At 65.5% G+C, this 227,176-nt stretch carries 202 protein-coding genes, 4 tRNA genes and 1 pseudogene (2 of these 207 cut by a window edge); 150 read left to right on the forward strand and 57 right to left on the reverse strand.

From position 1 onward, the window contains the following. From lpdA to ACSUZJ_RS08115, 3 genes are all read left to right on the forward strand, one after another. A protein-coding gene (gene lpdA, locus ACSUZJ_RS08105; protein WP_499415006.1) for a dihydrolipoyl dehydrogenase crosses the window boundary here: on the forward strand, nt 1–596 show its 3' portion. 838 nt of this gene lie to the left of the window's left edge; 596 of the gene's 1,434 nt are visible here — the last part of the coding sequence; its start codon lies beyond the left edge, outside the window; it ends in the stop codon at nt 594–596. 217 nt (nt 597–813) lie between these two features. After that, nucleotides 814–1,911 carry a cell division protein ZapE gene (zapE, locus tag ACSUZJ_RS08110; protein ID WP_499415007.1) on the forward strand — a complete coding sequence of 366 codons (1,098 nt, stop codon included), beginning with the start codon at nt 814–816 and terminating at the stop codon, nt 1,909–1,911. Between the two features lie 43 nt (nt 1,912–1,954). After that, nucleotides 1,955–2,638, forward strand: coding sequence for a hypothetical protein (locus ACSUZJ_RS08115; RefSeq protein WP_499415009.1), 684 nt, complete (start codon nt 1,955–1,957; stop codon nt 2,636–2,638). A 143-nt stretch (nt 2,639–2,781) separates the two neighbouring features. Here the strand turns inward: ACSUZJ_RS08115 and ACSUZJ_RS08120 are convergent, their stop codons facing one another. Next, complete coding sequence (locus tag ACSUZJ_RS08120) at nt 2,782–3,540, reverse strand: PP2C family protein-serine/threonine phosphatase (RefSeq protein ID WP_499415010.1); 759 nt, start codon at nt 3,538–3,540, stop codon at nt 2,782–2,784. Between the two features lie 177 nt (nt 3,541–3,717). Between ACSUZJ_RS08120 and ACSUZJ_RS08125 the strand changes: the two genes are divergently transcribed. Then, nucleotides 3,718–3,918 carry a YdcH family protein gene (locus ACSUZJ_RS08125; protein ID WP_056333185.1) on the forward strand — a complete coding sequence of 67 codons (201 nt, stop codon included), beginning with the start codon at nt 3,718–3,720 and terminating at the stop codon, nt 3,916–3,918. Between the two features lie 28 nt (nt 3,919–3,946). Further along, nucleotides 3,947–5,980, forward strand: coding sequence for a DNA repair helicase YoaA (gene yoaA / locus ACSUZJ_RS08130; protein WP_499415012.1), 2,034 nt, complete (start codon nt 3,947–3,949; stop codon nt 5,978–5,980). 138 nt (nt 5,981–6,118) lie between these two features. On the opposite strand, the gene ACSUZJ_RS08135 is transcribed toward yoaA, so the two are convergent. Then, nucleotides 6,119–7,093 carry an NADPH:quinone oxidoreductase family protein gene (locus ACSUZJ_RS08135; protein WP_499415013.1) on the reverse strand — a complete coding sequence of 325 codons (975 nt, stop codon included), beginning with the start codon at nt 7,091–7,093 and terminating at the stop codon, nt 6,119–6,121. A 181-nt stretch (nt 7,094–7,274) separates the two neighbouring features. Here ACSUZJ_RS08135 and ACSUZJ_RS08140 point away from each other — a divergent pair, with 181 nt between their 5' ends. The 9 genes from ACSUZJ_RS08140 to ACSUZJ_RS08180 all read left to right on the forward strand — a co-directional run bounded on the left by ACSUZJ_RS08140 (nt 7,275) and on the right by ACSUZJ_RS08180 (nt 17,612). Then, nucleotides 7,275–7,883, forward strand: coding sequence for a toll/interleukin-1 receptor domain-containing protein (locus tag ACSUZJ_RS08140; protein WP_499415015.1), 609 nt, complete (start codon nt 7,275–7,277; stop codon nt 7,881–7,883). A gap of 8 nt (nt 7,884–7,891) precedes the next feature. Further along, entirely contained in the window at nt 7,892–10,600 is a 2,709-nt protein-coding gene (locus tag ACSUZJ_RS08145; RefSeq protein ID WP_499415016.1) for a tetratricopeptide repeat protein, read from the forward strand. A gap of 125 nt (nt 10,601–10,725) precedes the next feature. Beyond that, a complete protein-coding gene (gene surE, locus ACSUZJ_RS08150; RefSeq protein WP_499416475.1) occupies nt 10,726–11,463 on the forward strand; it encodes a 5'/3'-nucleotidase SurE in 738 nt (245 codons plus the stop codon). Beyond that, on the forward strand, nt 11,460–12,353 hold the full coding sequence (locus tag ACSUZJ_RS08155; protein ID WP_499415017.1) for a protein-L-isoaspartate(D-aspartate) O-methyltransferase: 894 nt from the start codon (nt 11,460–11,462) through the stop codon (nt 12,351–12,353). The genes surE and ACSUZJ_RS08155 overlap by 4 nt, the downstream gene beginning before the upstream one ends. A gap of 33 nt (nt 12,354–12,386) precedes the next feature. Then, nucleotides 12,387–13,280, forward strand: coding sequence for a peptidoglycan DD-metalloendopeptidase family protein (locus ACSUZJ_RS08160; protein ID WP_499415019.1), 894 nt, complete (start codon nt 12,387–12,389; stop codon nt 13,278–13,280). Between the two features lie 9 nt (nt 13,281–13,289). Next, nucleotides 13,290–14,318, forward strand: a complete 1,029-nt coding sequence (gene rpoS / locus ACSUZJ_RS08165) for an RNA polymerase sigma factor RpoS (protein WP_499415020.1) — start codon at nt 13,290–13,292, stop codon at nt 14,316–14,318. A 168-nt stretch (nt 14,319–14,486) separates the two neighbouring features. Continuing rightward, nucleotides 14,487–15,836 carry a 23S rRNA (uracil(1939)-C(5))-methyltransferase RlmD gene (gene rlmD, locus ACSUZJ_RS08170; protein WP_499415021.1) on the forward strand — a complete coding sequence of 450 codons (1,350 nt, stop codon included), beginning with the start codon at nt 14,487–14,489 and terminating at the stop codon, nt 15,834–15,836. Between the two features lie 81 nt (nt 15,837–15,917). Further along, entirely contained in the window at nt 15,918–16,484 is a 567-nt protein-coding gene (locus ACSUZJ_RS08175) for a PAS domain-containing protein (RefSeq protein ID WP_499415022.1), read from the forward strand. Between the two features lie 42 nt (nt 16,485–16,526). Then, nucleotides 16,527–17,612 carry a hybrid sensor histidine kinase/response regulator gene (locus tag ACSUZJ_RS08180; protein WP_499416477.1) on the forward strand — a complete coding sequence of 362 codons (1,086 nt, stop codon included), beginning with the start codon at nt 16,527–16,529 and terminating at the stop codon, nt 17,610–17,612. 13 nt (nt 17,613–17,625) lie between these two features. Here the strand turns inward: ACSUZJ_RS08180 and ACSUZJ_RS08185 are convergent, their stop codons facing one another. Then, nucleotides 17,626–20,277 (reverse strand): hybrid sensor histidine kinase/response regulator, encoded by a 2,652-nt coding sequence (locus ACSUZJ_RS08185; protein WP_499415024.1) that lies wholly within the window; start codon nt 20,275–20,277, stop codon nt 17,626–17,628. A gap of 128 nt (nt 20,278–20,405) precedes the next feature. Next, complete coding sequence (locus ACSUZJ_RS08190; RefSeq protein ID WP_499415025.1) at nt 20,406–21,095, reverse strand: Bax inhibitor-1/YccA family protein; 690 nt, start codon at nt 21,093–21,095, stop codon at nt 20,406–20,408. A 246-nt stretch (nt 21,096–21,341) separates the two neighbouring features. Between ACSUZJ_RS08190 and ndk the strand changes: the two genes are divergently transcribed. The 21 genes from ndk to ACSUZJ_RS08295 all read left to right on the forward strand — a co-directional run bounded on the left by ndk (nt 21,342) and on the right by ACSUZJ_RS08295 (nt 43,601). Beyond that, nucleotides 21,342–21,767 (forward strand): nucleoside-diphosphate kinase, encoded by a 426-nt coding sequence (gene ndk / locus ACSUZJ_RS08195; protein ID WP_379680692.1) that lies wholly within the window; start codon nt 21,342–21,344, stop codon nt 21,765–21,767. Nucleotides 21,768–21,891: 124 nt separating this feature from the next. Then, the gene (rlmN, locus tag ACSUZJ_RS08200) at nt 21,892–23,061 is read left to right on the forward strand and encodes a dual-specificity RNA methyltransferase RlmN (RefSeq protein WP_499415027.1); all 1,170 of its coding nucleotides are present in this window, start codon (nt 21,892–21,894) and stop codon (nt 23,059–23,061) included. A 20-nt stretch (nt 23,062–23,081) separates the two neighbouring features. Further along, nucleotides 23,082–23,867: a type IV pilus biogenesis/stability protein PilW gene (gene pilW / locus ACSUZJ_RS08205; RefSeq protein ID WP_499415029.1), complete on the forward strand. Its 786-nt coding sequence runs from the start codon at nt 23,082–23,084 to the stop codon at nt 23,865–23,867. A 7-nt stretch (nt 23,868–23,874) separates the two neighbouring features. Beyond that, nucleotides 23,875–24,843 (forward strand): helix-turn-helix domain-containing protein, encoded by a 969-nt coding sequence (locus ACSUZJ_RS08210; RefSeq protein ID WP_499415030.1) that lies wholly within the window; start codon nt 23,875–23,877, stop codon nt 24,841–24,843. Between the two features lie 43 nt (nt 24,844–24,886). After that, nucleotides 24,887–26,161 (forward strand): flavodoxin-dependent (E)-4-hydroxy-3-methylbut-2-enyl-diphosphate synthase, encoded by a 1,275-nt coding sequence (gene ispG, locus ACSUZJ_RS08215; protein ID WP_499415031.1) that lies wholly within the window; start codon nt 24,887–24,889, stop codon nt 26,159–26,161. 169 nt (nt 26,162–26,330) lie between these two features. Further along, the gene (gene hisS / locus ACSUZJ_RS08220; protein WP_499415033.1) at nt 26,331–27,668 is read left to right on the forward strand and encodes a histidine--tRNA ligase; all 1,338 of its coding nucleotides are present in this window, start codon (nt 26,331–26,333) and stop codon (nt 27,666–27,668) included. A gap of 40 nt (nt 27,669–27,708) precedes the next feature. Then, a complete protein-coding gene (locus ACSUZJ_RS08225) occupies nt 27,709–28,365 on the forward strand; it encodes a YfgM family protein (protein ID WP_499415034.1) in 657 nt (218 codons plus the stop codon). Between the two features lie 97 nt (nt 28,366–28,462). Further along, entirely contained in the window at nt 28,463–29,617 is a 1,155-nt protein-coding gene (bamB, locus tag ACSUZJ_RS08230) for an outer membrane protein assembly factor BamB (protein WP_499415036.1), read from the forward strand. 9 nt (nt 29,618–29,626) lie between these two features. Next, on the forward strand, nt 29,627–30,970 hold the full coding sequence (gene der / locus ACSUZJ_RS08235; RefSeq protein WP_499415038.1) for a ribosome biogenesis GTPase Der: 1,344 nt from the start codon (nt 29,627–29,629) through the stop codon (nt 30,968–30,970). 189 nt (nt 30,971–31,159) lie between these two features. Then, entirely contained in the window at nt 31,160–31,396 is a 237-nt protein-coding gene (gene hfq, locus ACSUZJ_RS08240; RefSeq protein ID WP_078030651.1) for an RNA chaperone Hfq, read from the forward strand. A 32-nt stretch (nt 31,397–31,428) separates the two neighbouring features. Next, the gene (hflX, locus tag ACSUZJ_RS08245; protein WP_499416479.1) at nt 31,429–32,616 is read left to right on the forward strand and encodes a GTPase HflX; all 1,188 of its coding nucleotides are present in this window, start codon (nt 31,429–31,431) and stop codon (nt 32,614–32,616) included. 6 nt (nt 32,617–32,622) lie between these two features. Further along, nucleotides 32,623–33,915, forward strand: coding sequence for an FtsH protease activity modulator HflK (gene hflK / locus ACSUZJ_RS08250; RefSeq protein WP_499415040.1), 1,293 nt, complete (start codon nt 32,623–32,625; stop codon nt 33,913–33,915). Then, nucleotides 33,915–34,787 carry a protease modulator HflC gene (gene hflC, locus ACSUZJ_RS08255; RefSeq protein WP_499415042.1) on the forward strand — a complete coding sequence of 291 codons (873 nt, stop codon included), beginning with the start codon at nt 33,915–33,917 and terminating at the stop codon, nt 34,785–34,787. The genes hflK and hflC overlap by 1 nt, the downstream gene beginning before the upstream one ends. A gap of 419 nt (nt 34,788–35,206) precedes the next feature. Beyond that, entirely contained in the window at nt 35,207–36,361 is a 1,155-nt protein-coding gene (locus tag ACSUZJ_RS08260; protein ID WP_499415044.1) for an ATP phosphoribosyltransferase regulatory subunit, read from the forward strand. A 3-nt stretch (nt 36,362–36,364) separates the two neighbouring features. Further along, nucleotides 36,365–37,681: an adenylosuccinate synthase gene (locus ACSUZJ_RS08265; RefSeq protein WP_499415046.1), complete on the forward strand. Its 1,317-nt coding sequence runs from the start codon at nt 36,365–36,367 to the stop codon at nt 37,679–37,681. Between the two features lie 110 nt (nt 37,682–37,791). After that, nucleotides 37,792–38,331, forward strand: coding sequence for a phosphoribosyltransferase (locus tag ACSUZJ_RS08270; protein WP_499415047.1), 540 nt, complete (start codon nt 37,792–37,794; stop codon nt 38,329–38,331). A 201-nt stretch (nt 38,332–38,532) separates the two neighbouring features. Next, a complete protein-coding gene (locus tag ACSUZJ_RS08275; protein WP_499415048.1) occupies nt 38,533–39,129 on the forward strand; it encodes a MarC family protein in 597 nt (198 codons plus the stop codon). A gap of 1 nt (nt 39,130) precedes the next feature. Then, the gene (locus ACSUZJ_RS08280) at nt 39,131–41,182 is read left to right on the forward strand and encodes a hybrid sensor histidine kinase/response regulator (RefSeq protein ID WP_499415050.1); all 2,052 of its coding nucleotides are present in this window, start codon (nt 39,131–39,133) and stop codon (nt 41,180–41,182) included. Nucleotides 41,183–41,281: 99 nt separating this feature from the next. Continuing rightward, complete coding sequence (locus tag ACSUZJ_RS08285) at nt 41,282–41,731, forward strand: FKBP-type peptidyl-prolyl cis-trans isomerase (protein WP_499415052.1); 450 nt, start codon at nt 41,282–41,284, stop codon at nt 41,729–41,731. A 193-nt stretch (nt 41,732–41,924) separates the two neighbouring features. Then, nucleotides 41,925–43,022, forward strand: coding sequence for a trypsin-like serine protease (locus tag ACSUZJ_RS08290; protein WP_499415054.1), 1,098 nt, complete (start codon nt 41,925–41,927; stop codon nt 43,020–43,022). A 177-nt stretch (nt 43,023–43,199) separates the two neighbouring features. After that, nucleotides 43,200–43,601: an RES family NAD+ phosphorylase gene (locus ACSUZJ_RS08295; protein WP_499415056.1), complete on the forward strand. Its 402-nt coding sequence runs from the start codon at nt 43,200–43,202 to the stop codon at nt 43,599–43,601. Nucleotides 43,602–43,781: 180 nt separating this feature from the next. Here ACSUZJ_RS08295 and uvrB read toward each other — a convergent pair whose 3' ends face one another. After that, nucleotides 43,782–45,887, reverse strand: coding sequence for an excinuclease ABC subunit UvrB (uvrB, locus tag ACSUZJ_RS08300; protein ID WP_499415058.1), 2,106 nt, complete (start codon nt 45,885–45,887; stop codon nt 43,782–43,784). 115 nt (nt 45,888–46,002) lie between these two features. On the opposite strand from uvrB, the gene ACSUZJ_RS08305 reads away from it, so the two are divergent. Both ACSUZJ_RS08305 and ACSUZJ_RS08310 read left to right on the forward strand, forming a co-directional pair. After that, the gene (locus ACSUZJ_RS08305; RefSeq protein ID WP_499415060.1) at nt 46,003–47,214 is read left to right on the forward strand and encodes an amino acid aminotransferase; all 1,212 of its coding nucleotides are present in this window, start codon (nt 46,003–46,005) and stop codon (nt 47,212–47,214) included. A 51-nt stretch (nt 47,215–47,265) separates the two neighbouring features. Next, nucleotides 47,266–47,341, forward strand: a tRNA-Asn gene (locus ACSUZJ_RS08310). A 16-nt stretch (nt 47,342–47,357) separates the two neighbouring features. Here ACSUZJ_RS08310 and ACSUZJ_RS08315 read toward each other — a convergent pair. Then, nucleotides 47,358–48,416, reverse strand: a complete 1,059-nt coding sequence (locus ACSUZJ_RS08315) for a tyrosine-type recombinase/integrase (RefSeq protein ID WP_499415062.1) — start codon at nt 48,414–48,416, stop codon at nt 47,358–47,360. Between the two features lie 510 nt (nt 48,417–48,926). Continuing rightward, nucleotides 48,927–50,192, reverse strand: a complete 1,266-nt coding sequence (locus ACSUZJ_RS08320; RefSeq protein WP_499415064.1) for a hypothetical protein — start codon at nt 50,190–50,192, stop codon at nt 48,927–48,929. A 1,217-nt stretch (nt 50,193–51,409) separates the two neighbouring features. Here ACSUZJ_RS08320 and ACSUZJ_RS08325 point away from each other — a divergent pair. The 7 genes and pseudogenes from ACSUZJ_RS08325 to ACSUZJ_RS08355 all read left to right on the forward strand — a co-directional run bounded on the left by ACSUZJ_RS08325 (nt 51,410) and on the right by ACSUZJ_RS08355 (nt 58,679). Continuing rightward, nucleotides 51,410–52,276, forward strand: a complete 867-nt coding sequence (locus tag ACSUZJ_RS08325) for a hypothetical protein (protein ID WP_499415066.1) — start codon at nt 51,410–51,412, stop codon at nt 52,274–52,276. Nucleotides 52,277–52,755: 479 nt separating this feature from the next. After that, entirely contained in the window at nt 52,756–54,351 is a 1,596-nt protein-coding gene (locus ACSUZJ_RS08330; protein WP_499415068.1) for a tetratricopeptide repeat protein, read from the forward strand. 223 nt (nt 54,352–54,574) lie between these two features. Continuing rightward, nucleotides 54,575–54,859 (forward strand): hypothetical protein, encoded by a 285-nt coding sequence (locus ACSUZJ_RS08335; protein WP_499415070.1) that lies wholly within the window; start codon nt 54,575–54,577, stop codon nt 54,857–54,859. A gap of 567 nt (nt 54,860–55,426) precedes the next feature. Beyond that, entirely contained in the window at nt 55,427–57,718 is a 2,292-nt protein-coding gene (locus tag ACSUZJ_RS08340) for a hypothetical protein (RefSeq protein WP_499415072.1), read from the forward strand. A 70-nt stretch (nt 57,719–57,788) separates the two neighbouring features. Further along, on the forward strand, nt 57,789–58,214 hold the full coding sequence (locus ACSUZJ_RS08345; protein ID WP_499415074.1) for a hypothetical protein: 426 nt from the start codon (nt 57,789–57,791) through the stop codon (nt 58,212–58,214). 72 nt (nt 58,215–58,286) lie between these two features. Next, nucleotides 58,287–58,364, forward strand: a pseudogene (locus ACSUZJ_RS08350) (SEL1-like repeat protein); the annotation flags it as partial. Between the two features lie 27 nt (nt 58,365–58,391). Further along, nucleotides 58,392–58,679: a hypothetical protein gene (locus ACSUZJ_RS08355; RefSeq protein ID WP_499415076.1), complete on the forward strand. Its 288-nt coding sequence runs from the start codon at nt 58,392–58,394 to the stop codon at nt 58,677–58,679. A 416-nt stretch (nt 58,680–59,095) separates the two neighbouring features. Here the strand turns inward: ACSUZJ_RS08355 and ACSUZJ_RS08360 are convergent, their stop codons facing one another. From ACSUZJ_RS08360 to ACSUZJ_RS08380, 5 genes are all read right to left on the reverse strand, one after another. Next, the gene (locus tag ACSUZJ_RS08360; RefSeq protein WP_499415078.1) at nt 59,096–59,563 is read right to left on the reverse strand and encodes a hypothetical protein; all 468 of its coding nucleotides are present in this window, start codon (nt 59,561–59,563) and stop codon (nt 59,096–59,098) included. A 139-nt stretch (nt 59,564–59,702) separates the two neighbouring features. After that, complete coding sequence (locus ACSUZJ_RS08365; RefSeq protein ID WP_499415080.1) at nt 59,703–60,593, reverse strand: DNA-binding protein; 891 nt, start codon at nt 60,591–60,593, stop codon at nt 59,703–59,705. Nucleotides 60,594–60,692: 99 nt separating this feature from the next. Beyond that, entirely contained in the window at nt 60,693–61,718 is a 1,026-nt protein-coding gene (locus ACSUZJ_RS08370) for a tyrosine-type recombinase/integrase (RefSeq protein ID WP_499416481.1), read from the reverse strand. Then, a complete protein-coding gene (locus ACSUZJ_RS08375) occupies nt 61,601–61,930 on the reverse strand; it encodes a helix-turn-helix domain-containing protein (protein ID WP_499415082.1) in 330 nt (109 codons plus the stop codon). The genes ACSUZJ_RS08370 and ACSUZJ_RS08375 overlap by 118 nt, the downstream gene beginning before the upstream one ends. Nucleotides 61,931–61,936: 6 nt before the next feature. Next, nucleotides 61,937–62,803 carry a phage integrase N-terminal domain-containing protein gene (locus tag ACSUZJ_RS08380; RefSeq protein WP_499415084.1) on the reverse strand — a complete coding sequence of 289 codons (867 nt, stop codon included), beginning with the start codon at nt 62,801–62,803 and terminating at the stop codon, nt 61,937–61,939. Nucleotides 62,804–64,198: 1,395 nt separating this feature from the next. Here ACSUZJ_RS08380 and ACSUZJ_RS08385 point away from each other — a divergent pair. Then, nucleotides 64,199–64,498, forward strand: a complete 300-nt coding sequence (locus tag ACSUZJ_RS08385; protein WP_499415086.1) for a hypothetical protein — start codon at nt 64,199–64,201, stop codon at nt 64,496–64,498. 258 nt (nt 64,499–64,756) lie between these two features. Here ACSUZJ_RS08385 and tssK read toward each other — a convergent pair whose 3' ends face one another. After that, a complete protein-coding gene (gene tssK / locus ACSUZJ_RS08390; protein ID WP_499415088.1) occupies nt 64,757–66,088 on the reverse strand; it encodes a type VI secretion system baseplate subunit TssK in 1,332 nt (443 codons plus the stop codon). 198 nt (nt 66,089–66,286) lie between these two features. On the opposite strand from tssK, the gene tssE reads away from it, so the two are divergent. From tssE to tssG, 3 genes are read left to right on the forward strand one after another with little or no spacing between them, the layout of a single operon-like run. After that, nucleotides 66,287–66,760 carry a type VI secretion system baseplate subunit TssE gene (gene tssE / locus ACSUZJ_RS08395; protein WP_499415090.1) on the forward strand — a complete coding sequence of 158 codons (474 nt, stop codon included), beginning with the start codon at nt 66,287–66,289 and terminating at the stop codon, nt 66,758–66,760. A gap of 21 nt (nt 66,761–66,781) precedes the next feature. Continuing rightward, nucleotides 66,782–68,632: a type VI secretion system baseplate subunit TssF gene (gene tssF / locus ACSUZJ_RS08400; protein ID WP_499415092.1), complete on the forward strand. Its 1,851-nt coding sequence runs from the start codon at nt 66,782–66,784 to the stop codon at nt 68,630–68,632. After that, nucleotides 68,629–69,732 (forward strand): type VI secretion system baseplate subunit TssG, encoded by a 1,104-nt coding sequence (gene tssG, locus ACSUZJ_RS08405; protein ID WP_499415094.1) that lies wholly within the window; start codon nt 68,629–68,631, stop codon nt 69,730–69,732. Before tssF ends, tssG begins: the two co-directional genes overlap by 4 nt. Here tssG and ACSUZJ_RS08410 read toward each other — a convergent pair. Then, entirely contained in the window at nt 69,696–70,895 is a 1,200-nt protein-coding gene (locus ACSUZJ_RS08410) for an AcrVA2 family anti-CRISPR protein (RefSeq protein WP_499415096.1), read from the reverse strand. The genes tssG and ACSUZJ_RS08410 overlap by 37 nt on opposite strands. Nucleotides 70,896–71,051: 156 nt before the next feature. Between ACSUZJ_RS08410 and ACSUZJ_RS08415 the strand changes: the two genes are divergently transcribed. From ACSUZJ_RS08415 to ACSUZJ_RS08440, 6 genes are all read left to right on the forward strand, one after another. Further along, the gene (locus ACSUZJ_RS08415; RefSeq protein WP_499415098.1) at nt 71,052–73,859 is read left to right on the forward strand and encodes a type VI secretion system Vgr family protein; all 2,808 of its coding nucleotides are present in this window, start codon (nt 71,052–71,054) and stop codon (nt 73,857–73,859) included. A 33-nt stretch (nt 73,860–73,892) separates the two neighbouring features. Beyond that, nucleotides 73,893–75,842 carry a phospholipase D-like domain-containing protein gene (locus ACSUZJ_RS08420; RefSeq protein ID WP_499415100.1) on the forward strand — a complete coding sequence of 650 codons (1,950 nt, stop codon included), beginning with the start codon at nt 73,893–73,895 and terminating at the stop codon, nt 75,840–75,842. Between the two features lies 1 nt (nt 75,843). Beyond that, on the forward strand, nt 75,844–76,872 hold the full coding sequence (locus ACSUZJ_RS08425) for an SEL1-like repeat protein (protein WP_499415102.1): 1,029 nt from the start codon (nt 75,844–75,846) through the stop codon (nt 76,870–76,872). Between the two features lie 25 nt (nt 76,873–76,897). After that, nucleotides 76,898–77,176, forward strand: coding sequence for a PAAR domain-containing protein (locus ACSUZJ_RS08430; protein ID WP_499416483.1), 279 nt, complete (start codon nt 76,898–76,900; stop codon nt 77,174–77,176). Nucleotides 77,177–77,540: 364 nt separating this feature from the next. Beyond that, nucleotides 77,541–78,766, forward strand: a protein-coding gene (locus ACSUZJ_RS08435) for an IS3 family transposase (RefSeq protein WP_499415104.1) whose coding sequence is annotated in 2 segments (ribosomal slippage) — nt 77,541–77,892 and nt 77,892–78,766 — 1,227 coding nt in all. Because the reading frame shifts where the segments join, the coding sequence is not laid out codon by codon here. A gap of 372 nt (nt 78,767–79,138) precedes the next feature. Then, nucleotides 79,139–79,214 (forward strand) — tRNA-Asn (locus ACSUZJ_RS08440). Nucleotides 79,215–79,284: 70 nt separating this feature from the next. Here the strand turns inward: ACSUZJ_RS08440 and ACSUZJ_RS08445 are convergent. Both ACSUZJ_RS08445 and purT read right to left on the reverse strand, forming a co-directional pair. Continuing rightward, complete coding sequence (locus ACSUZJ_RS08445; RefSeq protein WP_499415106.1) at nt 79,285–79,797, reverse strand: hypothetical protein; 513 nt, start codon at nt 79,795–79,797, stop codon at nt 79,285–79,287. A gap of 268 nt (nt 79,798–80,065) precedes the next feature. Next, nucleotides 80,066–81,280, reverse strand: a complete 1,215-nt coding sequence (gene purT / locus ACSUZJ_RS08450; RefSeq protein ID WP_499415108.1) for a formate-dependent phosphoribosylglycinamide formyltransferase — start codon at nt 81,278–81,280, stop codon at nt 80,066–80,068. A 139-nt stretch (nt 81,281–81,419) separates the two neighbouring features. Here purT and ACSUZJ_RS08455 point away from each other — a divergent pair. Next, nucleotides 81,420–81,495: transfer RNA gene (locus tag ACSUZJ_RS08455), tRNA-Asn, on the forward strand. Between the two features lie 135 nt (nt 81,496–81,630). Next, the gene (locus tag ACSUZJ_RS08460) at nt 81,631–82,722 is read left to right on the forward strand and encodes a tartrate dehydrogenase (protein WP_499415110.1); all 1,092 of its coding nucleotides are present in this window, start codon (nt 81,631–81,633) and stop codon (nt 82,720–82,722) included. A 199-nt stretch (nt 82,723–82,921) separates the two neighbouring features. On the opposite strand, the gene ACSUZJ_RS08465 is transcribed toward ACSUZJ_RS08460, so the two are convergent. Continuing rightward, nucleotides 82,922–84,460 (reverse strand): amidase, encoded by a 1,539-nt coding sequence (locus tag ACSUZJ_RS08465; RefSeq protein WP_499415112.1) that lies wholly within the window; start codon nt 84,458–84,460, stop codon nt 82,922–82,924. 78 nt (nt 84,461–84,538) lie between these two features. Beyond that, complete coding sequence (locus ACSUZJ_RS08470) at nt 84,539–84,829, reverse strand: hypothetical protein (protein ID WP_499415114.1); 291 nt, start codon at nt 84,827–84,829, stop codon at nt 84,539–84,541. 182 nt (nt 84,830–85,011) lie between these two features. Between ACSUZJ_RS08470 and ACSUZJ_RS08475 the strand changes: the two genes are divergently transcribed. Continuing rightward, on the forward strand, nt 85,012–86,646 hold the full coding sequence (locus ACSUZJ_RS08475; RefSeq protein ID WP_499415116.1) for a response regulator: 1,635 nt from the start codon (nt 85,012–85,014) through the stop codon (nt 86,644–86,646). A 10-nt stretch (nt 86,647–86,656) separates the two neighbouring features. Here the strand turns inward: ACSUZJ_RS08475 and ACSUZJ_RS08480 are convergent, their stop codons facing one another. Beyond that, a complete protein-coding gene (locus ACSUZJ_RS08480; RefSeq protein WP_499415118.1) occupies nt 86,657–87,112 on the reverse strand; it encodes a response regulator in 456 nt (151 codons plus the stop codon). Between the two features lie 13 nt (nt 87,113–87,125). Next, nucleotides 87,126–89,387 (reverse strand): ATP-binding protein, encoded by a 2,262-nt coding sequence (locus ACSUZJ_RS08485; protein WP_499415120.1) that lies wholly within the window; start codon nt 89,385–89,387, stop codon nt 87,126–87,128. A gap of 248 nt (nt 89,388–89,635) precedes the next feature. On the opposite strand from ACSUZJ_RS08485, the gene ACSUZJ_RS08490 reads away from it, so the two are divergent. Together ACSUZJ_RS08490 and ACSUZJ_RS08495 are read left to right on the forward strand one after the other, a co-directional pair. After that, nucleotides 89,636–91,543, forward strand: a complete 1,908-nt coding sequence (locus tag ACSUZJ_RS08490) for a hybrid sensor histidine kinase/response regulator (protein ID WP_499415122.1) — start codon at nt 89,636–89,638, stop codon at nt 91,541–91,543. Beyond that, entirely contained in the window at nt 91,540–92,493 is a 954-nt protein-coding gene (locus ACSUZJ_RS08495; RefSeq protein WP_499415124.1) for a pyridoxal-phosphate dependent enzyme, read from the forward strand. Before ACSUZJ_RS08490 ends, ACSUZJ_RS08495 begins: the two co-directional genes overlap by 4 nt. A 172-nt stretch (nt 92,494–92,665) precedes the next feature. Here ACSUZJ_RS08495 and ACSUZJ_RS08500 read toward each other — a convergent pair whose 3' ends face one another. Next, nucleotides 92,666–93,850, reverse strand: a complete 1,185-nt coding sequence (locus ACSUZJ_RS08500; protein WP_499415126.1) for an esterase/lipase family protein — start codon at nt 93,848–93,850, stop codon at nt 92,666–92,668. A gap of 142 nt (nt 93,851–93,992) precedes the next feature. Continuing rightward, nucleotides 93,993–95,279, reverse strand: a complete 1,287-nt coding sequence (locus ACSUZJ_RS08505; protein ID WP_499415128.1) for an alpha/beta hydrolase family protein — start codon at nt 95,277–95,279, stop codon at nt 93,993–93,995. A 332-nt stretch (nt 95,280–95,611) separates the two neighbouring features. Here ACSUZJ_RS08505 and ACSUZJ_RS08510 point away from each other — a divergent pair, with 332 nt between their 5' ends. From ACSUZJ_RS08510 to lpxD, 5 genes are all read left to right on the forward strand, one after another. After that, entirely contained in the window at nt 95,612–97,894 is a 2,283-nt protein-coding gene (locus tag ACSUZJ_RS08510; protein ID WP_499415130.1) for a hybrid sensor histidine kinase/response regulator, read from the forward strand. A 182-nt stretch (nt 97,895–98,076) separates the two neighbouring features. Next, nucleotides 98,077–98,643, forward strand: a complete 567-nt coding sequence (locus tag ACSUZJ_RS08515; RefSeq protein ID WP_499415132.1) for an NADPH-dependent FMN reductase — start codon at nt 98,077–98,079, stop codon at nt 98,641–98,643. Between the two features lie 59 nt (nt 98,644–98,702). Further along, a complete protein-coding gene (locus ACSUZJ_RS08520; protein WP_499415134.1) occupies nt 98,703–99,335 on the forward strand; it encodes a tRNA-uridine aminocarboxypropyltransferase in 633 nt (210 codons plus the stop codon). Nucleotides 99,336–99,376: 41 nt separating this feature from the next. After that, on the forward strand, nt 99,377–100,555 hold the full coding sequence (locus ACSUZJ_RS08525) for a PA0069 family radical SAM protein (RefSeq protein WP_499415136.1): 1,179 nt from the start codon (nt 99,377–99,379) through the stop codon (nt 100,553–100,555). A 151-nt stretch (nt 100,556–100,706) separates the two neighbouring features. Continuing rightward, nucleotides 100,707–101,765, forward strand: a complete 1,059-nt coding sequence (lpxD, locus tag ACSUZJ_RS08530) for a UDP-3-O-(3-hydroxymyristoyl)glucosamine N-acyltransferase (protein ID WP_499415138.1) — start codon at nt 100,707–100,709, stop codon at nt 101,763–101,765. 68 nt (nt 101,766–101,833) lie between these two features. Here lpxD and ACSUZJ_RS08535 read toward each other — a convergent pair whose 3' ends face one another. Together ACSUZJ_RS08535 and ACSUZJ_RS08540 are read right to left on the reverse strand one after the other, a co-directional pair. After that, nucleotides 101,834–102,403 (reverse strand): gamma-glutamylcyclotransferase, encoded by a 570-nt coding sequence (locus ACSUZJ_RS08535; RefSeq protein WP_499415140.1) that lies wholly within the window; start codon nt 102,401–102,403, stop codon nt 101,834–101,836. A 78-nt stretch (nt 102,404–102,481) separates the two neighbouring features. Next, nucleotides 102,482–103,384, reverse strand: a complete 903-nt coding sequence (locus ACSUZJ_RS08540) for a LysR family transcriptional regulator (protein ID WP_499415142.1) — start codon at nt 103,382–103,384, stop codon at nt 102,482–102,484. Between the two features lie 96 nt (nt 103,385–103,480). Between ACSUZJ_RS08540 and ACSUZJ_RS08545 the strand changes: the two genes are divergently transcribed. Both ACSUZJ_RS08545 and maiA read left to right on the forward strand, forming a co-directional pair. Beyond that, nucleotides 103,481–104,506, forward strand: coding sequence for a fumarylacetoacetate hydrolase family protein (locus ACSUZJ_RS08545; protein WP_499415144.1), 1,026 nt, complete (start codon nt 103,481–103,483; stop codon nt 104,504–104,506). Continuing rightward, on the forward strand, nt 104,503–105,147 hold the full coding sequence (maiA, locus tag ACSUZJ_RS08550) for a maleylacetoacetate isomerase (protein WP_499415146.1): 645 nt from the start codon (nt 104,503–104,505) through the stop codon (nt 105,145–105,147). The genes ACSUZJ_RS08545 and maiA overlap by 4 nt, the downstream gene beginning before the upstream one ends. Nucleotides 105,148–105,213: 66 nt before the next feature. Here maiA and ACSUZJ_RS08555 read toward each other — a convergent pair whose 3' ends face one another. Further along, nucleotides 105,214–105,660 carry a CBS domain-containing protein gene (locus ACSUZJ_RS08555; protein ID WP_499415148.1) on the reverse strand — a complete coding sequence of 149 codons (447 nt, stop codon included), beginning with the start codon at nt 105,658–105,660 and terminating at the stop codon, nt 105,214–105,216. A gap of 169 nt (nt 105,661–105,829) precedes the next feature. On the opposite strand from ACSUZJ_RS08555, the gene ACSUZJ_RS08560 reads away from it, so the two are divergent. From ACSUZJ_RS08560 to ACSUZJ_RS08625, 14 genes are all read left to right on the forward strand, one after another. After that, entirely contained in the window at nt 105,830–106,612 is a 783-nt protein-coding gene (locus ACSUZJ_RS08560; RefSeq protein WP_499415150.1) for a uracil-DNA glycosylase family protein, read from the forward strand. A 276-nt stretch (nt 106,613–106,888) separates the two neighbouring features. Next, nucleotides 106,889–107,368, forward strand: a complete 480-nt coding sequence (gene iscR, locus ACSUZJ_RS08565) for a Fe-S cluster assembly transcriptional regulator IscR (protein ID WP_312550526.1) — start codon at nt 106,889–106,891, stop codon at nt 107,366–107,368. A gap of 24 nt (nt 107,369–107,392) precedes the next feature. Continuing rightward, the gene (locus ACSUZJ_RS08570; RefSeq protein ID WP_499415153.1) at nt 107,393–108,649 is read left to right on the forward strand and encodes an IscS subfamily cysteine desulfurase; all 1,257 of its coding nucleotides are present in this window, start codon (nt 107,393–107,395) and stop codon (nt 108,647–108,649) included. A 25-nt stretch (nt 108,650–108,674) separates the two neighbouring features. Further along, nucleotides 108,675–109,061: a Fe-S cluster assembly scaffold IscU gene (gene iscU, locus ACSUZJ_RS08575; RefSeq protein ID WP_313703197.1), complete on the forward strand. Its 387-nt coding sequence runs from the start codon at nt 108,675–108,677 to the stop codon at nt 109,059–109,061. Between the two features lie 32 nt (nt 109,062–109,093). Continuing rightward, the gene (gene iscA / locus ACSUZJ_RS08580) at nt 109,094–109,417 is read left to right on the forward strand and encodes an iron-sulfur cluster assembly protein IscA (RefSeq protein ID WP_499415155.1); all 324 of its coding nucleotides are present in this window, start codon (nt 109,094–109,096) and stop codon (nt 109,415–109,417) included. Between the two features lie 5 nt (nt 109,418–109,422). Further along, nucleotides 109,423–109,938, forward strand: a complete 516-nt coding sequence (gene hscB / locus ACSUZJ_RS08585) for a Fe-S protein assembly co-chaperone HscB (RefSeq protein ID WP_499415157.1) — start codon at nt 109,423–109,425, stop codon at nt 109,936–109,938. Between the two features lie 250 nt (nt 109,939–110,188). Continuing rightward, nucleotides 110,189–112,078 (forward strand): Fe-S protein assembly chaperone HscA, encoded by a 1,890-nt coding sequence (gene hscA, locus ACSUZJ_RS08590; protein WP_499415159.1) that lies wholly within the window; start codon nt 110,189–110,191, stop codon nt 112,076–112,078. Between the two features lie 260 nt (nt 112,079–112,338). Continuing rightward, a complete protein-coding gene (gene fdx / locus ACSUZJ_RS08595) occupies nt 112,339–112,680 on the forward strand; it encodes an ISC system 2Fe-2S type ferredoxin (RefSeq protein WP_499415161.1) in 342 nt (113 codons plus the stop codon). 22 nt (nt 112,681–112,702) lie between these two features. Then, the gene (gene iscX, locus ACSUZJ_RS08600; RefSeq protein ID WP_499415163.1) at nt 112,703–112,897 is read left to right on the forward strand and encodes a Fe-S cluster assembly protein IscX; all 195 of its coding nucleotides are present in this window, start codon (nt 112,703–112,705) and stop codon (nt 112,895–112,897) included. Further along, nucleotides 112,884–113,822, forward strand: a complete 939-nt coding sequence (locus tag ACSUZJ_RS08605; RefSeq protein ID WP_499415165.1) for a class I SAM-dependent methyltransferase — start codon at nt 112,884–112,886, stop codon at nt 113,820–113,822. Before iscX ends, ACSUZJ_RS08605 begins: the two co-directional genes overlap by 14 nt. Before the next feature lie 5 nt (nt 113,823–113,827). Next, nucleotides 113,828–114,856, forward strand: a complete 1,029-nt coding sequence (ltaE, locus tag ACSUZJ_RS08610) for a low-specificity L-threonine aldolase (protein WP_499415167.1) — start codon at nt 113,828–113,830, stop codon at nt 114,854–114,856. Then, nucleotides 114,856–115,587, forward strand: a complete 732-nt coding sequence (locus ACSUZJ_RS08615) for an rRNA pseudouridine synthase (RefSeq protein WP_499415169.1) — start codon at nt 114,856–114,858, stop codon at nt 115,585–115,587. The genes ltaE and ACSUZJ_RS08615 overlap by 1 nt, the downstream gene beginning before the upstream one ends. A 102-nt stretch (nt 115,588–115,689) precedes the next feature. Then, the gene (locus tag ACSUZJ_RS08620; protein WP_499415171.1) at nt 115,690–116,577 is read left to right on the forward strand and encodes a YdcF family protein; all 888 of its coding nucleotides are present in this window, start codon (nt 115,690–115,692) and stop codon (nt 116,575–116,577) included. 213 nt (nt 116,578–116,790) lie between these two features. Next, the gene (locus tag ACSUZJ_RS08625) at nt 116,791–117,057 is read left to right on the forward strand and encodes a hypothetical protein (RefSeq protein WP_499415173.1); all 267 of its coding nucleotides are present in this window, start codon (nt 116,791–116,793) and stop codon (nt 117,055–117,057) included. On the opposite strand, the gene ACSUZJ_RS08630 is transcribed toward ACSUZJ_RS08625, so the two are convergent. From ACSUZJ_RS08630 to ACSUZJ_RS08645, 4 genes are read right to left on the reverse strand one after another with little or no spacing between them, the layout of a single operon-like run. Further along, a complete protein-coding gene (locus ACSUZJ_RS08630; RefSeq protein WP_499415175.1) occupies nt 117,039–117,566 on the reverse strand; it encodes an RDD family protein in 528 nt (175 codons plus the stop codon). The genes ACSUZJ_RS08625 and ACSUZJ_RS08630 overlap by 19 nt on opposite strands. Beyond that, on the reverse strand, nt 117,553–118,374 hold the full coding sequence (locus ACSUZJ_RS08635; protein ID WP_499415177.1) for a DUF3106 domain-containing protein: 822 nt from the start codon (nt 118,372–118,374) through the stop codon (nt 117,553–117,555). Before ACSUZJ_RS08635 ends, ACSUZJ_RS08630 begins: the two co-directional genes overlap by 14 nt. Further along, nucleotides 118,371–118,784, reverse strand: coding sequence for a DUF3619 family protein (locus ACSUZJ_RS08640; protein ID WP_499415179.1), 414 nt, complete (start codon nt 118,782–118,784; stop codon nt 118,371–118,373). Before ACSUZJ_RS08640 ends, ACSUZJ_RS08635 begins: the two co-directional genes overlap by 4 nt. After that, nucleotides 118,781–119,350, reverse strand: coding sequence for an RNA polymerase sigma factor (locus ACSUZJ_RS08645; protein ID WP_499415181.1), 570 nt, complete (start codon nt 119,348–119,350; stop codon nt 118,781–118,783). Before ACSUZJ_RS08645 ends, ACSUZJ_RS08640 begins: the two co-directional genes overlap by 4 nt. Nucleotides 119,351–119,574: 224 nt before the next feature. Between ACSUZJ_RS08645 and ACSUZJ_RS08650 the strand changes: the two genes are divergently transcribed. The 9 genes from ACSUZJ_RS08650 (at nt 119,575) to pssA (ending at nt 129,500) form a co-directional block, all read left to right on the forward strand. Then, nucleotides 119,575–120,450, forward strand: a complete 876-nt coding sequence (locus ACSUZJ_RS08650; RefSeq protein WP_499416485.1) for a TauD/TfdA dioxygenase family protein — start codon at nt 119,575–119,577, stop codon at nt 120,448–120,450. Between the two features lie 27 nt (nt 120,451–120,477). After that, nucleotides 120,478–121,482 (forward strand): ABC transporter substrate-binding protein, encoded by a 1,005-nt coding sequence (locus ACSUZJ_RS08655; RefSeq protein WP_499415183.1) that lies wholly within the window; start codon nt 120,478–120,480, stop codon nt 121,480–121,482. Between the two features lies 1 nt (nt 121,483). Then, nucleotides 121,484–122,338 carry an ABC transporter ATP-binding protein gene (locus tag ACSUZJ_RS08660; RefSeq protein ID WP_499415185.1) on the forward strand — a complete coding sequence of 285 codons (855 nt, stop codon included), beginning with the start codon at nt 121,484–121,486 and terminating at the stop codon, nt 122,336–122,338. Beyond that, nucleotides 122,335–123,231, forward strand: a complete 897-nt coding sequence (locus ACSUZJ_RS08665; protein WP_499415187.1) for an ABC transporter permease — start codon at nt 122,335–122,337, stop codon at nt 123,229–123,231. The genes ACSUZJ_RS08660 and ACSUZJ_RS08665 overlap by 4 nt, the downstream gene beginning before the upstream one ends. A gap of 660 nt (nt 123,232–123,891) precedes the next feature. Further along, nucleotides 123,892–125,625 carry an acetolactate synthase 3 catalytic subunit gene (locus ACSUZJ_RS08670; protein WP_499415189.1) on the forward strand — a complete coding sequence of 578 codons (1,734 nt, stop codon included), beginning with the start codon at nt 123,892–123,894 and terminating at the stop codon, nt 125,623–125,625. After that, nucleotides 125,626–126,117, forward strand: coding sequence for an acetolactate synthase small subunit (gene ilvN / locus ACSUZJ_RS08675; protein ID WP_499415191.1), 492 nt, complete (start codon nt 125,626–125,628; stop codon nt 126,115–126,117). A 143-nt stretch (nt 126,118–126,260) separates the two neighbouring features. Continuing rightward, nucleotides 126,261–127,277: a ketol-acid reductoisomerase gene (ilvC, locus tag ACSUZJ_RS08680; protein WP_499415193.1), complete on the forward strand. Its 1,017-nt coding sequence runs from the start codon at nt 126,261–126,263 to the stop codon at nt 127,275–127,277. A 437-nt stretch (nt 127,278–127,714) separates the two neighbouring features. Further along, the gene (locus ACSUZJ_RS08685; protein ID WP_499415195.1) at nt 127,715–128,497 is read left to right on the forward strand and encodes an SIMPL domain-containing protein; all 783 of its coding nucleotides are present in this window, start codon (nt 127,715–127,717) and stop codon (nt 128,495–128,497) included. 139 nt (nt 128,498–128,636) lie between these two features. Then, the gene (pssA, locus tag ACSUZJ_RS08690; RefSeq protein ID WP_499415197.1) at nt 128,637–129,500 is read left to right on the forward strand and encodes a CDP-diacylglycerol--serine O-phosphatidyltransferase; all 864 of its coding nucleotides are present in this window, start codon (nt 128,637–128,639) and stop codon (nt 129,498–129,500) included. Here pssA and ACSUZJ_RS08695 read toward each other — a convergent pair. After that, a complete protein-coding gene (locus tag ACSUZJ_RS08695) occupies nt 129,497–130,285 on the reverse strand; it encodes a hypothetical protein (protein WP_499415199.1) in 789 nt (262 codons plus the stop codon). The genes pssA and ACSUZJ_RS08695 overlap by 4 nt on opposite strands. Nucleotides 130,286–130,345: 60 nt before the next feature. Beyond that, nucleotides 130,346–130,855 (reverse strand): hypothetical protein, encoded by a 510-nt coding sequence (locus ACSUZJ_RS08700; protein WP_499415201.1) that lies wholly within the window; start codon nt 130,853–130,855, stop codon nt 130,346–130,348. 176 nt (nt 130,856–131,031) lie between these two features. On the opposite strand from ACSUZJ_RS08700, the gene rpsO reads away from it, so the two are divergent. Both rpsO and pnp read left to right on the forward strand, forming a co-directional pair. Next, a complete protein-coding gene (gene rpsO, locus ACSUZJ_RS08705; protein WP_499415203.1) occupies nt 131,032–131,301 on the forward strand; it encodes a 30S ribosomal protein S15 in 270 nt (89 codons plus the stop codon). A 169-nt stretch (nt 131,302–131,470) separates the two neighbouring features. Then, complete coding sequence (pnp, locus tag ACSUZJ_RS08710) at nt 131,471–133,573, forward strand: polyribonucleotide nucleotidyltransferase (RefSeq protein WP_499415205.1); 2,103 nt, start codon at nt 131,471–131,473, stop codon at nt 133,571–133,573. 90 nt (nt 133,574–133,663) lie between these two features. On the opposite strand, the gene ACSUZJ_RS08715 is transcribed toward pnp, so the two are convergent. The 4 genes from ACSUZJ_RS08715 to ACSUZJ_RS08730 are packed head-to-tail and all read right to left on the reverse strand — an operon-like array spanning nt 133,664 to nt 135,524. Beyond that, nucleotides 133,664–133,792 (reverse strand): hypothetical protein, encoded by a 129-nt coding sequence (locus tag ACSUZJ_RS08715; protein ID WP_499415207.1) that lies wholly within the window; start codon nt 133,790–133,792, stop codon nt 133,664–133,666. A 30-nt stretch (nt 133,793–133,822) separates the two neighbouring features. After that, the gene (locus ACSUZJ_RS08720; RefSeq protein WP_499415209.1) at nt 133,823–134,188 is read right to left on the reverse strand and encodes a lysozyme inhibitor LprI family protein; all 366 of its coding nucleotides are present in this window, start codon (nt 134,186–134,188) and stop codon (nt 133,823–133,825) included. A 56-nt stretch (nt 134,189–134,244) separates the two neighbouring features. Beyond that, on the reverse strand, nt 134,245–134,979 hold the full coding sequence (locus tag ACSUZJ_RS08725; RefSeq protein ID WP_499415211.1) for a LysM peptidoglycan-binding domain-containing protein: 735 nt from the start codon (nt 134,977–134,979) through the stop codon (nt 134,245–134,247). A gap of 53 nt (nt 134,980–135,032) precedes the next feature. After that, nucleotides 135,033–135,524, reverse strand: a complete 492-nt coding sequence (locus tag ACSUZJ_RS08730) for an Hcp family type VI secretion system effector (RefSeq protein WP_499415213.1) — start codon at nt 135,522–135,524, stop codon at nt 135,033–135,035. A gap of 307 nt (nt 135,525–135,831) precedes the next feature. On the opposite strand from ACSUZJ_RS08730, the gene ACSUZJ_RS08735 reads away from it, so the two are divergent. The 10 genes from ACSUZJ_RS08735 (at nt 135,832) to ACSUZJ_RS08780 (ending at nt 145,899) form a co-directional block, all read left to right on the forward strand. Further along, complete coding sequence (locus tag ACSUZJ_RS08735; protein WP_499415214.1) at nt 135,832–136,695, forward strand: STAS domain-containing protein; 864 nt, start codon at nt 135,832–135,834, stop codon at nt 136,693–136,695. 1 nt (nt 136,696) lies between these two features. Then, complete coding sequence (locus ACSUZJ_RS08740; protein ID WP_136218527.1) at nt 136,697–137,056, forward strand: STAS domain-containing protein; 360 nt, start codon at nt 136,697–136,699, stop codon at nt 137,054–137,056. After that, nucleotides 137,053–137,514, forward strand: a complete 462-nt coding sequence (locus tag ACSUZJ_RS08745; protein WP_499415217.1) for an anti-sigma regulatory factor — start codon at nt 137,053–137,055, stop codon at nt 137,512–137,514. Before ACSUZJ_RS08740 ends, ACSUZJ_RS08745 begins: the two co-directional genes overlap by 4 nt. After that, nucleotides 137,502–138,533, forward strand: coding sequence for a SpoIIE family protein phosphatase (locus tag ACSUZJ_RS08750; RefSeq protein ID WP_499415219.1), 1,032 nt, complete (start codon nt 137,502–137,504; stop codon nt 138,531–138,533). The genes ACSUZJ_RS08745 and ACSUZJ_RS08750 overlap by 13 nt, the downstream gene beginning before the upstream one ends. Then, complete coding sequence (locus ACSUZJ_RS08755; RefSeq protein ID WP_499415221.1) at nt 138,530–139,861, forward strand: ATP-binding protein; 1,332 nt, start codon at nt 138,530–138,532, stop codon at nt 139,859–139,861. The genes ACSUZJ_RS08750 and ACSUZJ_RS08755 overlap by 4 nt, the downstream gene beginning before the upstream one ends. Beyond that, nucleotides 139,858–141,747 (forward strand): hybrid sensor histidine kinase/response regulator, encoded by a 1,890-nt coding sequence (locus ACSUZJ_RS08760; protein ID WP_499415223.1) that lies wholly within the window; start codon nt 139,858–139,860, stop codon nt 141,745–141,747. Before ACSUZJ_RS08755 ends, ACSUZJ_RS08760 begins: the two co-directional genes overlap by 4 nt. Nucleotides 141,748–141,856: 109 nt before the next feature. After that, nucleotides 141,857–142,744 (forward strand): helix-turn-helix domain-containing protein, encoded by an 888-nt coding sequence (locus ACSUZJ_RS08765; RefSeq protein WP_499415225.1) that lies wholly within the window; start codon nt 141,857–141,859, stop codon nt 142,742–142,744. Next, nucleotides 142,710–144,188, forward strand: coding sequence for a cytochrome P450 (locus tag ACSUZJ_RS08770; RefSeq protein ID WP_499415227.1), 1,479 nt, complete (start codon nt 142,710–142,712; stop codon nt 144,186–144,188). The genes ACSUZJ_RS08765 and ACSUZJ_RS08770 overlap by 35 nt, the downstream gene beginning before the upstream one ends. Nucleotides 144,189–144,190: 2 nt before the next feature. After that, nucleotides 144,191–144,814, forward strand: a complete 624-nt coding sequence (locus ACSUZJ_RS08775; protein WP_499415229.1) for a hypothetical protein — start codon at nt 144,191–144,193, stop codon at nt 144,812–144,814. A gap of 125 nt (nt 144,815–144,939) precedes the next feature. After that, nucleotides 144,940–145,899, forward strand: coding sequence for a hypothetical protein (locus ACSUZJ_RS08780; protein ID WP_499415231.1), 960 nt, complete (start codon nt 144,940–144,942; stop codon nt 145,897–145,899). A 191-nt stretch (nt 145,900–146,090) separates the two neighbouring features. Here the strand turns inward: ACSUZJ_RS08780 and ACSUZJ_RS08785 are convergent, their stop codons facing one another. Further along, nucleotides 146,091–147,509 carry a M16 family metallopeptidase gene (locus tag ACSUZJ_RS08785; protein WP_499415233.1) on the reverse strand — a complete coding sequence of 473 codons (1,419 nt, stop codon included), beginning with the start codon at nt 147,507–147,509 and terminating at the stop codon, nt 146,091–146,093. Between the two features lie 11 nt (nt 147,510–147,520). Next, the gene (locus tag ACSUZJ_RS08790) at nt 147,521–148,933 is read right to left on the reverse strand and encodes a M16 family metallopeptidase (protein WP_499415235.1); all 1,413 of its coding nucleotides are present in this window, start codon (nt 148,931–148,933) and stop codon (nt 147,521–147,523) included. Between the two features lie 355 nt (nt 148,934–149,288). Here ACSUZJ_RS08790 and ACSUZJ_RS08795 point away from each other — a divergent pair, with 355 nt between their 5' ends. From ACSUZJ_RS08795 to ACSUZJ_RS08810, 4 genes are all read left to right on the forward strand, one after another. After that, nucleotides 149,289–150,056 carry a GIN domain-containing protein gene (locus tag ACSUZJ_RS08795; protein WP_499415237.1) on the forward strand — a complete coding sequence of 256 codons (768 nt, stop codon included), beginning with the start codon at nt 149,289–149,291 and terminating at the stop codon, nt 150,054–150,056. A 72-nt stretch (nt 150,057–150,128) separates the two neighbouring features. Continuing rightward, entirely contained in the window at nt 150,129–150,737 is a 609-nt protein-coding gene (locus tag ACSUZJ_RS08800) for a tetratricopeptide repeat protein (protein WP_499415239.1), read from the forward strand. A 76-nt stretch (nt 150,738–150,813) separates the two neighbouring features. After that, nucleotides 150,814–151,005, forward strand: coding sequence for a DUF7661 family protein (locus tag ACSUZJ_RS08805; protein ID WP_499415241.1), 192 nt, complete (start codon nt 150,814–150,816; stop codon nt 151,003–151,005). A gap of 116 nt (nt 151,006–151,121) precedes the next feature. After that, nucleotides 151,122–151,889 (forward strand): hypothetical protein, encoded by a 768-nt coding sequence (locus ACSUZJ_RS08810; RefSeq protein ID WP_499415243.1) that lies wholly within the window; start codon nt 151,122–151,124, stop codon nt 151,887–151,889. Nucleotides 151,890–152,033: 144 nt separating this feature from the next. Here the strand turns inward: ACSUZJ_RS08810 and ACSUZJ_RS08815 are convergent, their stop codons facing one another. Further along, on the reverse strand, nt 152,034–153,386 hold the full coding sequence (locus ACSUZJ_RS08815; protein WP_499415245.1) for an SGNH/GDSL hydrolase family protein: 1,353 nt from the start codon (nt 153,384–153,386) through the stop codon (nt 152,034–152,036). Between the two features lie 256 nt (nt 153,387–153,642). On the opposite strand from ACSUZJ_RS08815, the gene ACSUZJ_RS08820 reads away from it, so the two are divergent. The 30 genes from ACSUZJ_RS08820 (at nt 153,643) to ACSUZJ_RS08965 (ending at nt 179,200) form a co-directional block, all read left to right on the forward strand. Next, nucleotides 153,643–154,623 (forward strand): NAD(P)H-quinone oxidoreductase, encoded by a 981-nt coding sequence (locus tag ACSUZJ_RS08820; protein WP_499415247.1) that lies wholly within the window; start codon nt 153,643–153,645, stop codon nt 154,621–154,623. A gap of 160 nt (nt 154,624–154,783) precedes the next feature. Further along, entirely contained in the window at nt 154,784–155,533 is a 750-nt protein-coding gene (gene tpiA / locus ACSUZJ_RS08825; protein WP_499415249.1) for a triose-phosphate isomerase, read from the forward strand. A 50-nt stretch (nt 155,534–155,583) separates the two neighbouring features. Beyond that, entirely contained in the window at nt 155,584–156,045 is a 462-nt protein-coding gene (secG, locus tag ACSUZJ_RS08830; RefSeq protein ID WP_499415251.1) for a preprotein translocase subunit SecG, read from the forward strand. Nucleotides 156,046–156,337: 292 nt separating this feature from the next. Then, nucleotides 156,338–156,422, forward strand: a tRNA-Leu gene (locus tag ACSUZJ_RS08835). A 173-nt stretch (nt 156,423–156,595) separates the two neighbouring features. Next, on the forward strand, nt 156,596–156,955 hold the full coding sequence (locus ACSUZJ_RS08840) for an NADH-quinone oxidoreductase subunit A (protein WP_136218549.1): 360 nt from the start codon (nt 156,596–156,598) through the stop codon (nt 156,953–156,955). A gap of 3 nt (nt 156,956–156,958) precedes the next feature. Next, on the forward strand, nt 156,959–157,435 hold the full coding sequence (locus ACSUZJ_RS08845; RefSeq protein WP_020654624.1) for a NuoB/complex I 20 kDa subunit family protein: 477 nt from the start codon (nt 156,959–156,961) through the stop codon (nt 157,433–157,435). Between the two features lie 28 nt (nt 157,436–157,463). Beyond that, nucleotides 157,464–158,057 carry an NADH-quinone oxidoreductase subunit C gene (locus ACSUZJ_RS08850; RefSeq protein ID WP_499415254.1) on the forward strand — a complete coding sequence of 198 codons (594 nt, stop codon included), beginning with the start codon at nt 157,464–157,466 and terminating at the stop codon, nt 158,055–158,057. Further along, entirely contained in the window at nt 158,057–159,310 is a 1,254-nt protein-coding gene (locus ACSUZJ_RS08855; RefSeq protein WP_499415256.1) for an NADH-quinone oxidoreductase subunit D, read from the forward strand. The genes ACSUZJ_RS08850 and ACSUZJ_RS08855 overlap by 1 nt, the downstream gene beginning before the upstream one ends. A 21-nt stretch (nt 159,311–159,331) precedes the next feature. After that, on the forward strand, nt 159,332–159,811 hold the full coding sequence (gene nuoE / locus ACSUZJ_RS08860; RefSeq protein ID WP_499415258.1) for an NADH-quinone oxidoreductase subunit NuoE: 480 nt from the start codon (nt 159,332–159,334) through the stop codon (nt 159,809–159,811). Continuing rightward, on the forward strand, nt 159,808–161,103 hold the full coding sequence (gene nuoF / locus ACSUZJ_RS08865; protein ID WP_499415260.1) for an NADH-quinone oxidoreductase subunit NuoF: 1,296 nt from the start codon (nt 159,808–159,810) through the stop codon (nt 161,101–161,103). The genes nuoE and nuoF overlap by 4 nt, the downstream gene beginning before the upstream one ends. Nucleotides 161,104–161,123: 20 nt before the next feature. Continuing rightward, nucleotides 161,124–163,466, forward strand: a complete 2,343-nt coding sequence (gene nuoG, locus ACSUZJ_RS08870; RefSeq protein ID WP_499415262.1) for an NADH-quinone oxidoreductase subunit NuoG — start codon at nt 161,124–161,126, stop codon at nt 163,464–163,466. Then, nucleotides 163,466–164,548 (forward strand): NADH-quinone oxidoreductase subunit NuoH, encoded by a 1,083-nt coding sequence (gene nuoH / locus ACSUZJ_RS08875; RefSeq protein ID WP_499415264.1) that lies wholly within the window; start codon nt 163,466–163,468, stop codon nt 164,546–164,548. The genes nuoG and nuoH overlap by 1 nt, the downstream gene beginning before the upstream one ends. A gap of 14 nt (nt 164,549–164,562) precedes the next feature. Continuing rightward, entirely contained in the window at nt 164,563–165,051 is a 489-nt protein-coding gene (nuoI, locus tag ACSUZJ_RS08880; protein ID WP_499415266.1) for an NADH-quinone oxidoreductase subunit NuoI, read from the forward strand. A gap of 23 nt (nt 165,052–165,074) precedes the next feature. Beyond that, a complete protein-coding gene (locus tag ACSUZJ_RS08885; RefSeq protein ID WP_499415268.1) occupies nt 165,075–165,737 on the forward strand; it encodes an NADH-quinone oxidoreductase subunit J in 663 nt (220 codons plus the stop codon). Further along, a complete protein-coding gene (nuoK, locus tag ACSUZJ_RS08890) occupies nt 165,734–166,042 on the forward strand; it encodes an NADH-quinone oxidoreductase subunit NuoK (protein WP_312549994.1) in 309 nt (102 codons plus the stop codon). Before ACSUZJ_RS08885 ends, nuoK begins: the two co-directional genes overlap by 4 nt. A gap of 41 nt (nt 166,043–166,083) precedes the next feature. Beyond that, entirely contained in the window at nt 166,084–168,195 is a 2,112-nt protein-coding gene (gene nuoL / locus ACSUZJ_RS08895; RefSeq protein ID WP_499415270.1) for an NADH-quinone oxidoreductase subunit L, read from the forward strand. 22 nt (nt 168,196–168,217) lie between these two features. Beyond that, the gene (locus ACSUZJ_RS08900; RefSeq protein ID WP_499415272.1) at nt 168,218–169,729 is read left to right on the forward strand and encodes an NADH-quinone oxidoreductase subunit M; all 1,512 of its coding nucleotides are present in this window, start codon (nt 168,218–168,220) and stop codon (nt 169,727–169,729) included. A gap of 15 nt (nt 169,730–169,744) precedes the next feature. Beyond that, nucleotides 169,745–171,250 carry an NADH-quinone oxidoreductase subunit NuoN gene (gene nuoN / locus ACSUZJ_RS08905; protein ID WP_499415274.1) on the forward strand — a complete coding sequence of 502 codons (1,506 nt, stop codon included), beginning with the start codon at nt 169,745–169,747 and terminating at the stop codon, nt 171,248–171,250. 3 nt (nt 171,251–171,253) lie between these two features. Beyond that, nucleotides 171,254–171,622 (forward strand): DUF2818 family protein, encoded by a 369-nt coding sequence (locus tag ACSUZJ_RS08910; RefSeq protein WP_499415276.1) that lies wholly within the window; start codon nt 171,254–171,256, stop codon nt 171,620–171,622. Nucleotides 171,623–171,680: 58 nt separating this feature from the next. Beyond that, entirely contained in the window at nt 171,681–172,238 is a 558-nt protein-coding gene (locus tag ACSUZJ_RS08915; protein ID WP_499415278.1) for an NUDIX domain-containing protein, read from the forward strand. 1 nt (nt 172,239) lies between these two features. Then, entirely contained in the window at nt 172,240–172,962 is a 723-nt protein-coding gene (locus tag ACSUZJ_RS08920; protein WP_499415280.1) for a hypothetical protein, read from the forward strand. Beyond that, nucleotides 172,959–173,675, forward strand: a complete 717-nt coding sequence (gene ispD / locus ACSUZJ_RS08925; RefSeq protein WP_499415282.1) for a 2-C-methyl-D-erythritol 4-phosphate cytidylyltransferase — start codon at nt 172,959–172,961, stop codon at nt 173,673–173,675. The genes ACSUZJ_RS08920 and ispD overlap by 4 nt, the downstream gene beginning before the upstream one ends. A 7-nt stretch (nt 173,676–173,682) precedes the next feature. Next, nucleotides 173,683–174,195 (forward strand): 2-C-methyl-D-erythritol 2,4-cyclodiphosphate synthase, encoded by a 513-nt coding sequence (gene ispF / locus ACSUZJ_RS08930; protein WP_499415284.1) that lies wholly within the window; start codon nt 173,683–173,685, stop codon nt 174,193–174,195. Between the two features lie 110 nt (nt 174,196–174,305). Next, on the forward strand, nt 174,306–174,623 hold the full coding sequence (locus ACSUZJ_RS08935) for a DMT family transporter (protein ID WP_499415286.1): 318 nt from the start codon (nt 174,306–174,308) through the stop codon (nt 174,621–174,623). Nucleotides 174,624–174,881: 258 nt separating this feature from the next. Next, a complete protein-coding gene (locus ACSUZJ_RS08940; protein ID WP_499415288.1) occupies nt 174,882–176,144 on the forward strand; it encodes an MFS transporter in 1,263 nt (420 codons plus the stop codon). 5 nt (nt 176,145–176,149) lie between these two features. Then, nucleotides 176,150–176,458, forward strand: coding sequence for a hypothetical protein (locus ACSUZJ_RS08945; protein WP_499415290.1), 309 nt, complete (start codon nt 176,150–176,152; stop codon nt 176,456–176,458). Between the two features lie 74 nt (nt 176,459–176,532). Beyond that, a complete protein-coding gene (locus tag ACSUZJ_RS08950) occupies nt 176,533–177,087 on the forward strand; it encodes an NADPH-dependent FMN reductase (RefSeq protein ID WP_499415292.1) in 555 nt (184 codons plus the stop codon). Then, nucleotides 177,077–177,511 carry a VOC family protein gene (locus ACSUZJ_RS08955; RefSeq protein WP_499415294.1) on the forward strand — a complete coding sequence of 145 codons (435 nt, stop codon included), beginning with the start codon at nt 177,077–177,079 and terminating at the stop codon, nt 177,509–177,511. Before ACSUZJ_RS08950 ends, ACSUZJ_RS08955 begins: the two co-directional genes overlap by 11 nt. Next, nucleotides 177,508–178,401, forward strand: a complete 894-nt coding sequence (locus ACSUZJ_RS08960) for an ion transporter (protein ID WP_499415296.1) — start codon at nt 177,508–177,510, stop codon at nt 178,399–178,401. The genes ACSUZJ_RS08955 and ACSUZJ_RS08960 overlap by 4 nt, the downstream gene beginning before the upstream one ends. A 196-nt stretch (nt 178,402–178,597) precedes the next feature. After that, nucleotides 178,598–179,200, forward strand: coding sequence for a phasin family protein (locus ACSUZJ_RS08965; RefSeq protein ID WP_499415298.1), 603 nt, complete (start codon nt 178,598–178,600; stop codon nt 179,198–179,200). 91 nt (nt 179,201–179,291) lie between these two features. On the opposite strand, the gene ACSUZJ_RS08970 is transcribed toward ACSUZJ_RS08965, so the two are convergent. From ACSUZJ_RS08970 to ribA, 6 genes are all read right to left on the reverse strand, one after another. Continuing rightward, nucleotides 179,292–180,515, reverse strand: coding sequence for an acyltransferase family protein (locus tag ACSUZJ_RS08970; RefSeq protein WP_499415300.1), 1,224 nt, complete (start codon nt 180,513–180,515; stop codon nt 179,292–179,294). 108 nt (nt 180,516–180,623) lie between these two features. Continuing rightward, nucleotides 180,624–181,343, reverse strand: a complete 720-nt coding sequence (locus ACSUZJ_RS08975; RefSeq protein ID WP_499415302.1) for a LytR/AlgR family response regulator transcription factor — start codon at nt 181,341–181,343, stop codon at nt 180,624–180,626. Continuing rightward, complete coding sequence (locus ACSUZJ_RS08980) at nt 181,331–182,398, reverse strand: sensor histidine kinase (protein ID WP_499415304.1); 1,068 nt, start codon at nt 182,396–182,398, stop codon at nt 181,331–181,333. Before ACSUZJ_RS08980 ends, ACSUZJ_RS08975 begins: the two co-directional genes overlap by 13 nt. A gap of 58 nt (nt 182,399–182,456) precedes the next feature. Beyond that, the gene (locus ACSUZJ_RS08985; RefSeq protein ID WP_499415306.1) at nt 182,457–183,428 is read right to left on the reverse strand and encodes an FHA domain-containing protein; all 972 of its coding nucleotides are present in this window, start codon (nt 183,426–183,428) and stop codon (nt 182,457–182,459) included. Continuing rightward, a complete protein-coding gene (locus ACSUZJ_RS08990; RefSeq protein WP_499415308.1) occupies nt 183,425–184,867 on the reverse strand; it encodes a S1 family peptidase in 1,443 nt (480 codons plus the stop codon). Before ACSUZJ_RS08990 ends, ACSUZJ_RS08985 begins: the two co-directional genes overlap by 4 nt. 108 nt (nt 184,868–184,975) lie before the next feature. Then, a complete protein-coding gene (ribA, locus tag ACSUZJ_RS08995) occupies nt 184,976–185,650 on the reverse strand; it encodes a GTP cyclohydrolase II (RefSeq protein ID WP_499415310.1) in 675 nt (224 codons plus the stop codon). 139 nt (nt 185,651–185,789) lie between these two features. Here ribA and ACSUZJ_RS09000 point away from each other — a divergent pair, with 139 nt between their 5' ends. Further along, on the forward strand, nt 185,790–188,105 hold the full coding sequence (locus tag ACSUZJ_RS09000) for a sensor histidine kinase (protein WP_499415312.1): 2,316 nt from the start codon (nt 185,790–185,792) through the stop codon (nt 188,103–188,105). 804 nt (nt 188,106–188,909) lie between these two features. On the opposite strand, the gene ACSUZJ_RS09005 is transcribed toward ACSUZJ_RS09000, so the two are convergent. From ACSUZJ_RS09005 to ACSUZJ_RS09035, 7 genes are all read right to left on the reverse strand, one after another. Beyond that, nucleotides 188,910–189,440, reverse strand: coding sequence for a GNAT family N-acetyltransferase (locus ACSUZJ_RS09005; protein ID WP_499415314.1), 531 nt, complete (start codon nt 189,438–189,440; stop codon nt 188,910–188,912). 321 nt (nt 189,441–189,761) lie between these two features. Continuing rightward, nucleotides 189,762–190,202 (reverse strand): Sbal_3080 family lipoprotein, encoded by a 441-nt coding sequence (locus tag ACSUZJ_RS09010; protein ID WP_499415316.1) that lies wholly within the window; start codon nt 190,200–190,202, stop codon nt 189,762–189,764. A 282-nt stretch (nt 190,203–190,484) separates the two neighbouring features. Next, nucleotides 190,485–192,161: a hypothetical protein gene (locus ACSUZJ_RS09015; RefSeq protein WP_499415318.1), complete on the reverse strand. Its 1,677-nt coding sequence runs from the start codon at nt 192,159–192,161 to the stop codon at nt 190,485–190,487. Further along, nucleotides 192,158–193,657, reverse strand: a complete 1,500-nt coding sequence (locus ACSUZJ_RS09020) for a glycosyltransferase family 2 protein (protein ID WP_499415320.1) — start codon at nt 193,655–193,657, stop codon at nt 192,158–192,160. Before ACSUZJ_RS09020 ends, ACSUZJ_RS09015 begins: the two co-directional genes overlap by 4 nt. Continuing rightward, nucleotides 193,654–194,706, reverse strand: a complete 1,053-nt coding sequence (locus tag ACSUZJ_RS09025) for a HEAT repeat domain-containing protein (protein WP_499415322.1) — start codon at nt 194,704–194,706, stop codon at nt 193,654–193,656. The genes ACSUZJ_RS09020 and ACSUZJ_RS09025 overlap by 4 nt, the downstream gene beginning before the upstream one ends. 93 nt (nt 194,707–194,799) lie before the next feature. Then, on the reverse strand, nt 194,800–195,189 hold the full coding sequence (locus tag ACSUZJ_RS09030) for a response regulator transcription factor (protein WP_499415324.1): 390 nt from the start codon (nt 195,187–195,189) through the stop codon (nt 194,800–194,802). Nucleotides 195,190–195,274: 85 nt separating this feature from the next. Then, nucleotides 195,275–195,493, reverse strand: coding sequence for a DUF3820 family protein (locus ACSUZJ_RS09035; protein ID WP_499415326.1), 219 nt, complete (start codon nt 195,491–195,493; stop codon nt 195,275–195,277). A gap of 62 nt (nt 195,494–195,555) precedes the next feature. On the opposite strand from ACSUZJ_RS09035, the gene ACSUZJ_RS09040 reads away from it, so the two are divergent. Further along, nucleotides 195,556–195,975 carry a DUF1810 domain-containing protein gene (locus ACSUZJ_RS09040; RefSeq protein ID WP_499415328.1) on the forward strand — a complete coding sequence of 140 codons (420 nt, stop codon included), beginning with the start codon at nt 195,556–195,558 and terminating at the stop codon, nt 195,973–195,975. Between the two features lie 4 nt (nt 195,976–195,979). On the opposite strand, the gene ACSUZJ_RS09045 is transcribed toward ACSUZJ_RS09040, so the two are convergent. After that, complete coding sequence (locus tag ACSUZJ_RS09045; protein WP_499415330.1) at nt 195,980–197,632, reverse strand: phosphoethanolamine transferase; 1,653 nt, start codon at nt 197,630–197,632, stop codon at nt 195,980–195,982. A gap of 325 nt (nt 197,633–197,957) precedes the next feature. Between ACSUZJ_RS09045 and ACSUZJ_RS09050 the strand changes: the two genes are divergently transcribed. The 9 genes from ACSUZJ_RS09050 to ACSUZJ_RS09090 all read left to right on the forward strand — a co-directional run bounded on the left by ACSUZJ_RS09050 (nt 197,958) and on the right by ACSUZJ_RS09090 (nt 213,892). Continuing rightward, nucleotides 197,958–199,529: an NYN domain-containing protein gene (locus ACSUZJ_RS09050; RefSeq protein ID WP_499415332.1), complete on the forward strand. Its 1,572-nt coding sequence runs from the start codon at nt 197,958–197,960 to the stop codon at nt 199,527–199,529. An 81-nt stretch (nt 199,530–199,610) separates the two neighbouring features. Next, nucleotides 199,611–200,042, forward strand: coding sequence for a hypothetical protein (locus tag ACSUZJ_RS09055; protein WP_499415334.1), 432 nt, complete (start codon nt 199,611–199,613; stop codon nt 200,040–200,042). Nucleotides 200,043–200,468: 426 nt separating this feature from the next. Further along, nucleotides 200,469–201,938 (forward strand): sodium:solute symporter, encoded by a 1,470-nt coding sequence (locus ACSUZJ_RS09060; protein WP_499415336.1) that lies wholly within the window; start codon nt 200,469–200,471, stop codon nt 201,936–201,938. Between the two features lie 43 nt (nt 201,939–201,981). Beyond that, nucleotides 201,982–203,838: a signal peptide peptidase SppA gene (gene sppA, locus ACSUZJ_RS09065; protein ID WP_499415338.1), complete on the forward strand. Its 1,857-nt coding sequence runs from the start codon at nt 201,982–201,984 to the stop codon at nt 203,836–203,838. Nucleotides 203,839–204,245: 407 nt separating this feature from the next. Beyond that, nucleotides 204,246–205,595, forward strand: a complete 1,350-nt coding sequence (locus ACSUZJ_RS09070) for an efflux RND transporter periplasmic adaptor subunit (protein WP_499415340.1) — start codon at nt 204,246–204,248, stop codon at nt 205,593–205,595. A 211-nt stretch (nt 205,596–205,806) separates the two neighbouring features. Then, on the forward strand, nt 205,807–208,905 hold the full coding sequence (locus ACSUZJ_RS09075) for a multidrug efflux RND transporter permease subunit (RefSeq protein WP_499415342.1): 3,099 nt from the start codon (nt 205,807–205,809) through the stop codon (nt 208,903–208,905). Then, complete coding sequence (locus ACSUZJ_RS09080) at nt 208,902–212,243, forward strand: efflux RND transporter permease subunit (protein ID WP_499415344.1); 3,342 nt, start codon at nt 208,902–208,904, stop codon at nt 212,241–212,243. Before ACSUZJ_RS09075 ends, ACSUZJ_RS09080 begins: the two co-directional genes overlap by 4 nt. 8 nt (nt 212,244–212,251) lie before the next feature. Then, nucleotides 212,252–213,661, forward strand: coding sequence for an efflux transporter outer membrane subunit (locus tag ACSUZJ_RS09085; RefSeq protein ID WP_499415346.1), 1,410 nt, complete (start codon nt 212,252–212,254; stop codon nt 213,659–213,661). Between the two features lie 54 nt (nt 213,662–213,715). Then, entirely contained in the window at nt 213,716–213,892 is a 177-nt protein-coding gene (locus tag ACSUZJ_RS09090; RefSeq protein WP_499415348.1) for a hypothetical protein, read from the forward strand. Here ACSUZJ_RS09090 and ACSUZJ_RS09095 read toward each other — a convergent pair. The 3 genes from ACSUZJ_RS09095 to ACSUZJ_RS09105 form a co-directional block, all read right to left on the reverse strand. Further along, the gene (locus ACSUZJ_RS09095; protein ID WP_499415350.1) at nt 213,889–214,869 is read right to left on the reverse strand and encodes an SDR family oxidoreductase; all 981 of its coding nucleotides are present in this window, start codon (nt 214,867–214,869) and stop codon (nt 213,889–213,891) included. The two genes, ACSUZJ_RS09090 and ACSUZJ_RS09095, sit on opposite strands and share 4 nt — an antisense overlap. 210 nt (nt 214,870–215,079) lie before the next feature. Continuing rightward, nucleotides 215,080–215,268: a type II toxin-antitoxin system antitoxin gene (locus ACSUZJ_RS09100; protein ID WP_499415351.1), complete on the reverse strand. Its 189-nt coding sequence runs from the start codon at nt 215,266–215,268 to the stop codon at nt 215,080–215,082. A 27-nt stretch (nt 215,269–215,295) separates the two neighbouring features. Beyond that, a complete protein-coding gene (locus ACSUZJ_RS09105) occupies nt 215,296–216,168 on the reverse strand; it encodes an SPFH domain-containing protein (protein ID WP_499415353.1) in 873 nt (290 codons plus the stop codon). Between the two features lie 284 nt (nt 216,169–216,452). Between ACSUZJ_RS09105 and ACSUZJ_RS09110 the strand changes: the two genes are divergently transcribed. Both ACSUZJ_RS09110 and ACSUZJ_RS09115 read left to right on the forward strand, forming a co-directional pair. Further along, entirely contained in the window at nt 216,453–217,379 is a 927-nt protein-coding gene (locus ACSUZJ_RS09110) for an ABC transporter ATP-binding protein (RefSeq protein ID WP_499415355.1), read from the forward strand. A gap of 9 nt (nt 217,380–217,388) precedes the next feature. Continuing rightward, complete coding sequence (locus tag ACSUZJ_RS09115; RefSeq protein ID WP_499415357.1) at nt 217,389–220,970, forward strand: M1 family aminopeptidase; 3,582 nt, start codon at nt 217,389–217,391, stop codon at nt 220,968–220,970. A gap of 274 nt (nt 220,971–221,244) precedes the next feature. Here ACSUZJ_RS09115 and ACSUZJ_RS09120 read toward each other — a convergent pair whose 3' ends face one another. Next, nucleotides 221,245–222,285 (reverse strand): bile acid:sodium symporter family protein, encoded by a 1,041-nt coding sequence (locus ACSUZJ_RS09120; RefSeq protein WP_499415359.1) that lies wholly within the window; start codon nt 222,283–222,285, stop codon nt 221,245–221,247. A 175-nt stretch (nt 222,286–222,460) separates the two neighbouring features. Between ACSUZJ_RS09120 and ACSUZJ_RS09125 the strand changes: the two genes are divergently transcribed. Continuing rightward, nucleotides 222,461–224,605 (forward strand): S46 family peptidase, encoded by a 2,145-nt coding sequence (locus ACSUZJ_RS09125; RefSeq protein ID WP_499415361.1) that lies wholly within the window; start codon nt 222,461–222,463, stop codon nt 224,603–224,605. 254 nt (nt 224,606–224,859) lie between these two features. Further along, the gene (locus ACSUZJ_RS09130; protein ID WP_499409610.1) at nt 224,860–225,993 is read left to right on the forward strand and encodes an IS481 family transposase; all 1,134 of its coding nucleotides are present in this window, start codon (nt 224,860–224,862) and stop codon (nt 225,991–225,993) included. Nucleotides 225,994–226,075: 82 nt separating this feature from the next. Here the strand turns inward: ACSUZJ_RS09130 and ACSUZJ_RS09135 are convergent, their stop codons facing one another. Next, nucleotides 226,076–227,176, reverse strand: partial view of a sensor histidine kinase gene (locus ACSUZJ_RS09135; RefSeq protein ID WP_499415363.1) — the 3' portion only. It continues 291 nt past the right edge of the window; 1,101 of the gene's 1,392 nt are visible here — the last part of the coding sequence; its start codon lies beyond the right edge, outside the window; its stop codon occupies nt 226,076–226,078.

A 227,176-nucleotide genomic window follows, 5' to 3' on the forward strand; every position in this document is an offset into this window, starting at 1 on the left:
TCTCGATCGGCCGCGTGCCGAACACCATCGGCCTGAACGGCGAAGCCGTCGGCCTGCAGCTCGACGAGCGCGGCTTTGTCGTTGTCGACGACGAGTGCCGCACCAGCCTGCCGGGCGTGTGGGCGGTGGGCGACGTCGTGCGCGGCCCGATGCTGGCGCACAAGGCGGAAGAAGAGGGCGTCGCGGTTGCCGAGCGCATCGCCGGCCAGCACGGCCACGTCAACTTCAACACCATTCCCTGGGTCATCTACACCTCGCCGGAAATCGCCTGGGTCGGCAAGACCGAGCAGCAACTGAAGGCCGAAGGCGTGGCGTATAAAGCCGGCACCTTCCCGTTCATGGCCAACGGCCGTGCGCGCGCGCTGGGCGACACCTCGGGCATGGTCAAGTTCCTGGCCGACGCCACGACCGACGAAATCCTGGGCGTGCACATCGTCGGCCCGGTCGCTTCGGAGCTGATCTCGGAAGCCGTGGTCGCGATGGAATTCAAGGCCTCGTCGGAAGACATCGCCCGCATCTGCCACGCGCACCCGTCGCTGTCGGAAGCCGTCAAGGAAGCCGCGCTGGCTGTCGACAAGCGTTCGCTGAACTTCTAAACCCAGTGTGATGGCGCCGGCATGAAACATGTTGGCGTCGTTCCCTGAACCGTAGGGTGGACGGGTTCCCCGTCCACGCGTTCAACCAGCGTGTGATGAGCCACTGAACGGCTTGCAGACGTGCGCTGAACGCGTGGACGGCAGAGCCGTCCACCCTACGTCCTTATTTGCAGGCGACACGGTTTTATCCACGAGCCCGCAGCAAGACAAGAATCGTATGAACGTCCAAGAGTATTACCAGCACGCGCTGACCGAGCGCGGCTTCAAGTCCGACCCGGCGCAGGCGCGCGCGGTCGAGCGGCTGCAGCAGGCGTACGACGACTGGGTCCAGTACAAGGCCCAGCGGTCGTCCGCTTTCAAGCGCCTCATCAACCGTCCGGACGTGCCGAAAGGCGTCTACATGTGGGGCGGGGTGGGGCGGGGCAAGTCCTTCCTGATGGACAGCTTTTATTCCGTGGTGCCGGTGGTGCGCAAGACGCGCCTGCACTTCCACGAGTTCATGCGCGCCGTGCACCATCAACTCGATGAACTGAAGGGCGTCGCCGATCCGCTCGACGAGGTCGCCAAGCGCATCGCGAAGAAGTACCGCCTGATCTGCTTCGACGAATTCCACGTTTCCGACATCGCCGACGCGATGATCCTGTACAACCTGCTCAAGGCCCTGTTCGACAACGGCGTGTCCTTCGTGATGACCTCGAACTACGAGCCGTCCACGCTCTACCCGGACGGGCTGCACCGCGACCGCATGCTGCCGACCATCGCCCTCCTGCAGGACAAGCTCGACGTCATGAACGTCGACGCCGGCAACGACTACCGCAAGCGCGCCCTCGAGCAGGTGCAGGCGTATTACACGCCGCTGAACGCCGCCTCCGACCACCAGTTGCGCGAGGCGTATGCGAAAGTGGCCGACACCGCGGACGAGAGCCCGATCGTGCACATCGAGAACCGCGAGATCCGCGCCCTGCGCCGCGCCGGCGGGGTGATCTGGTTTGACTTCGCGACGCTGTGCGGCGGGCCGCGCTCCCAGAACGACTACCTGGAACTGGCCACGCGTTTCCACACCGTGATCCTGTCGGGCATTCCCGTGATGTCGGCCGGACAGTCCTCGGAAGCGCGCCGCTTCACCTGGCTGATCGACGTGTTCTACGACCACAAGGTCAAGCTCATCATGTCGGCTGCGAGCGAACCCGAGGAGCTCTATACCCAGGGCATGCTGGCGAACGAATTCCACCGCACCGTCTCGCGTATCATTGAGATGCAGTCGCGCGAGTACATGCTCGCCGAGCGGCGCGGCGCGGCCGACGCCATCGCCTGACCGATCAGCCAAACGAAGGCAAAACAAGGCAACAAGGAACAAGATGAGAAAAGCACAGTCCGTATTGCGCAGCGCAGCCTGCACCCTGGTCCTCGGCCTGCTGGCCGCCTGCGCCAGCGAGCGCCAGGCGCCGCCGCCGGCGCCGGCCTCGCCCACCACCTCGGTGGCCCAGGCCGACGAGCGCCTGGCTGCCGTGGCCGCCGAGCGCGCGGCGATCGAGGCGCGCTATGCCGAGCGCGAAGCCGTCTGCTATGAAAAATTCTTCGTGAACAACTGCCTGGACGAGGCCAAGGAGCGCCGCCGCATCGCGCTCGCGGTCCAGCGCGCGATCGAGATCGAAGCCGAGTATTTCAAGCGCAAGAACCGGGTCGAGGAACGCGACCGCGCGATGGCCGCGGCCGAAGCCGAGTACCAGGCGGAAGAAGCGCGCATGGCCGCCGAACCGTCCGCGCCGCCGAAGGCGCCGAACGTGACCCCGCCGCCGCGTCCGTCGCCGGTGGCCCAGCGCATGGCGCGCCACAAGGAGCGCACGCAGCAGGCCGCCGCGAAGGAAGCGGCCGAGGCACCGAAGCGCGCCGCGAACGCCGCCGCCTACGAGGAACGCCGCCGCAAGTCGGAGGAGCGCCAGCGCGAAGTGGCCGAGCGCAAGGCCGAGCGCGAGGCGAAGCAGGCAGCGAAGGCCGAGAAGGAGAAGGCGGCTGCCGAGAAATCGTCACCGGCGCAGTAGGGTGGGCGCCCCTGTGCCCACGCGTGAAGCAAGCATAACGCTGGCGGAATTGGGCGTCCGCGAGCCCACGCGTACAGGGTAAGCAGACGCCTTTCAAACGCCAGCATGGCGCCGGCTTCACGCGTGGGCACGGGGCGCCCACCCTACGGGACCGGCTTGACCAGTTTCACAATCACCATCGAGCAATTCCCACCCTTGCCCTGGGAGCGTTCGGCCGCCTTGTTGATGAGCATTTCGGACGCCTGGCGCGGCGTCGAGCGGGCCAGGGCGGCGCCGAGCTCGGCGTCGGTGAAGAAATGCCAGAGGCCATCCGAACACAGCAGGAACTGCTCGCCCGCCGCGATGCTGGTGTGCATGCCAACGGTCACGAACGGTTCCTTGCGGCTGTTGCCCAGCACATTGAGCAGCAGTTTCGAGCGCCGGTGGTTGCGCGCCGCCTCGAGCGGCAGGCGATCGGCCACCAGGTGCTCGATGTAGGCGGCATCGCTGGTGCGCTCGGTGCACTGGCCGTTCTCGAAACGGTAGAGACGCGAATCGCCCACGTGGGCCCAGACCGCCTCGCCATGGGGCGAGAGCAGCAGGCCGACGAAGCTCGCATGCGCCTCTTCGCCGGTGGTGACCGCATTCATCTTGATGACCAGGTGGGTTTCCTGCACGATCTCGCGCAGCAACTGGGCCAGGCGCTCGGGATGCGGGCCGTCGCCCGGCTTGAAGCTGTCGAACACCTGCTTGGCCGTGTGCAGCACCTGTTCGGCCGCCGCCGCACCGTTGATGCCGTCCGACAGCAGCGCCAGCACATGACCGGGCGCGCGCGCGCCAGTCAGGATGGCGACCCTGTCGTTTTGCCGCGGGCGGTTACCGATGTGTTGCGCAGTACCCGCATCGATCTTGAAGAGATTCATAAACTTTGATGCTTTCCGTGGCTGGGCAGCCAATCTTTGTTGGCGGCAACGTCGCTGTAGATTAAACTATGCACCGAGAAGCCACCGTGTTGCAAGCTGTAAGCTTGACGCGGCAAGGCGCCAGTCAGCTGTCCCGCCATCCCCGCCTTGTTGAAACACCTGTTTGGAACCGCCATCATGACCGATGTCCAAGACATCCAGCGCCGCATTATCGAACTCGACGTTGAACACCGTGACCTGGACGCGGTCATCGCGATGCTGACAGCCGATGGCCATGCCGACCAGCTCCAGCTGCGCCGCCTCAAGAAGCGCAAACTGCAACTGAAAGACCATATCACCCTGCTGAAGATGCAACTGGTGCCGGACGTGCCGGCCTGAGTTCTCTTCGCATCAAAAAACGCTCATTTTGACCGATCACCTCCCTGTGCCAGGCGGCGCCGAGCCGGCCGCCGACGCGGCGCCATCTGCGCCTCCCGGCAAGTACGACGAAGAAATCGACCGCCTGTTCGGCGTCGGTGGTCCGCTCGCGCCCGCTGTCGGCACCTTCAAGCCGCGCCAGTCCCAAACAGAAATGGCGAAAGCCATCGCCCAGGCCATCGCCGACCAGCAGGTGCTGATGGCCGAGGCCGGCACCGGCACCGGCAAGACCTTCGCCTATCTCGTTCCCGCGCTGCTGTGGGGCGGCAAGACCATCGTCTCGACCGGGACCAAGAACCTGCAGGACCAGCTGTTCCTGCGCGACATCCCGACCATCCGCAAGGCGCTCAAGGCGCCGGTCTCGGTGGCCCTGCTCAAGGGCCGCTCGAACTACGTCTGCCACTTCCACCTCGAGCGCACCCTGCAGAACGGGCGCCTGACCTCGCGCGACGACGTCGGCCACCTGCGCGAAATCTCGCGCTTCATCAAGATGACGAACTCGGGCGACAAGGCGGAACTGACCAAGGTGCCGGAGAACGCCAGCGTCTGGAACCTGGTCACGTCCACGCGCGACACCTGCATGGGCGCCGAATGCCAGTACTACCAGGACTGCTTCGTGATGAAGGCGCGCCGGGAGGCCCAGCAGGCCGATGTCGTGGTGGTCAACCACCACCTGTTCTTCGCCGACGTGGCGCTGAAGGACACCGGCGTGGCCGAGCTGCTGCCTTCGGCGAACACCATCATCTTCGACGAGGCGCACCAGCTGCCCGACACCGCGACCCTGTTCTTCGGCCAGTCGGTCTCGACCTCCCAGGTGCTCGAACTGTGCCGCGACGTGCTGGCCGAGGGCCTGGCGCATGCGCGCGGCGGCCCGGACTGGGCCAAGGTCGTGACCGTGGTCGAGAAGGCGGCGCGCGACCTGCGCCTGACCTTCCCGGAAGGCGGCACGCGCATGTCGCTGCCGCAGGTGCCGCCGACATCGAGCTTCTTCCCGGCGCTGGACAAGCTCAAGGAAGAACTCGACGGCCTGATCGACGTGCTGGAAGAAAATGCCGAGCGCGCCGAGACCCTTGAGGCATGCCGCGTTCGCGCTGTTGAATTAAAGGCATCTTTCGACGCCTGGAAGGCCGATCCCACGCCCAAGGGCAAGGTGGTCGAGGGCGACCAGGCGGTGCTCTGGGTCGAGGCTTTCAACTCCTCGCTGCAACTGCACAAGACCCCGCTGTCGATCGCGCCGATCTTCCAGAACCAGCGCGAGGGTACGCCGCGCAGCTGGATCTTCACCTCGGCGACGCTGGCGGTGAAGAACGACTTCAAGCATTTCTCCGACCAGATGGGCCTGACCGGCGAGCCGGCGCGGACCTGGCCGAGCCCGTTCAACTACGGCGAGCAGGGCATCCTGTACGTGCCGACCGGCCTGCCGGAGCCGAACTCCTTCCAGTACACCGACGCCGTGGTGGACACCGCGCTGCCGGTGATCGAGGCGGCCGGCGGGCGCACCTTCTTCCTGTGCACGACGATCCGCGCGGTGAACAAGGTGGCCGAACGCCTGCGTACCGAGTTTGCCGAGCGCGGCCTGGACTTCCCCCTGTTCGTGCAGGGCGAGCGCGGCCGTACCGAGCTGCTCGATTCCTTCCGCAACGCGGGCAACGCGGTGCTGGTGGGCAGTCAGAGTTTCTGGGAAGGCGTGGACGTGCGCGGCGACGCGCTCTCGCTGGTCATCATCGACAAGCTGCCGTTCGCCCCGCCGGACGACCCGGTGCTGGCGGCGCGCATCGAGGTGATGGAAAAGCAGGGCCTGAACGGCTTCATGCACCACCAGCTGCCCGAAGCGATCATTACGCTCAAGCAGGGAGCGGGGCGCCTGATCCGCGACGTTGAGGACCGCGGCGTCCTGATGATCTGCGACCCGCGCCTGATCAGCAAGCCCTACGGTCGCCGCATCTGGCAGAGCCTGCCGCCGTTCAAGCGGACGCGGGTGCAGGAGGATGTCATCAAATTCTTCAAGCCGGATGCGCAGTAGGGTGGGCGCCCCTGTGCCCACGCGTGAACGGCGAGCATTGTTGGCCTGCTTTTCGTGCAATCACGACGCGAAGCTGACGCGTGGGCACGTTCGTCATTGAGGCCCCTGCCTCAATGACCCCACCCTGCGTCCTTGTGGTTAAGGCACGATCACGACCTTGCCGGTCACCTTGCGCTCCGCCATGTCGTTCAGCGCCTGCGCCGTATCGCCCAGCGCGTAGCGTTTCGACACCAGTGGCTTGAGCTTGCCCTCGGCCATCCACCCCAGCATCTCGCGCATCGCGGCCAGGTTCGCCTTTGGTTCGCGCTTGGCGAACTCGCCCCAGAACACGCCAACCACCGAGGCGCCCTTCAGGAGCATCAGGTTCCAGGGCAGTTTCGGGATATCGCCGGCGGCAAATCCGACCACCAGGTGGCGTCCGCGCCAGGCGATCGAACGCAGCGCCGGTTCACTGTAGGGCCCGCCAACCGGATCGTAGATCACGTCCGGACCCTTGCCGCCGGTGGCCGCCTTCAGGGCCTCGCGCAGGTCTTCCTTCGTGTAGTCGACCAGCACGTCGGCGCCGTGGGCGCGGCAGACTTCCAGTTTCTCGGCGCTGGAGGCCGCCGCGATCACGCGCGCGCCGAGCGCCTTGCCGATCTCGATCGCCGCCAGGCCCACGCCGCCGGCCGCGCCCAGCACCAGCATGGTTTCGCCGGCCTTGAGCTGCGCGCGGTCGACCACCGCATGGTGCGAGGTGCCGTAGGTGAGGGTGATGGCGGCGGCGGTATCGAAGTCCATGCCAGGGGGCATGGGCATCAGGATCTCGGCCGGCGCGCTCACCTGTTCGGCAAAGGCGCCGACGCGGGTGAAGCCGATCACCCGGTCGCCTGGCTTGAAGCCGTTCACGCCCTCGCCGACGGCGCGCACCGTGCCCGCGAATTCATTGCCCGGAGTGAATGGCAGCTCGGGGCGGTGCTGGTACTTGCCCTGCACGGTCAGCACGTCGGGGAAATTGACCCCGGCCGCGCGCACGTCGACGACAACCTCGCCCGGGGCGGGCTGGATGTCGGGCAGGTCCTGCAGTTCCAGGCTGTCGGGCGGGCCCCAGGTCTTGCATACGATTGCTTTCATGTTGTCTCCTCTGGTGGTGGTTGTTCTTCGGATCACACTGATTATGCCTCAGGGAATGCATCCGCGTGCCCTGTGCCCCGGCGCCGGCCCGTTTGTGCACACGCAAAGTGGCGAGGGTCTGCAGCGCTACAGTGGTGGATGCGCATGCGCGCCAGCCGGCGTATTGAACAGGGGAAAGGCAATGACAATTCGGTACGGCTGCTTCTTCAGCTACGCCCATGGGCGCCATGCGTTGATGCAGCGGTTCAAGACAGCGCTGGCCGATGCGCTGCGCTGCTACCTCGAACCGTATTTCGACAACGAGGACGAGCTCTTCGTCGACACCGAGCAACTCGGCGGCGGCGACGACCTCGATCGCAAGATCGCGCGCGCGATGTGCGAGAGCGTCTGCATGATCCTCATCTACACGCCGAAATACGAAGCCCATGCCTACACGCGCCGCGAGTACGCGGCCATGCGCCTGCTCGAGGCCGAGCGCAGCAAGTGGTACACGCTGCCCAGCCACCTGATCATCCCGGTGATCATGACCCAACATCCCGACAAGCTGCCGCCGCAGATCGCGTCGTCCAGCTTCTACGTCGACTTCTCGCATTTCACGATGGCCACGGCGGACCTGAAATCGAATCCCGATTTCCTTCCCGACATCGACAAGATGGTGAAGCGGATCGCGACCCACTACCAGTACCAGAAGCTCTACACACCGCCTGGTCATGATTGCAACCAATTCGTGCTCCCCGATGTCCCACCCGAGTGGCGCGCCATCCCGGATCTCACTTTTCCCAAAAAATGAGGAGCTACATGGAAATCAACCGCATAACGCTTCCGCCGATCCCCAGGCCCGGCGAAGTAACGACCTTCTATTCGTTCGAGAGCGGCACCGCGCGCAGCGTCGCGCTGGCCCATGCGGCCGTGCTGCTGGCGGGAGGCCAGAATGCGACGGTGCCGGTACTGATGATCGACTGGGACACCGAGGCGCCTGGCCTGCACCATTGTTTCCCGACCCAGGACGAGCGCTTCGAGAACATGCGTCCGGGCGGCGGCGCCCGTCCCGGCCTGCTTGAATACTTCGAGGCCTGCCGCGAGCAGCTGCAGTCGCTGGGGCGCGCCGGTGCCGACCTCGACCCCGAGGAGCGCGCCCGGCTGGTGCTCGAGGCCATCGACTGGGAAGCCTATGTCGAACGCGTCGACCAGAGCCGCTCGCTCTACCTGATGCGCGCCGGCCGCTTCGACGACAGCTATGGCGAGCGCGCCGACCGCATGGACTGGGACGGCCTGTTCGCCGCCTGCCCGGCGCTGTACCGGGCCTTCGCCGCCCAGCTGGCGCGCCACTTCCGCCACGTCCTCGTCGACGCGCGCGGCGGCCGCTCGGCGGCGGTGAGCGTGTGCACCACGTTGCTGCCCGACCGCCTGGTCGGCCTGTTCACGCCCGGCGGACGCAGCCTCGACGGGCTGGCCGGCGTCGTCACCCGCGCCGTCGAATACCGCTGCAGCCATGAGGACGAGCAGCGCCCGCTGCTGGTGTATCCGGTGCCCTGCGTCGACGGCGCCGACGCCGAGCGCCGCGCCCTGTGGCGGCGCGGCGACCCGCAGCGCGGCGTCCAGGGCTACCAGCCTGTGCTCGAGCAATTGCTGCGCAACTGCTACGGCCTGTCCCAGCTCTCCCTCGACAGCTATTTCGACGAGGTGCAGCTGCAGGCGACCGGCGCGCCGCTCGACCCCTTCGCCGGCACGGTCCAGCGCGACGCAGACCGCTATTCGAGCGCGCGCGGGGTCGCCACCCTGCTGGGCTGGGTGGCCCAGGGGCGCTTCCCCTGGCAGTCGCGCGCCGAGCTCGAGCTGCTCGACGCGGTCGCCGCCGCTCGTGCTGCGCTGGCCGCCGGCGAGCGCAGCACGGGCGGCGGCCTGCTGGGCGGCAGCGCACCCGACCCGAACGCCGCGCCGCTGGCGCGCGAGCTGCTGCGCCTGGGCGAACTGCACCGCCAGCAGGGCCGCGCCGCGCAGGCGCAGGAATGCTTCGAGGAGAGTACCGCGCTGCGCCAGCGCCTGCTCGGCGACACCCATCCCGATACCCGCGCCAGCCGTTCGGCGCTGGCCGTGCTGCTGCGCGAGAGCGGCCGGCTGCGCGAGGCGCGCGCCCAATACGAACTGCTGGTCGAGCACTGCGCGCAGGACGCGGGCGAAGACCACGCCGAGACCCTGGCCGCGCGCTCCGGGCTGGCCGCCACGCTGGCAGGGCTCGACGAGTTCGCGCGCGCGCTGGCGCTGCACGAGCAGGTGGTCGAGGCCTGCGAGCGCCTGTATGGCCCGGGCCATATCGTCACGCTCGACGCCCTGGCCGGGCAGGCGCGTACCCTGGCGCGCCAGGGCGAGTACTCGCGTGCGCGCATGGTCTACGAACGCGTGCTCGAGGGGCGCCAGCGCATCCTCGGCACCGAACACGAGGACACGCTGCGCTGCACCCAGCTGCTGGCGGCGCTGCTGCGCGACATGGGAGACCTCGGCAATGCCCGCAAGCTGCAGGAGCTGGTGGTGCGGGTGCGCGAGCGCCAGTCGGGTGCCGACGCCGCCACCACCCTGCAGGCGCGCGAGGCGCTGGCCGAGATCTTTGCCGCCCAGGGCGACCTTGCCGCCGTGCGCGACATGCAGCGCTCGCTCGCGACCGCGCGCGAACGGCGCCTCGGCTCCGAGCATCCCGACACCCTGAGCATCCTGCTGCGCCTGGCCTCGACGCTGTCCGAACAGGGCGAACTCGAGGAGGCGCGCCGCCTGCAGCAGCACGTGGTCAGCCTGCACGAACGCCTGCGCGGCATGGACGACCACGAAACCCTGCGCAGCAAGCAGATGCTTGCCAAGACCCTGTCGAGCCAGGGGCACAGCCAGGCCGCGCGCCGGCTCGAGGAAAGCGTGGAGGAGGGCAGCAGCCGCCTGCTGAACATCCGCGCGATGTCGGCCGGACTGCAGGATGGGTCCGGCGCTACTGCGTCGGGCGTTGCCACGTCGCGCGCCGCGGCGGCCCTGGCCACGCCGCGCACAGCCGGGCCGGGGCCAGCCTCTGGAGACGGCGCCGGTCCCGGTTTCTCCGGCTTCGCCAGCGCGCAGGCGACCGGGCCGGGCCCCGCGGCGCCGGGCGCCCACCCCAGGTCCGGCGGCATGGCGCAGGGCGCTGCTTCCGGCGGCGGGCAGTACGGCGGGCCTGCGCGCGGCGCGCGCGACGGCGTGCACCAGCCGCTGCACGATATGCTGGACCACAAGTTGACGCAATTGCAAAAACTGATCGACAGCGGGCGTACACGCGAAGCACGGGCGCTGGCCGACAGCCTGCGTGAAACCATCCTGCGCCCGACCGTTGCCCAGCCGCTGCGCCGGCGCGGGGTGGCGATGATCAAGCAGGTCTACCTCGAAGACGGCGACAAGGACGCCCTGTTGGCCGTCACCGAAGACGAGGTCGCCCTGCTCGAGGGCGCCTTGATCGAGGCGGCGGGAGGGCGGCCGCTGGCGTTGCGTTAGCGACATTGCCGGGGTGGCAAACTTACCCCGAGCGTCGCACGGAGGCAACGGCGCTCCCGCCCGCAGGCCAGAAATTATGTGCCGTGGGCGCGTGACGCGGCCGTTGCTTCAGGTAAAATCGCGTGATGCGAATTCTTATCAGTAACGACGACGGCTACCTCGCCCCTGGTATTAACGCCCTGGCCGACGCCCTTGCGGCGGTGGCCGAAATCATCGTTGTCGCGCCGGACAGCAATCGTTCCGGCGCGTCCAACTCGCTTTCGCTCGACCGTCCACTGTCCGTCACCAAGGCGGCCAATGGTTTCTATTTTGTCAACGGTACGCCTACCGACTGCGTCCACATCGCGCTGACGGGCATGCAGGAAGCACCGCCGGACCTGGTGGTCTCGGGCATCAACAACGGCCAGAACATGGGCGACGACACCTTGTACTCGGGTACCGTCGCCGCCGCCACCGAAGCTTTCCTGTTTGGCATCCCGGCGATCGCTTTTTCCCAGGTTCATTCTGGCTGGGCCCATATCGATTCCGCAGCGAGGGCCGCACGCGACATCGTCCTGCGCCGCTTCGAGATGCTGCCTTCACCCTTCCTGCTGAATGTGAACATCCCGAACCTGCCGTACGAGGAGCTCGGGCCCCTGACGCCGACCCGGCTCGGACGCCGTCACCAGGCCGAGCCGGTGATCCGCTCGCAGGACCCGCGCGGGCGCGAAATCTTCTGGATCGGCGCCCCCGGCGCCTGCCGCGATGCCGGCGAAGGCACCGACTTCCACGCCACCTCGCAGGGCCGGATCTCGATCACGCCGCTGCAGATCGACCTGACGCACAGGCCGCAGCTCGAGCTGCTGGCGCAGGGGTTGGCATGAGCGACCGGTCCGGCAAGCCGGAAGGGAAAAGCTTTCCCTTGCCCTTGTCCTCCGTGACCGGGAGTCCGCGCAAACCCGGGACGCCGGCGCCGGTCGCCACGCCGCAGACCGCCACCCAGAACGCGGCGCGCGCCGTCGGCGTGCACGCACAGCCGCTCCGGCCGCCGCAGCCCGGACCGAAGCCGCCGGGTTACGCGCCGCCGTCCGCGCAGGCGGCGCCGGCCACCCAGCGCTCGGACCTGATGGCGACCGAGGCGATCCGGCGCGCGATGGTGGCGCGGGTCGCCGGGCAGGGTGTCAAGGACGGGGCCGTGCTGGCGGCGCTCGAAGCCGTGCCGCGCCACCTGTTCATCGAGCCGGCGCTCTCGAGCCAGGCGTATATCGACGCCTCGCTGCCAATCGGGCACAATCAAACTATTTCCCAGCCCTATATTGTTGCGCGTATGATTGAGGCGATGCGCGACGGAAAGTCTTCCAACGGCGCCACGCTTGGCCGCGTGCTCGAGATCGGCACCGGTTGCGGCTACCAGGCGGCCGTGCTGGCGCGCGTGGCGAGGGAGGTCTACTCCATCGAGCGCATCAAGCCCCTGCACGAGCTGGCCAAGGCCAATCTGCGGCCCTTGCGTATTTCCAATCTGCGTTTGCACTACGGAGATGGTATGCTCGGGCTCGCGCAGGTCGCCCCCTTCGACGGGATCATCCTGGCGGCTGCCGGCCTGGAAGTGCCTCGCGCACTGCTCGAGCAGCTCGCCGTCGGCGCGCGCCTGGTGGCCCCGGTTGGCGGCCAGGTGCAGCATTTGCAGCGGATTACCCGCATCGGCAAGTCCGAATGGACCAGCGAGACGCTGGAAGCCTGCCATTTCGTCCCCTTGCGCCCCGGCACCGTCTGAGCGCTGCCAGTCTGTAATAGGTATTAGAAAAGAATGAAACAATCACCCCGTTTAGTCCTGCTCACCCTTTTGCTTGCCGTGCTGGCCGGCTGTAACACCGCTACCCGCAAGACTCCTGTGATCGAGCGCCCGATTTCCACGGTCACGACCCGTCCGGCGCCGCCGCGCGCCGAGGCGCCGCGTCCGGATGCCCGCGGCACCTACACCGTCCGCCGCGGCGACACGCTGCTGCGCATCGCGCTCGACCATGGCCAGAGCTACCGCGACCTCGTCGCCTGGAACAACCTGGCCGACCCGGACGACATCAAGGTCGGCCAGGTACTGCGCGTCGACCCGCCGGGCGAGAAGGTCGCCGGCAACAATGTCGTCACCCAGCCGGTGCCGATGCCGCCCTCGGCGCCGCGCAAGACCACGCCGCGCGCCGACAAGAAGCCCTACAGCGAGGAGAATGTCGCGGAAAGCCAGCGTGGCGAGAAGGCCGAGACCGTCGTCAGCGCCAGCGCCGCGGCCGTACCCGCCGGTTCGCGCGTGGGCGCCACGGTCACCGCCACCGACGACGAGAAACTGAGCTGGATGTGGCCGTCGGACGGGCGCATCATCGCCACCTTCGACGAAGGCAAGAACAAGGGCATCGATATCGCCGGCCGCGCCGGCCAGCAGGTGATGGCTGCCGGCGCCGGCAAAGTAATGTACGCTGGTAGTGGCATCCGGGGTTATGGTAACCTCGTCATCGTCAAACACAGCAACAGCTTGCTGTCGGCATATGCCCATAATCGCGCCATTGTCGTGAAGGAAGGCGACAACGTGACCAAGGGCCAGGTGATCGCCGAGATGGGCGATTCCGACGCCGATACGGTGAAGCTGCACTTTGAGATTCGCCAGCAGGGCAAGCCAGTCGATCCGGCGAGGTTCCTGCCCAGCCGCTAGAGAGGGCCAATGACGCTGCCGCCGCACTCCCGGGATCACGACGCTTCGGACGATCTGCCTGACGAGCTGGAGGGCGACGGCGCGCCCTGCGGCAGCGCGTCCGCCGACGCGGCGGCCGACGGTGACGAGAGCGCGGCCCTGCTGCCCGGCGGTGCCGAGACCGACAGCGTCGACGAGCTCAAGACAGTGCTGGCGGCCGAGCTTTCCACCGATACCACCCAGCACTACCTGAACCAGATCGGCACCCGGCCCCTGCTCTCGGCCCAGCAGGAAACGCATTACGCGACCCTGGCCAAGGCCGGCGACTTCGCCGCGCGCCAGAAAATGATCGAGCATAACCTGCGCCTCGTGGTCTCGATCGCCAAGCACTACATCAACCGCGGCGTGGTGCTGCTCGACCTGATCGAGGAGGGCAACATCGGCCTGATGCGCGCCATCGACAAGTTCGAGCCCGAGCGCGGTTTCCGCTTTTCGACCTACGCCACCTGGTGGATCCGCCAGAGCATCGAGCGCGCCATCATGAACCAGGCGCGCACCGTGCGCCTGCCGGTGCACATGGTGCGCGAACTGAACGCCGTGCTGCGCGCCAAGTACCACCTCGAGGCCCAGCATCACGACGGCAAGGATGCCAGCGCCGAGGATATCGCCAGCCTGGTCGGCCGTCCGGTCGAGGAGGTGCAGGACATCCTGGCGCTGTCCGAGCACGCCGCCTCGCTCGACGCTCCGCTCGACAACGATCCCGGCTCGAGCCTGATGGACATGCTGCCCGGCGAGGCCGACGACAGCCCGGACGCGCGCGCCGAGCAGCACGAGATGACGCTCCTCGTGCGCGACTGGCTGACCCGCCTGCCGGAGAAGCAGCGGGTGGTCGTGATGCGCCGCTTCGGCCTCGACAACGACGACCCGGCCACCCTCGAAACCCTGGCCGAGGAAATGGGCGTGACGCGTGAGCGCGTGCGCCAGATCCAGCAGGAAGCGCTCGTCAAGCTCAAGCGGGCCATGGCCGCCCGTGGCGTCGTGCGCGATTCCTTGCTATGATGCGGCGGGTTTTTTGGCCTGATGTGGTTGTGACCATTGTTGCTGCCGCTGGCCGAGTCCGAAGCTAACGGTCCGCTCGTTTGACCCGCCGCCAATATTCATCGTTCCGCGTGGGCACGGAGTGCCCACCCTACGTTCTCTCTCCGATTTGCGTTACGTCTTATCTCAATGCAAGAAACTTTTATCGAAATTAAGTCGCTGGACGCGGATGCGCGCGGCGTCGGCCACCTCGAGAACGAGGACGGCACCCCGGGCAAGGTGATTTTCGTCGAGGATGCACTGCCGGGCGAGCGCGTCAGCTACGAGGTCAAGCGCAAGAAGAAGAACTGGGAATCGGGCCGCATGGTCACCCTGCAGCGCGCTTCCTCGATGCGTGTCGAGCCGCGCTGCGAGCATTTCGGCTATTGCGGCGGCTGCTCGATGCAGCACCTTGAGCCGAGCGCCCAGGTCGCGATCAAGCAGCGCACGCTGGAAGACAACCTCTGGCACCTGTCGAAGGTGAAGGCGGAAAACATCATGCGCCCGATGTACGGCCCGACCTGGGGCTACCGCTACCGCGCGCGCCTGTCGGTGCGCCACGTCGAGAAGAAGGGCACGGTGCTGGTGGGCTTCCACGAGCGCGCCTCGTCCTACGTGGCCGACATCCGCTACTGCCACATCCTGCCGCCGCACCTGGGCGGCATGCTGATGCCGCTGCGCGAGCTGGTCGGTTCGCTGTCGATCTACAACCAGATGCCGCAGATCGAAGTGGCGGTCGGTGAGGAAACCACCGCCCTGGTGCTGCGCATCATGGCGCCGCTGACCGCCAAGGACGAGGAACTGGTCAAGGCCTTTGCCGACGAATGGGGCATCCAGTGGTGGCTGCAGCCGAAGGGTCCGGACACCGTCTACCCGTTCTACCCGCTCGACAGGGAGCTGTACTACACGCTGCCCGAGTTCGGCGTGCGCATGCCCTTCAAGCCGACCGACTTCACCCAGGTGAATCACCAGATCAATCGCGCCCTGGTGCACAAGGCGCTGACCCTGCTGGAAGTGCAGCCGCAAGACCGCGTGGCCGACCTGTTCTGCGGTCTCGGCAACTTCACGCTGCCGCTGGCGACCCAGGCCCGCGAAGTCGTCGGCATCGAAGGCAGCACCGTGCTGACCACGCGCGCCCTGGAAAACGCCAGGGCCAACGGCCTGTCGGAGAAAACCAGCTTCTACACGCGCAACCTGTTCGAAGTGACGGCCGACGACCTGGTCGCGCTGGGACGTTTTGAGCGCATGCTGGTCGATCCGCCGCGCGACGGCGCGATCGCGCTGGCGCTGGCCATGGCCGAGCTGCGCGAATCCGGCAAGCTTGAATTCCTGCCCAAGCGCATCGTCTACGTCTCGTGCAGCCCCTCGACGCTGGCGCGCGACGCCGGCATCCTGGTGCACCGCGCCGGCTATGTCATGAAGAAGGCGGGCGTGGTCAACATGTTCCCGCATACCTCGCACGTCGAATCGATCGGCGTGTTCGAGTTGCCCGACGCCTGAATCGGGCGCGTGTTGACAGGGCGCTGACTCTGCTTCACGCTTGTCGGATGGGCGTCCTGCCCATCCGATAACTTGCGCTCGATGAATTCGTATATCCCAGCGGAACATTTTCAGCGGCTGTTCGAGGCCGCACCGGGCGCCTTCCTGGTGCTGCGGCCCGACCCCGGTTTCACCATCGTCGCCGTCAGCGACGAATACTTGCGCGCCACGCTCACCCGGCGCGGCGACATCCTCGGCCGGCCCCTGTTCGAGGTCTTCCCCGACAATCCGGACACCCCGGATGCGAATTCCACCGCCAACCTCGCGCGTTCGCTCAGGCGGGTGCTGGACGAACGAACGTCCGACGTCATGGCGGTCCAGCGTTACGATGTGCCTGGCGCCCACGGCGGCGGATTCGAGCTGCGCTACTGGAGCCCGGTGAATGCGCCGGTGCTCGGGCCCGATGGAGAGGTGAGCTACATCGTGCACCGGGTCGACAACGTGACCGAATACATGCTGCTCACCGAGGAGCACGCCCGCCAGCGCAGCGTCAGCGCCCGCCTCAGCGCCGAGAACGTGCGGATGGAGGCGGAAATCGTCGAGCGCGGCCGGGCGCTCGACCAGCTCAACCGCGAACTGCGCGGCGCCAACGAGGTGCTGGCCGGGTAGGCGGCACGGGCGCGCGAGGAGGGCGAGCGCAAGGACGAGTTCCTGGCCATGCTGGCGCACGAGCTGCGCAATCCACTGGCGGCAATCTCGTCGGCCCTGCAGCTGTGGGGCATGATCGGCAACGATGCCGCGCGCCAGCAGGAACTGCTGGCCCTGAGCCGGCGCCAGGTCGGCAACCTGACCCGTCTGGTGGACGACCTGCTCGAGATGGCGCGCATCGACCGCGGCGCGGTCGAGCTGCACCAGACTCCGCTCGATTTGCGCGACGTCCTCGACAGTGCATTGCTCGCCACGCGCGCCCAGTTCGAGCGGCGCGAGCTGGTGCTGCTCACGCGCATCGCGCCGGCAGCCTACCGCATGGTGGGTGACGCCACCCGGCTCGAGCAGGTGCTGGTGAACCTGCTGGCGAATGCTGCGAAGTACAGCGACAGCGGCGGCAGCGTCGAGGTCAGCCTGGAGCGGACCGCGGCCGCGGACGGCGACCTGGCGCGCCTCGCGGTCCGGGACAGCGGGCGCGGCATTCCGGCGGACCGGCTCGGCGCGATCTTCGACATCTTCGTCCAGGTCGACACCGGCATCGACCGTACGCGAGGAGGCCTGGGCATCGGCCTGAGCCTGGTGCGCGCCCTGGTCGGGCTGCATGGCGGGCGCGTCTGGGCCGAGAGCGAGGGCATGGGCCGGGGCAGCCGTTTCGTCGTCGAGCTGCCGCTGCGCGAGGCGGCGTCATCCGAATGCGAGGCGGACGAGGCCGCGCCGGCGCCGCGTGCGGTGCTGCCGCAGCGGATACTGGTAGTCGAGGACAATGCCGACGCGCGCATGGCCCTGCACGGTATCCTGGCTGCCTGGGGCTGCTCGGTAAGCACGGCCGCCAGCGGCGACGAGGGCCTGGCCCAGATCCTGGCGCAGCGGCCCGACGTCGCAGTGGTCGACATCGGGCTGCCCGGCCTGGACGGCTTCGAGCTTGCGCGCCGCGTGCGCATGGTGCTGGGCGAAGCCAGTCCGCGCCTGGTCGCGCTGACCGGCTACAGTTCGGCGGCGGTGCGCAGCGCGGCGCTGGAGGCGGGATTCGACGTCCACATCGTCAAGCCCTGCTCGCCGGCCACCCTGGCCGAAGCGCTGGCGGGGTGAGGGCGGCCAGGGATCAGGCGCCCGGCATGCCCGCGGCGTGCCGGCTCAATAGCGCGAACAGCTGGGCCGGATCGGCCGGCTTGACGAGGAAGCGGTCGAAGGCCGAGCCGGCGTGCGGCGCCGCTTCGCGTTGTCCATACCCTGTCACCGCCAGCATCAGGGCCTGCGCGGTTCCCGGCAGCGCACGCAGGCGGCGCGCCAGTTCGTGCCCGTCCATGCCGGGCAGGCCGATGTCGAGCACGCACGCGCCGAAGCTGCCCGATTGCGCGCGCAGCAGCGCCTCGGCCGGGTCGTGCAGCACGGTGGTGCGGTAGCCGGCCGACTCGAGCAGCATCGCGATCGTCGTCGCGGCGTCGACGTTGTCATCCACCACCAGCACCTCGAAGCCGGCCGCCACGGCAGCCGCGGGCGCGGCCGGGACCTCGGCCGTCCCGTCCACAGCTGCGGCCCGGCGCGGCAGGCGCACCGTGAAGCAGCTCCCGGCACCCTGGCCGGCGCTTTCGGCGGACACGCTGCCGCCATGCAGCTCGGCCAGGCTCTTCACCAGCGCCAGGCCCAGGCCAAGGCCACCCTGGGCGCGGTCGGGCGTGCGCTCGGCCTGCGCGAACAGTTCGAACACTGTCGGCAGCAGTTCGGGTGCGATGCCGCTGCCGTTGTCGCTGACCGCGATCGCGGCGTGCTCCCGGGTGACCGTCAGCGCCAGGCCGAGGCGGCCGCCTTCCGGGGTATATTTTGCGGCGTTGTTCAGCAGATTGGCCAGTATCTGCACCAGGCGCTTGTGGTCGCCGTCGACCCAGGCCGGCTCGGCGGCCAGGTGCAGCGCCAGCGTGTGGCGGCGCGCCTCGATCAGCGGGCGCACCTGTTCGGCGGCGTCGGCGACCACGCGCTTGAGGTCCACCGGCGCGCTGTCGAGCAAGACCAGGCCGCGCGTCACCCGCGAGACGTCGAGCAGGTCGTCGATCAGCCCCGTCATGTGGGTCACCTGGCGGGCGATGATGCCGCTGGTGCGCGCAATGCGTTCGCCGTCCGTCTGCCCCATGTTGAGCAGCTGGGCCGCCGCCGCGATCGGCGCCAGTGGATTGCGCAGTTCGTGCGCGAGCATGGCGAGAAATTCGTCCTTGCGGCGGTCGGCGGCGCGCAGCGCTTCCTCGGCGCGCACCCGCTCGATGGCGCTCCCGGCGCGCTCGGCGACGTCGGCGATGACCCGCAGTTCGTCCTCGCTCCAGACGCGCGGCGCGTCGTGGTGCACGAACAGGCAGGTCATCACGGCGCCCTGGCGGCTCAGGGAGGCGGCAACGGCGGAGCGCACGCCGGGTGCGACGCAGGCCGGCCAGGCCTGCGCAGTGCCCGTGCGCGGATCCTGGTCCAGGTCGTTCGCGACCCAGAGTTCGCCGCGCGCCAGGCAGGCGAAGTTGTCCTCGCCGGCGCCAGCGACGGGGAAGCTGGCGCCGGGCGCCAGGGTTCCGTCTCCATGCTGCGCGTGGAAGCTGACGCGCCTGCGCTCGGCATCGTAGTCGGCGAAGGCGACGCCACCGGCCTGCAGGAAGCGCCCGAGCAGGGCGCCGGTTTCGCGCAGGATCGCGGCGACGCTGTCGAGGCGGCGCAGCATGTCGGCCAGGTTCAGCTGGAATTCGAACACGGACAGCAGCGAGGACTGGCGGGCCACCGCCGCGTGCAGGGCCTGGGCATCGTTGGCGCGCTCGATCGCGTTCCAGGCCCGTTCGGCGATGTCGGAGGCCAGCTTGCGCTCTTCCATGCTCCAGCGGCGCGGTGCGTGGTCGAGCACGTTCATGGCCCCCAGCAGGCGCCCGCCGCGCGCGTGCGGCTGCACCAGCAGGGCGCGAATGCCCAGCCTGGCGTAGGCGGACGCGAACGCGGCGGTGCGCGGGTCGGCGGCGACGTCGTCGATCACCAGCTGGCGCCCGGCGCGCAGGTCGAGCAGGACTGCCTGGCCGAAATCGTCGAGCATGGCCTCGGTGCCGACCAGCGTGCCCTGGCCGTCCGGCGTCCAGTGTGTATGGATGCGGAAGCGGCCGATCGTATCGTCGTTGATTCCATGGAAAATCTGCGAGGCGCCCAGGTAGTGCCCGAGCATGTCGTTGGCAACCTTGGTGATCTGGTCGGCGTCGGTCAGGCCGTTCAGTCGGTCGACCAGCTGCAGTTGCAGCGCCTGGCGTTTTTCGAAGGCGACGCGGCCGGTGGTCTCGTTGATCACGCACAGCGCACCGGCTACCGCGCCGGTTTCGTCGCGCAGCGGCGAATAGGCCAGGGTGAAACGCCCCTCGAAGGGCTGGCCGTTACGGGTGATCAGGCGCGGCACGTCCTCGCCGTAGGTCGGCACGCCGCTCAGGGCCTGCTCGACCAGCGGCTGCACGCCGTCCCACAGTTGCGGCCACACCGCGCGCAGCGGGCTGCCCAGCGCGGCCGGATGCTTGTCTTCGAGCAGCTCGATGTAGGCGTGGTTGTAGAGCAGGGCCAGTTCCGGTCCCCAGGCGATGAACATCGGGAAACGCGAATCGAGGATCATGCTGACCGAGCTGCGCAGCACCGGGCCCCAGGTGTCGGGGTGGCCGGCCGGACTGCTCAACCAGTCGCGTGAGGCGTAACCGACGCGGATGGCGCTGTCGCTGGCCAGCAGGTTGTAGGAGAGGCGTGTTGCGTCCATACACTGTTGCACGAGAGGAAACCCCGATGATACGCTGAATCTGGACGCGCGTAACTGCAGAAACTGCTTTTATCCGGCAAGCATAAAAAAGCCGACCCACAGGTCGGCTTTTGTAATGCGCTGAGCGCTTAGTCGCGGTCGCCGCCGGCAAAGCCCAGCAGGGCCAGCAGGTTGCTGAAGATGTTGTAGACGTCGAGGTAGATCGCGAGGGCGGCGCTGATGTAGTTGGTTTCGCCGCCGTTCACAATGCGCTGCACGTCATACAGGATGAAGGCCGAGAAGATGCCGATCGCCAGGACCGAGAACACGATGGTCAGCGCCGGGATCTGCAGGAAGATGTTGGCCACGCCCGCCAGCAGCAGCACGATGACGCCGGCGAACAGCCAGCTGCCCATGGCCGAGAAATCGCGTTTGCTGGTGGTGGCGATGCTTGCCATCACGGCCAGCACGACGGCGGTGCCGCCGAAGGCGGTCATGATCAGCTGGCCGCCGTTGCTGTAGCCCAGGGTGTGGCGCAGCAGCGGGGTGAGCATCAGGCCCATGAAGAAGGTAAAGCCCAGCAGCACGGCCACGCCGACCGCCGAATTCTTGGTCTTTTCGATCGCGAACATGAAGCCGAAGGCGATCGCCAGGAAGATGACGAAGCCCATGCCGCCGCTCAGCATCGGCAACTGCATCGAAACGCCGATGAAAGCGCCCAGCACGGTCGGCAGCATCGACAGCGCGAGCAGCCAGAAGGTGTTGCGCAGGACTTTGTTGCGCGCGACCTGGCCTACGGCCACGTCGTAAGCGGGTTGCTTTTGCAGGATGGGATTCATGTTGCCTCCGGTTGGTAAATATAAGTCGTCCACTCAAGCATAGCATGCGCAAGTTGGAGCGGCGCCGGTCTTAAGTGATTCATAAGCAAGTTGCCGTACGGTGACAGGCGTTTTTTCGCCGCCACTCTATCACTTTGCTGCTTACCGCCGCAATATCGGCTATATGGGGCGAGGTATGGTAAAATCAAAGGTTGATTGAGTTCTCAACTTCTCGATTTAAACCTTTCTTTTTATTGGAGTTTTTACATGGCAATCGAACGCACCCTGTCGATCATCAAACCAGACGCAGTTGCAAAAAACGTGATCGGCCAAATCTACAGCCGCTTCGAAGGCGCTGGCCTGAAGATCGTTGCCGCCCGCATGACCCAGCTGTCGCAAGCTGAAGCCGAAGGCTTCTACGCCGTGCACGCTGCCCGTCCGTTCTTCAAGGACCTGGTCAACTTCATGATCTCGGGCCCGGTCATGATCCAGGTGCTGGAAGGCGAAGGCGCCATCCTGAAGAACCGCGAGCTGATGGGTGCAACCGACCCGAAGAAGGCCGACGCCGGCACCATTCGCGCCGACTTCGCCGATTCGATCGACGCCAACGCCGTGCATGGTTCGGACGCTGCCGAAACCGCTGCCGTGGAAATCGCTTACTTCTTCCCGGCACTGAACGTCTACTCGCGTTAATTGGTCAGGGGGAGCGCAGTCCGGGCGCGCCCCGGAGTGACTTTTCCCCCGGACTAATTGAAATGAGTAACCCGCTCGGCCACAGGCTGGCGCGAGCGGGTGCTGAAATATAGGAATTTTTGCCATGACGACTCTCACTAACCTGCTGGACTTCGATCCCGCGCAACTCGTCGCGTACTGCGCCGAATTGGGTGAGAAGCCGTTCCGCGCAAAGCAGCTGCAACGCTGGATCCACCAGTTCGGTGTCGCCGATTTCGACGACATGACCGACCTGGCCAAGTCCCTGCGCGAAAAACTGAAAACCCGTGCCACCGTCACGGCCCCCGCCGTCATCAGCGACCATACGTCCAGCGACGGCACCCGCAAGTGGCTGGTCGACGTGGGCAACGGCAACGCCGTCGAAACCGTGTTCATTCCGGAGGAAACGCGCGGCACGCTGTGCATCTCGACCCAGGCCGGCTGCGCCGTCAACTGCCGTTTCTGCTCGACCGGCAAGCAGGGCTTCAACCGCAACCTCACGGTCGCCGAGATCATCGGCCAGCTGTGGATGGCCGAGTTCGAACTGCGCCGTACCAAGGGCATCGAGCCGGGTCCGAAGGGCGAACGCCAGATCACCAACGTGGTCATGATGGGCATGGGCGAGCCGCTGCTGAACTACGAGCCGACCGTCACCGCGCTCAAGCTGATGCTCGACGATAACGCCTACGGCCTGTCGCGCCGCCGCGTGACGCTGTCGACCTCGGGCGTGGTGCCGAACATCGACAAGCTGGCGCAGGATGTGCCGGTGGCGCTGGCCGTGTCGCTGCACGCCTCGAACGACGCGCTGCGCGACATCCTGGTGCCGCTGAACAAGAAGTATCCGTTGCGCGAACTGATGGCCGCGTGCAAGCGCTACCTGGAATTTGCGCCGCGCGACTTCATCACCTTCGAGTACTGCATGCTCGACGGCTTCAACGACAGCGACGAGCATGCGCGCGAGCTGATCGCCCTGGTCAACGACCCGGTGGTCGGCGTGAACTGCAAGTTCAACCTGATTCCGTTCAATCCCTTCCCGGAATCGGGCCTGACCCGTTCGAAGAACCCGCGCATCAAGGCCTTCGCCGAAGTGCTCATGAATGCCGGCATCGTCACCACCGTGCGCAAGACGCGCGGCGACGACATCGACGCCGCCTGCGGCCAGCTGGCCGGCGAGGTCAAGGACCGTACCCGCGTGGCCGAGCGCATGGAAAAGATGGCCGAGTACCAGAAGAAATTCGGCGCCGACTTCGGCCGCATCGTGGAGATTCCTTCTTGAACCGGAACGGTCGGACCAGGGTGACCCGACTTGCGGCCGCGCTCGTGCTGGCCGTGCTGGCCGCCTGCGCCGGTCCCGGCGATTCGCCGGGCGAGCTCAAGACCGTGTCCGACCAGACCGTGGCCGAAAAACGCGCCGCGATCCGCCTGCAACTGGCGGTGGAGTACTACCAGCAGGGCAAGCACGACATCGCCCTCGACGAAATCAAGAAGGCCATTGCGGCCGATCCCGACTATGCCGATGCCTACGGCGTGCGCGCGCTGATCTACACCGCGATGGGGCAACTGCCGCTGGCCGAAGAGAATTACCAGCACGCGCTGCGCCTGGCGCCGCGCAATCCCGAACTGGCGAACAATTATGGGTCCTTCCTGTGCCAGAGCGCCAACCGCCCCGCCGAGGCGCTGCGCCAGTTCGAGGCCGCGCTGAAGAATCCGGCCTACAGGACGCCGGTGAGCGCCCTCGTGAACGCCGGGCTGTGCAGCCTGAAGACCCGCAATATCGACGCGGCCGAGCGCTACCTGCTCGATGCATTGCGTTACAACCCCGACTTGCCGGCCACGACCGCCGGCCTGGCGCGGGTGTACTACGAGCGGCGCGACTACCAGCGCGCCGGTTTTTTCATACACCGCCTGACGGAGGTGTCGAAGCTCGACACCCTGTCCGCCGATGCCTTGTGGCTGGCCATCCGGGTCCAGCGCAAGCTGGGCGATCGCTCGATGGAGGCCAGCCTGTTGGCGCAGCTGCGGCGGCGCTTCCCCGGCTCGCCCGAATTCGCGGCGTACGAGCGCGGGGCATTCGATGAGTGAGACGACAATGACTTCAGAGCGCGCAGACCAGAGCGCCACTCCCGACAACCATCAGCACCACGCCCATCCGGGCGCGGCCTTGGCAAGCCAGCGCGAAGCGATGGGCTGGTCGGTCGAGCAGGTGGCCGACCAGCTCAAGCTGGCGGTGCGCCAGGTGGTGGCGATCGAGGCCGGCGACTACGCCTCGCTGCCCAGCCCGGCCGTGACGCGCGGCTTCGTGCGCGCCTACGCCAAGATCCTGAAGCTCGACGCGGCCCCGCTGGTGGCGATGATCAAGATGGACGAGCCGGCACCCGTGGAAACCGGTCCCGCCGTGCGCCGCGAACGTCCGACCTCGTTCTCGCACTCGCGCTTCCCCACCCACGGCAAGCGCTCGGGCCTGCCGCTGGGCTGGATTGCCGCCGCCGTGGTCGTGGTTGCCGCCGGCGCCGCCGCCTGGAATTTCGGCCTGATCGCACTGCCGGGCGGCGATGCCCCGGCCGCCGGCGAGCCCTTGACCACCGTCCCGGCCGACAACGCCGGCGCGGCGGGCAACGACGCCGCGCATAACCCGAGCGTCCCGCTGATCTCGGTGCCGGCGCCGGCCAGCCCGAATGCTGCCCCGCCGGCTGCCGTTACGCCGGCCGGGCAGGGGCCTGCGGCCGCGCCGGCGACCAACGCACCGGCAACGGCGACCGCGCCAGCAGCGAATGCGCCGGCCGCGGCCGTGACCGCCACCCCGGCGGCGCCCGCCGCGGGCGCCAACACCCTGGTGCTGAACGTGCGCGAAGACTCCTGGATCGAAGTGCGTCCGCAAGGCGGCAAGGCGCTGATCTCGCGCCTGGTCAAGGCCGGCAGCACCGAGACCTTCGATCTGCCGGGCGCTGCGACCCTGGTGGTCGGCAATCCGAAGGGGGTCTCGGCCACGCTGCGCGGCGCAGCCATCGAACTGCCTCAATCGCCGGGCAAGACGATCGCGCGCGTGACGATCAAGTGACGATCCGACAAAGCCCGCACCTGCAAAAAATCGAAAGCCTAGAATGACTTCAACCAACCTGCCAATTCCCTCCGGTCCGATGGCGCGCCGCGCCAGCCGCCGCGTGCTGGTCCAGCACGGCGCGCGCAAGGTCTGGATCGGCGGCGACGCCCCGGTCGTGGTGCAGTCGATGACCAACACCGACACCGCCGACGTGATCGGCACTGCGATCCAGATCAAGGAGCTGGCGCGTGCCGGCTCCGAGATGGTGCGTCTGACCGTTAACAATCCGGAAGCCGCGGCTGCCGTGCCGGCCATCCGCGAGCAGCTCGACCGCATGGAAATCGATGTGCCGCTGGTCGGCGACTTCCATTACAACGGCCACATCCTGCTGCGCGACTTCCCCGAATGCGCCGCCGCCCTGTCGAAGTACCGCATCAATCCCGGCAACGTGGGGCAGGGCGCCAAGCGCGACTCCCAGTTCGCCCAGATGATCGAAGTGGCGATGAAGTACGACAAGCCGGTGCGCATCGGCGTCAACTGGGGCAGCCTGGATCAAAGCCTGCTGGCGCGCATCATGGACGAGAACGCGGCACGCGCGAACCCGTACAGCGCCCAGGCCGTGATGTACGAAGCCCTGATCACCTCGGCGATCGAGAACGCGGTCAAGGCCGAAGAGATCGGCCTGGCGAAGGACAAGATCATCCTGTCGTGCAAGGTGTCGGCGGTGCAGGACCTGATCGCGGTCTACCGCGAACTGGCGCGCCGCTGCGACTACCCGCTGCACCTGGGCCTGACCGAGGCAGGCATGGGCAGCAAGGGCATCGTCGCCTCGACCGCCGCCCTGTCCGTGCTGCTGCAGGAAGGCATCGGCGACACCATTCGCGTGTCCCTGACGCCGGAGCCGGGCGGCGACCGGACGAAAGAGGTCGTGGTATCGCAGGAAATCCTGCAGACCATGGGCCTGCGCAAGTTCACCCCGATGGTGATCGCCTGCCCGGGCTGCGGCCGGACAACCTCGACCGTGTTCCAGGAATTGGCGGACAACATCCAGACCTTCCTGCGCGAGCAGATGCCGGAGTGGAAGAAGTCCTATCCGGGCGTGGAAGCGATGAACGTGGCCGTGATGGGCTGCATCGTCAACGGTCCGGGCGAGTCGAAGCATGCCAACATCGGCATCAGCCTGCCGGGCACCGGCGAATCGCCGGCCGCGCCGGTGTTCGTCGACGGCCAGAAGGTCGCCACGCTGCGCGGCGAGCGCATCGTCGAGGAATTCCAGAACATCGTGCTGGAATACGTGAAGAAGAACTACAGCAAACAGACCGAAGTCGTTAGCTAAAACCGTAGGGTGGACACCTGTGTCCACGCGGTCGTACCGATGCGTACCGTACCGTGTGAACCATATCGAATGATCGAGCGCCGTACCGCGTGGGCTCAGGAGCCCACCCTACAAAAGCCAAACCAGACGCGTAGCGGAATATCGCCGCAGTAGAGCAAAGCAGAAGAACATGTCCAAACCAGAAAAAATCAATGCCATCAAGGGCATGAACGACATCCTCCCGGCCGACGCGCCGCTGTGGGAGCTGTTCGAGAACACCGCCGAGACGATCCTGAAAAGCTACGGCTACCAGAAGATCGTCACCCCGATCGTCGAGGAAACCCGCCTGTTCGCGCGCGCCATCGGCGCCGTGACCGACATCGTCGAGAAGGAAATGTACTCCTTCGAGGATTCGATGAACGGCGACCAGCTGACCCTGCGCCCGGAAGGCACGGCCGGCGTGGTGCGCGCGGTGATCGAGCATAACCTCGTCTACGAAGGCCCGAAGCGCCTGTGGTACAAGGGCCCGATGTTCCGCCACGAGCGTCCGCAGCGCGGCCGCTACCGCCAGTTCTTCCAGTTCGGCGCCGAGGCCGTGGGTTTTGCCGGTCCGGACATCGATGCCGAACTGATCATGCTGTGCCGCCGCCTGTGGGACGACCTCGGCCTGCAGAACGTGCGCCTGGAACTGAACTCGATTGGCAACGCCGAAGAGCGCAACCGCCACCGCGCCGACCTGATCGCCTACTTCGAGCAGCACATGGACGTGCTGGACGCCGAAGCCCAGCGCCGTTTGCACAGCAACCCGCTGCGCATCCTGGACACCAAGAACCCGGCCATGCAAGAGATGGTCAATGGCGCTCCCCAGTTGCTGGCTTACCTCGGCGAAGAATCGCTGGCCCATTTCAACGGCCTGAAGAAACTGCTCGACCGTAACAACGTCCAGTACACCGTCAACCCACGCCTGGTGCGCGGCCTGGATTACTACAACCGCACCGTGTTCGAGTGGGTCACCGACGAGCTGGGCTCGCAGGGCACGATCTGCGCCGGCGGCCGCTACGACCCGCTGATCGAAACCTTCGGCGGCAAGACCACGCCAGGCGTCGGTTTTGCCATGGGCATCGAGCGCATCGTCGAGCTGATGAAGGGTCTCGGCGAGCCGGCCCAGCCGAGCCAGTGCGACGTCTACATGGTGCACCAGGGTGAGGAAGCCCAGGTGCAGGCCTTCATCCTGGCCGAACGATTCCGCGATGCCGGCCTGGATGTTGTGCTACATTGCGCAACGCCAACTGGCGCCGGCAGCTTCAAGAGCCAGATGAAGAAGGCCGACGCCAGCGGCGCCGCCTTCGCGGTCATCCTCGGCGAAGACGAGGTTGCCAACAACGTCGCCGCAGTGAAGTCGCTGCGTGGCGAGTCAGGCGAGCAGCAGCAGGCGAGCGTGCCCTTCGACGCGGTGGTCGACCATGTGGTCGACGCCATCATCGGCGGCCATGACCATGACCACGAGCACGTGCACTACCACCCGTAATCAATAACAAGACTACGATTCATCGATAAAGAGACGAACCATGGCATACGACCTCGAAGAACAAGAACAGATAGCTTCCTTCAAGGCTTTCTGGTCCAAGTACGGCAACCTGATCACCTGGGTGCTGATCATTGCGCTCGGCTCTTTCGCCGCCTACAACTTCTGGAACCAGCACGTGCGCAAACAGTCGGTGGAAGCCTCGGCCCTGTACGACGAATTGACCGATGCGGTCACCGCGAACGACAACGCCAAGACCCAGCGCATCGCTTCCGACATCCAGGACAAGTTCAAGCGCACCGCCTACGCGCAGATGAGCGCCCTGGGCGCGGCCAAGACCGCCTTCGAGGCGAAGGACCTGAAGACTGCCAAGACCCAGCTGCAGTGGGTAATCGACAACGGCGACGACGAATACCAGTCGGTCGCAAAGCTGCGCCTGGCCGGCGTGCTGCTCGACGAAAAGAACTACGACGGCGCCATGAAGCTGCTGGAAGGTAAGTTCCTGCCGCAGTTCGCCGCCGAAGTGCAGGACCGCAAGGGCGACGTGCTGGTCGCGCAGAACAAGATCGCCGACGCGCGCAACGCCTATGTGGCCGCGCTGGCCGCCATGGGCCCGAAGCATCCGGGCAGCCAGCTGGTGCGCATCAAGCTCGAAGCGATCGGCGGTACCGCGCCGGCCGAGACCAGGGCTGCCGCGTAAACAGGCTGGAATGGCAGCCCGCGCCGCGCCGGAAAGGCGGGCGCGGGCTTTGCGTCCTTTACAGACTTACTTCAGACTAAGAACAAGGCTAAAGAAAATGCGTATTACCCGTAAGCTGGTTGGTGTCGGTGTCCTGGCCCTGATGACGGGCTGCTCGACCTTGAGTTCGCTCAACCCGTTCTCCTCGAAGGACAAGACCAACGAGCCGGCCAAGCTGGAAGAGCTGAAGGCGACGATGGCCGTGCGTACCGCGTGGAAGCTCGACATCGGCAAGGCCCGGGGCTACCAGTTCTCGCCTGCGCTGGCCGGCAACACCCTGATCGTGGCCAGCGCCGACGGCGATATCGCCCGCGTCGAGGCCGCTGACGGGCGCGCCATGTGGCGCATCAAGGCCGATACGAACCTGACCGCCGGCGTCGGCACCGACGGCAACGTGATCGCCGTCGGCGGCGCCAAGGGCGTGCTGATGGCTTTCGACATGGACGGCAAGGCGCTGTGGAAGAGCCAGCTGTCGAGCGAAATCCTGTCGGCGCCGGCCGTGGGCCAGGGCGTCGTCGTGGCGCGTTCGATCGACAACCGCATCGTCGGCTTCGACGCCAAGACCGGCGAGAAGAAGTGGACCGTGCAGCGTCCGTCGCCGCCGCTGACCCTGCGCAACGCGCCGGGCATGGTGGTCTACGACAAGGACGTGATCATCGCCCAGCCGGCCGGCAAACTGACCTCCTTCCTGCTCGCCACCGGCGCGCCGCGCTGGGAAGTCGAAGTGGGCGTGGCGCGCGGCGCCACCGAACTGGAGCGCGTGACCGACATCGGTGGTGCGCCGGCAATTTTCGAATCCGACGTCTGCGCCGTGTCCTACCAGGGGCGCGTCGCCTGCTACGAGCTGGCCTCGGGCTCGCCGCGCTGGAACCGCGACCTGTCCTCGGAAGTGGGCGTCGCCGTCGACCAGCGCTTCGTTTTCGCCGCCGACGACAAGGGCGCGGTACACGCCTTTGCCCGCGACAGCGGCACGAGCGTCTGGAAGAACGACAAGCTGGCCTTCCGCGGCCTCTCCACCCCGCTGTCCTACGGCCGTGCGGTCGCGGTCGGCGACTACCAGGGTTATATCCACTTCCTGTCGCGCGAGGAGGGCGTCTTCCTGGCGCGCGCCGCGCTTGATGGCAGCGCGATCAGCGGCAATCCGCTGGTGGCTGGATCGAACCTGATTTTTCAAACACAAAATGGAACTGTGGCCGCTATCGCGGTCGAATAAAATAACTACATGAAGCCGGTAATTGCACTCGTTGGTCGCCCGAACGTCGGAAAGTCGACCCTATTCAACCGCCTGACCCGTTCGCGCGACGCGCTGGTGGCCGACCTCCCTGGCCTGACGCGCGACCGCCACTACGGCGAAGGGCGCATCGGCGAGCGTCCGTTCCTGGTCATCGACACTGGCGGCTTCGAGCCGGTCGCGAAGGACGGGATCATGCACGAGATGGCGCTGCAGACCAAGCAGGCGGTGGCGGAAGCCGACATCGTCGTCTTCATCGTCGACGGCCGCCAGGGCCTGACCCCGCACGACAAGACCATTACCGACTTCCTGCGCAAGTCCGGCCGCAGGGTCATGCTGGTCATTAACAAGTCCGAGGGCATGAAGTACACCTCGGTCACCGCCGAGTTCTACGAGCTGGGCATGGGCGACCCCTATGTCATCTCGGCCGCCCACGGCGACGGCGTGCACGACCTGGTCAACGAGGCGCTCGACCTGGCCTTTGCCCAGCGTCCGGAAGACGAGGAAGAGCTCGAGCCTGCCGACCGCGGCGTGAAGATCGCCCTGGTCGGCCGCCCGAACGTCGGCAAGTCGACCCTGATCAACACCCTGGTCGGCGAGCAGCGCGTGATCGCCTTCGACATGCCGGGCACCACCCGCGACTCGATCGAGGTTCCGTTCGAGCGCGACGGCAAGCACTACACCCTGATCGACACGGCCGGTATCCGCCGCCGCGGCAAGGTCTTCGAGGCGATCGAGAAGTTCTCGGTCGTCAAGACCCTGCAGTCGGTGTCGGAAGCGAACGTGGTCGTGCTGATGCTCGACGCCCAGCAGGACATCTCCGAGCAGGACGCCCACATCGCCGGCTTCATCCTGGAGTCGGGCAGGGCGCTGGTGGTGGCCGTCAACAAGTGGGACGGCTTGACCAGCGACCAGCGCGACCAGGTCAAGATGGACATCGACCGCAAGCTCGACTTCCTCGGCTTCGCCGAACTGAAGTTCATCTCGGCGCTGAAGGGCACCGGCATCAAGCAGCTGATGACCGCGGTCGACACGGCCTATGCGGCGGCCACGGCCAACCTGTCGACGCCGCGCCTGACGCGCGCGCTGCAGGAAGCGATCGAGAAGCAGGAACCGAAGCGCAAGGGCAGCACCCGTCCGAAGATGCGCTACGCCCACCAGGGCGGCCAGAACCCGCCCGTCATCGTCATCCACGGCAATGCCCTGGAAGGCGTCACCGAGCCCTACAAGCGCTACCTGGAAAAGCATTTCCGCGACACCTTCAACCTGATCGGTACGCCGCTGCGTATCGAACTGCGCAGCGGCAAAAACCCGTTCGCCAAAGAGCAGAAATAAAGAAGGCAAGAATAAGCTGCGGATGGGCCCGTTTTAATAATTCCTTAAGTCTAGCAGTACGACAAAAAGTGGCAAAACAGGTTACAGTAACCGCAGGCCATCATTCGCAAAGCTGAATCTTGCCCCGTGCACTTGAAAAGGAGGCGTTTGCCTCCAATTTTTAAACTACAACAACATTACGGAGCTGTTATGAGCAATAAAGGGCAACTGTTACAAGACCCATTCCTCAATGCCTTGCGCAAAGAGCATGTACCCGTCTCGATCTACCTGGTCAACGGGATCAAACTGCAGGGCCACATTGAGTCCTTCGATCAATACGTCGTCCTGCTCCGCAACACTGTGACCCAAATGGTGTACAAGCATGCCATTTCCACCGTCGTGCCGGCCCGTGCCGTCAACCTCAACCTCGACAACGAAGCTGAGTAAGGCCGATGGCTGACGCCCCCGGCACTCCCACCCTGCGCGCCGCGCTGGTCGGCATCGATTTTGGCGCTGTCGATTTCAGCGCCAGCCTCGAAGAGCTGGCCTTGCTGGCGCGCTCCGCCGGCGCGGAGCCGATCACCACGATCACCGCCAAGCGCGCCAGCCCCGACCCTGCGTATTTCGTCGGCAGCGGCAAGGCCGACGAAATCGCCCAGGCAGCCACTGTCGACCACGTCGACATCGTCATCTTCAATCACGCGCTGTCGCCCGCACAGCAGCGTAACCTCGAGCGCCGCCTGAACCGCCGCGTCATCGACCGCACCAGCCTGATCCTCGACATCTTCGCCCAGCGCGCCAAGAGCCACGAGGGTAAGTTGCAGGTGGAACTGGCCCAGTTGCAGCACCTGGCCACGCGCCTGATCCGCGGCTGGACCCACCTCGAACGCCAGAAGGGCGGTATCGGCCTGCGCGGGCCCGGTGAAACCCAGCTCGAGACCGACCGCCGCCTGATCGGCGAGCGCGTCAAGATGCTGCGCACCCGCCTGACCAAGCTGCGCAAGCAGCACGAGACCCAGCGCCGTTCGCGCAACCGCAACGCCACCTTCTCGGTGTCGCTGGTCGGCTATACCAATGCCGGCAAGTCGACCCTGTTCAATACGCTGACCAAGGCCGGCGTGTATGTTGCGAACCAGCTGTTCGCCACCCTGGACACGACCAGCCGCCGTCTGTATCTCAACGACGAGGTCGGCAGTGTCGTCATCTCCGACACCGTCGGTTTTGTCCGGGAGTTGCCGCACCAGCTGGTCGCCGCTTTCCGCGCCACCCTGGAAGAAACGATCCACGCCGACCTGCTGCTGCACGTGGTCGACGGTTCGTCCGACGTGCGTATGGAGCAGATCGAGCAGGTCAACGAAGTCTTGCGCGAAATCGGCGCGGACCACATTCCGCAGATCCTTGTGTGGAACAAGATTGATGCGGCCGACCTCCAGCCGGGGGTCGAACGTGATGAATATGATAAAATCAGCCGCGTTTTTATCAGCGCCCGGAGCGGCGCCGGCCTCGATTTGCTGCGCAACGCGATCGTCGAGGCGGCAACGCTGGCAGCAACTTCTGCGCCAGGCTTGAGCCCTAAAAACGAAGAGCAGGACGATGCCGCACCGGATTTCTCCCAAGATAAGTCCGGCGAAAGTATTCCAACCTCCACCCATGTCGGGCCCCACTGAAAGCCTATGCTCGTTTCCTTACTTAAACGGTTCGGCCTCAAATTGTCGCTGAACGATCCGCGCTGGGGACACAAACCCCAGGGTGACCACAAGGCCCAGGAGGGCCGCCGTCCGGGTGAAGGTCCACCCGACCTCGATCAAATGTGGCGCGACTTCAATGCGCGCCTGAACCGCCTGTTCGGCAGCCGCGGCAACAACGGCGGCGACGCCGGCGGCCCCTACCGTGGAGAAGGGCGCGGCGCCGGCATCACCGCCACGGTGATCGGCTTCATCGTTGCCCTGATCTGGCTCGCCAGCGGCGCCTTTATCGTCCAGGAAGGCCAGGTCGGGGTGGTCACCACCTTCGGCCGCCTGTCGCACACCACCGGCGCCGGTTTCAACTGGCGCTGGCCGGCCCCGATCCAGTCGCACGAAACGGTCAACGTCTCGCAGGTGCGCACCGCCGAGATCGGCTACCGCGACAACGTGCGCAACAAGCAGGCGAACGAATCGCTGATGCTGACCGACGACGAGAACATCATCGACATCCAGTTCGCGGTCCAGTACACGCTGAAGGACCCGGTCGCCTGGGTCTTCAACAACCGCGAGCAGGACACCACCGTGCACCAGGTCGCCGAAACCGCGATCCGCGAAGTGGTCGGCAAGAGCAAGATGGACTTCGTCCTGTACGAAGGCCGCGAGAAGGTTGCCGTCGACGTGCACAACATGATGCAGCAGATCGTCGACCGCTATGCGCTGGGCGTATTGATCACCAACGTGACCATGCAGAACGTGCAGCCGCCGGAGCAGGTGCAGAACGCCTTCGACGACGCCGTCAAGGCTGGCCAGGACCGCGCCCGCGCCCGCAACGAAGGCGAGGCGTACGCCAACCAGGTGATCCCGCAGGCCAGAGGCGCCGCCTTCCGCCTGCTCCAGGACGCCGAAGCCTACCGCTCGATGGTGGTGGAGAACGCCACCGGTAACGCGGCGCGCTTCAACCAGGTGGTCGTGGAATACGCCAAGGCGCCGGCCGTGACGCGCGACCGCATGTATATCGACACCATGCAGCAGATCTTCAGCAGCACCAGCAAGGTGATGGTCGATGCCAAGTCGGGCAGCAACCTGCTCTACCTGCCGCTCGACAAACTGGTCGCCCAGGTCGCCGCCAACGACGCCGCCGTCGGCAGCGCGCGTTCGGGGCCGGTGGCGGTGCCGCAGCAGGACGCGGCCTCGTCGGCGGAAGTAACCAAAGCCCTGGATGCGGTGCGTCAGCGCGACAGCCGCAGCCGCGATACCTCACGTGACCGGGAGACCCGCTGATGAACCGCCTCGTAACCATTTTCGTGGCGGGCTTTATTGCCCTGATGCTGCTGTCCTCGACCGTCTTCGTGGTCGACCAGCGCCGCTTCGCGATCGTCTTCGCCCTCGGCGAAGTGCGCGAGGTGATCGCCGAACCAGGCCTGCACTTCAAGCTGCCGCCGCCGTTCCAGAACGTCATCTATCTCGACAAGCGCATCCTGACCCTGGATACGCCGGACGCCGACCGCTTCATCACGGCCGAGAAGAAGAACATCCTGGTCGACGCCTTCGTGAAGTGGCGCATTGTCGAGCCGCGCCTGTACTACGTCAGCTTCAGCGGCGACGAGCGCGCCGCGCGCAACCGCATGTCGCAGATCGTCAAGGCGGCCCTGAACGACGAGATCACCAAGCGCACCGTGCGCGAAGTCATCTCGGGCGAGCGCGGCCGCGTGATGGAAGCGGTGCGCGACAAGGTCGTGGCCGAGGCCAAGCAGATCGGTGTCGGCATTGTCGACGTGCGCCTCAAGCGCGTCGACTACATCGACCAGATCAACGACTCGGTCTATGACCGCATGCGCGCCGAGCGGGTGCGCGTGGCCAACGAACTGCGTTCGACCGGCGCCGCCGAATCCGAAAAGATCCGCGCCGACGCCGACCGCCAGCGCACCGTGATCCTGGCCGAAGCCTTCCGCGAGGCCGAGAAGATCAAGGGCGAGGGCGACGCCAAGGCCTCCGCGATCTACGCCGATGCCTTCGGCAAGAACCCGGAGTTCTACAAGTTCTACCGTTCGCTCGAAGCCTACCGCGCCAGCTTCAAGTCGCAGGGCGACGTGATGGTGATCGATCCGAATTCGGAGTTCTTCAAGTATTTCCGGAGTCCGGGCAGCAAGTAAAAACAAGCCGCGCCTAGCGCGGCTTTTTTTACTTGCGTAGGGTGGGCGCCCCTGTGCCCACGCGTGACGCATGCGTCCCGTTGGCCTTGTCGACGTCTCGTCTACATGACGTTTATGGTGCCCACGCGTGACGCATGCATTACGTTGGCCTGTCGAGCGCTGCGTCTGCTCATCGTTCACGCGTGGGCACGGGGCGCCCACCCTACGTAAAAACGATGGCGTAGGCCCTCCCGATTCGCCCCATGAATGGCCTATACAACCCGTTTCCAGTCGTCATTTGGCAACCAGCCAAGCCGATCTGACATCATCGACTGCCTGTCCCGCCGCATTTTCGGGTAAAATTGCCGATTCGGCGCCGACTTCGCATCGCGCGAGCACGCCATCTTGCCTCACCTTTAACAATTCATACGCTGTCGCCCATGCCGAACTGGCTTTTGCCCGAGAATATCGCCGACGTCTTGCCGTCCGAAGCGCGCAAGATCGAGGATCTGCGCCGCCTGATGCTCGACACCTTCCGCCTGTACGGCTACGAGCTGGTGATGCCGCCGATGCTCGAGTACGTCGAGTCGCTTCTCGCCGGCGCCGGGCAGGACACCGACCTGCGCACCTTCAAGCTGATCGACCAGCTCTCCGGCCGCCTGCTCGGCCTGCGCGCCGACATGACGACTCAGGTCGCGCGCATCGACGCTCACCTGCTCAACCGCGCCTCCGTCACCCGCCTGTGCTATGCCGGCAGCGTGCTGCACACCCGTCCATCGGGCCTGCACGCCACCCGCGAGCCGATCCAGATCGGCGCCGAGATCTACGGCCACGCCGGCCTGGAAGCCGACGCCGAGATCCAGGAACTGGCGCTGGCCTCGGTCGCGCTGGCCGGCTTCAGCGAAGTGCGCCTGGACATGGCCCACGTCGGCGTGCTGCGCGCGCTGCTGGCCGAGGACGCTGCCGCGCGCCGCGACGAAACCCGGATCACCGCGCTGCTGCGCGCCAAGGACATCCCGGGCCTGGAAGAGATCACCCGCGACTACGCGCAGGCGACGCGCGACGCCTTGCTCGCGCTGCCGAACCTGTACGGCGACGTCGAGGTGCTGGCCAAGGCCAAAGAGGTCCTGCCGGCGCTGCCGGGCATCACCCGTGCGCTGGCCGAACTGGCCGCGCTGGCGGCATCGGCCCTGGGCCGTGCGCAAGTGGCGATCGACCTGGCCGACCTGCGCGGCTACCAGTATGAAAGCGGCGCCATGTTCGCGCTCTACGTGCCGGGCCTGCCGAACGCGGTGGCGCGGGGCGGCCGCTACGACCACGTGGGCGAAGCCTTCGGGCGCGCGCGTCCGGCCACCGGCTTCTCGCTCGACCTGCGCGAGCTGGCGCGCCTGCTGCCGACGGCGGAGCGCAAGCATTCGATCCGCGCCCCCTGGGGCAATGCGCCCGAGCTGCGCGAAAAAATCGCTGACCTGCGCAAGGCAGGCGAAGTCGTGATCCAGTCCATGCCGGGTCACGAAAATGTTCAGGACGAGTTCGAGTGCGACCGCGTGCTCGTCCTCGAAGATGGAAATTGGATTCTCAAAAACTTAGGTTAAGTGATGTCAAATACTAACGTGGCAAAGAACGTCGTTGTCATCGGCACCCAGTGGGGCGATGAGGGCAAGGGTAAGATCGTCGACTGGCTGACCGACCATGCGGCCGGCGTCGTTCGTTTCCAGGGCGGCCATAACGCCGGCCATACGCTGGTCATCAAGGGCCAGAAAACCGCGCTGCAGCTGATCCCCTCGGGCATCATGCGCGAAGGCGTGGCCTGCTACATCGGCAACGGCGTCGTCGTCTCGGTTCCGGACGTGATGCGCGAGATCGACAAGCTGCAGGCAGCCGGCGTCGAAGTCGCTTCGCGCCTGAAGATCTCGGAAGCCTGCCCGGTCATCCTGCCCTACCACGTCGCCATCGACAAGGCGCGCGAAGCCAAGCGCGGCGAGAACAAGATCGGCACCACCGGCAAGGGCATCGGCCCGGCCTACGAGGACAAGGTCGCCCGCCGCGCCATCCGCATCGCCGACCTGTTGAATGCAGATCGATTTGCCGAGAAGCTCAAGGAAAACCTCGAGTACCACAACTTCGTGCTGGTGAACTACCTGGGCGGCGAAGCGATCGACTTCCAGCAGACCTTCGATGACGCCATGGCGCTCGTCCCGCGTCTGCGTCCGATGGTCGGCGACGTGTCGTCGGCCCTGTACGCCGCCCACAAAGCCGGCGGCAACCTGCTGTTCGAAGGCGCGCAAGGTTCGCTGCTCGACGTCGACCACGGCACCTATCCCTTCGTCACCTCGTCGAACTGCGTGGCAGGTAACGCCGCCGCCGGCGCCGGCGTCGGTCCGGGCATGCTGCACTACATCATGGGCATCACCAAGGCCTACACGACGCGCGTCGGTTCGGGTCCGTTCCCGGCCGAGCTGCCGACCGACCAGGGCGTCGGCGAGCACCTCTCGCGCGTGGGCCACGAGTTCGGCACCGTCACCGGCCGCGCCCGCCGCTGCGGCTGGTTCGATGCCGCACTGCTGCGCCGCTCGGTCCAGATCAACGGCGTGTCGGGCATGTGCCTGACCAAGCTCGACGTGCTCGACGGCCTGGAAAGCCTGAAGCTGTGCACCGGCTACAAGATCGACGGCCGCGATGTCGACATCTTCCCGGTCGGCGCCGAGGAAGCCGCGCTGTGCCAGCCGGTGTACGAGGAAATGCCGGGCTGGAGCGAGTCGACCGTCGGCGCCAAGACGATGGAAGAGCTGCCGGCCAACGCCCGCGCCTACATCAAGCGCATCGAAGAACTGGTCGGCATCCCGATCGACATGGTGTCGACCGGCCCGGACCGCGAAGAAACCATCGTGCTGCGTCATCCGTTCGCAGCGTAAACAAATAATAGGGACCTCGAAGAACCATCGCGCGCATCGCAGGGCTAGGCGCCCCGCCACAATGCACGCGCAGCAGGTTTTTCGAGCTTCCAATAATAGGAATGACTGAAATGAATACCCCCGCATCGACCGACAAGGACCTCTGGGTTTCGTGGGACGAGTACAACCGCCTGGTCGAGCGCCTGGCCCTGAAAGTCTACGAATCGAACTGGAAGTTCGACATGGTGCTGTGCCTGGCGCGCGGCGGCGTGCGTCCGGGCGACGTGATCTCGCGCATCTTCGACGTGCCGCTGGCGATCCTGTCGACCAGCTCCTACCGTGAAGAAGCCGGCACCAAGCAGGGCAACCTCGACATCGCCAAGTACATGACGATGACCAAGGGCCCGCTGCAGGGCAAGATCCTGCTGGTCGACGACCTGGCCGACTCCGGCGTGACCCTGCAGAAGGTGCGCGAGCACCTGCAGACGAACTACCCGGACGTCACCGAAGTGCGCTCGGCCGTCCTCTGGGTCAAGGGTACCTCGGCCTTCAAGCCGGACTACCACATGGAAGACCTGCCGCACAATCCGTGGATCCACCAGCCGTTCGAGGACTACGACGGCCTGCGTCCGCACCAGCTGTCGGCGTGGCTGAAGAAGTTCGAGAAGTAATCGCAAGGCGGCCGACGGCCGCTGCGTGATGTACAAAAAAGACCAGGACGTCCGGGGCGTCCTGGTCTTTTTGCTTTTCTTATCTCCTGCAGCCTGTATTTCCCGCACGTCATTGAAACAACAGCCTCCGTGCAAATCGGTTAAGATTGCCGCGCGTGCGGCGCACGCCTCGATCGCGGGACCGAAACAACAAGAACAACCATGACCCAGAGCTTTTTTCAGACTTTCATCCTCCTGATCCTCGTCACTGACCCATTCGGCAACGTTCCCTTGTTCGTCGCAGCCCTCCGTGAAACGCCCGTCCATCGCCGTCCGCGCATCGTCGTGCGCGAGTGCGCGATCGCCTTCCTGCTGCTGCTGGTCTTCATGTTCTTCGGGCAGCACTTCCTGTCGGCCCTGCACCTGAGCCCGATTGCGCTGCGCATCGGCGGCGCAGTCATTCTGCTGATCATTGCGATCCGCATGATCTTCCCGCATCCCGACGGCGTGCTCGGGCGCAGCGAAGGCGGGGAGCCCTTCATCGTGCCGCTGGCTATTCCCGCGCTGGCCGGTCCCTCGGCGCTGGCGACCGTGCTGCTGTTTACCGCGGACAGCGTGTCCGAGACCATGATCCACGTCGCCGCGCTGGCGGCCGTCGGCGTGGTCTGGCTGGCGGTGTTCCTGAGCGCCGAGCGCCTGCAGCAGAAACTCGGTCCGCAGGTGATGACCGCTTTCGAGCGCCTGATGGGCCTGATCCTGACGGCGATGTCGGTCGAGATGCTGCTCGGCGGCATCCGCGAATTTGTCCAGACGCTCTGACATGAACGAATCCCGTCCCGAGGCGCCAGCCCCTTCGACCCAGGACGGCGCGCCTGATACCGGCGCGCTGGCCTTCCTCAGCGGCGGGGGCGAGACCGGTGCGATGATGCGCGCCCACGACTGGTCGCGCTCGCCGCTCGGCCATCCTGCGCAATGGCCGCAGGCGCTGCGTACCGTCGTGGCCCTGATGCTGAACTCGAAGTTCCCGATGTTCGTGGCCTGGGGCGAGGAGCTCGGCTTCCTGTACAACGATCCGTATGTCGACATCCTGGGCGACAAGCACCCGCGCTCGCTCGGCGCGCCCTTCAAGGCGATCTGGGGAGAAATCTGGCACGACATCGGTCCCATCGTCGACCGTGCGCTGGCGGGAGAGGGCACCTATTGGGAAAAGCTGCCGCTCCTGATGAACAGGCACGGCTTCGACGAGCAGACCTGGTTCACCTTCTCGTATTCGCCGGTGCGCGACGACAACGGCATGGTCGCCGGCGTGTATTGCGCCTGTGTCGAGGTCACCGGGCAGGTGCTGGCCGAGCGCTACCGCCAGCAAGAGAACGAGCGCCTGGTGACCCTGTTCGAGCAGGCGCCCGGCATCATTGCCGTGCTGCGCGGCCCTCAACATGTGTTTGAGATTACAAACAAAAGTTATATCCAGCTGATCGGCCGCCCGAACCTGGTCGGCAAGACCGCGCGCGAAGCCTTGCCCGAGGTCGAGGGCCAGGGCTTCTTCGAGCTGCTCGACCAGGTCTACGCCAGCGGCAAGCCTTTCGTCGGCCATGCGCTGCCGCTGAAGGTCGCGCGCGAGCCGGGCGCGCCGCTCGAGCTGCGCTACATCGACTTCATCTACCAGCCGATCCGCGATCCTTCCGGCCAGGTGGTCGGAATCTTCGTGGAGGGCAGCGACGTCACCCTGCGCAAGCAGATCGAGGACGAACTGCGCGCGGCGAACCGCCAGAAGGACCAGTTCCTGGCCATGCTGGCCCACGAGCTGCGCAATCCGCTGGCGCCGATCACGACCGCGGCCCACCTCCTGAAGCTCGGCCACCTCGACGCCAAGGGCGTGCGCAACGCCAGCGAGATCATCTCGCGCCAGGCCGAGCACATGACCGACCTGGTCAACGACCTGCTGGACGTGTCGCGCGTCACTCGTGGGCTGGTCACGCTCGAAAAGGAAGAGCTGGACGTGAACGCGGTGGTGGCAGGCGCGGTCGAGCAGGTGCGTCCGCTGATCGAGTCCAAGCGCCACGCGCTGACCATGCAGCTGTCGGGCGAACCGGTGCACGTGCTGGGCGACCGCACGCGCCTGGTGCAGGTGCTGTCGAACATCCTGAACAACGCCGCCAAGTACACGCCGCCGGGCGGACAGATCGCGCTGCGGGTCGCGGCGCATGGCGAGCGCGTCACGGTGACGGTGACCGACAACGGCATCGGCATCGAGCCCGACGTGCTGCCTTATATTTTCGAGCTGTTCACCCAGGCCGAGCGCACGCCGGACCGCTCGCAGGGCGGGCTCGGCATCGGCCTGGCCCTGGTGAAAAGCCTGGTCGCCCTGCATGGCGGCACGGTCGACGCCCGCGCGGCGCCGGGGCGGGGCAGCGAGTTCGAGATCTGCCTGCCGCGCCTGGACGCGCTGCCCGCCGCGGGCGGCGCGCAGGAAGCCGACCCGGAGAATGCCAGCCAGCAGCCCCTGCGCGTGCTGGTGGTCGACGACAACCAGGATGCGGCCCAGATGCTGGCCACGGTGCTGGAGGTGCAGGGCCATGCGGTCGCGGTCGAATACGATGGCCACGGCGCGCTGCAGCGGGCGCGCCGCGAGCTCCTGGAGGTCATGCTGCTCGATATCGGCCTGCCCGATACCGACGGCTACGCCCTGGCGCGCCAGCTGCGCGCGATCCCCGAGCTGCGCGGCGCGGTGCTGGTCGCCCTGACCGGCTATGGCCAGCAGGAAGACCGCCGCCTGGCCGAGGAGGCCGGCTTCGACCATCACCTCGTGAAACCTGCCGACCTGGCCCTGGTGTCGGAAATTCTTGCATCGGTGCAGCAGGCCAGACGCTGAGCTTGTGCGAAACCCCTGAGTAGGGAATACTGCCGCACAGCCCATCCATGCCGAAAGGCAAGGGTGTGCTGCGCAGATTAACCCAACGAAGGTCACACCATGAATCGATACGTCTCCGCCCCTGGCCTGGTCCTGGCCCTGATCCTGTCCGCCGGCAGCGCCTGGGCTGCTCCCGCCGCCACGCCCGCCAATCCGGCCGCCCCGGCAAAGATGCAGCTGCAAAAGATCGACACCGTCGTCGGCAAGGGCAAGCAGGCCAAGGCCGGCAACACCGTCACCGTCAAGTACACCGGCTGGCTGTATTCGCCGCAATCGCCCAAGGGCCGCGGCCCGCAGTTCGATACCTCGGTCGGCGGCGCCCCCTTCACTTTTCCGCTCGGCATGGGCGCGGTGATCAAGGGCTGGGACGAAGGCGTGGCCGGCATGAAGGTGGGCGGCAAGCGCACCCTGATCATTCCTTCGGAGCTGGGCTATGGCGCGCGCGGCGCCGGTCCGATTCCGCCGAACGCCAACCTGATGTTCGACGTCGAGCTGGTCGACGTCAAATAAACAGCAAGGCGTGCCAGGACGACACCCATTGTTGGGTGTCGGAAGTTCTTACAATCACGACATTTTTTTCGAATGTTATATAGCTAACATATTGAAACGATGCATTATTTTCCTTCTGGCATAGTTTCTGCTAATCAGTTTGTGCACGGTAAGAGACGTCCGTGAAAGATTAGTCAACTAAAAGGAAAACAAAATGCTGAATCGGAATCTGTCGTTGAAGAAAATTGCAGGTAGTGTAGTCGCCGCTGGCTTTGTGTTCGGCATGGGCTCGGCCCACGCAGGCTCGATCGCCGCCACTCCGGGTTCGGTCATCACCCCGGCCATCACCTCGGGCAAACTGCCGGATACCCCGGACGCACACGTCGATCCGAACAGCCCTGCATCGAAGTTTTCGGGTGTGGTCAGCATCAACATCCGTTACGACGGCCAGTCCTACATCTGCTCCGGCGCCCTGGTGGGCAAGCGCCAGGTGGTCTCGGCCGGCCACTGCGTCGACACCAACGGCAACGGCTCCTACGTCGACCTGAACAAGCCGGGCAACGACGTGCGCGTGGTCTTCAACAGCGCGCCGACCGCTGCCGGCACCGCCATCGTTACCGCCAGCTCCTTCGCCGTGCACAAGGACTACCAGGGCTTCAACAACTGCCCGGACGGCAGCCGTGGTTGCGTGAACGATGACGTCGCGGTCATCACCCTGTCGCAGGACGCACCGGACAGCGCCAAGATCTACAAGGTTGCCGTGAACCCGATCAACGCCGGCACCCACATCACCATGGCCGGCTACGGCACCTCGGGCGACGGCGTCAACGGCTACTATGTGAGCCCGAGCTTCCGCATCAAGCGCACCGGCGAAAACTACGTCGACCTGATCGACCTCGACGACGAAGAGGGCTTCGAAGGCGGCGCCCAGGAAGTCTACTACGCCGACTTCGACGGCGAAGGCCGCGACACCTTCTGCGACTTCTTCGGCGTCTGCACCCCGGTGCTGCCGAACGACCGCGAATCGGGCATCGGCGGCGGCGACTCGGGCGGCCCGTCCTTCGTCGAAATGTACGGCGAACTGATGCTGGTTGCGAACAACACCTTCAGCGGCCGCTTCACCGCGCTGGGCTACAAGGAAGGCACCTTCGGCACCTACTTCGGCGGCATCATCATGGGCGGCTACAAGGACTTCCTGTACACCGCGACCGGCGGCAACATCACCCTGGTTCCGGAACCGACCAGCGTTGCCCTGCTGGGCCTGGGCGCCCTGATGCTGGGTGGCGCAGCACGCCGCCGCAAGCAGAAGTAATCTGCCCGGCTTCAAACAAGAAACGGCCTGCGGGCCGTTTCTTGTTTTTGGGCTTGCGCCCCAAGCCGTGCGCGGCCGTCCTCGACCCTCGTTGTATGCTGATCCCATACTTGGCCAAGCGACACTACCAATGAGAACCTGGAGAATTGCAATCGAAAAGGCGGCCCTGGACCGCAGTTGCGCTGGCGCGCGCGAAAGCGGCGGCCACTGGCACAGCGAGGGCCAGCGGCGCTGTACGCGGCGATGACGGTGGAACTGGCCGTGCTGGAAAAATTCGTGCACACCGAGGAGATCGACGAGGAACCGCTGGTGCTGGTCGCGATCGACCTGCCGGACGATCCGGAACTCGGACTGGACGTGAAGGCCGAAGATTTACCTGAAGGCTGGGACTCGCTCGACGACGGCGGCAGCGCCACCGCCTTCCTCAAGAAGCGCGAGCACCTCTACATGCGCGTACCCTCGGTGATCGTGGGGGAGGGGGTGAACGTCGTGATCAATCCGGCGCACCATGCCTACGACCGGGTGAAGCTGAGCATTGCGCGGACTTTCAGTTTTGATCCGAGGATGTTCAAGCGCTAGGGGCAAGTTCGGCAGCGCGTCTGAGCAGATGGCGAGACAGCGTGGACACAGGTGTCCACCCTACAATCCCGCTTTTCGTAGGGTGGGCACCTGTGCCCACGCTGTCTCACCCTTTGATAACAGGCGAAGCTGTCGGAACCATAAAAAACGGCGCCACCGGCGCCGTTCTGCTTCGTCGATTTACTTGCCCAACATCGACACCACATTGTCCGCCCCCGGCGCCCCGAAGGCCTGCTGCTTGAGCACGTGTAGCTGGTCGCGCACCTGGGCCGCCTTCTCGAACTCGAGGTTCTTGGCGTGGTCGACCATGAGCTTCTCGAGGCGCTTGATCTCCTTGCTGATCTGCTTCTCGCTCATGCCCTCGACCTTGGCCGCTGCTTCCGCCTCGGCCAGTCCGGTCGCGCCCTCGGCCATGGCCTTCTGCGCGGCGTTGCTGTAGACGCCGTCGATCATCTCCTTGATCTTCTTCTGCACCCCGCGCGGGGTGATGCCGTTGGCTTCGTTGAAGGCGATCTGCTTGGCGCGACGGCGTTCGGTTTCGTCGATCGCGCGGCGCATCGAGTCGGTAATGTGGTCCGCGTACAGGATCGCCACGCCGTTCAGGTTACGCGCGGCGCGGCCGATGGTCTGGATCAGAGAACGCTCGGAACGCAGGAAACCTTCCTTGTCGGCGTCCAGGATCGCCACCAGCGATACCTCGGGCAGGTCCAGGCCCTCGCGCAGCAGGTTAATGCCGATCAGGACGTCGAAGGTGCCCAGGCGCAGGTCGCGCAGGATTTCCACGCGCTCGACGGTCTCGATGTCGCTGTGCAGGTAACGCACCTTGATGCCGTGGTCCGACAGGTACTCGGTCAGCTGCTCGGCCATGCGCTTGGTCAGCGTGGTGACCAGCACGCGCTCGTCCTTCTTGATGCGGTCGTTGATCTCGCTCATCAGGTCGTCGACCTGCGACAGGGCGGGGCGTACGATGACCTGCGGGTCGACGAGACCCGTCGGACGCACCACCTGCTCGACGACGTTGTCGGCATGCGAATTCTCGTAGTCCGCCGGCGTCGCGGAGACAAAGATCGTCTGGCGCATCTTGCCTTCGAATTCCTCGAACTTCAGCGGCCGGTTGTCCAGCGCCGAAGGCAGGCGGAAGCCGTAGTCGACCAGGTTCGTCTTGCGCGAGCGGTCGCCGTTGTACATGGCGGACAGCTGGCCGACCAGCACGTGCGACTCGTCCATGAACATCAGCGCATCCTTCGGCAGGTAGTCGACCAGCGTGGGCGGCGGTTCGCCCGGCATCGAGCCCGACAGGTGGCGCGAGTAGTTCTCGATGCCTTTTGTAAAACCGATCTCGGCCAGCATCTCGAGGTCGAAGCGGGTGCGCTGTTCGAGGCGCTGCTCCTCGATCAGCTTGTTCTCCTTGCGGAAGTATTCGAGGCGGTCGCGCAGCTCGGCCTTGATCGACTCGATCGCACGCAGGACCGTCGAGCGCGGGGTGACGTAGTGCGAGCCCGGGTAGACCGTGAAGCGCGGGATCTTCTGGCGCACGCGGCCCGTCAGCGGGTCGAACAGCTGCAGCGACTCGATCTCGTCGTCGAACATCTCGACGCGGATCGCCAGCTCGGCGTGCTCGGCCGGGAAGATGTCGATGGTGTCGCCGCGCACGCGGAAGGTGCCGCGGCCGAAGTCCATCTCGTTGCGCGAGTACTGCATCTGGATCAGGCGCGCGATGATGTCGCGCTGGGCCACCTTGTCCTTGTGGCGCAGCGTCAGGATCATCTTGTGGTATTCGTTCGGGTTACCGATACCGTAGATCGCCGACACGGTGGCGACGATGACGACGTCGCGCCGCTCCATCAGCGACTTGGTGCACGACAGGCGCATCTGCTCGATGTGCTCGTTGATCGACGAGTCCTTCTCGATGAACAGGTCGCGCTGGGGCACATAGGCTTCCGGCTGGTAGTAGTCGTAGTAGGAGACGAAGTACTCGACCGCGTTCTGCGGGAAGAACTCGCGGAACTCCGCATACAGCTGGGCCGCCAGGGTCTTGTTCGGCGCGAACACGATGGCCGGGCGTCCAGCCCTGGCGATGACATTGGCCATCGTATAGGTCTTGCCGGAACCGGTTACCCCGAGCAGGGTCTGGTACATCAGGCCGTCCTCGATGCCCTCGACCAGGGCGTCGATCGCGGTCGGCTGGTCGCCGGCCGGCGGGAAGGGCTGGTGCAGCTTGAACGGAGAATTCGGGTAGGTGATCACAGTCGGTTCAGGACCGGTCGCGAGAGATACATCAGCCATGCTGTCAGACCTTTGCTAAAATGGGAATCCGCCTGCGGCACTGCAACATCGATTTTATTGCAGCGCCGCTGTCTATACATTTGCTGCGAACCCACCGACAACTCAGTTTATCACGATGACTTCTTCAGCCTCCGCCAGCCTCTTCGGCGCCATCGACATGGCCCCGCGCGACCCAATCCTGGGCATCACCGAAGCATTCAACGCCGACACCAATCCGGCCAAGATCAACCTGGGCGTCGGTGTCTACTACGACGATAATGGCAAGGTGCCGCTGCTGCAGTGCGTGCAGAAAGCGGAAGCGAAGCTGATGGAGCAGCCGGCGCCGCGCACCTACCTGCCGATCGACGGCCTGGCAGCGTACGACAAGGCTGTGCAGGAACTCGTATTTGGGGCCGACAGCGCCGTAATTCAAGAGAAGCGCGCGATCACCGTGCAGGCCCTGGGCGGCACCGGCGCGCTGAAACTGGGCGCCGACTTCCTCAAGCGTTTCTCGCCTGAGTCGGAAGTCTTCATCAGCGACCCGAGCTGGGAGAACCACCGCGCCCTGTTCGAATCGGCCGGTTTCATCGTCAACAATTACACCTACTACGACCCGGCCACCCATGGCGTGAACTTCGAGGGCATGCTGGCCTCGCTGAACAAGATGCCGCAAGCTTCCATCGTGGTGCTGCACGCCTGCTGCCACAACCCGACCGGCGCCGACCTCACGCAAGAGCAGTGGGGCCAGGTGATCGCGGCCGTGCAGGCGAACGGCCTGATCCCCTTCCTCGACATGGCCTACCAGGGCTTCGGCTCGGGCATCGCGGAAGACGGCGCCGTGGTGCGCCGCTTCGTGGAAGCCGGCGGCCCGCTGCTGGTGTCGAACTCGTTCTCGAAGTCCTTCTCGCTGTACGGCGAGCGCGTCGGCGCGCTGTCGGTGGTCGCATCCAGCAGCGAGGAAGCCGCTCGCCTGCTGTCGCAACTGAAGCGCGTGGTGCGCACCAACTACTCGAACCCGCCGATCCACGGCGGCAAGGTCGTCGCCACCGTCCTGTCGACGCCGGAACTGCGCCAGATGTGGGAAGACGAGCTGGCCGGCATGCGCGTGCGCATCAAGGAAATGCGCGAGGCGCTGGTGCAGAAGCTGGCCGAGAAAGCCCCGGGCCGCGACTTCGCCTTCGTCCGTGAGCAGGTCGGCATGTTCTCGTATTCGGGCCTGACGAAAGAGCAGGTCGCCAGGCTGCGCGAGCAGTCGATCTACGCCGTCGACACCGGCCGCATCTGCGTTGCCGCGCTGAATTCGAAAAACATCGATCTCGTCGTTGACGCCATCGCCAAAGTCCTCTAAAATCTTGGCTCTTCGAACTTGAACGCAAGTTCTGATCGAAGAGCAAGCTAATCCCTGATAGCTCAGTCGGTAGAGCGACGGACTGTTAATCCGCAGGTCCCTGGTTCGAGTCCAGGTCGGGGAGCCAGAATACGAAGAGGAGCTCATAGTGATATGAGCTCCTTTTTCATTTCTGGCGTAGTGCGTGTGTCATCCCGCTGTGCCGTAATCGTGACGTGCAGCAGGCCGCCAACGACCTCGGCGTGTCGAGCCATTTGAGCCGGTGCGAGGTGAGCATACCGCCGCACCATCTCGGGTGATTTCCAGCCGCCCATCTCCTGAAGGTCGTACAACGGCGTGCCGTTCTGGACGAGCCAGCTGGCCCAGGTGTGCCGCAAGTCATGCCAGCGGAAGTCATCGATGCCTGCCCGACGCAGCGCCGCGCGCCAGGCGCGTGTGTTGACCTGGCCGATTGGCTTGCCCCGGTAGGTGAACACGAAATCGTCGTGCCTGCCACGCTGGCGAAACAGCACCTTGACGGCGAGGTCGCTCAGCGACACGTGGATATCCTCGCCGCCCTTGGCCTCGGCGGCCGGAATCCACCCGGTTCCGCGCTTGAGGTCGAGCTGTGACCAGCGCAGACCAACGACGTTGCCCTGCCGCAGACCGGTCGCGAGCGCGAACAGCACGATGTCTCGCTGGTGCTCGGGCAGGGCGCTCAACAACTCCTTGGCTTGCAATGGCGTGATCCACCGAATACGGCGCTTCGGTTCCGGGTACGTACTCACTTTGGGCACCTTGTCGATCCATTCCCACTCAAGGCATGACCTGCGCAAGACCGCACGGATCAGCGCAAGGTAACGGTTTGCTGTTGCGTTGCTCGATTCGGCCCTCTTGCTCGCGCCGATCGCGGCGATGTCGTCACGCGTGATCTCAGCCAGCACACAGTTGCCCAGGAATTGCCGCAGCCAGTTCAGCTTGACCAGGTCTTCCTGGTGAGTGCGTTTGTGCGCAGTCTCCTGCAGCCACTTGGACGCGGCCTCATCCCATGTATGCCGGGGCCTTTCACCCAACTTCTGTACCCGCCAGTGTTCTGCCTTCAGGCGGTCATGCAGCTCTTGCGCTTCGATCCTGTTACTCGTTTCAGCAGAGCGCCTAATGCGCGCCCCTGTTGATGTGGTGAAGTCGATCCACCACGTACTTCCGCGTTTGTAAAGTGACATGAACCAGCTCCTTTGAGTTGTCACTTGCAACGCTTGCCGAGGTAAAGCTTAGTCTTCAAGGGCCTCTGCCGCAAGGCCGGCGCGCAGCGGTGCGCTCCCTACGAGGAAGGCTGGTTTGCCGTGCTGCTTGCGCGTTTAGCTCCGTCGCCGTCAAATCCCAACTTCTCCTGTGAAGGAGCCGCCTTAGCTGCCTTGGGTGGGCGTCCGGCCGGCTTAGCCTTCACTGCGCATTGGATCGCTAACTCGCGCTGCGCATCAGCGCGTTTACACTCCGCACGCTTCAGGTGCGCGTCCAGTTCGGCGTTGCGCGTCTCAAGCTTTTAAGCTTTTGACAGGCAGGGCGGGCGCTCGCCAGCGACGCCGCAATATCCTGGGCACGTTCCTCGTGCAACGCTAGTTATAAAACCATCCACAAACTGCGTCAGCTCGGCCTTCGCTCGATCTGCTCAACAAAGCCGATCTCCTATCAAACACTGCGCTGCACCATTACCGATCCCGGAAGTGCCTTGGTCAGCCCCCCGGGCGATTACTGAGCGCGTAGAACAATAAGGAAGGGAACATCCCGCCTGCCAGCACAAGTGCCAAGACAGCTACCTGAACGGCAGTGGTGCCAACCGCGCTCACGCGGTCCATGGCGTCGGAGTTGCGTATCCCGAGCAGGAACGCGGCCGCGCCAAGCGCGCTCATAAAGAAGAGCGAAACGGCAATGTCGCCCGGCTCCTTACCCACGCTGGACAGCAGCAAGAACAGAAGGGTGGGCACGACGAGGTAGATCGCCGCCAGCAATGCGACGGCGGAATTGAGCAGCGACAGCTGGTAGCGCGACCGTATCCGTCGCTGCAGCCGTGTGACGGACAGGGCGATGGCCAGCATGGCAAGCGCACAGGCTGGCAGCACGAGATAACGCAGGAAGGGCAGGCGCTCGCTCAATGGAGCACGGAACGCGTCCAGACGCTGGCGCAGCACCGCCGCTTCGTATCCCTGGTGCTTGCGCAGCGCGCCATCGAACAAGTGCCAGGCGGACGAGCTGTCGAACGCCCAGAATCCGCGGTCCAGGTCAGCGGCGGCATCGTTGCTGACGTAGATGAGCTGAAAACTGCGGGGATCGGCGCTATCGACACGCTGGGCGCCGAAGTAGACAGCCTTGGCATCACGCCCGAATCGGACTGGCTGCCGCTCCCCGCCGAACCGTGCATCTTCCTTCTCGCTTCCTGGTGGCTGGGGAATCGGTTCGAAACTCGCAGGATCCGCACCGACGAGGACATGGTGCTCGTACAGGACCCAGCGGCCATCGGTCACGTAACCGGAAGGCGCGTCCGCGTCCCTGTCCAGCCGGCGTAGGCGAGCCGCGTCGATGGCAGGAGCGACCACAGCCACTCGGCGCGCGCCGTAGAACAGCGCCGTGCCGTCGCTGGCATACATGCCGCCGAGGTGGGGGCGCAAGCGCTCGAGCACCACATCGCCCTCGACCGCGGCCATCTCGATGCCTCCCTGTTCCGTGCTACGGTCGTCCAGGCTGTACACGCTGCCGCCGACCCGTCCATAGCGCCTGACTGTCCCGAAGCTTCGCGACGCCGTGATGGCGTCTTCGCAGCTGCTCACCGGCGGGTTTTCGTTTACATACCAGCCGCTCTCGCCGTCGACCAGAACAACCTCGCAGGCAGCGCTGGCCGCGGCCCCTTCCGGACCGCGCGAATGAATGTTTCGATCAAGCAGGAGTTGCAGGGCCAGCCCTGCGACGGCGGCCAGGAATGCGATCGTTATGTTCTTCCACATGTATACTGCCCCCGAAAGTTGCTACGTCGACCATGTTGCTTGCCGGCGGACCTGCGCGGTAGGCCCTCAGCCGAGGACATTGTGCCGTGACAACATAACGCCAGCATTGATGCCGCGAGCCAAAGTAGACAGAAGTTCGCGGTGCCCTGGCCAAGGTCTGGTAGCACAACAAGATACGCCCGAGAAGCATTGCGACCAGGTCAAGCACGGCCGCGTGATGAAGAAACGGTGCCGGCCTCTCCGAATGCGAGCGATCAAGGCGGGAAGCGTGGCAGGGCATATCCTCGGCGCAACGAAAGCACCCGAACGACAAAAGGAGGACCATATGGGACTATTCGCCTTCGACATCGTCGGCCTGCTCCTCAGCTCAGTGTACCGGTCGCACTGTCGCGAGCAACGCGACCGATCGGATAGCCGCCAGTTGGAACAGTCGATCCGGACGCTGTGGACCTAGCCGGAACGCTTCGGCGGTCGCCATGTCGGCGACGTCGAGGCCGCCCTTGGAGCACCAACGGCTCGGGAAGACCTGAGCCACGGACACTGCCAGCGTCTATGGAGCGCCGGTGTGTCGCAGTTGCGCGTGCGCACCCAAGACGACGTTATCGTCGGGATTGACAAGATAGATTTGGGACGATAGGGGTGTCCACGCTATTGAAGCGACGGTCTGGGGGGGAGGCGCCCGGCGCGGCGCATGTGCCTCGCGTGCCAACTAAGCCGGAGGACACTGCGCAGTGACCTTGCAGTTTCCCAAAATCCGCCAGGCAGCGTCGGCCGTGTCCGCCGGTTCGAATATCGATTTTCAGGCGGAGTGCGACAGGAATATGGCTAGCGTTCGCGGCCGCGCCGCGACTTACCACGACGAGAACCTCACCAATTGCCGTGCTTGAACGTTTCTGCATCGGACGTTTCAAAGACCATCATTCGCGGCCATGCGAGAAGGTTGTGAATTCGTTGCTAGATAGCAGTCCCGATGCACGTATTTGCCTGTCTGCTAAGAGTTGTACACACTGTCTATAAAGGAGCCGAGAATCCACCACGGCATCTTCATGCACGCAGCTCCAATACGGTAGGCATGCCGCCTACAATCCACGCGTTTGCCCCGGAGCGTCATGCTGCACGGCGGTCCTGCGTGAGCGTCACGTTGGGCTTGCCGTTGGTCAACTTCGCCGACATAGATATGGGTATCGTTCCCAAGACAACGACTACCGGAGCGTGCTATGAGCAAGTTTGGTGTATGCGTGGCGATCGCCGTGCCGCTGCTGGCGCTCGGCTACTGCCATTTTCCTGAGCGCTCGTGCTACACCCGCTGGGAGGACAGTGCTGGCGAGGAGATAGCCGAGCCATTTTCCAGCTGCTCGCACAAATTCGAGAGCCGCACGGTCGGCCGGTATGAGCTGGCGGCGATCGCGGGAGAGGTCTACGCGGTGGAAGAAGCCGAAAACCGCCAAGCTGCCGGTTTCCCCTGCATGACGGGGGTCGCCTGCTTGCCGATCTGGTCACGGCCGAAAGTCTGGCGGCATAAGCACTTCACCAAGCTTGACGGCCCCGTCGACCTCGACCGAATGCGCCCCTTTCTCGACGGGCAGATCCTCAGCGACGGCGCCGCCGTGTTCGTCCGCTTGCGCCGAGTGGCGTCCCAGTCGCCACCGATCGAACCGGCGCGGCTGCGACCTCTCCTGCCCGGCTATGTGACTGACGATCGCTGGGTACTGTACGAGCACCACGTGCTGGCCGGCGCCGACCCAGCCACCTTGCGCAGCGACATCCCTACCGCCATCTCAAGGACCACCGGCGGCCCCCTTCCCGAGATCACGATAGTGCGCGACCGCCACGCGGTGTTTCACGAACACGAGCGGATCGACGGTGCCGACGCGGCGACATTCACCGTCGTGAACTACCATTTCGACGATCTGCCGCCAGGAACCGGCTTGACCGGCGGCGGATGGTACGGCGTGGACAAGCGCAGCGCGTGGCGCCTTTCACTCGGCAACGACGTCGTCAATCTAGACAAGCGGCAGCACCGCGCCCTGCGTGCAGACGTGGAACGCGTGCTCGCGGCGCGCCCCCGGTTGGATGACTCGTGATGCTGCCCGTCCGGGGCGGGAGCAGCGTATGGCAAGGCTGCTGCTGGCTGCCGCTGCTGTGCAGGCTTGCAATTGTATCTTTGAGGACGCAGCACGTGACAGCCGAAAAACGGCAGCGGATGCACCGGACCTTCTGGCGTGCGTGCTGTCCGCCAGCGGCCTTTGCACCGGTCCCGTATGGCGCATTCCGAAGATCGCTTGGCGCCGGACCGTTAGTTCTGGTCGCCGTTTCTACTTATCGCGCTTCCACTTGCGCTGTGGGCAAACTGCGCGGCGGTTCAGTTTGGCCCGCGCCTCCCGTACGGTCATGTCCATATACGTGGCCACCGCCTGCGCGATAAAGACGTCCGGCCCTTCACGGATGACTGGGTTCGGGCTGCGCTCCCATACCGAGGTGAATTGATGGGCGGCAAAGGTTTTCGAAGTACGGTCGTGCTCCAGGCTTTCTCGTGCGACGATGATCTTCGAGGAGCCACGACATGAACATTTCCATTCCCGGATTCGATATTGCCCGCCGCATCGCCGTCGCAACAGTTCTGCTGTCCCCGCTCGGTGCACACGCCCAGGTCGGCTTCGCGGCAGACCTCTACTTGTCCCAACTCTGCCTGGCGCAGAACTGGGACACGGCGTTCATGCAGGAACGGTTGAAAGGAGTACCAAAACAGGCGCGGATGCAGCTGTTTGGCAGTCTGCGCATGCCGTCCAGCGAAAAGCGTTGCTTAATGACGAAGAAACCGGCCCCTGTTGAGTTGTGCAACAAGGCAATCGCAAGTTTCGTCGAGTTCCGGGCAAAGGTTCCGGTCGGCGGTGGCGCGCCTTTTCAGGCGTTGAGCACTAGCGAGCAAAACCGGATATGGGACGCTTTTGGAAAAAACACCTGTACGCCGGGAAAGCGCGGCGGCAGTCCGAAAAGTGCCGACAACTGGGTGCCCAAGGATCTCCTTCCAGATACCCAGACCGTCCAGCTGCTGGCGCGGGCCGAACGCGGCGATTCACAGGCGCAAATGGCGGCTCATGAATTGTACGTGAACGGCGCCGACGTACCGGCGGACGAGAGCCGGGCAACCTTCTGGCTGACCCGCGCGGCCGATGGCGGCAACGCCGATGCTCAGCATCTGCTGGGCTGGAAGTTCATGATCGGGAAAACGGATGATGGGGTCGACTTTGACAAGTCGATTCATTACTTCAAAAAGGCTGCGCAGCAGGGACACCCGAGAGCGATGATGCGGCTGGGAGAAATCCACGAGCAGCCGTTCAGCGGAGGCCATGGGACCGCGCCTGAAAAATACTGGGACATGACCCGGGCCATCGACTGGTACACGAAGGCTGCAAACCTGGGCGAGTCTTACGCAGCCCTGGCGCTGGGAGGGATCTATGCGGCCGGCGACCCTGTTCCAGCCGATTTCGCGAAAGCCGCGTTCTGGTATGAAAAGAGCGCGCAAGCGAATAATGTATACGCGATGCGGAAGTTGAGCGAGCTGTACGAAGAAGGCAAGGCTGGAGCACGCGATGCGAAAGCGGCCCAGAAATGGCGGCGGCATGCCGATGCGCTCGGCGAAAATGGCCATGCCCTGCACCTCGTTGAATATTTTCCTTGGGGTGTGCCGCCAAAACAGGCCAGCGCGGTAGCTGCGATTCAGCTGAAGCACGCCCGTGCCGGCGATATCGACGCACAGCTCGCTATCGCCTCGCGGTATGCGCGGGGTGATGGTGTCGAGGAGAGCGAGCAGCTTGCCATCGAGTGGTGGCGCCGGGCTGCCACAGCAGGTGACCCGATCGGCCAGCGCATGCTCGGCAAGTACCTGATCGACGATGCGCAAGCGCGCGCTGCGACTGCGGACAGTCCTGGCATCCAATGGCTGCAGAAAGCCGCGGCACAAGGGGACATGGAAGCGCAAGTCAGCCTGGCGTACTGGCATATCAATGGCGGCGGGGGCGCTGATCGCAAAGAAAAACGCAGGGGGCATGCGCTGGAAGCGATCCGCCTCATGGAAGAGGCAGCCCGGCGCGGCTACAAGCCCGGCGATACGCAGGACCGGGTAGACAAATGGAAAAGCTCGCTGCTGGAAGAGTGAGCCACGTGGCCAGCAGCACCGGCCTTCACCAGCTAAAGGAAGGTTTCGGAGCACACGCGCCGCGCCGCCGGTCCACGACAAGCGTTTTGCCCGGGACACCACCCGTCGGTGGAAGGCGCGACCTAGAAACCTTCGGTACGCTTGCCTCAGCGCCGGACTGGGATTCGGCGCGTTCATGACATTGGTGGCACATCTACCGTCAGTACACAGCGTGGAAGATCCAATGCGACAAGACGACACGGGCAGGCCAGCGAGTGGATGGTTGGGCGCTACCATATTTTCACTGCTGACGGGCACGGCGTTCGGCTTTGGATCTTTTATGCTCGTGTTGGCCGGCCCGTGGTATGGATCGTTTTTTTACCTCGTGGCCATCACGCTGTCCTGCTTGTGCTGGATTGCTCTACCATACGAGCGCAACATACAGCTGTGGGTGACCGGCTTGGCGATCGCACTGCAAATCGGTTACGCGATGTACTGGTTTTCGAATTTCAAGCTTCGTTTTATGTAAGTGTTGGTCCCGTTCTCGCGGGCGGCACGCAAGCCCGCCCCTATGGGAACGACAACCGCCCCGCCTGCGCTGGCCAGCAGACTGGGGCTAGCCATCACCGGTTGAACGACCAACTCGCAACTGCCCGGGCGAGACAGCGGACCGCTGAAAAGCGGAGCACTGGGCCCTGCAGGGCTTGCTGCTCGAAGGATTTGAGAAGGACGTGCTCATGAAGTCTTCCGTGGCTGAACTCATCGGGAGTGTAGGAAACCTTCATGACCTGATTGTTAAAACTCGATTCCGCGGCCTCGCAATCATTTTGAACACTAGGAGCGATAGCAACAGGTTGGATTGGTAGTGCGTCCGGCGTTCGTCCCCAGCTTCCTGGAGCGTGCGGGCCAAGAGTTTTTGGGAATTCTTGGGAGCGTCTGACCAATGTCTGGAGGACTCCTCGTGCGTCGAATATGCTGCAAGGAAACGCTACCCTGATCGTACTGCATGACAGTCTTGTTGACTTAACAGTTGTCGCAGTTGCGCCTACTCTAATTGCTGTGGCACCCGCCGGCAGCAGACTCCAACGGGCCATTCATGTCAATACTCGCCAATTCATCCGCCCTTAGCGCCGATGCGCTGGAGGCGTTCCTCGACAAAACCGAAGAAGCACTCGAGCAGCAGCTCGAGAGCGGGTTGGCATCGTCCCTCACTCAGAACAACTTGCGCGCTGCCATGCAGCGCCGTCAGTTTCGTGCCGATACACTCGAAAGGGTGTGCCGTCTCGCGAATCTGTGGAGTCATGCAGGCGAGCCTGACGCCGCCTTGCAGGTACTGGACCTGGATGGAGAGGCCGTGCAGAACACCGTGACGCGCGACGAGTACGATAACACCGTGTTGACGCTTGCCCTGACACGGGCCCAGGTGCTGGCCGACACCCCAGAGCGCGCTCTTCCCGCCGCCGAGTCAGCCTTCACACTACTGAGCAGCATGGCGCACGACGTCCAGTCGCACGAAGCATGGGACTACCTTGGCTCGCTTGCCGGCCGCACAGGCCACTACGAACTGGAACGGCGCTGCGCCGAAGGGCGTCATGCTTACCAGCGCGCGCAGGCAGAGCGCGCTTCCTACCGCGCTTTCGACAAGAGCAATACGGCTCTCTGGCGCGCACACAGTTACGCGCGCGAAGGCCTGGAGGAACATGCGCGGGCCTCCGCTGCCGAGGCTTTGCAGGCATTCCAGGATGCCGGGCCCGAGCAAGATCTGGATGTGAACGACTGGCTGCATCTGGGCAACAACCTGGTGACCCTGATACCGCAGAACGTGGCGACCGTCATCGAGCGGGTGCATGCACTGGCGACCGACACGATGCCGCTGCCGGGGCGTCGCGACATCGCTATCCGCGCAGCGCGCCTCCAGGCGCGAGCACTGTACCAGCAAGGGGCACTTGTCGAAGCGCTGGATGTGGCGCGCGCCGGTCGCTACGCGCTTGTCTGTGACAATGGAGATGATGCGTTCAGCGTACTCGTGCTGGACTGGCTGCTCCAAGCCGCCCGGCAGAAAGAAGCAGCCGCGCTGGCGTTCGAATGCGTGTTCAACCAGCGAGTCGCGTCAGGCGACCACGCCTGCCGGGTCGCGCTCGCGCAGCTGGCCGAGGATGGCACGCGGAGCGGAAGCAACGCGAGCAGCCCGTACTGGCCACTGCTACTCGCCAAGGCCAGCACCGTCGAGGAAACCAGGTGGGTAGCTGGCCAGGAAGACCCGGCCGACTCCTTCAGGGCCTACCTGCAGCTGGCGCGTGCCGGGGGAGCGGCGCAGCCTGCCATCGACGCGGTCGAAGGTCTCTATCTATCCGACTGTGCGCACGACGACGCTGCCGCCCTGCCGCTACTGGAATCGGCGGCGCGCGACCCGTCGCTGGCGACGTCTGCGGTGGTGCCGAAAATCTGGCTCTGCCGCATGCGGCTCCATGGCGTGGAGCGAGCGCTCCAGATGCCGTTCGTGGACATTGCCTGCGCCGGGTGGTGCTACACCACCGCCGTGTTACTGCAAAATGATACGCGCGACGAGCTTGCGCCCGGCAGCGACTGGCCGCAACAGGCCGTGGATGCACTGGCAGCCCGTTACTACGAGCACGGCGCGGCGCTGTTCGAACAATTTTTCGCAACCGGACGGGGTATGTACCGCGACGGTGACGTGCATGTCTACTCCATGCTGTGCAATAACCTTGCGATCTATTACCGTATCCACACATCGAATTACCATGGCGCTATCGCACTGCACCGCAAGGGCATCGAAGCGAGTCCTTTCGCCGAACACTATGAGGGATTGATGTACTGCCTGTTGCTACTGGAGGACGAACCGGGCTTCGTCGACGCCGCCGAGCGGCTCTGGCACTACGCGGCCGAGTACGGTTACTCGCGTCATAATGCGGCAGGCTACATCCTCGACGTGGTCAAGTACCTGTATCGCCAGGAACGCGGGCCGGAGCTCGCTGTCTGGCGGGAGCGACTTGATCAATGGTGGGCCGCGCTCAACGAGGGCGAACGGTCCAAACATGCGGGCGATTATTGGGAATGCTTGAGCGTAACCCTGTACTGCAGCGGCAGTAGCCAGGAGGCGGACTCCCTGGCGCGCCTGGAAGCCGTGCTGCCCGAACTGTGCGCCGCCAACCGGCCCATGGCCACACGCATGGCCGCCAAGAGCCTGAGCCGAGCCGGCCAGCACGAGCGTGCACTGCCCCTGTACCGGCTGGCACTGGAACAGCTCGAGCACCTCGATCAGGTCGACGAATGGCATCACAAGCAGCGCGAGGCCACGCTGGAAGGATTGGCTGATTGCGAGCAGCAAATACGCGCCCACCGGCCATGGTGGCGCTTCTGGAAGTGAACCGGCGCGTGACGCGGTGCCGCTTTGTCGCCGACTGTCGTCCGCGATGCTTAATACTGCCGTGATCACGATGAACGACAAGCATGCTTTGAAGTCCAATTGCAATGGTGATTCCCAAGTCTTCGGGTACCGCCCACCCCACATGTGGAACCACAAGAAGCTCGGCGGCGATCGCGCGGCGATGATCGCCCTGCTGGAACAAAGCGGGCCGGAGCCGGTGACGTCGCCGGCGTGGCTGACGCTGGTCCTGCGCCTCCCGCCCGGGTTGCGCAAGGCCCTGGCCGCGGAGCTCGCAGCCGGCAACGAGATCGCCGAGGTGTCGAGCAGTGGCTGGCCGCAGGCGGGCAGCGTCGTCGTAGCCATGCAAGAGCAGTTCACTGCCGCCCGCCATTCGACACCACCGGGAGTGGCATGGTCGAGTGTGAACGACCCTCGCTCCTGGCGCCAGGAATTGTGCGAAACCAGCGGCGACGTGGAATTCCTGTTGATCTGGTAATCCCGGCCGGCTTGGCGCAACGCTGGATGGCCGACGGTTTCGCTCTGGCTTCTGTTACATGCACGTCTCGCTATTGCCTCGCGGTATGCGCGGGGTGATGGTGTCGAGGAGAGCGAGCAGCTTGCCATCGAGTGGTGGCGCCGGGCTGCCACAGCAGGTGACCCGATCGGCCAGCGCATGCTCGGCAAGTACCTGATCGACGATGCGCAAGCGCGCGCTGCGACTGCGGACAGTCCTGGCATCCAATGGCTGCAGAAAGCCGCGGCACAAGGGGACATGGAAGCGCAAGTCAGCCTGGCGTACTGGCATATCAATGGCGGCGGGGGCGCTGATCGCAAAGAAAAACGCAGGGGGCATGCGCTGGAAGCGATCCGCCTCATGGAAGAGGCAGCCCGGCGCGGCTACAAGCCCGACGATACGCAGGACCGGGTAGACAGATGGGAAAGCTCGCTGCTGGAAGAGTGAGCTGCCTGGCCAGCGGTACCGACGTCCGCCTCTCGCGCACGCTTCGGAGCACAAACACCGCTCCGCAAGTCAAGGACAAGCGTCTAGCCCCGGCTAACCGGCCCATCGGTAGAGCGGCGACCTAGACACCTTTAGTACGCTTGCCTCCCACGCCGGACAGGGATTCGGCACACTCCTGGACATTACCGGCACATATACCGCAAAGCCCACGGCGTAGACGATCCAATGCGACAAAAGGACATGATCACGCCAGCGAGCGGATGGTTGGGCGCTGCCTCCGGGACGCGTGGAACAGTTTGACTCAGCTACGGCGGCTAGCCACAGGCGCCGACTGCTGAATCTCAATCGTTTTGAGCGATTCACAAGACCGAAAGGCAAGTCGGCTAGGTGCCAGATCCGGTCGCTCGTCGGTCAAATCAGGCGTACGCTCCACTCGCATACATCGCAAGCAGGCCTCCTACGAACTTCTGCCCTTCGATTGTGTGGAGATAGCTGGCCGGAAGACGTCTGCCCAGTGCCGGCAACGGCTTCAGTATCCAGCGACCGAGCCAACGGGCCGCATTGAAGCCGTCAGCCTTGCCAGGCGCACCGTCAGCGACCATCGCTTGCACTTGATAGATCAGGTTCTCGACGCCCAATACGCGTTCGGACTCATGGAGCGAGGGCGGTTGATTGGCTTGCGCCAGACGGTTCATCCTGGCGCGCGAGATACCGAGACAACCAAGCAGCGTGCGAGGTGGCAAGCCGAGGGTGCTGGACAACTCGACGATACGCGCGGTGGAGCCGCCAAGGCTCCTCTCGTCGATGCCCTCATGCGGTATGCGCCGGGAGCATTGGACAGGCGATATCGATCCAGAGTGCGCGCGACGCATATCCGAGCTCATGATTGCCCCTCTGACGATACGGTTAGCTTAAATTATACGCGCGTGCCATCGGGCGTTTGGTGCTGCCGGGCGAACCTGATCGCACGCTGAGCGCGCCGACATCGGCGGTGACCAGCTTCGGCATGGAAAAGTAGGCAAATCAGCCAGGCGCGCGATCGGCTCCGTCGCCACCAAGCCCCAGCGTTCCCTGTGAAGCTGCCTTACTTGTCTTCGACGCACGCCCAGCTGGCTTCGCCCTCACCGCGCAGTGGACTGCCAACTCGCGCTGCGCATCAGCGCATTCACGCTCTGCACGTTTCAGGTGCGCGTCCAGTTCGGCGTTGCGCGACTCAAGCTTTTGACAGGCAGCGCGGGCGCTCGCCAGCGACGCCGCCATATCCTGGGCACGTTCCTCGTGCAGCGCTTTCTGGGCTTTCACCTCGGCCAACGCCAGCTCGGCCTCAATGCGTGCGTTGCGCTCCCTTGTGCACTCTTCGCGCGCGTGCCGCAGCTCGTCGTGCACTTTCCCGGCCTCTTCCAAGCGTTGCTCCACTTTGGCGAGCATGGTAGTTGCCTGCTGCCCGGCGGCCCGCTCCTGGGCGATCTGCTCGCGCGCACCGGCCAGTTCCGACTCAAGCAGCGCAATCTTGCGTTCGACCGCAACCATGTCGGCCGTAGCGCGCTCCAGCTGCTCGTCGCGCTGGGTCACGTCGGCCTCCAGCCGCTCGTTATCCTCGGCCAGGGCATCGGCATGCTGCTGGTACTCGAGCAGCTGGACAGCCATCGCTTCGCGCGCCACGTGCGCCGTCTGGTCGGCGAACGCCAGGATCGCACCCTGCAAGGCTGGCGGCAGGAGCCGCAAGCTCGCAGGTGTCTTCTGCGCTTCCGACTCGGTGTGATAGCGCTTCACCAGTTTGTGGATCGTTCCCTTGCTGCCCTTCTTGCCGAACGCTTCCCAAGCCTGGTCGATAGTGGGCCTGTCGCCTTCGGCCAGCCGTTCGTCCATGAATTCCTTCACTTGCTCGTACGTGATCGCTGCCGGGCGCCCCATGTTTTCACCTTATTCCGTAATTTTGATTGTTCCGGTATACCACTTCGCTCCATTACGATACCCAGGCCGCATGCCCACGTCTTAATGTGCGTCAGGCGTTCACGGTTTCCGTCCTCGGTCGTCCAGCCGGGGCAGGGCGCTGGTGGCAAGCAGGCCGTCAACGACGGCCGCATGCTGCGCGAGCTGCGCCGGCGCCAGGTGGGCGTAGCGCCGCACCATCGTCGCCGACTTCCAGCCGCCCATCTCCTGAAGGTCATACAGCGGTGTCCCGTGCTGGACCAGCCAGCTCGCCCAGGTGTGTCTGAGGTCGTGCCAGCGGAAGTTCTCGATACCTGCCCGCTGCAGGGCCTTGCGCCACGCTTTGGTGTTGACTTGTGTGATCGGCCTTCCCATGTAGGTGAAGACACGCGTGGCGTGTTTGCCGCGTTGGCGCCGCAGTACCTCCCGCGCAACATCGTTCAGCGACACATGGAGATCCTCGCCCGCCTTTGCCTGCTCGCCGGCGATCCAGCAGGTTCCCCGGTCGAGGTCAACTTGCTGCCATTCGAGCTTCGTCACGTTCGCTTGGCGCAGTCCGGTCGCCAGCGCGAACAGGGTGATGTCACGCTGGTGCTCCGGCAGCTCGGCGAGCAGCACCTTGGCCTGTTCGGAGGTGATCCATCGCACCCGCCGCTTGGATTCCCGGTAGAGCGTCAACTTCGGCGCCCGGTCGATCCACTCCCATTCCTGCCAAGCCTTGCGCAGGATCGCGCGTATCAGGGACAGGTAACGGTTGGCCGTCGCGCCGCTGGCTTCCGCCTTCTTGCGCTCGCCGATCGCCGCGATCTCCTCGCGCGTGATTTCGGCCAGTGGCCGGCCGCGCAGGAACTGCTGCAACCAGGCCAGCTTCGCGATGTCGTCGCCATGCGTGCGCTTGTGGGCTGTCTCTTGCAGCCACCGATAGCCCGCGTCGTCCCATGTGTACGCGGGCCGCTCGCCCAGCTGCTGGACGCGCCAGGCCTCGGCCTTCAGCCGGTCGTGGAGTTCCTGTGCCGCGATCCTGTCGCCTGTCTGAGCAGAGCGTCTAACGCGCTCTCCCCGTGGCGTGGTGAAGTCGATCCACCAAGTCTTGCCGCGCTTGTAGATTGCCATGTTGCCTGTTCCTTTCCGATCTTCGACGGCAGCGGCGCCGCCGGCAGGTATTGGCCGCGCAGCCACGCAGCCAGGTCGTCCTCAATGAACACCCACGACTTGCCAGGCTTGGCGCCTGGCAGCAGTCCCAGCTTCGCGCGGCGCCGAACTTCCTCGGGATGCATCCTGAGGAAGGCAGCCGCCTGCTTGAGGTCGAGGGTGTTCATGGTCTATTAGCGGCCGAGATAAACCGCAGTAATCTGCTCGCGCTCGTGGCCGAGCTCTTTTGAAATCAGCAGCCGCACGGCCCGGTCGCGGGCTTTCTGCTCGGGGGTGAGCATTTTCGAAGTCGGACCGCCGCAGGCAGGCGCCTTCCACCCTGTCAGCGCTTCGTAGCGCTGTTGGGCGAAGCGGTGACGCTGCCCATGCACGTGCTTGATGCCAGCCTGCGCGCACGCCGCCTTGAAGCGCTCAAGCTGGTCTTTGTAAGACATGCCTTTCGGGATTAGGCTACCTTTCCCGGCAAGTGCTTTCGCGGCGTCCAGCGCCGCGCGCTGTGCTTCGGTTGTGATAGGTATCGCGCGCGCCTTGCCTCCTTTCGTCCAGGAATCCTTGAGGCACAGCCTGTCACCGCAGTCGGCCCATTCGGGCCTCATCTTTAAACTTTCCTCGCGCCTCAATCCGAACTCACGCTGGAGTAGCAGGGACATCCGCGTGTACGGGTCTTTTATCCCGGCCAGCTGGTCATCTGTTACCACCGTGGCTTTGCTTACATTGGTCACGTAGGTGCGGTCCCCGATGCCATAGTCGCTGTTGTTTCGGCTGACGACGTTGTCCTTTCCAACGTGCTGCGCCCAATATCGCATTGCCGTCATCAGGTTTTTAATGGTGCCAATTGCCAGCTGCTTTTCTTTCCAGTATGCGACCAAGGCCTCAACGTGCTTCGGCTTGAGGCCGCCAATTTCGAGATTGCGATATCCGAGCTGCGCCGTGTCGTGTGCAATTATCGAAAACAGGCGTCGCCTCGTTGCCTGGGTTGCATACGAACCGTCCTTATTGCGGCTGCACATTCGGTTGAATTGGTATTCAAGATTACGCATCGCATCCACCTCAATCGGATAAATGGTTTATTTCGTTTTGCTGCGCGGTGTATGGGTTTTCAGGTAAGTGTTTTTGGCCGCCCATTACCGCCGCAGCGGTAGCAGGTCAATTTGGCCGCGGGGACACCACTCCCCGTTTATGCGGATGTTTTGCTTCTTTCCCCGCGCCGCATCGCGATTGGGAGCCGTTGCATGTCCTCCAGGGATCACTGCAACGGTCGACAGTTAGCCCAGTGTCGAAAGGGGCGCATCACCATGCGCGTGTCGGCCGTCGAAGCGACAAGAAACCAGGTAACCCGCGGTTTCCATGCGGAGTGCACCTCGTGCACGAGCTGTTGTCCGCCGAGCGGACAGGCCAATAACCCAGGGCCCATGGAGAGCACTCGCGTACTCGTTCTTGAAAAGCCAGATCAGCTGCAGGATCAGTGAGGGCTAGCCTTCGTCACACGCCCCCATCACACCGAAGTTGTAGCGAGCTGCACAGTGAAAAAGCCGCCGAAGCCGCGTCGTCACTAGCAGTCGGCGCCGCTAGTGACGACGCGGTGCACGCTGCACGGGTGCCATGGAGGGAGGGTCAACGCTGCTGGCGCCCCCGTGCCAACGGCAACGGGAACAACAGCACTGGTGGCAAGGCCGCGCGCGCAGACGTGCGAGCGCTGCGGGACCGTGTCGAACGGTACCCACAGCGCACGCCTACCCGCGCGCTGACGGCTTCGCCGAGACAGGCATCACTGGCGCCGGATAGCGCCGATGAATGCCAATGCGAGGATGCAGGACGCACCCCGCGATCAGGCAGCAAACGCCAGGCTGGCGACGGCTTGCCACGTGACGGTGTCGAACCGTACACATGGCTGCCGCCGCTAACCGAACGCTGCCGCGTTAAGGATCAATAGAAAAGGTAACGACAGACGCGCGTTACCGCTGCTGAAGATAAGGAAGTGGACGCAGGCGCATCCACGCAGACGAGATAACTGACTGTGCTTCGTGTCGCAGACATACCAAATCCGCAACGCTTGCATTAAGAAAATATCGGCTCATGCTGGTAACGACAGCTACGCTTTCTGTGAAGAAAGACACGAGAGAGCTCTCGCGGGTGGGCTGACCACCATGAATTACTCATCAGTAAACCACATTGCGCGGGAAGGTTTTTGAGGTAACGCAGTTCAGCGGTATGCAGACTGCCAACGAAGTATCCCGGTGACTGGCCGGCTGCGCGCGCTTCTGGACAGTGGCCCGTTCGCGACTGGTTTTCTGGGTTCTTCGCGCGACCGGCAACGCGGCTCACGCCGTGCGCAAATGCTAAATGTTTCGGAAACGTTGTCACCGTCCGCATGTCCAATACCCAGCAGTTTGCGCAATCGATCGAACTCAACCAGCAACTTCCAGAGGAAAACCATGCCCTTCTCCGACGACCAGAAACGCAGATTCTTGATTAACCTTCGCGTGCCAGCAATCATATTTCTGCTTTGGGCGATCCTGCCCGCCGATCTGTACCTTCACCTCTATTACGTCGCCCATATTTTGATTATGTTCGCGCTGCTACCGTTGACGATTTATGCCGGCCTGGCGCTGAGAGAACAAGGAAAACGCAGGCTGTCCCTTCTCGCGTTCGGTACTAGTGTCGGCATTGTGATTCTCATCGCGATAATTCGCCATCTAGATGCAAAGCTGATGGGAACCGGCATCTGGTTCTAAGCTGGACTTTGTCCATTTGAGAGGCCAGATGCAGAGGAAAAGTAAGCCCGAATGTATAGTTGTTTAGTATCGTGCGATCATATTCCGCGCCGTAGCTGGCCTTTGTTCCGTGCAAAGGCTATCCTGTGCGACTTGATTGCTGGGTTCAGCAGTCCCGGCATTCAAACGCGCACCAGGAGCAGTTGGCAGCATGAGTTCACGCATTCACCCGGGAGCATGCACGCATGAAACACCAGTCGACGCGAATCGCAGCCCGAATCAGGTAACTGCAATCAACTCGATCTTCAGCCCCGGGATACCGTCCGGAGCGTAGATTCCGAGGGACCCTGTTTTCAATGCCTTTTCATAGAGCGGGCTTTTCGTCGACAGCGAGAAATAGTAGGTGTTGGGCCGTACCGGAATTGCAGGAGGAACCTGTGGCATGTGCGCCAGCGGCACGCCCGGCAAAGCCGACCCGACAATGCTCTCGAGGTCGTTAGGAGCGGCGACCTTGAGCCGGATCGGCACCATCGCCACCAGCTCAAGTCCTGGCATATCTGCGGTGACCGCCAGACACAACTGCGTCTGTGGCGTGACCTTCGCCGGGTCGAGTACCGCTTGCGAGTATGCGCGCCTCCCCCCGTCGGTGACCAGCGGGATGATGAAATATTTTGTTCCAATCACCGTATCGACCAGGTCGCGCAACAATCCATCGAGCTCCGTGAACACCTCGCCCAGCGCTTCGTGGCGGTAGGCCGGCAAGTCGGCTGTCTTGAAGCGGTCGGAAAAGGTCATCAAGCCGCCCACGGCGGCCAGCATCTGCCGAAACATCGCTTCCGGATGAAGTCCCGGGGACCGGGCGCAGTGCATCAGTTGGGCGCTGGCGGTACTCAGGATATTGAGCATCCACCAGGAGGAGATGTCGCCCGCACCGACCTCGTACACTTCGTTGCTCGCCTTGCGATGCGTGCGCTGGAGCGATTCGATTTTCGCGGTCATGATGCTGACCAGCCCTTCCAGCATTCCCCTGAGGGCAGGTGCCGCGCCAATCGTGATACTGGGTGGAACAAAGGACGGGTCGAGCTCGAACCCGCCTTGCGGCGCGCGTCGGATTTGAACCACGGGAACGCTGATGTGCTGGCCGCTCGCCTCGGCGCGGGCGATTAGCCTCGCCTGCTTTTTCAGGAACGGCACCTCGATGGCCAGTGCCTCGCTATACAGATCTGCTGTTTCAATGTCGCGGCACACGTAGCGTCCGTTCTCATTGGCATTACCGCCGTGCGGCTTGACGAGGGCCAGCGCAGCGCAGAACGTAAACGTGTCGAGGTTCGCCGGCAGGCGCGAGAGGTCGACCGGCTCAGGCAACAGGTCGGCTGTCGGCGCCTCGTAAATTTCGCCGTCCGGAAAGATGACCGACATTGTGCTCGCACCGAGCCAGTTATTTGCCAGGCCATCCAGGTTCCATTGCACCGCGCATACACCCCAGAAGTACGGGTTCAGGGCCGATGCCATTCGCTGGAGCCGCGTCTCATGATAAAGGTCCTGACACTGGAAGTGCTGCGGCCCCAGCGTCAGGCCCTCCGACCACATGATCTTGGATGCCACGCTCATGAGTTCCTCCAATAAAGTTTTTCTACAGACAGATTCTTGAAAGCATGGCTTCACGGGGCTGTTCAGTAGTTGATCTTGCTCATTCTCTTAGTCCATTACTTCGTCCGTGCCGCTCTATTGCGAAGGCGCAACATTTTCTTTCTACAAGGTTTAATAATGTGTGCCGTGGTCACGTCCGGCCTCGTCGAGGAGAACACCATGCAAGGATTCACCCGCGGCTTGTTCGACCGCCTTGACAACGATGGCGAACCTGCGTCCGGCAACAAGCATGCAGCGCGCGCGCGGGCTGAGGAGGAAGCCATGCGCAGCATCACGCGCGACCTGCAGGCGCTCCTCAATACCCGCTCGGCCCTGTCTCCGGCGTCGCTCAAGCCCTATCAGGAAGTATCGAGGTCCATCGTCAACTACGGCCTGATCGACTTCGCCGGCATGTGCATGAGTAGCGACACCGATCAGAACGAAATCTGCAAGGCCGTCCGCCTGGCGATCGAGCGCCACGAGCCGCGCCTGCACAAAGTTGCGGTAGCGCTGCGGCCACGGCAGGGGGCGATCAACCGCGTCGACTTCGTTATCACGGCCCGGCTCAAAAGCGTGCCGCAGGCCGAATCGATGTCATTCAACGCCGTGTTTCGACCGTCCCTCCAGCAGTACTCGATCGAAGGCACAGACTAGAAAGCGAAAGACAGCGATCCCATGGATGAACTGTTCACGAAGTACGAGCGCGAGCTCGTGGCCCTCAGGTCGCTGTGCCGGGAATACGCGCAGCGTTATCCCAAGGTCGCGGCACAACTGCAGCTTGGCGGCGACACATGCAACGACCCGCACGTGGAACGCCTGATCCAGGGCGTCGCCTTGCTCAGCGCGCGTGTCGCGAAGCGCCTGGACGATTCGTACCCGCAGTTCACCGAGGCGCTACTCAACCTCCTGTTTCCCCACTACCTCCGACCGTTCCCGTCGTGCGCGATCGCGCGGGTGCTGGGTGCGCCAGGCGGAGATGAAGAAACTGAGACGCTGCCCGATATGCCCCGTGGCACGCTCCTCGAATCCGCACAGCTAGCCGGCGTTCCATGCACGTTCAAGACTGCCTACGATGTCAAGTCGTCGCCTGTCGTGCTGCTTGACGCGAGCTTCGACACGGCCGTCTGCGCACCGGTCGCGACTCGCCTGCCCGAGGGCGTCACCGCTACGCTGACGCTGACGTTCTCATCGGAGCGGCCGGGCGAGCCACTCTGTGCGGCAACCACTGCCATCATGCGCCTGTACGCCGACGGTGATGCTTCGTTCTGCGCCGCGCTGCGCGACACCCTTTTCATGCACACCCGAGCCGCTTACGTGCAACTGGACGAGAAAGGGCCGTGGGAGCGATTGCCGGTCGTTCCTGTCACGCCGGCCGGTTTCGCTGATGACGATGCGCTCATTCCCTTCGAAGCACGCGCCCACACGGCGTACCGTCTCCTCGCCGAGTATTTCGCCTTTCCCGAGAAATTCAACTTCTTCGACATTGACGTCCCCGCGCTGCTCCGCCGCATCCCTGCCGGGCGCACGCACTTCACGCTGCGCCTGGCGATCGCCGACATCCGTCCCGAAGGCGACAAGGCGCGGATGCTGGCAAGCCTGTCGAAACAGCATCTCCTGCTCGGCTGCACGCCGGTGGTCAACCTGTTCAGGCAACCGGGCGTTCCTGTCACCTATAGCCAGCTATCGGCCGACTACCCGCTTCTGGCGCATGGCAGCCACCCGCAAGCTTACGAAGTGTATTCGGTCGACCGGGTGCACATGGTGCGCCAGAACGGCGCCGGCAAGGTCGTCACGGAATTCCGCCCCTTCTATTCGCTCCGGCATGGTGAAGAGAGCCTCATGAGCAAGGGGCACTACTGGATGATGCGCCATGACGAGACGCTCGCCATCTGCAGTCCGGGTCATGAGAAATCGATCACACTCGTCAATGCCGACTGCGAGCCGCTGGAGATCGAACGTAACTTCCTTTCCATCGATCTGAATTGCACCAACCGCGACCTGCCATGCTCGCTCAAGATCGGCGCGGCTGATGGCGATCTGTTCGTTCCCGGGACAGGGCAAAGTAACGTGATCCGCCTGTTGCGCAGGCCGACCCGCCCGGTCCGGCTGGCGAACGCGTCCGGCATGCATTGGCGCCTGATCTCGCATCTGGCGCTCAACCACCATTCGCTGGTGATGGAAGGGGCGGAAGGCTTGCGGGAGATGCTGGCCCTGTACGATTTCGCGGCTTCGCCCGTCTCGCGCCGCCAGATCGGCGGCATTGTCGCCCTCGAGCAGAGCGAGACCACGGCCTGGATGCGCCACAGGCGCGGTTCTTCCCTGGTACACGGCACCGAGATCCGCCTCACGCTCGACGAAGAAGCCTATGCCGGCGCTGGACTGCACCTGTTCGTGCAGGTCCTCGACGAGTTCTTCGCGCTGTATATCCAAGTGAACAGCTTTGTCGAACTCATCATCCTGTCTCAGCAAAGCGGAAAGGAACTGTTCCGATGCAAGCCACGAAGCGGACGCATGGCGCTAGTGTGATCGGCCTGCTGCTGATTGAGCCGTACCGGTTCGAATTCACGCAGCTGCTCAACCTCCTGCTGCGCGAGTTCCGGCGCCACGGCGTTCCCTACGAGCGTGCCATGCGCGAGGTGCTCAGGTTCCAGAACAACGTGTCCCTCTCGTTCCCGGCCAGCGAAGTGCATTCGCTCGAGGTCGAGCCGGATGTATCGGATCCTCTTGCCTCCCTGCGCAAGGGAGAACTGAAACGCATCCGGATCACGCCGGCATTCATCGGGCTGCTGGGGGCGGGCGGCACCCTTCCTCTGCACGACACCGAGCGGATCGTCGCCCGCAAGGCGCATGACGGCGATGCGAGTCAGCGCGAACTCCTCGACGTGCTGTCGAACCGCCTGGTCGGGCTGTTCTATGAAGCCTGGGCCAAATACCGGGTCGAGCATAGCCTCGACGTCCAGGGCCAGGACCGCCTGCTTCCAATGCTGACCGCCATGGCGGGCGTGAGATCGGCAGCCGCCAACGGACGCACGCACCTGGCCGGCCAGGTGAAGCAGGAGACGATGGCCTACTTTTCAGGGCTGCTCAGAACCCGGCCCGTAGCGGCAAGCACCGTTGAACAGGTGTTGAGCGCCCACTTCGGCCTACCGGTCCAGCTGGAGCAGTTCGTCGGCTGCTGGGCACCGATCCCCTTGAACCGGCGCAGTACGCTCGGCGTTACGGCGCCGACGCTTGGCGGCAGTGCGGCGCTCGGCGTGCGCCAGTGGCGCCACGACCTGCGCGCCCGGCTGCACATCGGCCCTCTCGACGAAGCGCAGGTAGCGGGGTTTCTTCCCGGAGGGGACGCGCTGGCCGCCCTGGCGGAGATGGCCAGCCTGTTTGCGACGCCAACGGTGCGTTACGAACTACGGCTGCTGCTGGCGCCTCCCTGCATCAAGCGCTTCACCCTGAGCACGAGGGCGACGCCACGCCGGCTTGGCTGGAGCACGTTCCTGACCGGGACGGACGGCGTTGCCAGCCGCCCCGAAATCAGGTCCATGCTGCTCCTGCCGCTACCCGCCCCCTGCCAGGCACAGGGGGTGGGCATGAATCAAGCCGCAGTGACTGCGCCAGCGCCGGCCCGGTAGAATTTTGGCGTGGGCACCTCGCCCTGCAACTGCTCCGCATGCACCAGCACTGGCGCGACAAAGATGAGCTTACGCTGCTGGTTGCCGGCGCCATAAGGCTGCATCCGGAAGTGCCCACGGCGCCAATGCGGCGTCACGCTGCCGCCAGACGCACAAGTCGGAGCGCTTGGCGGCAGGGACTCGGGACCAACCATGATGCCGTCGTACAGGGAAGCCGATCTCTGCAAGAGTTTGGCGCGCTTGCGCTCGCCCAGGCCGGCGGCGCGGCGCAGTGCCACATCGTGGTCCCGGTGCTCCGTCACGCGCGCCTGCTTCAATGCCATGTACAGGAACACCTTCACCACGTAGCTGACCGCGGCGTGCATCCGTCGATGGAACTCCCCGTCCCGCTGCTCTTTGACAGCGCCAAGAACCCTGGTCAACCATTCACCTACTGTGGTGCTCCCCCTGTCGGTCTCGCCGAGCAGCGATACATGGCCTCTGTAGAGATCCTGGCGCTTGCTGGCAAAGATGAGTTCCAGCGTCCAGCGCGGCTCCCCGGCGGCGCAAGGCTCGGCGGGCGGAGTCAGGAAACAGAACACCCCGTCGAAGAAATGGTCGTCAGCCTGTGCAACCGGCACCTTCAGGTAGCGCATCGCCGTTTCTCCAAAGCGCAGGTACTGGGCCCGGTAAGGCGGTGCCACCATGCTCATCGGCAGGCTGAGATCCACGTCCGAGTGCGTCAGCAGCGTTTCCAGTGCCGGCGTGGCCTCGATCACCGTCCCCTTCTGCAAATGGTATTTCAGGTTCACGCTGATCTCGACCGCGAGCCTTTGCAGGTCCTCGGCGAGCATCTCGGCCATCGCCCCCGATAGCGGGCGCTCGGGACGTGCGTGTTCGAACTGCCGGAGGATCTCCTTCCTGATCTGCCAGCACAGCGTGCCCGGATCTTGCCAGCGGCGCCAGACCTCGGTGTTCCCGAGCGCGCGCGTCCAGGCGTCGATCGCGCCTTGGTTACGAAACTGAACCGGGTAGGGCCGCCCGAGAAGCGTCGTCACCCGACTGCAGTCCACCGCCGGACTGATGTCGATCAGTTTGTGCTCCCGCGGCGGCTGCTTTTCAGCCGCGATGGCGGCATCGTTTCGGGCCAGTCCTGGCCCATGTTGTCTCAGGTTTTTCAGCATGTCAGGCCCGTCTGGTGATCGATTCGAAGTAGACACCCAGGAAACTGTAGACATGGCTCAGGGAAACATATTGATTCTGGTCAATTTCGTTCCAGCGACATCAAGGTAACTTAGCCGTTGGATTTTTTCATCTTGAGCAGTCATTGGAGGCGGTTGATGGGCGAAAGTCAGGTAATCGCGGCCGGCGCCGCGCTGTCAGCGTTCAGCGGACAATCGCAGCACAAGCGCCTCATGCGGCTGGACTTCCCGTTCGACGACGGCCCGCCCGCCATCCTGCTCCCGAACAAGCTGGTCGCCCATGAGGAAGTCTCGCGCGGCTACCGCTTCGACGTCGAGGTGCTGTCGGACGACCCGCGCATCCCGCTGAAGATCGTCATGGGAAAAATGGTGACCATCTCCCTGGTGCGCCAGGACGGGTCGCTGCGCTACTTCAACGGCTACGTCACCGGGTTCCGTTTTCTCCGCAGCGATGGCGGCTTCGCCTTCTTCGAGATGGTGCTGGAACCCTGGCTCGCACTCACCCGGCTGCGCAAGGATTGCGTGTCCTTCCACCATAAAAGCGTACGCGAGATCACCGAGGAAACCCTGAAGCACTACCCCCAGGCCGACTGGCACATGCACATCTTCGAGGAAGACCCGCGCCTGACGGTGGCCAACCAGTACAACGAGACCGACTACAACCACCTGCACCGCCGCTGGGAAGCGCTCGGCCTGCATTACTGGTACGAGCACCGCTTCGATGGCCACAAGCTCATGCTGTCCGATAAGAGCTTCCTGGCCGAGCCGATCGACGCTACCCGCCACATTGATGAGGATGTCATCCCCTTTCACGACGAGAGCGGCTCGCTCGAGGACGACGGCATCCGCGAATGGACGGCGAGCCGGCATCTAGGCTCGGGCAAGACCACCCTGGTCAGCACCGACTACAAGAACCCGGGCGCGCAGCACGCCAGTTTCGATTCCGCTAACCGGCAAGGCGACATCTTCCCCTACGAGGTGTACGAGGACACCGGCGCATATGGCTTTCGCATGCGCAGCGACGGCGAGCAGCTGGCGGCGCGGCGCATGGTCGAACAGGACAAGGACACGCAGACTTTCGAGGCCGTCGGCAACGACCGAAGCGTTCAGCCGGGCCGCACCTTCAAGCTCGGCGGCCATTTCAGCGCCGAGCCGCGCTCGCTCGAGTACGATCCCGAACCGCGTCCCGGCATCGGCGACCGTGACTACCTGATCCTGTCCGTCGACCACGAGGCGACCAACAACTACCAGGCCGGCCCGGGTGCGCCTTCGCACTACGAAAGCCGTTTTACCTGCGTGCGCAAGGACATCCGCTGGCGCCCCGGCTGCGGCTTCAACAGCGAGCCCGGCATCTACACGGGGCTGCACACGGCCACCGTGGTCGGCCCGGCCGGCGCCGAGATCCACACGGACGGCTACGGGCGGGTCAAGCTGCAGTTCCACTGGGACCGGCTGGGCAAGCATGACGAGAACAGCTCGCCATGGATCCGCGTGATGACGCCCGCCGCCGGCCACGAATTCGGACAGATCCGCTTGCCGCGCGTGGGCGAGGAAGTGACCGTCGTCTACGCCAACGGGAACATTGACCACCCGCTGATCCTCGGGGCCGTCCACAACGGCAAGCACATGCCGCCGTGGTCGCTGCCGAAACAACAAGCACTTGCTGGCCTGCGCAGCCGCGAGCTTGGCGGCGGCAAGCGCGGCAACCACCTCGTCCTGGACGACACGAAGGAGCAGATCCAGGCGCAGCTCAAAAGCGACCACCAGTGCAGCCAGCTCTCGCTCGGGCACATCACGCGCATCGAGGACACCAGCGGGCGCAAGGACGCGCGCGGCGAAGGCTGGGAATTGCGCACCGACGGGCACGGCGTGGCGCGCGCCGCCAAGGGACTCCTGATCACGACCGAGGCGCGGCAGGCGGCACGTGGTCCGATCAAGGACATGGCCGAGACGACGCGCCGCCTCACCCACGCCGCTGAACAGCATCAACTGCTGGCGGAGATCGCGCACAAGAACGGCGCGCAGGAACCGGCCGACAACCAGGACGCCGTCGCGTCCCTCCTGCGGGCGCAGAACGACGCGGTCCAGGGGACGGCGTCGAAGGCCGGCGGCTTTCCCGAGTTGAACAAGCCACACCTGGTGCTGGCCAGCCCCGCCGGCATCGCCACAACGACCGCTGGCGACACCCATATCGCCAGCGACCGCCACACGGCCCTCACGACCGGCAAAAGCCTGTCCGTGGCCGCCGGCACGCATCTCTTCGCCAGCATCCGCCAGACCTTCCGGCTGTTCGTCCAGAAGGCGGGCATGAAGATGGTGGCCGCAGCCGGCGACATCGACGTCCAGGCACTCACCGACAACATCAAGCTGCTGGCCAAGCTGGACATCACGCACACGGCCAACCGGATCACCATCAGCGCCAAGGAAGAAGTCGTCATCAACGGCGGCGGCAGCTACGTGAAATTCGCCGCCGGCGGCATCGAACACGGCACCAACGGCACCTTCGTCGCGCATGCCGCGCACCACAGCCTGGTCAATGCAAAAAACGCGGAGATGGCCGTCGCCATGCCGCCCGTTGCCGACGTGTTGCGCAAGGGTCGCGCCGCGCTGCACTTCGGCAGCCACGCCGAAGCCGCCGGAAGGACCGGTGCCGGCATGCCCTTCAAGCTGTTCAAGGACGGCGCATTGGTCGAGCAAGGAAAGGTTGACGACAAGGGCAACATCCGGTTCGCGCACGAACTTGAGGCCACGGCGAACTACAAGGTGGAGTTCCCGACCGGCCAGTCCTTCGATATCGAGCCGAGCGCTTACGCCGAGCAGCCCGAGATCAACGCGGGCGTGGGCTATCACGGCTATGAAAACCCGGGTGGGTTCCTGTCCGAGGACGTGGCATCCCTGGACCAGGACAGGATCGACGCCAACCCATGGTCCAGGGATCGGACCTGACCATACAACCGGCTTGTTTTGGAGAAGACGCGAATGAGCATGGACGAGAATGCAGGGCTCTACAAACAGAAGCTCTGCTACAACAAGGAAGTAGGTCCTTACCAGTGCCTGACCTCCCCCTGGTGGGTCAGGACGATCAAGCATGGTACCTACCCGCCGCGGCACGCGTGTGAGCTCAAACCCCTTATCTGCGGTGAGGAGGTGTTCAGAGACATACACGAGGATCTTCTCGCGGCACAGCGCAGTGTGGACATCATTACCTGGGGATTCGATCCTGGCATGGTGCTGGTCCGGGGTGGCGGGGCCGAAGACGGTACGCGCTATGGCGACCTGCTTAAGCAGATAGCGACCCGGGAAAAGGACCCGGTCACGGTGCGTCTGCTGCTCTGGCACGACAATGCGGCCTCTTATGCTGTGCAAAAGAACAACCCTGGCTTGTTTGGCAGCCGCGTTCCCACGATCGGCGCCTATGCTGGCTATTTCGGCGAAACGCACGACCGGTACAACCGCGAATGGTTCGATGAAATCATCGCAGGAAATGTGCCGACGATTGAGCTGCATACGCGTGAAGTTGCGCTCGAGCTACTGGTGACGGCGCTCTGGGGTGAGCGATACAAAGTCGGCCCTAAAGGCGTACTTGGGGCCGTTTACCCCACCCATCACCAAAAGATGATCCTGATTGATTATGAGACGCCGGACCGCGCTATCGGCTACGTGATGGGGCACAACTCGACAACGGACTTTTGGGACACGATCGAGCATCGCTTCCAGTGCTCACGGCGCGAGACGCTCTACAAGAAAAACCCGGCTGACGCGATTAGCCAGTGGGACGCCGCCATGGATGAAGCGCGAGACCTGTATGACCGGCAAATGCAACGGCTTCAACCTGGACAAGCGTCACGGCGAAGAGCTGAGCGCCTCATCGAATTCGAAAGGAAATACGGCTTTACCGCTAAGCCCTACCAGGATGTATCGCTGCGCGTGCGCGGCCCGATCCTGCACGACCTCAATCACAATTTCTGCTATGGGTGGGCCGAATCCCAAAAGGGCGGCTCGGATTTGTTCAACGCACTCTGGATGACACCGCTGCGCCTGGCGGGTAAAGCGGCACGCGCGGCGGCCAAGGCGGTCAACATAATGCCGGAGAAAGTGCCACCGCTTGCGCAAAGCAGGCAACATCTCAAGGCCGCCGATTTCATCCTGCGCGGTGGCCAGCACGACGCGCAGCTCATGCGCACCTACCCGGAGACCAAGGAAAAGTCGATCAAGGAGTGCTATGCCAACCTGACCCGGCTCACCCAGCATTACATCTTCCTGCAGAACCAGTACATCCAGTACGAGGACTGGGTGATCCACCTGACGAAGTGCGTCGAGAAGCTGCGTGGTGCAGGATATACCAAGCCCATCTATGTATTCATCCTGACCTCGACGCCTGAGGCGGACGGCATGGACCTGGCGACCTACGAGATCGCCCTGAAACTCGGACGCAGCGACACGATGGCCGTCGAGCATGCCGAGAGGGTGGAGGCGGCCAAGCGCGACAAGACGAAGATGCCGATTACGGCGGAAGAATTGGAAAAGCGCGGCATCAAAGCGCTCATGGGGTCGATGTGGAGCGGTGCCTCGAAGCCGCGCTCGCCAGACGACTATGAAGAGACATATATCCACTCCAAGGTGGCGATCGTCGACGACGCGGCATTCACGGTCGGGTCTGCCAATCTGAACGTGCGCAGCATGGCGATGGACAGCGAGCTCAATCTGCTCAGCCAGGCCAAGGATGTCGCGTTTGACTTACGCAAGAAGCTGTTCCACCAATGCACCAAGGATGAAGGGCCGGCGCAGTTTGGCGATATGGGAAGAACATTCAATAAATGGCTCGCAGTGATGGAAGACAACAGCAAAGCGATGGCGAACCGCCAGCCCCTGAAGGGCCAGGTCGCCACGTTCCATGTGAACAGGCAACCCGGTTCGCCGGTGATCTGATATGCGACCGTCAAGCCACCGCAGGATCTATATCGCCGCCGCTTCGGTCGCCCTGGCGATCGGTGCCTATTTCTTACAACAACATCTGGAGTACGTGAAGATGCATACGATTCCCGCTGGCTTGCAGGCGTTCGATGTGAACGGCCCGGTTCCAACTTGCGGCCGGTGGAAGGACTCGATGCCGAAAACCCGCGATCCGGCCGCTTACCGGCTTTACATCAACGCCCGCAAGCTGTGGCGCAGCAAGATCGAGTGGCAGCTGACGCGCCAGGAGGCGCTCAGCATCCTGCACGATGTGCAGGCCGCCGCAAATCAGGGCGACTGGGGCGCGCGCGCATTGATGGCCTACTTCTACCGATCCGGTCTCGGCCCCCTCGACTCCAACCATGTACTCGATCCTGACGCGGACAAATCGGTCGAGATCGTCCGCTCAGCCGTCGCAGCGGGCCAATCGTGGGGATACTACGATCTCGGTGTCGCCCACGAATATGGCTATGGCGGTGCTGTGCAGGACGGGAAGATCGCCTGGGCCTATTACCGGAAAGCGGCGGAACTCGGCAGTCCGGAAGCGCAGATGACCCTGGCGGGCGCCTATCTGAAGGCCGAACGCCACGATGTCGAGGAAGCGATGGTGATGTGCGCGTACAGGCAAGGTCATGGTCCTGCAGCGTACGATCTTGCAGTCACAGCCAAGGTCTTCAACAATTTTGCGAAAGCGATCGAGTACTATCAAGCGGGAACGCGGCTCGGACATCAACGCTCAGCTGCGGTACTTATGCTGATGTTTGACACCAAGGATTGGAGTTTGCGCGACAAGCAAGAACAAAATGCGCTAAAGGCATTGGAGATCTTGCCCGATCCCGCACGTTCAGAAAGGTATGAACAAATCTCCGACGCGCTTGACATCAACCCTGACCTGCGGCTAACGCGGCTTGACAAAGTGTTGCCGCTCCCGCCTGCGGAACTGCCCGACTGGAAGGGCATCCAGGACGCGCTTGAGCCTGAACCGGACGGCGCGCCGACCTACTGATGTCATCGGCCCAGCAAAGAAAAATATGTCTCTGAAAATAATCACGGTCGGCGACAAAACCGATCATGGCGGGACCGTAATCAGCGGCTCGCCCACGCATGATATTCATGGGCGAGCAATTGCGCGTCTTGGTGACGAAGTCAACTGTCCGCAGTACTACCCTGGCGGCAAACCGCATGGCGTGAACAAAATCATTACCGCCCATCGCACGTTTACAGTCAACGGCGTGCCTGTAGCTGTCGAAGGCTGCAAGACAGAGTGCGGGTGTAAGTTGATAGGCAGCTTGCCGGCGACAGTTGGTTGAGAGCCAGCCTCTTATGGAAGCGTCCACTGTTGTTCGGCAGAACACAACGCTATGCCTCTGTTGCGGCAAACGCGGCTGGCATAGCGATAGGCCGGAACTGCCATGTGACGTATTTGTGCCGCGGCTCCTTGTAAATTACCGATCCTCCCCTTGGATACGATTGGTTATCACGCTTGGCAAGCGATGCAAGTCATTGATTAACAAGTTCTTTCTGTCCCGCCCCGCCGACTGTTAATCCGCAGGTCCCTGGTTCGAGTCCAGGTCGGGGAGCCAGAATATGAAAAGGAGTGTCGAGAAATCGGCACTCCTTTTTTGTTTTGGGTGACCCATCCTGCAATAGGTTGACACTTTTAGGAGTGTTGACATGGATGAGAGGAAGAGACGCACTCAGCGCGATTACACGCTGGCTTTTAAACTGGCGGTCGTTGATGAGGTAGAAAAAGGCCAGCTGACGTACCACCAAGCTCAGCAGCGTTACGGAATCCAGGGGCGTTCAACTGTGCTGGTCTGGTTGCGTAAGCACGGTCGACAGGATTGGGGTAGTCTGCGAGGACCGAACCAGCACAGGAGCGATCCCGTGAGCAAGCCAACCGTACCCCAGACGCCCGAGCAGCGCATCAAGGAACTGGAAACGCAGCTCAAGGATGCAAACCAGAAGGCCCAGTTATTCGAAGCGATGCTGGAAGTGATCCGCAAGGAATACGGGGTCAAGCTGCCAAAAAAGCATTCCGGCGAGTCATCGAGCAAAGGCAGGTAGCCGGTTTGAGTCTCGCCAAAGCATGTAGATTCATGGGCTGGAGCCGCCAGGCGTACTATCAGCAGATCAAGGCAGAAGCAGCGCTTCATGAACGCGATGAGAAGGTCGTGGAGCTGGTACGGGAGGTGCGGCGAAGACAGCCGCGCATTGGCGTGCGCAAGCTTCATCACCTGCTACACGGGCGTTTGGTCGCCAAGAACATCAAGCTGGGACGAGATGGCATGTTTGCCACGCTCAAGCGAGCGCACTTGCTCGTTCCGATGGCGCGTGCCTATCACAAGACGACAGACAGCTTTCACCGGTTTTACAAGCATCCCAACTTGCTCAAACCTGGGACAAACACATGCAGCGCTACTCGCTCCGAACAGGTATGGGTAGCTGACATTACCTACGTGCCGACGCGCCAGCAATGCGTCTACCTGAGCCTTGTCACCGACGCTTACTCACGCAAGATCGTTGGCTATCACGTGCATGCTAGCTTGCAGACCGAAGAGGTTGCCCAAGCGCTCAAGATGGCCTTGCGCTCGCGCCAAAGCGACCTGCCGCTGATTCATCATTCGGATCGTGGAATTCAATATTGCGCCAGCGCGTATCAGGAGTTGCATGCAAAGCATGGCATCACCTGTTCAATGACTGACGGCTATGACTGCTACCAAAACGCGCTGGCCGAGCGAATCAACGGAATATTGAAGACTGAATTTCTGTTGCAACGCCCCCAGGATCTGGCTGAAGCCAGGCGCATGGTGAAGCAGTCCGTAGCCATCTATAACCACGAGCGGCCGCATCAGGCGCTGAAATACAAAACGCCCGATGAGGTTCATCGGGCGCCATGAGATGGTGGAAGTACCAACTATTTTGGTCAGTACAACTGTCAACCTATTTTAGGACTAGTCAGGGTGGCCCTCATCGCCTGTCCTAGCTAGCGGCCCCAACTGTAGGGTGGGCACGCCGTGCCCACGCGTTGCGCACGTATCCATGAGTCGCTAGCCGGGACATATCGCCCGCGATGTAGCCGATTACCTCGCAGTACGTGACTCCGTTTGGCGCTGGTGGGCGACGATTCCCTGCAGCAGGTGCAAGGAAGCACACGTAACGCGTGGGCACGGGGTGCCCACCCTACAGTCGAGGCTGCAGTCTTGCATGCATGAATTCACGCGCAGCCCTTTGCGTAATGCCGCTGAGCAGTTATAATTCGCGTCATCCATTCCCTGATAGCTCAGTCGGTAGAGCGACGGACTGTTAATCCGCAGGTCCCTGGTTCGAGTCCAGGTCGGGGAGCCAGAACAAGAGAAGGGCCGCATGCGCAAGCTGCGGCCCTTTTTGTTTTTGGCGATCTACAGGGCTCTGCCGTTTACTGTCCCGCAGGAGCGCACTGTCCGTGCGGCGCTCGCGCGCGTCGTCGTTCCGGACTGTGCAGTGGTGCTCCGGCTTGCTGCTGACCATTGCGCCCGCCCAGGTCGCCCAGCCCGGCGCCCTGCCGCTTCCTGGTCATCGTGTTGTCCACGATAACCAGGATGGCGGCCGGAATCACGAGCAGCAGCCTGAGCATGTTGAGCGGCGCGCCGAACAGTTTCAGCCAGTCGGCCTTGAACACGGCGTCCAGGGTGCTGATCGTGAGCGAGAGCAGCAGCAGGAAGGCCGCCATCATGCCGATGTTCGTCGCGTTCAGCACATGCATCGTGCGCGTGCGGCAGAGGCCGATGTCGCCCGCGGCGCCCTGGCGGAAGGCCTCGACCAGTTCGCGGTAGCGCGTGCATGCGGCGTCGTGGCGCTGCTCGAGCAGCTGCATGAGCCGCCACGCCGCATAGGCCAGTGCCGCCGATGGTCCGACCATCTCCATCATCTTCTTCAACTTGAAATCCACTTCATCACCTTGCCCAAAACCTGTCGCCAACGCATGAGAATCCGCGCCATGCGGATGGTGCGTGTCTTTACGACTATTACATCGCACCTGGGCGGCATCTGGTATAAGGCTTGCGCCTACAGGCTTGTCGGTCTGCTTCCAGAGGTGGAATCGGATTGCAGGAAGTGGGAGAGTCGGAGATGGCGGGGGGAGGTGAAGGCGCGGGCCTGGCCGGCCGGCGCCTTGCAAACTGCGTGCGGATCGCAATAGCGCCCGCGACTCCTGTTGCCTATTTGCGGCCCGATACCGGCTTGACCTTGCCGGCCGCTTCCAGTGCCCGCGCGCGTGCGGTCTCGACATCGTTCGCGGCCGCCAGCGCCACGCCCATGCGCCGGCGCGCAAACGATTCCGGCTTGCCGAACAGGCGGATGTCGGCGCCCGGCACGCGCAGCGCCTCGGCCACGCCTTCGAAAGCGATGCCTTTCTCGTCGAGCTGGCCGTAGATGACGGCGGAGGCGCCCGGCGTGCGCAGCGCCGTGTTCACCGGCAGGCCCAGCACGGCCTTGGCGTGCAGCTCGAATTCGCTCTGCAGCTGGGTGGCCATGGTCACCATGCCGGTGTCGTGCGGACGCGGGCTCACTTCCGAGAACCAGACCATGTCGCCCTTGACGAAGAGCTCGACGCCGAACACGCCCAGGCCGCCCAGGTTGCCCGTCACTTTCTCGGCGATCTCGCGCGAGCGCTGCAGGGCCAGCGCGCTCATCGGATGCGGCTGCCAGGATTCGACGTAGTCGCCCTGCACCTGCTTGTGGCCGATCGGATCGCAGAAGCCCGTTTCGACCTGGCCATTGGCGCCCAGCGAACGCACGGTGAGCAGGGTGATCTCGTAGTCGAAGTCGATGAAGCCTTCGGCGATCACGCGCCCGCTGTCGACCCGCCCGCCGGCGGCGGCATAGTCCCAGGCGGCGCGCACGTCGGCTTCGCTGTCGAGTTTCGACTGGCCCTTGCCGGACGAGGACATCACCGGTTTCACGACGCAGGGAAAGCCGACGGCGGCGCAGGCCGCTTCCAGCTCGGCCAGGTTGCTGGCGAAGCGGTAGGGCGAGGTCGGCAGGCCAAGTTCCTCGGCCGCGAGGCGGCGGATGCCTTCGCGGTTCATGGTCAGTTGGGCCGCGCGCGCGGTCGGGATGCAGGTGATCGCGCCTGCCGCTTCCAGCTCGGCCAGCTTGTCGGTGGCGATCGCCTCGATCTCGGGAATCACGAGGTCGGGCTGTTCCTGTTCGATCAGCGCGGCCAGCGCAGCGCCGTCGGTCATGTCGATCACGTGGGCGCGGTGCGCGACCTGGTGGCCGGGCGCGTCCGGATAGCGGTCGACCGCCACCACCTCGACGCCGAGGCGCTGCAGCGCGATGATGACCTCCTTGCCGAGTTCGCCGGAGCCGAGCAGCATCACGCGGGTGGCCGAAGGAGAAAGGGGAGTGCCGAGAATGCGGGGAGTAGTCATGGTCTGAATGGAAGTGTGGTCAAGCCGTGCGGCCAGGGTGGCGTGACTATAGCAAAGCATGCCGCGGGAGGGGCGGGACAGGCCTGTTTCGAATGGGGCTGGCTAAAACGGAAACGGCCGGCTATAATATTGCCTCAATTCCCTGATAGCTCAGTCGGTAGAGCGACGGACTGTTAATCCGCAGGTCCCTGGTTCGAGTCCAGGTCGGGGAGCCAGAATATAGCCAAGTGCACGGAAAGGCCGCATCGAACGATGCGGCCTTTTTCGTTTCTATGGGGCATTTTTCGGCTCATCTGCGCCTTTGTGGAAAGGCTGCTACGATCCTCCTTTCTACCGAAGGGAAGCATCACATGACACGCAGTTTCAAGATCGCCGCGATCGCCGGCGACGGTATCGGCAAGGAAGTCCTGCTGGAAGGCCTCAAAGTCCTGGAAGCAGCCGCCAGGCGCTTCAATCTCGACCTCGAGTTCACCCAGTTCGAATGGGCGAGCTGCGATTACTACCTGAAGACCGGCGAGATGATGCCGCCGGACTGGAAGGAGCAGCTCGCCGGCATGGACGCGATCTATTTCGGCGCGGTCGGCTGGCCCGCCACGGTGCCGGACCACATCTCGCTGTGGGGCTCGCTGCTGAAGTTCCGGCGCGAGTTCGACCAGTACATCAACCTGCGACCGGTGCGCCTGTTCGAGGGCGTGCCTTGCCCGCTGGCCAACCGCAAGCCCGGCGACATCGACTTCTACGTGGTGCGCGAGAACACCGAAGGCGAGTACACCAACCTGGGCGGCATCATGTTCCCCGGGACCGAGCGCGAAGTGGTGATCCAGGAATCGGTGTTCAGCCGCCATGGCGCCGACCGCGTGCTGAAGTACGCCTTCGAGCTCGCCCGGTCGCGCGAACGCAAGCACCTGACGGTGGCGACCAAGTCGAACGGCATCGCGATCAGCATGCCGTGGTGGGACGGCCGCGCCGACGCCGTCGGCGCCGGCTATCCGGAAGTCACGGTCGACAAGCAGCACATCGACATCCTGACCGCGCGCTTCGTGCTGCAGCCGCAGCGCTTCGACGTGGTGGTGGCCTCGAACCTGTTCGGCGACATCCTTTCCGACCTGGGCCCGGCCTGCACCGGCACGATCGGCCTCGCGCCCTCGGGCAACCTGAACCCCGACCGCACTTTCCCCTCGCTGTTCGAACCGGTGCACGGCTCGGCGCCGGACATCGCGGGCCAGGGCATCGCCAACCCGATCGCGATGATCTGGTCGGGCGCCATGATGCTCGGCTTCCTGGGCGAGGCGCCGGATGCGCCGGCCGGGCTGCGCGAGGCGCACGACGCCATCGTGGCGGCGATCGAGCAGGTACTGCGCGCCGGACCGCGGACCGGTGACCTGGGCGGGGCGGCGAAGACCGTCGAAGTGGGCGATGCGATCGCGAGCCTGATCGGCTGAGGGTTCGGCGTTAACGCCTGAATATAACGGCTTTTGTAGGGTGGACACCTGTGTCCACGCGGTACGGCACCCGAAACAACGAGGCCGATGATCTCGCAACAAGCGATGATCATCGGCCTTTTTCGTTGGCGCGCGTTTCGACATGCACGCGTGCGACCGCGTGGACACGGGTGTCCACCCTACGAAAACCCGTGTGCCTTCAAGCGCCGGCGGTGGCGGGAACCGTCCCGCCTTGCGCCATTCCTTCCCGCGCCAGCGGCGACAGCCTGTCGAACCACGGCGCAGCCTGCTCGAGCTGGTGCGCCAATTGCAGCAACCGGTCCTCGGCCCCGAACTTCGCCACGAACTGCACCCCCAGCGGCAGGCCCTCGGCGGTCCAGTGCAGCGGCACCGACATCGCCGGCGTGCCGGTCAGGTTGGCCAGCTGGGTGAAGGGCACGAAGCGCAGGCTGTCGCGCGCGATGCGGTTGACCGTGCCCTCCAGCAGCCCCAGGCGCGCCAGCATCCCCAAGATGCCGGTACGCTGCAGCAGGTCGAGCACGAACTGCTCGGCCCGCGGCGGATCGCCTTCGCCGTGGCGCAGTGGCGGGGCGGCCAGGGTCGGCGTGAGCAGCATGTCGTAGCGTGCATGGAAGCGTGCCAGGTCGCGGCTGAAGTCGTTCCACTTCGCCAGCTGGGCCGTCAGGCGGGAAGCCGGCATCGCGCTGCCGAGCGTCACCAGCAGGCGGCTCATCAGCTCCACGTCCCCGGACTTGGCGCCCAGGGCGCGGCCGCGCGCGACCATGGCCGGCACCTGGCCGAAATAGATGTGCAGGAAGCTCTCGGCCAGCGCCATGCCGTCCACCTGCGGGGCGGCTTCCTCGACCTCGTGGCCGAGCCCGCGCAGCAGCGTCGCCGTGCGCTGCACCGCCGCCACCGCTTCCGGATGCACCTCGGTGCCGATCGGCGACACGGTGGAAAAGCCGATGCGCAGCTTGCCGGGATCGCGCCGCATCAGTTCCACGTACGAGCCGGCGGGCGGGGCGATGTCGAACGGGTCGCCCGGTTCGGGCCCCTGCAGGATATCGAGCGCCAGGGCCGAGTCGCGCACGCTGCGCGAGAGCACGCCTTCGCTGGAGGCGCCGAACCAGACTTCGCCGATCGCCGGGCTAGATGACACCCGACCGCGCGAAGGGCGCAGCCCGAACAGGCCGCAGCAGGCGGCCGGGATGCGGATCGAGCCGCCGCCGTCGTTGCCGGCTGCCATGGGAACGATGCCGGCCGCCACCGCGGCCGCCGCGCCGCCGCTCGAGCCGCCCGGGGTACGGCCGAGGTCCCAGGGATTGCTGCTGCGTCCATGGAGCTGCGGGTCGGTGACCGCTTTCAGGGCGAACTCGGGCAGGTTGGTCTTGCCGAACACGACCAGGCCGGCGTCCAGGTAGCGCCGCACCACGGCCGCGTGTTCGGTCGGCACGTAGCCGAGCATGGAGCGGCTGCCGAAGCTGGTCGGCACGCCGGCATAGTCCTGCACGCCGTCCTTGATCAGGAAAGGCACGCCGGCCAGGGGGCCCGCGAGGGCGCCGTTTAGTTGGGCGCGCGCCTGCGGCTCGAGCAGGCGGCAGACGGCGTTGATCCGGCCGTGGACGGCGGCGTTGCGCGCCAGCGCGAGGGCGAGCAGCTCGCCCGGGGTCACATCGCCCCGGGCGACGCAGTGCGCCAGCGCGGTGGCGTCGTGTTGCAGGTAGTCGGCGAAATCCATGGGCGGTCCTGTAGAAGAGACCGCCCAGCATGGAGTAATTTCGTCAAATTTGTCAAGTCAACAACGCTTGAAAATTTTCTACTTGCGTTTCTTCGCGTTCGAGGTAAAGGTACGGGTATAGAACTCAGGAGGCTTTTTCGCGACCCAGGCGATGAAAGCGCGGATTTCCTCGTGGCTGCGCAAGGCCTCCCAGGTGTGATAGGTGCGCAGGAGTTCGCGTTCGGTGAACGCGGAGTGGATCTTGCGGTGGCAGATCTTATGGATGGGAAACTGCTCCTTGCCCTTGAAGGTCTTCGGTACGAGGTGGTGGCGGTCGATGTTCACCGTGCCGAGCGCGCGTCCGCACAAGGGGCATACCGGGTCTGTCATGCATTCCTCGCCGCTCGAAAACATAGTCAATGGAATGTGATGGCGCTTTTTGCCGGTACAAGTGCTGCTCCGCACAATTGTCGATTTTGACGAGCTTGGCAAGACACATTGGTGTAGAATCAATGCTTCCCAAAAAGCAAGTAGAACGACGGGGATCCTGACAGCAGATAAGGTGTAGTGCGATGATCGAAGACGAATCCAGCAACTGCTCCATCCTCTTGATCGACGACGAGCCTTTCGCCCAGCAGATCATCGAGCATGGGCTCTCGACCTGCGTGAAGCACGTGCTGCGCTACGAGTCGAGCCCGCGGCGCGCGGCCGAGCTGGCGCTCGAGATCGGCGCGACCGTGGTGCTGGTCGACCTGCGCATGCCCGAACTCGACGGCTTCGAGGTCACGCGCCTGCTGCGCGCCAACCGCGACACCGAACACATCCCCGTCATCCTGCTCTCGTCCGAGGACGATCCCGAGATCAAGGCGCGCGCCTTTGCCGCCGGCGCCAACGACTACATGGTCAAGTGGCCGGACCCGCGCGAGCTGGTCGCGCGCGTGCAGTACCACAGCGCGGCCTGCGTCGCCCGGCGCGAGCGCGACGAGGCCTTCGTCTCGCTGCGCCGCAGCCAGGAAGAACTCGCCGCCAGCCAGTCGGCCCTGCACCAGGCGCAGAAGATGGAGGCGATCGGCCAGCTCACCGGCGGCGTCGCCCACGACTTCAACAACGTGTTGCAGATCATCGGCGGCAACCTGCAGCTGCTCAAGCTGGTTGGTGGCCTGAACGATGCCGCCCGCACCCGCGTCGAGATGGCGCTGGCCGGCGTCGAGCGCGGCGCCAAGCTGTCCTCGCACCTGCTGGCCTTCGCCCGGCGCCAGCCGCTGCAGGCCGTGGTGCTCAATCCCGGCCACCTGCTGCGCGAGATGGACGACATGATGCGCCGCGTGCTGGGCCCCAGCGCGCGCATCGTCACCGAGATCGACCCCGCGCTGGGCAGCACCCTGGCCGACCCCAACCAGCTCAACAACGTGCTGCTGAACCTGGCCATCAATGCGCGCGACGCGATGAACGGCAGCGGCACGCTGACCATCCGCGCCGCCAACGTCGACGCCGCCGACGCCCCACCCGAGGTGCCGGCCGGCGACTATGTGATGATCGAGATCGCCGACACCGGCAAGGGCATGCCGCCGGAAGTGCTGCAGCGCGCGTTCGAGCCTTTCTTCACGACCAAGCCGCTGGGGCAGGGCACGGGGCTGGGCCTGTCGATGGCCTATGGTTTCGTCAAGCAGTCAGGCGGCGAGATCCTGCTGCGCAGCCAGGCGGGCATGGGCACGAGCGTGCGCATCTACCTCCCGCGCAGCAAGGTCGAGGCCGCGGCGCCCGAGCCGGCCATGGACGTGCCGCTGTGCGGCGGCCTGGAAACGATCCTGGTGGTCGAGGACGAGGAGGACGTGCGCACCTCGACCTGCGCGATCCTGTCGGCGCTCGGCTACGAGGTGCTGGAGGCCTGCGACGCCGCCGGCGCCGTGGCGCTGATCGAGAGCGGGCGCCACATCGACCTGGTGTTCAGCGACGTGATCATGCCGGGACCGGTGAGCAGCCTGCAGCTCGGCGAGGTGCTGCGCCGCCACCTGCCGCAGGCGCAGATCCTGTATACCTCGGGTTATGCGGAAGGGGTGCTGGCGCACGAAGGAAAGCTCAGCGCTTCCGTGCACCTGCTGCAGAAACCGTATCATCCGGACGCGCTGAGCGCGCGCATCCGTCACTTGCTGCGGCGCAACCGCAAGGCGCCCAAGGCCAGCGGCCAGTCGCCGGCGCGGGCTTAGGGGCTGAAGCTCAGCTCGGGCGCACGTAGCGCTGCGAGCCCGGCGGCGGTTCGTTCAGGACCGCCCAGAAGATGCCGAGATCGGCGATCGCGCGCACGAATTCCTTGAAGTCGACCGGCTTGACCACGTAGGCGTTCACGCCCAGTTCGTAGCTGCGCACCAGGTCCTGTTCTTCCTTCGAGGAGGTCAGCATCACCACCGGCATGCTCTTCAGGTGCGCGGTGTCGCGGATCTTGTCGAGCACCTCCAGGCCGTCGACCTTCGGCAGTTTCAGGTCGAGCAGGGTGACGGCCGGATTGCCTTCGGGACGCCCGGCGAATTCGCCGCGGCGCATCAGGTAGTCGAGCGCCTCGGCGCCATCGCGCACGACCACGACCTCGTTGGCGAGCTGGCTCTTCGCCAGGGCCACCAGGGTCAGTTCGAGGTCGTGGGGATTGTCTTCGACCAGCAGGATCGGTTTTAGCATGATGGTGTGGCTCTCAAGGTAATGCGAGTTTGCGCGGAATACTGAACGAGAAGGTGGCGCCCTTGCCCTGGGTCGACTCGGCCCAGGCGCGGCCGCCGTGGCGCTCGACGATGCGGCGCACGTTGGCCAGGCCGATGCCGGTGCCCTGGAAGTCTTCCATGCGATGCAGGCGCTGGAACACGCCGAACAGCTTGTGCACGTAGTCCATGTTGAAGCCGGCGCCGTTGTCCGCGACGTGGAATATGGTCTCGTTCGCGTCCTGCTCGGCCCAGACCCGGATCACGGCCGGATCGCGCTGGCCCGTGAACTTGACCGCGTTCGACATCAGGTTGAACACCGCCAGGTGCAGGAAGGTCGGGTCGGCCACCACGCGCGGCAGCGGCGCCAGATCCCATTGGATATTCCGGCCTTGCAGGTCCATGGCCATCTTGTCGATGCAGGAAGCGACCAGGTGCGACATATCGACCTCGACCGGACGCAGCGCGGCGCGGCCCATCTGCGAAAAGCTCAGCAGGTCGTCGACGAGTTTGCCGGCCAGGCGCGCCGACTCCTTGATGTTGGTGAGGAAGCGCTTGCGCATCGTCGGGTCCTCGCTGCCGCTCGATTCGAGCAGCAGGTCGGAAAAGCCGACGATGTGGCGCAGCGGCGCGCGCAGGTCGTGCGAGACCGAGTACGAGAAGGCTTCGAGTTCCTTGTTGGCGCGTCCCAGCTCCTCGGCCAGTTCGGCCATCTGCTCGGCGCGTTCGAGCGCGATGCCGAGCAGGGCGCTGCGGAACTCGCCGGTCAGCTCGATCTCGGCGACGTGCCAGGGCAGGCTGATGCCGTGGATTTCCTCGCGCCAGGCGGCAAAACTGGTGCGCGGGGTGAGCTGAGGGAAGGCCCCCGGCGCAGCGGCGTCGCTTTGCGACGCCTTTTCATTCGGGTTGCCCGCCCATTCGATGGTATGCACCACCTCGGGGCGGAACCACAGCAGGTAGTGCTTGTGCAGGCGCGAGATCGGCAACGCCAGCAGGCCGCTGGCGTTGCGCGTCAGATCGGCCGCGCCGCGGTACAGCACCGACAGCGCGTCGGTGTGGAACACCTCGCCGCCGTGGCCCTGCTGCTCGAGCCAGCCGACGATGCCGGCGATCGACTCCTCGTCGGGCGTGTCGCCGTAGGTCAGCACGCGCTCGTCGGTGACGATGGCCACGCCGCCGGCGCGCGCGAAGCGCAGCAGCTCGGGGAAGATGCCGCGCATGTTGTCGATGATGTCGGCGCCCTTGGTCAGGTTGCCCAGCATTTCGACCATCATGCGCCGCACTTCGAGGCGGAACTGCAGCTCGCTGGCGTCCTCGCGCGACTCGATGCACAGCGCCAGGATCTGGCCCAGCTGCTCGCAGGCGGTGCGCTTCTCGAAGGCGAGCGGGGCCGGCTCGGCGTTGTGGCAGGAGATCAGGCCCCAGAGCTGGCCCTTGACCACCAGCGACACCGACATCGAGGCCAGGGTGCCCATGTTGCGCATGTATTGCAGGTGCACCGGCGAGACGCTGCGCAGGGCCGCGAACGACAGGTCGTTCGGCGCGCCCGTGATCGGGTTGTGCGGCGGCACCAGCGCGGCCGGGATGTAGTTGGCGTCGTGGATCAGGCGGATGCGCGACAGCGTGTACAGTTCGCGCGCCTGGGACGGGATGTCCGAGGCCGGGAAGCGCTGCCCCATGTAGGAGTGGTAGCTGTCTTCCTTCGATTCGGCCATCACGTGGCCGTGGCCGTCGCGGTCGAACTGGTAGACCATCACCCGTCCGTAGCCGGTGACCATGCGCACGTGGTGGGCGGCCAGCGTGGCCAGCGACTCGACCGAGTCGGCCTCGTTCACCTTCAGCAGGAAGTCGCCGAGCAGCGGGTACAGTTCGCGAAAGCCGGCCGGCGCGTCGCGCTCGACGGCTTCGAATTCGGCGACGAGGACGCTATCCCAGGCGTGGGCCAGGACGTCGAAGTGCTGGCCGTTGCCGGCCGTGATGGTGCCGAGGTAGAAGGGACGGTTGCCGAGCTTTCCGCTGGCCAGCCCGGTCGTCAGGCGCGCGCTGGCCGGCTCGCCGATCACCTCGGCCAGCGGGCGCCCGATGGCGGCATCGGCGTCCACGCCGAGCCAGCGCGACAGGTTGGCGCTGGCCTGCAGCACGGTCAGCTGCGCCGACAGCGTCAGCAGGAACCCGTGCGGCTGGATGCTGCCGGGAGTGCGGATGGGTTCCTTGTCGCAACTGGACAGGTCGAGAGGTACGGATGGGCCTGTTGTCATGATGCGCGAGCTCGGGACGGCTGGGTTACGAAACCGCTATTCTAGCGTGAAAGGCAAGCCTGGATGTAAGGCAACGGCTGGCCTGTCGGCAATGATGCGACAATGGAACGGAAAGCAATGATTTCGAGACAAATCGTGCTTGACCGACGATCGAAGCAGGGATGCGCACGGAAGTATCCGCCTGGCAGCGTTGCAGCCATTGGGGGTATCATAAGGCGTTTCCCCTAACGAAGGCGCAGCTTCGCCCCATGAACAAGAGAATATCCGTCAAGCAGGACCTGACCGAAGAACAGCGCTTTCAGTACCTGATCTCCGGCATTCGCGATTACGCGATCTACATGCTCGACCAGGAAGGCTACGTCAGCAGCTGGAACAGCGGCGCGCGCCGCTTCAAGGGCTACGAGGCGCCGGAGATCCTGGGGGAGCACTTTTCGCGCTTCTACACGCCGGAAGACCGCGACAGCGGCCTGCCGGCGCGCGCCCTGGCCACCGCGCTTGCCGAGGGGAAATACGAAGCCGAGGGCTGGCGCGTGCGCCAGGACGGCACCCGCTTCTGGGCCAGCGTCATCATCGACCCGATCCACGACGAGCACGGCAACCTGCTCGGCTACGCCAAGATCACGCGCGACATCACCGAGCGCAAGAAGACCGAGGATGCGCTGCGCGCCAGCGAGGAACGCTTCCGCCTGCTGGTGCAGGGCGTGTCCGATTATGCGATCTACATGCTGTCGCCGGAAGGCGTGGTCAGCAACTGGAACATCGGCGCCGAGCGCATCAAGGGTTATTCGGAACAAGAGATCGTCGGCCTGCATTTCTCGCGCTTCTATACCGAGGAGGAGCGCGCGGCCGGCGTGCCGGCGCGCGCGCTGACCACGGCCGCCAGGGAAGGGCGCTACGAGGCCGAGGGCTGGCGCATGCGCAAGGACGGCACGCGCTTCTGGGCCCACGTGATCATCGACGCCATCCACGACGAGCGCGGCGCGCTGATCGGCTTCGCCAAGATCACGCGCGACCTCACCGAGAAGAAGGCGGCCGCCGACGCCCTGGCCGAAGCCAACGCGGCGCTGTTCCAGGCGCAGAAGATGGAATCGATCGGCCAGCTGACCGGCGGCATTGCGCACGACTTCAACAACCTGCTGTCGGTGCTGGCCAGCGGCCTGGAGGTGCTGACCCTGCGCAGCAACGGCGGCGCCGACGCCAAGACGCTCGACAGCATGCGCCGCGCGATCGACCGCGGCGCCACGCTCACCCAGCAGCTGCTCGCGTTCGCACGCCAGCAGCCGCTGCAGCCGGAAACGCACAGCGTGAACCGCCTGATCGCGGGTTTCGAGTCGGTGCTGCGGCGCGCGGTGAACGCCGCGATCGACTTCCAGGTGCAGCTCGAGCCGCAGATCCGCGCCACCGTCATCGACAGCGCGCGCTTCGAGTCGGCCCTGCTGAACCTGGTGGTCAACGCGCGCGACGCCATGCCCGAGGGCGGGCGCCTGTGCATCGAGAGCGCCAACGTGGAGCTGGCCGAGCGCGAGGTCAATGGCCTGGCTCCCGGCCCCTACGTGCGCGTGACGGTGACCGATACCGGCACCGGGATGACGCCCGAGACCGCGGCGCGCGCCTTCGAGCCCTTCTACACCACCAAGGAAGTGGGCAAGGGAACTGGCCTGGGGCTGTCGCAGGTCTACGGCTTCATCAAGCAGTCCGGCGGCGAAGTCAAGATCCGCACCGCGCCCGGCGAGGGCACGGCGATCGCGATCTACCTGCCGGCCGCGCCCGGCCAGGACCTGCCGGCGCAGCAGGAGAAGACCGAGCTGGTGCTGATCGTCGAGGACGAGCCGGACCTGATGGACGTCGCCTCGGCGCTCTACATCAGCATGGGCTACGAGGTCCTGACCGCCTCCAGCGGCCATGAAGCGCTGGCGCTGCTGGCCAGCCGCGACATCGACATCCTGTTCAGCGACGTGATCATGCCCGACGGGATGAACGGCGTGGAGCTGGCGGCCTATACGCGCGAGCATTATCCGCACGTGAAGATCATCCTGGCTTCGGGCTACCCGTTGCCTGCCCTCAAGCTCCAGCATGCCAACCTGAACGACTTCGCCTTCGTCAACAAGCCCTACCGCCTGTCCGACCTGGCGCGGGCGCTGCGCTCGGCCGCATGACGAACTTGCACACCGCGCCGCTGCATGGCGAGACCCCGCTGCTGGTCTCGAACGCCTTCCCGGCGCGCACGGGGCAGCGCGTATGGCTGAAGATGGAAGCGCTGCAGCCGAGCGGCTCGTTCAAGCTGCGCGGCATCGGCCACGCATGCGCGGTCTACGCCGCGCGCGGCGCACGCCGTATCGTCTCTTCCTCGGGCGGCAATGCCGGGCTGGCGGCGGCGTATGCGGCGCGCCGCCTGGGCCTGCCGGCCCTGGTGGTCGTGCCCGAGACCACCAGCGCGCGCGCCCGCTCCCTGCTGGCGCGCGAAGGAGCGCAGGTGCTGGTGCAGGGCATCTCCTTCCAGGAAGCGAACGCGCATGCGCAGTCGCTGCTGGGCGAGGGCGACGCCTTCATTCATCCTTTCGACGATCCGCTGCTGTGGGAAGGCCACGCGAGCACGATCGACGAAGTCGCGGCAAGCGGCCTGCGCCCCGATTGCGTGGTGCTGGCGGTCGGCGGCGGCGGGCTGCTCAGCGGCGTGGTCGCAGGCCTGCGGCGCCAGGGCTGGCAGGATGTGCCGGTGATCGCGGTCGAGACCGAGGGCGCCGACGCGTACTCGCAGTCGCTGCGCGCCGGGGCGCTGGTCGAACTGCCGGCGATCGCCAGCATCGCGACCTCGCTCGGGGCACGCAAGGTGTCGCGGCATGCCTTCGAACTGGCGGCTTCGCATCCGATCGCATCGAGTGTGGTAAGCGACGCCGAGGCGGTGGCGGCCTGCCTGCGCTTCATGGATGACCACCGTGTGGTGGTCGAGCCGGCCTGCGGGGCGGCGTTGGCGGTGGCCTACGCTGGCCATGAGGCGCTGGCGGCGTACGACAATGTGCTCATGATCGTGTGCGGCGGGGCGACGGCGACCGTGGCGCAGTTGCAGGCGTGGGGCAGTCAGTTCGGCGTCGGTCCGCGTTCGTGATCGTCCGCTGCGCGACGCGGTGCGGTATTCAGGAGTTGTACCGCGTGGGCACAAGTGCCCACCCTACAACGTCAAAACACCTGGCTTTCGTAGGGTGGACACCTGTGTCCACGCTGTACGGCGGTCGATCAGCGCCAAATTTCAAACCGCGCAGCCACACACCGGACCACCATCACAGCCCAAAAATGATATCGCTGATCCGCTCATAGATCGGATCCGCCGACGGCCCCTTGTTCGGCCAGTTCAGGATATCGAAGTGGTCGTACCCGCGGTAATTCCCGAGAAAATTCCAGGTCCCGCGCACCGGCGTGCCGTCGAAGTCGCGCACCGGGTGGCCGGCGGGCGCGCGCATGCTGGCCGTGTTCACGACGCCGTCGTTGGCGAACCACTCGCTGTCGATACGCACCCGTCCCGGGGCGTTCTGGGTGTAGCCGCCCATGCCGTGCTGGCGCAGCGAGGGCACGATCCATTCGCCGGCATAGGCTTTGTAGTAGGGCATCATGTCGACGCGCGGGTACTGGTGGCTCGAGGTCTGGATCGGAGCGATCGCACGGTCGGTGCCGTTGCAGCACCAGGCGCCGGCCTCGGTCGCCAGGGTGCCGATCGAGAAGTAATACACGTGCGGCGAGGTGCGCGCCCACAGGTTGAAGTCGCGCGCGCCGTCCGGCGCCAGTTCCCAGCGCTGCAGGTCGGCCTCGATCAGGTCGCGCAGCGGCGAGCGCAGCTGGGGCAGGATGTCGAGCACGGCGTCGCGCAGCGTGGTGCCGTTGTGCGGCGCCGACAGCGTGGTTACGCTGCGTACCCAGCCAACCTTGCCGCCCTGGTATAGCTCGCCGTCGCCTTCGCCCGGCGCGCCGTGCTCGAGCAGCTCGACCAGGGCGCGGATCGTGGTGCCGCCCTGGCTATGGCCGATCAGGTGGATGGGATGTGCGGCGTCCCAGGCCGGGTAGAGCGCCAGCGGATAGCCCTGCGGGTTGTCGGCATGGTCGGCGGCCCAGCATTTTCCGAAGGGCTTCTGTTCCTGGCCGGGCGCCGGCGTGCGCGCGTGCTTCAGGCCGTAGTCGACGCAGCCGCCCTTGATCTGGGCATACAGTTCGGCGGCGCGGTCCCAGTTCGAGCTGATCGCGCCGACGGTGGCGGTGTGCACCGTGCGCGGACCCTTGTAGAGCCGCAGGTGGGCCGCGATGTCGTGGTAGCCGCCCCAGTACAGGTAGCCGCTGGTGGGAAACGCTTCGGGACCGAAACCGAGGAAGCCATGCACAAGCACCACCGGATCGTTATTGGCTGCGCGCACGGCGCCGGCCGGCAGCAGGGCCAGCGCCAGGGCGGCAAGGAGGATCCGGGTGACACACCGCATGAAAGGCTCCGAATGTGGTTTGCCACATTTTCCGGGCTCGGCCGCGGGATCGGTTTGCGCCAGGTCGTGCGTGCTACGCGCAAACGCCTACGGCGCACCAAAAGGGTGCGCCGTAGGCTTGACTACTTGAAATAAGCGCGGATTACTGTGCTGCGGGCGCCACAGGCTGGCTGGATGGCGCCTGTGCCGCCGGCACCGTGCTGCCCACCGCGCCCGGCGCGTTCGGGTCGGCCGGGGCGGCGATCGAGGCCGTCATCGAGGCTTTCTCGGCGGCGTCGATGCGCTCGCCGTTCCAGACCACGTAGTCGTCGACCGAGTACAGCTTGCACGGCTCGGTGCTCTTGGCCGAGCAGGTGGCCAGGGCGCGCGCTTCCGGCGCTTCGCCTTCCTCGGCCCAGGTCCAGGCGCCGCTCGGCGAGACCGCGAACGCACGCGGCGTCATCTTGGTCAGGTAGTCGGCGTAGGCGCGGCGGCCGTTCTCCGACAGGAAGGGCACGGCCTCGACGTCGTCGACCTGGGCGTAATTGGTGCGCGCCGGGGTCGGCGGCGGCGGCACGTTGTAGACGATCTCGGTCGGCATGCCGACCCCCTTCAGGAAGCGCATGGTGTCGTCCAGCCAGATCTTCTCGCCATCGCGGCTGGCCAGCATGCCGTGGGCGTCGCGCTTGAACGAGGGGAACTCGACCAGGCGCGCCTTGCCGCCGGCCTGCTGGAAGGCTTCGTGCATGCGGTTCGCCAGGTCCGGGCCGAACAGCGAGTCGTTTTCGCCGTACATCCACAGGCTCGGGATCTTGTTGTTCGCGCCATACTCGGCAAAGGCCGAGACCAGGGCCGAGCGCCAGCCGCAACCGGCGCTGTCGTCGCGCAGGCCGCCGGCGAAGTTGATCAGCCCGCGCACGCCGCGCAGTTCCTCGGTGCCCAGGGCCATCGTGGCCAGGCCGCCATAGGACTGGCCGGCAACGATCACATGGTCGGCATCGATCCAGCTCTGGGTGCGCGCATACTCGATCGCCGAGCGGATGTCCTCGGCCTGCAGGTAGCCGTTTGCGGTCATGTCGCAGCCGCGGTCGCGGTAGCGGCCGGTCGAGTTGGCGAAGCCCTGGCGCATCGGCACCATCACTGCATAGCCGCGCTTCACGAAAGCGGCGGCCATGTAATAGAAGCGGTCGCGTGGCTGGGCGCTCGGGCTGCCCGGGTCCTTGCCGTGATTGATGACCAGCAGGGGGAAGGGGCCCGGTCCGTTGGGGCGGAACACGGTGGTTTCGAGCATGGCGCGGCCGTCGCGGCCGGCCGGCACCTGCACGACACGCTCGTTCATGCGGTAGTCGAGCTGGAGCTCTTGTTCGATCGCCAGGCCCGGCAACAGGGCGAGGCTGGCGAGGAGGACGGTGGCGATTTTGCGGACGGCTGCGGGGCGAACTCGAAACATGGGCGACTCTGGAAAGTGTCTGCCGGTGCGACAGAATTGCTTGAAGGAATAAGTTGATTCTAGGCAGGCAGATAGGCCAGGGCAATATCTGATTGGGCAATTCCAGAGGTAAATTTTCGTGTGTGGTAAAGATGCTTACCTACATCAATAGCGAACGTTCAAGATGTGAGGGAAAGCGCGGCGCAAAGCGTGAACAGGAGGGCAAGGTTGCCTCTTGTATAATTGGCCGTGAGCCAGCGCGGACCGCCGCGGTGCGCCGGCTCCGTCGCCGCCGGGCCCGTCAGCGCCCTGCAGTTCATTCGTCACGCCGGCCCAGGAGGACTTGAGCACCCATGCGTTTCCGGAACCGGCTGCTGGTTCTTGTCGTTGCACTGCTGGTGCCTTCGTTCATCGGCGCCGCGCTGGCGGTCGCCTATGTCTATGCGGAGCAGCAAAAGGACCAGGAACGCAATATTGCCGAGACAGGGCGGGCGTTCGCCCTCCTGATCGACAACGAGATGCGCCACCACGAAGGCATCCTGCGCACGCTGGCGGCCTCGCCCGCGCTGGCCAACGGCGACTTCGACGAGTTCTACGAGCACGCGCGCCGCGCGGCCGAGGGCGTGGACGCGGTGGCCATCCTGTATGGACTGGACGGCAAGACCCTCCTCAACACCCGCCGGCCGCTGGGTGTCCCGCTGGCCGGCCGCGACCCCTCGAACCTGCCGGCGCTGATGCAGCGCTTCGGCGCCGCGCGCACCCTGGTGTCCGACGTCTTCTTCGCGGCGCCGGTACGGCGTTTCGATTTCATGATGCAGGTGCCGGTCACGGTCGACGGCAAGGTTCGCTACCACCTCGTGCTCGGCATGCATGTCGGCATCCTGCAACAGCTGATGCAGCGCCAGCACTTCCCGGCGGCCTGGATTGCCACCGTGGCCGACCGCAACGGCCGCATCGCCGCCCGCTCGCGCGACGCCGGGCACTACGTCGGCATGCTGCTGCGCGAGCGGACGCGCCAGCGCCTTGCCGCCACGGCGCAGGATTTCTTTTTCGACAGCACGACCCTGGAAGGCGTCCCGGTGCGCGCCCTGGCCAGCACGGTGCCGAATTCGCAGTGGAAGATCCTGATCAGCATTCCCAGCGCCGAGATCCGGCGCGTGCCGATGGAAGCGGCGCTGCTGCTGGCGGCCATGATGGCGGTGCTGCTGGTGCTGGCCGTGGCCGCCGGGCGCTGGTTCGCCAGCCGCGCCGTCGCGCCGATCGAATACCTGGGCCGCTGCGCCGACCGCCTCGCCGACGGCGAAGAGATTCCCTATCGCCCGCACGGACTGGAAGAAGTCGACACCGTGGCCTGGCGCATGGCCGAGGCCAGCAAGCAGATCCGCCGCTCGAAGCGCGAGCTCGAGCACCGCGTCAACGAGGCGATCCTGGCGACCGAGCAGGCGCAGGGCGCGCTGCTGCGCGGCCAGAAGCTCGAGTCGCTCGGCCGCCTGACGGCCGGCATCGCGCACGAATTCAACAACCTGCTGCAAACCCTGACCACGGCGCTGCAACTGGCCGCGATGCAGGCGAAGGAGGCGAACCTGCAGCGCCTGATCGACACCTGCAAGCGCACCGTCGCGCGCGCCACCACGCTGACCGGCCAGCTCGGCTCCTTCGGCCGGGTGCAGGAGGGCCGCCTGCTGACGGTGGATACCAGCACCCAGCTCGCCAGCGCCCTGACGCTGATCCGCGGCGCGGTCGGCGACAAGGTCGCCGTCGAGGCCGCGTTCGAGCCCGAACTGTGGCCGGTGACGGTCGAGCCGCTGCAGTTCGACCTGGCGCTGCTGAACCTCGCGATCAACGCGCGCGACGCCATGCCGGGCGGCGGCAGGCTGCGCATCTCGGCGCGCAATGCGGTCCAGGCCACGCCCGAAGGCCTGGCGCCGGGCGACTACCTGTGCCTGACGGTGCTGGATGAAGGCGCCGGCATGGCGCCGGAAGTGCTGGCGCGCGCCCTCGACCCCTTCTTCACCACCAAGTCGCCGGGGCAGGGCACCGGACTCGGACTGGCCCAGGCCTATGCCTTCGCGACCCAGGCCGGGGGCATGCTGACCCTGCACAGCGCGCCCGGCAAGGGAACGCGGGTCCACATCTACCTGCCGCGCGCCCCGGGCCCGGCGCCGCAGGATGGCGCCGGCGCCTCGGCCGAGCCTGGCGCAGAGGCCAACCCGGCCAATCCGGCCGCTCCCGCTGCCGCACCCGGCGCCGGCGCCGTGCCGGAAGCCGCGCCGGCAAGCGCCGGCGCCACCGTGCTGTTCGTCGAGGACGACGCCCTGGTGCGCGAAGCGGTGGTCGAGGCCCTGCGCGCGGCCGGCTTCACGGTGCGCGCCGCCATCAACGGGGACGAAGCGCGCGCGCTGCTCGAGCACGACGCGGCCGTGGACATTGTGTTTTCCGACATCGTCATGCCCGGCAGCATCAGCGGTATCGACCTGGCCACGCTGGTCCGGGAACGCTGGCCGGCCATTCCGGTCGTGCTCGCCACGGGCTATACCGAGCGGCGCGTCTCGATTCCTGGCGTAAAAATCCTGGCCAAGCCCTATGACCTGGAACAACTGATCGGCCTGCTGGGACGCCTCACGGGACGCCGGTAAGCCGAGCACCTGGAAAACCCGCATGGCGGCGTTGCACCGGCTCGCCCCCAGGGCCTTGCCCCGGGTTTTCCAGGCGCTCGATTCCTCTTCTTTATTCAACGTGCAACGCGGCGCGCCCGCTTGCGCCGACTCACTAGAATGGGCCGCGGGACTGTTCCCGGACAAGCGAGGAGGAGGCGATCATGATCAAGGTAGCGGTTATCGTTGGCAGTACCCGTCCCGGCCGCAAGGCGCTCGACGTGGCGCGCTGGGTGATGGACGCGGCGGCCAGGCGCTCCGATGCGGTCTATGAACTGGTCGACATCCAGGATTTCAACCTGCCCCTGCTCGACGAGCCGGTGCCGCCCTCGATGGGCCAGTATTCGCAACCGCACACCCTGGCCTGGGCGCAGAAGATCGCGCAGTACGACGGCTTCGTGTTCGTCACGCCCGAGTACAACCACGGCACCTCGGGCGCCCTGAAGAACGCCATCGACTTCCTCTACAAGGAATGGAACAACAAGGCCGCCGGTTTCGTCGGCTACGGCAGCGCCGGCGGCGCGCGCGCCATCGAGAGCCTGCGCCTGGTGATGGGCGAACTGATGGTGGCCGACGTGCGCGCCCAGGTCATGCTCTCGCTGTTCACCGATTTCGAGAACTTTGCCACCTTCAAGCCGGCCGCCCACCACGAGCAGTCGGTGCATGCCATGCTCGACCAGGTGGTGGCCTGGAGCGGCGCGCTGGCGACGCTGCGCCAGCAGGCGGGCTGAGGGCACTCACCGGCAAGACGAGGGCTGCTACAATCGGCGCCTTTTGCCTTGCAGCGCCGATGAACCAGCCCCAGACACCGCGCCGCGCGACCTGCGCATCCTGCCTGCGCGCCCAGGCGGCCTGCATCTGCCGCTGGGTGAGACCGGTCGACCCGCCGGTCGAATTGCTGATCCTGCAGCATCCGCTCGAGGTGGCCAACGCGAAGAACAGCGCGCGCCTGCTGCACCTGAGCGTGAAGGGCAGCGTGCTGGAAGTCGGCGAAGCTTTCGATTCGACGCGCCTCGATGCGCTCCTGCACGCGGGCGGGCGCAGCCCGGTGCTGCTCTATCCGGACACGCCAGGGGCGCCGCCCCCGTCGCCCCTGCCGGAGCCGAACCGGCTACGCCTGGTCGTGCTCGACGCCACGTGGCGCAAAAGCCGCAAGATGCTCCACCTGAATCCAGCCTTGACGCAACTGCTGCGGCTGGCGCTGCGCGACATGCCGGCCTCGAATTACCGGATCCGCAAGGCGCATGCGCCGGACCAGCTCTCCACCCTCGAGGCCAGCGCCCATGCCCTGGGCCAGCTCGACGGGGACCTTGCGCGCTATGCGCCCCTGTTCGCAGCCTTCGAAGGGTTCGTCGAACAACAGGCGGCATTTGTGCCATCCGGCGTGCCACCTCATGCATCACGCTTGAATTGCAGCGCATAGCGGCGTACCATACTGTATAAATATACAGTAATGGGTGCCATATGGCTGAGCGTGAGCGTACAATCGACCGGGAATACAGCGCCGAGCAGATCGTGCTGCCGCCGCGTCCGCCCGCCGCGACGAAGGGGCGCGGCGCCGTTTCCAATATCCAGGGCCGTTACGAGCTGAACGGCCGCGAGCGTTTCGACGACGGCTGGGCCGTCCCCGACGAGGACGAGGTCCCGGCGCCGTTCAAGACCGTGGTCAGCGACGAGATCGCGAAGTCCATCCTCTCGCGCAACAGTTCGCCCGACATTCCCTTCAATGTCTCGCTCAACCCCTACCGCGGTTGCGAGCACGGCTGCATCTATTGCTTCGCGCGGCCGACCCACAGCTATCTTGGGCTCTCACCCGGGCTCGACTTCGAAACCCGTATCTTCGCCAAGGTGAACGCGGCCGAAGTGCTGCGCCGCGAGCTGGCCAGCCCCTCGTACAAGCCCGAGCACATTGCCATCGGGGTCAATACCGACGCTTACCAGCCCTGCGAGCGCGAGCGCCGCATCACGCGCGAAGTGCTGGAAGTGCTGCGCGAATGCCGCCATCCGGTCGGGCTGGTCACCAAGTCCTCGCTGATCGAGCGCGACATCGACCTGCTCGCGCCCATGGCGGCGAACGCCCAGGCCTGCGCGGCGATCACCCTCACCACGCTCGACTCGGAAATCTCGCGCACCCTGGAGCCGCGCGCGCCCACCCCGGCGCGGCGCCTGCGCACCATCCGCACCCTGACCGACGCCGGCATTCCTGTCAGCGTGAGCGTGGCGCCCATCATCCCTTTCGTGACCGAACCGGAGATCGAACGCATCCTCGAGGCGGCGCGCGACGCCGGCGCGGTGAGCGCGCATTACGTGGTGCTGCGCCTGCCCTTTGAGGTGAATCCGCTGTTCCAGGAATGGCTGGAAGCCCATTTCCCCGAGCGCGCCCAGCGGGTGATGAACCGCGTGCGGGACATGCGCGGCGGCAAGGACTACGACAGCGACTTCGGCCGCCGCATGCACGGCGAGGGCGTCTGGGCCGACCTGATCCGCCAGCGCTTCAACAAGACCGTCGAGCGCCTTGGCCTCGGGGCGTTGCGCGGGCGCTTCGAGCGGCTCGATACCTCGCAGTTCCGGCGGCCGCTGGTGGTACCGGCGTCGACTCCCAAGAAGAAGGGAAAGGCAAGCGCGCAACTGGACCTGTTCTGATCTTCCTGCGACCTTCCTGCCCTCATCCCGTCATTCCTTGATCCAGCTTAGCGAGCATGGCTGCCGTCGGAACCGTGCTTCCAGCGCCCCGGTCCAACCCAGCACACCTGAACTTGCCAGCGACAAGGAGAACGACAATGAGGGGGACAGCATGGGTATCCGACTAGGCGAACTGGTCGAGCGTTTCGGCGGCCAATTGATGGGCGATGCCAGCATCGAAGTGTCCGCGATCGCGCCGCTGGACAGGGCCGGCGTCACAGAGATCAGTTTTCTCAGCAACAGCAAGCTGCGCGCCCTGGCCGCGCAGAGCCATGCGGCGGCCCTGATCCTGGCCCCCGCCGACGACGCCGAGGTGGCGGCCACCTACGAGGGCGCCCGCATCGTCACCTCGAATCCCTACGCGTATTTCGCGCGCGCCGCGCAGTATTTCATTGCCGCGCGGGGAGGGGCGCCGGAGCCCGGCGTGCACCCGACGGCCGTGGTGCACCACAGCGCCCAGGTCGACCCCAGCGCCCACATCGGCGCCCACGTCACGGTCGAGGCCGGCGCCGTCATCAAGGCCGGTGCCGTCATCGACCCCGGCTGCTACATCGGCCGCGAGGCGGTGGTCGGCGAAGACACCCATTTCTTCGCCAACGTCACCTTCCACGCGCGCTGCATCATCGGCGCGCGCGGCATCCTCCACTCCGGCGCCGTCATCGGCGGCGACGGATTCGGCTTCGCCGTGGACGACGGCACCTACATCAAGATCCCGCAAACCGGGCGCGTGGTGATGGGCGACGACGTCGACATCGGCTCGAACACCACGGTCGACCGCGGCGCCCTGGACGACACCATCATCGAGGATGGCGTCAAGCTCGACAACCAGATCCAGATCGGCCACAACTGCCGCATCGGCGCGCACACGGCCATGGCCGGCTGCGTCGGCGTGGCCGGCAGCGCGAAGATCGGCAGGCACTGTACCTTCGGCGGCGCGGCCATGATCAATGGCCACATCGAGATCGTCGACAACGTGCACATCACCGCGGCGACCATGGTGCCGAACTCGATTACCGAGCCCGGGCGCTACACCGGCTACTTCCCGGTTGCCAGGAATGCCGAGTGGGAGCGCAATGCCGTGCTGCTGCGTAACCTGACCACCATGCGCGAAAAGATCCGGACGCTCGAAAAGGCGCTCAAGACGCTGACTGCGGAAAAACAGGGCGAATAGCAGGGCGAACAGGAGGGGCTGCCGGCGCGCGCTCGTGCGCCGGGCGGGCCAGCTTCCCGCCAGCCGCTTCAGGCGGTGGCCAGCCCGATCAGGTGGCGCTCGATCGCGAACACGTGCGGGTCATCCTTGCCCAGCTCGCGCAGGGCCTTGGCCAGCTCCAGCAGGTATTCGCTGTTCGGCCCGCTCGGACCGCGCGACTCGGCGATCTGGCGGGCGATGGCCTGCTCGCTGGCCGGGCCGAGGAAGGCCGCGTTCTCGTGCGTTGCGATGTAGACCAGGCCTTCGACGCTGCTGCGGTCCTCGAAGCGGATCTCGGTCGCCAGGCGCAGGTAGCCGTTCTTTTCGCGGTGGTCGAGGTGGGCGAATTCCTCGGGCGTGACGAGGTAGGCCATGCCGTGGCACACGGCGCCGGGGTCCGGCACCAGGGTGACCACGCGCCCCGGCGCGGTCTCGGTGCCGCGGTGGTCGTGCGAGCCCTGCCAGAAGCGGCGGCTCCAGCCGGTGATGTTCGCCGGGCGGCGTTCGAGGTAAGGAAAGTCGGCCTTGTAGATCAGCGAGCCGTAGCCGAACAGCCAGACGCTGGCGTGGCTGTCGAACTTGTCCATGCGCTGGTTGATGGCGATGGTGTTGTGGGACATGGTGCGGTGCGGGCAGAAAACGATGGCCCGATTCTAGCGCAGCCGCGCGATGGCGGCAGGCAAGGCATCTGGCGTCTGTCAGCGGCGACGCTTGAACGCCACATACGGGAACAGGAATTCGATGAAGCTCTCCGCCGCCGGCGACAGCGAGCGTCCGGCGCGCGTGTAGACGAAGAATCGGCGCGTCAGCACCGGCTCTTCGAGCGGGCGCATGCGCAACTGGTAGAGGCGCGCCAGCGGCTCGGCGTAGGGCAGGCAGACCGTGATCCCGAGGCCCGCGCTGACCATCGCCAGGGCGGTCGTCATGAAGGTTACCTCGTTGGCCGGTTTCAGGGGCACCTCGCGCAGCAGCGCGTGCATGTCGGCCAGCAGGCGTTCGGTGAACTGGCCCTGCAGGGCGATGAAGGGGAAGCGCGTCACGTCCTGCCAGGTCACCCGCTCGGCGCTTTCGAGCGGATGGCCCTGCGGGAAGACCAGCGCGAAGGGCATCTCGAACAGTTCCTGGGCTTCCAGTTGCGGCGTCGGCTCGCGCTCGGGCCCGATGCCGATGTCCGACTCGCCCGACAGCACGCGCGCGATCACGCTTTCGACGGCGCTGTCGGCCACGCGCACGGTGATGTCGGGCTGTTTGTCCCGATAGGCGGCGATCGCTTCGGGCAGCAGGGTGCAGCACATCAGTTGAGGCGCGGCAATGCGCACGGTGCCTTTTCGCAGCTGCGTGTGGTCCGCCACGTTCGCCAGCGCACCGTCGAGGTCGTCGATCATCTGGCTAAATAGCGGATACAGTTCGCGGCCGATGTCCGTCAGCGTGATCCGGCGCGTTGAGCGATCGACCACGCGGGCGCCCAGGGTCTGCTCGAGTTCCTTGATCAATCCGGACAGGGCCGATTGTGTGACGTGCATGCTTTGCGCCGCCAGCGTAAAGTTACCGGTCTTGGCGACCGCTACGAAAGCACGCATCTGGCGCAGGGTAGGATTCATAAGATAATCCGATAAATAGGCCGGAAAATATTGATTGTATGATAGTCCGTTTTCATCTTTAATGGCGGCAACCATGCAACAACAAAGGAAAGCGCCATGAAACTCGCCACACTCAAGACCGGCGGCCGCGACGGCACCCTGGTCGTCGTCAGCCGCGACCTCGTCACCTGCCAGGCGGTCCCGAAGATCGCGCGCACCCTGCAGTGCGCGCTCGACGACTGGGACCACATCGCGCCCCAGCTCGAGGCGGTCTACAAGCGCCTCAACGCCGGCACCGCCGACCAGGCCGAGTCCTTCATCGAGATGGAATGCCACTCGCCGCTGCCGCGCGCCTACCAGTGGTGCGACGGCTCGGCCTACATCAACCACGTCGAGCTGGTGCGCAAGGCGCGCAACGCCGAGGTGCCGGCTTCCTTCTATACCGACCCGCTGATGTACCAGGGCGGTTCGGACCGCTTCATCGGCCCCTGCGACCCGATCGCCGTGATGTCGGAAGACTGGGGCGTGGACCTGGAAGCCGAAGTGGCCGTGGTCACCGGCGACGTGCCGATGGGCGCCAGCCTGGAACAGGCGGCAGGCGCCATCCGCCTCGTCATGCTGGTCAACGACGTCTCGCTGCGCAACCTGATCCCGAACGAACTGGCCAAGGGCTTCGGCTTCTACCAGTCGAAGCCGGCCAGCGCGTTTTCGCCGGTGGCCGTCACGCCGGACGAGCTGGGCGACGCCTGGCGTGACAGCAAGCTGCACCTGCGGCTGCTGGTCACCCTGAACGACCAGCTGTTCGGCAAGCCGAACGCCGGCGAGGACATGACCTTCAGCTTCGCCCAGCTGATCGCCCACGCGGCCAGGACGCGCGAACTGGGCGCGGGCAGCATCGTCGGTTCCGGCACGGTCTCGAACAAGCAGGGCAGCCTGCACGGCTCGAGCATCGCCAACGGCGGCGTCGGCTACTGCTGCCTGGCCGAGGTAAGGATGTACGAAACCATCGAACACGGCGCCCCGAAAACGCCGTTCCTGCGCTTCGGCGACAGCGTGCGTATCGAAATGCTCGACGTCACGGGCGCGAGCATCTTCGGCGCCATCGATCACGAAGTCGCGCATTACCACGGGAGGAAGGAATGAAGCTCTACACGTATTTCCGCAGCTCGGCAGCCTACCGGGTGCGCATCGCGCTGAACCTGAAAGGCCTGAACTACGAGGCGGTGCCGGTGCACCTGCTCAAGGACGGCGGCCAGCAGCGCCAGGAGGAGTACCGCAAGATCAACCCGAGCGGCCTGGTGCCGGCCTTCCAGGACGAGCGCATCACGCTGACCCAGTCGATGGCGATCATCGAATACCTCGACGAGCGCTTTCCGGCCGTGCCCCTGATGCCGCACGACGCGCCGGGCCGCGCCCGCGTGCGCGAGCTGGCCCAGATCATCGCCTGCGACATCCATCCGCTGAACAACCTGCGCGTGCTGCGCCACCTGGTCCATGAGCTCAAGCTCAGCGAGGAGGCGAAGACCGAATGGATCCAGCACTGGATCCGCGAGGGCCTGGGCGGGCTGGAAGCCCACCTGGCGCGCGACCCGGCGGCCGGCCCCTTCTGCCACGGCGCCTCGCCGACCATGGCCGACTGCTTCCTGGTGCCGCAGGTGTTCAACGCCCAGCGCTTCGGGATCGACATCCAGGCCTACCCGAACATCGCCCGCATCCACGCGCACTGCGAGGAACTGCCGGCCTTTGCCGCCGCGCACCCGTCGAAGCAGCCCGACGCCGAGTAAGGGAGGCGAGGGGCAGGCAAGAAATGCCTGCCCCTGGTCCTTCTCGCCTTGATACGCGCAATTGTCTCAGTGCTGGGTCTGCGAGCGATCCGGCTCCGAGGGCGTCGAGATCTCGTCCAGCGCCCGGTCGACCTGGGCCGAATGCTTGGTCGCCATGTCGCCCAGCGAGACGATGCCGACCACCTGCTGCGAATCCTCGTCGATCACCGGCACCCGCCGGATCTGCACGTCGCCCATCTGGCCCAGCACTTCGTCCACCGTCTGGCGCGTGGTGCAGGTGCGCACGTCGGTGCTCATCACGTCGCCGACGCGGGTGGCGTCGGGCGCCTGGCCTGCAGCCACCGAGCGCACCGTGATGTCGCGGTCGGTGATCATGCCGACCAGCTTGCCGCCGTCGAGGACGGGGATCGCGCCCACGTTCAGCTCGTCCATCATCTGCGCCGCGCGCTGCACCGTTTCCTCGGGCGAAATGGTCTGTACGTCGCGCGTCATCACTTCCTGAATCGTTTGCATGAATGATCTCCTTGTCGGGTGTTGGCGGAAGATCCGCGGGAGCCGGCGTCGATCATGCCTCGAATTCAGGAAGAGGTACGCCAGATTGAAGCACGGAATCGCGCGGCCTGTGCGGCCTCGCTGAAGCCTTGCCTGCGCTACAATCCGCTTCTTTTTTCGCCGCCACGCCATGACCGACACCACCGTTCCCGCCGCCATCCCTGCCGTCATCCTTGAGGCCCTGGACCTTGCGGACGCCTCCTGGCGCCCGCATCTGCTGCGCGGCCTGGAAGCGGTGGCGCGCGCCAACCCCGGCTACCTGCCGGCGCTGGCGCTAGATAGCTACCTGCCCACGGAAAACCGCCTGTTCGCGGCCTTCGCCCAGCCGCTCGAGCGCGTGCGCTACGTGCTGGTAGGCGAGGGGCCTTACCCGCGCGCCGAGAGCGCGACCGGCGTCTGCTTCATGGACGGGGCCGTGGGCGAGCTGTGGAGCGCGAGCGGGCTGTCGAAACCGGTCAACCGCGCAACCTCGCTGCGCAACTTCATGAAGATGCTGCTGGTGGCGGACGGACAGTTGCAGGCCGGTGCAACGGGCGGGGAGGCGATGGCGCCGGTGGCGAGCGCGGCTTTGTCGAACGGATCGATCCGCACGCTGGCGGAGCTGCAGCGGAACCTGGAAGGCGAGGGCTTCCTGCTGCTGAATGCCTCGCTGGTGTTCCGTTCGCATGTCAAGCCGGTGGTCGATGCGCGTGCCTGGCTGCCTTTCCTGCAGGTCGTGCTGGCGGTATTGGCCGAGCGGCCAGCGCCGCCGACCCTGGTTCTGTGGGGCAAGATCGCCGAGGAGTTGAAGAAGCTGCCGGAAACGGCGCAGTTCCCGAAGGCGGTGGCCGAGCATCCGTATAACTTGAGTTTTATCGGACACCAGGGGATGCAGGACTTGTTCGGGCCGATGAAGTTGTTGCGCAGGCGCTGAGGTGGGGGCGGCGCGGGTCCGGCATGCGCACGGCGCGTATCACCGCGTGGGCAGCGCGCATGGTGCGGATGAGCAGCTTGCAGTGGTGGAGCTGCCCACCCTACGGATGCATTGCCGGGTGATCGAATGCCCCGGCGGTTTTGGGCCCTCCAAGACAAGCCCCCCGGAATTTGCTATACTTGACTAAATCGTTCAACTAATCCGGTTTTTATCCGACAGCATTCACAAGATGCGATTAGTGAACAAGAGCAATATTTTAACATTACCGGGGTTGTGATGCGTCTGACCACCAAAGGCCGTTTTGCTGTTACTGCGATGATCGATCTTGCCATGCGTCAAGGCAATGGTCCCGTCACGCTGTCGGGCATCAGCCAGCGCCAGGCCATTTCGCTGTCCTACCTGGAGCAGCTGTTCGGCAAGCTGCGCCGCCACGAGATCGTCGAATCGATCCGCGGCCCGGGTGGAGGGTACAGCCTGGCTCGCCCGGCCGAAAAAGTGACGGTGGCCGACATCATCATTGCGGTCGACGAACCGCTCGATGCGACCCAGTGCGGCGGCAAGGAAAACTGCCACGGCGCCGACGCCGCCAGCGGCACCCGTTGCATGACCCATGAGCTGTGGACCACGCTCAACGCCAAGATGGTCGATTACCTGGACTCGGTTTCCCTGCAAGACCTGGTCGACCAGCAAAAGCAGAAAGAACAAAACGTCGTGGTGGTGCACCGCACCGCCGCTGCCACCGTTGGACAAAACTGAAGCAAAGCAAACTGGAGTGAACTGATGAACGCGCCTTTGGACAAAAAAATCGAGCAGAGCTTCGTGACTGCGCCGCATTTCCCGATCTACATGGACTACTCGGCCACCACGCCGGTGGACCCGCGTGTCGCCGACAAGATGATTCCCTACCTGCGCGAGCAGTTCGGCAATCCGGCCTCGCGCAGCCACATGTACGGCTGGACCGCGGAAGCCGCCGTCGAGGAGGCGCGCGCCAACGTGGCCGCCATCGTCGGCGCCGACCCGCGCGAGATCATCTGGACCTCCGGCGCGACCGAGTCGAACAACCTGGCCCTGAAGGGCGCCGCCAACTTCTATAAAACGAAGGGCAAGCACATCATCACCGTGAAGACCGAGCACAAGTCGGTGCTCGACACGGTGCGCGAGCTGGAACGCGTCGGCTTCGAAGCGACCTACCTCGAGCCGCAGGACAACGGCCTGATCACCATCGAACAGCTGGAAGCGGCGATCCGTCCGGACACCATCCTGGTCTCGGTCATGCTGGTGAATAACGAGATCGGCGTCATCCAGCCGATCGCCGAGATCGGCGCGCTGTGCCGCTCGAAGGGCATCATCTTCCACTGCGACGCGGCCCAGGCCGTCGGCAAGGTCCACATCGACCTGGAAAACACCAAGGTCGACCTGATGACCTTCACCGCGCACAAGGTGTATGGCCCGAAAGGCGTGGGCGCCCTGTACGTGCGTCGCAAGCCGCGCGTGCGCCTGGAAGCGCAGATGCACGGCGGCGGCCACGAGCGCGGCCTGCGTTCGGGCACCCTGCCGACCCACCAGATCGTGGGCATGGGCGAAGCCTTCCGCATCGCCAAGGAAGAGATGGACGAAGAGCTGGTGCGCATCAAGGCGCTGCGCGACCGCCTGGCCAAGGGCCTGATGGAGATCGAAGAGGTCTACATCAACGGCGACATGGACCAGCGCGTGCCGCACAACCTGAACGTCTCGTTCAACTACGTCGAGGGCGAGTCGCTGATCATGGCGATCAAGGACATCGCCGTGTCGTCGGGTTCGGCCTGCACCTCGGCCTCGCTGGAGCCGTCCTACGTGCTGCGCGCCCTGGGCCGCAGCGACGAACTGGCGCACAGCTCGATCCGCTTCACCATCGGCCGCTTCACGACCGAGGAAGACATCGACTTCACGATCGAACTGCTGAAGTCCAAGGTCGGCAAACTGCGCGAACTGTCGCCGCTGTGGGACATGTTCAAAGAGGGAATTGATCTCAATTCCATCCAGTGGGCAGCCCACTAATCTAAAGAATTCAAGGAGCACTACCATGGCATATTCGGACAAAGTACTGGACCACTACGAAAACCCGCGCAACGTCGGCGCCTTCGGCAAGGACGACGAGTCGGTCGGCACCGGCATGGTCGGCGCCCCGGCCTGCGGCGACGTGATGAAGCTGCAGATCAAGGTCAACGAGCAGGGCCTGATCGAGGACGCGAAGTTCAAGACCTACGGCTGCGGTTCGGCCATTGCGTCGAGCTCGCTGGTGACCGAGTGGGTCAAGGGCAAGACCCTGGACCAGGCGCTGGCCATCAAGAACACCCAGATCGCGGAAGAGCTGGCGCTGCCGCCGGTAAAGATCCACTGCTCGATCCTGGCCGAAGACGCGATCAAGGCCGCCGTCGCCGACTACAAGACCAAGCACCCGACCGCGTAAGCAACAAGTAGAACCCAAGCTGGAGGAACCACATGGCAATCACACTGACCGAAAAAGCTGCGAAGCACGTGAACCGCTACCTCGAGCGCCGGGGCAAGGGGATCGGCCTGCGCTTCGGTGTGCGCACGACCGGCTGCTCCGGCCTGGCCTACAAGCTGGAGTACGTCGACGAAGTGGCGGCCGAGGACAACGTCTTCGAGTCGCACGGCGTGAAGGTCTTCGTCGACCCGAAGAGCCTGCCCTACATCGACGGCACCGAGCTCGATTTCGCCCGCGAGGGCCTGAACGAAGGCTTCCGCTTCAACAACCCGAACGTCAAGGACAATTGCGGTTGCGGCGAAAGCTTCCGGATCTGATCGGCATGCAGAACCACTTCGAGCTGTTCGGGCTGCCGGCCCGGTTTGAGGTCGACATGGACGCCCTGGATGCCGCCTACCGCGAAGTCCAGGGCCGCGTCCATCCGGACCGCTTCGTGAACGCCACCGACGCCGAGAAGCGCGTCGCGATGCAGTGGGCGACCCGCGCCAACGAGGCCTACCAAACGCTGAGGAACCCGCAGAAGCGCGCCCAGTACCTGTGCGAACTGAACGGCGTCGACCTGCAGACCGAGTCGAACACGGCCATGCCGATGGCCTTCCTGATGCAGCAGATGGAGTGGCGCGAAGCGCTGGGCGAGGCCCGCGCGGCGAAGGACGCCGAGGCGCTCGACGAGCTCGACGCCCAGGTGCGCGGCGAGCGCAAGGCCATGCTGGCCCAGGTCGGCAAGGAGCTCGATGCGGGGAACTTCCAGAAGGCGGCCGAAGGCGTGCGCGCGCTGATGTTCCTCGATAAATTCGGCGACGAGGTACAGTACGCGTTCGAGGCGCTGGAGAGTTAATCGGTTGGGCGGCCATGTGCCGCCCACGCGTTCGAATGAGGTTTGGTTTTGTAGGGTGGACACCTGTGTCCACGCGGTACGGCCTCTGATCTGCCGTCGCGCTTGACGTATCCACGAAAATGCTCAACCGCTCGTAGTGGGGCCGATGTACCGATTGCCCACCCTTTGCATCCGCGTGGACACAGGTGTCCACCCTACGAAAACCAAACCTTCGCCACGCACCCCAAGAACAACAACCAGGTAACACACAATGGCACTTTTGCAGATTTCCGAACCCGGCATGTCGACCGCACCGCACCAGCACCGGCTGGCGGTGGGTATCGACCTGGGGACCACCAATTCGCTCGTCGCGACCGTCCGTAGCGGCAGCCCCGAAGTGCTCAGCGACGAAGAGGGCCGCGCGCTGCTGCCGTCGATCGTGCGTTACCTGCCGAACGGCCATGCCCACATCGGCCACAAGGCGCGCCCCCACCAGACCACCGATCCGAAGAACACCATCGTCTCGGTCAAGCGCTTCATGGGCCGCGGCCTGAAGGACATCGCCCACGCCGAGAACCTGCCGTATGACTTCGTCGACGCGCCCGGCATGGTGCAGATCAACACGGTGGCTGGCGTGAAGAGTCCGGTCGAGACTTCGGCCCAGATCCTCGCCACGCTGCGCCAGCGCGCGGAAGATTCGCTCGGCGACGAGCTGGTCGGCGCCGTGATCACCGTGCCGGCCTACTTCGACGACGCCCAGCGCCAGGCGACCAAGGACGCGGCCCAGCTGGCCGGCCTGAACGTGCTGCGCCTGCTGTCGGAACCGACCGCGGCCGCGATCGCCTACGGGCTCGATCACGCCAAGGAAGGCGTCTACGCGGTCTACGACCTGGGCGGCGGCACCTTCGACATCTCGATCCTGAAACTGTCCAAGGGCGTGTTCGAAGTGCTGGCCACCGGCGGCGACTCGGCCCTGGGCGGCGACGACTTCGACCACCGCCTGTTCTGCTGGATCAACGAGCAGGCCAAGCTGGCCCCGCTGTCGGACGAAGACACCGCCACGCTCATGGTCAAGGCGCGCCAGGCCAAGGAACTGCTGTCGACCAACGACGAAACCACGATCGACGCCATCCTGCAGTCGGGCGAGATCGTGCACGTGACGATCACCGCCGCCACCTTCGCCGAGATCACCAAGCACCTGGTCGCGAAAACCATGAACGCGATCCGCAAGGCCATGCGCGACGCGAATGTCAGCGTCGAGGACGTGGACGGCGTGGTGATGGTCGGCGGCGCGACGCGCATGCCGCACGTGCGCCGCGCGGTAGGCGACTTCTTCCACACTATCCCGCACGCGAACATCGACCCGGACAAGGTCGTCGCGCTGGGCGCCGCGATCCAGGCCAACCTGCTGGCCGGTAACCGTGCCGAAGGCGACGACTGGCTGCTGCTGGACGTGACCCCGCTGTCGCTGGGCATCGAGACCATGGGCGGCCTGGTCGAGAAGATCATCCCGCGCAACTCGACGATCCCGTGCGCGCGCGCCCAGGAATTCACCACCTTCAAGGACGGTCAAACGGCTTTGGCGGTGCACGTGGTGCAAGGCGAGCGCGAGCTGGTCTCGGACTGCCGTTCGCTGGCGCGCTTCGAGCTGCGCGGCGTCCCGCCGATGGCGGCCGGCGCCGCGCGGATTCGCGTCACGTACCAGGTCGATGCGGACGGCCTGCTGTCGGTGTCGGCGCGCGAGACGCGCTCGGGCGTGGAAGCCTCGATCACCGTGAAACCGTCCTACGGCCTGGGCGACGATGAGGTTGCGCGCATGCTGCAGGATTCGTACAGCTCGGCGCAAGTGGACATGCAGATGCGCGCGCTGCGCGAAGAGCAGGTCGAAGCCGAGCGCATCCTGCTGGCGACCCAGTCGGCGCTCGACAGCGACAGCGAGCTGCTGAGCGCGGACGAGCAGGAAGCAGTGGCCAAACTGGTGCAGGGCGTGCGCGATGCGATCCAGCAGTCGAACGACGCCGCGATCGAACCGGGCGCGCGCCAGAACGCGCTGCACGACGCGGTCCAGGCGCTGGCGCACGGCACCGGGGAATTCGCCGCGCGCCGCATGGACAAGAGCGTGCGCAGCGCCCTGGCCGGCAAGTCGCTGGACGAGGTGTAAGCTCACCGCCATCGCTTGATGAAGGCGTTGGCGGCAACGGTAGGGTGGGCACCCTGTGCCCACGCGGAACGATGAGCTAACGCGACGCTTTTCCACGCGCTGGCGCTGCGCAGAGTTTGCAGCTCCAGAAGCGTCAACGCGACGCGAGTATTCGCGTGGGCACAAAGTGCCCACCCTACGGTCAGTGCCAACACTACGTGTGCCGCCAGCGAAGAACGCGCCGCAACAGAACAGTATAAATAATTTACGAGGTAACCCAAGTGCCACAAATCGTCATCCTGCCCCACCCGACGTTCTGCCCCGACGGCGCCGTCCTGGAAGCCCCGGCCGGCAAGTCCGTCTGCGACGTGCTGCTCGAGAACGACATCGAGATCGAACACGCCTGCGACCGCGTCTGCGCCTGCACCACCTGCCACGTGATCGTGCGCGAAGGCTTCGACTCCCTGAACGAGCTGGAAGAAAAAGAAGAAGACATGCTCGACAAGGCCTGGGGCCTGGAGCCCAACTCGCGCCTGTCCTGCCAGGCGATCGTCGCCGAGGAAGACCTCGTCGTCGAGATCCCGAAGTACACCATCAACCACGCGGCCGAGAAGAGTCACTGAGAAGCCACTGACAGGATCCGCCATGAAATGGACTGACGTCAGCGCGATCGCCGAAGCGCTCTACGAAAAATATCCGGACGTCGACCCGTCGACCGTGCGATTCGTCGACCTGCACAACTGGGTCGTCGGCCTCGACGGTTTCAGCGACGACCGCACGCGCGGCGGCGAACGCGTACTGGAAGCCATTCAGGCGGCATGGATCGATGAAGCACGCTAAGCAAACCCACACCAAGGCCCCCGCGGCGCCTGAGCTGCCGCCGGAGGTCCGCCCCGGGCAGTCGATCGAGCTGCTCAAGGAACTGCACATCCTCACCCGCGACGGCAAACTGAACCAGGACAGCCGCCGCAAGCTCAAGCAGGTCTACCACCTGTACAACTTCATCGAGCCGCTGCTTATTGACGTACGCAGCGACGTGCGCGCCGGGAAGAGCGGCGTGTCGCTGGTCGACCACGGGGCAGGGAAGTCCTACCTCGGCTTCATCCTCTACGACCTGTTCTTCAAGGGCCTGGACGACGCCTCGCACATCTATGGCATCGAGACGCGCGAAGAACTCGTGCAGAAGTCGACCGAACTGGCGGCGCGCCTGGGCTTTGCCAACATGTCCTTCCTGCCGCTGTCGGTGGCCGAGTCGACCACGTCGAACCTGCTGCCTCCGACGGTCGACATCGTCACCGCGCTGCACGCCTGTAACACGGCCACCGACGACGCCATCGACTTCGCGCTGAAGAAGAAGGCGAAACACATGGTGCTGGTGCCCTGCTGCCAGGCGGAAGTGGCCTCGGTGCTGCGCAAGAACAAGGGACGCGACCTGAAGAGCCCATTGACCGAGATCTGGCGCCACCCGATCCACACGCGCGAGTTCGGCAGCCAGGTCACGAACGTGCTGCGCTGCCTGCAGCTGGAAGCGCACGGCTACCAGGTGACCGTGACCGAACTGGTGGGCTGGGAGCACTCGATGAAGAACGAGCTGATCGTCGCCACCTACAAGAACCTGCCGCGCCGCCGTCCGTCCGAGCGCCTGCAGGAAGTGCTGTCCACGCTGGGACTGGAAGAGATGGGCCAGCGTTTCTATACCTCGCAGGCGGAGTCGGCTGAAGCTGCGGGTGAAGCTGCACCTGAAACCGTATCAACCCAAGATTGAATACCATGAGCGAACAACACTGGATCGACCTGCGCAGCGACACCGTCACCCAACCCTCGCAAGCCATGCGCGCCGCGATGGCGGCCGCCGAAGTCGGCGACGACGTCTACGGCGACGACCCCACCGTCAACCGCCTGCAGGATTACGCGGCCGACCTGTTCGGCTACGAGGCCGGCATGTTCGCCCCGAGCGGCACCCAGACCAACCTGATCGCCCTGATGACCCACTGCGGCCGCGGCGACGAGTACCTGGTCGGCCAGGAAGCGCATACCTACAAGTACGAAGGCGGCGGCGCCGCGGTGCTGGGCTCGATCCAGCCCCAGCCGATCGCCAACCAGGCCGACGGTTCGATCCTGCTTTCCGATATCGAGGCCTACATCAAGCCCGACGACATGCACTTCGCGCGCACCCGCCTGCTGGCGCTGGAAAACACCATCGGCGGCCGCGTGCTCGGCCAGGACTACATCGCGGCCGCCACCTCGCTGGCGCATGCGAAAGGTCTTGCCACCCACCTCGACGGCGCACGCGTCTGCAACGCGGCGGTCAAGCAGGGCGTCAGCCTGCGCGAGGTCGTGAAGGGCTTCGATACCGTGTCGGTCTGCCTGTCCAAGGGCTTGGGCGCGCCGGTCGGTTCGGTGCTGCTGGGACCGAAGAGCTTCATCGAGCAGGGCAAGCGCTGGCGCAAGATGCTGGGCGGCGGCATGCGCCAGGCCGGCGTGATCGCCGCGGCCGCGCACTACGCGCTCGAGCACAACGTGCAGCGCCTGGCCGACGACCACGAGAACGCGCTGAACCTGTCGCGCGGGCTGGGCGAGATCGAGGGCCTGGCCGTCACCACGCCCCAGACCAACATCTTCTACGTCGACCTGCCGGCGGCCGCCTGCGAGCCGCTGCGCCGCGCGCTGGCCGAGCAGGGCATCCGCGCCTCGATCGGCCCGCATACGCGCCTGGTGACCCACCTGGACGTGTCCGCCGCCGACGTCGAGCGCACGGTCGCCGCGTTCAAGGCCTTCTTCAAGAACTGGCGCGCCTGATGAGTGAAGAGGGAATCCGCCTGGCCAAGCGCGTGGCCGAACTGGTGCCGTGCTCGCGTGCCGAGGCCGAACGCTACATCGCCGGCGGCTGGGTCAGCGTCGACGGCGTCGTGGCCGAGGACCCGGCCACGCGCGTGACGCCGGCCCAGCAGGTCGCCCTGCTGCCGGGCGCCAGGGCCGAGGAGCCGGCGCCGGTTACGATCCTGTTGCACAAGCCGTCCGGCATGAACGCCGGCGTCGGCGTGCGCGGCGGGAGTGCGCTCGACTGCGTCACGCCCGAGTCCCTGGTCGCCACGCATGGCTCGCCGCGCTTCCTCAAGCGCCACCTGGCGCGCCTGACCCTGTGCACGCCGCTGGAAACCGATGCGACCGGCCTGGTCGTCTACACCCAGGACTTTCGCGTCGCGCGCAAGCTGGTCGACGACGCGGTCCGGGTCGAGTACGAATACGTGGCCGAGGTCGATGGCGGCATCAGGGAAGGCGGCCTCGCCCTGCTGAACCATGGCCTGCGTTTCAACGGCCGGCCGATCGCGCCGATGAAGGTCAGCTGGCAGAGCGAAGGACGCCTGCGCTTTGCCGCCAAGGGCGTGCAGCCGGGGCAGATCGAGCATATGTGCGCCGAAGTCGGCCTGACCCTGACCGACCTGAAGCGCCTGCGCGTGGGCCGTATCCCGATGGCCGGGCTGGCCGAGGGGCAGTGGCGCTACCTGGCCGAGTACGAGCGCTTCTGATCGCGGGCAGGGCGGTGGCCGCAACGCCGCTACCCTGCACGGTGCGCTACCGGCAGGCCGACATGGGCGATAATCATTGTCGTTCATTCAATTTGCTGCCGCATGAGCCTGCAACCCGTCTTCGACCTGGTCAACGCAATTCCGCGTGACCTCATCCTTCCTCCCGCCAACCTGTTCCTGCTGATCCTCATCGGCCTGCTGCTCTGGCGCCGCTGGCCGCGTGTCGGGTGTGCCGTCGCCGGCGCCGGACTGGTGGTCCTGGTTTTCGTGTCCAGCAACGCCGGCGCGCACTTCTTCGTCGCGCCGCTGGAGGCCATGACCAAGCCGCTCACGGCGCCCGAGGCCAGCGGCGCGCAGGCGATCGTGGTGCTTGCCTCCGGGCGCCTGCAGGACGCACCCGAGTACGGCGGCCTCGACATCCCCGATTACATCGCCCTGGGGCGGCTGCGCTACGCGGCGCACCTGCAGCGGCGCACCGGCCTGCCCGTCCTCGTCACCGGCGGCAATGGTTCAAGCGGACGCGATCCCGCCCTCGCGGACCGCGCCTACGCCAAGGCCGACGCCATGGCCGCGGCGCTGCGCGAGGATTTCGGCGTCCCGGTGAAATGGGTCGAGCCGCGCTCGCGCGACACCGGCGAAAACGCGGCCTACAGCGCCGCCCTGCTGCGCGCGGACGGCGTCCGGCGCATCCTGCTGGTGACCGACGCGATGCACATGCCGCGCTCCTGCGCCGCTTTCGCGCGTGCGGGTCTGGATGTCGTCCCCGCACCGACCATGTTTTTCAGCGAGCAGTCGCGCGGGCTGGGCGCCTGGGTGCCCAGCCCCGAGGGCATGCGCCGTTCGCGCTACGCCTTGTATGAACTGATCGGCATCGCCTGGTATCGGCTGCGTTCGGCGGGCAAGGATGCGGGCGCTGCCGGTCCGTCCTCGGATGGCGCGCCAGGCTCGCGGGCTGCCATCGATGCAACGTGCCATCGGGGCGCAACGTAGGAGAGCGGCTCCTGGCGGCGCTGCCGTTTGTCGATAAACCGGCCGCGTGCTTTGATTTGTCTCAGGGATTAGCGTAAAAGAAATGGACGCTCGTCATCGGATGAATTAACGTCGATCAATGCTGTAGAGCCTGTTCTTCCTGTCGACATTGATGCCTGATTCGGCTGTGCAAGGTGAGTCTGTTGCAGGCATGTTGAAGCGAGCGGAACCGAGATGAAAACGCAATGCAAAGCTGCGTCGTTTTGCCTGCTCGTGGCGGCGGTGGTCCTTGCCTTCCACCGCGAGCCCGGCGCGCTGCTGGCGGGCGCGATCGCGCTGCAGTTGTACGCGCTGACCCAATGGCAGGCCAACTGGTACGAGCAACTGGCCATGCGCTCCTGGACCCGGGTGCTCAGGCGGCGCTACCAGACGTCGCTGGCGGGTCTGCTCTGCGCCGTGGCCAGCACCTTGCTGCTGGTCGGTTACTTCGCGCTGGCCTGAGACTGCTTCTTCGGCAACGCAATCAACCGCGTCCCCGCGATCCGGTCATGCAGGAACTGCCGGTCCTTGTCGAGGAAGGCGGTCAGCGCCCAGGCCACAAGGCCGATGCCCAGGGTGATCGCCCATTCCCTCAGGTGGTGCAGGTCGAGCAGGGCGCCCGCGGCCAGGGCGGGGGCGAACCAGCCCCAGGCCAGCAGGTAGCGGATCGCCGCATTCCTGAACGGCACCTTCGCGTGGCCGACCTTGACCACCTTGATGCGCCAGGTCTTCATCGCCAGCGTGAAGCCGCTGCCGCTCCATGAGTGGACGAAGTAGGCCGCCGTCACGAGGAACAGGAAGACCATCAGGCCCGCGCGGTAGGCGGGTTCCTGCCGGTTGCCGGTGGCGAAAATGAAGAGGAAGACGGCGAGCGCCTCGACCGCGGTGAGGAGAAAGGCTTCGTAGACCATCGCGATCAGGCGACGCTTGACGGTCGGTGTACCGATCGCCGGAGGATTAGCCGTTTGCATTCGATATGCCTGGGGTGGCTGCGGGTTGGGAGGGCGCGCCGGGTGCCGTCGCGCCCGGCGTTGCAGCGCCCGGTAAGGCGGGGACGGATTCCGCGGGCGTGGCGGGCGCAGGCGCTGCGCCTGGAGCAACCGGGGCAGTGGCAGGCGCCGGAGCCGGCTGCGTGATCGCCGGCGCGCTCGGGAGCGCGGCCGGCGGCTGCAGCGAGATGCAGGATGCGCCGCGGCGGGTGGTGCCGGCCGGGCAGGGCGTCGGCGTCACGATGCCCGGTTCGTGCGGCGTGGCGGCCGGCGCCTGGTTCTTGCGCTTGGCGGTCTGCTCCAGGCGGCGCTTCTGGTCGGTCGAGAGGCGCTTGTAGCTTTCCCAGGTGGCGGCCTTTTCGCCCGGCGCCAGCTTGCGCACCTTGCTGTAATTCTCGCGCGCGAGATTGCGTTCTTCCGGCGTCAGGCGGACCCACTGGCGCATGCGCTCGTGCACGCGCTGCTGTTCTTCCGGATTCATCGAGGCGAAGCGGCGCGACATCTCGAGCCATTTGCGCTTGCGCACGCCGTCCATCCGGTCCCACTCGGGCTGCAGGGGCGCGAGCGCGAGCTGCTGGGCGCGCGAGAGGTCGCGCCAGAGCGGCTTGTCGAGGATGCGGGCGCTTGCGGCGCCGGCCTGCGATCCGCTCGTGGCGACGGCCGGGGCCGGACCCGCGTCCGGATCGACTACGCCCCACCGCTGAGAAATGGCCCAGGCCGCAATTCCGGCCACCACCACCGCCGCGACTGCGATCCAGGCGCGGCGTGGTTTGGAGGTGCGTTTCGTCATTGGCGGCGCTGTTGCGACTCCAGGTAGGCGTTGAAACCGTGGTCGAGGTAGGCGGTCAGCGGCAGTTCGTCGGCCAGCACGGCGGCGTCGAGTTCGGCCAGTTCCGCGATCTGCTGCTGTTGTTCATACTGGTAGACGCCGCCCAGGCCGATGACCAGCGCCAGCATCGGCACGGCCACCGCGATGCGCCCCAGGCCGGCGCCGGAGAAGAGGGTGTCGACATCGAACCAGCTGCGGCGCCAGTCCTTCTTCGCCGGCACGGCGGCCCCGGCGGCATCCGGCTTCTTGCGCGACAGCGCGAGGGCGCGCGCGGCGGCCAGGCGCTCGGTGGTGGAGGCGGGCAGCGCGTCGAGATTCTCGTTCAGGGCGTGGCGCAGCTTGTACGCCAGGTTGATGTCGTCGGTATTCATAATTTAATTCCCTTGGCCCGCAGGGCATCGGCAAGCGCGTGCGTCGCGCGAGAGCAATGCGTTTTGACGCTGCCCTCGGAGCAGCCCATCGCTTCGGCCGTTTCGGCCACGTCCATATCCTGCCAGTAACGCATAAGGAAGGCTTCGCGTTGACGCGCCGGGAGTTTTTGTATTTCCGCTTCGATCAGGCGCAAGGTCTGGGCGCGTTCGACTTGGTCCATGCTCGACTCGGCCGCGGCCGAACCTTCCTCCGCCTCATAGGAGGCGAGTATATCAAAGTCCTCATCGTCCTCGTCCTTCCGGCCGAAGCCCGAGAACAGGCTGACCCAGGTATTGCGGACCTTCTCGCGGCGGAAATAATCGAGGATGGTGTTCTGCAGGATGCGCTGGAACAGCATCGGCAGTTCGGCGACCGGCTTGTCGCCGTATTTTTCGGCGAGCTTGATCATCGCATCCTGCACGATGTCGAGCGCTGCCTCGTCCTTGCGCACCGCATACACGGCCTGCTTGAACGCGCGCCGTTCGACATTCTCGAGGAAGTCGTTGAGTTCTTTGTCTGTCGCCATGCGATGAGAGAGGGGTGGTGCGCTCCGGGTACTTGGCCCGTGCTTTATGGAAAACTGACGAATCCTAGCAAAAAACCACCGCCCATGCACCGGAATTGCTCAGTTACGCCTCCAGCCTGGCGCGCCGGGCTTCCAAAAAATGCATGAGCTTAGTCGGAATGATTCGTTGTCGGCCCAGCAGTGGGTGGATAAGCTGATTTGCACGATCATTCATCTTGACCGCCATGCCACTCGATACCGCCTCCCGCCAGGATTTCGACATCCGGCCCCTGAATGCGCCGCTTGGCGCCGAGGTCCTCGGCCTCGATCTTTCCCGTCCGCTGAGCACCGCCGACCTCGCGCGCGTGCACCGCGCCCACCTCGACCACCACGTGCTGGTCTTTCGCGACACCCGCATCACCCCGGCCCAGCAGGTCGAATTCAGCCGTCGCTTCGGCGCACTGCAGGTCCACGTGCTGCGCCAGTTCCAGCTGGCGGAGCAGCCGGAAGTGCTGGTGATCTCGAACATCCGCGAGAACGGCGAGCCGATCGGCCTGGGCGACGCCGGCCACCTGTGGCATTCCGACCTGTCGTACAAGGCGGTCCCGAGCCTGGGCTCGATGCTGCACGCACAGGAATTGCCCCAGGATGGCGGCGACACCCTGTTCGCCAACCAGCACCTGGCCTGGGACACGCTGCCGGGCTGGCTCAAGCGCGAAGTCGAGCATGCCCAGGCCGAGCACAGCTACCTGGCCCGTTACGAAGACCTGCGCCGCCTGAATCCCTGGCGCCCGGCGCTCACCCAGGCCCAGATCGACGAGGTGGTGCCGGTGCGCCATCCGGTGGTGCGCACCCACCCCGAAACCGGGCGCCGCGCCCTGTTCGTCAGCGAGCACTTCACCACGCGGATCGTGGATATTCCCGAGGACCGCAGCCGCGCGCTGCTCGACGCATTGTTCGAACACGGCACCCGGCCCGAATTCATCTACCGCCACCAGTGGAAACCGCACGACATGGTGTTCTGGGATAACCGCTCGCTGCTGCACCTCGCCGCCGGCTGCCCACCCGAGCAGCGCCGCAAGCTCTATCGCACGACCATCGCGGGCGATGTCCCGTTCTAACCCAGGCGTTCCGAACCAGGAGGATCCATGTTCCGTTTTTCCAAAGCCGCCGCCGTCCTGGCCGCGCTCAGCCTGGCGGCGGCCGCCCCGGCCCATGCCGAAGGCAAGATCCGCATCGCCGAGCAGTTCGGCGTGGTCTACCTGCTGCTCAACGTGGCGCAGGACCAGAAACTCATCGAGAAGCACGGCAGGAAGCAGGGCGTAGCCATCGACGTCGACTGGATCAGGCTCTCGGGCGGCGCGGCCACCAATGACGCGCTGCTCTCGAATTCGGTCGACGTGGTCGGCGCCGGCCTCGGGCCCCTGTTCACCGTCTGGGACCGTACCGCCGGCAAGCAGAACGTGCGCGCCGTGGCCTCGCTCGGCAACTTCCCGTATTACCTCGTCAGCACCAATCCGGCGGTGAAGTCGATCGCCGACTTCGGGCCGAAGGACAGGATCGCGCTGCCGGCCGTGACGGTCTCGGTGCAGGCGCGCATCCTGCAGATGGCCGCCGCAAAACAATGGGGCGCGGCCCAGTTTCGCAAGCTCGATCCGCTGACCCAGTCCGTGCCGCATCCGGACGCCACCGCCGCCGTCATCGCCGGCAAGACCGAGATCAACGCCCACTTCGGCAATCCGCCTTTCCAGGACCAGGAACTGGCCGGCAATCCGAACGCGAAGGTCGTGCTCGATTCCTACGAGGTGCTGGGCGGCCCGAGCTCGGCCACGGTGCTGTACGCCACCGAGAAGTGGGTCAAGGACAACCCGAAGACCTACCGCGCCTTCCTCGACGCCCTGGTCGAGGCCGCGCAGCTGGCGTCGACCAATCCGGAGGCCGCGGCCGACGCCTACCTGCGGGTCAACAGGAACAGCATCGACCGCGCCCTGCTGGTGAAGGTCCTGAAGGATCCGAAGGTGCAGTTCAAGGTGGCGCCGCAGAACACCCTGGGCCTGGCGCAGTTCCTGCACCAGGTCGGCGCGATCCGCAAGAAGCCGGCGAGCTGGCGCGATTACTTCTTCGACCATCCGGCGCTTGCCTCGGGGAGCTGATATGCACACGCCCACCCTGCAGGTCGTGCCGCACGAGCCCTTGCAACATGGAGCATTACTGCGGGCCGAGCACCTCACCATCGACTACGCCAGCGACCGCGGCGTGGTGCGCGCCACCGAGGATGTGAGTTTCGACGTGCACCGCGGCGACCGCTTCGTGCTGCTCGGCCCTTCCGGCTGCGGCAAGTCGACCCTCCTGAAAGCGGTGGCCGGCTTCGTCGCCCCGCGCGCGGGCAGCCTGCGCCTGGGCGGCAAGCCGGTCACCGGGCCGGGGCCGGACCGCATCGTCGTGTTCCAGGAATTCGACCAGCTGCCGCCGTGGAAGACGGTGGAAGCGAACGTGATGTTCCCGATGCTGGCCGGCCGCGTGCCGAAGGCCGAGGCGCGCGAGCGTGCCCGCCATTGGCTGGGCAAGGTGGGCCTGGCGCGCTTCGGCGACGCCTACCCGCACACGCTCTCGGGCGGCATGAAGGCGCGCGTGGCGATCGCGCGGGCCCTCGCCATGCAGCCGGAAATCCTGCTGATGGACGAACCCTTCGCCGCGCTCGATGCGCTCACGCGGCGCAAGATGCAGGAAGAACTGCAGGCCTTGTGGGAGGAGGTCGGCTTCACCATGCTGTTCGTCACCCACTCGATCGAGGAGGCGCTGGTGGTCGGCAACCGCATCCTCCTTCTGAGCCCCCATCCGGGCCGCGTGCGCGCCGAACTCAACAGCCACCAGTTCGACCTGGGCAGCGCCGGCAGCGTCGAATTCCAGGCCGCGAACGAACGCATCCACCGCCTGCTGTTCGGCGAATCGGGCGTCGCGGCTTCCAAGCTTCCTTCGACTGCTCCCGCCTGGGCCACGCATCCATGACTGCTTTCCGCGATCCTCCCATCCGTCCCGAATACGAACTGGCGCTGGCTGGGCCGGCCTTGAGCGGCGCCGCGCCGGGCCAGGCTGCGCAGCCCGGGGCCAGCGGCGGGCGCCTGCTTGCCCTGGGCGAGCTCGCCTGGCTGCGCAAGGCCGCCTTGCTGCTGGTGCTGGCCCTGCTGTGGGAAGCGCTGGCGCGCTGGTACGGCAACGACCTGCTGCTGCCGACCGCCCTGGCGACGGGCAGGGCGCTGGTCGACGGCGTCGTCACGGGCGAGCTGTTCGGCTACGTGGCCGTGTCCTTTGCCGTGCTGACCCAGGGCTACCTGGGCGGCATCCTTGGTGCTTTCCTGCTGACCTGGCTGGCGGTGTCGAGCCGGCTCGGACGCGAACTGATCGACACCCTGACCTCGATGTTCAACCCGCTGCCGGCGATCGCCCTGCTGCCGCTGGCACTGCTGTGGTTCGGCCTGGGCAAGGGCAGCCTGATCATGGTGCTGATGCACTCCGTCATGTGGCCGCTGACCCTGAACGCCTGCGCGGGTTTCCGCGCCGTGCCCGAGACGCTGCGCATGGCGGGGCGCAACTACGGTCTCGGCGGCCTGCGCCTGGTGCTGCAGATCCTGGTCCCGGCGGCGCTGCCGGCCATCCTGTCGGGCCTGAAGATCGGCTGGGCCTTTGCCTGGCGCACGCTGATTGCCGCCGAGCTGGTGTTCGGCACCACCTCGGGGCAGGGCGGGCTGGGCTGGTTCATTTTCCAGAGCCGCAACGAGCTGTTCACCGACAGGGTGTTCGCGGGGCTGGCGGCGGTGATCCTCATCGGGCTGGCGGTCGAGCATCTGGTGTTCCAGGCGCTGGAGCGGGTGACGGTGAGAAGGTGGGGGATGCAACGGTAAGCTTGAGGCAGGCAACGGGGGTTCGGGTATGAGCATGTTTCGCCGATGTGCAGAGGGTGAGACAGCGTGGACTCGGGAGTCCACCCTACGAAACCCGATGACGGCCGATTTGCGATTTTGTAGGGTGGACACCTGTGTCCACGCTGTCGTACCCATGCATACCGCAGCGCACGCTCCCGGACGCAGGGTTTCGTAGGATGGGTTCTCGAACCCACCTGCTCGCACCCATGCGCACCCTGCAGCGCACCATGCTGGTGCAACATCTCTACGGCTGAAGCGCATCCAGCGCTCTGCAAAATTGTTTCTTCCTTTTTATCTTGACCAAAATGGTGCAACGCAGTAAGGTGTTCCTTACGCTTTGCACCCCCGAAGCTTCATGGTCAGCCAGGCCGGCACACAAGGCCTTCCTGTTTTGACACGCTTTCATTTGTAGGCAGTTTGCTCCAACCCGCGCCACAAGCGCGAGAGATGCGTCGAGCCGCTACAGACACTCAGCCGAACGAGTTGCGTTTAGCGCCGTCATGAAAGGTATCTGCCGATACCCGGATGGAACGTCGTGCGCGCAGAAAGAAGGGAAGCTGGAGCGCTGTAGGGCAAACCGTATTTCGTTAGGAACGAGCATCCGATCAATCTCCCTATGGGTCTTGAAAGGAACGATTCATGAATAACGAAGCCTCAGCCCCCACATTGACGGGCGCTGAAATTGTCGTCCGTTGTCTTGCCGAGGAGGGTGTCAAACACGTCTTCGGTTATCCCGGCGGCGCAGTCCTCTACATCTACGACGCCATCTTCAACCAGGACAAGTTCCAGCACGTCCTGGTCCGCCACGAGCAGGCAGCCGTCCACGCGGCCGACGCCTACTCGCGCAGCTCGAATACCGTCGGCGTCGCCATCGTCACCTCCGGTCCGGGCGTGACCAATGCCGTCACGGGTCTCTCGACCGCCTACATGGATTCGATCCCGATGGTCGTCATCTCCGGCCAGGTGCCCAGCCATGCGATCGGCCAGGACGCCTTCCAGGAATGCGACACGGTCGGCATCACGCGCCCGGTGGTCAAGCACAACTTCCTGGTCAAGGACGTGCGCGAACTGGCCAGCACCATCAAGAAGGCTTTCTATATCGCCCGCACCGGCCGTCCCGGTCCCGTGCTGGTCGATATCCCGAAGGACATCACGGTCAACAAGTGCGCCTTCGAGTATCCGCGCGAGATCGAGATGCGCTCGTACAAGCCGGTGGACAAGGGCCATGCCGGCCAGATCCGCAAGGCCGTGCAGCTGCTGCAGGGCGCCGAACGTCCGATGATCTACGCGGGCGGCGGCGTGATCCTGGCCAATGCCTCGCCCGAACTGAACCGCCTGGTCGACAAGCTGGGCGCGCCGGTGACCAACACGCTGATGGGCCTGGGCGGATCGCGCGCCAGCGACGAGCATTACGTGGGCATGCCCGGCATGCACGGCACCTATGAAGCGAACATGGCGATGCAGCATTGCGACGTCCTGATCGCCATCGGCGCCCGTTTCGACGACCGCGTGATCGGCAACCCGAAGCACTTCGCCAGCCACCCGCGCAAGATCATCCACATCGACATCGACCCGTCCTCGATCTCGAAGCGGGTCAAGGTCGACATCCCGATCGTCGGCAACGTCAAGGACGTGCTGACCGAATTCCTGGCCCAGCTCGACGCTGCCGGCAATACCCGTGGCAATCCTGAAGCGCTGCGCAGCTGGTGGAAGCAGATCGACGAATGGCGCAAGCGCGACTGCCTGAAGTACGAGAATTCCGATCTCGTCATCAAGCCGCAATCGGTCATCGAGAAGCTGTGGAAGGTCACGAAAGGCGATGCATTCATCACCTCCGACGTCGGCCAGCACCAGATGTGGGCCGCCCAGTACTACCCCTTCGACAAGCCGCGCCGCTGGATCAATTCCGGCGGCCTGGGCACGATGGGCGTGGGCCTGCCGTATGCGATGGGCGTGCAGATGGCCAATCCCGACGCGACGGTTGCCTGCGTGACCGGCGAGGGCTCGATCCAGATGTGCATCCAGGAGCTTGCCACCTGCAAGCAGTACCACCTGACGCCGAAGATCATCCTCCTGAACAACCGCTTCCTGGGCATGGTGCGCCAGTGGCAGCAGATCGACTACGGTTCGCGCTATTCCGAGTCCTACATGGATTCGCTGCCGGACTTCGAGAAGCTGGCCGAGGCCTATGGCCACGTCGGCATGCGCATCGAGAAGCCGGGCGACGTCGAGGGCGCGCTGCGTGACGCCTTCGGCATGAAGGATCGCCTGGTGTTCATGAATTTCATCACCGACCAGAGCGAGAACGTCTGGCCGATGGTCAAGGCAGGCAAGGGCCTGTCCGAAATGCTGCTCGGCTCGGAGGATCTGTAAATGAGACACATCATCTCGGTCCTGCTCGAGAACGAAGCAGGCGCACTCTCGCGCGTCGTCGGCCTGTTCTCGGCGCGCGGCTACAACATCGAGACCCTGACCGTGGCGCCGACCGAAGACGCGACGCTCTCGCGCATGACCATCGTCACCACGGGTTCGGACGACATCATCGAGCAGATCACCAAGCACCTGAACCGCCTGATCGAGGTGGTGAAGGTGGTCGACCTGACCGAAGGGCAGCACATCGAGCGCGAGCTCATGCTGATCAAGGTGCGCGCCGTGGGCAAGGAGCGCGAAGAGATCAAGCGCACCGCCGACATCTTCCGCGGCCGTGTCATCGACGTGACGGAGAAGACCTACACGATCGAACTGACCGGCGCCAAGAGCAAGCTCGACGCCTTCATCGACGCCATCGACCGCAGCTCCATCCTCGAGACCGTCCGCACCGGCGGCTCCGGCATCGGCCGCGGCGAACGCATCTTGAAAGTGTAATCGGGGCCTTGCCCCGATTACAGCCCATATAAACGTAGGGTGGGCACCCCGTGCCCACGCGGAACGACGATCAGCCAGCGGCGGTACAAACAGAACAGCCACGAACTCTGGCAATAACAACGAACCCAAATACAGGACAAAAAATGAAAGTTTTCTACGACAAAGACTGCGACCTCTCCCTCATCAAAGGCAAGAACGTCGCCATCATCGGCTACGGCTCGCAGGGCCACGCCCACGCGCAGAACCTGAGCGAATCGGGCGTCAACGTCACCGTCGGCCTGCGCCGCGGCGGCGCTTCCTGGAACAAGGTCGAACAGGCCGGCCTGAAGGTCGCCGAGGTCGACGAGGCCGTCAAGAATGCCGACGTCATCATGATCCTGCTGCCGGACGAGAACATCGCCCAGGTCTACAAGGAAAACGTCGAGCCGAACGCGAAGCAGGGCGCAGTCCTCGCCTTTGCCCACGGCTTCAACGTCCACTACGGCCAGGTCGTGCCGCGCGCCGACCTCGACGTCATCATGATCGCGCCGAAGGCCCCGGGCCACACCGTGCGCAATACCTACAAGCAGGGCGGCGGCGTGCCGCACTTGGTCGCGGTCTACCAGGACAAGTCGGGCGCGGCGCGCGACATCGCGCTGTCGTATGCCATGGCCAATGGCGGCGGCCGCGCCGGCATCATCGAGACCAACTTCCGCGAAGAGACCGAGACCGACCTGTTCGGCGAACAGGCCGTGCTGTGCGGCGGCACCGTCGAGCTGATCAAGGCCGGCTTCGAGACCCTGGTGGAAGCCGGCTACGCGCCCGAGATGGCCTACTTCGAGTGCCTGCACGAACTGAAGCTGATCGTCGACCTGATCTACGAAGGCGGCATCGCCAACATGAACTACTCGATCTCGAACAACGCCGAATATGGCGAGTACGTGACCGGTCCGAAAGTCGTCACCTCGGCGACCAAGGAGGCGATGAAGCAGTGCCTGAAGGACATCCAGACCGGCGAGTACGCGAAGAGCTTCATCCTCGAGAACAAGGCCGGCGCCCCGACCCTGATCTCGCGCCGCCGCCTGACTGCCGAGCACCAGATCGAGGAAGTCGGCGCCAAGCTGCGCGCGATGATGCCGTGGATCGCGAAGAACAAGCTGGTGGATCAGTCGAAGAACTGATCGATTGCTTGAAGTATCCGGGCGGCTATGCGCCAGCCCGGGGCCGCGACCGTAGGGTAGGCACTTTGTGGTGCCGGCATTTAGCCAGCCCCACTGCCCACGCGTTACGCGCGTTTGCATGCACCGATAGCGGCGGCTTGTCGCTCGCGCAGCATGCAAAGCACCACGAACGTCATGCCGGCTTTTCCTTCATGGCATGCCGCGCGAGCGACATTTTTCAGCCGTCGGTGCAAGGACGCGTCCGTAACGCGTGGGCACCGCGTGCCCACCCTACGGTCCGCCGCCGGGCAAATTTGGGCCACGTCCGAATTCTTCGCCGCTCGCACATCCGGCGCCGCGCCCGACTTTGCAACTTTCCATTACAAAATCACGACAGCACGTGCCGGGACGGTATCGTATAAGGAATGCGCATCCGCATTACTTATAGGAGAACAACAATGTCCCTTCCAAAAATGATCCTGCTGGCGAGCCTGATGATGGCCTCCCACGTCCAGGCGCAAACCCCGGCCCAGGCCGCACCCGCTGCCATGCCCTCGACCAGCGGCACCATGGTGGTCGTTCCCGCGATCGGCGAAGTGCGCGCCGCCAACGACCAGGCGGTCGTCACCTTCATTGTGGAAGAGCACGACAAGGACAAGCAGGCGGCCGCCGCGCGCGTGAACCGCAAGATGAAAGAGGGCACCGAGATCGTGCGCCGTGCCGATCCGAAGGCCGAGCTGAAAACGGTCGGTTACTTCACCTATCCGGTCTACCCCGAGCCGCCGGTGCAGCCGCTGCCTGCAGGACGCACGCCGGTCAAGCCGGTGCCGATCGGCTGGCGCGTCGGCCAGTACCTGGAAGTGAAGACCACCAGCCTGGCCGAGCTGCCGAAGACGGTGGCGGCCGCCCAGAAGGTCCTGTCGATCAATAACATCGCCTTCGGCCTGAGCCCGGCGCTGGAAAAGCGCCTGGACGACCAGCGCATCGCCGAAACCTACCGCAAGCTGAACGAGCGCATCGTGTCGATTGCGCGCGCGATGGGGCGCCAGCCCTCCGACGCCGTGCTCGACACGGTGGACTTCGAAGGCTCGGGCAACTACGGCGATGGCCGCGTCGAAAAGGCCATGATGATGCGCGCGGCACCGCCGCCGGCAATGGCGGACGAGATGCCCGAGCCGAGCTTCGAGCCGGGCGAGACGACCCTGCAGATGCGTCTCGTCGGCAAGGTGAAGTTCAGGTAAGGAATGTTTCCGACGGGCCTGCGGCAAGGCGGCCTGCCCGCGGGGAAAGTTTCAATAGTATCCGTTCGCTAACATGCCGTCCTCGCCTCTATAATGCGGGGACGGCGCTTTGTTAGCGCGCACTTGAATACGGAACACTATGCCAGCCTTCCCACGACGCAAAAAAAACGGAGGGGCGCCGCGCGCGCCACGATTCTCCCGCCTCAGGCGCTTCGGCCGCCGGGCCGAGGACAAGCAGGGGCAGCGCGGACGCGGCATCTACCTGCTGCCGAACGCCTTCACCACCGGGGCCCTGTTCTGCGGTTTCTATGCGATCGTGATGGCAATGAACCAGCGTTTCGAGCATGCCTGCTGGGCGGTGTTCATCGCCATGGTGCTCGACGGCCTCGATGGCCGCGTCGCGCGCCTGACCAATACCCAGTCCGAGTTCGGCGCCCAGTACGACTCGCTGTCGGACATGGTCTCCTTTGGCGCCGCGCCGGCGCTCGTCATCTATGAATGGTCGCTGCGCGGCCTGGGCAAGCTCGGCTGGATCGCCGCCTTCGTCTACTGCGCCGGCGCGGCCCTGCGCCTGGCCCGCTTCAACACCAACATCGAAGTAGTCGACAAGCGCTTCTTCCAGGGCCTGCCCAGCCCGGCCGCGGCGGCCCTGGTGGTCGGTTTCATCATGATGATGACCGATCCCGACATCAACGTCAGCGCCCGCCAGGTCGACTGGGTGAGCTGGTGCATTGCCGTGTTCGCCGGCCTGACCATGGTCTCGAACGTGCCTTTCTACAGCTTCAAGGACGTCAACTTCCGCAAGTCGGTGCCCTTCATCGTCGTGTTCCTGATCGCGCTCGGCTTCGCACTGGTGGCGATCGATCCGCCGAAGGTGCTGTGGCCGATCTTCGTCATCTACGGACTGTCCGGCTATGCGGTATTCGTCTGGCAGCGCGCCAAGGGCAAGCCTGTCAGCATCATTCCGACCGACGACGAGCCGCTCGACGAGACCCGCCGTTAATACTTGAAAGGCGCCCGCGGCGCGGGGGCGGGCGCATCGTTCCACTTCTGGAAGGTGGCCGGTCCTTCGTCCGGGTCGCAATTGGTCATCTTCGGCGGCAGTCCGTCACGCATGCTGTCGCGGCCGTCCGGGCCATGGTTGGACTCGTAGGTCACGCAATAGGTGCCGCGCGGACCCACCACCCGGTAACGGCGGCGCCCATAGCCGCCCGGGTCCATGATTTCCTGGGTTTTCGGCGCCTGGTACCACTTGTTGGGCGCCATGTCGGCCGCCTCGGCGATTCCCTTTTCCAGCTTCATCTGCGCCGTCACGACCGGCGCCACGATGCCGCGCTGCGGGTTCTCCCTGCGCAGGGTGCGGTCGATGCCGCCTGCCGCCGCCTTGGCCCGGCTCAGCAGTTCGCGCGCCGAGGGAACAGGGGCGGCGGGCAGGGCGTCGGTTTGGGACTCAGCCGGCGTCACCGCCCCGATAGCCGCCTGTCGCGGCAATGATGGGAGGGAGCTTTCCTCGGCCTCCTGTTTTCCGGGGTGGCCGGCAGCCGCCCTGGCGGCCGGCGGCGCCGTGCCGCGTGGCGGTGGCAGCGGCGGCACGGCCGGCTCCGGTGGCCGCGCCGGCAGCAGCCGCAGGAGCATGCTGGCGGCGGGCGCCGCATCTTCAGGGCGCTGTGGCCACTGCGAGAGTTGCCAGAGCGAGATCAACAGCCCATGCACGGCCAGCGAGACGCCGATGCCGGTGGCGTAGCGCTGCCGCTGTCGAGGGTTTCCTGCTGCGTGTGCAAAGTCCATGGCACAGCAGTATAGGAGACAAATGTTGCTGTTGTGCCATGCATATGCCAGAAATTCCGGCTACCAGGGAAAGCGGTCGCGCACCTCGAACATGGGATCGGGCCCGTTCTGCATCATGCGCACGACACCGTTGGCGTCGAAATGCACGTGCATCAGCGAGTTCCACACGCCAGATTCCTTGTAGCGATAGGACCAGACCTCGTAGTTGTGCATGGCGACATGCGAGGTTTCGGCAGGCCGGCCGATGGTGCGCAGCACGTCCGCCTTGGTGGCCTGGTCGATCTTGATGGTGGTGAACTTCTCCCCGGTCAGCACCTGTTCGTACGACACCAGCCGTCCGTCCGGCCCGATGCGCGCCATCCAGGTGAACTGGCCCATCGGCCCGGTCGCATACTCCAGGGCCTGGCCGCCATCGGGCAGGGGATAGACGTTGGTCGGCTGGCCCAGCCTGGCGGTGACAGCCGCCGCCGGCTCGCCGAGGGCCGGCGCGCCGCGCATGAAGGCGGGGCCGGCGCAACCGGCGAGCACGATTGCCGCGCAAACCATTGCAAATTTGATCATTTTGTGCATTGTGTACCTCGTGCCTGCTACAAAAACCTTATGATGCCCGAGCTTTGCCGCAGCAAATGCTGGTGACGCCAACTGTTTTCGCATATACTGGCGGGTCTGTCCGCAAGGGCAGTTTTTTTGAACATCTCACGGTGCGCTGGGTTGCGACTCTTGCACCGCATGTGAAAGGTAACATCATGACCGTAGAAAACATCAACAAAGCCGCGATCATCGCGGACAACGCCCGTGCCCAGAACGACACCGGTTCGCCGGAAGTCCAGGTTGCACTGCTGACCGCACGCATCAACGAACTGAACGGCCACTTCAAAGCCCACCAGAAAGACCACCACTCGCGCCGCGGCCTGATCATGATGGTCAACCGTCGCAAGAGCCTGCTGGCTTACCTGAAGCGTAAGGATGCAAATCGTTACCGTGACCTGATCGCCAAACTCGGCCTGCGTAAGTAATCTTTGCGTCAGTCGGTTTAGAAGGAAATGCCTGCGCCAGTTTCCACTGACGCGGGCATTTTTTTTAGCTTCTGCTTGTTTTCGTTGTAAAGCGCCGCATTCTGAGGCGTCAGTGGTGAGGTGAACGACAGCTCCTGAAAATCTGTCGGCAAATAGAAAGGGATTACCCATGTTTAACAAAGTTACGAAAACCTTCCAGTACGGCCAACACACGGTCACCCTGGAAACTGGTGAGATCGCTCGTCAGGCATCCGGCGCCGTCGTGGTGTCGGTCGAAGACACCGTCGTGCTGGCTACCGTGGTCGCGAAGAAAGACGCGAAGCCGGGCCAGGACTTCTTCCCCCTGACCGTCGACTACATCGAGAAAACGTACGCTGCCGGTAAAATCCCGGGCGGTTTCTTCAAGCGCGAAGGCCGTCCATCCGAAAAAGAAACCCTGACCTCGCGCCTGATCGACCGCCCGATCCGCCCGCTGTTCCCGGAAGGCTACCTGAACGAAGTCCAGGTCATCATCCACGTGCTGTCGGTCAACCCTGAGATCGACCCGGACATCCCGTCGATGATCGGCGCCTCGGCCGCCCTGTGCGTCGCCGGCATCCCGTTCAACGGCCCGATCGGCGCCGCGCGCGTCGGCTACGCCAACGGCCAGTACATCCTGAACCCGACCACCAGCCAGATGAAGACCTCGCAGATGGACCTGGTCGTGGCCGGTACCGAAACCGCCGTGCTGATGGTCGAGTCGGAAGCGCAGCAACTGTCGGAAGAAATCATGCTGGGCGCGGTCGTCTACGGCCACGAGCAGATGAAGGCCGTCATCGACGCGATCCACGCGCTGGTCGAAGAAGGCGGCAAGCCGGAAGTCGAATGGACCGCCCCGGCCAAGAACGAAACCCTGATCGCCCAGGTGGCCCAGCTGGCCGGCGCGAAGATCCGCGACGCCTACCAGACCCGCGAAAAGACCCTGCGCCAGGAAAAGCTGAAGTCGCTGTCCGGCGAAGTCATGGCAGGCCTGGCAAGCCAGGGCATCGAAGCCGATGCCGCCGAAGTCGGCAACATCCTGTTCGACATGGAAGCCAAGGTTGTTCGTTCGCAGATCCTGGAAGGCGAGCCGCGCATCGACGGCCGCGACACCCGCACCGTGCGTCCGATCTCGATCCGCACCAGCGTCCTGCCGCGTACCCACGGCTCGGCCCTGTTCACCCGCGGCGAAACCCAGGCGCTGGTCATCGCCACCCTCGGCACCGCGCGCGACAGCCAGAAGATCGACGCGCTGATGGGCGAGTACACCGACGACTTCATGATGCACTACAACATGCCTCCGTTCGCCACCGGCGAAACCGGCCGTGTGGGCACCCCGAAGCGCCGCGAAATCGGTCACGGCCGCCTGGCAAAGCGCGCGCTGGTCGCAGCCCTGCCGTCGCCGGAAGAGTTCTCGTACTCGGTGCGCCTGGTGTCGGAAATCACCGAATCGAACGGTTCCTCGTCGATGGCATCGGTCTGCGGCGGCTGCCTGGCGCTGATGGACGCCGGCGTGCCGATGAAGGCGCACGTCGCCGGCATCGCCATGGGCCTGATCAAGGAAGGCGGCAAGTTCGCCGTCCTGACCGACATCCTGGGTGACGAAGACCACCTGGGCGACATGGACTTCAAGGTTGCGGGCACCGCCAACGGCATCACCGCGCTGCAGATGGACATCAAGATCCAGGGCATCACCAAGGAAATCATGCAGGTGGCGCTGGCGCAAGCCAAGGAAGGCCGCCAGCACATCCTGGCCGAGATGCAGAAAGCCATGCCGACCACGAAGACCGAACTGTCGGACTTCGCACCGCGCCTGATCACCATCAAGATCAACCCGGAAAAGATCCGTGACGTGATCGGCAAGGGCGGCGCCGTCATCCGCGCGCTGACCGAAGAGACCGGCACCCAGATCGACATCACCGACGAAGGCGTGGTCACCATCGCTTCGGTCGACGCCGCCGCCGGCCAGGAAGCCAAGCGCCGCATCGAAGAGCTGACCGCGTCGGTCGAAGTAGGCAAGACCTACGACGGCACCGTGCTCAAGCTGCTGGACTTCGGCGCGATCGTCCAGGTCATGCCGGGCAAGGACGGCCTGCTGCACATCTCGCAGATCGCCAACGAGCGCGTCAACGCCGTGGCCGACTACCTGAAGGAAGGCCAGCAAGTGCGCGTGAAGGTCCTCGAGACCGACGAGCGCGGCCGCCTGAAGCTGTCGATGAAGGCTGCCGATCCGGTGGAAGCTGCGGCGCAGTAAGCTACCGCATTAAGCCGAAGCGGTTCGCCGCTCCAAACAAAAACCGCCAGTGCGTGAGCCTGGCGGTTTTTTTATCATCGCTAATTTGCGTCAAATCGATTTTACGAGTAGCACGAGTACTGCGACGACCACTCCAAATTTCGCACCGGAGGCAAAGCTCATGTACACATCACGACGTTTTTCTTTGGTGCCGCCTTCGCTATTGGTGGGTTGTGTCATTGGATTTTCCCAGTCTTGAGGTCGAACCCGCTATTTTCTGGAAGGCAAGCTCGAAACTTCGTCCAGATACAACCTGGCTTGTTTGTTGTTGAGATCGCTGACACATGCCAGCCTGCGCTGTTCCAGACCGTTCATGATCGCACCGCCTCCAAGCGACGTATGAAACGCACATTGCGCGTCTCGATACTCTGCAAATCTCTTCTTTGAAAGTCGAAGCTGATCCTTCGCATGAGCGATGTATTTCTCATCCTCGTCCCATTTCGTGATCGCCGTGAGAACGGACGATTCCGCTTTGCGCAGCGCTGCTTCGCTCTGTCGCGTTTGCCGCACCAGGCACGCGCGAATCTCCGCCTGCGAATATTCAGAACACTGCTCCAGGACGGCAGGCTGACCCATTGTGTCTCGGGCAGCTACCGGGTTCGCCTCGCAAAAGCTCATGGCGAATGCGATGACTAGTGGGGCTCGCATTGGACGTTTCCACCTTTCCTTATCAAGGCCAGGGCATGATCGAGCTTCCTGGCGTAGTTGGGATCGCCGCCGCCGTTGTAACGCTGAGCGATCATCGTGGTCGAAATCGGGCGCCATCCTGCGATGACCTTTTCGACGCGCCCCTTCTGGAGTTTAAGGGTTTGTCCAACTCGCAGTGTCGATACCCCGTCGTTCAATCGTTTTAGAATTTCAGGCGGGCTTCCACGCGTTCTGGCGATCTTCGCAAGGCTGTCGCCTGGGCTGACCTTGACCTCTTCAATCGTTGGGGCGTCGGCAGCGAGCACTGTTCTATGCTCGAAGTAAGCCATTCGCATAAGCAGATAGGCTACTCCTGCCCGTATGTTATGGCTCGGGATCGTCGTCACACTGCCAAAGCTGAGCCTCGCCTGCCAGGTCGGCGGCAGGATCAGTTCCCCACCTTCCGTTCGGGATAACAGTGCCTTCAAGCCCGGATCGCCGGCGACGCCGATCTGCATTGGCTTCGTCTTCCATTCGGGGATTGCTGCGCCGGTTTCCGTCCACAGCATCGCTTTGATGAGCTTCCAGTCGAGAGCCTTGAAGCCGGGCGTTCTAAGCAGGTGCCGATTGAATTCGTCGACAGTCACCGTGATCTCGCAGTCATAGGCGCTCCATCTTTTGTCACGGACCGCCTTGTCAAGCCCCTCTTGCCATCGCTCATACGCAGTACGTAATGTCATTGCAGCTCCTGCTTGGTCATCAGTAGAGTGCGCTCATGTTCGTCGAGGCAGGGCTATGCAATTTTATTGGTCGCGCAGTCCCAGCCACCCGCAGTGCTGCCGCCACTTCCACCGGATACCTTCTGCTGGGTGTATTTCCACTTCACTTTCGAGAACTTAAGACCAACGCGCTCATTCAAGATTTCGCCCGGGTCGATTCCTGGGGCGACATGACCGATGAGGATATTTTCCAGCTCGATTTCGAAGTACTTCACCCTTTCGCCCTGGCCATCAGCTCGCATGAACTCAAGTTTTGCCTTGGGAATCGTTTTGCCCGCAGCGCAGGTCTGCATCAGAATCGGCGAAGAAAGATCGGCCAGCTTGGAGATCTGTATGTCGGTGAGTTCGGCACGTTCCGTGGTATGCCCTCCGGAGGACGAGCTGCTGCTGTTCCTTGGCTGAACGATGCCCCAGTGTACTGACAGACATTCGATCCAGTCCTTGTGCTTGTCGTCGGTTGATTCCCCCTTGATGCCATCAATCTGCAAATACACGTCGATTGCCATATTTCCTCCGAGAATTAATGAAGCAATCGCGATTGTTGCGCCTCCATTTCAAGGTCAACTTGGGCAGGATCAAGCGAGGACGCTTGCTGTGCGACCAAACCGCCAGTGCGCGCGCCTGGCGGTTTTTTCATTTCCGGTCACTTGCACCTGCGTCGCTCGCGGTCGATACAGGCACGCTGAGCCCTACCGTGCCTTGGGGCGCAGGATATAGATGTTATAGTTGGTCATTTTTCCGATCATAGGGGTGTTGCGCCAGTGTTCCGCGCACAACCCGTACCATCCAAAAATCGACCAAGGATACGAAGAGATGACCACGAAGGACAACGCCGCCCGCATCAGCCAGCTCATCCAGGAACACGAAGCCGAGATCGGCTCGCAATGGATCGCCCAGCTCGAGGCCCTGACCGTGCGCGGTACCGCCAGCTCGAAGCAGCAACTGCGTGATCACTGCCAGCAGTTCCTGGCCTCGTTCGCGGCCGCCACCCGCGGCGGCGAGCTGGAGAACATCGAGCACCGCTCGTGGGACGACGTGCGCGACCTGCTGGCCGAGATTTCGTCGAGCCGCGCCAAGACCGGTTCGACCCCGAGCGAAACCGCGACCTTCGTGTTCTCGCTGAAGCAGCCGGTGTTCTCCCAGCTGACCGCGGCCTTCGCCGGCGAGCCGGAGATCCTGACTGCCGCCTCGTGGTCGATCAGCACGCTGCTCGACAAGCTGGGCCTGTACACCATCGAAGTGTTCCAGAAGGCCAAGGACCAGATCATCGTGCGCCAGCAGCAGGAACTGCTGGAACTGTCGACCCCGGTCGTGAAGCTGTGGCACGGCATCCTGGCGCTGCCGCTGATCGGCACCCTGGACTCGGCCCGCACCCAGGTGGTGATGGAAAACATCCTGCAGAAGATCGTCGACACCGGCGCCGTGATCGCCATCATCGACATCACCGGCGTGCCGACCGTGGACACCCTGGTTGCCCAGCACCTGATGAAGACCATCGCCGCCGCCCGCCTGATGGGCGCCGACTGCATCATCAGCGGCATCCGTCCGCAGATCGCCCAGACCATCGTGCACCTGGGCGTGAACCTGGAAGACGTGATCACCAAGGCCACCCTGGCCGACGCCTTCGTCGTCGCGCTCGAGCGCACCGGCACCACCCTGGTCAGCCAGAAGGCATAAGATGGAACGCATTCCTATTTTGCGGATGGGCGACCTGCTCCTGGTCACCATCCAGGTCGACATGCACGACCGCCTGGCGATGACGCTGCAGGACGACCTGACCGAGCGCATCGTGCGCGACAATGCCAAGGGCGTCCTGATCGACATCTCGGCGCTCGACCTGGTCGACTCCTTCATCGGGCGTATGATCAGCAACACGGCGGCGATGGCGCGCGTGCTCGATGCCCAGACCGTGGTGGTCGGCATGCAGCCGGCCGTGGCCATCACGCTGGTCGAGCTGGGCCTGACCCTGCATGGGGTGAAGACCGCGCTGAACGTCGAAAAAGGCATGGCCCTGCTCGGAAAGAATCTGAATAGATGAATGCTGCAACCGCAGTTGAATTCGACACGGAACTGCTGGACCGTCACCGCCAGTTGCGCGCCGACCGCACGACCCTGCCGCTGCGTGGGGACGAGGACGTGGTCGGCCTGCGCAAGCACGTGCGCGAGCGCGCGGTGGCGATCGGCCTGTCGCTGGTCGACCAGACCAAGCTCGTCACCGCCGCAAGCGAACTGGCGCGCAACACCATCAAGTATGGCGGCGGCGGCGCGGTCCACCTGGACAGGCTGGTCGACGGCTTCCGTCACGGCGTCGGCCTGCTGTTCGTCGACAATGGTCCCGGCATTCCCGACATCGAGCAGGCGCTGCGCGACGGCTACACGACCGGCGGCGGCCTCGGGCTCGGGCTGGGCGGCTCGCGGCGCCTGGTCGACGAGTTCGACATCGATACCCGGCCCGGAGAGGGCACCGCGGTGCTGGCGGTGAAATGGAAACGCTGATCAGTTCACTCGACACCCAGCTGTCGATCTCCATCACGCACGCCAGCGACATCGCCGCGGCGCGCCGTGCGGGCCAGAAGCTGGCCACCAGCCTCGGCTTCGACGAGACCCGCGCCGGCCAGCTCGCGCTGATCGTCACCGAGGCCGGCACCAACCTGCTCAAGCACGCGGGCGAGGGCACGATCTACGTGAACGTGTCGCAGTCCGAGGGCGTGCCCGGCATCGACGTGCTGGCGGTCGACAACGGCCCCGGCATCCATGACCTCGACGCCTGCCTGCGCGACGGCATGTCCACCACCGGCACCTCCGGCACCGGCCTGGGCGCCCTGAACCGCCTGGCCGACGAGTTCGACGTGTATTCGCGTCCCGGCAACGGCGCGCTGTTCTTCATGCGCCTGTGGCGGGACGACCCGGCGCCTGCCCTGTGCAAGGTCGAGGTCGGGGCGCTGACGGTGCCGCTGGCGGGCGAGGATGCCTGCGGCGACGGCTGGGGTGTCGCCTGCGACGGCGCCGGCGCCACGCTGCTGGCGGCCGATGGCCTCGGCCATGGGCCGGACGCGGCGGCGGCGGCCAACGCCGCCATTGGTGAATTGCAGCGCCTGCCCGACGCGGAGCCCGCGCGCCTGGTCGACGCGGCGCACCAGGCCCTGCGCATCACGCGCGGCGCGGCGCTGGCCGCGGCCCGCATCGATTTCGAGAACAACGTGGTGCGCTTCGCCGGCATCGGTAACATCAATGCCTGCGTGATCGACGGCGACGGCCGCCGCGCGCTGGTGTCGCACAACGGCATCGTCGGCCACAACATGCGCAAGGTGCAGGAGTTTTCCGTGCCTTGTCCGCCGGGCGCGCTGTGCATCATGCACTCGGACGGGATCCAGACCCAGTGGGACCTGGACAAGTACCCGGGGCTGCTTGCGCACACGCCGGCGCTGATCGCGGCGGTGCTGATGCGCGACTACATCCGCCGGCGCGACGACGCGATGGTGCTGGTGGTGCGCAGAAGGGCGGGGCGCACGTGAACGGACGCATCCTCAACGTCGCGCTGGAATCGGACCAGGACGTGGTGCTGGTGCGCCAGCGCGCGCGCCAGGTGTCCAGCCTGCTCGGCTTTTCGAAGCAGGACCAGGTGCGCATCGCCACCGCGGTGTCCGAAGTGGCGCGCGTCGCCTCGCAGTCGGGGACCGGGGCGCGCGCCGTGTTCGCGCTCGCCGAGCTGAACGGCCGCCAGCACCTCGAAGTCAGCGTCGCCGGCGCGGGCGGCGCCGGCGTGGACACGGATCCGGCGATCGTCACCGCGCACCGCCTGATGGACGCCTGCGAAATCGCCGACGGCGCGCAAGGCCCGACGATCGTGATGCGCAAGACCCTGCCGATGCAGGCGCCGCTGGGGTCCTCGCGCCTGGCGCAGATCGGCGCCGAGCTGGCGGCGATGCCGGCCCAGAATACCTACCAGGAAGTGCAGCAGCAGAACCGCGAGCTGGTCGAAACCCTCGCCGAGCTGCGCGAACGCCAGGAAGACCTGCTCTCGCTGACCCGCGAACTCGAAGACACCAATCGCGGCATCGTCGCGCTGTATGCCGAGATCGAGGACAAGGCCGAGCGCCTGCGCAAGGCCGACGAGATGAAGTCGCGCTTCCTGTCGAACACCAGCCATGAGCTGCGCACGCCGCTGTCCTCGATCCGCGCGCTGTCCAAGCTGCTGCTCGACCGCATGGACGGCGACCTGACTCCGGAACAGGAGCGCCAGGTGCGCTTCATCGAGACCGCCGCGACCGACCTGTCGGAACTGGTGAACGACCTGCTCGACCTGGCCAAGATCGAGGCCGGCAAGGTCGAGACCCATGTCGCGCCCGTCGTCGTGGACAACCTGTTCCGCGCCCTCAAGGGCATGCTGCGTCCGCTGGTGACGTCCGAGCGGGTCGAACTGGTGTTCGACAACGGCGGGGTCGACGCGCCTTTCGATTCCGACGAGGGCAAGATCTCCCAGATCCTGCGCAACTTCGTCTCGAATGCGCTGAAGTTTACCGAACAGGGCTCGGTGCGCGTGAGCGCTTCCTACGATGCCGCCAGCGACACGATCACCTTTGCCGTGACCGACACCGGCATCGGCATCGCCCCGGACCACTTGCAGCTGATCTTCGAGGAATTCACCCAGGTCGAGCATCCGCTGCAGCGACGCAGCAAGGGCACCGGCCTCGGGCTGCCGCTGTGCCGGCGCCTGGCCGATTTCCTCGGCGGGCGGGTCGACGTGACCAGCCGCGTGGGCGTCGGTTCGACCTTTACTTTGATACTGCCGCGCCGGTATCCTTTCCCGCAGTCCGACAGCGCTCACCATAACGAACCATGACCGCGAACCAGTTCCTCATCCTCAACGTTGACGACAACGACGGCGCCCGCTACGCCAAGACCCGGATCCTGCAAGGCGCGGGCTTCCGGGTGCTGGAAGCGGCCAACGGCACCGATGCGCTGGCGATGGTGCGCGAAGAAGACCCGGCGCTGGTGCTGCTCGACGTGAAGCTCCCGGACATCAACGGCATCGAGGTGTGCCGCCGCATCAAGTCCGACCCCGACACCAACTGCGTGCTGGTGCTGCAGACATCGGCCGCGCTGACCGGGCGCGCCGACAAGATCCGCGGCCTGGAAGGCGGCGCCGACAACTACCTGGCCGCGCCGATCGAGGCCGACGAACTGGTCGCCAACGTGAATGCGCTGCTGCGCATGCGCCAGACCCAGGACGAGCTGCGCGAGAGCGAGGAGCGCTTCCGCCAGCTGACCGACAACATCGAGGACGTGTTCTGGATGTTCTCGGCGCCCGACGGCGTGCTGGCCTACGTCAGCCCCGCCTACGCGGCGATCTGGGGCCGCAGCGTCGAGTCGCTGCGCCGCAACCACCTGGGCTGGCTCGACGGCGTGCATCCGGACGACCGCGCCCGCCTGCAGGGACGCTGGGCCGCGCTGGCGTCCCAGCCGCACTACGACGAGGAGTTCCGCGTGGTGCTGGGCGACGGCACGACGCGCTGGGTGCGCGACCGCCTGTTCCCGGTGCGTAACGCGCGTGGCGAGGTCTATCGCGTGGCGCGCGTCACCAGCGACATCAGCGCGCGCAAGGAGATGGAAGCGCTGCTGCGCGCGGCCGACGCCAACAAGAACCAGTTCCTGGCCACCCTCGCGCACGAACTGCGCAATCCGCTGAGCCCGATCCGCAACGCCGCGGCCCTGCTGGGCGTGACCGGCGCGAATGCCGCCGAGCGCCAGAACCGTGCGCGCGAAGTCATCCTGCGCCAGGTCGACCACCTGGCCCACCTGGTCGACGACCTGCTGGACGTGGCCCGCATCTCGGAAGGCAAGATCGTGCTGCGCCGCGAGGAGGTCAACCTGGGCGCCGTGATCGCCCAGGCGATCGAGACCGCCGGCCCGCTGATCGCGGCGCGCGAGCACCACCTGGAGATCCAGCAGCCCGAGCGCCAGATCTGGATCGCGGGCGACCCGGTGCGCCTGGCCCAGTCGATGGGCAACCTGCTGCACAACGCGGCCAAGTTCACGCCCAAGGGCGGCCATATCCGCCTCGTCGTCACGCTCGACGGCGATACCGTGCGCATCGCCGTGATCGACAACGGCATCGGCATCGCCGAGGACAACCTGCCGCGCATCTTCGGCATGTTCGCCCAGGCCGCGGTGCCGCCGGACCGCGCTCCGGAAGGATTGGGGATCGGCCTGTCGCTGGTGTCGCGACTGCTGGAAATGCACGGCGGCCAGCTGCGCGCCGAAAGCCCGGGCATCGGCATGGGCAGCACCTTCACGGTGGAGCTGCCGGTGCTGCGCGTGACCGGCGCCGAGCAAGGCGCGGCGGCGCCCGAGGAAGCGGCCGGCATGGCGGGTGGACTGCGCGTGCTGCTGGTGGACGACAACATCGACGCCATGGAGATGATGGGCTTCCTGCTGGCCGAGATGGGCCACGAGGCCTGGACCACGCACGACGCCAGCCAGATCGTGCCGCTGGCGCTGCAGCACCGGCCGCAGGTGATCGTGCTCGACATCGGCCTGCCGGGCGCCGACGGCTACGAGCTGGCGCGCATGCTCAAGGCGCATCCGGAACTCAAGCACATCCGCCTGGTCGCCCACACCGGCTACGGCTCGCCCGAGGACCGCAGGAAGGCACTGGAGGCGGGCTTCGACGCCCACCTGGTGAAGCCGGCCGAGCTGGAAGACCTGGAAAAGGCGCTGCGCGGCTGAGTATTCATGGCGCCAGCGACGGGCAGGCAGCGGATGGGCCGGGCAGGAATGTCCGGCCCATGTCGTTTTTATTCTATCTTGCCAAACAGGCAAAGCTAGAATACGGGGTATGCGCCCCAACGTTTCCCGTCCGCCGATCACCCGCCTGTGGCTGCCCGACGCCGCCGCGGCGGTTTTCCTGCGTGCCTACGTTTCGCGCGACGCCCGCGGCTGCGGGCTCGAGGGAACGGCGCTGCTGAACCGCTTTCCGGCATCGGCACACTGCACCATCACCTGGTTCCTGGAAGGGCAGGCCGAGCTGATCGCCTGTGGCGGGCTGGCCCTGCAACAGCCGCTCGCACGCTGCGTCGTCGGCGGCTGCCAGAGCGCACCGGTCACGTCGAGAAACCAGGGCGAGGTCCACGCCTGCATCGCGATGTTCTATCCGGACGCCTTCCACGCCCTGTTCGGCGTCGACCTGGCCGCCCTGCAGGACCGCTTCGTCGATGCACGCGAGGTGCTGCCCGCGCACGCAGTCGCACTGGTCGAGGCGGTGTTCGGCGCAAGTGACGACGAAGCGCGCCGCCGCTGCATCGAAGAATACATCGCCCTGCATGGCGGCGCCGCGCTGCCGGCCTGGACCCGCATGCGCCGCCTGGGTGGACGGCTGACATTGGCGCTGGCGAGCAAGGTCCTGGGCCTCGGCCCACGCCAGTTGCAGCGCGTGGCGCCGCACCAGGCCGGCGCCAGGCTGCAGACCCTGGCGCGCCTGTGGCGCGGCGAACGCAGCTTCCTGCGCGCCCAGCGCCAGTACCTGGCGGGCGGCCAGGTCGACATGGCCGACCATGCCCTCGCCAGCGAGTACGCGGACCAGTCGCACATGGTCCGCGATTGCAAGGCCCAGACCGGCCGCACGCCGCTGCAGCTCGCGCACGACGTGCAGCACGAGGAAGCCGACTGGATCTACCGACTGGAGTTTTCCCTTGACGACGATAACCCGCCCACCCGGTCCGCGTGACCGCGCTTTCGGCATGCGCTCGCTGCGGCGCATGCAGAATGACTTCCTCGGCTTCTGGCGCGACGCCCACGAACGCCATGGCGACATGGTGTACGTGAAGTTCGGGCACGTCGACTATTACGCCCTGCGTCATCCCGAGCAGATCCGCGAGGTGCTGGTCGAGAAGGCGCACGCTTTTGTCCGCTGGGAGCGCCATGTCGAGGTGCTGGCCCAGCTGCACGGCCAGAGCCTGCTCATCAGCGAGGGCGCCCAATGGCGCCGCCAGCGCCGCATGCTGCAGCCGGCCTTCAGCCCGAAGCGCTTCGACGCCTATGCCGGCCAGGTGAGCGCCGCGGTCGCCGAGGCGCTGGCCGCCATGCCGGGCGACGGCGCGACGGCAGTGGACTTCGAGCACGCGATGAACATGCTGGCGGCCGATGTCATCCTGCGCACCATGTTCGGCGCACGGGTCGACGCCAACGGGGCCGACGATACCGGCAGGGTCGAGCGCGCCGTGCGCACCCTGGTCGACATTGGCTACCGCGAGATGTTCCTGCCCTTCGCCTTGCCGGACTGGCTGCCGTATCCGGGACGCGGCGCGAAGCGCGATGCGATGCGCCTGCTCGACACCCTGATCCGCTCGCACATCGCGGCGCGCCGCGCCGCCCCGGAAGGGCAGGACGACCTGCTCGGCATGCTGCTGGCGGCGGTGGACGAGGGGAGCGAGGGCGAGGGCGAAGAAGCGGGCGGCGCCATGCTGGACGACGAAGGCGTGCGCGACCAGCTGATGACCACCTTCCTGGCCGGCCACGAAACCACGGCGGCGGCGCTGACCTGGGCCGGCTGGGCGCTGGCCGCGCATCCGGAGGTGGCGGGCCGCGCCGCCGAAGAGGTCGACCGCGTGCTCGGCGGCCGCACGCCGGGCTGCGCCGACCTGGCCCGGCTTCCCTATATCGGCATGGTGGTCAAGGAAGTGATGCGCCTGTACTCGCCGTCGCCGGGCCTGCTGGCGCGGCGCGCACTGGAGGACGTGCGCATCGGCGGCTACCTGCTGCCGAAGGGCAGCGTGGTGTCGATCATGACTGTCATCCCCCACCACGACGCGCGCTGGTTCCCGCAGCCGGAACGTTTCGATCCCGCGCGCTTCGACCCGGCGGCCGGCCGCGAGATCCCGCGCGGCGCTTATCTGCCTTTCGGCGCGGGTCCACGGGTGTGCATCGGCAGCAGCTTTGCCAGCGTCGAGATCACGCTCGCGCTCGCGATGCTGCTGCAGCGTTTTATCTTGCAGCCGGCGCCGGGGCAGGGTGCGCCGAAGGCGCGCATGGGCGTCAGCCAGCGCCCCGAAGGCGGGCTGCGGCTGGTGTTGCGGCGCAGGCCGGCCGCGGCCGCGCAGCCGGCTCAGGAAGCCGCTGCGGCGCCGCTTGCCGGACCGGTACGCGGCTGCCCCTTCCACGCCGGAGCCTGAGCGTGCTGCAGCGCCTGCACCGCGCCTCGGCGCTCGTCATTGGGCTGTACGCCGTGGCGCACCTGGCGAACCACCTGGCGGCGGTCGACAGCGTGGCCAGCCACATCGCCTTCATGGACAAGGTAAGGCTGGTGACCCGCGTGCCCGCGCTCGAGGCCCTGCTGCTGGCCTGCGTGCTGTTCCAGGCGGTGTCGGGCCTGGCGCTGGTGGCGCGCCGCAGGGGCCAGCGGCGCGCGCGCTTCGACCGGCTGCAGGCGATCTCCGGCCTCTACCTGGCCTTCTTCCTGCTCGTGCACGTGAGTTCGGTGCTGGCCGGGCGCATCCTGCAGGGCGTTGACACCAACTTCCATTTCGCGGCGGCCGGGCTGCACGTCGCGCCTTTCCAGTTCTTCTTCTTTCCCTACTATGGACTGGCGGTGCTTGCCTTCGGCGTGCACCTGGCCGCCGCCTTCCACTACCTCGCGCGCGGGCGTGTCGGCAGCCTGGCGCGCACGCGCATTGCCGGCGCCGGCATCGCCGCCGCGCTGCTGCTGTCCGGCCTGATCCTCGCGGCCTTCGGCGGCATGCTGCATCCGGTCGCCATCCCCGAACCCTACCGCGCCAACCTGGAGGCGCTGCTGCGCTAGCGGCCCACACCCGGAACGCGCCCGGCGGTGAACTTTGCGTTCCGGCGCCCCTCTTAGGTGGATGAAGGGGCGCATCGCAGACGCATTGCAGGCGCCCCGCATGTGTCCGATGGGGAGGATCGGCCATGGCGCAATCGATGAGGAGCAGCGCACCGCTGGTGCTTGCGTCCGCCCAGGCCGGGCGCAACACCGCGTCCGAGGTGGTGCAGGCGAAAGCGCCCTGGCGTGAAGCCCTGCTGGAAGGCTACCGGCGCCGCAACGCCGTGCTGGACGCCATTTTCTACGACATCGGCGTGGTCACGCCCGCCGAAGCGGCATCGAGCGCGCCGTGGCTGGCGCGCGAGGGGGCGCTCCTGATCGTGCCGCCATCCGGGGACGGCAGCCTGCGCATCTGCCCGGACATCGAGGCCTTTGCCAGGAACGGCGGCATCCAGGCCCGCATCCTGGCCGTGGCCGGCGTCGGCAGTTCCGCGCTCGGCACGGCGGCCTTTGCACGCAACGTGGCCGATGCCTTCGGCGAGCCGGTGGCGGGGCTGGTCTCTGGCTACGGGCTGGCCGACCTGCTGACCGAGGCGGCCGGCGGCTGGTTCTGGTTCGGCGCGCTCAACCGCGTGCGGCATGCGTTCGAGGGCATCGACGAACTGGCGCGCGGCAATGCCTGGGAGTCCGCCACGATGGAAACGATCAACCCCGCGCGCACCAGCCTGGACACGCGCACGCTGTGCCGGGTGCTGACCGACCGGCGCTTCCGCTTCGGTCTGCTGGTCGGGCACTCGAAGGGCAACCTGGTGATCTCGGAAGCGCTGTACGCGCTGCGCGACGCGCACCAGGACGAGGCGTTGGGGGACCTGGCGATCGTCACGATCTCGGCGGCGATCGCGATGCCGCCGCACTACCGCAGGATCATCGACGTGATGGGCGAGATCGACTGGTTCGGCGCCATGAATTCGAACGCCGCGATCAGCGTCGAGTACCGGCCGCGCAATGCCTGGCACCACACGAACACGGACCTGAACTGGCACCTGCCGGTGCGCGAGGTGATGAGCGCGCTGCGGCGCAGGCCGGGGATCGCGCTGGGGACGTGATTTTCTGCGGCGCTGCGGATGCGCATCGGTGCCATACAGCGTGGACACAGGTGTCCACCCTACGAAACCCGCCGTTGTAGGGTGGACTCCCGAGTCCACGCGGTCTTTCGTGCCCCCGCATACCCGTACGCCTGACCCGGAAACAAAAAACGCCCGCACAAGGCGGGCGTTCGAACCGGACAATGCCGTTCTTATTTGTCGCTGACGGTGAACTGACCGAACTGCTTGAGCTGTTCGCCCACCGCAGCCTGGTCGCCGACCACGACGATGGACTGCTTCTCCGGCGCGAAGTACTTCGCCGAGACCTCGCGCACCTGCTGCGGCGTGACCTTCTGGATCAGCGGGACGAACTGGCCGAGGAACTCCGGCGGCAGGCCGACCAGCCAGTTCTGGGCCAGCGTGGCGGCGACCGAGCGCTGCAGCTGGTTGCTGATCAGGTAGCCACCGGCGACGTAGCGCTTGTTCATCGTCATTTCTTCCGCCGGGACCGGCTCCGAACCGATGCGCTTGTACTCGTTGAAGTACTCGGTGAGCGCTGCACCCGTGACCTCGTTGCGCACGTCGGCGCCGCCGACGATCGCGCCGCCGACACGGCTCATGCGCGCACCGGCCGAGGCGCCATAGGTGTAGCCCTTTTCCTCGCGCAGGTTGATGTTCACGCGGCTCGAGAAGCCGCCGCCCAGGATGGTGCTGGCCAGGCGCAGCGGCACCTGGTCGGCGGCGCTGGCGGCGATGCCGGGGCTGCCTAAGCGGATGGTCGACTGCACGCTGCCGCCGCGCTGCAGCAGGATGCGCGCCGGCCTGGCGCTGGCCGGCGCCGGGGCAAGCTCGGCCAGGGCCGGGCCCTGCGCCTTCCAGTCGCCGAAGGCCGCCTGCGCCAGCTTCATCGCCTCGGCCTCCTTGATGCGGCCGGTGATCACCAGCAGTGCATGGTCGGGGCGGAAGCGTTTCGCGTGGGCGGTGCGCAGCATGTCCTGGGTGACCGAGTTGATCGCTTCCGCGGTCGGCTCGGTGTGGCCGTAGGGGTGCTCGCCGTAGATCGCCTGGTTGATGGCGCGCTCGGCGCGGAAGCGCGGCGTGGTTTCGGACACGCGCAGCGCCTGCAGGGCATTGGCCTTGGCCAGTTCGACTTCCTTGGCAGGGAAGGAGGGCACGCGGGTGACTTCCGCCAGCAGCGACATCATCTCGCCGGCGTGCGAGGCCAAGGCGTTGGCCGAGACCACGATGCCGTCGGCCGCCGGGCCGGCCGCGACCGAGCCGCCCATGCCCTGGGCCGCTTCGGCGATCGCGCGCGAGTCGCGCTTGGCGGTGCCTTCGTTGAGCATGCCGGCCAGCAGGCTGGCGAAGCCCGGATGGGCCTTGTCGTCGGCGGCGTAGCCGGCGCCGCGCATGGCCAGCACGAAGTCGACGCGCGGCAGGCCCTGGCGCGGCACGACCCAGACGGTCATGCCGTTGGCCAGGGTCTTCTTGACGATCTGCGGCGTCGGGATCGGCTTGTCCTTGCCGTAGGCCGGCATCGGCAGCGATTTCGCGGCGGCAGGCGCATCGGCAGCAAAAGTCACGGGAACGAACGCCATCGAGACGGCGAATGCGAGCATCAGTTTTTTCATCGATGCGCTCCTTATTTGTTTGAACCAGAACCGGTTGCCGCAGCGCCAGGCGCTCCAGCAACCGGAGTTGCAGCAACGGCGGGCTTGGCGACAGGCTTGCGGTCGATGACGGTGCGGTTGTTCTTCACCAGGTAGGTGGCGGCGGCGCGCTGCAGGTCGGCGGACGTCACGCCCTCGATCCAGCCCGGGATCTTGTTGACGACGTTGGCGTCGCCCCACAGGGTCTGCAGCTTGGCCAGGGTGTCGGCGCGGTTGATGAAGGACTCGAGCGAGTTGTTCCAGTCGGCCAGCATGCGGGTCTTGACGCGCTTGAGGGTGGCGTCGTCGACGCCGTCCTTGACGATCTTCGCGACTTCCTCGTCGATCGCGGCCAGCATCGCGTCGGCGTTGCTGGTCGGCTTGTAGAGGGCGAACACGGTCAGGAGGGTCGGGCCGTCGTAGGTCCAGGGATCGGTCAGGCCGAACAGGACGTCGACGTTGAGGGCGATCTCGCGGCCCTTGACCAGGCCCTGGTAGAGGACCGAGGCGTCGCCGCCGGCCAGCAGTTCGGCCAGCACGGCGACCGGCGCCTGGTCGCGGCTGCCGCGTTCCGGGATCTTCCAGGCGGCGGCAATCGCCGGCACCTGGGCCAGGGCGTCGGTCTGCTCGACGCGCTTCTCGACCTTGTTCAGCGGCTCGGAGAAGTCGCCGCTTTTCGGCGTCGGACGCGGCGCGATCGAACCGAAGTATTTCTGCGCCAGCGCGAAGCCCTGGGCCGGGGTCACGTCGCCGGAAATGGCGAGCACCGCGTTGTTCGGGCCGTAGTAGTCGCGGTGGAAGGCGCGCACGTCGTCCAGGCTGGCGCCTTCGAGGTCTTCGAAGCTGCCGTAGCCGTCGTGGTTGTTTTCCCACTTCTGGAAGGCGTGCTGGCTGATGTCGATCCACATGAAGCCGCCGTAGGGCTGGTTCTTCACGTTCACGCGGATCTCTTCCTTGACCACGTCCTGCTGGTTCTTCAGCGTCTTCTCGTTGAAGTCCAGGGTCTTCATGCGGTCCGCTTCCAGCCACAGGATGGGCTCCAGGGCCGAAGCCGGCGCGGTCTCGATGTAGTTGGTGAAGTCGGGACGGGTCGAGCCGTTGTTGCGGCCGCCGCCGGCGGTGATGGTCTTGTCGAACACGCCCTTCGGTGCGTTCGGGGTGCCCTGGAACATCAGGTGTTCGAACAGGTGCGCAAAGCCGGTGCGGTTGCGCGGCTCGAGGCGCATGCCGACGTGGTAGACGACCGAGACGCCGACCGTGGGCGAGCTGTGGTCTTCGGAGACGACCACGGTCATGCCGTTGTCGAGTTTCTTCACATGGACCGGCAGGTCCCACTTGTCGGAAGTCGCCGCGAAGGCGGACATCGACAAGCCGAGCCCGGCCAGCAGGACGGGGAGTTGGCGCATGCGCATTGATGACCTCAATAAATGGCTGAGACGAAAAAAGCAGCCGCGCCTCTAGGGCGCGGAGCAATTCATCTTAACGCAAAGACATGCTAAAAAGTAATTTTTTACGTATGCATGTCAGCGCCGTACCCGCGCCACACGTCGTTCGGTACGCGGTTTCTGCAGTCTGTCGCATTCCCCGCCGGTCATGCAGGGCGCGCCGCTATAGTGCAGGCATTGTCAGTCCCGCCAGATTGCCGGAATACAAATTTTTACTGGAGCAGGGCGGGGCTTGCTGGTAGTGTTGCGCCTGCACATGCCTTGTATTGACGCGGCGACAACACAAGACGACACTGGAATCGATACGGAGAATGTCATGCACAAGTTTTTCAAGTTCGCCCTCGCGGCCATCGGCATGCTGGCGCTGGTGCGCCTGGCGACGGCCGCGCCCGACACGGCGAACGAAACCCGCAGCGTCGACGCCCGCGTGGTGCGCGTCAAGCTCGACGGCCTGGTCGACCTGCATATCCGCCAGGGTAGCCCGGCGGTGCTGGTCCTGCGCGGCGACCCGCGCTGGCTGGAAAAGCTGACCACGATGCAAAGCGGCGACACGCTCCACATCGGCACCGAGACGCGCGGCGTGCGCCTGCAGCGCAGCAATCCCCTGCGCGCCGAACTGGTGCTGCCGCAACTGCGCGAGGTGAGTTCGGAAAGCGTCGGCACCACCGAGATCAGCGGCTTCTCGGGCGAGGAACTGGAACTGTCGCTCGATGGCGCCGGCTCGATGAACGTGAACGTGAACTACCGCCTGATCAGCGCCAGCCTGGGCGGCGTCGGCAGCATGAAGCTGGCCGGCATGCAGAGCGAAGGCATCGAACTCGATCTGCAGGGAGCAGGCTACGTGACCCTGGCCGGGCGCAGCAAATGGCTCAAGGCCGAGCTGGCCGGACTGGGCGGGCTCGACGCCCAGCAGTTCACGGCCGAGAGCGTGACGCTGGAGCTGTCGGGCCTGGGCAATGCGACCGTGACGGCGCAGCAGAACGCGAACCTGAACCTGTCGGGGATGGGGTCGGTCACAGTCTACGGCAAGCCGCTCAACCGCAAGGTCAGCGTCGACGGACTGGGCAAGGTCAGCTGGAAATAAGGGATGGCGGCGCAGGATGCGCGCCGCGAAAGAACAAGGTAGGGCGAAGAGACCGGTACCACGCACGAGACAATGAAAAAACATACCGTAGCGATCCTGCTTGCGCTCGGCCTGCTCGGCCCGGCGCACGCGGGTTTTCCCGAGGGCGCGAGCGCCTACAACGCGCGCAACTACGCGCTGGCGATGAAGGAGATCGCGCCGCTGGCGCGCGCCGGCAATCCCGATGCCCAGCACCTGCTGGGCCTGATGTATTACATGGGCCGCGGCGTCGCGCGCGACTACAGGCAGGCCTTTAGCTGGCACCTGAAGGCGGCCCAGCAGGGCAAGGCCGACGCCCAGTACGTGGTCGGCGCCATGTACTACACCGGCAACGCCGTGCCCCAGGACCAGAAGCATGCCGTCACCTGGTTTCGCAAGGCCGCCGAGCAGGGGCACGCCGAGGCCCAGCACGCGCTCGGGCTGATGTACCGCTACCACGTGGCCGGCGTGCCGGCCGACCCGGTGATCGCCTACATGCTGTACAACCTGGCGGCCGCCAGCGGCCACCAGAACGCCATCAACCAGCGCGCGGCCATCGCCAAGACCATGACGCAGGAGCAGATCGAGGAGGCGCAGGCCTTGTCGCGCACCTGGAAGGTGGGGACGGGGTTGCCGACGCAGTCGAAGACCGGAGGGAGTTGAGATCGGCGGCGCGGTCCGCGCTGCGGCATACGCCGCCGGCTCATCCCTTTCATCCCTTTTCAGGAGGCCTGCAAACATGCGATTCAACATCTATGGGCGTTTTCACCTGGAAGTACGGCGCGAGCAGGGGCGCTGGATGGCGTACCGGCTCTCGTCCGGCACGCGCGTGCCTGAAGACGAACTCGTGATCCCGGCCGAGCTCGCGGAGCACGAACTGGCCGTCTATCTCGACGATATCTACCACGAACTGGCGGGGCCAGGAACTTGACCATACACCAAAGCAACCGATTCGCATCTATGGCCGATATGGGGGCCAGTTCGTGACCCCTCCAGGAGGCAGGATCCTCTGCTCGGGGATCGATCGGGCATGCGAAAGACGACATCATGAGCCGATTTATTGACCAGTTGCTGAAGCGCCTGCCGCACGTTCGCGAATCGTTCTATGCGAGCGGCTTCGAGTTGCCACGTCTATACCTTGCCGCTGTCGAAGCCATGAGACAGAGGAGTGAGGATGAGCATGACTACCAGCGCTACCTCGATGAAGTCCTGTTCGAATACGCGGCCTTGCCATATCCTTGGCAGCCATCGGTGCGCCGCCTGTTGAAGTCGGGGGAGCGATCCGCCTATCTCGATATGCTTGCGGCGCGTGCGGGGAGCGATTGTCTATCGCTGGACCCAAACTTCAATCTCTTTGTGAAGAGCGAATCCTGGCTCGATTTACTGGGTGGGTTTCGAGCGCAGAAGCAGGAGGAGTTGGAGCGCCACTCATCAGCGCTGCGAGAGATGATTGGCGATTCATCGAATGCCGTGATTGATGGCATCGTGCAGATTGCCGAGAGGTACGGGTACTATCCAAAACGCTCCTTGAAGGCGCGAGACCAGTCACTGGACTTGGAGGGGCATGCCGATCAATGTGCATTGACGTCTCTGCGGGTCGTTGATCTTCCTGCGCTCAAGAAGCGGGGGTATGTCATCGTTCAGTACTTCTTTAACGAGCTGCCCGGTAGGCACTTCGGACTCGGCACGTTTGTGCCGGGAGGGCACCAGTACTCCGATTGGAACAAGACTCCTCAGGCAGTTCTCTTCTCGTTCTATGTGCAGTGCCAATTCGGGGCAGAGCTCGGAGCTGCATTGGGCGTTGCCGCTCGATAGACAGTCGCATACCGGCGGCGTCAGTGGCCGCCGGTCACTAAATCCGCTTCCTATGGCCTTCAGGCGTGATGAAGTCGGCAGGCCTGCCGCTGCTGCACCGTCAGCCGTGCCGGCGGTGCAGCAGCAAGACTCGAACAACTAGTCTCACTTCGCGTTTTGCACTTTCGCCGCAGCCGCACCGAGCGAACGGAACAAGGTGAGCGGCACCGCATTGCCCATCGCCTGGTAACCCAGGTCGCTCGGATGCAGGTGGTCGCCGCTGTCGTAGGCCGGCAGGAAGCGGGTCGGATGCAGCGGGTCGCGGGTGGCGAGGTCGAAGTCGATCACGCCGTCGAACTCGTCGCTGGAACGGATCCAGCTGTTCACGGCCTGGCGCACGACTTCCTTCTCGGGCGAGTAGTAGCCCGCGCCCTCGAAAGGCGTGAGCGTGGCGCCGAACACGGCGATGCCTTTCGCGTGCGCGCGGGCGATCACCTGGCGGTAGCCGGCGATCAGGTCTTCGGCGGACACCGGATTGGCCGGCGAGCTGTTGCCGATGTCGTTGATGCCGATCATCAGCGTCATGTAGCGCACGCCGGCGGTGGCGACGACGTCGCGGTCGAAGCGCTCCTGGATGCTGCGCCCGGCCAGCGGGTTGGGCGAATCGGAGAGCAGACGGTTGCCGCTGATGCCGCGGTTGACCACGCCCAGGCGGCCGTTCAGGCCCAGGACCGGGTCGCGCACGGTCTGCAGGCGGCGCGCCAGCCAGTCGGGCCAGCGGTTGTTCGTGTCGACCGTGCTGCGCGCGCCGTCGGTGATCGAGTCGCCCAGGGTGACGATGGTCGGGCCCACGCTTTCCACGTCGACCTCGGTGAGGAAGGGCCAGGACGTGATCGTGCGCTGCACCGGCAAGGTGGCGGCGGCCGTGAAGTCGCCCGGCAGCGAGACATAGTTGGTCTGGAAGGCGCTGCCGTGGATCGTGGTCGCCTCCACCGTGCCCGGCAGGTAGAGGCTGACCGCGAGGTCGCCCAGGGCCGGCACGTTCAGTTCGACCGGGTCGGACAGGGCCGGGGCCCCGGGCGGGATCACGATCGAGGTACGGCCGCTGAAGGTGAGCACGCGGTCGGTGCCGGGCGCCACGTCCGAACCGCTGGCGCGCACGCCGATGCGGGCTGCGCCTATCCTCAGGGGCGCGCTGCCGAACTCGTTCGAGACGCGGATGCGCACGCGGTTGCCGCCGATGCTGGTGTGGACGATCAGGCGCAGGGTCTGGTCGGTGAAGACCTGGGCCGTGCCGGTGGCGGGCGGGCCGGCGGGGGCCGTGCCCCAGGTGCCGGTCCAGCGCTCGCTGCTCCAGTTCTGGGCCTGCGTGGGCTGGCCGGGCAGGGCGAGGGCGACGGCAAGCGCGGAAACCGCCAGCAGCATGCCGCGGCGCGGACGGTCGACGCCGGCTGCGCGGGCGAATGGGGCCGTGGCCCGTCGGACCAGGTCGGAGAGGGAGGACGGAATCAAGTTCATGATCGTTCCTTTGGTAATTGGTGGAAACGGCTCGTATGGCTGAGCTCGCGTCTTCCAATCTATGCGGCGGGCATAGCGGCGACAAGGTGGCTACGGACGAGTTCGTTGTGCTAGCTCTAAAGTTCCCCAAAAAGGCGATGCATCAAAGAATTTGTTTGCGTTTGAGCACAGAAAATGGAAATACATTCGCCGTCCAGCAACAAACGTGGAGTGCAGGCTTGCCGTACAATTGTCCTTTTCTCAACGGGAGGCGGAAATGCGCGCAATCGAAATTACGCAGCCGGGCAAGCCGGAGGTGCTGCAGCCGTGCGAACGGCCGCTGCCTGAACTGAAAGCGGGCGAGGTTCTCATCAAGGTGCACGCGGCCGGCATCAACCGGCCCGACGTGCTGCAGCGCATGGGCTACTACCCGGTCCCGCCGGGCGCATCCGACCTGCCGGGGCTGGAAGTGGCGGGCGAGATCGTCGACGGCGACCTGGCCGACAGCGGCTTCAACAAAGGCGACATGGTCTGCGCGCTGGTGCAGGGCGGCGGCTATGCCGAGTACTGCGCGGCGCCGCTGGCCCAGTGCCTGCCGCTGCCCGAGGGCCTGAGCGCGGTCGAGGCGGCCTCGCTGCCGGAAACCTTCTTCACCGTCTGGACCAATGTGTTCGACCGCGCGGCGCTGGCGGAAGGCGAGACCCTGCTGGTGCAGGGCGGCACCTCGGGCATCGGCGTCACCGCGATCCAGCTCGCCACCGCCCTGGGGCACCGGGTTTTCGCTACCGCAGGCAGCGACGAGAAATGCCGCGCCTGCGAGGAACTCGGCGCCGAGCGCGGGATCAATTACCGCAGCGAGGACTTCGTCGAGGTCGTCAAATCCCTGACGGGCGGGAAAGGCGTCGATGTCGTGCTCGACATGGTTGCCGGCGACTACGTGGCGCGCGAGATCGACTGCCTGGCCGACGACGGCCGCATCACCCTGATCGCGCTGCTCGGCGGGGCGAAGGCGAATATCGACCTGGGCCAGGTGCTGCGGCGGCGCCTGAGCATCAGCGGTTCGACCCTGCGTCCGCGCCCGGTGGCCTTCAAGGCGGCGATCGCGCGCAAGCTGCGCGAACGTGTCTGGCCCCAGTTTGCGCAGGGGAAGATCAAGCCGGTGATCTACAAGACCTTCCCGCTCGAGCGGGCGGCCGAGGCGCATGCGCTGATGGAGTCGAGCACGCACGTGGGGAAGATCGTGTTGCAGGTGGCTTGATCCGCCGAACCACGCACACCGAACGGCGCGATGTGCACAAAACCAAAGTCACTGAACCGTAGCCGTTTCATTAACGTCCTTTTAACACACCCGCTCAGCCATTGTTTGACCGCCTTTACAACGGGGGCTAGAATAGCGGGTTATTTGACTGTGGGGTTTTATGCGTCCCAAACTCGTCGTAGGTAACTGGAAGATGAACGGCAGCCGCGCGGCCAACGCGTCGCTGCTCGCTGGAATTGTCGCCGGACTGGGCAACGCTAAAGCCACGTGCGCCGTGTGCGTGCCGGCTCCCTATCTGCAGCAATGCGTCGACACGCTGACCGGCAGCCCGCTCGCCTGGGGCGCGCAGGACGTGTCGCAGCATGTCAGTGGCGCCTACACCGGCGAAGTCGCAGCGTCGATGCTGGTCGATTTCGGCTGCCGCTACGCGATCGTCGGCCACTCGGAGCGCCGCGCCTACCATGGCGAGACCGACCAGGTCGTCGCGCAGAAGGCCCTGGCCGCGCTGAATGCCGGCATCACGCCGATCGTTTGTGTGGGCGAAACCCTGGCGCAGCGCGAAGCGGGTCAAACAAATGTTATTGTCGGTCAACAATTGTCTGCCGTCCTCGCACTGCTTGACGCTGACGCCGTAGCGCGTATCGTGGTCGCCTACGAGCCGGTATGGGCGATCGGCACCGGCAAGACCGCCACCCCGGCCATGGCCCAGGAAGTGCACGCTCAGTTGCGCGCGCAGTTGCGCGAATGCAGTGTCGAGGCGGCCGAGTGCGTGGCCATCCTGTACGGCGGCAGCATGAAGCCGGACAACGCGGCCGAACTGATGGCCCAGGCCGACATCGATGGCGGCCTGATCGGCGGCGCGGCGCTGAAGGCGGCCGACTTCCTGGCGATCATCAACGCCGCCGCCTGAGTGGTGCACCAAAGAATTTGCAACGTAGTTAAACTTGGAATGGAACTGTAATGAACGTGTTGTTCAATCTTGTTATTGTCGTGCAGGTGATCTCGGCCCTGGCCATCATCGGTCTGGTGCTGCTGCAGCACGGTAAGGGCGCCGACATGGGCGCCGCTTTCGGCTCGGGCGCCTCGGGCAGCCTGTTCGGCGCCAGCGGTTCGTCGAACTTCCTGTCGAAGTCGACGGCAGTGGCCGCAGCGGTGTTCTTCGCCTCGACCCTGGCGCTGGCCTACATGGGCAATACCCGCACCGTCACCACCAGCGGCGGCGTGATGGAGCGCATGAACAACCCGGCCAACAATGCCGGCTCGGCCGTGCCGAACACCACCGCCCCGGCCGCGCCGGTGAACGACGTGCCGGCGGCGCCGACCGCCGGCGTGCCTGCGGCACCTGCCGCCGCGCCGGCAACCGCGCCGGCCGCCGACGTCCCGGCCGCTCCGGCTGCGCCAGCGCCGGCAGGCCAGAAGTAATCGTAGTAAGCTCTCGTGTGCGCTCGATGGAGCGCACGCCATTGCGCCCGGCTCCTTGCCTGGGCGCAGGGCAGCGCCCGGCAGCGGGGCCTGCCCACAAGACAGCCTTCGCGGGCTGAGAAGTCCTCCCGGCACCGCCAGCAATGGTAGCCAGCCGGGTTTTCGAACTGACAAGAGTGCGGCTTGTTCCGCCTCCGGCCAGAAAGTTCGAAAAAACACTGGTTTTTCCTTGCGCCACCTCAATTTGTGCATTGAAAAATAGTGTTAAGGCAGGGTATAATTCTGGTCTCCAGCCGACGTGGTGAAATTGGTAGACACGCTATCTTGAGGGGGTAGTGGCGCAAGCTGTGCGAGTTCGAGTCTCGCCGTCGGCACCAAGATAAAAGAAAAGCCAGCAAGGGCGATGAGCAACCGCTCTCCAGCCTGAGCTGGCTTTTTTACGAGGATCAGTCGTACGGTCCTGGTAGCAGGCACGAGGCCAGGATTGCGCGATACGGCGCTGCAGGCAATGCAGTGGTTTCATTAACCGATCGTTCAAATAGGCTTCATCGTGAACCTCGAAAATTACTTCCCCGTTCTTCTCTTCATCCTGATCGGCGTCGGTGTCGGCGTCGCACCCCAGGTGCTCGGCTACCTGCTCGGACCGCAGCGTCCCGATGCCGCCAAACTCTCCCCTTACGAATGCGGCTTCGAAGCCTTCGAAGACGCCCGCATGAAGTTCGACGTTCGCTACTACCTGGTGGCGATCCTGTTTATTTTGTTTGATCTGGAAACGGCATTCTTCTTCCCATGGGGCGTCTCGATGCGCGAACTGGGCTGGACCGGTTTCGTCACGATGATGGTGTTCATCGCCGAATTCGTCGTCGGTTTCTGGTACATCTGGAAGAAAGGTGCCCTTGATTGGGAATAAGCCATGGCTATTGAAGGCGTATTAAACGAAGGTTTCATTACCACCACAGCCGATAAGCTGATCAACTGGGCGCGCACGGGATCGATGTTCCCGATGACGTTTGGCCTGGCCTGCTGCGCGGTCGAGATGATGCATGTGGGCGCAGCCCGCTATGACCTCGACCGCTTTGGCATTGTGTTCCGCCCGTCGCCGCGTCAGTCCGACGTGATGATCGTGGCCGGCACGCTGTGCAACAAGATGGCGCCCGCGCTGCGCAAGGTGTACGACCAGATGGCCGAACCGCGCTGGGTGATCTCGATGGGTTCCTGCGCCAACGGCGGCGGTTACTACCACTACTCCTACTCGGTGGTGCGCGGCTGCGACCGCATCGTGCCGGTCGACGTCTATGTCCCGGGCTGCCCGCCGACGGCTGAAGCCCTGCTGTACGGGATCATGCAGCTGCAGAACAAGATCAAGCGCACCAACACGATCGCGCGATAGTTAAACCTTAGCACCTGCCGGATTCAGCATGACGACAAAACTCGAAGTCCTCCAACTCGCCCTGGAAAAAGCCCTGGGCGAGGGCGCCGCCATTTCGACGGCGCTCGGCGAAGTGACCGTGGTGGTCAAGGCCGCCGACTACCTGCGCGCGATGCAGACCCTGCGCGACGACCCGTCGCTCCGATTCGAAGAACTCATCGACTTGTGCGGCGTCGACTATTCCCAATATGGGGAAGGCACCTGGGGCGGCCTGCGCTACGCGGTCGTGACCCACCTGCTGTCGCTCGAGCACAACTGGCGCGTCCGCGTGCGCGTGTTCTGCCCCGACGACGACATGCCGCTGGTCGAATCGGTCACCGGCATCTGGCGTGCCGCCAACTGGTACGAGCGCGAAGCGTTCGACCTGTTCGGCATCCTGTTCGACGGTCACGGCGACCTGCGCCGCATCCTGACCGACTATGGCTTCATCGGCCACCCGTTCCGCAAGGACTTCCCGATCTCGGGCTACGTCGAAATGCGCTACGACCCCGAACAGAAGCGTGTGATCTACCAACCCGTGACGATCGAGCCGCGTGAAAACATCCCGCGCGTGATCCGCGAAGAAACCTACGGGATGAAATAATGGCTGAGCTTAAGAATTACACCCTGAACTTTGGTCCGCAGCACCCGGCAGCGCACGGCGTGCTGCGCCTGGTGCTGGAGCTGGACGGCGAAGTGATCCAGCGCGCCGACCCGCACATCGGCCTGCTGCACCGCGGCACCGAGAAGCTGGCGGAAACCCGCACCTACCTGCAGTCGGTGCCGTACATGGACCGTCTCGACTACGTGTCGATGATGTGCAACGAGCACGGCTACGTGCTGGCCGTCGAGAAGCTGCTCGGCATCCAGGCGCCGATCCGCGCCCAGTACATCCGCGTCATGTTCGACGAGATCACCCGCCTGCTGAACCACCTGATGTGGCTGGGCGCGCACGCGCTCGACATCGGCGCCATGGGCCCCTTCCTGTACGCGTTCCGTGACCGCGAAGACCTGTTCGACGTCTACGAGGCGGTGTCGGGCGCGCGCATGCACGCGGCCTATTACCGCCCGGGTGGCGTCTACCGCGACCTGCCGGACTTCATGCCGCAGCACAAGGAATCGATCATCCGCTCGAAGAAGGCGATCGCCCAGCTGAACGAAGACCGCCAGGGTTCGGTGCTCGACTTCATCGAGGCCTTCACCAAGCGCTTCGACGGCTATGTCGACGAATACGAGACCCTGCTGACCGATAACCGCATCTGGAAGCAGCGTACCGTGGGCATCGGCGTGGTGTCGCCGGAAGACGCGAAGGCCATGGGCTTCACCGGCGCCATGCTGCGCGGCTCGGGCGTGGCCTGGGACCTGCGCAAGACCCAGCCTTACGCCGTCTACGACAAGCTCGAATTCGACATCCCGGTCGGCACCAACGGCGACTCCTACGACCGCTACCTGGTGCGCGTGGAAGAAATGCGCCAGTCGAACCGCATCATCAAGCAGTGCATCGCCTGGCTGCGCGTGAACCCGGGTCCGGTCATGATCGACAACTACAAGATCGTCCCGCCCAAGCGCGAAGACATGAAGTCGAACATGGAATCGCTGATCCACCACTTCAAGCTGTTCACCGAAGGCTTCCACGTGCCGGAAGGCGAAGCCTACGCGGCGGTCGAGCACCCGAAGGGCGAGTTCGGCATCTACATCGTGTCCGACGGCGCCAACAAGCCTTACCGCCTGAAGATCCGCACGCCCGACTATGCCCACCTGCAGAGCCTGGACGAGATGGCCCGCGGCCACATGATCGCCGACGCCGTCACGATCATCGGTACCCAAGACATCGTTTTCGGCTCCATTGACCGATAAGTCCGAAAGGCAGAAGAGATTATGTTGTTATCCGAGCAGTGCTATAAAAAAATCGACCGTGAGCTGGCCAAGTATCCGGCCGACCAGCGTCAGAGCGCCGTGATGGCCGCGCTGGCTCACGCCCAGGTCGAACTGGGCTGGCTGTCGCCCGAAACCATGCAGGAAATCGCCGACTACATCGGCATGCCGGCCATCGCCGTGCAGGAAGTGGCGACCTTCTACAACATGTACAACATCCGCCCGGTAGGCAAGCACAAGATCACCGTGTGCACCAACCTGCCGTGCGCGCTGTCCGGCGGCGAACGCGCCGCCCAGCACCTGAAAGACAAGCTCGGCGTCGAATTCCGCGGCACCACCGAAGACGGCATGTTCACCGTCATGGAAGGCGAGTGCATGGGCGCGTGCGGCGACGCACCGGTCATGCTGGTGAATAACCACCGCATGTGCTCGTTCATGAGCAACGACAAGATCGACGCCCTCGTTGAGGAACTGAAGAAATGACCAGCCTGCACGACCGTCACATCAATCCGCTGATCCTGAAGGATCTGAACGGCGAGAACTGGCACCTCGAAGACTACGTCAAGCGCGGCGGCTACTCGGCCCTGCGCCGTATCCTCGAGGGCGGCATCGCTCCCGAGCAGATCATCGCCGACCTGAAGGCCTCGGGCCTGCGCGGCCGCGGCGGCGCCGGTTTCCCGACCGGCCTGAAGTGGAGCTTCATGCCGCGCCAGTACCCGGGCCAGAAATACCTCGTCTGCAACACCGACGAAGGCGAGCCGGGCACGTTCAAGGACCGCGACATCATCCGCTACAACCCGCACGCGCTGATCGAAGGCATGGCCATCGGCGCCTACGCGATGGGCATCACCGTGGGCTACAACTACATCCACGGCGAGATCTTCCAGGAATACCTGCGCTTCGAAGAGGCGCTGGAAGAGGCGCGCGCCGCCGGCTTCCTGGGCGATAACATCATGGGCTCGAACTTCTCGTTCCAGCTGCACGCCCACCACGGCTACGGCGCCTACATCTGCGGCGAAGAAACCGCGCTGCTCGAGTCGCTGGAAGGCAAGAAGGGCCAGCCGCGCTTCAAGCCGCCTTTCCCGGCCTCGTTCGGCCTGTACGGCAAGCCGACCACGATCAACAACACCGAGACCTTCGCGGCCGTCCCGTTCATCCTGAACGTCGGTCCGGAGAACTACATGGGCATGGGCAAGCCGAACAACGGCGGCACCAAGATCTTCTCGATCTCGGGCGACGTCGAGCGTCCGGGCAACTACGAGGTCCCGCTGGGCACCCCGTTCGCCAAGCTGATGGAGCTGGCCGGCGGCATGCGCGGCGGCAAGAAGATCAAGGCCGTGATCCCGGGCGGTTCGTCGGCGCCGGTGATCCGCGGCGACGTCATGATGGACACCGACCTGGACTACGACTCGATCGCGAAAGCCGGTTCGATGCTCGGTTCGGGCGCCGTCATCGTCATGGACGAGACCCGCTGCATGGTCAAGTCGCTGCTGCGCCTGTCCTACTTCTACTACGAAGAGTCCTGCGGCCAGTGCACGCCCTGCCGCGAAGGCACCGGCTGGATGTACCGCATGGTGCACCGTATCGAACACGGCCAGGGCCGTCCGGAAGACATGGACCTGCTGAACTCGGTCGCCGACAACATCCAGGGCCGCACCATCTGCGCGCTGGGCGATGCCGCCGCGATGCCGGTTCGCGCCATGATCAAGAACTTCCGCGAGGAATTCGAATATCACATCGAGCACAAGCACTGCCTCGTGCCCACTTACCTTTAAGCCAGGTCAGGTAACGACAAATGGTTGAAATTGAATTAGACGGCAAGAAAGTCGAAGTCGCACCAGGTTCCATGGTGATGGACGCCGCAAACAAACTCGGGACTTACATCCCGCACTTCTGCTATCACAAGAAACTGTCGATCGCAGCGAACTGCCGCATGTGCCTGGTCGAGGTCGAGAAGGCCCCGAAACCGCTGCCGGCCTGCGCCACCCCGGTGTCGCCGGGCATGATCGTGCGCACCCACAGCGACAAGGCCGTGCACGCGCAGAAGTCGGTCATGGAGTTCCTGCTGATTAACCACCCGCTGGATTGCCCGATCTGCGACCAGGGCGGCGAATGCCAGCTGCAGGACCTGGCCGTCGGCTACGGCAAGGGCAACTCGCGTTACCAGGAAGAAAAGCGCGTCGTCGCGCCGAAGGAAGCCGGTCCGCTGATCTCGATGGAAGAGATGGCGCGCTGCATCCAGTGCACCCGTTGCGTGCGTTTCGGCCAGGAAGTGGCCGGCGTCATGGAATTCGGCATGCTGGGCCGCGGCGAGCACTCGGAAATCACCACCTTCGTCGGCAAGACCGTCGACTCCGAAGTGTCGGGCAACATGATCGACCTGTGCCCGGTCGGCGCGCTGACCTCGAAGCCTTTCCGCTTCTCGGCACGTCCGTGGGAGCTCCAACGTCGCCGCTCGGTTTCCCCTCATGATTCGCTGGGCACCAACCTGATCGTCCAGGTCAAGGGGGGCAAGGTCATGCGCGTGCTGCCGCTGGAAAACGAAGCCATCAACGAATGCTGGCTGTCCGACAAGGACCGCTTCTCGTACGAGGCGCTGGACAATGCCGACCGCCTGATCAACCCGATGATCAAGCAGGGCGGCAACTGGATCGAGACCGACTGGCAGACCGCACTGGAATACGTGGCCCACGGCCTGCGTAACATCCGTCACGAACACGGCGCGGACAGCATCGCCGCCGTCGCGACCGCCCATTCGACGGTCGAAGAACTGTACCTGCTGCAAAAGGCCATGCGCGGCTTCGGCGTCGAGAACGTCGACTTCCGCCTGCGCCAGACCGACTTCGCCCTCGATGGCGCGGTCACCCCGTGGCTGGGCATGCCGATCGCCGAACTGTCGAACCTGAAGCGCGCCTTCGTCATCGGTTCCTTCCTGCGCAAGGACCACCCGCTGGTGGCCACCCGCCTGCGCCAGGCAGTCAAGGGCGGCGCCAAGCTGTCCATCCTGCACGGCACCGACGAAGACAACCTGATCCCGACCGCCGCCAAGATGATCGCCGCGCCGACCGACTGGCTCGCCGCCCTGTCGGAAATCGTCTCGGCTGTCGCCGCCGCCAAGGAAACCGCGGCCCCGGCCGGCTTCGAGAACGTGCAGGCTGGCGACGCGGCGAAAGCCATCGCCGCTTCGCTGGTCGCGATCGGCGCCGAGCTGCCGGGCGCTGTGCTGCTGGGTAACTCAGTCACCCACCATCCGGACGCATCGAAGATCCACGCCGCCGCGCAATGGATCGCCAACGCCACCGGCGCCAGGTTCGGCTACTTCGTCGAAGCGGCCAACACCGTCGGCGGCTACCTGGTGAACGCGACCTCGAACAAGGCTGCCGACCTGTTCAGCGTACCGAAGAAAGCTTATGTTCTGCTTAACGCCGAGCCGGAGCTGGACGCGGCCAACCCGCAGCAGGCGCGCGCCGCCCTCGACGGCGCCGAGATGGTCGTCGCCATGTCGCCTTTCAAGCACGGCATGGACTACGCCGACGTGCTGCTGCCGATCTCGCCGTTCAGCGAGACCGCCGGCACCTTCGTGAACTGCGAAGGCCGCGCACAGAGCTTCAACGGCACCGTGCGTCCGCTGGGCGAAACCCGTCCGGCCTGGAAAGTGCTGCGCGTGCTGGGCAACCTGCTGGGCCTGTCGGGCTTCGACTACGAGAACTCGGAATCGATCCGCGACGAAGCGCTGGGCAAGGGCGTGCTTGATCACTCGGCCAAGCTGAACAACGTCGCCAGGCTGGCCCCAAGCGCCGCCAAGCGCTCGGAAGAGGCGGGTTCGCTGCAGCGTATCGCCGACGTGCCGATCTACTTCGCCGACGCGATCGCGCGCCGTTCGGAGCCGCTGCTGCGCACGGCCGACGCCAACGCGCCGCTGGTGCGCCTGCCGCTGGCAGTCGCCGAGCGCCTGGGCGTGAAGGCCGGCGATGCGGTCAAGGTCACCCAGGGCATTGGCTCGGCCGTGCTGGTCGCCGACATCGACGCGCGCCTGCCGGCGAACGTCGTGCGCGTGGCCGCGGCCCATCCGGCAACCGCCACTCTCGGCGCGATGTTTGGCGCCATCAACATTGAAAAAGCAGGGGAGGGCAAGTAATGGCAACGCCCGGTTTTATCGATAGTTTCTACAACGGCGGCGATGCGCTGCTGGGTCAGGCCTGGCCGCTGTTCTGGACCTTGATCAAGATCCTCTGCGTGCTGCTGCCGCTGATGGGCCTGGTCGCCTACGCGACCCTGTGGGAGCGCAAGCTGATCGGCTGGATCCAGATCCGCGTCGGCCCGAACCGTGTCGGCCCCGGCGGCCTGCTGCAGCCGATCGCCGACGCGGTCAAGCTGCTGCTCAAGGAAATCGTGATCCCGACCCGCGCCACGACCAAGCTGTTCGTGCTGGGCCCGATCATGACCATCATGCCGGCGCTGGCCGCCTGGGCGGTCGTGCCTTTCGGCCCGGACGCGGCCCTGGCCAACGTCAACGCAGGCGTGCTGCTGCTGATGGCGATCACCTCGATCGAAGTCTACGGCATCATCATCGCCGGCTGGGCGTCGAACTCGAAGTACGCCTTCATGGGCGCGATGCGCGCCTCGGCCCAGATGATTTCCTATGAAATCCCGATGGGCTTCGTGCTGGTCGTGGTGCTGATGGTCACCGGCAGCCTGAACTTCTCCGACATCGTCTTCAGCCAGCAGGCGGGCACCTTCGCCGACATGGGCCTGAACTTCCTGTCGTGGAACTGGCTGCCGCTGCTGCCGCTGTTCGTCATCTACTTCGTGTCGGGCCTGGCCGAGTGCAACCGCCACCCGTTCGACGTGGTGGAAGGCGAGTCGGAAATCGTGGCCGGTCACATGGTCGAGTACTCGGGCATGTCGTACGCGATGTTCATGCTGGCCGAATACGCCAACATGATCCTGATCGCCACCCTGGCCTCGGTCATGTTCCTGGGCGGCTGGTCGGCACCGTTCGCCTTCCTGGAATTCGGCGGCGCCTTCGGCGGCTTCTTCTGGCTGTTCGTGAAGATGTTCCTGCTGGTCTCGATGATGATCTGGGTCCGCGGCACCTTCCCGCGTTACCGCTATGACCAGATCATGCGCCTGGGCTGGAAGGTCTTCATCCCGATCACCCTGATCTGGCTGGTGCTGGTCGCGGGTGTGATGCAGACGTCCTGGAATATTTGGAAGTAAGGAAGCGCATTCAAATGAACCGAATCAAAGAAATCTTCGGCAGCCTGATGCTGACCGAACTGTTCAAGGGTCTGGCCCTGACGGGCCGCTACGCCCTGTCGCGCAAGATCACGGTGCAGTACCCGGAAGAGAAGACGCCGATGTCGAACCGCTTCCGCGGCCTGCACGCGCTGCGCCGCTACCCGAACGGGGAAGAGCGCTGCATCGCCTGCAAACTGTGCGAGGCGGTTTGCCCGGCCATGGCCATCACGATCGAATCGGCGCAGCGCGAGGACGGCACCCGTCGCACCACGCGCTACGACATCGACCTGACCAAGTGCATCTTCTGCGGCTTCTGCGAAGAGTCCTGCCCGGTCGACTCGATCGTCGAGACCCACGTACTGGAATACCACGGCGAAAAGCGCGGCGATCTCTACTACACCAAAGAGATGCTGCTGGCCGTGGGCGACCGGTACGAAGCCGATATCGCTGCCGCCCGCGCGGCTGACGCGAAGTACCGTTAACAAGAAAAAGGTCCCCGTCAGTCATGGAACTTACTACGATTTTTCCAACGATCCTGTTCTACGTGTTCGCGGCCGTCATGGTCGTGTCCTCGCTGCTCGTCATCACCTCGAAGAACCCGGTCCACTCGGCGCTCTTCCTGGTGCTGGCCTTCTTCAACGCGGCCGGCATCTGGCTGTTGCTGAAGGCCGAATTCCTCGCCATCGTGCTGGTGCTGGTGTATGTCGGCGCCGTCATGGTGCTGTTCCTCTTCGTCGTCATGATGCTCGACATTAATATCGACCGCATGCGCGAAGGCTTCGTCGGCTACCTGCCGATGGCCCTGATCATCGGCGCCGTCATCGTGCTGGAAATGGCCGCCGTGCTGTGGAACGGCTACAGCGGCTTCGCCCAGACGCCGGAAGCGGCGGCCCTGAACATCGGCGGCACCCGCGAACTGGGCCGCCTGATCTACACCCGCTACATCTACGGCTTCGAGATCGCCGCCGTCATCCTGCTGGTGGCGATCATCGCCGCCGTGGCGCTGACCCTGCGCAAGCGCAAGGACACCAAGGCAATCGATCCGGGCGCCGCCGTACGCGTCAAGCGTAACGAACGCCTGCGCATCGTCAAGATGGCGCCGGTGAGCGCCGCCGGCATCGATGCCAACAGCACGTCCGGCATGCAGGACACGAAGGAGAACCCATGACTTTATCGCTCGCACACTACCTGGTCCTGGGCGCGATCCTCTTCGCGATCTCGATCATCGGTATTTTCCTGAACCGGAAGAACATCATCATCCTGCTGATGGCCATCGAACTGATGCTGCTGGCAGTGAACCTGAACTTCATCGCCTTCTCGCATTACCTCGGTGATGCGGCGGGCCAGATCTTCGTGTTCTTCATCCTGACCGTCGCGGCCGCCGAATCGGCGATCGGCCTGGCGATCCTGGTGGTCCTGTTCCGTAACCTGGACACGATCAATGTGGAAGACCTCGACAGCCTGAAGGGCTGACCGGTCTCGGTAAGAATAAACAATAACGGATAAGGTTCAACATGGCGGGGCAACTCTCTTCCTCAATGTTACTGGCGGTGCCCTTGGCGCCGCTCGCAGGCTCGGCGATTGCCGGCCTGCTCGGCACCAAGTTCCTTGGTAACGTGGTGGGCCGCAAGGTCTCCCACACGGCGACCATCCTGGGCGTCCTGATCGCACTGATCATCTCGGTGCAGACCCTGATGGCGGTGCTCGACGGCGCCAGCTTCAACCAGGATATCTACACCTGGATGACGGTCGGCTCGGTGAAGCTGGCCGTCGGCTTCCAGATCGACGCGCTGTCGGCAATGATGATGTGCGTGGTGACCTCGGTCTCGCTGATGGTCCACATCTACACGATCGGCTACATGGCCGAGGACGAAGGCTACAACCGCTTCTTCTCGTACATCTCGCTGTTCACGTTCTCGATGCTGATGCTGGTCATGTCCAACAACTTCCTGCAGCTGTTCTTCGGCTGGGAAGCAGTGGGCCTGGTGTCGTACCTCCTGATCGGCTTCTGGTACACCCGCCCGACCGCGATCTTCGCCAACATGAAGGCCTTCCTGGTCAACCGCGTCGGCGACTTCGGCTTCATCCTCGGCATCGGCCTGCTGCTGGCCGCGTCGGGCTCGATGCAGTACACCGACGTCTTCGCCCAGGCCGACAAGCTGGCCGGCATGACGGTTCCCGGCATCGGCTGGCCGCTGCTGACCGCAGCCTGCATCTGCCTGTTCATCGGCGCGATGGGCAAGTCGGCGCAGTTCCCGCTGCACGTCTGGCTGCCGGACTCGATGGAAGGCCCGACCCCGATCTCGGCCCTGATCCACGCGGCAACCATGGTTACCGCCGGCATCTTCATGGTCTCGCGCATGTCGCCGCTGTTCGAGCTGTCGGATGGCGCACTGTCCTTCATCATCGTCATCGGCTCGATCACCGCGCTGTTCATGGGCTTCCTGGGCATCATCCAGAACGACATCAAGCGCGTCGTCGCCTACTCGACCCTGTCGCAGCTGGGCTACATGACCGTCGCGCTGGGCGCCTCGGCCTACTCGGTGGCCGTGTTCCACCTGATGACCCACGCCTTCTTCAAGGCGCTGCTGTTCCTCGGCGCCGGTTCGGTCATCATCGGCATGCACCACGACCAGGACATGCGCAACATGGGCGGTCTGCGCAAGTACATGCCGATCACCTGGATCACTTCGCTGCTGGGCTCGCTGGCCCTGATCGGCACCCCGTTCTTCTCGGGCTTCTACTCGAAGGACTCGATCATCGAGGCGGTGCACGCGACCAACATCCCGGGCGCCGGCTTCGCCAACTTCGCGGTGCTGGCAGGCGTGTTCATCACGGCTTTCTACTCCTTCCGCATGTACTTCCTGGTGTTCCATGGTGAAGAGCGCTTCGGCAAGGCCCACGCCCACGACAACCATGCCCATGCGCACGACGCACACAAGCAGGCCGCCGCGGCCCACGGTCACGACGCGCACGCCGAGCACGATTCCGACGCGCACCACGAAGAGGAAGACGCGCACGGCCACCACGGCCTGGCCCCGGGCCAGAAGCCGCACGAGTCGCCATGGGTCGTGACCCTGCCGCTGATCCTGCTGGCGATCCCGTCGGTCATCATCGGCTACCTGGCGATCGGTCCGATGCTGCACGGCGACTTCTTCAAGGGCGTGATCTTCGTCGGCGAGAACCATACCGCGATGGAAACCCTGCGCGAAGAGTTCCACGGCGCCCTCGGCATGGCGATCCACGGCCTGACCACCGCACCGTTCTGGCTGGCACTGGCTGGCGTCGTCTGCGCCTACTACTGCTACATGGTCAATCCGCGTGTCCCGGCCTGGTTCTACAGCAAGTTCAAGCCGCTGCACACGCTGCTGGACAACAAGTACTACATGGACAAGTTCAACGAGGTCGTGTTCGCAGGCGGCGCGCGCGCCATCGGCGGCGGCCTGTGGAAAGTGGGCGACCGCGCGCTGATCGACGGCCTGGTCGTCAACGGTTCGGCGAAGGTAGTTGGCTGGTTCGCGCTGCTGACCCGTACCTTCCAGACGGGTTATATCTACCACTACGCGTTCGTGATGATCGTGGGCGTCCTCGCGACCCTGCTGTACTTCTTCCCGTTCTGGCGCTAATCACAGGCAAAGAAAAAGACAAATGATGCAGTCTACGATCTCTACATTTCCTCCTTACCTGAGCCTGGCTATCTGGCTCCCGATCCTGTTCGGCGTGCTCGTGCTCGCCGTGGGCCGCGACAAGAATGCGGGCTTCGTCCGCCTCCTGTCGCTGGTCGGCGCCGTCGTCAGCCTGCTGCCGACGATCCCCTTGATCACGAACTTCGATAACGCCGCGCACGGCATGCAGTTCGCCGAAACCGCGCCGTGGATCGAGCGCTTCAACATCTTCTACCGCCTCGGCGTGGACGGCCTGTCGCTGTGGTTCGTGCCGCTGACCGCCTTCATCACGGTGATCGTGGTGGTGGCTGCCTGGGAAGTGATTCAGGAACGCGTGGCCCAGTACATGGGTTCCTTCCTGCTGCTGTCGGGCCTGATGATCGGCGTCTTCGCAGCCCTGGACGGCGTGCTGTTCTACTTCTTCTTCGAAGCGACCCTGATCCCGATGTTCATCATCATCGGCGTCTTCGGCGGCCCGAACCGCGTGTACGCAGCATTCAAGTTCTTCCTGTACACGTTCTTCGGCTCGCTGCTGACCCTGATCGCGATCATCTACCTGTACAACGTGTCGGGCACCTTCAACATCGTCGAATGGCACGCACAGCCGCTGTCGATGAAGGAGCAGATCCTGATCTTCATCGCCTTCTTCATGGCCTTCGCCGTGAAGGTCCCGATGTGGCCGGTGCACACCTGGCTGCCGGACGCCCACGTCGAAGCGCCGACCGGCGGCTCGGTCGTGCTGGCCGCGATCATGCTGAAGCTGGGCGCATATGGTTTTCTCCGCTTTTCGCTGCCGATCGCGCCTGACGCCTCGCACTACCTGGCCCCGGTCGTCATCGTGCTGTCGCTGATCGCCGTGATCTACATCGGCCTGGTGGCCATGGTCCAGAAGGACATGAAGAAACTGGTCGCCTACTCGTCGATCGCGCACATGGGCTTCGTCACCCTGGGCTTCTTCATCTTCAACGACATGGGCGTGCAGGGCGGCATCATGCAGTCGATCTCGCACGGCTTCGTGTCGGGCGCGATGTTCCTCTGCATCGGCGTGCTGTACGACCGCGTCCACTCGCGTGAAATCGCCGACTACGGCGGCGTCGTCAACACGATGCCGAAGTTCGCCGCCTTTGCCGTGCTGTTCTCGATGGCCAATGCAGGTCTCCCGGCCACCTCGGGCTTCATCGGCGAATTCATGGTGATCCTGGCCGCGGTGCAGTTCAACTTCTGGACCGGCCTGCTGGCAGGCACCGCCCTGATCCTGGGCGCCGCCTACTCGCTGTGGATGGTCAAGCGCGTGGTCTTCGGCCCGATCGGCAACAAACACGTCGCCGAACTGACTGACCTGAACAAGCGCGAGTTCGCCATCCTGGCGGTCCTGGCCATCGCCACGCTGTACATGGGCCTGTACCCGGCGCCGATCGCCGACACCCTGCAGACCTCGGTGTCCGACCTGCTGCAACACGTGTCCGTGAGCAAGCTCCCGCAGCTGCCTCAATAAATCGATATGAACGAGATGACTAACACTTTGCTACCGGCGGTCGACACCAACCTGGTGCCGGTCTACGCCGAAATCTTCCTCTTGATCGCGGCTTCCGCGATCCTGCTGATCGACATGTACCTGAAGGGGTCGCGCCGTAACGTGACCTACTACCTGTCGCTGCTGACCCTGGTCGGCTGCGCGGTGTTCAGCTGGGCCGACTTCAACAGCGGCGCGACCGTCTACACGTTCAACCACATGTACGTGTCGGACCCGATGTCGAACCTGCTCAAGCTCTTTACTTACCTGGCGGTCGGCATCACGCTGGTGTATTCGCGCCAGTACGTGGGCGAGCGCGGCATGCTCTCGGGTAACCTGGGCGGCGAGTTCTACGTGCTCGCGCTGTTCTCGATGCTGGGCCAGATGATCATGATCTCGGGCAACAGCATGCTGTCGATCTACCTGGGCGTGGAACTGATGTCGCTGTCGCTGTACGCCCTGGTGGCGCTGCGCCGCGACCACGCGGTGGCGACCGAAGCGGCGATGAAGTACTTCGTCCTCGGCGCACTGGCTTCGGGCTTCATGCTCTACGGTATCTCGATGATCTACGGCGCCACCGGCAGCCTGGACGTGAACGAGATCGCCGCACGCAGCGTCGCCGCCGGCGCCAACACCACCATCCTGGTGTTCGGCCTGGTGTTCCTGGTCGCGGGCATGGCCTTCAAGCTGGGCGCGGTGCCTTTCCACATGTGGGCGCCGGACGTCTACCAGGGCGCACCGACCGCGGTGACCCTGCTGCTGGGCGGCGCGCCGAAGCTGGCCGCATTCGCGATGCTGATGCGTATCCTGGTCGAAGCGCTGCCGGGCATGGCCTACGACTGGCAGCAGATGCTGCTGGTGCTGGCCGTGCTGTCGCTGGCCATCGGTAACCTGACCGCGATCGCCCAGTCCAACATCAAGCGCATGCTGGCCTACTCGTCGATCGCCCAGATGGGCTACGTGCTGCTGGCCATGGTTGCCGGCGTCGTCGGCGACAACACCGGCAACATGCCGACCGCCTACAGCGCCGCGATGTACTCGTCGATCACCTACGTCCTGACCACCCTGGGCAGCTTCGGCCTGGTCATGATGCTGGCGCGTTCGGGCTTCGAGGCCGAGCAGATCGCCGACTTCAAGGGCCTGGGCCGCCGCAGCCCGTGGTTCGCCGTCGTCATGACCGTCCTGATGTTCTCGCTGGCCGGCGTGCCGCCGATGATGGGCTTCATGGCCAAGTGGGCAGTGCTGCAGGCCGTCGCCAACACCGGCATGGTGTGGCTGGCCGTGATCGCGGTGATGTTCTCGCTGATCGGCGCCTTCTACTACCTGCGCGTCGTGAAGGTGATGTGGTTCGACGAGGCTGCCGACACCAGCCCGATCGCCGTCCCGGCCGACATGCGCTTCGCGCTGTCGCTCAACGGCATTGCCATCGTCGTGCTGGGCGTGGTCCCGGGCGCACTGCTGGGCACCTGCCTGCAGGCGATCCGCGCAACCCTGGCGGCCTAAGCCTTGGACGTCTCGCTGGCCGGCTGGTTGGTGCTCGCGGTCGCGATCGCGGCCGCCAACCTGCCGTTCGCCAATGAGCGGCTGTTCGGCTTCATTCCCCTGCCGAAGGGCAGGGGAGTGAACGCTTCTGCTGCGTCTTCCTCCTCCTCTTCTTCTCCAGCCGGTCCGGCACGCACGAAATCCTTCTTCGCGCGCCTGCTCGAGCTGCTTGTCTTATACTTCATCGTCGGCGCACTGGCCCGGCTGCTGGAATCCTCGATCGGCAACGTGTTTGCCCAGGGTTGGGAGTTCTATGCCATTACCGGCTGCCTGTTCGTCGTGCTGGCGTTTCCGGGATTCGTCCTGCGTTACCTGCGAAAACGTCACCACTGATTCGCCGCTCCGGTCCGGGTCGGCGTTTCATCAACGCGGTCACCAACCTGGGAGCTAAATGGATTCTCATCTGAAGGAAGTTCGCCTTGACGGCGAGATTGCGTACGACGGCAAGTTCCTGAAAGTCTCGCGCGATCGCATTCAACTGCCTGACGGCAAAATCAGCCACCGCGAATACATCCGCCACCCGGGCGCGGTCGTGATCCTGCCCCTGTTCGACGATGGCCGCGTGCTGCTCGAACGCCAGTTCCGCTACCCGAACGACCGTGTCTTCGTCGAGTTCCCGGCCGGGAAGATCGATCCGGGCGAGGAGCACCTGGCCTGCGCCAAACGCGAGCTGGAAGAAGAAACCGGCTACACCGCGAGCGACTGGCGTTTCGTCTGCACCATCCACAATGCCATCGCCTATTCGGACGAGCACCTGGAGCTGTTCCTGGCGCGCGGCCTCACCGCGGGCACGCCCAAGCTCGACGAGGGCGAGTTCCTGGAAACCTTCACCGTCACCGTGCCCGAACTGCTCGAGATGGTGAAGACCGGCCAGGTCACCGACGTGAAGACCATCATCGGCGCCTTCTGGCTCGAGAAGATCACCAGCGGGAACTGGACGCCGGCCTAAGATGAAGCTGCCGTTCGCGCTGGCCATGATGGTGTGCTGCGCGCCTGGCCTTGCCGCCGAACGTGCTCCAGAGAGAACGCTCGAACGCACTCCCTTCCAGGCCCGGTGCGAAGACACCATCGGCGAAAGCATCTCGGTGCTGTCCTCGCGCCAGAACGGCTACCGCGTCGACAATACCTATTCCTTCCACGGCCTGACGCGCATGAAAGGCAGCCGCGCGCCCGGCAGCTACGTGCTCGGGCTTACGCGCGCGGAAAGCCGGGTCGCGATCGCCGTGCACGGTCGCATGCTGCAGGACCCTGACAGCGGCTACGAGTGCGTGGCGCCCCGCCTCGAAGTAAACCTCTACTACCTCCCGATCGTTGTATATGTCGGGCGCGAGTTCGCGCCAGGGACCTGCGCCTACCGCGAAATCCTCGGCCACGAGATGCGCCACCTCGATGTCTACCGTGAGTTCCTGCCCCAGGCCGAGAAGGTCGTGAGCGCGGCGCTGGCCCGGCGTTTCGAGGGTAAACCGCTGTATGCGCCGAGCGGCCAGGCGCGGAATTTGTTGCAGCGCGAAATCGATACCGGCTGGATGCCGTTCATCAAGAAGGAGATGGCGAAAGTCGAGAAACTGCAGGCAGCAATTGATACTCCGCAGGAATACGCGCGTCTCGGCAAAGTTTGTGCAGGTGAGGTACAGTCTCTTATTAGACCGGCAAAACGTAAAAAAACGACATGAATTCTCAAGCTCCACGTTATTTCGCATTGATCCCCGCTGCCGGCGTCGGGGCGCGCATGGCCGCGAACGGACCGAAGCAGTACCTGAAAATCGGCGGCAAGCCGATGCTGCGCCATGCCATCGACGCCTTCCTGTTCAGCGAACTGATCGCGCATACCTACGTCGTCGTCAGCCCTGACGACCCGATCATCGACAGCGTCGTGCCCAGCCACGGCGTCACCGTGCTCAGATGCGGCGGTGCAACACGGATGGAATCGGTGAAGAACGGCCTCGCCGCCCTGAACGGCACCCTGCGCGAAAACGACTGGGTGCTGGTGCACGATGCGGCGCGTCCGGGCCTGGACGACGGCCTGATCGAAAAACTGATCACGAATACCGGCGAACACCCGGTGGGCGGCGTGCTCGCGCTGCCGGTGGTCGACACCGTCAAGCGCTGCATCGCCGGCGAAGTCGGCACCGTCTCGCGCGAAGGCATGTGGCTGGCGCAGACGCCGCAGATGTTCCGCTACAAGCTGCTGCGCGATGCGCTGGCTCATGTGAGCGACCCTGCGCGCGACCCGAACCAGATCACCGACGACGCCTCCGCCGTCGAGGCGCTGGGCCTGTCGCCGAAGCTGGTCGAAGGCCATCCGCGCAACCTGAAAGTCACGCTGCCCGGCGATATCCGCATCGCCGAGATGTACCTGGCAACGGCCCAACCCGAATTACTGTAATCGAATCATGGCACTTGCATCCTACAACCCGACGCCGCCGTTCCGTATCGGTACCGGCTATGACTGTCACCGGCTGGTCGAGGGCCGCAAGCTCATCGTCGGCGGCGTGACCATTCCGCACAAGCTCGGCCTGTTCGGGCACTCCGACGCCGACGTGCTGCTGCACGCGATCATCGACGCGCTGTTCGGCGCCGCCGCCCTGGGCGACATCGGCAAGCATTTCCCCGACACCGACCCGATGTTCGCCGGCGCGGACTCCCGCACTTTATTGCGGGAGGCAGCGACGCGTGTCCTCGCCACCGGCTACACCATCGGCAACGTCGACGCCACCATCATCGCCCAGCAGCCGAAGATGGCCCCGCACATCCCGCAGATGGTCTCGCGCATTGCCGAAGACCTGGGGGTCTCGCCCCAGCAGGTCAACATCAAGGCCAAGACCAACGAGAAGCTGGGCTACCTCGGCCGCGAGGAAGGCATGGCAGCCGAAGCGGTGGCAATGCTGATCCGCGCCGCGGCGTAAGCAGCCCAAGGCAGGGCGGCCGCGCCGCCCGCCGACAAATTCAGGAGGACGACCTCCCCCATTCTGGGAAACATATCCGGGACGGCCCGGCTCTTTACAAGGAGAGCCGTATGGCTTGGATCATGTTGTTTGTTGCGGGTATCTTCGAGGTCGTCTGGGCGTACGCGATGAAGCAGTCGGAGGGCTTCACGCGTCTCGTTCCCTCGATCATCACGCTCGTCACGATGGTGGCGAGTTTCCTGCTGCTGTCCGCCGCGATGCGGACCATTCCGCTGGGGACGGCCTATACCATCTGGACCGGCATCGGGGCCGTCGGCGCCTTTGTCGTCGGCGTGGCGTTCCTGGGCGAGCAGTTGAGCCCGATGCGTATTCTCGCGGCGGTGTTGATCGTGAGCGGGCTGGTGTTGATGAAGATGTCGGCGGACTAAGGGGCTTAGTCGCGGGCGTTTCGACTTGCTCGCGTTGCACCGCGTGGACTCGGGAGTCCACCCTACGAAAACCCGTGCATCGTTTTTTATCGATGGCGGTGGCGGAGGCGTAGGGTGGACACCTGTGTCCACGCGGTGATACGCGACGCTTCCGCTCCACCAGCCGGGCTGGTAAAACAGACCCCGCCAGCAAACGCCCGGCATCGTTGCTAAAATCCCATCCCTGATCCACGCCCACGCGTCCGAACGGGGAAAACCATGAATACCAACAACGAGATGTCGCCCCGCGCCGCCTGGCTGCTGATCCTGGCGGCCAGCGCCATCCTGATGATCACGATGGGCGCGCGCCTGACCACAGGGCTGTTTCTCTCTCCCCTGAACACCTCGACCGGCCTGGGCGTGGCGACGATCAGCTTCGCGATGGCGGTCGGCCAGTTCATGTGGGGCGCCTCGCAGCCGGTGTTCGGGGCGGTCGCCGACAAGTACGGTTCGGCGCGCGTCATCATCCTCGGCGCCGTGCTGCTGGCCGGCGGCCTGGCCGCTACGCCCTTCGTCAGTTCGGAGTGGGGCCTGCTGGTCACCCTGGGCGTGCTCTCGGCCGCCGGCGCCGGCGCCGGCAGCTTCTCGATCCTGATCGGCGCCACAGCAGGGCGCCTGCCCGCCGCGCGCCGTCCCTTCGCGTCGGGCTTCATCAATGCCGGCGGCTCCTTCGGCCAGTTCGTGTTCTCGCCGCTGATGCAGGTCCTGATCGCCGGCCCCGGCTGGATCATCGCCATGCTGACCATGGCTGCCACCACCTTGCTGACCATTCCGCTGGCCTGGTTCATGCGCGGCAAGAGCCCGGTCCCTGATGTGGCCGCGAATTCGGTTGCGGCCGCAGGTGCTGCGCCGGTAATCGGCACGACGCTGACCGGGCAGCTGCGCCAGGCCATGCGCGACCGCAGCTACCTGTGCCTGCACGCGGGCTTCTTCACCTGCGGCTTCCACATCGCCTTCCTGGTCACCCACCTGCCGGGCGAAGTGGCGCTGTGCGGCCTGCCGGTCGGCGTGGCCGGCACGGCGCTCGGCCTGATCGGCCTGTTCAACATCGCCGGCAGCCTGTGCGCGGGGGCCTTGTCGACGCGCTACCGCATGAAGAACCTGCTGGCCCTGATGTACGCCAGCCGCGCCCTGATCATCGTGCTCTACCTGCTGGCGCCGAAGACCGCGCTGACCTTCTACATCCTCGCCGCGGCGCTCGGCTTCACCTGGCTGGCCACGGTGCCGCCGACCGCCGGCCTGGTCGGCAAGCTGTTCGGCACGCGCTACCTGGCGACCCTGTTCGGCCTGACCCTGCTGTCGCACCAGGTCGGCGGCTTCTTTGGCGCCTGGCTGGGCGGCCTGGCGTTCGTGCGCTTCGGCGACTACAGCTGGATGTGGTACGCCGACATCGCGCTGGCCCTGGCGGCGGCCCTGGTCAACCTGCCGATCCGCGAAGCGCCGGTGGCGCGCGCGGGCGCGCTGCCCACGGCCAGGGCGTAAGCAAAATGGCGCGCGACACCTGGGCTTACCGTGAAGTGGCCGTGCACTCGGTACGCGACCCGCGCAGCGGCAAGCTGCGCATCGCACCGATGCCGGGGCAGGCCTTTGCCCCGACGATGCGGGTGCAGTGCGCGAGCGTCTTGCGCGACCCCGAGCGCTACCCCGAAGGCACGCGCTTCCTGTTGCAGGCCAAGCTCACCGACCGCCTGGGCGGCGAGCCCTTCCTGTATGCCTGGCATGGCGATCCGGTGCAGGTCCTGAGCGCCTCGCAGGCGAAGAAATTCCTCGCGGCCTTCCGGCGCGGGCGCATCTGAAGCCGCCGCCGCGCACGCACCGCGGCAAAAATGGTTAACATCGGGACTTTACAACCGAACATGAAGGAGAAGAAATGGCAACGAAGAAAATCGCCGTCATCGTGGGCAGCCTGCGCAAGGATTCATACAGCCGCAAGATCGCCAGGACCATGACTGGGCTGGCGCAAGGCAGGCTGGACATGGAAATCGTCGAGATCCGTGACCTGCCACTGTATAACGAGGACGACGAGACGGCGACGCCGCCCCGGGCCTTCACCGAATTTCGCGAGCGCATCCGCGCGGCCGACGGCGTGCTCTTCGTCACGCCCGAGTACAACCGCTCGGTCCCGGCCGCCCTCAAGAACGCCATCGACGTCGGTTCGCGACCCTATGGCAAGGCCGCCTGGACCGGCAAGCCCTGCGCCATCGTCAGCCAGTCGCCGGGTGCGCTGGGTGGCTTCGGCGCCAACCACCACCTGCGCCAGACCCTGCCGTTCCTGAACATGCCCGCCATGCCGGCGCCGGAAGCCTACCTCGGCGGCATCGCCACCAAGTTCGAGGGCGACCAGCTCACCGACGACTCGCTGCGCGGCTTCCTGCAGACCTTCGTCGACGCCTTTGCCGCCTGGGTGGAAAAGCATGCAGGCTGATATCGAGACGAAACCAGCCATCGCGATCCGCGAGATCGACCACGTGGTGCTGCGCGTGGTCGACCTGACGCGCATGGAGCGCTTCTACCGCGAGGTGCTGGGCTGCACGGTGGCGCGCCGACAGGAGGCGATTGGCCTCATCCAGTTGCGCGCCGGCAGCGCCCTGGTCGACCTGGTGCCGGTCGACGGCAAGCTCGGGCGCATGGGCGGCGCCGCGCCCGGCAGGGAGGGGCGCAATGTCGACCACATCTGCTTCCGCCTCGAACCCTTCGACGAGGCGGCGATCCGTGCCCACCTGGCGGCGCATGGCGTTGATGCCGGCCCGCTTGATTCACGCTTCGGCGCCGAAGGCGACGGGCCCTCCATCTACTTGCAGGACCCCGAGGGCAACACGATCGAGCTGAAGGGGCCGCCTTACCAATGAGGCAGGTCGACCAGGTCCGCACCTACACTGAACCCGACACGTTCGGCAAGCCGGCGGGCGGCTGGCGCGCGCGCATGCACGAGGTCATCTTCGGCATCGATACGCCGGCCGGTCGCAACTTCGACATCGCACTGGTGTGCGTCGTGCTGCTCAGCATCGTCGTCGTGATGCTTGAGAGCGTGCCGTGGGTCGGCGCCCGCTATGCCGGGATCCTGCATGCGCTGGAATGGGGATTTACGCTGCTCTTCACTGCCGAGTACATCGCCCGCCTCGCCTGCGTGCGCCGCCCCATGCGTTACGCAACCAGTTTCTATGGGCTGGTGGACCTGGTGTCGGTCCTGCCGACGTATATTTCGCTGCTCGTGCCGGGGAGTGCGGTCCTGCTGGATATCCGCGTGCTGCGCCTGCTGCGCGTGTTCCGCATCTTCAAGCTCACCCTCTACATCGAGGAGTACACGCGCCTGGGCGAGGCGCTCAGGGCCAGCCGGCGCAAGATCATGGTCTTCCTGTCGGTGGTGCTGATGGCCATCGTGGTGCTGGGCACCCTGATGTACGTGGTCGAAGGGCCGGAGAACGGCTTCACCAGCATCCCGATGGCGATGTACTGGGCCACGGTCACCATGACCACCGTCGGCTACGGCGACATCACGCCGCACACCTACCTCGGCAAGGCCATTGCCTCGTGCATGATGCTGCTCGGCTGGGGCATCCTGGCGGTGCCGACCGGCATCGTGACGGCCGAGATGACCTCGCAGCGCCTGGGCCGCCGCGGCCCCCGCACGCCCGAGCGCGGCTGCACCGCCTGCGGCAGCGTCGGGCACGATCCGCGCGCACGTTTCTGCAAGGATTGCGGGGCGGCCCTGCCCATCCATCCCCCTGCGGCGTCGTGACCTGGCGCCCTGATGCACGTTTGAGCGGCCGCAAGTGACAGGCAGCGGCCTGCCCTAGCCTTGTAGCCTCGTGTGGAAGAGGCGCCCGCGGTCCCCGCCGCGCGGCCCTCCCGCATGCCTTTTCGTGCGCGCGGCATCCCCTGCGCGCGCGGGAAGTAGTTGCACCACAAACCACAACCATTTCACGAGGCGACGCATGTACCCATTCTCACAATCGGTCCACCCTGCGGTGCGCACCCACCTGGACGCGCAGACCGCTTTCATGAACGACATGTCCAAATCGCTGTTCCAGTCCTTCCAGCAGATGTGCGACCTGAACATCCAGCTGGTCCAGACCATGCTGGAGGAAACCACGCTCGCGAGCCAGCAGTTGCTCGCCGCCGACCGCCAGAGCGAGCTGCTCAGCGCCGCCGCGGCGCGCGCCCAGCCCACTACCGAAAAGCTGCGCGCCTACCAGCAGCACATCTCGCGCCTGGCCGCCGACGCCCAGGTCGAACTGGCCCGCGTCACCGAGCAGCACGTGCAGAACACCAGCCGCACCGCGCGCGCACTGGCCGACGAGGTGGCGCGCACCGCCACCGAGGAAACCGAGCGCGGCCTGCGCAAGCAGCAGGAAACCGTGCAACGCTTCGTCGATCCGTTCGTGCGTCCGGGCTACAGCGGCAACGGACATGACAGGGCGCACGGCGATGGCGGGGCGCAGGCGCAAAGCCAGAGCGGCCCGATCCAGAGCGGCACGGTCCAGCGCGGGGAGGGCGGCCAGGCCGGCGCGCAGGCCGGCAAGGGGGCGCACGCCTGAGTGCGCGGGGCCGCCGTTGCAGGCCGGCTCATCCGGCCTGTGCGTCATCTTGGCGCTTCAGCCTGCCTGTTCGCTGGCCGCTCGGTTGCGCTCAGCTGCGCACGGCTGCGGACTGCTGCGCACTGTTGCTCAGTGCTGTCTCTGCCCCGCCTTCCAGTGAAAACGGCAGGCCGAACAGCGGGCGCAACAGCCTGACGCGGCGGACAAGCTCGAAGACCGCGAAGCTGAGCGTGAGCGTCAGCACCGTCAGCAGCAGGCCTTCGGTGCCGGGCGCCAGCTTCGCCGGCTTGAACAGGTGGGCGAGCACCACGATCAGCGTCTGGTGCACGATGTACACCGGGAAGATGGCGGCAGCCAGGTAGCGCCGCGCGGGGCCATCGCGCTCGAGATGGCGCGCGGCGAAGCCGCAGGCGGCGGCGATGGCGCTCCACGCGGTCGCCGCATACACCGCCGCCATTGGCGCGAACAGGGTCTCGAACTCCACGCCGGGCGCACCGGCCTGCAGCAGCGACCGCCAGACGACGACGGCGGCCCAGCCGCTTGCCGCCAATCCCAGCGCCTGCCAGCGCAGGGCCGTGAAGCGCGCCCAGCAGTGCGGTGCGTGCGCGAGCAGCGCGCCAAGCAGGAAGAGGAAGAGGTAGGTGGCGTGGTTGAACCAGTCGTCGACGAACATATGGGTTTCGCCGAAGCGCCTGAGCAGGGGAACCCGGACCAGCGCCAGGCAGGCTGCCGGCAGGACGATCAGCTTCCAGCCCTGCAACTGCGCCGCCGCCAGGCCGGCAAAGCGGGCCAGGCGCTCGCCCGCGCAGGCCGCCAGCAGGACCAGGACGAGCGAATAGGCCCACAGGTAGGGAACGAACCACAGGTGGTTCCAGGTCGGCATGAACAGGCAACCGTCGTGGTCGCAGAAGCCGCCGTAGCCGCGCAGGTACAAGGCCATGAAGCGCAGGTAGCCGCCGTCGAAGCCGACATCTTCGACCACCTCGCAATACGACTGGGGCGGCACCACGACCAGCACCCCGAACAGGAGCGGCACGAGCAGGCGCAGGCTGCGCCGGCGAATGAAGGCGGCGGCGTCCAGGCGTTGCAGGGCCATGGCCGCGGCCACGCCGCCGACCAGGAACAGCAGGCCCAGGCGCCATGGGGCCGACAGCAGCATGAAGGGCTCGAGGCCGGGGCCGGCCAGGTCGCTTTTCACGTGCCAGTCCCAGCTGACGTAGTACATGCCCACGTGGTACAGCACGAGGACGAAGAAGGCGAGGATGCGCAGCCAGTCGAGAAAGAACAGGCGCGGCGTCGTTGAGGAGGTGTGCATGGTCGGGAAGCGGCTTGAAAAGCCCTCATCCTGGATCCATGCGCAGCCCGGCGCGAGCGGAATGTGGCCAGCCGCTCCCCCGTTGGGGTGAAGCGCACGCCCCGCCGGTCAGCCGGCCAGCTCGCCGGCCGGCTGGCGCAGCGCGGCCATCACCGCAGCGCGGTACTGCCGGCTGCAGGGCACGCTCGCCCCATGGCGCAGCAGCAGTTCGCAGTCGCCATGCGCGCGCGCCAGCACCCGTTCGATCCAGGACACCTGGACCGCGGCGCGCCGGTGGCAGCGCACGAAGCCGGGCCCGAGTTCGGTTAGCAGCGCGCCCAGGCTCGTGCGCAGCAGGGGCCGGGCGTCCCGGGTGTGCAGGACCACGTAGTTGTCGGCCGTCTCGATCCAGCCGATGTCGGGCACCGCGACGACCGAGGCGCCGCCGCGGCCGGGCACCAGCAGCTGCGCCGGCCGCGGCGCCATCCGCGGCCGCGCCGCCAGCCGCGCGCGCACGCGTTCGAGCGCCCGCTGGAGGCGCGCACTGTCGAAGGGCTTGAGCAGGTAGTCGGCGGCGCCGGTGTCGAAGGCCGGCACGGCGTAGGTGTCGTGGGCAGTGGTGAACACCAGCTGCGGCGCCGGTTGCGGCAGGCAGGCCGCCAGCGCCATGCCCGACATCCCCGGCATCTGCACGTCGAGGAACACGAGGTCGACTGCGTGGGCGCCGAGCTGGCGCTGCGCGTCGGGCGCGTCGCGCGCCTCCAGGATGTCGGCCATGCCCTCCAGCCCGAGCAGGCGCCGCAGCCGCGCGCGCGCCGGCGCTTCGTCGTCGACGATCAGGACGCGCATGGCAGGCGCATCTCGGCCCGCACGCCGGCGGGCAGCAAGGGCGACAGGGTCAGCGTTGCGCCCGGCCCGTACAGGTTCGCCAGGCGCTCGCGCAGGTTCCCGATCCCGACCCCGGCAGGGGGCGTGGCAGCCAGGACGCCGGCGTCGTCGTCGACCCGCACGACCAGCTCGTCTCGCTCGCGCAGGGCCGAGACCGCAATGCCGACCGCTCCCTGGCGCTGCTCGACCGTATGCTTGAAGACGTTTTCGAGCAGGGGCTGGAGGCTGATCGCGGGCAGGCGCAAGGGCAGCAGCGCCTGGTCGACGTGCCAGCCCAGCCGCACGCGCTCGCCGAAACGGGCCGTCATCACCTCGGCATAGGCCTGGGCCAGGCCGAGCTCCGCCGCCAGCGAGGCTTGCGCCTGTTCGCCGGCCTGCAGGGTCGCCCGCAGCAGTTCCGCGAGCCGCACCAGGGTCGCGTCGGCCCGGGCGAGGTCGGTGTGCATCAGGGAGGAAACAGTGTTGAGCGCGTTGAACAGGAAATGCGGCTGCACCTGCTGCGCCAGGCGCTGCAGTTCGGCCTGGCGTAGCAGCGCCGTGGTGCGTTCCAGGCGCAGGCTTTCCTCGAGCATGCGGCGGTAGGACAGCAGCCCGAAGCCGATCACGGTGAACAGGCAGACGAACAGCGAGACCTTCGACGCTTCGTAGATCCACAGCTGCGGCCAGGGATCGTGCCGGTAGACGTCGCCCGCCAGCGCGTACACGGCATGGCGGATGCCGAAGGCCAGCGGTACGAAGGCGATCCAGTACATCGGCAGCCATGCCGCCTGCAGGGCAAACCAGCGCCAGGGCCGGTCGATCAGGCCGGCATGGCGCACGCTGGCGCGCCGCTGGACCAGCCACAGCAGGCTGATGACCAGCGCCGACGATCCCTCCCAGAGCAGCGGGTGCCACAGGGGGCCACCGCTGCGGCGGTGCTCCTGGACGGCGATCAGGGTCATCAGCGCCCAGAACAGGCACCAGGCGCAGACGACCACCCGGGTGTTGATGGCCCGCGTGTGGGATGTGGAAGGCATGACGAACCCTTTAAAAGATGCCGGGATCATCATTTATTTTCAGCAAGGTGTCAAAGCATCAGCTGTCCGCTTCGTCCTTCCTGTCCTCTTCGTCGGCCCGTTCCCGGTCGAGCTCGGCCTTCATCGCCGCCACGTCCTCCATGAAGGCGTCGACCGTGCTGTCGGGCGTGGCGCGCATCTCGGGCGGCAGCAGCACCGACATGTAGAGTTCGTCCGCCAGGCGGCCATTGCGCTGTTCGTTGCTGATCAGGACCAGTCCCGAGCCGAGCAGGGCCAGCGCCGCGCAGATCATCGCGAAGCGCCGGCGCGGCTGGGGCTTCACCGTCATCAGGTGGAAGTACACCATGCCTGCGACCAGGGCGATGGCCACGTGCGAACCGTAGCGGGTGAAGACTTCGATCGAGTACGCGTAGCCGACCGCGCTCGACGCCAGCCGGAAGGCCATCAGCACGGCCACGCCGCAGCCGAAAATGAACAGGTGGCGCCCGAGGCGGGCATGGCGTCCGAACAGGCGGTTGCCCAGGGCCCAGAGGCCGGCCCATACCAGTCCGGCGCCGAGCCCGTAGGCCAGTGCCTGCAAATAACGAAACAGGCGGAACGGCTGGGTGTCCGCCAGCCACATCGTGAACAGGGCCACCAGCACGATCAGCGCCGTGCCGGCCAGGCCGGGCAGGGCACCCTCCCAGCCATGCATGGTGCGGTCCAGCAATTCGGCCGGCACCGGGAAGTCGGCGGCGCGCACGCGCAGCGTCGTGTGGCCGAGGCGCACCACGGTGTTGCCGCCCAGGGGCAGGAGCTGGGCGCGCTTGCCGGCGTGGACCACGCCATTCTTCGTCCCGAGGTCACGCAGCAGCAGGCCGCCCTGGCCGTCGCTTTCCACCTGGGCATGGCGTGGGGCTGCGTAGGCGTCGTCGAGGACGTAGTCGTTGTCGTAGCCGCGCCCGATGCGGATCGGCAGCGCATCGACGCGCTGGCGGTGCAGCACGTCGCCATTGCGCGCGAGGGTTTCGATGAACCAGGGGCCCGTCATAGTTGTCCGCTGCGCCCGAGCGCGCCCAGGAAAGCGCGCGAGACGCGCATGCCGTTGTCGTAGGACACGCCGGCCACGTCCAGCCGGCTCTGCAGGCTGGCCTGCGGGTTGTCGGTGCTGGCCGTGAGCAGGGTGAAGTTGTACAGGCCCGGGAACTTTCGATAGGCGCGCACGCAGACCACGGCCCGCAGCGGCAGCGTATTCGTATGCACGAAGCGCTCGCTGCACAGCGGCCCGGTGAGGCGCGTGTCGCGCGTGCTGCCCAGACGGTCGACGCGGAACTGGCTGCTGGCCAGCGCCGCGAAGCGCAAGGGATGCAGGCTGGCCGAACGCAGGTACTGGTGGGTCATCGACACGTGCCCGGTCTGCTGGGTGTCGGACACGTAGATCGCCGACTCCATCGCGCAGCTCATGGTGTCCGAACTGTAGGAGGTCTCGGCCTTCACGTTCGAGCGGCCCCAGCAGCGCACCTGGCCGGACTCGCGCACCGGCACCCGGTAGGGCCCCATGCTCTTGATCGACAGCGGCGTGTCGAGCAGGCGCGCCACCATCGCGCGCTGGTGGGCCAGCAGCTGGGCGGCGATCAGGGGATTGAAGTCCTTCGGCGGCGCGCCCTGCAGCTCGACCTGGCGCAGCAGTTCCTGGGCGTACTTGACCGGCACCAGGAAGCTGACCGCCTCGCCATCGCGCCGCTTCGAGACATTGATGCCGGCCACGGTGCCCCCGGCGGTCACGCTGGGGCCGCCGCTCATGCCCGAATTGATCGGCCCGCTGAAGATCAATTGATCGTAGAAGCTGCGGCTGACCACGCCGTTATAGGCGCCTTCCGAAATGGCGAAGCCGAGGTCGAGGGGATTGCCGAGCGAATACAGCGGCTGGCCCTGGGTCAGCTTCACCGGCTTTTCCGGGACCAGGAAGAAGCCGCTGCCCTTGCGGTTCACGCGCACCACGGCCAGGTCGTGCAGGACGTCGACGGCCATCAGCTCGATGGGGCCGCGCTTGCCGTCGGTGTCGACGTACTCGCCGGTGTAGACCTTGGGGTCGAGCGCCATCTGCGACACCACGTGGTAATTCGTCAGCACGAGGTTGCTGTCGCCGACCAGGAAGCCCGAGCCGACCGTCGACTGGGTGCGGCCATTGCGCAGCAGCATGCGGATCTGCAGCAGGTCGCCCTGGGCCGAGGAATACAGTTCCTGGGCGGCCGAGGAGGGCGGCGGCAGGGTGGTGGTGGTATCGGTCTCGCCGGGGCCGGGCGCCTGCGGCGTAGCCGCGGGCGGCGTGGCCGGCGGGGTGACCAGGGGCGGGGCGGGTGGCGACTGTTTCGGGGAGGACGCGGGCGGCGCGGCGGTGCGCTTCATGGACGCGGCCGGCTTGTCGCCGGTCGCGGCAGTCGCTACGCTCAGGCAGAACAGCAGGGCAAGGCTGGCGGCTCGTCGCATGGTTCGTCGCCGCGGACAACGGCGCCGTGCGGGGCCGCTGCCCGCGTTTATCGAAAAGGGTGGCAGACAGTGATTATCTTGCCACCAGATCAGCTTTGGTGCAGAACCTTACAGTTCGCCATCTTGCGCCACGACTTCGGCGGGCGTCATCATGTGGCCGAGCTTGGCCTGCTTGGTGTTCAGGTAGCTGTTGTTGAAGGCGTTGCGGTTGACCAGCAGCGGCACGCGCTCGCTCACTTCGATGCCCAGGCGGGTGAGGGCGTCGATCTTGCGCGGGTTGTTGGTCATCAGCTTGACCTGCTTGATGCCGAACTGTTCCAGCATCGGGCGGCACAGCTCGTAGTTGCGGGCGTCGGCGTGGAAGCCCAGCTGCAGGTTGGCCTCGACCGTGTCGGCGCCGGCTTCCTGCAGGCGGTAGGCGCGGATCTTGTTCACCAGGCCGATGCCGCGGCCTTCCTGGCGCAGGTAGAGCAGCACGCCGCGGCCTTCGGCGGCGATGCGCTTCAACGCGCCCTCGAGCTGGGCGCCGCAGTCGCAGCGCTGCGAGAACAGCACGTCGCCGGTCAGGCATTCGGAGTGCACGCGCGCCAGCACCGGCTCGCCGTTGCCGATGTCGCCCAGCGCCATCGCCAGGTGTTCCTTGCCGGTGGCGTGTTCGACGAAGGCGTGCAGCGTGAACTGGGCCCAGGGCGTGGGCAGGGCGCAGGACGTGACGTAGTCGAGCAGAGTATCGGCGACAGGCGCGGTGGCAGTCGCGGTGGCGGGCGTGGCGGTGTTGGACATGCTGGTCTTGAGGCAAATGGCTGTAACTGGTAAGTATAAAAGAAATCGGCCCCGCCCGTGCGGCAGGCGGTCGCGGCGGCGGTTGGGCGCTTGCCAATCCGGCATGTTACGCTTGCGTGTCAGTCAATCGTCATCGTGTATGGATCAAACAAGTAACGCAGCAGCGGCGCACACCCCGGCCGTCATCCCGCGCCGGGGCAGGCGCCGCTCCCTGAAGACCTGGCTGGCGCTGGCCTTCTCGCTGCTCTCGGTCGTCCTGACCCTGCTGCTGGTCGAGGTGGTCGACATCGCCGCCACCGGCCAGGTCGAAACCAGCATCGGCCAGGGCCTGCGCGAACTGGCGCTGCAGACCGCCGACAAGCTCGACCGCGGCATGTTCGAGCGCTACCGCGAGGTGCGCCTGCTGGCCCAGCGCCGCGACCTGGCGCCGGACAGCGCCAGCCCGGCCGAACGCCGCGCCGTGCTCGACAGCATCCAGGACACCTACGGCTACTACGACTGGATCGGCATGGTTGGCATCGACGGCCGGGTCCAGGTCGCCGGTGACGGCCTGCTCGAAGGCGCGGACGTCTCGCAGCGGCCCTGGTTCCGCAACGCCCTGCGCGGCGTGAACGTCGGCGACGTGCACGAGGCCGTGCTGCTGGAGCGCCTGCTGCCGCAGCAGGGCGAGCCGCGCCGCTTCGTCGACGTCGCCTTTCCCTACCTCGACCGCGCGGGCAAGCCGATCGGCGTGCTCGGCATCCACCTGTCCTGGCAGTGGGCGCGCGCGGTCGAGCGCTCGGTGATCGCGCCGATTGCGCAGCGCGGCCGGGTCGACGCCCTCATCCTCGGCAGCAACGGTACCGTCCTGCTCGGACCGAAGGACCTGCAGGGCAAGCCGCTCGACCTGTCCAGCTTCCAGGCCGCCCAGGACCAGGACGCCGGCTTCCTGGTCGAGCGCTGGCCCGACGGCCAATCCTATCTCGTGGGTTTTGCGCGCAGCAAGGGCTACGACAGCTATCCTGGCCTGGGCTGGACCGTGCTGGTGCGCCAGGCCGTCGACGATGCCTATGCGCCGGCGCTGGCCCTGCGCCAGCGCGCCATCTGGAGCGGCGCCGCGCTGGCGGTGCTGTTCTCGGTCGTCGGCGTGCTGGTGGCGCGCCGCATCACACGGCCGCTGGGCCAGCTGGTGCGCGACGCCGGCCGCATCCGGCGCGGCGAGAGCGTGCAGCTCGACACGGAGGGGCGCAGCTATGTCGAGGTCGAGCGCCTGTCGGACACGCTGAATGCGCTGGTGACCGACCTGGTGCGCGGACGCGCCGAGCTGCAGGGCCTGAACGCGACGCTCGAGCGGCGGGTCGAGGCGCGTACCGCCGAACTGGAGCGCGCGCTGGCGGCGGTCCAGGCCAGCGAGCAGCGCGTCGGCGCCATTATCGAGGCGGCCCAGGACGCCTTCGTCGCGGTCGACCTGCGCGGCATGATCACCGACTGGAACAGCGCGGCCGAGCGCATGTTCGGCTGGAAGCGCAGCGAGGTGCTGGGCTGGCCGATGGGCGAGATCCTGGTGCCGCAGCGCTTCCGTCCCAGCACGGCGCGCGCCATCGAGCAGTTCCGCGCCACCGGACACGGCGCCCTGCTCGAGCGCCGCACCGAGCGCATCGTGATCAACCGCCACGGCGACGAGTTCACTATCGAGATGACAGCCAGTCTCGCCAGCGGCCGCGAAGGCGTCTTCTTCGCCGTCTTCCTGCACGATATTTCCGAGCGCAAGAAGATCGAGCGCATGAAGAGCGAGTTCGTCTCCACCGTCTCGCACGAACTGCGCACCCCGCTGACCTCGATCCGCGCCTCGCTGTCCATGCTGGCCGAAGGCATGGCCGGCGACCTGCCGGCCGACGTCGCGCGCCTGGTGGCCGTGGCCCACGAGAGCAGCGAACGCCTGGTGCGCATGGTGAACGACGTGCTCGACCTGCAGAAGATCGAAGCCGGCGTCATGCACTTCGAGCGCCGCGCCCAGCCGCTGCTGCCGGTGGCCCAGCATGCGCTCGATTCCATGCAGGGCTATGCCGACCAGCTCGGCGTGACCCTGCGCCTCGAATGCCGCGCGCCGGCGCGCCAGCTCGCGGCCGCGATCGATCGCGACAGGCTGGTGCAGGTGCTGACCAACCTGCTGTCGAATGCGATCAAGTTCTCGCCGCGCGGCGGGCTGGTGACCCTAGTGCTGGAGGAGCATGAGGGAAGCGCACGGCTGTCGGTGCGCGACCAGGGCGCCGGCATCCCGCCGGAGTTCCAGGCGCGCGTGTTCCAGCGTTTCGCCCAGGCGGATGGGGCGGATACGCGCCAGCAGGGCGGGACCGGGCTGGGGCTGAGCATTGCCAAGAGCCTGGTCGAGGAGCATGGGGGACGGATCGGGTTCGAGACAGAGGAGGGGCGGGGGACGACGTTCAGGGTGGATTTGCCGTTGGTGCGGACTTGAAGAGCTGAAGCGGACCTTTCTGCATACCGTCCTAAGCGTCTGCTGGATAGGGCCGAAGCTGACCTGCCCGCACTTACGCTTACGACCCAAAGCGGTCCTTTATTAGCCCTTGCAGTGATTTGCATCGGTAGGGGAACAGGTTAAATGCCTTGTTTACTGCTGCCCATGAGTTCGTAGCCAAGCGGCCGTGATTTCGGAGCGCTCGGCTTCCCATTCAGGCGGCAGGTCTGCAATCTCATTGAGAGTGGGGTCCGTATCAAGCAACACGCCTACGCTCACATGGTACGGTTCGAGCGGGTCATCGTGATCGACGTTACCGCACAAAAATTGCCAGTCCCCGTCTTCTCTCACAACTAAAAGCGCAGGACGCTCTCGTCGGAACAAGTGCCCACAACAGTAGACGGCGAGCTGCTGATCTGTGAATGTAGAACTTCCCATGCTGCGTACCTCGTCTATTGCGCCTATCAACGTCTAACTGCGACTGTCCAGTCTTGGGCGGTTACAAACCAATTGCGGTATAGCGGTATAGGGTCAGGTCTGACATTTACGGTATAGGGTCATACGGTATAGGGTCAGGTCTGACATTTAGACACGGCCCCTGCCTTCGTTCCCGCACTGGGGTCGTTCAGAGATGACGCTGGAACATCTGGATGAGCTGGGGTCTGAATGTCAGACCTGACCCCACTCTCTCCTTGGATGAGCTCGGGTCCGAATGTCAGACCTGACCCCACTTTTCTCTTTTTCTGGATGAGCTCGGGTCCGAATGTCAGACCTGACCCCACTTTTTCTATTCTTTTCCCGGACCTAAACAACCGTGCCTTCCCGCTCGCGCGTATACACGCAGACCGCTTTGCCGTATATCTCGGTTTCCGCCTCATACGTCAGGCCAAGGCGCTTGGCAACGCGCAGCGATGATTCATTGCTTGAAGCGATGACAGCGCGAACTGTTGGTTCGCGCCGGCTCTCGAACGCATGGTGCAGGGCCGCCGCTGCCGCTTCGGTTGCGAATCCCTGGCCCCAGAAGGCACGATAGGTATTCCAGCCAAGCTCCATCACGGTGGAGTCCTCGCGAAAGAAGGCGCCGACACTCCCGACGAGTCTGCCAGTCGCCTTTTCCTCGACTGCCCACCATCCGGCGCCATGGATGAGCCATAGGCCTGCTTGTGAACAGAAGATGCGCCATGCAGCCTGGCGGTCGGCCGGGACCAGGTGAGCCGCACTGACAGGGTCGGCCAAATGCGCCGCGAATACGTCGAAGTCCTCCCGCCGATATTCGCGAAGCATGAGCCGTTCCGTGTGAAGGTATGGAACAGAAGTGATGAACTCGCTATTCATGAGCTGGATTCCATGTGCTGGTGCGGGATAGGCCCGTTTCTGGCCGCTTGCAAACCTTGGAATGGCTGAGTGTACGGCGTTGTTGTTCCCAGGACAACCAGTGGGTTTTGTCAGGTTCTTTCAAACCTGCGCTCGTTCCGGTCACACTAATGCCTGGTCAACTCGATGCGCGAGAGCCGAGCTTCGCCTGGCGCCTGGTGGGAGGGCGTCAGGCCAAAATCGAAACCGCCAGGGATCCGCTTTCGACCTGTCCGCCGAGGTGGGAAACTTCTTTGAACGTGCTTCTTCGTGGACGTGCCCGCTCAGAAGCACGCCTGCGCCTTACTTCGCCGGATTGGCATTGAAGCCGGACAGCAGTTCGTCGATGACAGGCGTCAGCTTCGTGGACGTGCTCGCCCATTTGTTCAGCGCCAGGCCGCCGGAGTGCTTGTACGTGGCCATGGCGATCGTCTCGTCCTGGCGGCGCAGGCGCAGCTCGGCATGGTTCACGAAGGGCGCCAGGTCCCAGCCGCGGGTCACCGTGTACCACAGGGTGTATTCGCAGCGCTCGGGCGCCTTGTCCTTGTAGATCATGGTGCGGATGCCGTGCCGCTGGAAGCCGTCTTCGAGCACCGTCAGCATGTCGCTCACGATGACCTTGGGATTTTGCTCGATGCAGACCAGGTCCAGTTTGTGGGCGGATGCATCGACCTTTCTGACGTTGACGGAGGTGCAGGCCTGCAAGAGGGATGCGGCGGCGAGCAGGACGAGAATTTTCTTCATGGGTATCGAATAGGGTTGTTGTAGAGGCGTTCTCAGCAGGGCACACGTGAGAGCCTCGGCTCGGTCCCCATTGGTCCCCTACGGGGCCCGAGCGGGACAGATGATCGAGCTGCCAGCCCCGGCAAGATGGGCACCGACGCCAACGGCTGGGCAATGGCATGTATATTGCCAGTCACGGATGTTGCTAAACTGCAAGTGTACGGGATGTGTTGCACTTGCGGCAAGCAGCAGGTCTGCCCGGAACCGCCATCGCGGCATTGTCGTGGCCGCCGCACCACGCGCTCAGCGCCAGCCGTGCAGTGCAATCCCCGCAAACCCCGGCCAGGCGCCGAGATCGCGCTCCAGCTCAGGCAGCAGCGTGCGCAGCTTACCCTTGTCGCCATGGAAGCTGGTGGCGCTGCCATCCAGGATGCGTTCGCTGCTGAAGCGGTACAAAGGCTCGCCGGCCGCTTTCGCAGGCTGGCGCAGCAGCACCAGCACCGGCGTCTCGCCTGCCCGGGCCAGCAGCAGCTCGCCCGCTTCGCCCGCATCGGCGCGCACATAACGCCGCTGGCGCTCGGCGCCGACGCGGCCCGCTTCGAGCGCGATGTGCACACGCTTGCCGTGGACCGCCGCCCAGTCGAGGAAGGGCACGGCGAAGCGGACAATCTCGTCGGGCGCGGTGCGGTAGTCCATCACCGCCAGGCCGTCGGCGACCTGCGCCAGTCCATCGAGCAGCTCGGTCTTGTCCCACCACCAGAAGGGCACGACGAATTCGAGCGGCATGTCGCCGGCCGCTTCGCGCAGGGCGCGCGCCATCGCCAGGTATTCGCGGTCGCGCTCGGCTGGCGGCAGCACCGCGTCAGGGAGCAAATAGGGTTCGACGTCGAACTGCATCGCGCGCAGGCGTTCTTCCGGCGCGGCGTCGCGGTTGTAGGCGGCAAAGGCGCGGGCGCGGTCGGCCGTGGCGGCGCGATGATTCGGCAATGCCATGTGCGGGTCGCCCTCGACGCTGGTCACGGTGATGCCGGCGCGCGTTGCCTTGCGCACGAAGGCGCGCAAGAGCTGCGGGTCGCGCACCCTGGGGCCGTCGAGCGTGACGACGATGAACAGTTCGCCGATGCCCTCAGCCTTGGCCCAGGCCAGCAGGGCGTCGGGCTTGTCCATCCATTCGCCGCGGTCCCAGATCCAGGTCGCGCGCGGCGCCGGTTTCGCCGGCACGACCGGTTCGAGCCGCAGCGCGTCCAGGTTCAATGTCGCGGCTTCCGCAGGACAGAGCAGCACGAACTGGCGCCAGCTCGCACGGTCCAGCCGCGCCGGCAGGGGCAGGGCGACGCTGCGTGCGGTCTTCGTGGCGCCCAATTCTCCCAGCGCATGGGCCGACTCGCGCGCGCTCGACGCGGCGTCGGCAGCCTGGATGGCAAAGTTGCCGCTGCCGGAAAAGTCCGCACCCAGCCTGAATGCGCCCAGGGACAGCGTCCACGGGCCGTCCAGCAATACGCCGGCCGGCCGCGTGCCGGCCCGGCATTGCAGGCGCAGCTTGCCGTCCGCCTGCTCGACGCTGACCCGCTCCTCGATCCCGAAGGTGCGCAGCTTCGCATCCGGCAGCAGGTTAGTCCGCAAGGGCATGGTCACGCGCCGCGGCCTGGCGTTCACGGGATCGGGCTGGGGCAGGTCGTGGCTGCTCGGCACGAAGCGCTTCTGGTCGGCTGGCCCGTAGAGCAGGATGGTGCGCGCCGGGCGATCTCCTGCCGGCAGCGGATACAGGGCCTCGACCTGGCTGGCGTCGACGCCGAGCGGCGCGGCGCTGCAACCGGGGAGCGCCGGCCGGGTGCTGGCGACGACGACCAGTTCGCCCGCTCCGGGCAGGGCGGCGCGCGGCGCGTCCGCGGGGGCCTGGGATGCCGGGCAGACCTGCAGCGAGGCCGCATGCGTGGAAGTCATGGTCAGGAGCAGGGCAGCGAAAAACAGGGTCTTCATGAGGCGTTGCCCGGCGGGCGGGTCGAGGTCGTGTCGCCCGAAGGCGCTGAAGGCGAGGATGCGGGCGGCGTCGGCGCGGCCTTGGCGTGCTCGTCATGGCCCACGCCCTTGCGCTTCATGGCTCCCCAGCTCGCTTCCTTCTGCACCAGCCAGCGCCACAGGCCGACCAGGCGCCACCAGGTGTTCAACTGGCGGTAGCCGAAGTTCTCCAGGATTACGACCAGGCCCAGCAGCAGCAACTGCTTGCCGCGCGGGTAGAGGTGGAAGGACATCTCTTCCAGCATCAGCCCGGAGGCCGAGAGCAGGATGCCCAGGCCCAGCGCGACGAACAGGAAGGCGCCGAAGGCTTCCCAGGAAATCAGGCCGGTGAGGAAGGCGTAGGCCATGAAGATATAGCCGCCCAGCTCGATCACCGGTCCCAGCCACTCGAAGAAGAGCATGAAGGGGAAGGCGACCCAGCCGGGAACGCCGCCGTTCTTCGAGAACATCAGGCCCCAGTTGGCGCTCAGGCTCTCGGCCAGGCCGCGCTGCCAGCGCACGCGCTGGTTTCTCAACGTGGCCAGGTCTTCGGGCGCCTCGGTCCAGCACACGGGGTCGGGCACGAATTCGATGCGGTAGGGCTGGCGCTTCGCGCGCAAGGTGCGGTGCATGCGCACCACCAGCTCCATGTCCTCGCCGATGGTGTCGGGGCGGTAGCCGCCGGCAAGCACTACCGCATCCTTGCGGAAGATGCCGAAGGCGCCGGAGATGATCAGCATGCCGTTCAGGGCCGACCAGCCGAGCCGCCCGAACAGGAAGGCGCGCAGGTACTCCACCACCTGGAACAGGGCGAGAAGGCTCTTCGGCAGGCCGACCCGCGTGAGGAAGCCGCCGCTGATCTCGCAGCCGTTGGCCACGCGCACGGTGCCGCCGGTGGCGACCACGGTCGGGTCGCGCAGGAAGGGTTCCGTCACCTTGACCAGGCTGTCGCGCTGCAGGACCGAGTCGGCGTCGACCCCGCAGAACAGCGGGTAGCGCGAGGCGTTGATGCCGGCGTTGAGCGAGTCGGCCTTGCCGCCGTTGACCTTGTCGATCACGCGCACGTTCGGGTAGCGCGTCGAGCGGTAGATCTGGCGCACCTCTTTCGTCGGGATCTGGCGGCGGTAGGCTTCGGGGAAGGGCAGCAGGGCGAATTCGCGCTTGAGCACCTCGAGCGTGCCGTCCTTCGAGCCGTCGTTGATGACGATGACTTCGAACTCGGCATAGGTCAGCTGCAGCATCGAGCGGATCGAGGCGGCGATCGTCGCCTCCTCGTTGTAGGCCGGGACCAGGATGCTGACCGGCGGCTCCAGGCCCGAGTAGGCGCGCGGCAGCTCGCCGATGAAGGCTTCCTGGCCCTTGCGGTAGAGCGCGCGCAGCGAGAACAGGTTGAGCAGCAGGTAGCCGCCGTTCAAGGCGACGAAGAAGGCCAGCACGAACCAGGTGATGAAGGCGACCAGCAGGCTGTCGGTATTCATGCGGCCCCGCTTTCGGCCATCGCCTGCGACAGCATGTCGGCCGCGAAGCGGTCGGTGAGGGAGGAACGCAGCGCTTCCAGGTCGGCGCGCGGCAGCGCCGGCAGGGCCAAGAGGGCCTGGGCGGCGCGGTAGCGCACCCACCACTCGCGGTCGCCGAGCAGGGCCACCAGGCGCTCGGCGTCGCTGCGCTCGCCGATCCGCCCCAGGGCGCGCGCCGCCTGCACCCGCACCTGCCAGTCCGGGTGGGCCAGCAGTGCGCGCACCTCGGCGATGGTTTCGGGCGTACGCACCCCGCGCAGGGCGGCGGTCACCACCGGCACCGCATCGCTGCGCAGCGCGCTGGCCAGCAGCCCGGCCGGCAGGATCACGTGCAGCGCTTCGGCGATGCGCAGGCCGCGCGGCAGGCGCTCGGCGTCGAGCCGGGGCAGGTAGCGCGCCAGCGCGGCGCCGGCCGGCTCATGGGCCTGCTGCAGGATGCCGGCGGCGAGCGACAGCGCCCAGTCCTCGCGCGCGATGAAAAGCGGCACCATGTAGTCGCTGGCGGCCTGCGGATCGACCCGCACCAGCGCCCACAGGGCGGTCAGCGACATGGTGTTGTCGGGCAGTTCGGCCATGCGCAACAGGCCGGGCCAGGCCTCGCGGTCGCGCAGGTGGCCCAGCACCAGCGCCGCCAGCAGGCGCGCCGGGCGGGCGCCGCGTCCCAGCAGGCTGCGTGCATGGGCGTCGATGCCGATCCGGCGCGCGACCTCGTTCAGGGCCTCGTTCGCTTCGCCGCGCAGCGAGCCTTGCAGGTGGGCCCACAGGCGCAGGAAGGGCAGTCTCTCGCTGCGCCGCAGCGGCGGCAGGGTGGCGGGAATCTCGCCGACGATGGCGGCATTCAGTACCGGGCGCCAGCGCGCCAGCGCGCGGGCATCGATGCGCTCGCGGCGGCGCAGGCTCATGCGCATCACGATGATCTGCAGGCCGAGCAGCGAAGTCAGGAGCAAGGCCGCGAAGCCGGTCCAGAGCGCGGCGGTAATGAAGACGTCGGGATGGGCAGCGGGCGTCAAGGAGGCCGCCTGCATGTCAGCGGCCCGGCGCGGCGCCTGCGGCCGCCGGGGGCAGGGGCGGCGGGGGCATGGCCACCGGGGTCATGGTCACCGTCATGCGGCCGGCCTCAGGAAGCGGCGTACGCGGGCCAGCAGTTCCTGGGGCTGGAAGGGCTTGATCACGAAATCGTTGGCGCCGGCGTCGAGCGCGCGCACGGTGTCGCGCTCGGTGTTCTTCGCCGTCAGCATCAGCACCGGCACGTCGCGCCAGAGCGGCTGGGAGCGGATCAGGCCGACGATCTCGAAACCGTCGACATAGGGCAGCATCACGTCGAGCAGCACCAGGCCCGGCGCCTCGGCGGCGGCGATGTGGGCGGCGGCGGCGCGCCCGTCCGCCAGGTGCACCACCCCGTAGCCCTGGCGCTCGAGCATGAAGCGCAGGACTTCGGCGATGTGTTGGTCGTCTTCGACGACGAGGACGGTGGCGGGCGTGGCGTTCTGCATGCAGTGGCGAAGGTGAAAAACTGGGGCGTAAAGACTGGAGCAATTATAGCGAAGCATGCCCCGTGGCGGGGCACGGTCGGGATGCTCAGCGTCCGCCGTGGCGCAGCGGGTCGAGCAGGCCGCGCAGGGCGTTGTGGTCGAGTTCGTACATCAGGGCCAGCAATTCGCCCAGCTCGCCGCGCGGGAAGCCTTCGCGCGCGAGCCAGCCCAGGTAGTGGCCGGGCAGGTCGGCGATCTTGCGGCCCTGGTATTTGCCATAGGGCATTTCGCGGGTCAGCAGCAGAGGCAGGTGTTCGGGTTTCATCGTGGACGCCACTTTAGCAAAAACGGGGAACGATGTACGATAAAGAGGACTGGGAGAATGCCATGGACAAGGATTTCGACCTGGACCGCTTCGTCGCCGCGCAAGACCCGGTGTACTCCGACGTATTGGCCGAATTGCGCACCGGTCACAAGCATACCCACTGGATGTGGTTCGTCTTTCCCCAGCTCGAAGGATTGGGGAGCAGCGAGATGTCGCGCAAGTATGCGATCAGGTCAAGCGACGAGGCCGCCGCCTACCTGGCCCACCCGGTGCTGGGGCCGCGCCTGCGCGAATGCGCGCGCCTGGTCGCGACCCACGCCGACAAGGAGATCGGCCAGATCTTCGCCAGCCCCGATGACCGCAAATTCCATTCCTCGATGACGCTCTTCGCCGACGTGGCGCCGGACGAGGCGGTGTTCCAGACCTGCCTCGACACCTTCTTCGACGGCCAGGCGGACCCGGCGACCATGGACCGCCTCTAGTCCGTCAGGAATTGAAGTCGATCCGCAGCGGCATCCGCGGCGGCTGCCAGCGGTAGCGCGCATCGAACACGTCGTGGCGCGGCTGGTCGCCGTTCCACTCGATGCCGAGCAAATTGGTGAGGCTGTGGGCCAGCCAGTCGCCGCGCACCGGCAGGCTCAGGCTCGATCCGGGCGCGGTGTCCTGGTAGGAGCTCCAGACCATCAGCGGAATGCGGTAGCCGTCCGGAGTGGTGGCGCTGTGGCCGGCGCGGTCGATCGTGTGGCCGACTTCCTGGCCATGGTCCGACAGGAATACCCACATCTGCTTGCCCGGCGCGTGGCGGCTCAGGTCGAGCGTGGCGGCGACCGTCTGGTCGTGGTAGCGCACCGCCGAATCGTAGTCGTTGCGCATGTCGCGCAGCCAGCCGGGACGGCCTTCGCGCCGCAGGCGGGCGTCGACCTGGTCGGATGCGTGGGCAAAGAATGCCATGCCCGCCGGATGGCGCAGGCGGTAATCCGGATGCAGGCCCAGCATGTGGAGCACGATCAGCTTGCGCGGCGCCTTGTCCGCCATCGCGGTTTTCATCGCCGGCAACAGCTGCTCGTCAAGGGCCTCGGACGAGCGGCCCGGTTTGCGGTTCAGGACCTCGACGGTGTCGGCCAGGCGCGCGTGTTCCTGTTCGATCGCCAGGTCGTTGTGGTTGCTGATCCACCAGGTGCGGTAGCCGGCGGCGCGCGCCAGGGCCAGCAGGTGCACGCGCTCGCGGTCTTCGGGCTGGCCGAAGTAGAACAGGCTGCGCAGGGCCGGCACGGTCGAGGCATTCACCGACCACGCATGGCGGAACACTTCCATGCGCTCGCCCAGCTCGCGCTGGCGCGCGAACAGGGCCGGCGAGGTCGGGCGCGCATAGCCGTAGCTGCTCATGTTATTGCGGTTCATGCTCTCGCTGATCACCAGCACCAGCGTATCCGGGCTGTCCTCGGCCAGGGTGGGCGCAAGCCTGGCCGCGGCGGCCAGCAGGCGCTGGCGCTGCTGGCCCATCTCGCCCCACTGGCGGCGCAGGTCGCCGATGTCCTGGGCCCACTGCGGCCAGAACAGGGCCGGATGGTGGCGCCGCCAGGGCTTGCTGACGAGGGAGCCGAGGATCAGCGCCAGCATCAGCACCGCGATCGCGATGCGCCAGCCGCGCGGCTCGGGCAAGCGTGGCGGGGCCTGCCACCACAACCGGATGCCGGCCACCAGGATGGCGCCGCACAGGAAGGCGAACAGCGACCACTCGACGATGTCGCGCCAGTACATGGCGGCGAACTCGCGCGACTCGCCCGGGGTCGTGTTCGCGACCGCGCTCAGCACCATGGAACTGTTCGGCAGCGCATCGTAGGCCGAGAGGAGGAAGCCACGCACCGCGCCATCGAGCACGAAGGACAGGCCGAGGGCCAGGCACAGCCAGCCCTGGATGCGGCGCCGGCGCGGCGTGCGCATCGGCCACCACAGCCAGAACCAGCCGGGCAGGGCGAGCACCAGCACCTGCCAGGCGCGCGAGCCGGCATGGCCGGCGTTGATGGCGGCCAGCACGGCCAGCAAGGGCAGCAGCAGGGGCAGCGGCTGCCGCAGGCGCGCGGCAAGGCGCGACGCGAAGGGGACACGCACGGCGCGGTCGTCGACGCAGGTGGTCATTACCTGGGTAATCTTGTAAACGGAGGGAAGGGCTTCAGGCCAGGGCTAGCGGGCGTGCTGGCGGACGGCTGACGGTGTGGTTCAAACGGACTGCGACATGTTTCGACAGGTTCATGCGGGCTCGTACCTCAACGGTTGGAAAGCGTGTTTGATTTTTCTCAAAGAATTGCTTCGCGGCGCCAAGTGTATACCGTTGGGAGCGATATGCACGTTCTGATTGGAAAAAATTTGTGGCCATGGCCAGCTTGTCATGCGTGCAGGCATGTCGCACGTTGTGCGTATAATCCGCGGGTAATCTGTCCACTCATTAAGAAACCAACCATTCATGGCTTCATCTTCCGATAACATCAGCATGGCGGTGTTCTGCGACTTCGAGAACGTCGCACTCGGCGTGCGCGATGCGAACTACGAAAAATTCGATATCAAGCCCGTCCTCGAGCGGCTCCTGCTCAAGGGCAGCATCGTCGTCAAGAAGGCCTATTGCGACTGGGACCGCTACAAGGGGTTCAAGTCCACCATGCACGAAGCCAACTTCGAGCTGATCGAGATTCCCCACGTGCGCCAGTCCGGCAAGAATTCGGCCGACATCCGCCTCGTCGTCGACGCGCTCGACCTGTGCTACACCAAGTCGCACGTGAATACCTTCGTCATCATCAGCGGCGACTCCGACTTTTCGCCCCTGGTGTCGAAGTTGCGCGAGAACGCCAAGCAGGTGATCGGCGTGGGCGTGAAGCAGTCGACCTCCGACCTGCTGGTGGCCAACTGCGACGAATTCATCTTCTACGACGACCTGGTGCGCGAAGTGCGCCGCGCCGCCGCCAAGCGCGACGAGCGCAAGGCCCAGCCGCAGGCCAAGCGCGGCAGCGACGACAAACGCAAGGAAGAACTCGAAGCGCGCAAGACGCAGGCCCTGGAAATGGTGGTCGAGACCTTCGACGCCCTGGTGTCCGAGCGTGGCGACACCGGCAAGATCTGGGCTTCGCTGCTGAAGGACACCCTCAAGCGCCGCCGCCCGGAATTCTCCGAGGTGTATTACGGTTTCCGTACTTTCGGCAACCTGCTGGAAGAAGCGCAGGTGCGCGGCCTGTTCGAATTCGGCCGCGACGAGAAGTCGGGCACCTATGTCTACCGCAGCGGTGCGCCGGCCGTGCTGGCCGAGCCGGCACCGCTCGAGACCGCGTTGATGGAAGCATCGGCGCCCGAGGCCGTGGATGCCGCCGCGCCGGCCCCTGCTGCGCCTGAAGAAGGACGCGGCGAAGGCCGCCGCCGCGGCGGACGCGGACGCAAGGGTTCCCAGCGCGCCGAGACGCCGGTCGTGGCCGTCACGCCGGACGAACTCGGCCAGATGGAAAGCGCGGCGGCGGAGTCCGCCGCGCCGGCCCAGGTGTGGCCGGAAGCCGCCCCGGAAGACGCCGCCGCGGCCGCCGATGCCGTAGCGGCAGTGACGGAGAATGCGCCTGCCGCTGCACCCGAAGCCGCCGCGCCCGAGGCCGGGCAGGCGGATGCGCCGCCGGCGCCCCTGAAGGAGCGCCGCCGCACGCCGCGCAAGCCGTCAGCCAAGAAGGTCGCCGCCACCGCCGCCCAGGCCGACGCCGCCGCGGCCGAGCTGGCGCCGATCGCCGTCCCGCCTGAAGACCGCGCCGCCCCTGCCGTGCTGCCGCCCGCCGAGGGCGCAGCCGCCGAAGCACTGGGCGCACTGCTGCCGGAAGCAGCTTTCCCGCCAATCGGCGAGAATGGGAACAACGCTGCTGACGAGAGTGCGGCCGGCGAAACCGTTCCCGGCGATGAAAAGCCCGCGCGCAAGAAGTCTGCCAAGCCTGCGCACAAGGCGCCGGCACGCAAGCCCGCCACGCGCAGCCGCCGTCCGGCCAAGCCGAAAACGGCCGACAACGCGTAAGACAGCAGTGAGGGGGGGCCGGCGCCACGCGCGCCGGTTCCGGTGCGACTGACAGTGCTCAACTGTAGTGAAAGGAAAGCCATGCGTCTCCTTGCCGGTGTGCTCATCTCCCTCCTTGCAGCCGCGCCCTTTGCCACGGCGGCCCCGCCGGCGCCGGCCGCCAACCATCCCATCCTCGGCATCTGGAAGCTGTCGCTGCCCGACCTGCGCTGCTCCGAGGTCTACCGCTTCCGCGGCGACGGCACCACCCTCGTCACCAGCGCGGAAGAGGTGTCCGAGAGCGAATACAGCATTCCCGACAAGCCCAGCGCGAAGGGGTTTTATAAACTCGAGGACCGCATCGTCAAGGACAACGGCAAGAAGGATTGCTCCGGCGCGATCATGAAGGTTGGCACCCGCGCGACCAATTTCGTGCGGTTCCACCCCTCGGGAGAGTTGTTCCTGATGTGCAGCGACGAGACGATGGAGGCGTGCATCGGGCCGTTCGAACGGGTGGAGGGGGAGGAGGCGTGACGATACGGTGGGCACTGTGGCGGGCTTGGTTTTCGTAGGGTAAACTCTCGAGCCCACGCGGTCTCATCGCTTGCCTGGCCGCGGCGCCGATCTTGTCGGGATGCTTGATTTACCTAATTATTGCTCGCGTCGCGGCTGATCGACCGCGGTACCGCGTGGACACAGGTGTCCACCCTACAAAAGCGCTTTCCTGCACGCGCCGCGGCTGTTCAAACGCTCTACCGCGTGGGCTCGAGAGCCCACCCTACGAAAAGCCGGAAACGCGTGCGCTTCGATGACCTTCGTGCCGTATGTATGCATATGGTGCGACCGCGTGGACACGGGTGTCCACCCTACAAGTGCATCCCCCATCGCCCAATCCCTTGGTGACCTGTCGTCCGTTCTCAGTTATATTGCTGGGCGAAACGACAACACCTTCGGATTTACATGTCACCGGTTCTCCTGTTCTGCATCCTCATCGGCTATTTCGCGCTCCTGCTCGGCGTGGCCTGGGCCACCTCCCGCAACGCCAACAACGACAGCTTCTTCATCGGTAACAAGAGCAGCAACTGGATGCTGGTCGCCTTTGGCATGGTCGGCACCACGCTGTCGGGCGCGACCTTCATCAGCGTGCCGGGCGCCGTCGGCAAAGATGCCTTCGGCTACGGCCAGATCCTGATCGGCTACGTGATCGGCTACATCGCCGTCGCCTACATCCTGCTGCCGCTGTACTACCGCCTGAAACTCACCTCGATCTACCACTATCTCGACGTGCGCCTGGGACGGCGGGCCTACCAGAGCGGGGCGGGCTTCTTCATCGTTTCGCGCCTGCTCGGCTCGACCGCGCGGCTGTATCTCGTCGTGAACATCCTGCAGGCGATCATCCTCGACAGCCTCGGCATTCCGTTCTGGCTGACCACGCTGGTGATCCTCGGCATGATCTTGATGTACACCTACCAGGGCGGCGTGAAGACCATCGTCTGGACCGACACCCTGCAGACCTCCTGCATGCTGTTCGGCCTGTTCGCCTGCGTCTGGTTCCTGCTCGACCAGATGGGCATGTCGATGACGGAGAGCCTGAATGCGATGCAGTCGCAGGGCCTGGCGCGCATCTTCACGACCGACTTCGACAGCCCGAACTTCTGGTTGAAGCAGATCGTCGCCGGCATCTTCATTGTCCTGACCATGACCGGCATGGACCAGGAAATGATGCAGAAGACCATCTCGGTAAAGACCCTGCAGGATTCGCAGAAGAACCTGCTGAGCCTGACCGCCGTGCTGGTGGTCGTGTTATCAAGCTTCCTGTTCCTGGGCGGCCTGCTCTACCTGTATGCGCCGACGGTGGGCGTGGCGGCGACCGGCGACAAGATCTTCCCGGCCATCGTCATGGGCCATCTGCCGGCCGCGGTCCAGATCATCTTTCTGATCGCCCTGGTCTCGGCCCTGTTCCCGAGCGCCGACGGCGCGATCACGGCGCTCACGTCCACCTTCTGCATCGACATCCTCGGCATCAAGCGCCGCACCGACCTGTCGGACGCCGCCCAGGAAAAGCTGCGCCGCCGCGTGCACCTGGGATTTGCCGCCCTGTTCCTGCTGCTGGTGATGGGCTTCAAGTGGATCGACGAGCCGAGCATGATCGTGATCATCCTGAAGCTCGCGGCCTATACCTATGGTCCGCTGCTCGGCCTGTTCGCCTTCGGCATGATGACGCGACGCACCCTGACCGACCGTCTGGTGCCTTTTGTCACCATCGGCGCGCCGATTCTTTGTGCGGTGCTTGAGCACTATCAACAGTATCTGCTTGGCAATTATCGCCTTGGCCTTGAACTGTTGATCCTCAATGGCATACTCGTATTTGCCGGCCTGTTTGCGATTTCCCATCGGGAGACCGTGAACAAGGCGGCAGTCACGGCGTAACGTCCCGACCGCATCACGTCTCAACCCTTTTAGCGGAGTCCAGATGTCCTTCAAGCCCTTGTCTACCCTGCGCCGCGGTTTCGGCATGCTCTGGCGCGGCCTCGATGCCACGCGCCGCTTCGTGCTGAACATGCTGTTCCTGCTGATCCTGATCGTCTTCCTGGTGGCGATCTTTGGCGGCGGCACCAAGCCGCTGGCCGACAAGACGGCGCTGGTGCTGGAACTGCGCGGCGACCTGGCCGAACAGACCACCGGCAGCGTCAGCGATCAGTTGCTGGCCAACGTTGGCGGCGAAACCCGCCGCACCATCCAGCTGCGCGACCTGCTGACCGTGCTCGATGCCGCCGCCAAGGACGAGAAGATCGACAGCGTGGTCCTGATGCTCGACGAACTCGACGGCGGCGGCCTGGCCATGCTGCGCGAGATCGGCGCGGCCATCGACCGCGTCAAGGCGGCCGGCAAGCGCGTGGTGGCCTGGGGCGGCATGTACGACCAGAAGCGCTACCTGCTGGCTTCGCACGCCAACGAGGTCTACGTCCACCCAATGGGCATGGTCCTGATCGAAGGCTTCGGGCGCAACCGCAACTACTACCGCGACGCCCTCGACAAGCTGGGCGTGACCGTCAACCTGATCAAGGTCGGCACCTACAAGAGCGCGGCCGAGCCTTTCATCGCGAACGGCCCGTCGCAGGCGGCGATGGAGGCCGACGCCTTCCTGTACGGCGCGCTGTGGCAGAACTACACCAGCATGGTCGAGAAGAACCGCAAGCTCGAAGCCGGCGCCGTGGCACGCGGCATCGACCAATTGCCGCAGCTGATGGAAGCGGCCGGCGGCAGCGCCGCCCAGGTCGCGCGCAACCTGAAGCTGGTCGACGGCATCAAGACCAAGGACGAAGTGCGCGCCATGATGATCAAGCGCGGCGCCTGGGACGAGGATATCGAGTCCTTCCGCCAGGTGTCCTACCACGACTACCTGCAGCGCCACCCGCAGAAGCCCTTCGGCGACGCCGTCGGCGTCATCGTCGCGGCCGGCGAGATCACCGACGGCCAGGGCGGCCCGGGCGTGATCGGCGGCGTCTCGACCGCCAACCAGATCCGCCGCGCGCGCGAGGACGACCAGATCAAGGCCGTGGTGCTGCGTGTCGATTCTCCTGGCGGCAGCGCCTATGGCTCGGAGCTGATCCGCCGCGAACTGGAACTGACGCGCGCCGCCGGCAAACCGGTCGTGGTCTCGATGGGCAACGTGGCCGCGTCCGGCGGCTACTGGATGTCGATGGCGGCCGACGAGGTCATCGCCGACCCGGCCACCATCACCGGCTCGATCGGCGTGTTCGCCATCCTGCCGACCGCCGACCGCGTGGCCGACAAGATGGGCGTGCGTACCGGCGGCTACACCACTACCTGGCTGGCCGACGCCTACAACCCGCTGCGCCCGATGGACCCCCGCTTCGGCCAGCTGGTCCAGGCCAGCATCAACAACGTCTACAAGGAGTTCACCACCAAGGCGGCCGTGGCGCGCAAGACCACCGCGGCCAAGATCGACGAAGTCGGCCAGGGCCGCGTCTGGACCGGCGCCCAGGCCAAGGAGCGCGGCCTGGTCGACACCCTGGGCAGCTACGGCGACGCCCTGCGCTCGGCCGCCAGGCGCGCCAAGCTGGGCGACGACTTCCGCGTCGCCTACATCGAGCGTCCGGGCTCGAAGTTCGAGCGCTTCCTGGAAATGATGGGCGCCTCGACCCAGACCGCCATCAACATCCAGGTCAAGCTGGGCATGCTGCCGGCCGCGCTGCCGTCGGGCGCCGTGGCCGGCGTGGCCAGGGACCTGGCCTGGCTGAACGAGCTGACCGAGGGCAAGAAGCCCTTTGCCGCGATTACGCACTGTTTCTGCGAATTGCCTTGAGGGAACCTCGATAAACCTACTGCGCGTCGGCCTGTCGGCCTGCGATGCTCGCTGTACTCCAGTACAGCGAGCATTGTCCCCTTGGGGGCTCGGCCAACATGCCTTCCGCTCGCTACGGTTTCTCGAGGTCCCGTTGATGGGCTTGAGGATGGTGTGAATTTGTAACCGCTGTTACATCTCGCCGGAACGGGCGCTGGGCTTCCAGCGCCCGTTTTCATTTCATCTGCGCCCATGTTCGTCCTTCGGTGTAAATCGGTGTAAAGGACGCGCGTACGCAGGGCGGCGGCCTGTTTCTGGTCCCCGCGCTATGTACGTTACGAAACATATTCGTAGGGCGCTCCATGCTACATTCCAAGCTGATTACTTGTGCATTTGTCAGCAGTTCAGTTCGGTCAACAAGGATGAGCATGGATTCTCCCGTATCCCCCAACAAGGCTTCCACCACCCAGCCGCGCACCCGGCGCGGCCGTATCATCGGCAGCATCGTCGCAGTCCTGGCCATGGTGGCGCTCGGTGCGCTGGCCTGGTACCTGACCCACCGCGCACCGGGAGGAGCAGGCGGGCCCGGCGCCGCCGGCGGCAGGCCGGGGGCAGGGGCGGCGGCGGGAGGTCCGGGCGCGCGCGGACCCGGCGGCGGACGCGGCATGCCGGCAACGACCGTGGGTGTGGCCACCGCCGAGCAGGCCGATATCCCGGTCACCCTCGAAGCGCTCGGCACGGTAGTGCCGGCGGCGGTCGCCACCGTGCGTCCCCAGGTCTCGGGCGTGCTGCAGAAGATCCACTTCACCGAGGGCCAGCAGGTGAAGGCCGGCCAGGTGCTGGCCACCATCGATCCGCGCACCTTCGAGATCTCGGTGCTGCAGGCAACCGGCCAGCGCCAGCGCGACGAAGCCCAGCTGGAGAGCGCGCGCCTGACCCTGTCGCGCTACCGCACCCTGCTGGAGCAGGACTCGATCGCGCGCCAGGAAGTCGACACCCAGGCGGCCCTGGTCAAGCAGCTCGAGGGCACGGTCACCACCGACCGCGCGGCCGAGAACCAGGCGCGCCTGAACCTCAGCTACACCCAGGTCAAGGCGCCGATCGCCGGCCGCGTCGGCCTGCGCACGGTCGACATCGGCAACCTGGTGGGCAGCGGCGACGCCAACGGCATCGCCGTCATCACCCAGTTCTCGCCGATCGACGTCGAATTCGCGGTGCCCCAGGACCAGGTGCCGGAGCTGCAGCGCCGCATCGCCCAGAACGCCACCCTGCCGGCCACGGCACTGGACCGCACCCGCACCACCGAGCTGGCGCAGGGCCGTTTCGCGGCCCTGGACAACCAGGTCGACGTGCAGACCGGCACCGTACGCGCCAAGGCGCGTTTCGACAACGCCGACAGCAAGCTGTTCCCGAGCCAGTTCGTGAACCTGCGCCTGCAGGTGCGCACCATCGAGGACGCGGTCGTGGTGCCGGTGAACGCGCTGCGCCATGGCGCCAACGGCGACTTCGTGTTCGTGCTGAACGAACAGCAGAAGACGGTGTCGATGCGCCCGGTGAAGCGCGGCCAGGCGACCGTGGACCGGATCCAGGTGACCGAAGGACTGAAGCCGGGCGAGCGCGTGATCACCGAAGGCGCGGACCGCCTGAAGGATGGGGCCAAGGTGACGCTGCCGGGCGAGCGGCCGCAGGGCGCGCAGGGTGGGGCGCGCGGCCAGGGAGCGCAAGGGCAGCAGGGGGGCCAGGGACAGCGCCGCCAGCGTGAAGGAAGCGCGCAATGATGACCATCGTAGGGTGGACGGGTTTCCCGTCCACGCGTTCAACGAACGGATGCGTTCGCGGGTGGCGTGATGTATCCCTGATTTCTGTTTCAAGTCGCGCCAACCGGGATTTCGGCCGCTCATCCGCCGGCTGGATGCGTGGACGGGAAACCCGTCCACCCTACGGGTATGTTGCACACGTCGGGTATGTCACACACGTCGGGGGAGAGTCATGAGCCCGTCCGGCCCATTCATCCGCCGCCCGGTCGCCACGGCCCTGCTGATGCTGGCCATCGTGCTGGCCGGCCTGGTCGGCTACCGCTTCCTGCCGCTCTCGGCCCTGCCGCAGGTCGACTTCCCGACCATCCAGGTCCAGACCCTGTACCCGGGCGCCAGCCCCGAGGTGATGTCGCGCACCGTGACCGCGCCGCTCGAACGCCAGTTCGGCCAGATGTCGGGCCTCACGCGCATGAGTTCGACCAGCGCCGCCGGCGTGTCGGTCATCACCCTGCAGTTCGGCCTGGGCCAGACGCTGGACGTGGCCGAGCAGGAAGTGCAGGCCGCGATCAATGCCGGCGGCTCGCTGCTGCCGGCCGATTTGCCGGCGCCTCCCGTTTACGCCAAGGTCAACCCGGCCGACGCGCCGGTGCTGACGCTGGCGATCACGTCCGACACGATTCCCCTGACCGAGGTCCAGAACCTGGTCAACACGCGCCTGGCCCTGAAGATCAGCCAGGTCTCGGGCGTGGGCCTGGTCACGCTCTCGGGCGGGCAGCGTCCCGCCGTGCGCATCCAGGCCGATACCGAGGCGCTGGCTTCCTATGGCCTTGGCCTGGATTCGCTGCGCACCGCGATCACGGCCGCCAACGCCAACAGCGCCAAGGGCAGCTTCGACGGCCCGACCCGGGCCTATGCGATCAACGCCAACGACCAGCTGGTCACCGTCCAGGACTACAAGAACCTGATCGTCGCCTACCGCAATGGCGCCCCGGTACGCCTGGAGAACGTGGCGAAGGTGGTCGACAGCGCCGAGAACGTGCGCCTGGGCGCCTGGGCCAACCTCAAGCCCGCGATCATCCTGAACGTGCAGCGCCAGCCGGGCGCCAACGTCATCGCCACGGTGGACGCCATCAAGGAGCGCCTGCCCGAGCTGCAGGCCAGCCTGCCGGCCTCGCTGCGCCTGGACGTGCTGAGCGACCGCACCACCGGCATCCGCGCATCGGTCGAGCACGTGCAGATCGAGCTGCTGCTGGCCGTGGTGCTGGTGGTGCTGGTGATCTTCGCTTTCCTGCACAGCGTGCGCGCGACCGTGATCGCCAGTCTCGCGGTGCCGATCTCGCTGATCGGCTCCTTCGGCGTGATGTACCTGCTCGGCTACAGCCTGAACAACCTGTCGCTGATGGCCCTCACCATCGCCACCGGTTTCGTGGTCGACGACGCCATCGTCATGATCGAGAACATCGCGCGCTACATCGAAGAGGGCGAAAAGCCGATGGCCGCCGCGATCAAGGGCGCGGCCCAGATCGGCTTCACCATCATTTCGCTGACGGTCTCGCTGATCGCCGTGCTGATCCCGCTGCTGTTCATGGGCGACGTGGTCGGCCGCCTGTTCCGCGAGTTCGCGGTGACCCTGGCCATCACCATCCTGATCTCGGCCGTCGTGTCGCTGACCCTGGTGCCGATGATGTCGGCGCGCTGGCTGCGCAGCCATGAGGAAGAAAAGCCGGGCAAATTCGCGCGCAAGACCCAGGCCTTCTTCGACCGTGTGATCCACAAGTACGACCGCGGCCTGGACTGGGTGCTGGCGCGGCAGGGCCTGACCCTGATCGTCGCCCTCGCCACGCTGGCGCTCACGGCCCTGCTGTGGGTGGTGATCCCGAAGGGCCTGTTCCCGACCCAGGACACGGGCCAGTTGCAGGCGCGCGTGGAAACGCGCCAGGCGATCTCGTACAACGCGATGGCCGAGCTGCAGCAGCAGGCCGCCAAGGCCATCCTCGAGGATCCGGAAGTGGAGTCTCTGGCCTCCAATGTCGGAGTGGATGCCGCCAACAACACCATGCTCCACACCGGCACCATGCTGATCAACCTGAAGCGCGACCGCAGCTCGGATCCGGACGAGCTGATGCAGCGGCTGAGGAACCGCGTTTCGCGCGTGCCCGGCGTCACGCTCTACCTGCAGCCGACCCAGGACCTGACCATCGATGCGGAGACCGGCCCGACCCAGTACCGGGTCTCGCTCGAAGGGGCGGACAACGCCACCGTGGTCGAGTGGGCAAAGAAGCTGGTGGCGCGCATGCAGCAGCAGAAGCAGCTGCGCAACGTGACGACCGACGCGGGCGCGGTCGGTGCGGCCGCCGTGGTCCATATCGACCGCGACACCGCCTCGCGCCTCAACATTACCGCGTCCGCTATCGACGACGCCCTGTACAGCGCCTTCGGCCAGAGGATCGTCTCGACCATCTTCACCGAGACCAACCAGTACCGCGTGATCCTGGAGGCGCAACAGGACGAGGCAATGTCCCTGGCCTCCCTGGGCCGCCTGCAACTGCGCACCGGTTCGGGCGAGCCGACTCCGCTGTCGGCCGTGGCCACCATCCGCGAGGAAGAGGCGCCGCTCCAGGTCACCCACGTGGCGCAGTATCCGGCCACGACCATCGGCTTCGATACGGCATCGGGAACCTCCCTGGGCCAGGCGGTCGACGCGATCCGCGCCGCGGCCGAGGACATCAAGCTGCCGGCCTCGGTCACGCTGACCTTCCTCGGCGCTTCCGGCGCATATGAAAACTCCCTGTCGAACCAGCTCTGGCTGATCCTGGCGGCGGTGGTCTGCGTCTACATCGTGCTGGGCGTGCTCTACGAGAGCTACATCCACCCGCTGACCATCCTGTCGACGCTGCCCTCGGCCGGCGTCGGCGCGCTGCTGGCGCTATGGATCACGGGGCAGGGCCTGGGCGTGATCGGCATCATCGGCATCATCCTCCTGATCGGCATCGTGAAGAAGAACGCGATCATGATGATCGACTTCGCTATCGAGGCCGAGCGCGACGAGGGCAAGACCCCGCTGGAGGCCATCCGCCAGGCGGCGCTGCTGCGCTTCCGCCCGATCCTGATGACGACCCTGGCCGCGCTGTTCGCCGCCGTGCCGCTGATGTTCGGCTGGGGCGAGGGCGCCGAGCTGCGGCGTCCCCTGGGCCTGGCCATCTTCGGCGGCCTGATCGTGTCCCAGCTCCTGACCCTGTTCACCACACCGGTGATCTACCTGGCGTTCGACCGCGCCGCACGCCGCTGGTCTGGCCGTGCGCCCGCCAAGCCGAAAGAGGTCGGCGCATGAATCTGTCCAAGCCCTTCGTCCAGCGCCCGATCGCGACCGTCCTCCTGACGCTCGGGCTGGCGCTGGCGGGGATTGCCGCCTTCTTCGTGCTGCCGGTCTCGCCGCTGCCCCAGGTCGACTTCCCGGCCATCTCGGTGTCGGCCTCGCTGCCGGGCGCCAGCCCGGAGACCATGGCCAGCAGCGTCGCCACGCCGCTCGAGCGGCGCCTGGGCGTGATCGCGGGCGTGAACGAGATGACCTCGAACTCGGGCAGCGGCTCGACCCGCATCAACCTGCAGTTCGAACTGAACCGCAAGATCGACTCGGCCGCGCGCGAAGTGCAGGCCGCGATCAATGCCGCACGCGCCGACCTGCCGGCCACGCTGCGCAGCAATCCGACCTACCGCAAGGTCAACCCCTCGGACGCGCCGGTGATCATCCTGGCGCTCACCTCGAAGACGCGTACGCCCGGCCAGATCTACGACGCGGTCTCGAACATCGTGCAGCAGCGCCTGGCCCAGGTGCCGGGCGTGGGCGAAGTCGAGATCGGCGGCGGCTCGCTGCCGGCGGTGCGGGTCGAACTCAATCCCTATGCGCTGAACCGCCTCGGCGTGTCGGCCGAGGACGTGCGCGCCGCCATCCAGTCGAGCAATCCGAACCGCCCGAAAGGCGTCATCGAAGGCGGCGGCAAGCGCCTGCAGATCTATTCCCAGGCCGACACCCCGACGGACGGGCGCACCGCTGCCGATTACCGCGGCCTGGTGGTGGCCTGGCGCGATGGGGCCGCGGTGCGCCTGCTTGATGTGGCCGAGGTCATCGACGGCCCGGAAAACATCAACACCCTGGGCCTGTTCAACGGCGAGCCGGCGGTCATCGTGCTGATCACGCGCCAGCCGGCCGCGAACGTCATCGAGACGGTCGACGGCGTGCGCGCGCTGCTGCCTTCCCTGCAGGCCCAGCTTCCGGGCGACATCACGCTGCAGGTGGCGTCGGACCGCACCAATTCCATCCGCGCCTCGCTGCACGAGATCGAGTTCACGCTGCTCATTTCGATTCTGCTGGTGGTGCTGGTGGTGAGCGTCTTCTTGCGCAGCGTGCGCGCCACCGTGATCCCGGCGGTGGCGACCGTGGTGTCGTTGCTGGGCACCTTCGGCGTCATGTGGCTGTTTGGCTTCAGCCTGAATAACCTCTCGCTGATGGCCCTGACGGTGGCCACCGGCTTCGTGGTCGACGACGCGATCGTGGTGCTGGAGAATACCGCGCGCCACGTCGAGAAGGGCATGGACCGCATGCAGGCCGCCTTGCTGGGCGCCCGGGAAGTCGGTTTTACCGTGCTGTCGATCAGCCTGTCCCTGGTGGCGGTCTTCATCCCGCTGCTGTTCATGGGCGGGCAGGTGGGCCGGCTGTTCCGCGAGTTCGCGGTCACCCTGTCCGCCGCGGTGATGATCTCGCTGGTCATTTCGCTGACCACCACGCCGATGATGTGCGCCTGGCTGCTGAAGAAGGGCCACACCATCGAGCGTCCGCAGGGCCGGCTGTCGCGCTGGTCGGAATCCGGCTTCAACTGGCTGCTGCGCATCTACGAGCGCTCGCTCGACTGGGCCCTGGCCAGCCGCGCGCTGGTGATGCTGATCCTGGTGTTCGTGATCGGCCTGAACGTGTATCTGTTCTCGGCCGCGCCCAAGGGCTTCTTCCCCCAGCAGGACACGGGCCAGATCAGCGGCGGCATCCGCGCCGACCAGAGCATCTCCTTCCAGGCCATGCAGGCCAAGATGCGCCAGCTCGTGAACATCATCAAGCGCGACCCGGCGGTCGACACCGTGGTCGGCTTCACCGGCGGCGGACGGGCCGGCGGCGGCTTCATGTTCATCAACCTGAAGCCCGCTTCCGAGAGGACGGAGAAGGGCCAGGCCGTGATCGCGCGCCTGCGCCCGAAGCTGGCGCGGGTGACCGGGGTGTCCTTGTTCCTGAATCCCGTGCAGGACCTGCGCATGGGCGGGCGCTCGTCGAACTCGACCTACCAGTACACCCTGAAGAGCGACAGCAGCCAGGACCTGAAGGAGTGGGCATCGAAACTGGCCGACGCCATGAAGCGCCAGCCGGCGCTGGTCGACGTCGACACCGACCAGGCCGAGAACGGCGTCGAGATGTTCGTCACCATCGACAAGGAAAGCGCGGCGCGCCTGGGGATCAGCACGCGCGACGTCGACAACGCGCTGTACAACAATTTCGGCCAGCGCCAGGTCGCCAACATCTACGACGAGCTGAACCAGTACCACGTGATCATGGGCGTGGCCCAGCGCTACGCGCAGTCGCCGGAAGCGCTGAAGGACGTGTACGTGCCGGCGCGCGCCAGCGGCGGCGGATCGGGCACCACCAGTACCACGGCGTCGGCCGGGACCACGGCTTCGTCGAGCGCCACGACCTCGACCGCCACCGGCTCGGTTTCTGGCGCGGGCGCGGCCACCAGCGGCGGCATGACCAGCAACGGCACGCCGGCGCCGGCTTCCACCCTCACCGCGACGCGCGACGCCTCCAGCGGTTCGGCCCTGTCGACCAGCGCCGCCACCATGGTGCCGCTGTCGGCCATCGCCAGCTTCGCCGAAAGCTCGACGCCCACCTCCGTCAACCACCAGGACGGGGAGCTGGCCACCACGGTATCGTTCAACCTGGCCGAAGGCTTCAATTTGTCCGACGGCCAGGCCGCCGTGCGCCAGGCCGAGGCCGACATCGCCATGCCGGCCAATGTGCGCGGCAGCTTCGAGGGCACGGCGCGCGCGGCCCAGGAATCGAACAAGGAGCAGCCGCTGCTGATCCTGGCGGCCATCGTCGTCATCTACATCGTGCTCGGCATCCTGTACGAAAGCCTGATCCATCCGATCACGGTGCTCTCCACCTTGCCTTCGGCCGGCGTGGGTGCGGTGCTGGCCCTCCTGCTGTTCAACATGGAGTTCTCCATCATCGCCCTGATCGGCGTCTTCCTCCTGATCGGCATCGTGAAAAAGAACGCGATCCTGATCATCGACTTCGCGCTGGAGGCGGAGCGGGCGCGCGGGCTGGACGCGGTGCAGGCGGTGCGCGAAGCCTGCCTGCTGCGCTTCCGTCCCATCCTGATGACGACCCTGGCTGCGGCCCTCGGCGCGCTGCCGCTGGCGATCGGTTTCGGCGAAGGCTCGGAGCTGCGCCAGCCGCTGGGCATCGCCATCATCGGCGGCCTGATCGCGAGCCAGTTGCTGACCCTGCTCACGACGCCCGTCGTCTACGTCCTGATGGACAAGCTGCGCCGCCGCACCCCCGAGGAACGCGAGCTGACCCGGCATCCGCTGGAAGAAGATGCAGTCCCGACCCCATCGAAATGAGACTTCTTATGCATGAAACGACGCCATTCCGACTGACCCTGCTGGCGCTTGGCGCCATCCTTGCCGGCTGCAGCGTCGGCCCTGCCTACCAGGTGCCGAACACGCCGCAACCGGCGGCGTTCAAGGAGCTGGCCGGCTGGGTGCCCGCCGCGCCAGCCGACGCGCTCGAACGGGGGCCGTGGTGGCAGCTCTTCAACGATCCCATCCTGAACGAACTGGCGAACGGCATCGAGGTCTCGAACCAGAACGTGGCGGCGGCCGTCGCCAACTACGCCCAGGCGCGCGCCCTGGTGCAGCAGCAGCGCGCGGCGCTGTTCCCTTCGGTGAACCTGCAGCTGAGCGGCGACCGTTCCGGCGTGCGCGGGCAGGGCGCGGACAACGCCTATCGCCTGAACCTGGGCGGCAGCTGGGAGCCGGATGTGTGGGGCCGCCTGCGCGCGGGCGTCACCAGCGCCCAGGCCGGCGCCGAAGCCACCGCCGCGGACCTGGCCAGCGCGCGCCTGTCGGCGCAAGGCGAACTGGCCGCCAACTACTTCACGGTGCGCCAGCTCGACGCGGCGCGCGCGCTGCTGGCGGACACCATCGCCGGCTACGAGCGGGTGCTCACGATCACGCGGAACCGCTTCAACGTCGGCATCGTCGCGCGCACCGACGTGCTGCAGGCCGAGACCCAGCTGGCCAACGCCCGCAACGACGAACTTTCCCTGGTGCGCCAGCGCGCCCAGGCCGAGCACGCGATCGCCATCCTGCTCGGCAAGGCGCCGAGCGACTTCACCCTGGCGCCGCTGCCCGAATGGCGCGTGACCGTGCCCGAGGTGCCGGTCGGTGTGCCGTCCACGCTGCTGCAGCGCCGCCCGGACATCGCCGCCGCCGAACGCGACGTCGCCGCGGCCAATGCCGACATCGGCGTCGCGCGCTCGGCGTATTTCCCGAACATCGGCCTGTCGGCCTCCGGCGGCACGGTCGGCAGCCGGGTGTCGGACCTGTTTTCGGTGTCGAACGCGGCCTGGTCCTTCGGCCTGTCGGCGGCGCAATCGATCTTCAACGCCGGCGCCACCCGCGCCAGCGTCGCCGCCGCCGAGGCGCGCCACCAGGCGGCGGTCGCGCGCTATCGCCAGACCGTGCTGAACGCCTTCGCGGACGTCGAGGACCAGCTCAGCGCCACGCGCGTGCTGGCCCAGCAGCAGGACCTGCGCCGCCAGGCCTCCGAAGCGGCCAACCTGGTCGAGCAGCAGATCCTGAACCAGTACAAGGCGGGGCAGGTGAGTTATACGGAAGTGGTGCAGGCCCAGGTCACGGCCCTGAACGCACGCCGCGCGCTGGTCCAGGTGCAGGCCGACCGCCAGACCGTGGCGGTGGCGCTGATCCAGGCGCTGGGCGGCGGCTGGCACGCGGGTGACCAGCCCGCCCAGCCTTGAAAGGGCGGCCTTCGTTCCCACCTTGAGTTGTCATCTACTCAAGCCGGGTCCGTCGTGTTCAACTTTCGCCATCCCAAGCCCGTCGTCGACGGCCGCGCCGTCGCGGTGCAGGTCGTGCAGCAGAAGGCCGCCAGGCCGCGGACCACGGTGCTCGTCGCCGAACACAGGCCGCCCGCGCAGGTGGAAGCGCAGGCGTCGGCCGCCGGGGATGCTCCGGCGGAAAATCGTTAGAACTGGTCGCGCCCGCTCGTATCGCGCTGGCGCAGGAGCTGCCAGCCGAGCACGCCGATGGCCAGTCCCGCGCCCACCATCAGCGCCGTGTTGCGCTGGTCGGGCCGGCGCTGGCCGCTGTGGATTCCGCTGGCGCCGCGCTGCGGGGCGTAGAGCGTGCCGCTGGTGTCGGCGGTGCGGTCGGCGCGCTTCGACCAGGCATCCATGAAGCGGCCCAGGAGCATCGCGGGCAGGGGCGCCGCCAGCTCGCTGAGCTTCATCAGCGTCGCGGGCGCCCCGATCACGGTCGTGCTGCGCGGCTGCTCGGCCAGGCCGACGATGGCCTCGGCCACCTTTTCGGGCGAGAGGGTCCCGGGCGGGTAGGACAGTTTCGCACCCGTGTAATTCCCCGCGTGACGAAAGCCGGGCGTGTCGACGAAGGTCGGGTAGACGTCGCAGATGTGGATGTGGGGATGGTCCTGCAGTTCGGCGCGCAAGGCCTCGCTGAAGCCGCGCAGGCCGTACTTGCTGGCGGCGTAGGCGGCGGACCAGGGCGAGGCGACGAAGCCGCCGAAGGAAATCATGTTCACCCAGATGCCGTGGCCCTGTTCCAGGAACACCGGCAGCACGGCGTGCGCGTCGTGCATGTGGCTGAGCAGGTTGGCCTCGATCACGCGCCGGTGGTCTTCGAGCGGCACCTCGGGATATTTGCCGACCACGCCGATGCCGACATCGCTGAACCACAGGTCGATCTCGCCCAGGATCTCGCGCGCCTCGCGCGCAAGGGCGGCGACGGCATCGGCCTCGGTCACGTCGACGACCCGCACCTCGGCGCTGCCGCCGGCATCGCGGCATTGGCGGGCGACCTCGTCGAGCCCCTCCTTGCCGCGCGCCGCCAGAACCAGCATGGCGCCCTCGCGGGCGAAAGCGATGGCCGTGGCGGCGCCGATGCCGCTCGATGCGCCGGTGATGACGACGCGGGTGCTTGTGGGATTCATCGTGCTCGCCTTTCTTCGCATTGTCGTTTCCGGCCGCATGGACGTGCATCTTGCGGTGCGCCGGCACTCTACAATGTCATGGTGCCCCAATTACGGGATTCCCGGTCGCACGACTCGAAAGCTGCTGCGCAAGCTGCCACGCCTGGCGCCCCGGCAGGCTGTGGCAGCGTTCGGCAAAGGGAAGGGGGCTTGCGCCTTCATTGACCATCTTCATTGACCGTCCTCCTCCTGCTGCTGTACCGGCGCAATGCGGATGCCCCGCCGCGCCAGCGCTTCGCGCAGCAGGAACTCGATCTCCGCGTTCACGCTGCGCAGGTCGTTGGCGGCCAGCCGCTGCAACTGCTCCCACAAGGCGGGATCGATGCGCAGCGGGTAGGACTTTTTTCCCGGACTTGCCATCCGTCTAGCCTCAGTGCTTTCTTTGACTTAGTTGTACAGGGTGCCGGTGTTGACGATCGGCTGGGTTTCGCGGTCGGAGCATAGCACCACCAGCAGATTGCTGACCATGGCCGCCTTGCGCTCGGAATCGAGTTCGACGATCTCGCGCTCGGCCAGTCCGCGCAGCGCTTCTTCGACCATGCCGACGGCGCCGCGCACGATCTGGGCGCGTGCGCTGATGATAGCCTGCGCCTGCTGGCGGCGCAGCATCACCTGGGCGATCTCGGGAGCGTAGGCGAGGTGGGTCAGCTTGGCGTCCACCGTCTCGACACCCGCGGCTTCGAAACGCTCGGTGAGCTCGGTCCTGAGCGCCGCCGCCACTTCGGCGGCGCCGCCGCGCAGGGTCAATTCGCCCGGCGCCAGGTCTTCGCCTTCGTCGTAGGCATATTGCGCGGCCAGGTGGCGCAGGGCTGCTTCGGCCTGCACGCTCACATAGCGCTCGAAATTATCGACCTCGAACATGGCCTGCGCGGTATCGCGCACGCGCCAGACGACCGCCGCCGCGATCTCCACCGGATTGCCGCGCTTGTCGTTCACCTTCAGGGTCTGGATGTTCTGGTTGCGCGCCCGCACGCTCAGCCTGTGCTTGCGGTACAGCGGGAAGGCCCAGCGCAGGCCTTCGCTGCGGTCGGTTCCCACGTAGCGGCCGAAGAGCGTCAACACGGCCGTTTCGTTCGGCTGCAGCATGTACAGGCCCGTGCACGCCAGGATACCGAGGACGATCAGGACGACGCCCGGCGCCAGCCCCGCGCCCGAGCGCAGCAGCAGGGCGCCGGCGGCAATCGCCAGCAGGCCGCCGGCGAAGCCCAGGTAACCGTTCATCGACGAGAGCGGGGTTTCTTGCCGTTTGTGCGTGGACATGCTTGGTCTCCGAAGTGATCTAAAAGTGATATCACTTTAAGATCGTTTTTTCTTTTGGTCAAGCAAGAAATTGAACTGCCGTGCTTGCCCGATGGGCGCTTATGAAGGATGCATATTCCTCGAAAAACGTCATCCATTCCCGGTTTTCTGCAGCCTGTCACAAACGGCTGACATTGCTTTTCGTCAAAGTTACATTAACAAGGAGGAAATAATATCCGTCGATCCGCCCCGGCAGGACGAGGCATCGAACCATCTATAACTAGGGATAACCAGGGAGAAGCACGATGTTATCGATCAAGCAGCTCAACAAGACCTATGCCAATGGCGTCAAGGCCATCAACAATGCCAGTCTCGAGATCCCGAACGGGATGTTCGGGCTGCTCGGGCCGAACGGCGCCGGCAAGTCCTCGCTCATGCGCACTATCGCGACGCTGCAGGATCCCGACAGCGGCAGCATCCATTTCAACAGTCTCGACGTCCTGCAGGACAAGGAAGGGCTGCTGCGCCAGCTCGGCTACCTGCCGCAGGACTTCGGCGTGTACCCGAAAGTCAGCGCGGAGAAGCTGCTGAACCACTTCGCCGTCCTGAAGGGCCTGGCGAACAAGGGCGAGCGCAAGGAAGCGGTGGAGGCCCTGCTGCACCAGACCAACCTGTGGGAAGCGCGCAAGCGCGCCCTCGGCACCTATTCGGGCGGCATGCGCCAGCGCTTCGGCATCGCCCAGGCCCTGCTCGGTGCGCCGCGCCTGGTGATCGTCGACGAGCCGACCGCCGGCCTCGATCCCGACGAGCGCAACCGCTTCCTCAACCTGCTGGCCAAGATCGGCGAGCAGGTGGTCGTCATCCTGTCCACCCACATCGTCGAGGACGTCACCGACCTGTGCCCGCGCATGGCCATGATCGCCAAAGGCACGGTGCTGCTGCAGGGCGAACCCCAGGCCGCGATCGAGACGCTGAAAAACCGCGTCTGGCGCCGCACCGTCAGCCAGGAAGCGCTCCCGGAATACCAGGAGCGCTTCAATGTGCTGTCGACCCGCCTGGTGGCCGGCCGGCCGCAGATCAACGTGTATGCCGAGGCGCAGCCGGACGACGGTTTCGTCAGCGTCGAGCCGGACCTGGAAGACGTCTACTTCCTCCAGATCCGCAACGCCGGCCGCGCCGCGGCGCCCAGGGCATCCGCGCCGGCAGCGAGCGAAGCAGCGGTCACGGCATAAGGAGCGGGTATGTTGAGAGAATTCTTCAAGTTCGAGCTGGGCACCCAGTTGCGCCAGCCCCTGCTGTGGGTCTGCGCGCTGCTCTTCGGCGCGCTGGCCTTTGGCGCCACCACCACCGACGCCATCCAGGTTGGCGGCAGTATCGGCAACGTGAACCGCAACGCGCCGCTCGTCGTCGCCCAGCTGCTCGGCTCCTTCAGCCTGACGTCGATGTTCGTCGTCACCATCTTCATCGCCGGCACCGTGCTGCGCGACAGCGACGTCGGCATTTCCGACATGCTGTTCGCCACGCCGATGAAGAAGCACGACTACCTGGTCGGGCGCTTCTCCGCCGGCCTGGTGGCCTGCCTGTTCATCTTCGCCGTCATCATCGCCGGCATGGTGCTCGGCCCCCTGATGCCCTGGGTCGATGCCCAGCGGGTCGGTCCCTTCCCGGGCAGCGCCTACCTGTGGTCGCTGGGCGTCATCGTGGTGCCCAACCTGCTCTTCATCGGCGCCCTGCTGATGCTGCTGGCCTCGACCACGCGCTCGATCATGCTGGTGTACGTCGGCGTGCTGGCCTTCTTCGTGCTGTGGATCGTTGCCGGCCGCTTCACCTCGAACATCGACAACGAATGGATTGCCGTCCTGACCGATCCCTTCGGCATTCGCGCACTGGGCCGCGCCACCCGCTATTTCTCCACCGCCGAGGCGAACGCGGGCCTGCCCGACTTCGCCGGCTACATCCTGGCCAATCGCCTGTTCTGGGCCGGCGTCGCGCTGGCGCTGTTCGGCCTGACCCTGGTCCTGTTCAAGCCCCAGCGCGCCGGCACCGGCAAGCGCCTGTTCGGGAAGGTAAAGGCACCCGCGCCAGCCGCGCCGGTTGCGACCGGCCTGGCGCTGCCGCGCATCGAACCGCGCTTTACCGTCGGCACGCGCTGGCTCCAGTGCTGGCACATCTTCGCTTTCGACGCCACGGCCGTCTTCCGGAGCGTGCCTTTCCTCGTCATGCTGCTCTTCGGCGTGCTGAACATGGTCGGCAGCGCATCCCAGATGGGCCGGATGTTCGGCACCGACGTCTATCCAATGACCCACCTGATGATCGAACTGCTGGAGGGCAGCTTCAACTTCATGCTGCTCCTGATCGTGACCTTCTACGCCGGCGAACTGATCTTCAAGGAACGCCAGGCCAGGATCGCCGACGTCGTCGATGCGATGCCGGCGCCGAACTGGGCGCCGCTGGTCGCCAAGAGCCTGGCGCTGGTGGGCGTGGTGCTGGCCTTCCTGTTCACCGGTGTCCTGGCCGCGATCGCGATCCAGCTGTTCAAGGGCGGGGCGCCGGTCGAGCTGCCGGTCTACCTCAAGGGCATGCTGATCTCGAGCGTTCCTTTCATCCTCATGGGCCTGATGGGTGTCGTCCTGCAGGTGGTCACGAACAACAAGTTCATCGGCTATGCACTGATGATCGTGCTGATGGTGTCGCAGATCGTCGCCGGCATCATGCACTTCGACCACAACCTGTACAACTTCGCCGGACTGCCGCGCACGCCGTACTCGGACATGAACGGCTATGGCCACTTCATCACGGGCTGGGCCTGGTTTGCGCTGTACTGGGCCCTGTTCACGGTCGCCGCCCTGATCGTGGCCCAGGCCTTCTGGGTGCGCGGCCTGTCGGTCGACTGGCGCACGCGCGTGCGCACGGCTGGCCGGCGCCTGAAGGGGCCTTCGGGCGTGGCGCTGGCGGCCTGCGGCATCGCGTTCGCCGGGGTCGGCGCCTGGATCTTCCATAACACGAATACGCTGGCGCGCTACGAAGCGGGCGACGTGACGATGGACAAGCAGGCGGCCTACGAGAAAACCTACCGCAAGTACAAGGACCTGCCGCATGCGAAGATCGTCGACGTGCGCGCCGCCGTGGACATCTATCCGGAAGAGCGCCGGGTGGCGATCCGGGGCCACTACGTCCTGGAGAACAAGACCAGCCAGCCGCTGGACACCCTGCGCCTGCAGCTCAATCCCGATGTCGCGACCACCCTGTCCGGACTGCCCGCGCACAAGGTCGAGCTGGACGACAAGGAGTCCGGCTTTACCATCATCAAGCTGGCCCAGGCCCTGCCGCCGGGCGGACGCCTGCCGCTGGACTTCGCTGTCGACGTGCGCCGTCCGGGCTTCACGAATGGCGGGACTGCCGATACCATCAACCTGAACGGCACTTTCTTCAACAACCACGCGTTCTTCCCGCTGATCGGCTACCAGCCGGACTTCGAGCTGAAAGACCGCAACGAGCGCCGCAAGCGCGGCCTGGGCGAACCCGAGCGCATGGCCAAGCTGGAAGACAGGGCGGCCCGCGCCAACACCATGTTCGGCCAGGATGCGGACTGGATCAGTTTCGAGACCGTCGTCTCGACCAGCGGCGACCAGATCGCGCTGGCGCCGGGCTACCTGCAGAAGGCGTGGAAGGAAAACGGCCGCAGCTACTACCGGTACAAGATGGACCAGAAGATGATGCCTTTCTTCGCCTATCTGTCGGCCGACTGGCAAGTGAAGAAGGGCGAGTGGAAGGGCATCCCGATCGAGATCTACCACGACAGGAAGCATGCCTACAACGTGGACCGGATGATCGCGGGCACGCAAAAGGCGCTGGACTATTTCACGACCCAGTTCACGCCCTACCAGCACAAGCAGGTGCGCATCCTGGAGTTCCCGAACTACCAGAGTTTCGCCCAGTCCTTCGCCAACACGATCCCGTTCTCGGAGTCGATCGGCTTCATCGCCGACCTGCGCGACAAGGAAGACCTCGACTACGTGTTCTACGTGACGGCCCACGAAATGGCGCACCAGTGGTGGGGCCACCAGGTGACCGGCGCCAACGTGCAGGGCTCGAGCATGCTGATCGAATCGCTGTCGCAGTACTCGGCGCTGATGGTGATGGAGAAGGAATACGGCCGCCACCACATGCGCCGCTTCCTGCGCTACGAGCTGGACCGCTACCTCAGCTCGCGCGGCGGCGAGCTGATCGAGGAACTGCCGCTGGTGCGCGTGGAAAACCAGGATTACATCCATTACCGCAAGGGCAGCCTGGTCTTCTACCGCTTGCGCGACGAGATCGGCGAGGAAGCGCTGAACCGCGCACTGAAACGCTTTCTGCAGGACAAGGGCTACCAGGAGTCGCCGTTCGCCACGTCAAGCGAGCTGGTCGACTACATCCGCGCCGAAGCGCCGGCAGCCAAGCAGGCCTTGATCACCGACCTGTTCGAGAAGATCGTCTTCTACGACAACCGCGTGCTCGAAGCCAGCGCCAAGAAGCGCAGCGACGGCCAGTGGGACGTGACGATGAAGCTGCACCTGGCCAAGATGGAAGCCGACGGCAAGGGCAAGGAAACGGCCCGCGCCTACGACGAGCCGGTGGAAGTGGGCGTCTTCGCCCGCGCCAAGGGCGCCAAGGAGGCGGACGAGAAGGTGCTGCTGCTGGAGAAGCGGGCGCTCTCAAGCGACAATCCGGTGCTGACGGTCACGGTCAAGGAGCAGCCCTTCGAGGTCGGCGTCGATCCTTACAACAAAATGATCGACCGGGTATCGCGCGATAACCGCAAGGAGGTCAGCGTCGACTGAGCGGCAACAGCTGGGTTCCAACAGCTGGGGTCAGGTCTGACATTCGGACACGACCTCGGCTTTGGAGCATTTGTCGGCGGCGGTGCAGACGCAAGCGCGGGGGCAACGGCATCGACGGTCGATGTCGTGCTCGATCGCGGCAAGCCGTATTTCGCATGCCCGCGACCGCCATTGCGCCTGATTGCCAACGAACGGATGGACGAGGATGTGATCAGGCTGATCTACGTACCTGCCTGATGCTGCAACGCGCGAATCTGGCTATGATCCCTGCTGTTCAAACGCGCTGGCCTTGGTCCGCCGGCACGGCTGCCGGCTGCTCGGCGCGCCTTGCCCACTTCTGCGCCAGCACTGCACACACCATCAACTGAATCTGGTGAAACAGCATCACCGGCAGGATGATCATCCCCAGCGCCGAAGGCGCGAACAGCACCTTGGCCATCGGCACGCCGGTGGCCAGGCTCTTTTTCGAGCCGCAGAACACGATGGTGATCTCGTCCTCTTTCGAGAAGCCCAGGCGCCGGCTGGTCCAGGTGGCCAGGCCCAGGGCGATGGCCAGCATCAGGCAGCTCACGCCGATCAGCGCGACCAGTGTCCAGCCCGAGATGTGCTGCCACAGGCCTTCGGTGACGGACTCCGAGAAGGCGGTGTAGACCACCAGCAGGATCGAGCCCTGGTCGACGTAGCGCAGCACCGGCTTGTGGCGGTCGATGAAGGCGCCGATCCAGGGGCGCAGCAACTGGCCGGCGAGGAAGGGCAGCAGCAGTTGTTCGACGATCGTCAGCACTTGCGACCAGCCCGAGCCGGCGCCGGAGGCATCGGCGTCGCTGACGATCAGCGCGCCGACCAGCATGGGCGTGAGGAAGATGCCGAGGAAGTTCGAGGCCGAGGCGCTGCAGACGGCTGCCGCCACGTTTCCGCGCGCCATGGCGGTGAAGGCGATTGAGGATTGCACGGTCGAGGGCAGCACGCACAGGAACAGGATGCCGAGGTAGAGGTCCGGCGTGAGCAGGGTCAGCGCAACAGGCTTGAGGACCAGGCCCATCAGCGGGAACATGACGAAGGTCGAGGCCAGCACCAGCAGGTGCAGGCGCCAGTGCATCAGGCCGGCGACGATGGCTTCGCGCGAGAGCTTGGCGCCGTGCAGGAAGAACAGCAGGCCGATGGCGACCGTGGTGACGTGGCCCAGCGCGACGGCGGCTTCGCCGCTGGCGGGCAGGAAGCTTGCGAGCACGACCATGCCCATGAGCGCCACGGTGTAGGCGTCGAGCGCGAGCTTGTGCGCGATGGTGGAGAGGAGGGTGGTCAAGCGTCCCATGTCGTTCCTTCGAAATCCCAGCCCGGCGGGGCAATCCTCCATTCTAGCCAGAATGCACCAGTTTGCGTGCCGGTCAACACGCTTCATGCAGCCTGTATGGACGGCGAAAAACCTTTTTCCGGCCCCGGCGACGGGCTATACTCGCCGCTTGTTTCAACTCATCCGGGGTCCTACCTTGTTCAAATCCATCGTCCTGCCCGCCGCCCTGTTGGGCGTTGCGGCCCATGCCGTCGCCGACGAAGGCCAGTGGCAACCGCACCAGCTGCCGCAGCTGAAATCCGAACTGAAACGCATCGGCATCACGATGCCGGCCGAGAAGCTGGCCGACCTGTCGAAGCATCCGATGAGCGCGATCGTCTCGCTGGGCGGCTGCTCGGCGTCCTTCGTTTCGCCCGAGGGCCTGGTGGTCACCAACCACCACTGCGCCTACGGCGCCATCCAGCGCAATGCGACCCCGGAAAAGAACTACATCGTCGACGGCTTCCTGGCCAAAACCCGCGCCGAGGAACTGCCGGGCGGCCCGAACACCCTGGTCTATGTGACCGAGAAGGTCGAGAACGTCACCGATCGCGTCCTGAAAGGCCTGGGTGGCAGCATGACCGGCCGCGAGCGCAGCGAAGCGATTGCCTCGCGCATCAAGGCCCTGATCGCCGAGTGCGAGAGCGACAAGGCCTACCGCTGCTCGGTGCCGGCCTTCCACCGCGGCCTCGAGTACTACCGCATCAAGCAGCTGATGATCCGCGACGTGCGCCTGGTGTACGCGCCGTCGGACAAGATCGGCAACTTCGGCGGCGACATCGACAACTACGAGTGGCCGCGCCAGACCGGCGACTACAGCTTCCTGCGCGCCTACGTCGGACCCGACGGTCGTCCGGCCGATCCCTCGCCGAACAACGTGCCGTATAAATCGAAGGACTTCCTGGTCGTATCAAGCGAAGGCCTGAAGAACGGCGATCCGATCCTGCTGGCCGGCTACCCGGGCCGCACCAGCCGCTACAAGCTGCCGTCGGAGATCCGCTTCGCCCGCGACGTCGACTATCCGGCCAAGGTCGCCACCATCACCGCCGACCTGGACGTGATCGCGGCCGCCACGAAGGGCAACGCCGCCTGGGACGTGCGCTACGCCAGCGTGGCCAAGAGCCTGAACAACGTGCTCAAGAAGACCCAGGGCCTGCTCGACGGCTTCGCCCGCAAGGACATCGCCGCCATCAAGGACGTGCAGGACGCCGAGTTCCGCGCCTGGTACGGCAAGAACGGAAGTGCGGGCAGCGCGGGCAACCTGCTGGCCGACCTGGACGCCGTGATCGCGTCGGACATGGCGCTCTCGCGCGAGGAAGCCGCCTATCTCGAAGCGACCCACAGCGACCTGCTCAAGAGCGCGCGCACCCTGTACCGCCTGGCCCAGGAACGCCAGAAGCCGGACGCCCAGCGCGACGCCGGCTACCAGGAACGCGACCTGTCCTTCATCAAGGCGCGCCTGACCCGCCTCGAGCAGTCCTTCGTGCCTGCCGTCGACCAGGCCCGCTGGGCCGCGGCATTGCAACGTTATGCGAAGCTCGACCAGAAGCTGCGTCCGCAGGGCCTGGACGCCCTGGTGCCGAACGCCGCCAACCTGGACGCCTTCTACAAGGGCACCGAACTGGCCGATACCGCCAGGCGCCTGGCCTGGATGAACGCGGACGTGGAGGCCTTCCGCAAGTCCAACGATCCTTTCATCCAGCTGGCCGTGCGCCTGAACGAAGTCGCCGGCTCGCTCGAGAATCGTCGCAAGGACATCGACGGCAACCTGGACCGCACCATCCCGCAATACATGTCCGCCGTCATCGCATGGAAGAAGTCGCAGGGTAAACCGGTCTACCCGGACGCCAACTCGACCCTGCGCGTCACCTACGGCACCGTCTCGCCGTACTCGCCGCGCGACGGCCTGGTCAAGGGCCCGTTCACCACGGTCGAAGGCATCGTCGAGAAGGAAACCGACAAGGATCCCTTCCTGGTCCCGGCCGCGCTGAAGAAGGCGGTGCTGGAAAAGCGCTACGGTGTGTTCAAGGACCCGGTGCTGAATACCGTGCCGGTCAACTTCCTGTCGAGCGCCGACACCACCGGCGGCAACTCGGGTTCGGCCGTGATGAACAAGCGCGGCGAGCTGGTCGGCCTGAACTTCGACTCGACCTATGAGTCGATCACCAAGGACTGGTACTTCGACACGGCCATCACGCGCGCCATCCACGTCGACATCCGCTACATGCTGTGGGTGATGAAGGAAGTCGACGGGGCCGACAACCTGCTCAAGGAAATGACGATCAAGTACCCGAAAAAGTAAGCGAAGAAATAATCGGACCTGATCAGTCGAAGAACCGCGGCCGGAGCGATCCGGCCGCGGTTTTTCATATGTAGGGTGGGCGCCCCGTGGCCACCTTGTTCGTTATCGTCTCCGATATCGTGCCAAATGATCCCGCCGCAAACTATCACCCGTGGGCACGGGGCGTGTTCAGCACAGAGACATAGGTAACACTTGTCTAGAGACATAGGTAACACCTTTTATGATCATTGCACAGCTAACAAGTGGAGTGTGCGATGCCTTGGAAGGAAAGTTCCCGTATGTCCTCTCGTCTTGAATTTGCCATGCTGGCGGATGCGTCTGACAGCAACATGACAGCGCTTTGCCAGTCTTTCGGCGTCAGCCGAAAGACTGGCTACAAGTGGCTCGATTTGTATCGGAAGCACGGCCCAGAAGGGCTGCAAGAGCGCTCACGCCGTCCTCTGTCGTCGCCCAAGCGATGCGGTGCCGAGTTGGAGGCGGCAGTGCTGGCCCTGCACGACAAGTATCCCTGCTGGGGTGCCCGCAAGCTCAAAGCACTGCTCCCCGAGACCGCGGGCAAACCGCATCCAAACACCATTGCTGCCATTTTGAGACGGCATGGGCGCCAACTAGTGCCTCATGTCAGCCAGACCAAGCCTGCCAAGGGACGCTTCGAACACGAGGAACCGAACAGCTTGTGGCAGATGGATTTCAAAGGCCATTTTGCCTTGACCAATGCAGCGGCCGGCCGCTGCCATCCGTTGACAGTACTGGATGATCACTCCCGCTTTTCGCTGTGTCTGGCTGCGTGCTCGGGCGAAGACGGCCCGCAGGCAAAGGCTGTGCTTACAAGGACGTTTCAAAAATATGGACTGCCGCAGCGCATTACCTGCGACAACGGTGCGCCTTGGGGAACAGCCGGGCATAAATCCATCTCGCGGCTCGAGGTGTGGCTGGTACGCCTGGGTATCCGCGTCAGCCATAGCAGTCCGCACCATCCGCAAACGCAGGGCAAGGACGAGCGGTTTCATCGAACGCTCAAGCGCGAACTCCTGGAGCGCTACGGTTATGGCTCGCTTGCCGCGTGCCAGGAGGCCTTCGATGCCTGGCGCGACCAATACAACCTGATTCGTCCCCACGAGGCACTGGGACAAAAAGCTCCCGCCACCCGCTACCAGCCCAGTGCGCGCAGTTTTCCATCCCACCTGCCGCCGATCGAATATGACGACGGCGACATCGTGCGTACCGTACAGCGGCACGGCCAGATCAATTTCAAGGGCCGCAGTTACTTTGTGGGTGAAGGTTTGTACCAAGAGCCTGTGGCAATCAGAGCGACGGATCAGGACGGCGTCTTCAACGTCATCTTCTGCCACCAACAGGTTGCACAGATCGACCTCACCAGCAGCTAAAATAGCACCACGCAGTGTTACCCATGTCTCTAGACAGGTGTTACCTATGTCCCTGTGCTAAACAGGGCGCCCACCCTACGGGTTACGCGGCCGCCGTGGCTCGAAACCGGATCTCGAACCGCGTCTCGCCTTGCCCCGTCGAAGCGAGGGAATAGGCGAACCCGTGCCGCATCAACACCTCGCGCACGAACATCAGGCCGATGCCCTGGCCGCCCTGCTTGGTGCTGAAGAAGGGCGTGAACAGCTGGCGCGGCGGCACCTCGCCAAGCAGGTCGGCCGAGTCGAGCACTGCCAGCACCACCTCGCCGCCATTGGCTTCCAGCGACAGCTCGACATGGCCACCTGCCGCGCCGGCCGCCTGGCGCGCCGCCACCGCCTCGATTGCGTTCTTGACCACGTTGAGCAGGGCCTGTTCCATCAGCTGCGCATCCATCGCCACCGCCGGCACCGCCTCGCAACGGCGCCAGCCGAGCCGGATGCCGCGGCTGGCGCACTGTTCGCGGTTGAGCCAGAAGATGTCGTCGACCATGTCCCTGATGTTCGCCGGGCGCAGCTCCGGCGCCGGCATCTTGACCACGCGTGTGAAGCGGTCGATGAATTCGCCCAGGCTGACGTTGCGCCGCTTGACCGCCTCGATCGCCGTGGCGAAGTCGGCGCCGTCCTGGGCGGCGAGCTGGCCGCGGTAGAACAGCAGGGAATCGAGCACCGAGCGGGTGGCCGCCACCGTGTTGTTGACCTCGTGGGCCAGCACCCGCACCAGTCGGGCGTAGGTGGCGCGCTCGGAATCCTCGAGCTCCATCGTCAGTTCTTCGACCATCAGGAAGTGGCGCGCGAAGCCGCGGTCGTAGAACTGGCCGCGCTGGGCGCGGTAGCGGCGCCCGGCGGTGTCGGTCAGCAGGCGGCTGTCGCCCTGGGGCAGGGCGTCGAGCTGGGCGATCAGGTCGAGGCTGCGCTCGCGCGCGCGCTCGTCCAGACCCCGTGCCAGCGGCGCCTCGCCCGCGAGCCAGGCACGCAGCGGCCGGCCCTGGGGATCTTCGATCCCGAGCAGCGCCAGGGCGCTGGCATTGACCAGGCTGATCGCGCCGTCGAAGTCGAAGACCAGCACCGCGCTCGGCGTGGCTTCCAGCAGGCGGTCGAGGAAGCCCTGCTGCTCGCCGGCGGCCAGGCGCTCGCGGTGCAGGGC

The organism is Telluria sp. B2 (genome assembly GCF_051789535.1).
GTDB lineage: Bacteria > Pseudomonadota > Gammaproteobacteria > Burkholderiales > Burkholderiaceae_D > Telluria.

Bases quoted from the DNA above. Each gene is read 5' to 3' on its own strand.
- ACSUZJ_RS08975 (WP_499415302.1), bottom strand. From the start codon at position 181,343: ATGCGCGTCCTGATCGTCGACGACGAAGCGCCGGCGCGCGCGCGGCTG.
- ACSUZJ_RS09080 (WP_499415344.1), top strand. From the start codon at position 208,902: ATGAATCTGTCCAAGCCCTTCGTCCAGCGCCCGATCGCGACCGTCCTC.
- ACSUZJ_RS08980 (WP_499415304.1), bottom strand. From the start codon at position 182,398: ATGCCTTCCACATCCCACACGCGGGCCATCAACACCCGGGTGGTCGTC.
- ACSUZJ_RS08505 (WP_499415128.1), bottom strand. From the start codon at position 95,279: ATGTTTCGAGTTCGCCCCGCAGCCGTCCGCAAAATCGCCACCGTCCTC.
- ACSUZJ_RS08635 (WP_499415177.1), bottom strand. From the start codon at position 118,374: ATGACGAAACGCACCTCCAAACCACGCCGCGCCTGGATCGCAGTCGCG.
- ACSUZJ_RS08385 (WP_499415086.1), top strand. From the start codon at position 64,199: ATGCCCTTCTCCGACGACCAGAAACGCAGATTCTTGATTAACCTTCGC.
- ACSUZJ_RS08340 (WP_499415072.1), top strand. From the start codon at position 55,427: ATGTCAATACTCGCCAATTCATCCGCCCTTAGCGCCGATGCGCTGGAG.
- ACSUZJ_RS08655 (WP_499415183.1), top strand. From the start codon at position 120,478: ATGTTCCGTTTTTCCAAAGCCGCCGCCGTCCTGGCCGCGCTCAGCCTG.
- ACSUZJ_RS08970 (WP_499415300.1), bottom strand. From the start codon at position 180,515: ATGCACACCTCCTCAACGACGCCGCGCCTGTTCTTTCTCGACTGGCTG.
- ACSUZJ_RS08470 (WP_499415114.1), bottom strand. From the start codon at position 84,829: ATGACAGACCCGGTATGCCCCTTGTGCGGACGCGCGCTCGGCACGGTG.
- ACSUZJ_RS08940 (WP_499415288.1), top strand. From the start codon at position 174,882: ATGAATACCAACAACGAGATGTCGCCCCGCGCCGCCTGGCTGCTGATC.
- der (WP_499415038.1), top strand. From the start codon at position 29,627: ATGAAGCCGGTAATTGCACTCGTTGGTCGCCCGAACGTCGGAAAGTCG.
- ACSUZJ_RS08315 (WP_499415062.1), bottom strand. From the start codon at position 48,416: ATGTCACTTTACAAACGCGGAAGTACGTGGTGGATCGACTTCACCACA.
- ACSUZJ_RS09095 (WP_499415350.1), bottom strand. From the start codon at position 214,869: ATGAATCCCACAAGCACCCGCGTCGTCATCACCGGCGCATCGAGCGGC.
- ACSUZJ_RS08955 (WP_499415294.1), top strand. From the start codon at position 177,077: ATGCAGGCTGATATCGAGACGAAACCAGCCATCGCGATCCGCGAGATC.
- ACSUZJ_RS09055 (WP_499415334.1), top strand. From the start codon at position 199,611: ATGCGTCTCCTTGCCGGTGTGCTCATCTCCCTCCTTGCAGCCGCGCCC.
- ACSUZJ_RS08485 (WP_499415120.1), bottom strand. From the start codon at position 89,387: ATGACAACAGGCCCATCCGTACCTCTCGACCTGTCCAGTTGCGACAAG.
- ACSUZJ_RS09015 (WP_499415318.1), bottom strand. From the start codon at position 192,161: ATGAAGACCCTGTTTTTCGCTGCCCTGCTCCTGACCATGACTTCCACG.
- ACSUZJ_RS08920 (WP_499415280.1), top strand. From the start codon at position 172,240: ATGAAGCTGCCGTTCGCGCTGGCCATGATGGTGTGCTGCGCGCCTGGC.
- ACSUZJ_RS08520 (WP_499415134.1), top strand. From the start codon at position 98,703: ATGAACCAGCCCCAGACACCGCGCCGCGCGACCTGCGCATCCTGCCTG.
- ACSUZJ_RS08500 (WP_499415126.1), bottom strand. From the start codon at position 93,850: ATGCGGTGTGTCACCCGGATCCTCCTTGCCGCCCTGGCGCTGGCCCTG.
- ACSUZJ_RS09070 (WP_499415340.1), top strand. From the start codon at position 204,246: ATGGATTCTCCCGTATCCCCCAACAAGGCTTCCACCACCCAGCCGCGC.
- ACSUZJ_RS08740 (WP_136218527.1), top strand. From the start codon at position 136,697: ATGGAACGCATTCCTATTTTGCGGATGGGCGACCTGCTCCTGGTCACC.
- tssF (WP_499415092.1), top strand. From the start codon at position 66,782: ATGGATGAACTGTTCACGAAGTACGAGCGCGAGCTCGTGGCCCTCAGG.
- ACSUZJ_RS08845 (WP_020654624.1), top strand. From the start codon at position 156,959: ATGGCTATTGAAGGCGTATTAAACGAAGGTTTCATTACCACCACAGCC.
- ACSUZJ_RS08720 (WP_499415209.1), bottom strand. From the start codon at position 134,188: ATGGGTCAGCCTGCCGTCCTGGAGCAGTGTTCTGAATATTCGCAGGCG.
- ACSUZJ_RS08615 (WP_499415169.1), top strand. From the start codon at position 114,856: ATGAGTGAAGAGGGAATCCGCCTGGCCAAGCGCGTGGCCGAACTGGTG.
- ACSUZJ_RS08145 (WP_499415016.1), top strand. From the start codon at position 7,892: ATGGAAATCAACCGCATAACGCTTCCGCCGATCCCCAGGCCCGGCGAA.
- ACSUZJ_RS08765 (WP_499415225.1), top strand. From the start codon at position 141,857: ATGCGCCCCAACGTTTCCCGTCCGCCGATCACCCGCCTGTGGCTGCCC.
- ACSUZJ_RS08555 (WP_499415148.1), bottom strand. From the start codon at position 105,660: ATGCAAACGATTCAGGAAGTGATGACGCGCGACGTACAGACCATTTCG.
- ACSUZJ_RS08430 (WP_499416483.1), top strand. From the start codon at position 76,898: ATGTCTCTGAAAATAATCACGGTCGGCGACAAAACCGATCATGGCGGG.
- ACSUZJ_RS08305 (WP_499415060.1), top strand. From the start codon at position 46,003: ATGACTTCTTCAGCCTCCGCCAGCCTCTTCGGCGCCATCGACATGGCC.
- ACSUZJ_RS08725 (WP_499415211.1), bottom strand. From the start codon at position 134,979: ATGACATTACGTACTGCGTATGAGCGATGGCAAGAGGGGCTTGACAAG.
- ACSUZJ_RS09040 (WP_499415328.1), top strand. From the start codon at position 195,556: ATGGACAAGGATTTCGACCTGGACCGCTTCGTCGCCGCGCAAGACCCG.
- surE (WP_499416475.1), top strand. From the start codon at position 10,726: ATGCGAATTCTTATCAGTAACGACGACGGCTACCTCGCCCCTGGTATT.
- hscB (WP_499415157.1), top strand. From the start codon at position 109,423: ATGCAGAACCACTTCGAGCTGTTCGGGCTGCCGGCCCGGTTTGAGGTC.
- ACSUZJ_RS08425 (WP_499415102.1), top strand. From the start codon at position 75,844: ATGCGACCGTCAAGCCACCGCAGGATCTATATCGCCGCCGCTTCGGTC.
- ACSUZJ_RS08135 (WP_499415013.1), bottom strand. From the start codon at position 7,093: ATGAAAGCAATCGTATGCAAGACCTGGGGCCCGCCCGACAGCCTGGAA.
- nuoK (WP_312549994.1), top strand. From the start codon at position 165,734: ATGACTTTATCGCTCGCACACTACCTGGTCCTGGGCGCGATCCTCTTC.
- ACSUZJ_RS08140 (WP_499415015.1), top strand. From the start codon at position 7,275: ATGACAATTCGGTACGGCTGCTTCTTCAGCTACGCCCATGGGCGCCAT.
- ACSUZJ_RS09110 (WP_499415355.1), top strand. From the start codon at position 216,453: ATGTTATCGATCAAGCAGCTCAACAAGACCTATGCCAATGGCGTCAAG.
- ACSUZJ_RS08715 (WP_499415207.1), bottom strand. From the start codon at position 133,792: ATGACACAACCCACCAATAGCGAAGGCGGCACCAAAGAAAAACGTCGT.
- iscX (WP_499415163.1), top strand. From the start codon at position 112,703: ATGAAATGGACTGACGTCAGCGCGATCGCCGAAGCGCTCTACGAAAAA.
- ACSUZJ_RS08695 (WP_499415199.1), bottom strand. From the start codon at position 130,285: ATGGACTTTGCACACGCAGCAGGAAACCCTCGACAGCGGCAGCGCTAC.
- ACSUZJ_RS09030 (WP_499415324.1), bottom strand. From the start codon at position 195,189: ATGCAGAACGCCACGCCCGCCACCGTCCTCGTCGTCGAAGACGACCAA.
- ACSUZJ_RS08465 (WP_499415112.1), bottom strand. From the start codon at position 84,460: ATGGATTTCGCCGACTACCTGCAACACGACGCCACCGCGCTGGCGCAC.
- ACSUZJ_RS08540 (WP_499415142.1), bottom strand. From the start codon at position 103,384: ATGAATCCTACCCTGCGCCAGATGCGTGCTTTCGTAGCGGTCGCCAAG.
- tssE (WP_499415090.1), top strand. From the start codon at position 66,287: ATGCAAGGATTCACCCGCGGCTTGTTCGACCGCCTTGACAACGATGGC.
- ACSUZJ_RS08935 (WP_499415286.1), top strand. From the start codon at position 174,306: ATGGCTTGGATCATGTTGTTTGTTGCGGGTATCTTCGAGGTCGTCTGG.
- ACSUZJ_RS08345 (WP_499415074.1), top strand. From the start codon at position 57,789: ATGAACGACAAGCATGCTTTGAAGTCCAATTGCAATGGTGATTCCCAA.
- ACSUZJ_RS08280 (WP_499415050.1), top strand. From the start codon at position 39,131: ATGAACGAATCCCGTCCCGAGGCGCCAGCCCCTTCGACCCAGGACGGC.
- nuoN (WP_499415274.1), top strand. From the start codon at position 169,745: ATGACTAACACTTTGCTACCGGCGGTCGACACCAACCTGGTGCCGGTC.
- ACSUZJ_RS08670 (WP_499415189.1), top strand. From the start codon at position 123,892: ATGAATAACGAAGCCTCAGCCCCCACATTGACGGGCGCTGAAATTGTC.
- ACSUZJ_RS08190 (WP_499415025.1), bottom strand. From the start codon at position 21,095: ATGAATCCCATCCTGCAAAAGCAACCCGCTTACGACGTGGCCGTAGGC.
- ACSUZJ_RS08800 (WP_499415239.1), top strand. From the start codon at position 150,129: ATGAAAAAACATACCGTAGCGATCCTGCTTGCGCTCGGCCTGCTCGGC.
- nuoH (WP_499415264.1), top strand. From the start codon at position 163,466: ATGGCAACGCCCGGTTTTATCGATAGTTTCTACAACGGCGGCGATGCG.
- nuoI (WP_499415266.1), top strand. From the start codon at position 164,563: ATGAACCGAATCAAAGAAATCTTCGGCAGCCTGATGCTGACCGAACTG.
- rpsO (WP_499415203.1), top strand. From the start codon at position 131,032: ATGACCGTAGAAAACATCAACAAAGCCGCGATCATCGCGGACAACGCC.
- ACSUZJ_RS09105 (WP_499415353.1), bottom strand. From the start codon at position 216,168: ATGTCCACGCACAAACGGCAAGAAACCCCGCTCTCGTCGATGAACGGT.
- hisS (WP_499415033.1), top strand. From the start codon at position 26,331: ATGTCCAAACCAGAAAAAATCAATGCCATCAAGGGCATGAACGACATC.
- ACSUZJ_RS08810 (WP_499415243.1), top strand. From the start codon at position 151,122: ATGAGCCGATTTATTGACCAGTTGCTGAAGCGCCTGCCGCACGTTCGC.
- ACSUZJ_RS08475 (WP_499415116.1), top strand. From the start codon at position 85,012: ATGATCGAAGACGAATCCAGCAACTGCTCCATCCTCTTGATCGACGAC.
- ACSUZJ_RS08660 (WP_499415185.1), top strand. From the start codon at position 121,484: ATGCACACGCCCACCCTGCAGGTCGTGCCGCACGAGCCCTTGCAACAT.
- iscU (WP_313703197.1), top strand. From the start codon at position 108,675: ATGGCATATTCGGACAAAGTACTGGACCACTACGAAAACCCGCGCAAC.
- ACSUZJ_RS09115 (WP_499415357.1), top strand. From the start codon at position 217,389: ATGTTGAGAGAATTCTTCAAGTTCGAGCTGGGCACCCAGTTGCGCCAG.
- ACSUZJ_RS08735 (WP_499415214.1), top strand. From the start codon at position 135,832: ATGACCACGAAGGACAACGCCGCCCGCATCAGCCAGCTCATCCAGGAA.
- ACSUZJ_RS08730 (WP_499415213.1), bottom strand. From the start codon at position 135,524: ATGGCAATCGACGTGTATTTGCAGATTGATGGCATCAAGGGGGAATCA.
- ACSUZJ_RS09130 (WP_499409610.1), top strand. From the start codon at position 224,860: ATGCCTTGGAAGGAAAGTTCCCGTATGTCCTCTCGTCTTGAATTTGCC.
- ACSUZJ_RS08605 (WP_499415165.1), top strand. From the start codon at position 112,884: ATGAAGCACGCTAAGCAAACCCACACCAAGGCCCCCGCGGCGCCTGAG.
- ACSUZJ_RS08985 (WP_499415306.1), bottom strand. From the start codon at position 183,428: ATGACGGGCCCCTGGTTCATCGAAACCCTCGCGCGCAATGGCGACGTG.
- zapE (WP_499415007.1), top strand. From the start codon at position 814: ATGAACGTCCAAGAGTATTACCAGCACGCGCTGACCGAGCGCGGCTTC.
- ACSUZJ_RS09060 (WP_499415336.1), top strand. From the start codon at position 200,469: ATGTCACCGGTTCTCCTGTTCTGCATCCTCATCGGCTATTTCGCGCTC.
- nuoL (WP_499415270.1), top strand. From the start codon at position 166,084: ATGGCGGGGCAACTCTCTTCCTCAATGTTACTGGCGGTGCCCTTGGCG.
- hflK (WP_499415040.1), top strand. From the start codon at position 32,623: ATGCTCGTTTCCTTACTTAAACGGTTCGGCCTCAAATTGTCGCTGAAC.
- ACSUZJ_RS08120 (WP_499415010.1), bottom strand. From the start codon at position 3,540: ATGAATCTCTTCAAGATCGATGCGGGTACTGCGCAACACATCGGTAAC.
- hfq (WP_078030651.1), top strand. From the start codon at position 31,160: ATGAGCAATAAAGGGCAACTGTTACAAGACCCATTCCTCAATGCCTTG.
- rpoS (WP_499415020.1), top strand. From the start codon at position 13,290: ATGACGCTGCCGCCGCACTCCCGGGATCACGACGCTTCGGACGATCTG.
- ACSUZJ_RS08375 (WP_499415082.1), bottom strand. From the start codon at position 61,930: ATGAACACCCTCGACCTCAAGCAGGCGGCTGCCTTCCTCAGGATGCAT.
- ACSUZJ_RS08515 (WP_499415132.1), top strand. From the start codon at position 98,077: ATGATCAAGGTAGCGGTTATCGTTGGCAGTACCCGTCCCGGCCGCAAG.
- sppA (WP_499415338.1), top strand. From the start codon at position 201,982: ATGTCCTTCAAGCCCTTGTCTACCCTGCGCCGCGGTTTCGGCATGCTC.
- ACSUZJ_RS08685 (WP_499415195.1), top strand. From the start codon at position 127,715: ATGTCCCTTCCAAAAATGATCCTGCTGGCGAGCCTGATGATGGCCTCC.
- nuoE (WP_499415258.1), top strand. From the start codon at position 159,332: ATGTTGTTATCCGAGCAGTGCTATAAAAAAATCGACCGTGAGCTGGCC.
- ACSUZJ_RS08115 (WP_499415009.1), top strand. From the start codon at position 1,955: ATGAGAAAAGCACAGTCCGTATTGCGCAGCGCAGCCTGCACCCTGGTC.
- ACSUZJ_RS08620 (WP_499415171.1), top strand. From the start codon at position 115,690: ATGAGCCTGCAACCCGTCTTCGACCTGGTCAACGCAATTCCGCGTGAC.
- maiA (WP_499415146.1), top strand. From the start codon at position 104,503: ATGAAGCTCTACACGTATTTCCGCAGCTCGGCAGCCTACCGGGTGCGC.
- ACSUZJ_RS08380 (WP_499415084.1), bottom strand. From the start codon at position 62,803: ATGCGTAATCTTGAATACCAATTCAACCGAATGTGCAGCCGCAATAAG.
- ACSUZJ_RS08270 (WP_499415047.1), top strand. From the start codon at position 37,792: ATGAATACCCCCGCATCGACCGACAAGGACCTCTGGGTTTCGTGGGAC.
- ACSUZJ_RS08760 (WP_499415223.1), top strand. From the start codon at position 139,858: ATGACCGCGAACCAGTTCCTCATCCTCAACGTTGACGACAACGACGGC.
- nuoG (WP_499415262.1), top strand. From the start codon at position 161,124: ATGGTTGAAATTGAATTAGACGGCAAGAAAGTCGAAGTCGCACCAGGT.
- ACSUZJ_RS08645 (WP_499415181.1), bottom strand. From the start codon at position 119,350: ATGGCGACAGACAAAGAACTCAACGACTTCCTCGAGAATGTCGAACGG.
- ilvN (WP_499415191.1), top strand. From the start codon at position 125,626: ATGAGACACATCATCTCGGTCCTGCTCGAGAACGAAGCAGGCGCACTC.
- iscA (WP_499415155.1), top strand. From the start codon at position 109,094: ATGGCAATCACACTGACCGAAAAAGCTGCGAAGCACGTGAACCGCTAC.
- ACSUZJ_RS08900 (WP_499415272.1), top strand. From the start codon at position 168,218: ATGATGCAGTCTACGATCTCTACATTTCCTCCTTACCTGAGCCTGGCT.
- ispF (WP_499415284.1), top strand. From the start codon at position 173,683: ATGGCACTTGCATCCTACAACCCGACGCCGCCGTTCCGTATCGGTACC.
- ACSUZJ_RS08790 (WP_499415235.1), bottom strand. From the start codon at position 148,933: ATGCGCCAACTCCCCGTCCTGCTGGCCGGGCTCGGCTTGTCGATGTCC.
- ACSUZJ_RS08325 (WP_499415066.1), top strand. From the start codon at position 51,410: ATGAGCAAGTTTGGTGTATGCGTGGCGATCGCCGTGCCGCTGCTGGCG.
- uvrB (WP_499415058.1), bottom strand. From the start codon at position 45,887: ATGGCTGATGTATCTCTCGCGACCGGTCCTGAACCGACTGTGATCACC.
- ispG (WP_499415031.1), top strand. From the start codon at position 24,887: ATGACTTCAACCAACCTGCCAATTCCCTCCGGTCCGATGGCGCGCCGC.
- ACSUZJ_RS08570 (WP_499415153.1), top strand. From the start codon at position 107,393: ATGAACGCGCCTTTGGACAAAAAAATCGAGCAGAGCTTCGTGACTGCG.
- ACSUZJ_RS08265 (WP_499415046.1), top strand. From the start codon at position 36,365: ATGTCAAATACTAACGTGGCAAAGAACGTCGTTGTCATCGGCACCCAG.
- ACSUZJ_RS08780 (WP_499415231.1), top strand. From the start codon at position 144,940: ATGGCGCAATCGATGAGGAGCAGCGCACCGCTGGTGCTTGCGTCCGCC.
- nuoF (WP_499415260.1), top strand. From the start codon at position 159,808: ATGACCAGCCTGCACGACCGTCACATCAATCCGCTGATCCTGAAGGAT.
- ACSUZJ_RS08495 (WP_499415124.1), top strand. From the start codon at position 91,540: ATGACGAACTTGCACACCGCGCCGCTGCATGGCGAGACCCCGCTGCTG.
- ACSUZJ_RS08355 (WP_499415076.1), top strand. From the start codon at position 58,392: ATGCTCGGCAAGTACCTGATCGACGATGCGCAAGCGCGCGCTGCGACT.
- hflC (WP_499415042.1), top strand. From the start codon at position 33,915: ATGAACCGCCTCGTAACCATTTTCGTGGCGGGCTTTATTGCCCTGATG.
- rlmN (WP_499415027.1), top strand. From the start codon at position 21,892: ATGACGACTCTCACTAACCTGCTGGACTTCGATCCCGCGCAACTCGTC.
- ACSUZJ_RS09010 (WP_499415316.1), bottom strand. From the start codon at position 190,202: ATGAAGAAAATTCTCGTCCTGCTCGCCGCCGCATCCCTCTTGCAGGCC.
- tpiA (WP_499415249.1), top strand. From the start codon at position 154,784: ATGCGTCCCAAACTCGTCGTAGGTAACTGGAAGATGAACGGCAGCCGC.
- ACSUZJ_RS08820 (WP_499415247.1), top strand. From the start codon at position 153,643: ATGCGCGCAATCGAAATTACGCAGCCGGGCAAGCCGGAGGTGCTGCAG.
- ACSUZJ_RS09005 (WP_499415314.1), bottom strand. From the start codon at position 189,440: ATGAATAGCGAGTTCATCACTTCTGTTCCATACCTTCACACGGAACGG.
- bamB (WP_499415036.1), top strand. From the start codon at position 28,463: ATGCGTATTACCCGTAAGCTGGTTGGTGTCGGTGTCCTGGCCCTGATG.
- iscR (WP_312550526.1), top strand. From the start codon at position 106,889: ATGCGTCTGACCACCAAAGGCCGTTTTGCTGTTACTGCGATGATCGAT.
- ACSUZJ_RS09020 (WP_499415320.1), bottom strand. From the start codon at position 193,657: ATGAATACCGACAGCCTGCTGGTCGCCTTCATCACCTGGTTCGTGCTG.
- ACSUZJ_RS08410 (WP_499415096.1), bottom strand. From the start codon at position 70,895: ATGCTGAAAAACCTGAGACAACATGGGCCAGGACTGGCCCGAAACGAT.
- purT (WP_499415108.1), bottom strand. From the start codon at position 81,280: ATGACTACTCCCCGCATTCTCGGCACTCCCCTTTCTCCTTCGGCCACC.
- ACSUZJ_RS08490 (WP_499415122.1), top strand. From the start codon at position 89,636: ATGAACAAGAGAATATCCGTCAAGCAGGACCTGACCGAAGAACAGCGC.
- ltaE (WP_499415167.1), top strand. From the start codon at position 113,828: ATGAGCGAACAACACTGGATCGACCTGCGCAGCGACACCGTCACCCAA.
- ACSUZJ_RS08155 (WP_499415017.1), top strand. From the start codon at position 11,460: ATGAGCGACCGGTCCGGCAAGCCGGAAGGGAAAAGCTTTCCCTTGCCC.
- ACSUZJ_RS08785 (WP_499415233.1), bottom strand. From the start codon at position 147,509: ATGAAAAAACTGATGCTCGCATTCGCCGTCTCGATGGCGTTCGTTCCC.
- ACSUZJ_RS08275 (WP_499415048.1), top strand. From the start codon at position 38,533: ATGACCCAGAGCTTTTTTCAGACTTTCATCCTCCTGATCCTCGTCACT.
- ACSUZJ_RS08335 (WP_499415070.1), top strand. From the start codon at position 54,575: ATGCGACAAGACGACACGGGCAGGCCAGCGAGTGGATGGTTGGGCGCT.
- ACSUZJ_RS08290 (WP_499415054.1), top strand. From the start codon at position 41,925: ATGCTGAATCGGAATCTGTCGTTGAAGAAAATTGCAGGTAGTGTAGTC.
- ispD (WP_499415282.1), top strand. From the start codon at position 172,959: ATGAATTCTCAAGCTCCACGTTATTTCGCATTGATCCCCGCTGCCGGC.
- ACSUZJ_RS08945 (WP_499415290.1), top strand. From the start codon at position 176,150: ATGGCGCGCGACACCTGGGCTTACCGTGAAGTGGCCGTGCACTCGGTA.
- ACSUZJ_RS08950 (WP_499415292.1), top strand. From the start codon at position 176,533: ATGGCAACGAAGAAAATCGCCGTCATCGTGGGCAGCCTGCGCAAGGAT.
- ribA (WP_499415310.1), bottom strand. From the start codon at position 185,650: ATGTCCAACACCGCCACGCCCGCCACCGCGACTGCCACCGCGCCTGTC.
- tssK (WP_499415088.1), bottom strand. From the start codon at position 66,088: ATGAGCGTGGCATCCAAGATCATGTGGTCGGAGGGCCTGACGCTGGGG.
- ACSUZJ_RS08365 (WP_499415080.1), bottom strand. From the start codon at position 60,593: ATGGGGCGCCCGGCAGCGATCACGTACGAGCAAGTGAAGGAATTCATG.
- ACSUZJ_RS08965 (WP_499415298.1), top strand. From the start codon at position 178,598: ATGTACCCATTCTCACAATCGGTCCACCCTGCGGTGCGCACCCACCTG.
- ACSUZJ_RS08630 (WP_499415175.1), bottom strand. From the start codon at position 117,566: ATGCAAACGGCTAATCCTCCGGCGATCGGTACACCGACCGTCAAGCGT.
- ACSUZJ_RS08260 (WP_499415044.1), top strand. From the start codon at position 35,207: ATGCCGAACTGGCTTTTGCCCGAGAATATCGCCGACGTCTTGCCGTCC.
- hscA (WP_499415159.1), top strand. From the start codon at position 110,189: ATGGCACTTTTGCAGATTTCCGAACCCGGCATGTCGACCGCACCGCAC.
- ACSUZJ_RS08125 (WP_056333185.1), top strand. From the start codon at position 3,718: ATGACCGATGTCCAAGACATCCAGCGCCGCATTATCGAACTCGACGTT.
- ACSUZJ_RS08225 (WP_499415034.1), top strand. From the start codon at position 27,709: ATGGCATACGACCTCGAAGAACAAGAACAGATAGCTTCCTTCAAGGCT.
- ACSUZJ_RS08850 (WP_499415254.1), top strand. From the start codon at position 157,464: ATGACGACAAAACTCGAAGTCCTCCAACTCGCCCTGGAAAAAGCCCTG.
- ACSUZJ_RS09000 (WP_499415312.1), top strand. From the start codon at position 185,790: ATGGATCAAACAAGTAACGCAGCAGCGGCGCACACCCCGGCCGTCATC.
- ACSUZJ_RS08855 (WP_499415256.1), top strand. From the start codon at position 158,057: ATGGCTGAGCTTAAGAATTACACCCTGAACTTTGGTCCGCAGCACCCG.
- ACSUZJ_RS08795 (WP_499415237.1), top strand. From the start codon at position 149,289: ATGCACAAGTTTTTCAAGTTCGCCCTCGCGGCCATCGGCATGCTGGCG.
- ndk (WP_379680692.1), top strand. From the start codon at position 21,342: ATGGCAATCGAACGCACCCTGTCGATCATCAAACCAGACGCAGTTGCA.
- ACSUZJ_RS08535 (WP_499415140.1), bottom strand. From the start codon at position 102,403: ATGTCCCACAACACCATCGCCATCAACCAGCGCATGGACAAGTTCGAC.
- ACSUZJ_RS08745 (WP_499415217.1), top strand. From the start codon at position 137,053: ATGAATGCTGCAACCGCAGTTGAATTCGACACGGAACTGCTGGACCGT.
- pnp (WP_499415205.1), top strand. From the start codon at position 131,471: ATGTTTAACAAAGTTACGAAAACCTTCCAGTACGGCCAACACACGGTC.
- ACSUZJ_RS08175 (WP_499415022.1), top strand. From the start codon at position 15,918: ATGAATTCGTATATCCCAGCGGAACATTTTCAGCGGCTGTTCGAGGCC.
- ACSUZJ_RS08750 (WP_499415219.1), top strand. From the start codon at position 137,502: ATGGAAACGCTGATCAGTTCACTCGACACCCAGCTGTCGATCTCCATC.
- ACSUZJ_RS08285 (WP_499415052.1), top strand. From the start codon at position 41,282: ATGAATCGATACGTCTCCGCCCCTGGCCTGGTCCTGGCCCTGATCCTG.
- ACSUZJ_RS08545 (WP_499415144.1), top strand. From the start codon at position 103,481: ATGAAACTCGCCACACTCAAGACCGGCGGCCGCGACGGCACCCTGGTC.
- ACSUZJ_RS08460 (WP_499415110.1), top strand. From the start codon at position 81,631: ATGACACGCAGTTTCAAGATCGCCGCGATCGCCGGCGACGGTATCGGC.
- ACSUZJ_RS09075 (WP_499415342.1), top strand. From the start codon at position 205,807: ATGAGCCCGTCCGGCCCATTCATCCGCCGCCCGGTCGCCACGGCCCTG.
- ACSUZJ_RS09100 (WP_499415351.1), bottom strand. From the start codon at position 215,268: ATGGCAAGTCCGGGAAAAAAGTCCTACCCGCTGCGCATCGATCCCGCC.
- ACSUZJ_RS09035 (WP_499415326.1), bottom strand. From the start codon at position 195,493: ATGAAACCCGAACACCTGCCTCTGCTGCTGACCCGCGAAATGCCCTAT.
- ACSUZJ_RS09085 (WP_499415346.1), top strand. From the start codon at position 212,252: ATGCATGAAACGACGCCATTCCGACTGACCCTGCTGGCGCTTGGCGCC.
- ACSUZJ_RS09120 (WP_499415359.1), bottom strand. From the start codon at position 222,285: ATGGGACGCTTGACCACCCTCCTCTCCACCATCGCGCACAAGCTCGCG.
- ilvC (WP_499415193.1), top strand. From the start codon at position 126,261: ATGAAAGTTTTCTACGACAAAGACTGCGACCTCTCCCTCATCAAAGGC.
- ACSUZJ_RS08480 (WP_499415118.1), bottom strand. From the start codon at position 87,112: ATGCTAAAACCGATCCTGCTGGTCGAAGACAATCCCCACGACCTCGAA.
- ACSUZJ_RS08815 (WP_499415245.1), bottom strand. From the start codon at position 153,386: ATGAACTTGATTCCGTCCTCCCTCTCCGACCTGGTCCGACGGGCCACG.
- ACSUZJ_RS08640 (WP_499415179.1), bottom strand. From the start codon at position 118,784: ATGAATACCGACGACATCAACCTGGCGTACAAGCTGCGCCACGCCCTG.
- ACSUZJ_RS08320 (WP_499415064.1), bottom strand. From the start codon at position 50,192: ATGTGGAAGAACATAACGATCGCATTCCTGGCCGCCGTCGCAGGGCTG.
- ACSUZJ_RS08805 (WP_499415241.1), top strand. From the start codon at position 150,814: ATGCGATTCAACATCTATGGGCGTTTTCACCTGGAAGTACGGCGCGAG.
- ACSUZJ_RS08665 (WP_499415187.1), top strand. From the start codon at position 122,335: ATGACTGCTTTCCGCGATCCTCCCATCCGTCCCGAATACGAACTGGCG.
- ACSUZJ_RS08510 (WP_499415130.1), top strand. From the start codon at position 95,612: ATGCGTTTCCGGAACCGGCTGCTGGTTCTTGTCGTTGCACTGCTGGTG.
- ACSUZJ_RS08160 (WP_499415019.1), top strand. From the start codon at position 12,387: ATGAAACAATCACCCCGTTTAGTCCTGCTCACCCTTTTGCTTGCCGTG.
- lpxD (WP_499415138.1), top strand. From the start codon at position 100,707: ATGGGTATCCGACTAGGCGAACTGGTCGAGCGTTTCGGCGGCCAATTG.
- ACSUZJ_RS08360 (WP_499415078.1), bottom strand. From the start codon at position 59,563: ATGAGCTCGGATATGCGTCGCGCGCACTCTGGATCGATATCGCCTGTC.
- ACSUZJ_RS08700 (WP_499415201.1), bottom strand. From the start codon at position 130,855: ATGCACAAAATGATCAAATTTGCAATGGTTTGCGCGGCAATCGTGCTC.
- ACSUZJ_RS08560 (WP_499415150.1), top strand. From the start codon at position 105,830: ATGACCGACACCACCGTTCCCGCCGCCATCCCTGCCGTCATCCTTGAG.
- ACSUZJ_RS08990 (WP_499415308.1), bottom strand. From the start codon at position 184,867: ATGCGACGAGCCGCCAGCCTTGCCCTGCTGTTCTGCCTGAGCGTAGCG.
- ACSUZJ_RS08885 (WP_499415268.1), top strand. From the start codon at position 165,075: ATGGAACTTACTACGATTTTTCCAACGATCCTGTTCTACGTGTTCGCG.
- rlmD (WP_499415021.1), top strand. From the start codon at position 14,487: ATGCAAGAAACTTTTATCGAAATTAAGTCGCTGGACGCGGATGCGCGC.
- ACSUZJ_RS08625 (WP_499415173.1), top strand. From the start codon at position 116,791: ATGAAAACGCAATGCAAAGCTGCGTCGTTTTGCCTGCTCGTGGCGGCG.
- ACSUZJ_RS09050 (WP_499415332.1), top strand. From the start codon at position 197,958: ATGGCTTCATCTTCCGATAACATCAGCATGGCGGTGTTCTGCGACTTC.
- ACSUZJ_RS08420 (WP_499415100.1), top strand. From the start codon at position 73,893: ATGAGCATGGACGAGAATGCAGGGCTCTACAAACAGAAGCTCTGCTAC.
- ACSUZJ_RS08650 (WP_499416485.1), top strand. From the start codon at position 119,575: ATGCCACTCGATACCGCCTCCCGCCAGGATTTCGACATCCGGCCCCTG.
- ACSUZJ_RS08960 (WP_499415296.1), top strand. From the start codon at position 177,508: ATGAGGCAGGTCGACCAGGTCCGCACCTACACTGAACCCGACACGTTC.
- ACSUZJ_RS09045 (WP_499415330.1), bottom strand. From the start codon at position 197,632: ATGACCACCTGCGTCGACGACCGCGCCGTGCGTGTCCCCTTCGCGTCG.
- ACSUZJ_RS08415 (WP_499415098.1), top strand. From the start codon at position 71,052: ATGGGCGAAAGTCAGGTAATCGCGGCCGGCGCCGCGCTGTCAGCGTTC.
- ACSUZJ_RS08185 (WP_499415024.1), bottom strand. From the start codon at position 20,277: ATGGACGCAACACGCCTCTCCTACAACCTGCTGGCCAGCGACAGCGCC.
- ACSUZJ_RS08330 (WP_499415068.1), top strand. From the start codon at position 52,756: ATGAACATTTCCATTCCCGGATTCGATATTGCCCGCCGCATCGCCGTC.
- pssA (WP_499415197.1), top strand. From the start codon at position 128,637: ATGCCAGCCTTCCCACGACGCAAAAAAAACGGAGGGGCGCCGCGCGCG.
- secG (WP_499415251.1), top strand. From the start codon at position 155,584: ATGAACGTGTTGTTCAATCTTGTTATTGTCGTGCAGGTGATCTCGGCC.
- ACSUZJ_RS08210 (WP_499415030.1), top strand. From the start codon at position 23,875: ATGACTTCAGAGCGCGCAGACCAGAGCGCCACTCCCGACAACCATCAG.
- ACSUZJ_RS08525 (WP_499415136.1), top strand. From the start codon at position 99,377: ATGGCTGAGCGTGAGCGTACAATCGACCGGGAATACAGCGCCGAGCAG.
- ACSUZJ_RS08915 (WP_499415278.1), top strand. From the start codon at position 171,681: ATGGATTCTCATCTGAAGGAAGTTCGCCTTGACGGCGAGATTGCGTAC.